The 230686-nt window shown below is 68.3% G+C and carries 216 protein-coding genes, 4 tRNA genes and 1 riboswitch (2 of these 221 only partly in view); of the genes, 95 read left to right on the top strand and 125 right to left on the bottom strand.

Translation table 11 applies throughout. The features are described 5' to 3' along the window. The 3 genes from R2707_07260 to R2707_07270 form a co-directional block, all read left to right on the top strand. Positions 1-516: the 3' portion of an ABC transporter ATP-binding protein gene (locus R2707_07260; protein ID MEZ5244876.1), read on the top strand. The gene continues 303 nt to the left of window position 1, outside the view; 516 of the gene's 819 nt are visible here — the last part of the coding sequence; its start codon lies beyond the left edge, outside the window; it ends in the stop codon at positions 514-516. After that, complete coding sequence (locus tag R2707_07265; GenBank protein ID MEZ5244877.1) at positions 513-1409, top strand: ABC transporter permease; 897 nt, start codon at positions 513-515, stop codon at positions 1407-1409. The genes R2707_07260 and R2707_07265 overlap by 4 nt, the downstream gene beginning before the upstream one ends. A gap of 77 nt (positions 1410-1486) precedes the next feature. Next, complete coding sequence (locus R2707_07270; GenBank protein ID MEZ5244878.1) at positions 1487-2761, top strand: hypothetical protein; 1275 nt, start codon at positions 1487-1489, stop codon at positions 2759-2761. 93 nt (positions 2762-2854) lie between these two features. Here R2707_07270 and R2707_07275 read toward each other — a convergent pair whose 3' ends face one another. Next, positions 2855-3793: an FAD-dependent oxidoreductase gene (locus tag R2707_07275; GenBank protein MEZ5244879.1), complete on the bottom strand. Its 939-nt coding sequence runs from the start codon at positions 3791-3793 to the stop codon at positions 2855-2857. A gap of 81 nt (positions 3794-3874) precedes the next feature. On the opposite strand from R2707_07275, the gene R2707_07280 reads away from it, so the two are divergent. Beyond that, a complete protein-coding gene (locus R2707_07280; GenBank protein ID MEZ5244880.1) occupies positions 3875-4942 on the top strand; it encodes a hypothetical protein in 1068 nt (355 codons plus the stop codon). 9 nt (positions 4943-4951) lie between these two features. Here the strand turns inward: R2707_07280 and R2707_07285 are convergent, their stop codons facing one another. Next, positions 4952-5392 (bottom strand): PPOX class F420-dependent oxidoreductase, encoded by a 441-nt coding sequence (locus R2707_07285; protein MEZ5244881.1) that lies wholly within the window; start codon positions 5390-5392, stop codon positions 4952-4954. Positions 5393-5471: 79 nt separating this feature from the next. Here R2707_07285 and R2707_07290 point away from each other — a divergent pair, with 79 nt between their 5' ends. The 4 genes from R2707_07290 to R2707_07305 all read left to right on the top strand — a co-directional run bounded on the left by R2707_07290 (position 5472) and on the right by R2707_07305 (position 10841). After that, entirely contained in the window at positions 5472-6401 is a 930-nt protein-coding gene (locus R2707_07290; protein MEZ5244882.1) for a TIGR03621 family F420-dependent LLM class oxidoreductase, read from the top strand. Positions 6402-6465: 64 nt separating this feature from the next. Next, a complete protein-coding gene (locus R2707_07295) occupies positions 6466-9606 on the top strand; it encodes a heparinase II/III family protein (GenBank protein ID MEZ5244883.1) in 3141 nt (1046 codons plus the stop codon). Positions 9607-9714: 108 nt separating this feature from the next. After that, the gene (locus R2707_07300) at positions 9715-10272 is read left to right on the top strand and encodes a YceI family protein (GenBank protein ID MEZ5244884.1); all 558 of its coding nucleotides are present in this window, start codon (positions 9715-9717) and stop codon (positions 10270-10272) included. Positions 10273-10337: 65 nt separating this feature from the next. Further along, the gene (locus R2707_07305; GenBank protein ID MEZ5244885.1) at positions 10338-10841 is read left to right on the top strand and encodes a MarR family transcriptional regulator; all 504 of its coding nucleotides are present in this window, start codon (positions 10338-10340) and stop codon (positions 10839-10841) included. 3 nt (positions 10842-10844) lie between these two features. On the opposite strand, the gene R2707_07310 is transcribed toward R2707_07305, so the two are convergent. Next, positions 10845-12437, bottom strand: coding sequence for an alpha/beta hydrolase domain-containing protein (locus R2707_07310; protein ID MEZ5244886.1), 1593 nt, complete (start codon positions 12435-12437; stop codon positions 10845-10847). Positions 12438-12505: 68 nt separating this feature from the next. Here R2707_07310 and R2707_07315 point away from each other — a divergent pair, with 68 nt between their 5' ends. The 4 genes from R2707_07315 to R2707_07330 all read left to right on the top strand — a co-directional run bounded on the left by R2707_07315 (position 12506) and on the right by R2707_07330 (position 17600). Then, positions 12506-14053, top strand: coding sequence for a PQQ-binding-like beta-propeller repeat protein (locus R2707_07315; GenBank protein ID MEZ5244887.1), 1548 nt, complete (start codon positions 12506-12508; stop codon positions 14051-14053). A gap of 123 nt (positions 14054-14176) precedes the next feature. After that, positions 14177-15412: a DegT/DnrJ/EryC1/StrS family aminotransferase gene (locus R2707_07320; protein MEZ5244888.1), complete on the top strand. Its 1236-nt coding sequence runs from the start codon at positions 14177-14179 to the stop codon at positions 15410-15412. Positions 15413-15414: 2 nt separating this feature from the next. Then, positions 15415-16803 (top strand): MFS transporter, encoded by a 1389-nt coding sequence (locus tag R2707_07325; GenBank protein MEZ5244889.1) that lies wholly within the window; start codon positions 15415-15417, stop codon positions 16801-16803. Positions 16804-16814: 11 nt separating this feature from the next. After that, positions 16815-17600, top strand: a complete 786-nt coding sequence (locus R2707_07330) for an SDR family oxidoreductase (GenBank protein ID MEZ5244890.1) — start codon at positions 16815-16817, stop codon at positions 17598-17600. Between the two features lie 13 nt (positions 17601-17613). Here R2707_07330 and R2707_07335 read toward each other — a convergent pair whose 3' ends face one another. Further along, positions 17614-18000: a hypothetical protein gene (locus R2707_07335; GenBank protein MEZ5244891.1), complete on the bottom strand. Its 387-nt coding sequence runs from the start codon at positions 17998-18000 to the stop codon at positions 17614-17616. An 87-nt stretch (positions 18001-18087) separates the two neighbouring features. Between R2707_07335 and R2707_07340 the strand changes: the two genes are divergently transcribed. Continuing rightward, complete coding sequence (locus R2707_07340) at positions 18088-20193, top strand: SpoIIE family protein phosphatase (GenBank protein ID MEZ5244892.1); 2106 nt, start codon at positions 18088-18090, stop codon at positions 20191-20193. On the opposite strand, the gene R2707_07345 is transcribed toward R2707_07340, so the two are convergent. Next, positions 20190-20918 carry an NAD(P)H-dependent oxidoreductase gene (locus R2707_07345; protein ID MEZ5244893.1) on the bottom strand — a complete coding sequence of 243 codons (729 nt, stop codon included), beginning with the start codon at positions 20916-20918 and terminating at the stop codon, positions 20190-20192. The two genes, R2707_07340 and R2707_07345, sit on opposite strands and share 4 nt — an antisense overlap. 78 nt (positions 20919-20996) lie before the next feature. Continuing rightward, the gene (locus tag R2707_07350; GenBank protein ID MEZ5244894.1) at positions 20997-22730 is read right to left on the bottom strand and encodes a cation:proton antiporter; all 1734 of its coding nucleotides are present in this window, start codon (positions 22728-22730) and stop codon (positions 20997-20999) included. Between the two features lie 116 nt (positions 22731-22846). Between R2707_07350 and R2707_07355 the strand changes: the two genes are divergently transcribed. Beyond that, positions 22847-23149 carry an STAS domain-containing protein gene (locus tag R2707_07355; protein MEZ5244895.1) on the top strand — a complete coding sequence of 101 codons (303 nt, stop codon included), beginning with the start codon at positions 22847-22849 and terminating at the stop codon, positions 23147-23149. A gap of 7 nt (positions 23150-23156) precedes the next feature. On the opposite strand, the gene R2707_07360 is transcribed toward R2707_07355, so the two are convergent. The 4 genes from R2707_07360 to R2707_07375 all read right to left on the bottom strand — a co-directional run bounded on the left by R2707_07360 (position 23157) and on the right by R2707_07375 (position 25069). Then, positions 23157-23939, bottom strand: coding sequence for a SigB/SigF/SigG family RNA polymerase sigma factor (locus R2707_07360; GenBank protein MEZ5244896.1), 783 nt, complete (start codon positions 23937-23939; stop codon positions 23157-23159). Beyond that, positions 23929-24321, bottom strand: a complete 393-nt coding sequence (locus R2707_07365) for a hypothetical protein (protein MEZ5244897.1) — start codon at positions 24319-24321, stop codon at positions 23929-23931. Before R2707_07365 ends, R2707_07360 begins: the two co-directional genes overlap by 11 nt. A gap of 84 nt (positions 24322-24405) precedes the next feature. Continuing rightward, positions 24406-24549, bottom strand: coding sequence for a GPGG-motif small membrane protein (locus R2707_07370; protein ID MEZ5244898.1), 144 nt, complete (start codon positions 24547-24549; stop codon positions 24406-24408). A gap of 79 nt (positions 24550-24628) precedes the next feature. After that, positions 24629-25069: a hemerythrin domain-containing protein gene (locus R2707_07375; GenBank protein ID MEZ5244899.1), complete on the bottom strand. Its 441-nt coding sequence runs from the start codon at positions 25067-25069 to the stop codon at positions 24629-24631. Between the two features lie 185 nt (positions 25070-25254). Between R2707_07375 and R2707_07380 the strand changes: the two genes are divergently transcribed. Continuing rightward, positions 25255-25662, top strand: coding sequence for a hypothetical protein (locus R2707_07380; GenBank protein ID MEZ5244900.1), 408 nt, complete (start codon positions 25255-25257; stop codon positions 25660-25662). 41 nt (positions 25663-25703) lie between these two features. Here the strand turns inward: R2707_07380 and R2707_07385 are convergent, their stop codons facing one another. Beyond that, complete coding sequence (locus R2707_07385; GenBank protein MEZ5244901.1) at positions 25704-27134, bottom strand: lyase family protein; 1431 nt, start codon at positions 27132-27134, stop codon at positions 25704-25706. Beyond that, positions 27131-28546, bottom strand: coding sequence for an NADH-ubiquinone oxidoreductase-F iron-sulfur binding region domain-containing protein (locus R2707_07390; GenBank protein ID MEZ5244902.1), 1416 nt, complete (start codon positions 28544-28546; stop codon positions 27131-27133). The genes R2707_07385 and R2707_07390 overlap by 4 nt, the downstream gene beginning before the upstream one ends. Before the next feature lie 103 nt (positions 28547-28649). Here R2707_07390 and R2707_07395 point away from each other — a divergent pair, with 103 nt between their 5' ends. From R2707_07395 to R2707_07405, 3 genes are read left to right on the top strand one after another with little or no spacing between them, the layout of a single operon-like run. Next, complete coding sequence (locus R2707_07395) at positions 28650-29102, top strand: hypothetical protein (GenBank protein MEZ5244903.1); 453 nt, start codon at positions 28650-28652, stop codon at positions 29100-29102. Then, on the top strand, positions 29099-29608 hold the full coding sequence (locus tag R2707_07400; GenBank protein MEZ5244904.1) for a universal stress protein: 510 nt from the start codon (positions 29099-29101) through the stop codon (positions 29606-29608). The genes R2707_07395 and R2707_07400 overlap by 4 nt, the downstream gene beginning before the upstream one ends. Positions 29609-29628: 20 nt before the next feature. Beyond that, on the top strand, positions 29629-30642 hold the full coding sequence (locus tag R2707_07405; GenBank protein ID MEZ5244905.1) for a hypothetical protein: 1014 nt from the start codon (positions 29629-29631) through the stop codon (positions 30640-30642). A gap of 27 nt (positions 30643-30669) precedes the next feature. Here the strand turns inward: R2707_07405 and R2707_07410 are convergent, their stop codons facing one another. Continuing rightward, positions 30670-32241: a Ppx/GppA phosphatase family protein gene (locus R2707_07410; protein MEZ5244906.1), complete on the bottom strand. Its 1572-nt coding sequence runs from the start codon at positions 32239-32241 to the stop codon at positions 30670-30672. Positions 32242-32315: 74 nt separating this feature from the next. Next, positions 32316-32822, bottom strand: coding sequence for a YbhN family protein (locus R2707_07415; GenBank protein MEZ5244907.1), 507 nt, complete (start codon positions 32820-32822; stop codon positions 32316-32318). A 93-nt stretch (positions 32823-32915) separates the two neighbouring features. On the opposite strand from R2707_07415, the gene R2707_07420 reads away from it, so the two are divergent. Beyond that, a complete protein-coding gene (locus R2707_07420; protein ID MEZ5244908.1) occupies positions 32916-33362 on the top strand; it encodes a nuclear transport factor 2 family protein in 447 nt (148 codons plus the stop codon). 27 nt (positions 33363-33389) lie between these two features. Here R2707_07420 and R2707_07425 read toward each other — a convergent pair whose 3' ends face one another. From R2707_07425 to R2707_07440, 4 genes are read right to left on the bottom strand one after another with little or no spacing between them, the layout of a single operon-like run. Beyond that, entirely contained in the window at positions 33390-35117 is a 1728-nt protein-coding gene (locus R2707_07425; protein MEZ5244909.1) for an amidohydrolase family protein, read from the bottom strand. 41 nt (positions 35118-35158) lie between these two features. Next, entirely contained in the window at positions 35159-35395 is a 237-nt protein-coding gene (locus R2707_07430) for a TauD/TfdA family dioxygenase (protein MEZ5244910.1), read from the bottom strand. Between the two features lie 47 nt (positions 35396-35442). After that, positions 35443-37341, bottom strand: coding sequence for an ABC transporter ATP-binding protein (locus R2707_07435; protein ID MEZ5244911.1), 1899 nt, complete (start codon positions 37339-37341; stop codon positions 35443-35445). Then, complete coding sequence (locus R2707_07440) at positions 37338-39074, bottom strand: ABC transporter ATP-binding protein (GenBank protein MEZ5244912.1); 1737 nt, start codon at positions 39072-39074, stop codon at positions 37338-37340. The genes R2707_07435 and R2707_07440 overlap by 4 nt, the downstream gene beginning before the upstream one ends. Positions 39075-39235: 161 nt before the next feature. Between R2707_07440 and R2707_07445 the strand changes: the two genes are divergently transcribed. After that, positions 39236-40294: an endo-1,4-beta-xylanase gene (locus R2707_07445; protein ID MEZ5244913.1), complete on the top strand. Its 1059-nt coding sequence runs from the start codon at positions 39236-39238 to the stop codon at positions 40292-40294. Between the two features lie 42 nt (positions 40295-40336). Here the strand turns inward: R2707_07445 and R2707_07450 are convergent, their stop codons facing one another. From R2707_07450 to R2707_07465, 4 genes are all read right to left on the bottom strand, one after another. Continuing rightward, complete coding sequence (locus tag R2707_07450; protein MEZ5244914.1) at positions 40337-41152, bottom strand: DM13 domain-containing protein; 816 nt, start codon at positions 41150-41152, stop codon at positions 40337-40339. A 50-nt stretch (positions 41153-41202) separates the two neighbouring features. Continuing rightward, positions 41203-42873: an amidohydrolase family protein gene (locus tag R2707_07455; GenBank protein ID MEZ5244915.1), complete on the bottom strand. Its 1671-nt coding sequence runs from the start codon at positions 42871-42873 to the stop codon at positions 41203-41205. Between the two features lie 154 nt (positions 42874-43027). Then, positions 43028-43831 carry an ABC transporter permease gene (locus R2707_07460; protein MEZ5244916.1) on the bottom strand — a complete coding sequence of 268 codons (804 nt, stop codon included), beginning with the start codon at positions 43829-43831 and terminating at the stop codon, positions 43028-43030. Then, positions 43828-44811 (bottom strand): ATP-binding cassette domain-containing protein, encoded by a 984-nt coding sequence (locus R2707_07465; GenBank protein ID MEZ5244917.1) that lies wholly within the window; start codon positions 44809-44811, stop codon positions 43828-43830. The genes R2707_07460 and R2707_07465 overlap by 4 nt, the downstream gene beginning before the upstream one ends. Before the next feature lie 145 nt (positions 44812-44956). On the opposite strand from R2707_07465, the gene R2707_07470 reads away from it, so the two are divergent. The 6 genes from R2707_07470 to R2707_07495 all read left to right on the top strand — a co-directional run bounded on the left by R2707_07470 (position 44957) and on the right by R2707_07495 (position 54742). Continuing rightward, the gene (locus R2707_07470) at positions 44957-46957 is read left to right on the top strand and encodes a hypothetical protein (GenBank protein MEZ5244918.1); all 2001 of its coding nucleotides are present in this window, start codon (positions 44957-44959) and stop codon (positions 46955-46957) included. A 63-nt stretch (positions 46958-47020) separates the two neighbouring features. Next, positions 47021-49075: an EAL domain-containing protein gene (locus R2707_07475; GenBank protein ID MEZ5244919.1), complete on the top strand. Its 2055-nt coding sequence runs from the start codon at positions 47021-47023 to the stop codon at positions 49073-49075. Then, positions 49072-50085, top strand: coding sequence for a hypothetical protein (locus R2707_07480; GenBank protein ID MEZ5244920.1), 1014 nt, complete (start codon positions 49072-49074; stop codon positions 50083-50085). The genes R2707_07475 and R2707_07480 overlap by 4 nt, the downstream gene beginning before the upstream one ends. Before the next feature lie 254 nt (positions 50086-50339). Then, positions 50340-51935, top strand: a complete 1596-nt coding sequence (locus R2707_07485; GenBank protein MEZ5244921.1) for a GGDEF domain-containing protein — start codon at positions 50340-50342, stop codon at positions 51933-51935. 337 nt (positions 51936-52272) lie between these two features. Then, a complete protein-coding gene (locus R2707_07490) occupies positions 52273-53925 on the top strand; it encodes a hypothetical protein (protein ID MEZ5244922.1) in 1653 nt (550 codons plus the stop codon). A gap of 79 nt (positions 53926-54004) precedes the next feature. Next, positions 54005-54742, top strand: coding sequence for a hypothetical protein (locus R2707_07495; GenBank protein MEZ5244923.1), 738 nt, complete (start codon positions 54005-54007; stop codon positions 54740-54742). Between the two features lie 30 nt (positions 54743-54772). On the opposite strand, the gene R2707_07500 is transcribed toward R2707_07495, so the two are convergent. Continuing rightward, complete coding sequence (locus R2707_07500) at positions 54773-55516, bottom strand: glucose 1-dehydrogenase (GenBank protein MEZ5244924.1); 744 nt, start codon at positions 55514-55516, stop codon at positions 54773-54775. Between the two features lie 94 nt (positions 55517-55610). Here R2707_07500 and R2707_07505 point away from each other — a divergent pair, with 94 nt between their 5' ends. Together R2707_07505 and R2707_07510 are read left to right on the top strand one after the other, a co-directional pair. Next, entirely contained in the window at positions 55611-56444 is an 834-nt protein-coding gene (locus tag R2707_07505; protein ID MEZ5244925.1) for a mycofactocin-coupled SDR family oxidoreductase, read from the top strand. An 82-nt stretch (positions 56445-56526) separates the two neighbouring features. Continuing rightward, a complete protein-coding gene (locus R2707_07510) occupies positions 56527-57933 on the top strand; it encodes a PQQ-binding-like beta-propeller repeat protein (GenBank protein ID MEZ5244926.1) in 1407 nt (468 codons plus the stop codon). A gap of 384 nt (positions 57934-58317) precedes the next feature. On the opposite strand, the gene R2707_07515 is transcribed toward R2707_07510, so the two are convergent. The 11 genes from R2707_07515 to R2707_07565 form a co-directional block, all read right to left on the bottom strand. After that, positions 58318-59526, bottom strand: a complete 1209-nt coding sequence (locus tag R2707_07515) for a cytochrome P450 (protein MEZ5244927.1) — start codon at positions 59524-59526, stop codon at positions 58318-58320. Next, complete coding sequence (locus R2707_07520; protein ID MEZ5244928.1) at positions 59516-60244, bottom strand: hotdog domain-containing protein; 729 nt, start codon at positions 60242-60244, stop codon at positions 59516-59518. Before R2707_07520 ends, R2707_07515 begins: the two co-directional genes overlap by 11 nt. Next, complete coding sequence (locus R2707_07525; GenBank protein ID MEZ5244929.1) at positions 60241-61134, bottom strand: alpha/beta hydrolase; 894 nt, start codon at positions 61132-61134, stop codon at positions 60241-60243. Before R2707_07525 ends, R2707_07520 begins: the two co-directional genes overlap by 4 nt. After that, positions 61131-63269 carry an MMPL family transporter gene (locus tag R2707_07530; protein MEZ5244930.1) on the bottom strand — a complete coding sequence of 713 codons (2139 nt, stop codon included), beginning with the start codon at positions 63267-63269 and terminating at the stop codon, positions 61131-61133. Before R2707_07530 ends, R2707_07525 begins: the two co-directional genes overlap by 4 nt. A gap of 38 nt (positions 63270-63307) precedes the next feature. Continuing rightward, the gene (locus R2707_07535; GenBank protein ID MEZ5244931.1) at positions 63308-63901 is read right to left on the bottom strand and encodes a TetR/AcrR family transcriptional regulator; all 594 of its coding nucleotides are present in this window, start codon (positions 63899-63901) and stop codon (positions 63308-63310) included. Next, positions 63901-65478, bottom strand: a complete 1578-nt coding sequence (locus tag R2707_07540) for an MDR family MFS transporter (protein ID MEZ5244932.1) — start codon at positions 65476-65478, stop codon at positions 63901-63903. The genes R2707_07535 and R2707_07540 overlap by 1 nt, the downstream gene beginning before the upstream one ends. Beyond that, positions 65475-65909: an OB-fold domain-containing protein gene (locus tag R2707_07545; GenBank protein ID MEZ5244933.1), complete on the bottom strand. Its 435-nt coding sequence runs from the start codon at positions 65907-65909 to the stop codon at positions 65475-65477. The genes R2707_07540 and R2707_07545 overlap by 4 nt, the downstream gene beginning before the upstream one ends. Then, positions 65906-66985, bottom strand: a complete 1080-nt coding sequence (locus R2707_07550; GenBank protein MEZ5244934.1) for a hypothetical protein — start codon at positions 66983-66985, stop codon at positions 65906-65908. Before R2707_07550 ends, R2707_07545 begins: the two co-directional genes overlap by 4 nt. A gap of 92 nt (positions 66986-67077) precedes the next feature. Then, entirely contained in the window at positions 67078-67929 is an 852-nt protein-coding gene (locus R2707_07555) for a cytochrome P450 (protein MEZ5244935.1), read from the bottom strand. A gap of 443 nt (positions 67930-68372) precedes the next feature. After that, positions 68373-68777, bottom strand: a complete 405-nt coding sequence (locus tag R2707_07560; GenBank protein MEZ5244936.1) for a hypothetical protein — start codon at positions 68775-68777, stop codon at positions 68373-68375. Positions 68778-69076: 299 nt separating this feature from the next. Continuing rightward, positions 69077-69679: a TetR/AcrR family transcriptional regulator gene (locus tag R2707_07565; GenBank protein MEZ5244937.1), complete on the bottom strand. Its 603-nt coding sequence runs from the start codon at positions 69677-69679 to the stop codon at positions 69077-69079. Positions 69680-69783: 104 nt separating this feature from the next. On the opposite strand from R2707_07565, the gene R2707_07570 reads away from it, so the two are divergent. Both R2707_07570 and R2707_07575 read left to right on the top strand, forming a co-directional pair. Then, positions 69784-70272, top strand: a complete 489-nt coding sequence (locus R2707_07570) for a universal stress protein (protein ID MEZ5244938.1) — start codon at positions 69784-69786, stop codon at positions 70270-70272. 42 nt (positions 70273-70314) lie between these two features. Continuing rightward, complete coding sequence (locus R2707_07575) at positions 70315-71865, top strand: MFS transporter (GenBank protein MEZ5244939.1); 1551 nt, start codon at positions 70315-70317, stop codon at positions 71863-71865. A 327-nt stretch (positions 71866-72192) separates the two neighbouring features. Here the strand turns inward: R2707_07575 and R2707_07580 are convergent, their stop codons facing one another. The 5 genes from R2707_07580 to R2707_07600 form a co-directional block, all read right to left on the bottom strand. Then, positions 72193-72828, bottom strand: coding sequence for a hypothetical protein (locus tag R2707_07580; protein MEZ5244940.1), 636 nt, complete (start codon positions 72826-72828; stop codon positions 72193-72195). Beyond that, the gene (locus R2707_07585) at positions 72825-73661 is read right to left on the bottom strand and encodes a class III extradiol ring-cleavage dioxygenase (protein ID MEZ5244941.1); all 837 of its coding nucleotides are present in this window, start codon (positions 73659-73661) and stop codon (positions 72825-72827) included. The genes R2707_07580 and R2707_07585 overlap by 4 nt, the downstream gene beginning before the upstream one ends. A 359-nt stretch (positions 73662-74020) precedes the next feature. After that, positions 74021-75598, bottom strand: coding sequence for an NAD(P)/FAD-dependent oxidoreductase (locus R2707_07590; protein MEZ5244942.1), 1578 nt, complete (start codon positions 75596-75598; stop codon positions 74021-74023). A 29-nt stretch (positions 75599-75627) separates the two neighbouring features. Continuing rightward, the gene (locus R2707_07595) at positions 75628-76650 is read right to left on the bottom strand and encodes a TIGR03617 family F420-dependent LLM class oxidoreductase (GenBank protein ID MEZ5244943.1); all 1023 of its coding nucleotides are present in this window, start codon (positions 76648-76650) and stop codon (positions 75628-75630) included. Positions 76651-76695: 45 nt separating this feature from the next. After that, a complete protein-coding gene (locus R2707_07600; protein ID MEZ5244944.1) occupies positions 76696-76845 on the bottom strand; it encodes a hypothetical protein in 150 nt (49 codons plus the stop codon). A gap of 760 nt (positions 76846-77605) precedes the next feature. Here R2707_07600 and R2707_07605 point away from each other — a divergent pair. Beyond that, positions 77606-77800, top strand: coding sequence for a ferredoxin (locus R2707_07605; GenBank protein ID MEZ5244945.1), 195 nt, complete (start codon positions 77606-77608; stop codon positions 77798-77800). Positions 77801-78118: 318 nt separating this feature from the next. Here the strand turns inward: R2707_07605 and R2707_07610 are convergent, their stop codons facing one another. After that, entirely contained in the window at positions 78119-78322 is a 204-nt protein-coding gene (locus R2707_07610; GenBank protein MEZ5244946.1) for a hypothetical protein, read from the bottom strand. 18 nt (positions 78323-78340) lie between these two features. Here R2707_07610 and R2707_07615 point away from each other — a divergent pair, with 18 nt between their 5' ends. From R2707_07615 to R2707_07640, 6 genes are all read left to right on the top strand, one after another. Continuing rightward, a complete protein-coding gene (locus tag R2707_07615; protein MEZ5244947.1) occupies positions 78341-78595 on the top strand; it encodes a hypothetical protein in 255 nt (84 codons plus the stop codon). A gap of 96 nt (positions 78596-78691) precedes the next feature. Continuing rightward, entirely contained in the window at positions 78692-79939 is a 1248-nt protein-coding gene (locus tag R2707_07620) for an acyl-CoA dehydrogenase family protein (protein ID MEZ5244948.1), read from the top strand. A 4-nt stretch (positions 79940-79943) separates the two neighbouring features. Beyond that, entirely contained in the window at positions 79944-81413 is a 1470-nt protein-coding gene (locus R2707_07625) for an NAD(P)/FAD-dependent oxidoreductase (protein ID MEZ5244949.1), read from the top strand. Positions 81414-81434: 21 nt separating this feature from the next. Next, complete coding sequence (locus R2707_07630; protein ID MEZ5244950.1) at positions 81435-81812, top strand: enoyl-CoA hydratase-related protein; 378 nt, start codon at positions 81435-81437, stop codon at positions 81810-81812. An 83-nt stretch (positions 81813-81895) separates the two neighbouring features. Beyond that, positions 81896-82918, top strand: coding sequence for an amidohydrolase family protein (locus tag R2707_07635; GenBank protein MEZ5244951.1), 1023 nt, complete (start codon positions 81896-81898; stop codon positions 82916-82918). Positions 82919-83012: 94 nt separating this feature from the next. Continuing rightward, positions 83013-84656 (top strand): amidohydrolase family protein, encoded by a 1644-nt coding sequence (locus R2707_07640; GenBank protein MEZ5244952.1) that lies wholly within the window; start codon positions 83013-83015, stop codon positions 84654-84656. Positions 84657-84669: 13 nt separating this feature from the next. Here R2707_07640 and R2707_07645 read toward each other — a convergent pair whose 3' ends face one another. From R2707_07645 to R2707_07695, 11 genes are all read right to left on the bottom strand, one after another. Further along, the gene (locus tag R2707_07645; protein ID MEZ5244953.1) at positions 84670-85932 is read right to left on the bottom strand and encodes an acyl-CoA dehydrogenase family protein; all 1263 of its coding nucleotides are present in this window, start codon (positions 85930-85932) and stop codon (positions 84670-84672) included. Further along, a complete protein-coding gene (locus R2707_07650; GenBank protein ID MEZ5244954.1) occupies positions 85929-86375 on the bottom strand; it encodes an OB-fold domain-containing protein in 447 nt (148 codons plus the stop codon). Before R2707_07650 ends, R2707_07645 begins: the two co-directional genes overlap by 4 nt. Further along, on the bottom strand, positions 86372-87550 hold the full coding sequence (locus R2707_07655; protein MEZ5244955.1) for a hypothetical protein: 1179 nt from the start codon (positions 87548-87550) through the stop codon (positions 86372-86374). The genes R2707_07650 and R2707_07655 overlap by 4 nt, the downstream gene beginning before the upstream one ends. Positions 87551-87562: 12 nt before the next feature. Further along, complete coding sequence (locus R2707_07660) at positions 87563-89164, bottom strand: AMP-binding protein (protein ID MEZ5244956.1); 1602 nt, start codon at positions 89162-89164, stop codon at positions 87563-87565. Between the two features lies 1 nt (position 89165). Next, complete coding sequence (locus R2707_07665) at positions 89166-89726, bottom strand: carboxymuconolactone decarboxylase family protein (GenBank protein ID MEZ5244957.1); 561 nt, start codon at positions 89724-89726, stop codon at positions 89166-89168. 67 nt (positions 89727-89793) lie between these two features. Further along, entirely contained in the window at positions 89794-90897 is a 1104-nt protein-coding gene (locus R2707_07670; protein MEZ5244958.1) for a medium chain dehydrogenase/reductase family protein, read from the bottom strand. Then, entirely contained in the window at positions 90894-92387 is a 1494-nt protein-coding gene (locus tag R2707_07675) for an acetyl-CoA acetyltransferase (GenBank protein ID MEZ5244959.1), read from the bottom strand. The genes R2707_07670 and R2707_07675 overlap by 4 nt, the downstream gene beginning before the upstream one ends. After that, positions 92384-93229, bottom strand: coding sequence for a MaoC/PaaZ C-terminal domain-containing protein (locus R2707_07680; GenBank protein ID MEZ5244960.1), 846 nt, complete (start codon positions 93227-93229; stop codon positions 92384-92386). The genes R2707_07675 and R2707_07680 overlap by 4 nt, the downstream gene beginning before the upstream one ends. Positions 93230-93233: 4 nt before the next feature. Beyond that, entirely contained in the window at positions 93234-94397 is a 1164-nt protein-coding gene (locus R2707_07685) for a thiolase family protein (protein MEZ5244961.1), read from the bottom strand. Then, the gene (locus R2707_07690; GenBank protein ID MEZ5244962.1) at positions 94397-94666 is read right to left on the bottom strand and encodes an OB-fold domain-containing protein; all 270 of its coding nucleotides are present in this window, start codon (positions 94664-94666) and stop codon (positions 94397-94399) included. The genes R2707_07685 and R2707_07690 overlap by 1 nt, the downstream gene beginning before the upstream one ends. A gap of 155 nt (positions 94667-94821) precedes the next feature. Beyond that, complete coding sequence (locus tag R2707_07695) at positions 94822-95778, bottom strand: SDR family oxidoreductase (GenBank protein ID MEZ5244963.1); 957 nt, start codon at positions 95776-95778, stop codon at positions 94822-94824. Positions 95779-96056: 278 nt separating this feature from the next. Between R2707_07695 and R2707_07700 the strand changes: the two genes are divergently transcribed. Next, a complete protein-coding gene (locus tag R2707_07700; GenBank protein MEZ5244964.1) occupies positions 96057-96620 on the top strand; it encodes a TetR/AcrR family transcriptional regulator in 564 nt (187 codons plus the stop codon). Between the two features lie 15 nt (positions 96621-96635). Here the strand turns inward: R2707_07700 and R2707_07705 are convergent, their stop codons facing one another. Beyond that, positions 96636-97883, bottom strand: coding sequence for a cytochrome P450 (locus R2707_07705; GenBank protein MEZ5244965.1), 1248 nt, complete (start codon positions 97881-97883; stop codon positions 96636-96638). A 121-nt stretch (positions 97884-98004) separates the two neighbouring features. Here R2707_07705 and R2707_07710 point away from each other — a divergent pair, with 121 nt between their 5' ends. The 5 genes from R2707_07710 (at position 98005) to R2707_07730 (ending at position 102968) form a co-directional block, all read left to right on the top strand. Next, positions 98005-98436: a PaaI family thioesterase gene (locus R2707_07710; GenBank protein ID MEZ5244966.1), complete on the top strand. Its 432-nt coding sequence runs from the start codon at positions 98005-98007 to the stop codon at positions 98434-98436. 5 nt (positions 98437-98441) lie between these two features. After that, a complete protein-coding gene (locus R2707_07715; GenBank protein ID MEZ5244967.1) occupies positions 98442-99566 on the top strand; it encodes a nitronate monooxygenase family protein in 1125 nt (374 codons plus the stop codon). Between the two features lie 854 nt (positions 99567-100420). Continuing rightward, positions 100421-100600 (top strand): hypothetical protein, encoded by a 180-nt coding sequence (locus R2707_07720; GenBank protein ID MEZ5244968.1) that lies wholly within the window; start codon positions 100421-100423, stop codon positions 100598-100600. A gap of 701 nt (positions 100601-101301) precedes the next feature. Further along, positions 101302-101916 carry a hypothetical protein gene (locus R2707_07725; protein ID MEZ5244969.1) on the top strand — a complete coding sequence of 205 codons (615 nt, stop codon included), beginning with the start codon at positions 101302-101304 and terminating at the stop codon, positions 101914-101916. Between the two features lie 593 nt (positions 101917-102509). After that, on the top strand, positions 102510-102968 hold the full coding sequence (locus R2707_07730) for a hypothetical protein (GenBank protein ID MEZ5244970.1): 459 nt from the start codon (positions 102510-102512) through the stop codon (positions 102966-102968). Positions 102969-103516: 548 nt separating this feature from the next. On the opposite strand, the gene R2707_07735 is transcribed toward R2707_07730, so the two are convergent. Both R2707_07735 and R2707_07740 read right to left on the bottom strand, forming a co-directional pair. Then, positions 103517-104530, bottom strand: a complete 1014-nt coding sequence (locus tag R2707_07735) for a site-specific integrase (GenBank protein MEZ5244971.1) — start codon at positions 104528-104530, stop codon at positions 103517-103519. Between the two features lie 243 nt (positions 104531-104773). After that, positions 104774-104847: transfer RNA gene (locus R2707_07740), tRNA-Val, on the bottom strand. 118 nt (positions 104848-104965) lie between these two features. Between R2707_07740 and R2707_07745 the strand changes: the two genes are divergently transcribed. The 3 genes from R2707_07745 to R2707_07755 all read left to right on the top strand — a co-directional run bounded on the left by R2707_07745 (position 104966) and on the right by R2707_07755 (position 107867). Then, positions 104966-106522: an alpha/beta fold hydrolase gene (locus R2707_07745; protein ID MEZ5244972.1), complete on the top strand. Its 1557-nt coding sequence runs from the start codon at positions 104966-104968 to the stop codon at positions 106520-106522. Between the two features lie 164 nt (positions 106523-106686). Next, positions 106687-107247 carry a sigma-70 family RNA polymerase sigma factor gene (locus tag R2707_07750; protein MEZ5244973.1) on the top strand — a complete coding sequence of 187 codons (561 nt, stop codon included), beginning with the start codon at positions 106687-106689 and terminating at the stop codon, positions 107245-107247. Continuing rightward, on the top strand, positions 107244-107867 hold the full coding sequence (locus R2707_07755; protein ID MEZ5244974.1) for a hypothetical protein: 624 nt from the start codon (positions 107244-107246) through the stop codon (positions 107865-107867). The genes R2707_07750 and R2707_07755 overlap by 4 nt, the downstream gene beginning before the upstream one ends. 87 nt (positions 107868-107954) lie before the next feature. Here the strand turns inward: R2707_07755 and R2707_07760 are convergent, their stop codons facing one another. Together R2707_07760 and R2707_07765 are read right to left on the bottom strand one after the other, a co-directional pair. Further along, positions 107955-109361 (bottom strand): amidase family protein, encoded by a 1407-nt coding sequence (locus tag R2707_07760; GenBank protein MEZ5244975.1) that lies wholly within the window; start codon positions 109359-109361, stop codon positions 107955-107957. Positions 109362-109415: 54 nt separating this feature from the next. After that, entirely contained in the window at positions 109416-109820 is a 405-nt protein-coding gene (locus R2707_07765; protein ID MEZ5244976.1) for a VOC family protein, read from the bottom strand. A 22-nt stretch (positions 109821-109842) separates the two neighbouring features. On the opposite strand from R2707_07765, the gene R2707_07770 reads away from it, so the two are divergent. The 3 genes from R2707_07770 to R2707_07780 are packed head-to-tail and all read left to right on the top strand — an operon-like array spanning position 109843 to position 112098. Then, positions 109843-110163 (top strand): hypothetical protein, encoded by a 321-nt coding sequence (locus tag R2707_07770; GenBank protein MEZ5244977.1) that lies wholly within the window; start codon positions 109843-109845, stop codon positions 110161-110163. Positions 110164-110168: 5 nt separating this feature from the next. Beyond that, positions 110169-110843: an HAD family hydrolase gene (locus R2707_07775; GenBank protein MEZ5244978.1), complete on the top strand. Its 675-nt coding sequence runs from the start codon at positions 110169-110171 to the stop codon at positions 110841-110843. Between the two features lie 58 nt (positions 110844-110901). Continuing rightward, positions 110902-112098, top strand: coding sequence for a DUF222 domain-containing protein (locus tag R2707_07780; GenBank protein ID MEZ5244979.1), 1197 nt, complete (start codon positions 110902-110904; stop codon positions 112096-112098). A 6-nt stretch (positions 112099-112104) separates the two neighbouring features. Here the strand turns inward: R2707_07780 and murF are convergent, their stop codons facing one another. Beyond that, a complete protein-coding gene (gene murF, locus R2707_07785) occupies positions 112105-113550 on the bottom strand; it encodes a UDP-N-acetylmuramoyl-tripeptide--D-alanyl-D-alanine ligase (protein MEZ5244980.1) in 1446 nt (481 codons plus the stop codon). A 33-nt stretch (positions 113551-113583) separates the two neighbouring features. On the opposite strand from murF, the gene R2707_07790 reads away from it, so the two are divergent. Continuing rightward, on the top strand, positions 113584-114726 hold the full coding sequence (locus R2707_07790) for a D-alanine--D-alanine ligase family protein (GenBank protein MEZ5244981.1): 1143 nt from the start codon (positions 113584-113586) through the stop codon (positions 114724-114726). Positions 114727-114728: 2 nt separating this feature from the next. On the opposite strand, the gene R2707_07795 is transcribed toward R2707_07790, so the two are convergent. Genes R2707_07795 through R2707_07805 form a run of 3 tightly spaced genes read right to left on the bottom strand, consistent with a single transcriptional unit; the run spans position 114729 to position 117124 of the window. Continuing rightward, complete coding sequence (locus tag R2707_07795; GenBank protein MEZ5244982.1) at positions 114729-115886, bottom strand: DegT/DnrJ/EryC1/StrS family aminotransferase; 1158 nt, start codon at positions 115884-115886, stop codon at positions 114729-114731. Further along, complete coding sequence (locus R2707_07800; protein ID MEZ5244983.1) at positions 115883-116494, bottom strand: DUF1579 family protein; 612 nt, start codon at positions 116492-116494, stop codon at positions 115883-115885. The genes R2707_07795 and R2707_07800 overlap by 4 nt, the downstream gene beginning before the upstream one ends. Before the next feature lie 9 nt (positions 116495-116503). After that, the gene (locus R2707_07805; GenBank protein ID MEZ5244984.1) at positions 116504-117124 is read right to left on the bottom strand and encodes a TetR/AcrR family transcriptional regulator; all 621 of its coding nucleotides are present in this window, start codon (positions 117122-117124) and stop codon (positions 116504-116506) included. A 58-nt stretch (positions 117125-117182) separates the two neighbouring features. Here R2707_07805 and R2707_07810 point away from each other — a divergent pair, with 58 nt between their 5' ends. Genes R2707_07810 through R2707_07825 form a run of 4 tightly spaced genes read left to right on the top strand, consistent with a single transcriptional unit; the run spans position 117183 to position 123062 of the window. Continuing rightward, entirely contained in the window at positions 117183-119597 is a 2415-nt protein-coding gene (locus tag R2707_07810) for an HAD-IB family hydrolase (protein MEZ5244985.1), read from the top strand. After that, complete coding sequence (locus R2707_07815; protein MEZ5244986.1) at positions 119590-121203, top strand: lactate racemase domain-containing protein; 1614 nt, start codon at positions 119590-119592, stop codon at positions 121201-121203. The genes R2707_07810 and R2707_07815 overlap by 8 nt, the downstream gene beginning before the upstream one ends. 10 nt (positions 121204-121213) lie before the next feature. After that, positions 121214-122137: a lysophospholipid acyltransferase family protein gene (locus R2707_07820; GenBank protein ID MEZ5244987.1), complete on the top strand. Its 924-nt coding sequence runs from the start codon at positions 121214-121216 to the stop codon at positions 122135-122137. Positions 122138-122186: 49 nt separating this feature from the next. Further along, on the top strand, positions 122187-123062 hold the full coding sequence (locus R2707_07825) for a TIGR03619 family F420-dependent LLM class oxidoreductase (GenBank protein MEZ5244988.1): 876 nt from the start codon (positions 122187-122189) through the stop codon (positions 123060-123062). On the opposite strand, the gene R2707_07830 is transcribed toward R2707_07825, so the two are convergent. Further along, positions 123059-123565 carry a hypothetical protein gene (locus tag R2707_07830; GenBank protein MEZ5244989.1) on the bottom strand — a complete coding sequence of 169 codons (507 nt, stop codon included), beginning with the start codon at positions 123563-123565 and terminating at the stop codon, positions 123059-123061. The two genes, R2707_07825 and R2707_07830, sit on opposite strands and share 4 nt — an antisense overlap. A 15-nt stretch (positions 123566-123580) precedes the next feature. After that, complete coding sequence (locus R2707_07835) at positions 123581-124312, bottom strand: GntR family transcriptional regulator (protein ID MEZ5244990.1); 732 nt, start codon at positions 124310-124312, stop codon at positions 123581-123583. A gap of 58 nt (positions 124313-124370) precedes the next feature. Between R2707_07835 and R2707_07840 the strand changes: the two genes are divergently transcribed. Next, positions 124371-126671, top strand: coding sequence for an aconitate hydratase (locus R2707_07840; GenBank protein MEZ5244991.1), 2301 nt, complete (start codon positions 124371-124373; stop codon positions 126669-126671). A 91-nt stretch (positions 126672-126762) separates the two neighbouring features. Here the strand turns inward: R2707_07840 and R2707_07845 are convergent, their stop codons facing one another. Further along, the gene (locus R2707_07845; protein ID MEZ5244992.1) at positions 126763-128322 is read right to left on the bottom strand and encodes a hypothetical protein; all 1560 of its coding nucleotides are present in this window, start codon (positions 128320-128322) and stop codon (positions 126763-126765) included. Positions 128323-128570: 248 nt separating this feature from the next. Here R2707_07845 and R2707_07850 point away from each other — a divergent pair, with 248 nt between their 5' ends. The 4 genes from R2707_07850 to R2707_07865 all read left to right on the top strand — a co-directional run bounded on the left by R2707_07850 (position 128571) and on the right by R2707_07865 (position 132907). Further along, positions 128571-129500, top strand: a complete 930-nt coding sequence (locus R2707_07850) for a LysR family transcriptional regulator (GenBank protein ID MEZ5244993.1) — start codon at positions 128571-128573, stop codon at positions 129498-129500. Positions 129501-129601: 101 nt separating this feature from the next. Beyond that, on the top strand, positions 129602-130954 hold the full coding sequence (locus R2707_07855) for a carboxyl transferase domain-containing protein (GenBank protein ID MEZ5244994.1): 1353 nt from the start codon (positions 129602-129604) through the stop codon (positions 130952-130954). A gap of 58 nt (positions 130955-131012) precedes the next feature. Then, positions 131013-132278, top strand: coding sequence for a citrate synthase (locus R2707_07860; protein MEZ5244995.1), 1266 nt, complete (start codon positions 131013-131015; stop codon positions 132276-132278). 104 nt (positions 132279-132382) lie between these two features. Beyond that, positions 132383-132907, top strand: coding sequence for a sulfotransferase domain-containing protein (locus R2707_07865; protein MEZ5244996.1), 525 nt, complete (start codon positions 132383-132385; stop codon positions 132905-132907). Here R2707_07865 and R2707_07870 read toward each other — a convergent pair. From R2707_07870 to R2707_07880, 3 genes are all read right to left on the bottom strand, one after another. After that, a complete protein-coding gene (locus tag R2707_07870) occupies positions 132821-134194 on the bottom strand; it encodes a pentapeptide repeat-containing protein (GenBank protein ID MEZ5244997.1) in 1374 nt (457 codons plus the stop codon). The two genes, R2707_07865 and R2707_07870, sit on opposite strands and share 87 nt — an antisense overlap. Next, positions 134191-134847 (bottom strand): hypothetical protein, encoded by a 657-nt coding sequence (locus R2707_07875; GenBank protein ID MEZ5244998.1) that lies wholly within the window; start codon positions 134845-134847, stop codon positions 134191-134193. The genes R2707_07870 and R2707_07875 overlap by 4 nt, the downstream gene beginning before the upstream one ends. 81 nt (positions 134848-134928) lie before the next feature. Then, positions 134929-136164: a cytochrome P450 gene (locus R2707_07880; GenBank protein ID MEZ5244999.1), complete on the bottom strand. Its 1236-nt coding sequence runs from the start codon at positions 136162-136164 to the stop codon at positions 134929-134931. 27 nt (positions 136165-136191) lie between these two features. Here R2707_07880 and R2707_07885 point away from each other — a divergent pair, with 27 nt between their 5' ends. Then, positions 136192-136983: a PhzF family phenazine biosynthesis protein gene (locus R2707_07885; protein MEZ5245000.1), complete on the top strand. Its 792-nt coding sequence runs from the start codon at positions 136192-136194 to the stop codon at positions 136981-136983. Between the two features lie 12 nt (positions 136984-136995). Here the strand turns inward: R2707_07885 and R2707_07890 are convergent, their stop codons facing one another. Genes R2707_07890 through R2707_07910 form a run of 5 tightly spaced genes read right to left on the bottom strand, consistent with a single transcriptional unit; the run spans position 136996 to position 143303 of the window. After that, positions 136996-137976, bottom strand: coding sequence for an NAD(P)H-quinone oxidoreductase (locus R2707_07890; protein ID MEZ5245001.1), 981 nt, complete (start codon positions 137974-137976; stop codon positions 136996-136998). Positions 137977-138015: 39 nt separating this feature from the next. Beyond that, positions 138016-139980: an acyltransferase family protein gene (locus R2707_07895; GenBank protein ID MEZ5245002.1), complete on the bottom strand. Its 1965-nt coding sequence runs from the start codon at positions 139978-139980 to the stop codon at positions 138016-138018. Next, positions 139977-140780 (bottom strand): SDR family NAD(P)-dependent oxidoreductase, encoded by an 804-nt coding sequence (locus tag R2707_07900; protein ID MEZ5245003.1) that lies wholly within the window; start codon positions 140778-140780, stop codon positions 139977-139979. Before R2707_07900 ends, R2707_07895 begins: the two co-directional genes overlap by 4 nt. 7 nt (positions 140781-140787) lie before the next feature. Next, complete coding sequence (gene aceK / locus R2707_07905; protein ID MEZ5245004.1) at positions 140788-142539, bottom strand: bifunctional isocitrate dehydrogenase kinase/phosphatase; 1752 nt, start codon at positions 142537-142539, stop codon at positions 140788-140790. Beyond that, complete coding sequence (locus R2707_07910; GenBank protein ID MEZ5245005.1) at positions 142536-143303, bottom strand: GntR family transcriptional regulator; 768 nt, start codon at positions 143301-143303, stop codon at positions 142536-142538. Before R2707_07910 ends, aceK begins: the two co-directional genes overlap by 4 nt. Before the next feature lie 84 nt (positions 143304-143387). Here R2707_07910 and R2707_07915 point away from each other — a divergent pair, with 84 nt between their 5' ends. Next, the gene (locus R2707_07915; protein MEZ5245006.1) at positions 143388-143810 is read left to right on the top strand and encodes a nuclear transport factor 2 family protein; all 423 of its coding nucleotides are present in this window, start codon (positions 143388-143390) and stop codon (positions 143808-143810) included. 9 nt (positions 143811-143819) lie between these two features. Here the strand turns inward: R2707_07915 and R2707_07920 are convergent, their stop codons facing one another. The 3 genes from R2707_07920 to R2707_07930 all read right to left on the bottom strand — a co-directional run bounded on the left by R2707_07920 (position 143820) and on the right by R2707_07930 (position 144433). Next, positions 143820-144104 (bottom strand): chorismate mutase, encoded by a 285-nt coding sequence (locus tag R2707_07920; GenBank protein MEZ5245007.1) that lies wholly within the window; start codon positions 144102-144104, stop codon positions 143820-143822. A 69-nt stretch (positions 144105-144173) separates the two neighbouring features. Further along, a tRNA-Val gene (locus R2707_07925) sits at positions 144174-144247 on the bottom strand. 111 nt (positions 144248-144358) lie between these two features. Continuing rightward, positions 144359-144433, bottom strand: a tRNA-Cys gene (locus tag R2707_07930). A 49-nt stretch (positions 144434-144482) separates the two neighbouring features. On the opposite strand from R2707_07930, the gene R2707_07935 reads away from it, so the two are divergent. Then, positions 144483-145166, top strand: coding sequence for an alpha/beta family hydrolase (locus tag R2707_07935; GenBank protein MEZ5245008.1), 684 nt, complete (start codon positions 144483-144485; stop codon positions 145164-145166). On the opposite strand, the gene R2707_07940 is transcribed toward R2707_07935, so the two are convergent. Further along, complete coding sequence (locus R2707_07940; GenBank protein ID MEZ5245009.1) at positions 145163-145354, bottom strand: hypothetical protein; 192 nt, start codon at positions 145352-145354, stop codon at positions 145163-145165. The genes R2707_07935 and R2707_07940 overlap by 4 nt on opposite strands. Positions 145355-145410: 56 nt before the next feature. Here R2707_07940 and R2707_07945 point away from each other — a divergent pair, with 56 nt between their 5' ends. Beyond that, on the top strand, positions 145411-146241 hold the full coding sequence (locus tag R2707_07945) for an SDR family NAD(P)-dependent oxidoreductase (GenBank protein ID MEZ5245010.1): 831 nt from the start codon (positions 145411-145413) through the stop codon (positions 146239-146241). 1 nt (position 146242) lies between these two features. On the opposite strand, the gene R2707_07950 is transcribed toward R2707_07945, so the two are convergent. Next, a complete protein-coding gene (locus R2707_07950) occupies positions 146243-147169 on the bottom strand; it encodes an MBL fold metallo-hydrolase (protein ID MEZ5245011.1) in 927 nt (308 codons plus the stop codon). An 85-nt stretch (positions 147170-147254) separates the two neighbouring features. Here R2707_07950 and R2707_07955 point away from each other — a divergent pair, with 85 nt between their 5' ends. Together R2707_07955 and R2707_07960 are read left to right on the top strand one after the other, a co-directional pair. Further along, entirely contained in the window at positions 147255-147464 is a 210-nt protein-coding gene (locus tag R2707_07955) for a hypothetical protein (GenBank protein MEZ5245012.1), read from the top strand. A gap of 31 nt (positions 147465-147495) precedes the next feature. Then, positions 147496-148431, top strand: coding sequence for a cyclase family protein (locus tag R2707_07960; GenBank protein ID MEZ5245013.1), 936 nt, complete (start codon positions 147496-147498; stop codon positions 148429-148431). On the opposite strand, the gene R2707_07965 is transcribed toward R2707_07960, so the two are convergent. Beyond that, a complete protein-coding gene (locus R2707_07965; GenBank protein MEZ5245014.1) occupies positions 148428-150893 on the bottom strand; it encodes a glycoside hydrolase family 3 C-terminal domain-containing protein in 2466 nt (821 codons plus the stop codon). The two genes, R2707_07960 and R2707_07965, sit on opposite strands and share 4 nt — an antisense overlap. Positions 150894-150974: 81 nt before the next feature. Between R2707_07965 and R2707_07970 the strand changes: the two genes are divergently transcribed. The 6 genes from R2707_07970 (at position 150975) to R2707_07995 (ending at position 158106) form a co-directional block, all read left to right on the top strand. Then, complete coding sequence (locus R2707_07970; protein MEZ5245015.1) at positions 150975-153356, top strand: glycoside hydrolase family 3 N-terminal domain-containing protein; 2382 nt, start codon at positions 150975-150977, stop codon at positions 153354-153356. Between the two features lie 2 nt (positions 153357-153358). Further along, entirely contained in the window at positions 153359-154849 is a 1491-nt protein-coding gene (locus tag R2707_07975; GenBank protein ID MEZ5245016.1) for a sulfatase, read from the top strand. A gap of 20 nt (positions 154850-154869) precedes the next feature. Next, on the top strand, positions 154870-155709 hold the full coding sequence (locus R2707_07980; protein MEZ5245017.1) for a thioesterase family protein: 840 nt from the start codon (positions 154870-154872) through the stop codon (positions 155707-155709). Positions 155710-155813: 104 nt separating this feature from the next. Continuing rightward, on the top strand, positions 155814-156392 hold the full coding sequence (locus R2707_07985) for a bifunctional nuclease family protein (protein ID MEZ5245018.1): 579 nt from the start codon (positions 155814-155816) through the stop codon (positions 156390-156392). Then, complete coding sequence (gene trxA / locus R2707_07990) at positions 156389-156811, top strand: thioredoxin (GenBank protein ID MEZ5245019.1); 423 nt, start codon at positions 156389-156391, stop codon at positions 156809-156811. The genes R2707_07985 and trxA overlap by 4 nt, the downstream gene beginning before the upstream one ends. A 35-nt stretch (positions 156812-156846) precedes the next feature. Next, complete coding sequence (locus tag R2707_07995; GenBank protein MEZ5245020.1) at positions 156847-158106, top strand: cytochrome P450; 1260 nt, start codon at positions 156847-156849, stop codon at positions 158104-158106. Here R2707_07995 and R2707_08000 read toward each other — a convergent pair. Continuing rightward, positions 158103-158783 carry a cysteine hydrolase gene (locus R2707_08000; protein ID MEZ5245021.1) on the bottom strand — a complete coding sequence of 227 codons (681 nt, stop codon included), beginning with the start codon at positions 158781-158783 and terminating at the stop codon, positions 158103-158105. The genes R2707_07995 and R2707_08000 overlap by 4 nt on opposite strands. A 48-nt stretch (positions 158784-158831) precedes the next feature. Here R2707_08000 and R2707_08005 point away from each other — a divergent pair, with 48 nt between their 5' ends. From R2707_08005 to deoC, 3 genes are read left to right on the top strand one after another with little or no spacing between them, the layout of a single operon-like run. Further along, positions 158832-160127, top strand: coding sequence for an acyl-CoA dehydrogenase family protein (locus R2707_08005; GenBank protein MEZ5245022.1), 1296 nt, complete (start codon positions 158832-158834; stop codon positions 160125-160127). Then, positions 160127-160960: a purine-nucleoside phosphorylase gene (locus R2707_08010; protein MEZ5245023.1), complete on the top strand. Its 834-nt coding sequence runs from the start codon at positions 160127-160129 to the stop codon at positions 160958-160960. Before R2707_08005 ends, R2707_08010 begins: the two co-directional genes overlap by 1 nt. Beyond that, the gene (deoC, locus tag R2707_08015) at positions 160957-163497 is read left to right on the top strand and encodes a deoxyribose-phosphate aldolase (GenBank protein ID MEZ5245024.1); all 2541 of its coding nucleotides are present in this window, start codon (positions 160957-160959) and stop codon (positions 163495-163497) included. Before R2707_08010 ends, deoC begins: the two co-directional genes overlap by 4 nt. On the opposite strand, the gene R2707_08020 is transcribed toward deoC, so the two are convergent. From R2707_08020 to R2707_08040, 5 genes are read right to left on the bottom strand one after another with little or no spacing between them, the layout of a single operon-like run. Beyond that, complete coding sequence (locus tag R2707_08020; GenBank protein MEZ5245025.1) at positions 163486-164763, bottom strand: thymidine phosphorylase; 1278 nt, start codon at positions 164761-164763, stop codon at positions 163486-163488. The genes deoC and R2707_08020 overlap by 12 nt on opposite strands. Next, entirely contained in the window at positions 164760-165188 is a 429-nt protein-coding gene (locus tag R2707_08025; protein MEZ5245026.1) for a cytidine deaminase, read from the bottom strand. The genes R2707_08020 and R2707_08025 overlap by 4 nt, the downstream gene beginning before the upstream one ends. A gap of 45 nt (positions 165189-165233) precedes the next feature. Beyond that, the gene (locus tag R2707_08030) at positions 165234-166376 is read right to left on the bottom strand and encodes an acyl-CoA dehydrogenase family protein (GenBank protein MEZ5245027.1); all 1143 of its coding nucleotides are present in this window, start codon (positions 166374-166376) and stop codon (positions 165234-165236) included. Position 166377: 1 nt separating this feature from the next. After that, positions 166378-167415 (bottom strand): acyl-CoA dehydrogenase family protein, encoded by a 1038-nt coding sequence (locus R2707_08035; GenBank protein ID MEZ5245028.1) that lies wholly within the window; start codon positions 167413-167415, stop codon positions 166378-166380. A gap of 9 nt (positions 167416-167424) precedes the next feature. Next, complete coding sequence (locus R2707_08040; GenBank protein MEZ5245029.1) at positions 167425-168339, bottom strand: alpha/beta hydrolase; 915 nt, start codon at positions 168337-168339, stop codon at positions 167425-167427. 141 nt (positions 168340-168480) lie between these two features. Here R2707_08040 and R2707_08045 point away from each other — a divergent pair, with 141 nt between their 5' ends. Then, positions 168481-169620: an acyl-CoA dehydrogenase family protein gene (locus tag R2707_08045; GenBank protein MEZ5245030.1), complete on the top strand. Its 1140-nt coding sequence runs from the start codon at positions 168481-168483 to the stop codon at positions 169618-169620. Next, on the top strand, positions 169620-170546 hold the full coding sequence (locus tag R2707_08050; protein ID MEZ5245031.1) for an acyl-CoA dehydrogenase family protein: 927 nt from the start codon (positions 169620-169622) through the stop codon (positions 170544-170546). The genes R2707_08045 and R2707_08050 overlap by 1 nt, the downstream gene beginning before the upstream one ends. Positions 170547-170566: 20 nt before the next feature. Here R2707_08050 and R2707_08055 read toward each other — a convergent pair whose 3' ends face one another. Continuing rightward, positions 170567-171322 (bottom strand): hypothetical protein, encoded by a 756-nt coding sequence (locus R2707_08055; protein MEZ5245032.1) that lies wholly within the window; start codon positions 171320-171322, stop codon positions 170567-170569. Positions 171323-171382: 60 nt separating this feature from the next. Between R2707_08055 and R2707_08060 the strand changes: the two genes are divergently transcribed. Further along, positions 171383-174478: a glycoside hydrolase family 2 TIM barrel-domain containing protein gene (locus tag R2707_08060; GenBank protein ID MEZ5245033.1), complete on the top strand. Its 3096-nt coding sequence runs from the start codon at positions 171383-171385 to the stop codon at positions 174476-174478. Here R2707_08060 and R2707_08065 read toward each other — a convergent pair. The 8 genes from R2707_08065 to R2707_08100 all read right to left on the bottom strand — a co-directional run bounded on the left by R2707_08065 (position 174475) and on the right by R2707_08100 (position 180423). Beyond that, the gene (locus tag R2707_08065; GenBank protein ID MEZ5245034.1) at positions 174475-175281 is read right to left on the bottom strand and encodes a thioesterase family protein; all 807 of its coding nucleotides are present in this window, start codon (positions 175279-175281) and stop codon (positions 174475-174477) included. The two genes, R2707_08060 and R2707_08065, sit on opposite strands and share 4 nt — an antisense overlap. A 95-nt stretch (positions 175282-175376) precedes the next feature. Further along, complete coding sequence (locus R2707_08070; GenBank protein ID MEZ5245035.1) at positions 175377-175763, bottom strand: hypothetical protein; 387 nt, start codon at positions 175761-175763, stop codon at positions 175377-175379. 8 nt (positions 175764-175771) lie between these two features. Further along, a complete protein-coding gene (locus R2707_08075; GenBank protein ID MEZ5245036.1) occupies positions 175772-176296 on the bottom strand; it encodes a hypothetical protein in 525 nt (174 codons plus the stop codon). Position 176297: 1 nt separating this feature from the next. Beyond that, positions 176298-176906, bottom strand: a complete 609-nt coding sequence (locus R2707_08080) for a hypothetical protein (protein MEZ5245037.1) — start codon at positions 176904-176906, stop codon at positions 176298-176300. After that, positions 176903-177475 carry a sigma-70 family RNA polymerase sigma factor gene (locus R2707_08085; GenBank protein MEZ5245038.1) on the bottom strand — a complete coding sequence of 191 codons (573 nt, stop codon included), beginning with the start codon at positions 177473-177475 and terminating at the stop codon, positions 176903-176905. The genes R2707_08080 and R2707_08085 overlap by 4 nt, the downstream gene beginning before the upstream one ends. Beyond that, positions 177465-177713: a hypothetical protein gene (locus R2707_08090; GenBank protein MEZ5245039.1), complete on the bottom strand. Its 249-nt coding sequence runs from the start codon at positions 177711-177713 to the stop codon at positions 177465-177467. The genes R2707_08085 and R2707_08090 overlap by 11 nt, the downstream gene beginning before the upstream one ends. Before the next feature lie 117 nt (positions 177714-177830). Continuing rightward, entirely contained in the window at positions 177831-178520 is a 690-nt protein-coding gene (locus R2707_08095; GenBank protein ID MEZ5245040.1) for an alpha/beta fold hydrolase, read from the bottom strand. 109 nt (positions 178521-178629) lie between these two features. Further along, the gene (locus R2707_08100) at positions 178630-180423 is read right to left on the bottom strand and encodes a class I SAM-dependent methyltransferase (GenBank protein ID MEZ5245041.1); all 1794 of its coding nucleotides are present in this window, start codon (positions 180421-180423) and stop codon (positions 178630-178632) included. Between the two features lie 30 nt (positions 180424-180453). Here R2707_08100 and R2707_08105 point away from each other — a divergent pair, with 30 nt between their 5' ends. Together R2707_08105 and R2707_08110 are read left to right on the top strand one after the other, a co-directional pair. Next, positions 180454-181860 carry a choice-of-anchor Q domain-containing protein gene (locus R2707_08105; GenBank protein MEZ5245042.1) on the top strand — a complete coding sequence of 469 codons (1407 nt, stop codon included), beginning with the start codon at positions 180454-180456 and terminating at the stop codon, positions 181858-181860. 146 nt (positions 181861-182006) lie between these two features. After that, complete coding sequence (locus R2707_08110; GenBank protein ID MEZ5245043.1) at positions 182007-183470, top strand: hypothetical protein; 1464 nt, start codon at positions 182007-182009, stop codon at positions 183468-183470. 320 nt (positions 183471-183790) lie between these two features. Here the strand turns inward: R2707_08110 and R2707_08115 are convergent. The 8 genes from R2707_08115 to R2707_08150 form a co-directional block, all read right to left on the bottom strand. After that, a tRNA-Gly gene (locus R2707_08115) sits at positions 183791-183866 on the bottom strand. Positions 183867-183926: 60 nt separating this feature from the next. Further along, the gene (locus tag R2707_08120) at positions 183927-184727 is read right to left on the bottom strand and encodes a hypothetical protein (GenBank protein MEZ5245044.1); all 801 of its coding nucleotides are present in this window, start codon (positions 184725-184727) and stop codon (positions 183927-183929) included. Between the two features lie 149 nt (positions 184728-184876). Beyond that, complete coding sequence (locus R2707_08125; protein MEZ5245045.1) at positions 184877-185206, bottom strand: hypothetical protein; 330 nt, start codon at positions 185204-185206, stop codon at positions 184877-184879. A gap of 20 nt (positions 185207-185226) precedes the next feature. After that, positions 185227-186006 carry a DNA-formamidopyrimidine glycosylase family protein gene (locus R2707_08130; protein MEZ5245046.1) on the bottom strand — a complete coding sequence of 260 codons (780 nt, stop codon included), beginning with the start codon at positions 186004-186006 and terminating at the stop codon, positions 185227-185229. Between the two features lie 12 nt (positions 186007-186018). Beyond that, positions 186019-187221 (bottom strand): aminotransferase class I/II-fold pyridoxal phosphate-dependent enzyme, encoded by a 1203-nt coding sequence (locus R2707_08135; GenBank protein ID MEZ5245047.1) that lies wholly within the window; start codon positions 187219-187221, stop codon positions 186019-186021. Then, positions 187218-188432 carry a homoserine O-acetyltransferase gene (locus R2707_08140; GenBank protein MEZ5245048.1) on the bottom strand — a complete coding sequence of 405 codons (1215 nt, stop codon included), beginning with the start codon at positions 188430-188432 and terminating at the stop codon, positions 187218-187220. Before R2707_08140 ends, R2707_08135 begins: the two co-directional genes overlap by 4 nt. Positions 188433-188481: 49 nt before the next feature. Continuing rightward, positions 188482-188609, bottom strand: a riboswitch (SAM-I-IV-variant riboswitch). Positions 188610-188616: 7 nt separating this feature from the next. Continuing rightward, entirely contained in the window at positions 188617-190377 is a 1761-nt protein-coding gene (locus R2707_08145; protein ID MEZ5245049.1) for an N-6 DNA methylase, read from the bottom strand. Further along, the gene (locus R2707_08150; GenBank protein ID MEZ5245050.1) at positions 190331-191512 is read right to left on the bottom strand and encodes a DEAD/DEAH box helicase; all 1182 of its coding nucleotides are present in this window, start codon (positions 191510-191512) and stop codon (positions 190331-190333) included. Before R2707_08150 ends, R2707_08145 begins: the two co-directional genes overlap by 47 nt. A 37-nt stretch (positions 191513-191549) precedes the next feature. Here R2707_08150 and R2707_08155 point away from each other — a divergent pair, with 37 nt between their 5' ends. Then, a complete protein-coding gene (locus tag R2707_08155) occupies positions 191550-191858 on the top strand; it encodes a hypothetical protein (GenBank protein MEZ5245051.1) in 309 nt (102 codons plus the stop codon). Here the strand turns inward: R2707_08155 and R2707_08160 are convergent, their stop codons facing one another. Then, positions 191859-192149 carry an MGMT family protein gene (locus R2707_08160; GenBank protein MEZ5245052.1) on the bottom strand — a complete coding sequence of 97 codons (291 nt, stop codon included), beginning with the start codon at positions 192147-192149 and terminating at the stop codon, positions 191859-191861. Positions 192150-192152: 3 nt separating this feature from the next. After that, complete coding sequence (locus R2707_08165; protein MEZ5245053.1) at positions 192153-192674, bottom strand: adenylate/guanylate cyclase domain-containing protein; 522 nt, start codon at positions 192672-192674, stop codon at positions 192153-192155. A 64-nt stretch (positions 192675-192738) separates the two neighbouring features. Between R2707_08165 and R2707_08170 the strand changes: the two genes are divergently transcribed. Together R2707_08170 and R2707_08175 are read left to right on the top strand one after the other, a co-directional pair. Next, positions 192739-193539, top strand: coding sequence for a serine hydrolase domain-containing protein (locus R2707_08170; GenBank protein ID MEZ5245054.1), 801 nt, complete (start codon positions 192739-192741; stop codon positions 193537-193539). 123 nt (positions 193540-193662) lie between these two features. After that, positions 193663-194658, top strand: coding sequence for a phosphotransferase (locus R2707_08175; protein ID MEZ5245055.1), 996 nt, complete (start codon positions 193663-193665; stop codon positions 194656-194658). On the opposite strand, the gene lgt is transcribed toward R2707_08175, so the two are convergent. The 4 genes from lgt to R2707_08195 are packed head-to-tail and all read right to left on the bottom strand — an operon-like array spanning position 194593 to position 199004. Beyond that, positions 194593-195441 (bottom strand): prolipoprotein diacylglyceryl transferase, encoded by an 849-nt coding sequence (lgt, locus tag R2707_08180; GenBank protein ID MEZ5245056.1) that lies wholly within the window; start codon positions 195439-195441, stop codon positions 194593-194595. The two genes, R2707_08175 and lgt, sit on opposite strands and share 66 nt — an antisense overlap. Before the next feature lie 52 nt (positions 195442-195493). After that, positions 195494-197284 (bottom strand): acyl-CoA dehydrogenase, encoded by a 1791-nt coding sequence (locus tag R2707_08185; GenBank protein MEZ5245057.1) that lies wholly within the window; start codon positions 197282-197284, stop codon positions 195494-195496. A gap of 10 nt (positions 197285-197294) precedes the next feature. After that, entirely contained in the window at positions 197295-198188 is an 894-nt protein-coding gene (locus tag R2707_08190; GenBank protein ID MEZ5245058.1) for a YihY/virulence factor BrkB family protein, read from the bottom strand. Positions 198189-198197: 9 nt separating this feature from the next. Beyond that, positions 198198-199004 (bottom strand): L,D-transpeptidase, encoded by an 807-nt coding sequence (locus R2707_08195; protein ID MEZ5245059.1) that lies wholly within the window; start codon positions 199002-199004, stop codon positions 198198-198200. Positions 199005-199090: 86 nt separating this feature from the next. Between R2707_08195 and R2707_08200 the strand changes: the two genes are divergently transcribed. After that, positions 199091-199900, top strand: coding sequence for an MBL fold metallo-hydrolase (locus tag R2707_08200; protein ID MEZ5245060.1), 810 nt, complete (start codon positions 199091-199093; stop codon positions 199898-199900). Positions 199901-199923: 23 nt separating this feature from the next. Further along, complete coding sequence (locus tag R2707_08205; GenBank protein MEZ5245061.1) at positions 199924-200814, top strand: glucosyl-3-phosphoglycerate synthase; 891 nt, start codon at positions 199924-199926, stop codon at positions 200812-200814. Here the strand turns inward: R2707_08205 and R2707_08210 are convergent. Further along, entirely contained in the window at positions 200811-201389 is a 579-nt protein-coding gene (locus R2707_08210) for a YdeI/OmpD-associated family protein (protein MEZ5245062.1), read from the bottom strand. The genes R2707_08205 and R2707_08210 overlap by 4 nt on opposite strands. A gap of 95 nt (positions 201390-201484) precedes the next feature. On the opposite strand from R2707_08210, the gene R2707_08215 reads away from it, so the two are divergent. Genes R2707_08215 through R2707_08225 form a run of 3 tightly spaced genes read left to right on the top strand, consistent with a single transcriptional unit; the run spans position 201485 to position 204750 of the window. Then, positions 201485-201943, top strand: coding sequence for a nuclear transport factor 2 family protein (locus tag R2707_08215; protein MEZ5245063.1), 459 nt, complete (start codon positions 201485-201487; stop codon positions 201941-201943). Between the two features lie 12 nt (positions 201944-201955). After that, a complete protein-coding gene (locus R2707_08220; GenBank protein MEZ5245064.1) occupies positions 201956-203695 on the top strand; it encodes a DUF2207 domain-containing protein in 1740 nt (579 codons plus the stop codon). Positions 203696-203721: 26 nt separating this feature from the next. Beyond that, positions 203722-204750, top strand: a complete 1029-nt coding sequence (locus R2707_08225) for a potassium channel protein (protein MEZ5245065.1) — start codon at positions 203722-203724, stop codon at positions 204748-204750. On the opposite strand, the gene R2707_08230 is transcribed toward R2707_08225, so the two are convergent. Continuing rightward, positions 204751-206649 (bottom strand): alkyl sulfatase dimerization domain-containing protein, encoded by a 1899-nt coding sequence (locus R2707_08230; GenBank protein MEZ5245066.1) that lies wholly within the window; start codon positions 206647-206649, stop codon positions 204751-204753. Between the two features lie 39 nt (positions 206650-206688). Here R2707_08230 and R2707_08235 point away from each other — a divergent pair, with 39 nt between their 5' ends. Then, the gene (locus R2707_08235) at positions 206689-207222 is read left to right on the top strand and encodes a DUF1697 domain-containing protein (protein MEZ5245067.1); all 534 of its coding nucleotides are present in this window, start codon (positions 206689-206691) and stop codon (positions 207220-207222) included. A 3-nt stretch (positions 207223-207225) separates the two neighbouring features. Here R2707_08235 and R2707_08240 read toward each other — a convergent pair whose 3' ends face one another. Continuing rightward, a complete protein-coding gene (locus tag R2707_08240) occupies positions 207226-209976 on the bottom strand; it encodes a vitamin B12-dependent ribonucleotide reductase (GenBank protein ID MEZ5245068.1) in 2751 nt (916 codons plus the stop codon). A 367-nt stretch (positions 209977-210343) separates the two neighbouring features. Here R2707_08240 and R2707_08245 point away from each other — a divergent pair, with 367 nt between their 5' ends. Further along, positions 210344-211084 carry a dihydrofolate reductase family protein gene (locus R2707_08245; GenBank protein ID MEZ5245069.1) on the top strand — a complete coding sequence of 247 codons (741 nt, stop codon included), beginning with the start codon at positions 210344-210346 and terminating at the stop codon, positions 211082-211084. A gap of 16 nt (positions 211085-211100) precedes the next feature. On the opposite strand, the gene R2707_08250 is transcribed toward R2707_08245, so the two are convergent. Next, complete coding sequence (locus tag R2707_08250) at positions 211101-211481, bottom strand: LysM peptidoglycan-binding domain-containing protein (GenBank protein MEZ5245070.1); 381 nt, start codon at positions 211479-211481, stop codon at positions 211101-211103. Between the two features lie 222 nt (positions 211482-211703). On the opposite strand from R2707_08250, the gene lexA reads away from it, so the two are divergent. Beyond that, a complete protein-coding gene (lexA, locus tag R2707_08255; GenBank protein ID MEZ5245071.1) occupies positions 211704-212330 on the top strand; it encodes a transcriptional repressor LexA in 627 nt (208 codons plus the stop codon). Between the two features lie 18 nt (positions 212331-212348). Here lexA and dapE read toward each other — a convergent pair whose 3' ends face one another. From dapE to R2707_08305, 10 genes are read right to left on the bottom strand one after another with little or no spacing between them, the layout of a single operon-like run. Next, complete coding sequence (gene dapE / locus R2707_08260) at positions 212349-213428, bottom strand: succinyl-diaminopimelate desuccinylase (GenBank protein MEZ5245072.1); 1080 nt, start codon at positions 213426-213428, stop codon at positions 212349-212351. Positions 213429-213446: 18 nt separating this feature from the next. Then, positions 213447-214271: a 2,3,4,5-tetrahydropyridine-2,6-dicarboxylate N-succinyltransferase gene (locus R2707_08265; protein ID MEZ5245073.1), complete on the bottom strand. Its 825-nt coding sequence runs from the start codon at positions 214269-214271 to the stop codon at positions 213447-213449. Between the two features lie 10 nt (positions 214272-214281). Further along, positions 214282-214896: a hypothetical protein gene (locus R2707_08270; GenBank protein MEZ5245074.1), complete on the bottom strand. Its 615-nt coding sequence runs from the start codon at positions 214894-214896 to the stop codon at positions 214282-214284. After that, a complete protein-coding gene (locus R2707_08275) occupies positions 214893-216011 on the bottom strand; it encodes an aminotransferase class I/II-fold pyridoxal phosphate-dependent enzyme (GenBank protein MEZ5245075.1) in 1119 nt (372 codons plus the stop codon). The genes R2707_08270 and R2707_08275 overlap by 4 nt, the downstream gene beginning before the upstream one ends. After that, positions 216008-217408 (bottom strand): GTPase HflX, encoded by a 1401-nt coding sequence (gene hflX, locus R2707_08280; GenBank protein MEZ5245076.1) that lies wholly within the window; start codon positions 217406-217408, stop codon positions 216008-216010. Before hflX ends, R2707_08275 begins: the two co-directional genes overlap by 4 nt. Beyond that, entirely contained in the window at positions 217401-218213 is an 813-nt protein-coding gene (gene dapF / locus R2707_08285; GenBank protein MEZ5245077.1) for a diaminopimelate epimerase, read from the bottom strand. Before dapF ends, hflX begins: the two co-directional genes overlap by 8 nt. Positions 218214-218241: 28 nt before the next feature. Further along, positions 218242-219174 carry a tRNA (adenosine(37)-N6)-dimethylallyltransferase MiaA gene (gene miaA, locus R2707_08290; GenBank protein MEZ5245078.1) on the bottom strand — a complete coding sequence of 311 codons (933 nt, stop codon included), beginning with the start codon at positions 219172-219174 and terminating at the stop codon, positions 218242-218244. Further along, positions 219171-219983, bottom strand: coding sequence for a phosphotransferase (locus R2707_08295; GenBank protein ID MEZ5245079.1), 813 nt, complete (start codon positions 219981-219983; stop codon positions 219171-219173). The genes miaA and R2707_08295 overlap by 4 nt, the downstream gene beginning before the upstream one ends. Positions 219984-219985: 2 nt before the next feature. After that, positions 219986-221440 (bottom strand): MiaB/RimO family radical SAM methylthiotransferase, encoded by a 1455-nt coding sequence (locus R2707_08300; GenBank protein MEZ5245080.1) that lies wholly within the window; start codon positions 221438-221440, stop codon positions 219986-219988. A 24-nt stretch (positions 221441-221464) separates the two neighbouring features. After that, complete coding sequence (locus R2707_08305; GenBank protein MEZ5245081.1) at positions 221465-222178, bottom strand: aquaporin; 714 nt, start codon at positions 222176-222178, stop codon at positions 221465-221467. Positions 222179-222281: 103 nt separating this feature from the next. Between R2707_08305 and R2707_08310 the strand changes: the two genes are divergently transcribed. Beyond that, positions 222282-222671: a PPOX class F420-dependent oxidoreductase gene (locus R2707_08310; protein ID MEZ5245082.1), complete on the top strand. Its 390-nt coding sequence runs from the start codon at positions 222282-222284 to the stop codon at positions 222669-222671. Positions 222672-222752: 81 nt separating this feature from the next. Here R2707_08310 and recA read toward each other — a convergent pair whose 3' ends face one another. After that, positions 222753-223823, bottom strand: coding sequence for a recombinase RecA (gene recA / locus R2707_08315; GenBank protein ID MEZ5245083.1), 1071 nt, complete (start codon positions 223821-223823; stop codon positions 222753-222755). Between the two features lie 204 nt (positions 223824-224027). Here recA and msrB point away from each other — a divergent pair, with 204 nt between their 5' ends. Next, complete coding sequence (msrB, locus tag R2707_08320; protein ID MEZ5245084.1) at positions 224028-224438, top strand: peptide-methionine (R)-S-oxide reductase MsrB; 411 nt, start codon at positions 224028-224030, stop codon at positions 224436-224438. An 84-nt stretch (positions 224439-224522) separates the two neighbouring features. Further along, positions 224523-225887, top strand: coding sequence for a DEAD/DEAH box helicase (locus tag R2707_08325; protein MEZ5245085.1), 1365 nt, complete (start codon positions 224523-224525; stop codon positions 225885-225887). A 9-nt stretch (positions 225888-225896) separates the two neighbouring features. Here R2707_08325 and R2707_08330 read toward each other — a convergent pair whose 3' ends face one another. Next, positions 225897-226682, bottom strand: coding sequence for an alpha/beta fold hydrolase (locus R2707_08330; GenBank protein MEZ5245086.1), 786 nt, complete (start codon positions 226680-226682; stop codon positions 225897-225899). A gap of 9 nt (positions 226683-226691) precedes the next feature. Then, a complete protein-coding gene (thpR, locus tag R2707_08335; GenBank protein ID MEZ5245087.1) occupies positions 226692-227189 on the bottom strand; it encodes an RNA 2',3'-cyclic phosphodiesterase in 498 nt (165 codons plus the stop codon). 25 nt (positions 227190-227214) lie between these two features. Between thpR and R2707_08340 the strand changes: the two genes are divergently transcribed. Both R2707_08340 and R2707_08345 read left to right on the top strand, forming a co-directional pair. Continuing rightward, positions 227215-227760, top strand: coding sequence for a hypothetical protein (locus tag R2707_08340; protein ID MEZ5245088.1), 546 nt, complete (start codon positions 227215-227217; stop codon positions 227758-227760). Between the two features lie 16 nt (positions 227761-227776). Beyond that, complete coding sequence (locus R2707_08345; protein MEZ5245089.1) at positions 227777-228784, top strand: GNAT family N-acetyltransferase; 1008 nt, start codon at positions 227777-227779, stop codon at positions 228782-228784. Here the strand turns inward: R2707_08345 and R2707_08350 are convergent. Both R2707_08350 and R2707_08355 read right to left on the bottom strand, forming a co-directional pair. Beyond that, positions 228777-229877, bottom strand: a complete 1101-nt coding sequence (locus R2707_08350; protein MEZ5245090.1) for a class I SAM-dependent methyltransferase — start codon at positions 229875-229877, stop codon at positions 228777-228779. The two genes, R2707_08345 and R2707_08350, sit on opposite strands and share 8 nt — an antisense overlap. Position 229878: 1 nt before the next feature. Then, on the bottom strand, positions 229879-230686 hold the 3' portion of the coding sequence (locus R2707_08355) for a competence/damage-inducible protein A (protein ID MEZ5245091.1). The gene runs 440 nt beyond the window's last position; 808 of the gene's 1248 nt are visible here — the last part of the coding sequence; its start codon lies beyond the right edge, outside the window — the gene reads right to left on this strand; the stop codon is at positions 229879-229881.

A 230686-nucleotide genomic window follows, 5' to 3' on the forward strand; every position in this document is an offset into this window, starting at 1 on the left:
CGGGTGATCGACAACGCCCGCTACGGCCTCGACATCCAGGGCGTGAAGAAGAAGGAAGGCAACGAACGGGCGCTCGCGTACCTCGAGAAGCTGGGGCTCGGCGAACGGGCCCGGTCGTGGCCGCACACGCTCTCGGGCGGCATGAAGCAGCGGGTGGCCATCGCCCGCGCACTCGCCGTCGAACCACAGATCCTGTTGATGGACGAGCCGTTCGCCGCCCTCGATGCCCAGATGCGCCAGATCCTCCAGGACGAGCTCCTCGCCCTCTGGCAGGCAGACCGCCGGACCGTGCTGTTCATCACCCACAGTCTCGAAGAGGCCGTGCTTCTCGGCGACCGCGTCCTCGTGATGTCGTCGCGCCCGGGCCGGATCATCGCCGACATCTCGGTGCCGTTCGAGCGGCCCCGCAGCAACGAGATCCGGGACAGTCCCGAATTCGCGGCGATGACCAGTCAGCTCTGGCGACTCCTGCGCGCCGAAGTCGAGCCCGACCGAGAGGAGACCGTCGAGCCATGAGCGACGATCCCGTGCAAGCCGCACGCGCCGAACTCACCACCCATTCCCTCGAGCGGGTCGTGCGGGTGCCCTCACCGGCCGACCGCGACCCCAACAAGTACCTGCGCCGGCGCCGCATCATCGAGACCACCCTCGCCGTCGCATTCCCGGTGCTGATCCTGACCCTGTGGCAGGTTGCCGCCTCGGCCGAGTGGATCGACCGCCGCTTCTATCCACCGCCGAGCGACATCGCCGGCGAGATCGGCCGCACCTTCAAGGAGAACCCGAAGGGCAACTGGTGGGTCGACATCGGGATCAGTGTCCGCCGCATGCTCTGGGGCTACGGCTGGGGTGTGTTCTTCGGCCTCCTGTTCGGCGTCACGATGGGCACGTTCCGCACCCTGCGGGTCACGCTCGAACCGACGCTCAACGCTCTCTACACCGTGCCGAAGCTCGCCCTCATCGGCATCTTCCTCATCGTGCTCGGATTCGACGACAAGCCGCTCATCGCCGTCATCGCCGTCACGGTGTTCTTCTTCGTCTGGATCCAGTCGATGGCCGCAGTGCTCGCGGTGTCGGACCAGCTCCAGGAGACGGCGAAGTCGTTCGGGAGTTCCCGCCTGCAGACGTTCCGCCACGTGATCCTGCCGGCCTCGCTCCCCCAGATCTTCCTCGGCCTGCGGGTGGCGGCCGGGGTGGCGGTGCTGACCCTCATCGGCGTGGAGTTCGTCTTCTCGCCGGGGCTCCAGGGCATCGGCTATCGGATCAACAACGCCCGCACCGTGCTCGATCCACTCCAGGCCTACGTCGGACTCTTCGTCGCCGCGGTCCTCGGGGTGCTGTTCGTCGCGGTGATCCAGTTCCTGTCCAGGTTGGCAACACCCTGGGCATCCAATGACCGATCCGTCCTGTGACGGTCCGGCGCCAGCAAGCAAGTCAGACAGAGAAAGACACGGACCATCCGGTCCGTTCCAACAGGGGGTTCCCATCCATGAAACGCACTTCCAAAGCGCTCCGCCTCTTGGCGGTCGCACTCACATTGACCTTGGTCGCGGTCGCATGCGGTGACGATGCCGACGACTCGACGGCGACCGACAGCGGCGACACCAGCGACAGCGGCGACACCGGTGACAGCGGTGACAGCGGCGACAGCGGCGACGACATGGACAGTGGCGACGACATGGACAGCGGCGACGACGACGGCGACGTCGACAGTGGCTTCGTCGAGGGGTGCAGCGAAGCATCGGTGACCGATCCGTCGATCATCGACCCGAGCCGCCAGGTCGCCCGTTGCGAGCCCGGGTTCCCGGCTCCCGTGCCGCTTCCCGAGCGGGAGACCGTCGTGGTCGCATCCGCGTTCCGCCTCGAGTTCAACTCACCGCTGCTCCTCGCGATCTCACAGGGTGAGTTCGACAAGGAGAACATCGACATCGAGTTCGTCAACATCGGCTACTCCGACGCGGTTCCCCAGATGGCGAGCGGCGACATCGACGTGGCCGTGGGCGGTATCGAGATCGCTCTGTTCAACGCCGGCAACCTCGGCCTCGACGTGCGAGCGACCCTCGGCAACTACTTCCCGCCGGATGCAGGCAACTACGACGTCGCCCAGACAGGTCTGTGGTGCCGCCGCGATGCCTTCTCGAACCCGGACGATCCTGACCTGCTGGAAGTCGCCGACCTGAAGTGGTCGTCGTCGGTCGGCAAGGGCTCCGTCTCGGTGTACTACAGCATCGCCGAGATCGAGCGTCAGACCGGTCAGGACCTCGACGTGACCGACACGGTGATCGAGGCCATCCCGAATGCCGACGCCCTGACGGCGCTGCAGAACAACGGCGTCCAGTGTGCCGTGCTGCTCGACCCGTTCTGGCTCGATGCCCAGCAGGACCCGAACTTCTTCCTTGCCGCGAGCCAGACCCCGGGTGAGCCCCTCGGTCAGTACTCCTTCGGCAAGCGGCTGCTCGAGAACCGTGAGCTCGGCGTGGCGTTCGCCCGTGCATTCATCCGTTCCGTGAACACCTACTACCAGGGCGACTACCACAGCGACGACGCCGTGATGGACCTGATCTCCGCCGAGATCGACCGGCCCGTCGACGACCTTCGTCTGGTTCCCTCACTCGTCATGGACTGGGAGATCCGTGAAGGCACGACGACTCGTGTCCAGGAGCTGTTCATCGACGGCGGAACGATCACCGAATTCGACACGCCCGTCGATGAGAGCCTGATCGTCGACCGCAGCTTCTACCTCGAGGCTGTCGGCGCGAGCTGACGACTCCGGTAGCGGACAACCGAAGCAACACCGAAGGAACTCCCCCGACCGATGCGTCGGGGGAGTTCCTCGCGTTGCGGGCGGGACGCGCCCTCAGCCGAGGCGCTCGTCGACCGCAGCGGCCGCTGCCATGCCGGAGAGGAAGGCACCCTCGACCTTGGGGCCGGCGAACGCCTCGCCGGCGAGGGCCACCACCGGTGCGCTGCCCCACACGACGGTGGGTTCCGGATGGACCTCGACGGGACCCGCGTAGCGCCATCGCTGGACCTGGGCGGCAACGATCGATGCATCACCGAGCAGCGATCCGACCCGACCCGTCGCGAACGCCACGACATCGTCGTCGGTACGCCCCCAGTACTCGTGGCTGCGATCGTTCGACAGGTGCACCGTGAGCGCCGGAACGGGCGAGATCCCCTTGGCCTGGTTGTCGGTCAGGAAGGCGAGGTCGTCGCCCTCGGCGAACTGGCAGCCGCCGTGAGGCGGCATCGCGGTCGGTGCCCGATCGAGCGTGGCGAGGATCGCGATGGTCGGCTTGTAGGCGATCCCCGCGAGTCGCGTCGCCGTCGCCGGTTCGGGCAGCAGGCCGGAGAACGACAGGATCGCGAGGCTCTGGGGTACCGGGGCCGTGACGACGTAGGCATCGGCCGGATACTCGCGGACGTCGGCGACCATGCAGCCGAGCTCCGGCTCGATCCCTGCGTCGGTCGCCATCCACTTGCACAGCGACGTCATCCCCTCGGCGCCTCGCCAACGGGGATGGCCGTCGGGTGTCGCCTGAAAGCCGTGGGTCCACTCGATGACGGCACCGGCGAGCTTCGCCCGCTCGACCACCGCGGCGAACGCCGAGGAGCGCACGGTGAAGAACTGTGCGCCGTGATCGAAACGAGCGTCGCCGATCCGGCGGCTGGCCATCCGGCCACCGACACCCCGGGCCTTGTCCAGCACCCGAACCGAGTGCCCCTGGGCGCGCAACACGCGCGCTGCCGACAGTCCGGCAATGCCCGCGCCGATGACCACGACGTCGCTGCTCATCCCGCCACGCTAGGCGTCGCGTCGCGGATTCGGGACCGAGGTCCCTGGCCGATCGGGCCGGTCTGTGGCCCCACTGGGGAGGTGAAGCGCCGTCTCCTGATCTCCCTCGCCTCGATCGCCCTCCTGCTCACCTCGTGCGCCGACGACGCCACCACGACCTCGCCGATCGGTACCAGCACGACCTCGACCCCGGCCACGACGTCGCCGCCCACGACCCCCACGTCGTCATCGCCAACGACCCCGCCGACGACACCGACAACGACCACCACGACGGTTCCCGCCCCGCTGTGCGACCCGAGCGGTCCCCTGGCCGTGATCGAGGGCGCCTTGGCGACGGCCCGGCTGGCGGTACCGACCGGATGGGACACCGACCCGACCGACACGTCGTTCGCCGAACGCACCGCAACCGGCGAGCTCTACGCCGAACGCCTCGGCCTCGACTGTGGGCTGCTCCTCGCGGCCGACGACACCACCGGGCAATGGCTCGTCGTTGCGGCGTGGACCGGCCGACGTGCGGCGTTCGCAGTGCAGACGACCGCTCGACCGTCGGAGCCGTTCCGGGCCCAGGCGGTGGTGCGCCTCCCGGTCGGCGACCTCACCGGCGAGTACCTGTCCGACGACATGTCGCTGTGGGGCGTCTCCGGCGCCGATGACGAATCGATCGTGATCGGCCATGCCGACTACTCCTTCGGCCCCGCTGCGAAGGACTGGGACTCCGGAACCCGCGACTTCTTCGAGCCCGAGATCAGCGTCCCGGCCGAGCAGCACGCCCTCGATGCCCTGGAGGCCGCCGGCATGCGCAACGTGGGTATCGCCCAGCCCACCGAGGTCGGCAGCGAGGAAGGCTATGCCCAGTTCATCTCGACCACCGGGCAGATCTCGGTGGCCGACGTCGCACCGACCGGCTGGTTCGACCCCATGACGCCGCGCTACTACACGGGCGAGACGAGCATCGAGACGATCGGAGGCGTCGACGTGCGCGTCACCCTGCCGAAGCCCGACGACAACCTCGGCTTCGTCCAGGCCGCCGAAGTCGCGTTCGCCTGCGACGACTACGTGTGGCTCCTCGAACCACCCTTCAACGGGACGGCCGACGAGATGGTCGCCTCCGCCGCTGCCGTCATCGGCACCGAGGAGTGTCGGGGCTGAGAGCCGGGTTCAGCCGCTGATGTCGGCGAACGCGGTCACCCGGTCGGGCCGGAGGCGCACGAGCCACTCGTCGTCGCCACCGTTGCGGGCACCGAAGTCCTCCGCTCTGTCCGCACCCATGTAGCGACCGCCGATACGGGTCGCGAACGCCAGGCGGGTCGTCGGTTCGTCGATGAGTTCGACCTGGCCGTCGATCTTCACGAAGCCGTACGGCGGGTGCTCCTCGTCGACCACGAGCGACACCCGAGGGTCTCGGGCGAACGCCTTCGCCTTGCCGGATGCCCTCGCGGTGTTGAACACGAGATCGAAGCCGGCGTCGTGCTCATCGAGCACGAACCAGACCGGGGTCACGGCAGGCCGACCCGATTTCGTCACCCATGCGAGCTTTCCCGTGCGGGTGCCCGTTGCCAGAAACGCCCGGGTCTCCTCGTCGTCGAGCGGTCGCGCCATGACCCGACTGTAGGCCCGGGTCGGTTCCGCGGGCCATCGGCTTCGCTAGTGTCGGCCGGACACGGCGAGAGGAGACCCCATGCGGCCGTTCCGTTTCGGTGTCCAGATCAACACGACCACGCCCGGCATGACCTGGGCCGACACCGCACGGCGGGTCGAGGACCTCGGGTTCTCGACCCTCGTCATGCCGGACCACTTCGAGGACCAGCTCGCGGTTGCCCCGGCCCTTGCCGTCGCCGCGCAGGCGACCACGACACTGCGCGTGGGCGCGCTCGTGTTCGGCAACGACTATCGCCATCCCGTCGTGCTCGCCAAGGACATGGCGACCCTCGACGTGCTGTCCGACGGCCGGATGGAGTTCGGCATCGGCGCCGGCTGGATGCGCTCCGACTACGACGCTGCGGGCATGTCCTATGACCGACCCGGGGAACGCATCGACCGGATGCTGGAGTCGATCGAGATCATCAGAGGCCTCTTCGGCGACGGTCCCGTCGACTTCGCCGGCGACCACTACACCATCTCGGGTCTCGACGGGCTCCCGAAGCCGGTGCAGACCCCTCCCCCGCTGCTGATCGGTGGCGGCGGGAAACGCATGTTGACCATCGCCGCGCAACACGCCGACATCGTGGGGGTCACCGCCAATCTGAAGGCCGGCGAGATCGGCCCCGATGCCGTGGCCGACATCACCCCCGCCCGGTTCGACGAGAAGCTCGAGTGGGTGCGCGACGCCGCCGGCGACCGCATGGCCGACATCGAACTCAACTCGCTCGTGATGTCGACGCAGGTGGTCGATGACCAGCAGGCGGCGATCGAGGGCACCGCCGCCCTGTTCGGACTCGACCCGGCCGAGGCCGCGGCGAGTCCGATCCTCCTGGTCGGCTCGCCGGATCAGATCGTCCGCCAGCTCGAGGAACGGCGTGAACGGTGGGGCTTCAGCTACTTCATCGTGCAGGGACTCGACACCGCCATCGCCCTCGAGCCGGTGGTGGCCCGCCTGGCCGGCGGCTGAAACCCGGCGACCGGTACCGGTCGCAGCTTTCCACCGGGCGGCGACCGTGACACGCTGAGTGGCCGTGATCCGACGTTTCCTCGTACTCATGGTCGCCGCCGGCCTCGGCGCGACCACCCTCGGCGCAGTCCCCCCTGCGGCCACGGCGGCGGCCGCGCAGGACGGGCGGGTCGTACCCGGCGCCGGACTGCCGCGCCCACGCGCAGTGTTCACCCCGGGCTCGGAGGCCGACCTCGCCGCCCGACTCGAGCGGGAGCCCTATCGGAGCATCTTCCTCGACGCACACGCGCTCCACGAGGCCCGCCGCCTGAGTCGCACGCCCGGCGATCCGGATCGCAACGCCCAGAAGGACATGGCACGGGCCGCACGCTTCCTCGCCTTCGCCTACGCGCTCGACCGCACGGTCATCAACGGCGAGATCGTCCCCTTTCCCGACGACGCGACCCGCCGCGCAGCCGGCGAGATCGTGGAGGAACTCCTCCTCGGGCTCTTCAACCGCAGCCGTTTCGCCGTACCGCCGCCGATCGGCGGATGGGATCGCGACATCGACACCGCCGGCGAGATCCTCCAGTGGTCGGGGGCCTTCGACACCATGCTCGGTGCCGGTTACGACTTCGGCGGCAACGACCGGACGATCGCCGACCTGCTGATCGATCTCACCAGTGAGCTGTATCGGAACTACACGGACCCGGCGACCGCGGGTGGCGTCGCCAACCTCCACCAGAACAACCATCGATCGAAGAGCGGTGCCGCGATGGCAACCGCCGCGGTCGTCCTCGCCGAGTACGCACCCGGCGCGGCCGACGACCCCGACGGCAGCCGCGACCCACTGAAATGGTGGGACTATGGCACCACCCAGGTCGACGAGGCGCTGCGCCACATCCTCGTCACCGGCGACGGCGCCTACTCCGAGGGGCCCCACTACCAGCGATTCACCACCGAGACGATGGCGCCGTTCTTCGGAATGTGGGACCGCATCCTCGGCGACGACGGCTGGACGACCGCCGACGGGCGTCGCATCCCGGCGATCCACACGACCGCCCAGTTCGGTCTCACGCAGGACTGGATGCTCGCGCTCACCCTCCCCGACGGCACCCTCGCACCGATCGACGACTCCAACACCGATGAAGCCCACTACTTCGGCGCGCTGCCCGTGCTCCCCAACCGGGCCGCGTATGCCTGGAGGTGGGCCACCGCCGAGCCGGCGTTCGTGTGGGAGGCATCGACCGACCTCGCCGTCGACAGCATCGTGGCGTTCGACGACACGATCGTGCCCGCGCCGCCTGCAGGGTCGCCGACCTCGTTCTGGTACGAGGGCGGCAATGCCGTCTTCCGGTCGGACTGGTCACCCGACGCAACGATGGTCATCGCCCAGGGCGAAGGCATCACCGCCTCCCTGTTCGGCCGCGACTCGACCGGCGCCGGTCGCTCCCCCCAGAGCCACGAACACATCGAGCCCGGCTCGTACCTGCTCTACGCCGAGGGGTCGATGCTCGTGCTCGACCCGGGCTACCTCAGCTTCGGCGCCCATGGTCAGGTGCTGGAGGCCCGCGACCACAACATGGTGCTCGTCGACGGCGTCGGACCCGAGGCGATGCTGGCCAACTCACTCGACTGGTTGTCCGATCCATACGGACCGCCACCCCAGGACGGGTTCGCGTCGATCCATTCGACCCTCGACACCGACCGCCTCGACAGTGCCGTCGTCACGACCCGCTACGGCGGCGAGACCGACATCGAGCTGCATCGCCGATTCCTGTTCGTCGACAACCGCTACCTCGTCATCGCCGACGAGATCACGCCCGACGGTACCGGGCCGGTCGAACTCGACTGGCTGGTGCACGGCAACGGCGGTGGCAGCAGCGGCGGCACCTACGTGGCCGGCGGTGATGGCGGTACCTGGACCCAGGGCGGCGCCCGTCTGACCACCGCGATCGCGACCTCGGTCGGGGCCCCGACGATCACCTCCCGGATCGAGGAGCACGAGTCGCCCACGGACCGCGGACTCGCCCTCACCCACGAGGTGCAGTACGCGTCCGTCGACGCGACCGGCCCGGTTCACGCCGTCCAGGTGCTCATCCCCTCGTCGCTGTCCGACACCGCGCCGACCATCGCCACCGGAACCGATGCCGACGGCGCCGTCGTGGTGACGATCGACGATCCCGCCGCCGGTCGAACGGCGACGGTGTCGTGGGTCGGGGAGGATCTCGCCCTCCTCGACGTGTCATCCGATGCCGGCGACCCGATCGCCTTCGCGACCACCGACCACGTGTCGGCGGGCTCGGTCGACCTGCGAGCGCCGGGCGCTTCCGCCGTGGGGCTCTCGGCGATCGACCGCGGCGGGTGGGAGGTCATCGCCGACGATCCGGCCCATTCGCTCTACCTCGACGGTGTCGGACCAGGACACCTCGACGGTGCGTGCGCTGCGTTCGGTACCGGGTCACAGGTGAGGATCGACCCGAGCGGATCGATCCGGTCCCGTTGGGTGGCCGATCCGCTCGACGCCCGCCCGGGCGCGGTCGTCGCGGCGGCGCCGTCCAGGGTCGGGGTCGGGACCCGGGTGCCACTCGATGGCCGCCGATCGTGCGACCCGGCCGGGGACGACCTCACGCCCTCGTGGGAGCTGGTGTCGGCACCGCGGGGTTCCTCGTGGGTACTCGACGGCACCGACGGATGGACACCCACCCTCTCGGTCGACGCGACCGGTACGTTCCGGGTGCGCCTCACGGTGACCGACGAGGCGGGCAACGTCTCCGACCCGGTCGAGGTCGTTATCGCCGGCGGCGATCGGTGCGGCGACGAACGCGACGACGATCTCGACGGACTCTTCGACGCGGCGGACCCCGACTGCGACGGACCGGAACCGGAACCGGCCGTCGATGCCATCGGCTTCATCACGGACACGTCCTATATCGGCGCGATCGAGACATCGCCCGACCGAGCGGACGTGCGACGCGATCCGAGCGGCGCGATCGACTCGATCGCGATGACCGCAGTCGAGGGTTCCCGCGTGATGGCTGCGTACCTCCACACCGGTCACGACCCGGAGCGGGCCACGGGATTGGTCGTGCTCATCGACCCCGACTCCGGCCTGTTCCGTATCCGGTTCTGGAACGGTCGCATCATCGAGATACGTCCGGGTGTGATCGGCGGAATCGACGATGCCGCGTCGATGATCTGGATCGTCGTCGACGAACGTTCGTAGCCGCCGAAGATCCGACAGCGCGGGAATACGTCAACTTTGACATGGTTGTACGTTCTGATACGTCAATCTTGACGCATCTCCGTCACACCGACCGAAAGCACGTTCACCATGAGCACCACCACCTCCTCCCTCCCCCTCACCTCCGGCACCTGGCCGGTCGACGCGGCGCACAGCAGTGTCGAATTCACCGTGCGCCACCTCGGCCTCAGCAAGGTCCGCGGCCGCTTCAACGACTTCGACGCCACGCTGACCGTGGGCAGCTCGCTCGACGACGTCGCCGTCACGGCCACGATCGGCCTCGCCAGCGTCGACACCAACAACGCCGACCGCGATGCCCATCTGCGCAGCACCGACTTCTTCGACACCGAGAGCCACCCTCGCATGACCTTCGTGTCGACCGCCATCACCGATCGCGGCGACGGCTCCTACGGTCTCACCGGCGACCTGTCCCTCAACGGCGTCACCCAGACCGTGGTCCTCGATGTCGAGTTCAACGGCACCGAGGACTACCCGATGGACGGGTCGGTCCACGCAGGCTTCTCGGCGACCGGCGTGTTGTCGCGCAAGTCATTCGGGATCGAGTTCGACGTGCCGCTCGGGGCCGACAAGGTGGCCATCGGCGACAAGGTCAACCTCGATCTCGAGATCCAGTTCGTCCGGCCGTGAACACCGGAGCCGGGGCGGAGCCCCCACCCGTCCCGGCTCCCATGGCCTCAACTAGATTGCCGCCCGTGGGGAACAACGGCCGCGAAGCCGACGTGCAATGGCTCGACGACGACGAGCAGGCGGCCTGGTGGGCGCTGCTGGAAGTCGGCTCGGGCCTCTTCGACGCGTTGTCGGCAGATCTGCGCAGGATCGCCGACCTCACCCTCGAGGACTACGAGGTCCTCCACCTGCTGTCGTCCCAGGAACACCACCGGCTGCGCATCGGCCGACTCGCCGACGAGATGCTCTCGAGCCGGACCCGGTTGTCGCAGCGGATCGACCGACTCACCGAGCGCGGGCTCGTCGGCCGGGAACGCTGCCCGTCCGACGGACGAGCGATCAACGTCGTGCTCACCGACCGGGGCCACGCGCTGCTCGTCGACATCGCTCCGCGCCACCTCGAGTCGGTGCGCCACCATGTCTTCGATCAACTCGACCCGGACGACGTGACGGCGATGGCAACCGGTCTGGGCAAGGTCGCCGAGCACCTCCACGCCCTGCGGGCCGGCGAAAAGCCCGCCGGCTGCTGATCCCTAGGCGGGGACTGCGGCCGCGTCCGCTTCGGCGACGAGCTGTTCGACGCCCTCCGGCAGCAGGAACCCGGCATCGGCCGCCGCCTGCGCCGACTCCCGCACCTGGGTCACATAGTCCTCATGGGTCGGATAGCGCGCCGCCAGCACCTCCGCGTCGAGCGGTGTGGTCGACCCGAACAACGAGCAGATCACGCTCGCGCCGGGCCGGCTCTCACCCGTGTGGACGGCCCGGGGGACGTCGACGTCGGGCGTCCGGATCCCCCCGAGCGCGATGCCGAGCTCGTCGCGGGCGATGCGACCATCGACGATCTCGAGCTCGGGTGCCGCGGCGGGCGGCGTGCCGTCGACCACCCATGCCACCAGGTCGCTCCAGGCTCGGCGCAACACCACCGGCTGTGGACCCTCGTTGATCGGGCCGCACAGCTCGGTGAAGTCGGGAAGCACGCGATCGGGTTCGATCTCCCGACCGGACGCGTTGCCCCACACGAGCTGCGAGATGTCGGCGTGGGCGGCACCCGCGACCTCCCACGTCACCAGGAGGTCGGTGTCGGGCTGGCGAGCCGCGAACGCTCGGGCGACATCAGTCTCCGTCTGGAACCACAGGATCGGGTCGGCGAGGTCGGTCCGGAAGTTGAGGACCGCCGGCCCCGAGGCCCCGGCCGCGAGCGCGGCGCCGCCGAGGCGGCTGTGCACGAGGAACCCGTCGTAGATGTCGGCGAGCGGGTGCACGCCGTTGATGTAGGTCGTCAACCGGCCGGCCGACTGTGATTCGCCGAGGGCGATGACGTGCTCGGGCTGCACGCCACCGAGCGGGTCGGCACCGTCGGGTCGGCGGATCGCCTGCGCCGCCTGGGAGAAGATGTCGTAGGAGAAATCGTCGCCCGGATGCTCGATCGGGGCATAGCGGGTGGGATCGGCGGTCTTGATGGGAGTGGCGGTGACGCCGGGGATCGGGATGCCGATGCCGGGCCCGTCGACCCCGGAGAACTGCGCCGACACGCCCACCCAGGTCGTGCCCCGGCCCATGAGCTCGGGATAGAGGAAACCGAAGTCGGGATCGGCGTCCTGCCCGCCCGAGACGTTGAGCCATTCGATGCCGACGACACCGTTCGCGTCGGTGGGATCGGCCGGACGACGCACGAGGATCCGCGTCGTGAACGGCGCCGTGGCGGCTGGCTCGACCTCCCACATGCCGTCCTGGCCGAGCTCGCCGACCGGGGCGTAGCTCGTCGCCTCGCCGCTGATGAAGAACTCCTCCTCGACGTAGCCATACTCGTCGAGCACCTCGCGGGGCGCAGGGTTCGCGGGCAGACCGCCACGATCGCCGCCGGTGACGGGTCCCTCGACCGTCGCCACGGCGACCGCATCGCCGCGCACGGGCATCGTCGTCGTCGTGGTGACGGTGGGCGTCGGGGCAACCGTCGTCGTCGCGTCCGCGATCGTCGTGGTGCTGTCGGCGATCGCCTCCGACCCGCTGCCGCCGCCCGAGCACGCACCCGCCAGGAGCACGAGGGCGATCGCCGGCGCCGACCATCGGTACACGACCGTCGGGCGAGCACACGACGGGAGGGTGTGAGGATGAGCACGGCGCATACCGAGACGATAATCCCGGAACTTCGGTCGATTTGTGGCCCCTGGCTGCCCGGGGCGACGCTTCCCCCATGCACCGCCTCCGGATCCTGCTCGCCGTCGTCCTCCTGGCCGCCGCATGCGGCACCGACGACCCGCTCGAGAACCTCGCCGCCACGCCCACATCGCCCGTCGCCACGTCGACCACGGTCGGCGCCGACACGCCGCCGGTCTCGATGCCCGATGCCACCGAACCCCGCGACTGGGCGCTCCCGGGCGCCGACTACCACAACTCGCGGCAGGCGATCGGCTCCTCGATCGATGCCGGCACCGTCGAACTGCTGGCCCGGGCGTGGTCCGCGGAGATGGCCGGCCCGCTCTCCACCGTGCCGATCGTGGTCGACGGCGTGGTCTATGCCCAGGCGGGCAACGGCGCAGTGAGCGCCATAGACGCGTCGACGGGCGAGGTGCGGTGGACGAGCGCACCGACGGGATTCAACATCGGACCGTTCGGCGCAGCGGTGGCCGATGGTCGGGTCTTCGCCGTCTACGGGTCGACCGGTGTGGTCGCCCTCGACGCCGCCACCGGCGACGAGGTCTGGGTCGCCGAGATCACCGCAACCCCGACGACGGGCATCGACATCCAGCCGGTCGTCTACGACGGGCTCGTGTTCGTCAGCACCGTGCCCGTGAGCATCAGCGGCATCTATGTCGGCGGGGATCGCGGTGTGCTCCATGCACTGGACGCGGCGACCGGTGAGGTGGTGTGGACGTTCGACACGGTCCTCGGCGACGACCTGTGGGGCAACCCCGACGTGAACTCCGGCGGCGGGTCCTGGTATCCGCCCGCGATCGATCCCGAACGGGGTCTCGTCTATTGGGGCGTGGCCAACCCGGCGCCGTTCCCCGGCACCGCCGAGTTCCCCAACGGCTCGAGCCGACCGGGTCCCAACCTCTACACGAACTCCGCGGTGGCGCTCGACATCGCGACGGGTGAGCTGCAGTGGTACCACCAGGTCATCCCGCACGACATCTTCGACCGCGACCTGGTCCACACGATGATCGTCGACCTCGCCGACGGGTCCGACCTCGTCGTCGCCACCGGCAAGGGGGCGACCGTCGTCGGCATCGACCCCGACACCGGAGCGCCGCTGTGGGAGACACCGGTCGGTCGCCACGAGAACGACGAACTCGACGAGATCGCTGCGGGGACGACCGTCTACCCGGGCACGTACGGCGGGGTGCTCACCCCACCGGCCTCGGCCGACGGAACCGTCTACGTCGCCACACTCAACGCGCCGTCGACGCTCTCCCCCGACGCGACCTTCTACTTCGGGGGCGACCTGGGCACGGAACCCGGTGAGGTCGTGGCGATCGACGCGGCCTCCGGCGGCGTCCTCTGGGCCACCTCGGTTCCCGGCGATCCGTTGGGCGGTGTGGCCGTCGTCAACGACCTGCTCCTCACCGCGCTGCTCGACGGCACCGTGCTCGCGCTCTCGCGAGCCACCGGTGAGATCGTCCACGAGCTGAGCGCTCCCGGCGGGATCAACGGCTGGATGTCGGTGGTCGACGACACGATCTACGTGCCGGTGGGCCAGGCGTCGCCGCCACAGATCGTCGCGTACCGGGTCCCGGGCTGACGACAGCGCCGCGAGTGGAATCATTCCTCCCCCGAGGCCCTCGGCGGGACTGCAGCCATCGGGACCACCCGCACTACCATCCCGTGCTGGTCGGACCGCGACGAACGGCCGAGGGGGCACAACATGCAACAGCGACGAATCGAGTACGCCGGGTCGGTCCATGACCAGCGCGAGATCGACGCGGTCATTGCCGTGTTGACGGGCGGCCCCACCGCGTTGCGTATCGGCCGCAACGTCCGGGCGATGGAACAGCGCGTGGCCGAACTGTTCGGCATGTCCCGAGGCGTCATGGTCAACTCGGGGTCCTCCGCGCTCTACCTCGCTGTCGAACTCCTCGACCTCGACCCCGGGGACGAGATCATCACCTCGTCGGTCACCTTCTCGACCGACATCGCCCCGATGTACCGGGCCGGCCTCGTCCCCGTCTTCGTCGATGTCACCCCCGACACATTCCAGATCGACGTCGAGCGCATCGAAGAGATGATCGGGCCGCGCACCAAGGCGATCCTCGCCCCCAACCTCATCGGCAATGCGCCCGACTGGGATCGCATCCGCGAGATCGCCGACCGCCACGACCTGATGGTCATCGAGGACTCGTGCGATGCGCTCGGGCTCACCCTTCGCGGCACGCCGACCGGCACCCGCGCCGACATCACGGTCACCAGCTTCGCCCTGTCCCACATCATCACGGCGGCCGGCACGGGAGGCATGGTCTGCGTCCACGACGACGATCTCGCCGACCGCGCACTCCTGCTGCGCCGTTGGGGACGCCGATCGGAGATCCAGCTGTTCGGGTCCCGCAAGGGTGAAGGCGATCGATTCTTCTCCGCCATCGACAGCGGCCCGGGCGACCGGGAACTCGAGTACGACAACCTGTTCATCTTCGACGAGGTGGGCTGGAACTTCGAACCGTCGGAGATCTCCGCGGCCTTCGGTCTGGTCCAACTCGACAAGCTGCCCGACAATCTCGCCCGTCGGCAGCGGAGCTTCGAGCTCACCGCCGCGGGCGTGGCACGCCACCCCGACCTGTTCACGCTGCCCAGCCTCACCGACGGCGTCGAGACCGGCTGGCACATGTTCCCGTTCCTCATCAACCCGGCGTCGGGCATCCGCCGCAGCGAACTCCAGCAGTGGATGGAGTCCCACGGCGTCGACACCCGCATGGTCTGGACCGGCAACGCCGCCCGGCAGCCGGCCTTCCACGGCAAGCCGATGCGGCTTCCCCCCGACGGGCTTCCCAATGCCGACCACGTGATGGAGTGGGGTCTGGTGCTGCCCAACAGCCACTCGCTCGACGACGACGACTGTGCCTACATCGGCGAGTGCCTCACCGCGTTCGTCGAACGCGACGAACGCTGAGCATGCGGCACGCCTGGGCGACGGTCGCCGTCGTGGCCATGGCGACCTTCCAGGTCGCCATGACCCTGTCGGCGGTCTTCGTGGTCTTCGTCGACCTGGGCGACTATTTCCCCGAGGCGAGCAATGCCGAGCTCTCGTGGGCGATCAACTCCTTCACGATCGTGAGCGCGTCGACGGTGGTCCTCGGCGCCGCCATCGGCGACCAGTGGGGTCGCAAGCGGATCGCATTGCTGGGCACCGCACTCTTCGCCGCCGGCTCGGTCGTCGCCGGCACGGCACCCGGGGTCGGCATCCTGATCTTCGGCCGCTGCATCCAGGCCCTCGGTGCCGCACTGTCGGGGCCGTCGTCACTCGCGCTCGTGTTGGAGGCATTTCCCTTCGAGCGCCGCGGGATCGCGATCGGCGTCTTCACGATGGGCGGCGGGCTCGCCGCTGCAGCCGGCCCCGCGGTCGGCGGCTTCATCGTCGAACACCTGGGGTGGCGGTGGGCCTTCCTCGTGGTCGTGCCCGTCGGTGTGCTGTCGGTCGTCGTGGGTGCGATCGTCTTCAAGGAGAGCTACGGGGTCCGCCGCGAACGACTCCCCGACCCCATCGGTTCGCTGATGCTGATGTTCGGCGTCGGTTCGCTGATCCTGGCTCTCGTCCAGACCGACGAGTGGGGGTGGCTCGACCGCCGCACCCTGACCGCGACGGTCGCCGGCCTGCTGCTCGTCACCGCACTGCTCGTCCGCTCCGCGCGCCATCCGGCCCCGATCATCGATCTGACCCTGTATCGCCATCGCAGCTTTCGGGCCGGCAACGTCAGCCTCGCGACGTTCGCGGCCAGCTTCTTCACGATGCAGTTCGCGGCGATCTTCTTCCTGACCGAGGTGTGGGGCTACGAGATCGGACGGGCGGGCCTGCTCGCCTCTCCCTTCTTCCTGGCCACCGGCCTGATGGGCCCCGTGGCCGGTCGCATGGTGGATCGCGTCGGCCCGCGCCCGGTCGTCGCCACCGGTGCCGCGCTCTGGACCGTTGCCATCCTGGTTCTGGCGTTGGTGATCGGCGAAGAACCTGCGATCGGGCTCTGGCTGGTGGTGGTCGTGACCGGGGGCATCGGGTCCGGCCTGTTCTGGGGGGCCGCGCCGACCCTGGCCGTCGAGGAGCTCGACGGGCCGGGCTTCGCTCGAGCCGGCGGCATCAACCAGACGATGCAGAACACCGGCAACGCGCTGGCCATCGCGATCGCCATCACCCTCCTCGGCAACGACCCGTCGATCACCGACTTCACGCCGGTGTTCGCGATGATCGTCGGCGTCGGGGCGTTGACCACTGCGATCGCTTGGAGTGCCGGTCCCCGGTTGGGCCGGACTCCGGTGCCGCCGCTGCCGGCGACCACGTTCATCGAATAGGGGGAGACGACATGGCGCTGCTGGACGACCGGGTGTGTGTGGTGGTGGGCGTCGGCCCGGGCATGGGTCGAGATGCCGCCCTTCGATGCGCCGCCGAAGGTGCCGATGTCGTCCTCGCGGCGCGCTCGGCCGAGCGACTCGAGATGGTGGCGGCCGAGGTCCGCGCCCAGGGCCGCCGCGCCCTGTGCGTCCCGACGGACGCGACCGACGATGCCTCCGTCGCCGCGCTGGTCGAGGCCACCGTCACCGAGTTCGGTCGGCTCGACGTGCTGGTCAACAATGCGTTCCGCCAGCCACCGTTCGAGACGCTCGAAGAGGTCTCGATGGAGACCTGGAACGACAGCCTCGACATCAACTGCACTGCCGCCTTGCGCACCAGCAAGGCGGTACTCCCCACGATGCGGGCCCAGGGGAAGGGATCGATCGTCAACGTCGCGACGATGTCGATCCGCAACAATCGACCGAACTTCGGGGCCTATGCCGCGGCGAAGTCCGCCCTCACGTCGCTCACCCGCACCCTCGCCAACGAGGTCGGCCCGGACGGCATCCGGGTCAATGCCGTCTGCCCCGGCTTCATCCTCGGCGACTCGGTGCGCACCTATCTCGCGTCGACGGCCGCACAGAACGGCATCACCTACCAAGAGCAGTACGACCGGATCACCGAGCAGATCCCCCTCCGGTTCATTCCCGACTCGGCTCAGATCTGCGGAACCATCGTCTTCTACGCGTCGGACCTCTCGATCGCCTGCACGGGGACCAGCCTCGACGTCAACGGCGGCCAGTGGATGACCTGGTGATCCGAGGTCGCCGCTAGGGGTGCGTCGGTCGGGCCTGTTCGAGGCGAAGCTCGACACCGCAGGTCGCACCGAGCTCGGTCAACGGCGCCCGCACCGAGGTTTCGGCATCCCACACCCACGCCTCGACCTCGTCGAGCCACTCCTCGAAGGCGAGCGCCTCGTTGATCCGCTTGCGCACGAAACGAGCGGCGTCGACGGTCGTCACCGCCGCGTCGATGACGCGTTCGCTCGCGTCACGGTCGGGAGCGGCGGCCACCTCCGGCGCGAGCGCAAGGGCCGACTCCACGCCGGCCGCGGCCAGCGCCTCGAGCTTTTGCGCCTCGGCCCGCTCGGAGTTCTTGCGCTCACGACGTCGAGCCTTCTTGCGCTCTTCCTTGGACTTGCCCATGGGCTCGGTCATCCGCGCACGCTACCGAAATCGGCGCCGCGATCGATGCGAACGCCAGCGGCGACCCTCGAGTGACGACGCCATTGCTACGTTGTGCGTGTGGCAGCACTCGACGACGCGGATCGGCTCGCGGCGCTCCAGGACAGCGGCCTCCTCGGTGGTGACCCGCTTCCCGGTCTCGACGGCGTGCTTCGCATCGCTCGCCATGTCATGGGCACATCGACGGTCATGTTCACCGCAGTCGACGTCGACCGCCAGGTGTTCGTCGACCACATCGGTCTGAACGAGGCCTGGGCGAGCGCCGGCCAGACCCCGCTGTCGCACTCGTACTGTCGCCTGGTCGTCACGGGAGACGCGCCGTTGGTCGTACGCGACGCTCCGAACGACGAACGGGTGCGGAACAACCCGGCGACCGCCGAGGCGAGCATCGGCGCCTACCTCGGCGTGCCCGTGCGATCCGTCGACGGCCACATCCTCGGTTCGCTGTGTGCGCTCGACGGCTCCCCCCGCGCCTGGACGAACGACCAGATCCGCGTCCTGACGGATCTCGCCGGTGCCATCGAGGTCGAACTCACTCTGCGCGACACCACCAGGGAGCTGGCCGACCGACTGACATCGGAGTCGCTCGAACGGGGGTTCGAGGAGTCGATGACCGCCCTCGCGGCGGCGACGTCGCGATCATGGACCGTCGACGCGGTGGTGCGCTCCATCGTCGAGAACGCGAAGGCGGCCACCGGCGCCGCGGTGGTCACCGTTGCCCTCCACGAGGACGACACCCTTCGCATCTTCGATGCCCGGGAGCCTGGCACGAGCGGCGAGGACGGATGGCACACGACCGACATCGACACCCCGTCGCCCATGACCGACGCGGCACGCAACGGGCGGACACTGATCCTCCCGGACCCACCGGCGATGGCCGAGTGGCCCGAGTTCGCCGACACGATGGCGGACCTCGACCTGCAGTCCTACATCGCGATGCCGGTGGGCACGACCGACAGCGGAGCGAGGGCGGTCATCGGCGTCGGCTGGACGAGCCCGATGAAGAGCCGCGACATGCCGCGCCCGGTCGCCCGTCTCGCCACACTGGCTCGACACGGGCTCGATCGGGCCCACAGCCACGAGACGGCGCGGGTCCATGCCGAACTCCTCGAGACCCTCGTCCTACCCGAGACACTCCCGTCGGTTCCTGATCTCGACATCGCGGGGGTCTATCTTCCGCCCTCGGCCGGCCAGCGGGTCGGCGGCGACCTCTACGACGCCGTGACCCGCGACGACGGGCGCATCGCGTTGATCGTCGCCGATGCGGCCGGCCACGACGTCGTCGGCTCGCTCGTCACCAGCCGGGTGCGCAACGCCTTCACGATGTTGTCCCTCGACCTTCGCAGCCCCGCCCACACGATGCGCGCCATCAATCGCTACCTGATGCGCTCGACCATCACGACACACATCACCGCCGTCGTGGCGCTCGTCGATCTCGAAACCGGCACCGTGACCATCGCGAACGCCGGCCACCTCCAACCCCGGCTGCGCCGCGCCGACGGGCGGGTCGATCGCGTCGGTCCGGCCGGAGAACCACTGCTCGGCCTCCAGACATTCGACTATCACGAAGCCGAGGTGCCCTTCGACGAGGGCGACAGACTACTCCTGTTCACCGACGGCCTGATCGAGTGGCGGGACCGACCGCTGACGGCGAGCGAGCAGGCGCTCGACGACATGCTCGGCGCCCTCGGCACGGAAGGATCAGCCGCCGCCGTGGATCGCCTCTCGTCGGCGCTGCCCTCACGGGACGACGATCTGGCGCTGATGCTGCTCACGCGGCGCGCTCCGGCACGCGACCACGGGCTCGAGTTGGAGTGGCCGGCCGCCGAGATCTCGCTCGGCAACGCCCGGTCTCGATTGTCGCGATGGCTGGACGGTCATCCGCGGCTCGACGACATCGTGTTGATCGCGACCGAGCTCCTCACCAACGCCCGCACGGCCAGCGACCGGCCCGACCGACCGGTGACGCTCCGCGCCTCCCGAGACGACCACTCGGTGTGCCTACGCGTCACGAACCACGGTCCGGCACTCCCGACGGGGACACCGCCGATGCCCGACGCAGCGAACATCCGCGGACGAGGCCTCGCAATCGTCGCCGCGGTCGCAGACCTGCGCATCGAGAACGTCGACGGCCAGGTGACGGTCGAGGCCCGTCTGTCCGACTAGGAGCGGTACTCGGGATTCTGGTCGGCCGCATTCGTGACGTGTGACCACTCCCCCACCGTGTTTCCCTCGGTCGGGAATCCTCCGCGGTCTCGCAGCATGCGGGCCGTGTGCATGAGGTTCCACGCCATGACCGTGCAGTTCTTGTTGGTGAACTCGCTGTCGTACCCGGCCGGTGTCGTCTGTCCGTCGATCTCGTCGCCGTAGCTGGGTCCGGGACCGATAGATCCGAGCCAGCCACAGTCCGCACCAGGAGGAATGACGTAGCCGATGTGTTGCAGGGCGTAGAGCACATCGCGGGCGACGGCCTTCACACCGTCCTCGTTGCCGGTCACGACACAGCCGGCCGTCTTGCCGTAGTACACGTACTGGCCCCGATCGTTGGTCTCGGCACTGTTCGCATACATCCGCTCGATCGCGAGCGTCGCCACACTCGACTTCGCTCCCAGCCAGATCGGCGAGCCGACCACCAGAATGTCGGCCGCCTCGATGCGGTCCTGGATCATCGGCCAGTCGTCGACCGGCGCGCTGTGTTCGGTCATGTCCTTGTCCATGCCGAAGGGGATCCGGTGGTCGAGTGCGTGCACCACCTCGACCGCGACCCCCTCGGCTTCCATGATCCCGGCCGCCCGCTGCACCAGTCGCATGGTGTGCGACTCGCTCGGGTCGCGTTTCAGCGAGCAGTTGAGGAAGAGGGCGGAGAGGTCGGAGAATCCCACGTCGGTCATGGCCGGGCGATACCCACCGACCGGCACCGGCAAACCTGCGGTTGCGTCAGGCCGCGATTGCGTCAGGCCACTATCGCGTCAGGAAGGCGCGCGGATGACGATCGCTCGTTCGTTCTCCCCGAGCGCCACCGATCGGCCTGCGAAGTGGACCCGGCCCGCGGCATCGATCACACACACGAGCTCGGAGTCGTCCTCACCCTCGTCGAGCGGGCCGTCGACGACGACGAGCGAAGCGCCCTGGGCGTAGAGCTCGCTGAGGCGTTCGGCATTGAGATGCTCGGGCAGGACGAGCCGCGGGTTCACAGTCTGCGTGGTCCCGGGTTCGGAGAGCGTTTCGAGCGCAGCGAGTCCGAAGACGTTGGCCGACCCGATCTCCTCGGCCAGGCGTTTCGCGCTGAACGCGTCGAGGTGGTCGGTTCCGGAGAGGACCACTCCCGTGCCGACCCCGATCGCAGCGATCGCTTCGTCGAATGCGTGACCGTCGAGCCTGCCCTGGAACGCGAGCAGACCGAGAGCAGCCGCCCGGTCGGCCTCCTCCTCGTCGAGTCCGAGCAACAGCGTCACCACACCGGCTTCGGTGAGTCGCTCGGCCAGCTCGATCGCGAACGGACTGCCGCCCACGATCGCCACACCGGAAGGTTCGGGCTTGGCGACCCTCAGTCGACGAGCGACCCCGCGGGCGAGCACGCTCGTCACGACGACGGTGGTCACGACCACCGTGAACACCGTGGGCACGAGGGGTCCGGGATCGATGCCCTCGTGGTCGAGTTCGATCGCGAAGAGCGACGCGACGGCCGCGGCGACCACACCGCGGGGCGCCATCACCATCAGGAAGCCCCGATCGGCTCGCCCCAATTGTGTGCCGATGGTAGAAGCCACGACGGCCAGGGGGCGGGCGAGAACCATCAGGACAGCGGCGAGCAGGACCGAGGGAATCAGCCCATCGACCACCACGTCGAGGTCGACTCGCGCGCCGAGCACGATGAACAGCACACCCAACACCGTGGTGCCGAGGTTCTCGTTGAATTCGGTGATGCGCGCCGCCGGAATGAACTGCTGGTTGGCGAAGGCCATTCCCAGCAACGTGACGGCCAACAAGCCTGCCTCCGGACGCAGCAGGTTCGCCGTAGCGAACGCGCCGAGCACCGCGGCCAGGGTGAGGGGCACGTGGAGACGGTCGGCGACGAGGCGACTCCGGAGCGCACCGACCAGCACCAGGGCGACGATCGCACCGACCACCGCACCGGCCCCGAAGGTGCTGAGGAGACGCAGGAGGATCCGGCCGACCGATCGCTCCTCGACGATCGCGTCGAGCACGCCGATCGCCAGCGAGGCACCGATGGGGTCGATCAGGATGCCTTCCCACTTCAGGACCGATCCGGCAGGCTCGCGGGGACGAACGACGCGCAGCAGCGGAGCGATCACGGTGGGGCCCGAGACCGTGAGGATGGCGGCCATGAGCACCGCGATGTCGGTGTCGACATCGAAGAGCAGCAGCGTGAAGACGGTTCCCACCGCCCACGAGACGGCAACCCCGATCGTGACCAGGCGGAGTACCGGTTGACGCGCCGTCCCGAGGGACTTCCAGTGCAACCCCGTCCCACCCTCGAAGAGGAGAATCGCGACTCCGAACGACACTCCGGTGAACAGCAGCTCACCGAAGATCTCGTCCGGGTCCATCACTGTTCCCAGGCCCATGCCGGCGACCAGGAGGAACAGCACCGACGGAACCCGGAGTCGGGCACCGAGCATCTGGCATCCGATCGCTGCGCCGGCGATGACGGCAACGGCGGTCTGTGGATCGGTGATCATCGAACGCCACCCCTCATCGCCTCGACGGCGAGCCGTCGACGCGCCTGCCGCGAGCGCGGCGCACCCGATGAACGGATAGATTTCGCCCGAGCGTCGCGGAGCCCGGAGGACACATCGTGGAGATTCAGCCGATCGTGCAGGACGACGGCACCCGTGTCGCGGTGCACGGCGAAGCCGACGCCGACAATTGCCACGAACTCGGGGCCGCGCTCCTCGACGAGTCGTTGATCGGCCCCGTCCGTCTCGACCTGGCCGGGCTGTCGTTCCTCGACTCCTCGGCGGTCAGCGAGCTGCTCGGCATCCAGCAGGAGTTGGCGACACGCGGCATCGAACTGTCGATCGTCGAGACCTCGCCGGCCGTGCACCGCGTCCTCGAGATCACGGGCCTTCTCGACGTTTTCGGCATCGACGCGAGCTGAACGCAACTCAGCCCCGCCCGAGGCCCGTTGTGCCCGGCCCGATCTGCTCACGGAGCGTCTCGAGCGAGCGTCGGATCAGGCGGCTCACGTGCATCTGGCTCACGCCGACCCGTTCGGCGATCTCCGATTGCGTGAGCGATCCTGCGAAGCGCAGCTCGAGAATCTCGCGTTCACGCGGCGGAAGGGTCTCGAGCAGACCACTGATCGCCATCTTGGTGTCGAACCGATCCACGTCGACATCGGTCGTCGTGAGAGCGGGTGGTGTCGCGCGGGGCGCCTCGTCGGCCGATGATGCCGCACTGTCGATGCTCGACGCCCGATAGGACCGCTGCACGTCGAGGGCCTCGAGTACCGCGTCGGTGTCGAGTCCGGTCTCGGCGGCGATCTGATCCACGGTCGGTGACGCGCCGAGCCTGAGCGCCAGTTCGTCGACGACGGCGCGCACATGGAGCGATCGCTCCTGCAGCGACCGCGGAACGTGCACGGACCACGTGGCGTCGCGAAAGTAGCGCTTGAGCTCCCCGTCGATGGTCCGACCGGCGAAGGTGGAGAACTGCACGCCGATCGACGGGTCGAACCGGTCGACTGCCTTGACGAGTGCGAGCATCGCCACCTGACGGAGATCAGCGCTTTCGGCGCCACGGTCTCGGTAGCGAGCGGCGAAGTACTCGGCCAGCGGCACGAACGACTCGACGATCGCGTTGCGATTCGTCTCGCTCGGATCGGCGGCGAACGCCTCGAAGAGCCGGTCGCGATCCGAGGCGTTCGCCCCGGGTCGCTCAGACGGCATCGACAGCGGCCTTGGCCTTCGACAGACGAATACGACGCCGTCCGCTCTCGGACTCGTCCAGCTGGAAGTCATCGACCGTCGCACCGAGGATCGCTTCGACGAGATCGTCGACACCGACCGGCGCGAGCGCCTCACCGGTGCGCACGCCGACGATCTCGACCACGCCGTCGGACGCGTCGAGCGTCAACGTGACCTCGCCGCCGACCTCGTCGTCGGCCAGAAGCCAGGTGAGCGCCTCGGTGACGGCGAGACGGAGATCATCGAGCTCCTCGACGTCGAACCCGGCCGCTGCGCCGACCGCGGCGGCATTCAACCGACCGACGACGAGATACCCCGGGCGAGCGGGAAACCCGATCCTGAGTTGATCGATCTCATTGGGCACAGCGTGTCCTCTTCCTGTGACGCGTCTTGCTGTGACGCGTCGCCGGCACGAGGCGAAGCCTACGCGCCGGCGCGGTCCATGGGCTCACGTGAAGACACTCACACCGCCGGGACCCACGAGCAGGCCGACGATGATCAGCACGGCACCGTAGGTGAACTGCTTGCGCACGACGGCGACGATTCCGGAAACGACGAGGATGACGGCGAGGAGCCAGAGGAGAAACGACATGGGATATTCCTGCTTTCTTGTGGTTGGTTCTTTGTGATGCTGGAAGGGGTACCCGGAGCGCGGAGGTCCGAAACCCGGTTCAATCGGCCCGTGCTTCGGCCATGCCGGCCCGGTAGGCGGTGGCGAGCGCCTGCTTCTCGATGTCGTCGAGCGCCTTTCCCGCCAGCTGGAACACCTCTTGTTCCTCCTCCCGGAGGTGATGCAGGAGGCGGTGCTCGAGCTCACGGGCGGTCACCAGGAACTGGGGTGCCGACATGTCGTAGCCGTCGAGCTGCTCGATGAAGTCCTCGAGTTCCTTGTGCTCGGCAACACTGTGACGCGCCATCTCCTGCGTCAGATCGTCACCCATCAGCGGCACGTAGAACTGACGTTCCTCGTGCACCGCGTGAGCGGACAACTCGTCCTTGAGTTCCTCGAACGAGGCCTCCCGGGCCTCGCTCGCGCCGGTTGTGTCGAGGAGCTCCCCGATCAGCCGACGCTGCCGTTCGTGGTCCTCGCGAAGCGCTTCGAAGATCGTCATCATCTCGTGTCCTTTCAGGATTCCGACGTCTCGCCGTGGGCCGACGTCGTGGGCGGTGAGGGAGCGGACGTACCCGACCGCGTCGGGTTCAAACCCCCGTGTGGCCGATTGCGGGAGCATGCGCATCGTTTAGCTGCACGCGACGGCGGGTATGCCCGACGCGAACCCACACACAGGAGAACCCCATGGGCGCCATCCGCAAGGCCTTGTCGATCACGACCCTCGGAGTCGTGAACTGGCGAAGCAAATCCGAACTGCTCGAGATCGAGCGTGCTGCGCTGGACGAGACGAGCGAGAAGCTCGCCGAGCAGCAGGCGAAGGCAGAACGCCTCGGCCGGCGGGCGAGGAAGGCCGAGAAGAGGGCCCGCAAGGCCGAGCTGAACGAGCTGAAGACCGCAAGGTCCGCCCGCCGCCGACGCCGCTTCCTGCGCCGCAAGCAGAAGGTGGCCCTCGCCGCGAAGGGCGCAACCGCGGATGCGAGCGCCGCCGCTTCCGCTCAGTCCCGACGCGCCCGTCGCAAGCTCCGCCGAGCGGAGAAGAAGGCTCGGTCGCAGGTCGACGCCGTCACCGACGCAGTCCACGACCTCGCCTGAGGTCTCTCACCAGGTCCTGTCACCGCCTGGCGAGCCGGCCGCTACGGTCCGATCATTCCGCGTTCGTCGGGGGCGAGCAGCCCCGTCGGCACGTCGGGATCCTCGAACGGCAGCGCGGGGCGGGAGTACTCGACCGTCCCGAGTGCCATGGTGAACAAGTCGACGGCGTCGCGCAGCACCGCTTCGTCGATGCCGTGCCGATCGGCGACGAGGTCGACCAGCTCCTCGCCCGATGCGCGGGCGTCACGTTGGGCGACGGCAGCGGCGTCGTAGCCGATCAGCGGCGCCAAGGCCGTCACGATCGCCTGTGATCCCTCTGCGAGCGCACGACACCGCTCGAGGTGGGGCACGACCTTCGCCACCACCTTCTCTGCGAGCATGTCGGCTGCTGCGGTCAGCAGATCCAGCGAGTCGAGCAGGTCGTGCACGATGAGCGGCAGGTAGGTGTTGAGTTCGAGCGCGCCGCGCGATCCGGCGTGGGTGATCCCAGCGTCGTTGCCGATGACTCGGGCGACGATCTGGTTCACCACCTCGGGAATCACCGGGTTGACCTTGCCCGGCATGATCGACGACCCGGGTTGCAACTCCGGCAGCTCGATCTCGCCGAGACCGGCGGTCGGACCGCTCGCCATCAGCCGGAGATCGTTGGCGATCTTGTCGAGGGAACACGCGACGGTCTTCGCCCGTCCGGAGAGATCGACCAGGTCGTCGTGCGCTCCCTGGAGGGCGAAGTGGTTCGGACAGGGGGTCAGGTCGAGGCCGGTGGACACGGCGAGTTCGTGGATCGCCCGTTCGGCGTAGCCGGGCGGCGCATTGAGGCCGTTGCCGACCGCGGTCCCACCGAGCGGGAGCCGCCCCAGGTTCGCCATGAGCGAGTCGATCCGGGAGCGACCGTCGACCACCTGTTGGCGGTAGCCACCGAACTCCTGGCCGAGCGTGATCGGCACCGCGTCCTGCATGTGGGTGCGACCGACCTTCACGACGTGCCGGCTGTTGACCTCGTGCAACCCGAGCTCCCGCTCGAGCCGGGCGAGCGCGGACACGAGACGGTTCGCCGCCTCGAGCACTGCTATCCGGCTGCCGCTCGGCATCACGTCGTTGCTCGACTGCCCCAGATTCACATGATCGATCGGGTGAACCGGGGTTCCGTCGAGGAGCTGTTCCGCCCGTGCCGCGACCACCTCGTTGACGTTCATGTGGGTCGATGTCGCCGAACCGGTCTGAAACACGTCGACGACGAACTGGTCGTCCCATGCGCCGGTGCGGATCTCCTCACAGGCCGTGGCGATCGCCTCGGCGATCGGGCTCGGCAACCGTTCGGGCACCAGGTCGCACAGCACGCCGGCCGCCGCCGCCTTGATCCTCGCGACGGCGTGGACGACGGGGAGCGGGAACACGACACCGGACGCGTCGAAGTTCTCCACCGCCAGGCGGGTGTGCTCGCCGTAGAGGGGGACGCTGGGAGTCGTCATCCTCCGTCCTCGCCGAACGTCCGGTCTCTGGATGTTGCGGGGAACCGACCTGACCAGGGCGTCTCTGTCGTCCAGTCGGGCTGCACATCGGCATGCGCTCCATCGATGATCGCCCGACCGTCGACGAGGTCGACCAGCGGCGCGACCACGGGATCCGGACCCGACCGCACACCGGCCGGGTCGGCCAACGCGTCCGGGAAGAAGGCGAGGAGTCCGTCGACGACACCCTGGATCTGGCCGGCGAGCCCGCACCGGGCACCTTCGACCACCCTGGCCGACGAGACCTGGAGGGATTCGGCGACCGCGGGCAGGCGTTCGGCGCCGCTCCTGGCCGCGTCCAGGTGACCGGCGATCGCCAGACCCTCGGTCTTGCAGGGCAGGCACTGTCCGCAGCTCTCGACCGACAGGAACGAGGCGGCTGCCCGCGCGATCGCAACCGGATGGGTCCCCTTCGCGAAGACCCGGATCGCCGCCGCGCCGATCGGCAGCGACGTCTCGGCGTCGGGTTGTGGGACCATCGGTCTGTCGAGGTGACCGGCCGGGATCAGCGGATACGACACGCCGTTGAGCACGGCCGCGGCATCATCGGCGCCGTCGCCGACCACGTCGCGCAACGAGGTGCCGACCGGGAACTCCTCGACTCCGGCGACAGGAACGTCGCCGCTGACGGTGGCGAGAAAGGTCGCCACCGGCCATTCGGGACGATCCGCACCGTGATACCGGATCACGTGAGCGACACGAGCAAGCGTTTCGACATTGTGGACGAGCGCGGGCGGCGGCAGGGTCCCCTCGTCGAACGGCGCAGCCATCGCAGTCGACGCGGGCGATCCCGTCCCGTCCATGTCGAGCGCGCCATGTCGCCATGGTGGTCCGATACGAGGGAAGGGCTGATGGCCGACGACCACCTCGAGCAGCGCAGACTCCTCGCCGAACAGGTACCGGTCGGGCCCGTAGACGAACACCACCTCGGCAATGCGCTCGGTCGCCAACGCCTGCACCTCCGCTACCGCCGACTTCAGTCGGGCGACCTCGGTCGCGAAGCTCTCCTTCGTCGCGATGACGATGGTGTCGGCCCCGACGGCGCGGGCGGCGATGACCGCTCCCTCGACGACCGAATAGGGGTCCCGGCGTATCAGCATTCGATCCTTGAACGAACCGGGCTCGCCCTCGGCCGCGTTCACGACCAGCGACGGCGCCGCCTCCACGGATCGGAAGCGGTTCGTCGTCCGCCACTTCGTCGCGACCGGGAACCACGCTCCCCCGCGGCCACGAAGACCGGCCTCGTCGATGACGTCGATCGTCGCTTCGGCGCCGAGGAGGGACGCTGCGAGGATCGCGTCGCCGGCTCGGGCTCGCAGGTGATGCGAGTACGACGCGACAGGGGCGGGCGGCAGCACGGAGTTCGGGTCCATGGCGCCGCCGTACCCCTGCGCCACGCCCATCAAACATGGCGGTGTTTGGCACGACCGGTCGGCGGGTAGGGCGACCATCGACCATCGACACTCGGAGCTGAAGATGACACCGCACCCGACCGACTCGAGCCCACTCGACCCCACCTTCGCGAGAGGATCGGACACTCTCGTCACGGTGCTCGCCAGCGCCGCGGCCGCGGGGTACGCGACCGCCATGACGGTGTCTCCCGGTGCCGTGATGGTTTGCGGCAACTGTGCCGAGCACGCTGCTGCGCGTGCCGTTTCCGTCGACCGCTACCGGCGTCTGGAAGGCGCCAGCGACGCAGCTGATCTCATGCTCGTCGCCTTGGTTCGCTGTCCTCACTGCGAGATCGGCGGCACGCTCACCTTCGGCTACGGGCCGAACTCGGGAGTCGACGACGACGATTTCCTGTCGGAACTGGATCTGGGCGACGCAACGCAACGGGCTGACGGGTTTGTCGCCGACCACGAGGCCGCCGACCACGAGAGGGCCGGTCTCCGGGACCCGGACCACGCCCAAGGAGGAACGACGTGAAGATTCTGCTGGCAGTCGACGACAGTGCGACGAGCTACGAAGCAGCGCTCGTCGTCTCACAATGGTTCGGCGACGACGCGTCGATCGTGGCACTGCACGTCGGCACCGTCACGCCGACACTCTCGTCGACGGAGCATCTGGCCGTCGGCGGGTCCGGCTACCCCGTGTTCGCGCTTCCCGCGCTGCGAGAACGCATGACGGAGATCACGCGCGCGGCCCGTGAGGTCGCAGCTCGCGCCGCCAACCTCACGGACGGTTCGGTCCGCACGGAGCAGGGGGATCCGGCCGACGTCATCGTCGCGGTCGCGGCCGAGATAGATGCCGACCTCATCGTGGTCGGCACCGGAGATCGATCGTGGCTCTCCCGCCTGCTCAACCCGTCGGTGAGCTCGACCGTGGCCGAGAAGGCGCCGTGCTCGGTCCTCGTCGTCCGGTCCGGCGCACTGGGTGAATCGACACTGGGTGAATCGACACTGGGGGAATCGACAGTGGGGGAACCGACATGACAGCGGTGCATCCGCCCCGCGTGACCACGGCTGAACTCCAACACCTCGCCCGCGGGCAGGCACCGTTCGTGTCGATCTATGTCGACACCCGCACCGCGCACCGAGACACGCTCGTGCAGCGCGTCGCCGCCGTCGCCGACGGCCTCTGCGTCCTCGGCGCGCCGGACGACATCGTGCGTCGGACGACCACGGCGTTCCTGGCGCCGCCCGCCGATCGCGCCGGCCTCGCCGTTGTCGCGTCCAGCGACGGTCGGACCGTCGTCGCGTCCTCGCCCGAACCGTTCGAGCGGGACGTCGGTTTGTACTCCCGGGTCCCGTACCTCGGGCCGATGATCGAGATCGCCCAACAATCGATCACACATGCCGTCGTGCGCGACACCGAGCACGGCGTGCCCGACCTCACGGTGTTCGGCGCGGACGGCAGCGTCCAGACGACCACCGCGGCGGCACCACAGCGCACCGACGACGTGCTCGCGGAAGTCGTTCGCCACGATCCGGCCGTCGTTTTCGTCGTCGGAGACGCCCCGACGTCGATGGTCACCCACCTCGAGCGAATGGTCGCCGAGAACCGCCTCCGCCCCGACTGCAGGATCGAGCCCCTCGACGAGGGAACCGACGACGACGTCGCCGACGCCGTCGTGCGCCACGCCGCCGGCGTGGTGGCCTCCCACAAGGTCGAGTTGCTGCGCGAGTTCCGCTTCGAACGCTCGCACGGGCGGGCCGTCGACGGCATCGACGCGGTTGTCGCGGCGGTCAACGCCGGACTGGTCGCCACCTTGATCCTCAACGCCGACCCCGACGACCATCGTCGGGCGATCGTCGGCTCCGAGGGAGACATCGTCCCCCTGGACGGTCCGGTCGCCTCTCCGTCACCCGCCGTCGACGAGGTCCCGCTCGTCGACGCGCTCATCTGGGCCACTCTGGCCCGCGGGGGCGCCGGCGCGGTCATCCCGACGACCGGCGACGGCGGACCGGCCGACGACATCGGAGCGCTGCTGATCCCGCGACCGGCGAACGGTCTCATCGACCGGTGACGCCGGCACCACGATCGAGGGCCTGACTCAGGGATGCGCCGTGCGGAACCGGACCTCTCGCTCGAGACTGGTCGACAGCAGACCGCTGCGCTCCTCCGCCGCGAAGACCTCCAGCTCGGCGCTCTCGCCGTCGGCGACGTGCAGCTCGATGTCGAGCCGCGTGTCGGAGATGGTCACTCCGGTGCGTTCCACGACCCGTCGATAGCTGCGATCGAGCCCGATGCCCACGCGCAGCAGCCCGGCCAGGACCCGCACCGTGTGCTGGTCCTGCTCTGGGAGGGCGGAGAACTCGAGATGACGGGGCCGCGGTTCGCTCTTGCGGTGATAGCGGGCGACGAGCGCGATCAGCTCGAGCTCCTGCTCGGTGAACCCCAACAATTGCTCGGAGTTGCGGATCAGGTAGTAGGAGTGCTTGTGGTGGGCGGCGTGTGCGATGAAACGCCCGACGTTGTGGAGGACGCCGGCCGCCTCGAGGATCTCCCGCTCGGGCTCACCCAAACCGTGGATCGGGGCGGTCTCGTCGAACAGCCCGAGTGCAAGGTCGGTCGCGTGCTTCGCATGGGCGACGTCTTCGTCGAAGCGGTCCGCAACGGCGAGCACGCTGCGGCGCCGGAGGTCGGGAAGGTGATGCAGCGCGCCCTTCGCCCCGGCCCGTCGGTCCAGCCGATCGAGAACGACCCCCTCGCGTAGCGCGTTGGGTGACACCACCATCTCGTCGATGCCGAAGGCTCGGAACAGCTGCTGCAGCAGGATCGCGCCGGCGACGATCACATCGGCGCGTGCCTCGTCGAGCCCGGCGAGATCGGCGCGATCCTCCGGCGTCGGTCGTTCGACGAGGGCGTTCACCACCGAACTGAGTCCCTCACGGGTGAGCACCAGATTGTCGATCGTCCGCACTGTCCGGCCCTCCATTCGGGCTGCCATCGTGGCGACGGTCTCGATGGTCCCCGAGCAGCCGATCGCCACCTCGTGGCCCAGTGCCCCGACCTCGTTCGCGACCGTCGAGAGGAACGACTTCAGGTACGACTTCAGCTGCCTGACCGACCCCTCGGCGACGACACCTCCGGGCATGAAGCCGTCGGTCAGCCGAATGTGACCGAGCTTCATCGAGCGGACCAGCAGGGGTTCGGTCTCGCAGCCGACCACGATCTCCGTCGACCCACCCCCGATGTCGATGACCAGATGGTTGCCCGATCCGACTGCGACTGCACTGAGCGCGCCCAGATGGATGAGTCGCGCCTCCTCCACACCGGCGATCACCTCGAGGCGCACACCGGTCCGGCGGCGCACCTCGCGCAGAAACGCACGCGGATCGGCCGACTCGCGGACCGCGCTCGTCGCTACCGCGACCAGTTCGGCGTCGTAGCCCGCCGCGATCTGGGCGAACCGATCGACGGCGGCGATGGCACGTTCCACCGCATCCGGATCGAGCGACTTCATGTCGCGCTCGCCCGACCCGAGGCGGACCTTCTCGCGATCGCGGGCGATCACGTCGAGCGGTCCGAGCGGCGTCGCCCGGGCGATGACGAGGTGGACGGAGTTCGTGCCGACGTCGATCGCCGCGAGCGGTCGTTCGGCATCGGGACTCGTGTCTGTCACACCGAGACCCTACGCATGCAATCGGCGTGTCCGGCGGCTTCCGCAGCGACGACGACACGGTACGCGTTGCGTCGTCATGGTCGGGGTCGGCGCCGTGGGCCGCGGCGCTCCTCCATCTGTCGATTGACCTCGTCGACGAACCCCGGCGTCTGACGTCCTGCGGTGACACGACTCACTGCGACATACGAGGCCGCGCCCACCGGAATGGGGAGCCAGAAGTTGATCAGCCGGTACGCCACGACCCCGATCGATGCCTCGGCCCGAGGCGTACCGAAGCCCACGAGCGTCGGGATGAGGATCGCCTCGATGACACCGAGTCCGCCGGGACTGACCGGAACCGCCGCCATCACGTTGGCGAGGCCGTAGGCGACCAGCAGACCCACGACACCGGGACGGTGGCCGAAGGCCGACAGCATGATCCACAACGCCGCCGCGTCGAGCAACCAGTTCGCCGCGGCGAGCACCACCACCATCCGGAGACGGGAGCGGTCCCGTTCGAGCATCCTGAGCAGATCGGCCAACTGCAGCATCGACTCGCGAACCCGACGGAACTCCGGGGATCCCGCGAGCCACTTCGACATCCCGGGTGACCGCACGGTCGAGATCGGAACCAGCGTCAACCTCTGATCCCGGTCGGCGCTTGCTATGGTCGCCGCCGACCGACGAGCTCTGAGGTGGGACACGAGATGGATGCCGAGACCAACAAGGCGATCGTCCGGCAGTACTGGGATGCGCTCGCCGCCCGCGACTGGGACGCCATGATGGCGCTGCTCACCGACGACGCCGAATACACCGATGTCGGCGCGGGCGGCCGGGCCGGGATCGGACCCGAAGGGGTGGTGGCCCGCTTGAAGATCGGAATCGAGTCGCTGTCCGACTATCGGCATCTGCCCGGCGAGAAGATGATCGCCGAGGGAGATCTCGTGATGACCGAACACACCGAGCAGTGGCACTTCCACACCGGCGAGGTCTTCGACCATTCGTTCGTCTCGGTCACCGAACTGCGTGACGGCAAGATCTTCCGCTGGCACGACTACAGCAACATCTCGAACATCTACGACAACGCACCGCAGTGGTGGCTCGAGGACGTCGCCCGCCGGGCGAGCGAGCTACCGCAGTAGCGACGCCGCCGGCTCTGCCGCGGCCGGTCAGGTACGGACGAGGCGACCGGGGCGGGCGCCGGTGTCGACGCCGTAGCGCCGGGTGACGGCGCCGTTGACGATGGTGGCGACATAGCCGGTGACGTCTTGGAGGATGCGGCGACCACCGGCCGGAAGGTCGTCGACGGGACGCGGCGCATGCAGCGTGAGCCCCTCGAAGTCGATCACGTTGAGGTCGGCCCGCTTGCCGACCTCGATCGTGCCCCGGTCGGTCAGTCCGACCGCGGCGGCGGTCTCCGCGGTCTGCTTGCGCACCACGGTCTCGAGCGGCAGCGTCGCCCCGCGGGAGCGGTCACGGGCCCAATGGGTGAGGAGGTAGGTCGTCACCGACGCGTCGCAGATCATCTTCACGTGGGCACCGCCGTCGGAGAGGCCGATGACGGTGTCGGGGTGCGTGATCATCTCGGCCAACGGATCCCCGCTGACCTGGGGGTAGTTGGTGAACGCGCCGAGCAGGTAGTCGCCGGCCGCCAGGTGGTCGTAGAGCACGTCCCACGGATCTCTTCCGGTCGCCGCGGCGATCCCGGCGACCGACATCTCCGGCGTGGGCTCGTAGTCGGGCTCCGGTCCGAGGGGGAACACCAGGTGCCACATGTGCGGCATCGACTCGCACAGGCCCTCGAACTGGCGACGGGGATCCGGGGCGAGGTCGTCCTCGCCGAGGATGGCGGCCTTCACCTCGGGCTTGCGAAGCTCCTCGAGGAGTTGGTCGAGCGGCAACGAATCCTCGAGGCGTCGGAAGGTGGGTCGCCGCATCAACCCGTGGTACGACGCGGCCCCGAGCAGCATGCCGCCGGGCCGCGCGCCGACCTGGGGGATGAGGTGCGCCCCCTTGGCGTTCTCCTCGGCCACCAACGCGAGCTGGTCTCGCCAGAGTTCCGGCGCACCCATGGTCTGGACCATCAGGAACGGCACCGCCAGCCCGGCCGAGCGGGAGACGTCGGCCATGAGGGCGATCTCGCCCAGCGTCAGCTCGTGGTCGCCGCCGGTCTCCCCCATGGGCACGACTTCGAACAACCCGCCGCCGGCCTCGACGACTGCGGCGGCAAGACCGGTCAGCTCGTCGGCCCCGGCGTAGGTACCGGGCACGAGCTCGCCGTCGAGCGACTTGTGGTTCATCGAGCGTGATGTCGAGAACCCGACCGCGCCGGCCTCGACGCCTTCACGAACGAGTCGGGCCATCTCGGCGACGTCGGCCTCGGTGGCGTCCTCGTTCTTCGCCCCGCGCTCCCCCATCACGTAGACCCGCAGCGGGGCGTGGGGCATGAACACCGCAATGTCGAGGGCGAACTCGCGGCGACCGAGCGCATCGAGGTACTCCGGGAAGGTCTCCCACTCCCACTGGATGCCTTCGTGCAGGGCCGTTCCCGGGATGTCCTCGACGCCCTCCATCAGTTCGACCAGCCAGTTCTCCTGTCCGGGCCGAACGGGGGCGAAGCCGACGCCGCAATTGCCGGCGACCACCGTCGTCACGCCATGACTGGCCGAGGGGTCGAGCACCGGATCCCATGTGGCCTGTCCGTCGTAGTGCGTGTGGATGTCGACGAACCCCGGCGTCACGAGGAGTCCGGTGGCGTCGATCGTCTCGGTCGCGTCGCCATCGACGTCGGCACCCACCGCGACGATCACTCCGTCGGCGATGGCAATGTCGCCCACGAACCGGTCGCGGCCCGTGCCGTCGACGATCGTTCCACCCTTGATGACGAGATCGAACATGCGCCGACGGTAGTGGCACCTCCGTCGGGCGACCCAACCCTTCAGGCCGTGATCGCGTCTCGTCCGACTCCCACACAGGTGTCGGTGGTGGCCGGCGCGGCGATGCGGTGGACGACCCGACGTTCGCTCGCGTCGTTGACCGCGTAGTGCTGCACGGCCTGCTGGTCCCAGATCAGCAGGTCGCCCTCCGTCCAGCGGTGACGGAACGCATACTCGGGCTTTTGCATGTGGCGCAGGAGCAGATCGAGCAGCATCTCCGCCTCGAGCCCGTCGAGCAACTCCTGACACCTTTCTACCGAACAAGGTAGGTGTCAGAAGGTCGCCGCTAGAGGATCTCGTCGCGGGCAGCGCCGGCGAACTGCGAGTTGTAGAGCCGGGCGTAGGCGCCGTTCCGCCTGAGCAGCTCGTCGTGGGATCCCTGTTCGACGATGTCGCCGTCCTCCATCACGAGGATGATGTCGGCACCACGGATCGTCGACAGACGATGGGCGATGACGAAGCTGGTGCGGTTCTCCCGCACCGAGTTCATGGCCTCCTGGATGAGGACCTCGGTGCGGGTGTCGACCGAGCTGGTGGCCTCGTCGAGGATCAGGATCGTCGGATCGTTCAGGAATGCCCGGGCGATGGTGAGGAGCTGCTTCTCCCCCTGGCTGATGCTGTCGCCGTTCTCGGAGATGACCGTGTCGTAGCCATCCGGCAGCCGTCGCACGAAACGATCGACATAGGTGACGCGGGCTGCTTCCATGATCTCGGCCTCGGTCGCCGCGGGATTGCCGTACGCGAGGTTCTCGCGGATCGTCCCTTCGAACAGCCAGGTGTCCTGCAGGACCATGCTGATCTGGGAGCGGAGCTCGTCTCGGGGCAGCTCCGTGATGTCGTGGCCATCGAGCGTGATGCGGCCGCCGTCGATCTCGTAGAACCGCATGAGGAGGTTGACGAGGGTGGTCTTGCCCGCGCCCGTCGGGCCGACGATCGCGACGGTCTGCCCGGGTTCGGCCACGACCGACAGGTCCTCGATCAGCGGACGGTCGGCAACATAGGAGAACGCGACATGGTCGAACACGACCCGTCCCTGGACGGGGATCGACAGGCTCGCTCCGTGCGCGTCGGGTGATTGCTCATCGGCGTCGAGGACCTCGAGCACCCGCTCGAGCGATGCGATGCCCGACTGGAACACGGTGGCCATCGAGGCGAGCTGGCTCATCGGTTGCGAGAACTGGCGGGCGTACTGGATGAGCGCCTGCATGTCGCCCACCGTGATCGCGCCGCTGGTGATCCGGAGCCCACCGATGACGGCGATCATGACGTACTGGATGTTGCCCACGAACATCATGACCGGCTGGATGAGGCTGGACAGGAACTGGGCGCCGAAGCTGGCGTCGTGGAGCTCGCGATTGTGTTCGTGGAACGCAGCCGCCACCTCGTCGCGACGGCCGAACGCGGCGACGACCTCGTGCCCGGTGAAGACCTCCTCGACGTGCCCGTTGAGCGTGCCGGTGTGCGCCCACTGGGCCATGAACCGCGGCCGGGCCCGGCCGGCGATCATCTTCATGCCCCAAAGCGACAGCGGCATCGTGACGAGGGCGACCAGCGTCATGAGCGGTGAGATCACCAGCATCATCACCACCACGCCGACCAGGGTCAGCACCGAGGTGAGGATCATGGCCATCGACTGCTGGAGGCTCTGCGACAGGTTGTCGATGTCGTTGGTGACCCGGCTGAGGAAGTCGCCTCGGGCCTGCGTGTCGAGATACGCGAGCGGCAAACGGTTCAGCTTCGCCTCGACCGATCGGCGAAGCGAGTACATGGCCCGCTGCACGATGCCCGCGAGCATGAACCCCTGGCCGTAGGAGAGCGCCCAGCTGAGGAGGTAGACGCCGCCGATGAAGAACAGGGTCGAATGGAGCTCGTCGAAGTCGATGCCGTCGGGGCTCCGCAGTCCGTCGACGATCACGTCGGTGGCGCGGCCCAAGAGGCGCGGCCCGATCACGACCAGGGAGACACTCGACACGGCGAGGAAGGCGACGATCCACACCCGGGCCCGTTCGGGGGTGAGGATCACCCAGAGCCGGCGCAACGAGGCAGTGAAGTTCTCGCTCCGCACGGTCGGCATCGCCATGCCGGAACCGAAGCTGCGGGTCCGTTCCGACGGGTTGCCGGCGTTCTCCATGATCCGGCGGTCTTCTTCGCTGGTGCGCTTGGAGTCGTCGTCGGTCGACGTCATGTCGGGGCCTCCTGACGAAGCTGCGAGTCCACGATCTCGGCATAGGTCGGGCAGGTCGTGAGCAGCGTCTCGTGCGTGCCGATCCCGACGACCTCGCCCGCTTCCAGGACGATCGTCTGGTCGGCGTCGATCACCGTCGAGATGCGCTGGGCGACGATGATGACCGTCGCATCGCGGGTCGTCTCCTTCAGCGCCTCGCGCAGCCTCGCCGCGGTGACCACGTCGAGCGCCGAGAACGAGTCGTCGAAGACGTAGACCTCCGGGCGAACGATCAGCGCCCGGGCGATCGCCAACCGCTGGCGCTGGCCGCCCGAGAGGTTCGCGGCCCCCTGCTGCACCGGCGCGTCGAGTCCGTCCGGAAGTGCCCGCACGAAGTCGGCCGCCTGCGCAGTCTCGAGGGCGGCCCACATCTCGGCGTCGGTGGCGTCGGGTCGAGCGAAACGGAGGTTGGAGGCGATGGTTCCGGAGAACAGGAACGGCCGCTGAGGAACGAAGCTGACGGTGGCGGCGAGCAGGTCGGCGTCGATGTCGCGCACATCGTGGCCGTTGATGCGCACGGTCCCCTCGGTCGTGTCGAACAGGCGAGGGACGAGACCGACCAGCGTCGACTTGCCGGCACCGGTGCTCCCGAGGATCGCCGTCGTCTGACCGGCCTCCGCCCGGAATCCGATCCCGTCGAGGACGGGCTTCTCGGCACCGAAGTACTGGAACCCCACACCGTCGAACTCGACGACCGCTCGCTGGGTGAACGCGGTGACCGGCGCGGTCGACGCAGGCAAGGAGCTCGAGACCCCGAGCGTCTCGACGATGCGATCGGCGGCCACCGCGGCGCGGGGAATCATCGACAGCATGAAGGTGGCCATGACGATCGCCATGAGGATCTGGACGAGGTAGCTGAGGTAGGCGACCAGCGAGCCCAACTGCATCGTGCCGGCGTCGATCCGGTCGGCCCCGACCCACAGCACGGCGATGCTGGCCATGTTGATCGTCAACATCACCGTGGGGAACATCCCGGCCATGATCCGCCCCGCCCGCAGCGACGCATCGGTCAGATCCTCGTTGGCCGCCGCGAAGCGGACCGACTCCTCGCGCTCGCGCACGAACGCTCTGACCACCCGGACGCCGGTGATCTGCTCCCGTACGACCAGGTTGATCCGGTCGATGTAGGTCTGCATCCGCTGGAACGCGGGCACCATGCGAGAGACGAGGAACCCGAGCACGACCACGGCGGCCGGCATGCTCACCATCAGCACCGGCGAGAGTCCCGGCTCTTCGCGCACGGCCATGATCACGCCGACGATCATCGTCATCGGCGCGGCGATCATCATCGTGCACACCAGCACCACCAGGGTCTGCACCTGCTGCACGTCGTTGGTGATACGGGTGATGAGTGTCGGTGCGCCGAAGTGACCGACCTCGCGAGCCGAGAACGACATGACCTTGTCGAAGAGGTCGCGGCGGACGTCACGCCCGAAGGCCATCGCGGCGCGGGCGCCGAACCAGACCGCCCCGATCGAGAAGACGATCTGCAGGAGCGAGAACCCGACCATGACCGCACCGGTTCGGCGGATGAAGTCGTTGTCGCCGGCCAGGACGCCCTGGTCGATGATCGACGCGTTGAGGGTGGGCAGCACGAGCGCGGCAGTGGTCTGCACCGCCTGCAGCACGACGACGATCGCCATGATGTTCCGGTACGGGCCGAGATGACTCCGCAACAGCCGCAGCAGACTCATCGTGTTTCGCCCCCCCTTCCGATCAGCCGACAACAGTTTCTAGCCAGCCGAGACCGCGACCGACGAACTCCGGCGGTCCGCCATCGCGAGGATCGACCAGGGGCCGCGCCGTCACCTACCGTCGAGTCGTGCGAAGATCCTGTTCGGCAATGGTGATGTGCGTGCTTCTGGCATCGGCGTGTTTGAGAACACCGGCCGAGGAAGCGGGGATCGACTTCGGCTACGCCATCGACCCGGGGCCTCTGGCGACCGACCCGATCTACCAGACGATCGTGCGCAACGATGCCACGATCGTCACCCCCGAGAATCACATGAAGTGGAGCCTGATCCATCCGGGTCCGAACACCTACGACTTCACCCTGGCCGACCAGATCGTCGCCACCGCCGCAGCGAACGGACAGTCGGTACGGGGCCACACGTTGGTGTGGCATTCGCAGCTGCCTGCGTGGGTCACCAGCGGCATCTGGACCCGCGAGACGTTGCTCTCCGTGCTCGAGGACCACATCACCACCGTCGTCTCGCACTATCGAGACAACTTCCCCGGTGTCGTCACCCAATGGGATGTCGTGAACGAGGCGTTCCACGCCGACGGCACCCGACGAGACACCATCTGGCAGCAGGTGATCGGCGACGACTACATCGAGCTGGCCCTGCAGTTCGCGCGAGCCGCCGACCCCGACGCCGAGCTCTACATCAACGACTTCTACGACAATGTGATCGTCGCCGCCGACAGCCAGTTGAACGGTCTGCCCGCGGGTCCGGGGGCCTCTCCCGACCGCACCGACTGCGCCCTGGTGCCGAAATGTGCGGCGACGCGGACGCTGGCGACCGACTTCTCGAACCGGGGTGTTCCGATCGACGGCATCGGCTTCCAGGCACATCTGTTCGGCCAGCAGGCCACCGACTATGCGGAGCTGGCGTCGTGGGTCGGCCCGTTGGGACTCGAGTGGGCGATCACCGAGCTCGATGTCGCGCTCCTGGCCGCCCAGGGCGACGACAACGCGGCTCTGACCGCGCAAGCCGACGCCTACGCCAAGGTGGTCGACGCATGCGTCGGTGATCCGGCGTGCGACACGATCGTGCTGTGGGGGGTGAGCGACGCCCACAGTTGGATCCCCGGGACGACGTTCGGCCTCCTCGATCACGGCCTGCTGTACGACCACGACAATGTGCCCAAACCGGCGTTGGTGGCCGTCTACGACAGCCTCACGGCCGAGTAGCGATCCACGCCAGGTGGCGCTGCGCCGTGTGGGGCATCGCGCTCAGATGCTGATCGTCGCGCCGACGAACTCGACGGTGAACGCCTCGCACCAGACGAGCGCCGTGTAGGGACCTGCGGCGAGTTCGGTGCCGGGCGCCAGTTCGTAGCTCTGGTCGCCGACATTGCCCTTGAGTGCACCGAGGTGGATCGCACCATCGGCCAGTGAGGTCTGGTCGGCGCCGGGCACGAGGTACACCTCGAGGTCGGGCCCGTTCTGGATGTCGAAGTTCTCGAATCGCAGCACCAGCGACCCGTCGGGGTTCTCGAAGATGCCGGCATCGCCCGTTCCCGAATGGCCGGCAAGGCCGACGAACGAGCCCGCACCGAGCAGCGCGGGTCCGTTGGGCGGAGGTGCCTCGGTCGTCGGCGGGGTCGTGTCGACCGTGGGCTCCTCCTCGATCGACGGGGTCGTGGGAGTCGGATTCGTCGGCGTGGCGGGGGCCGCCGGCTGGTCGGCCGAGGGCTCGTCGGCCGACGCGAGTTGCTCGGCGATCGATGTCGAGAACGCCTCGTCGACCACATCGTCGATGAAGTAGGGCGAGATCAGCCACCAGTTGACGATCGCGAACGGCACCAGCAACACGACCAGTCTCACGATCGCCGGGACGCGGTAGCGGAGCATCGCGACGAACGCGATCGCCGCGAGCACCGTGCCGCCGACGGTGAACAGGATGGTCCGGCCGTTCTCGAACGGGGCCTCGAGGATCTCCGGCTCGATGAGGACCAGCAGGAGCAGGACCGCCGCGACTGCGGCGGCAACGATCAGTTCCAGGCGGGTGATGCGGCCGACCGTACGGCGAGAGGGTGTCTCGTTCATGATGTGAGGTCAACGACCTCCGCACGAGAATCGTTCCCGACGTCGCCCCGTCAGGCGCCCCGCAGGACCACACCGGGCCGGCCCGAGACGTCATCGGGAACCTGCTCGCCGTCCACACGGATGGGCACGCCGTTGACGAGGACGTGTCGCATCCCGACTGGCGCGTCGGCCGTCAGCCGCTCGCCGGTGGCCGGGAAGTCCCGCACCCGCCGGAGGGGTCCTGGCGCCACGGTCGCCGGATCGAACACCACCAGGTCCGCGGCCCGGCCCACCTCGATGACCCCGCGGTCGGCGAGTCCGTAGACCTCGGCGGGCTCCGCAGTGAGCTTGTGGATCGCCCGCTCCAGCGACATGACCTGACGTTCCCGCACCCAGTTGCCCAGGAGGTCCGTCGCGAAGCAGGCATCGCAGAGCTGGCTGACGTGAGCTCCCGAGTCGGCCAGGCCGAGCAGCACACCGTCGCGCGGGAGCAGCCAGGCGATCGCGTCCTCGTCGTTGTTCGCCAGCACCGAGCTGAACCGGGTGCGCAGGTCCTCTTCGAGCGAGAGATCCAGCACGACATCGAGTGGCGTACACCCCCGCTCCTCGGCCAGCTCGACCACGCCCCGGCCGATCAGCTCGGGATGCGCCTCGGACTCGGCAACCGACAGCGCCGGCCAGTTCACCGGCAGCGCGCCGGACCGGCCCGACACCTCGTCCCACGCCTCCGCCCGCCACGACGGGTCGGCGTAGGCGGCGATCCGCTCCTCACGGGAGCCGTCCATGAGCTTCGCGAAGGCCGGCCGCATGTTCATCGTGAACGGCTCCTCCATGTTCATCTGGAAGATCAGCGGGCGACACGACACCTGCGGCCAGACCTCCACTCCCCCGGCGCGGGCCACGTCGTGCTCGCCGATCACCCCCTCGTGGTAGGGCCGGCCGGCGAACGTGAGCAGCGCGGTCCACGTGATCGGGCGGCCGATCTCGCGCTGCAGCGCGAACATGTCGTCGTTGGAGAACACCCCGCCCGGCAGGAGGGCGACGACACCCCGACCGGCGGCCCGAAGCGGCTCCACCAGAGCACGAACTTCGTCCAGGTCGGCGACGCGCGACGGGACCGGCCGGCCACGATCACCGTTGTGCGTCGGCGCAGCCGACGTGGCGAACCCGATGGCGCCGGCGTCGAGCGCGTCGGCGACGATCCCGCGCATCTCCTCGATCTCGTCGGCGGTCGCCGCCCGCTCGTAGGCGTCGTCGCCCATCACGTAGAGACGGACCGCGGTGTGACCGACGTAGCAGCCGTAGTTGAGGCCGACCCCGCGGGACTCGACCGCGTCGAGGTACTGGCCGAACGACTCGAACTCGGACCACGGCACCCCGACGGTGAGCGTGTCGAGGCTCATGTCCTCGACGTGCTGGAGGGTGCGGCTCAAGATGCCGACGCCCTCGCTCCTTGTCGGCGCGATCGAGAACCCGCAGTTGCCTGCGACGACGGTGGTGACGCCATGGAACGCCGACGGCGTGAGCCCCGGGTCCCAGAAAACCTGCGCGTCGTAGTGCGTGTGGATGTCGATGAACCCCGGGGCGACGACGTGCCCCGACGCATCGAGTTCGCGCTCGCCGTGCAAGTCCGGCCCGACTGCGGCGATGCGTCCCCCGTCGACGGCGACGTCGGCGACCCTGCCCGGCGCGCCGGTCCCGTCGACGACGGTTCCGCCTCGGATCACGAGCTCGTACGACATGTCGTCCCCCTTGTGCGACTCGCCGTAGTGAACCACGTCGCCGGCGCGCTGAACAGCGAGCTCCGCAGGCCCACGCCGGCGGAGACGGTCCGGTGCCGACCCGTCGCCGTACCGTCCGCGAGCTCGCAGGTCCCGAGGCTCCGACGCGGCCGGCTCAGCGGTGGCTGGCCTTGTTGTAGCGGCCGACCGACAGCGGCCCGAACACGGCGACGATGAGCGCAACCCAGCCGAGGGTGTAGAGCACCGGGTGCTGGAGCGGCCACGCGTCGGGTTCGGGGGTGCCCTCGGGGATGTTGCCGAAGAGCTCGCGGCAGGCCTGCGTGACGGTCGAGACCGGGTTCCATTCGGCGAACGCCTTCAACGGACCGGGCAGATCGTCGGACGGCACGAAGGTGTTGGCCACGAAGCTGAGCGGAAAGATCACCATGAACGAAGCGTTGTTGACGACCTCCACGCTCGGCACGAGCAGCGCCACGTAGGCCATGATCCACGACACCGCGTAGGCGAACAGGAGCAACAGGAAGATCCCGAGAACGGCATCGAGGATCGACCCCCGAATGCGCCAGCCGACGGCGAGGCCGGTGACGGCCATGATCAGCAGGGAGAGCAGGTTGTAGACGACGTCGCTGATGGTGCGCCCGGCCAGCACGGCGGCCCGGGACATCGGCAGCGAGCGGAACCGATCGATGATTCCCTTCTGCATGTCCTCGGCGATACCGGCGCCCGTGAACGTGGCACCGAACATGACGGTCTGGGCGAAGATGCCGGCGATCAGGAACTCGCGATAGCTGGTCCCTTCGACGGCGATCGAGTTGCCGAACACGTAGCCGAACAGCAGCACGAACATGACCGGCGACATCAGCACGAACACCATCACCTCGGGCACCCGGGTGATCTTGATCACGTTGCGCTTCGCGATGACCGCGGTGTCGGCCAACATCCAACGGAGCTGGTTCATCGTGCGTCCTCCGAGCCGTCGTCGGTGCGGGATCCGTTCTCGCCGGCGTGATGACCGGTGAGGGTGAGGAACACGTCGTCGAGGGTCGGTCGACGCAGCCCGACGTCGCTCACTTCGATGTGCGCCTCGCCGAGACCCTGCAGGGTGCGAGCGAGCGACTCGGCGCCTCCCGACACCGGCGCCAACAGCCGTCTCGCCGTCTCGGTGACCTCGACGTCGCCCACGGCCACGGTCGTCAACACCGACCGGGCGGTCTCCAGGTCGGCCGGATCCGCCACGATCACCTCGATGCGTTCGCCGCCGATCCGGGTCTTGAGCTCGTCGGCCGTGCCCTGGGCGATGGCCTGCCCGTGGTCGATCACCACGATGTCGTCGGCCAGCTGGTCGGCCTCCTCCATGTACTGCGTGGTGAGCAACAGGGTGGACCCCCGCTCGACCAGCTCGCGGATGATCACCCACAGGTCGATGCGGCTGCGGGGGTCGAGCCCGGTGGTGGGCTCGTCGAGGAACAGCACGGGCGGCGACGCCACCAGCGCGCCGGCCAGATCGAGGCGGCGCCGCATGCCTCCCGAGTAGGTCTTCACCGGCCGATCGGCCGCGTCGACCAGGTCGAAGCGTTCGAGGAGTTCGGTGGCCCGGGCCCGCGACGCCTTGGCGCCCATCCGGTAGAGACGGCCGACCATGTCGAGGTTCTCGTAGCCGGTGAGCACCTCGTCGACCGCGGCGAACTGTCCCGACAGCCCGATCCGTCGCCGCACCTCGTCCGGCTCCGAGATGAGGTCGGCACCGGCGATGGTGGCCTGCCCCTCGTCGGGCACGAGCAACGTCGACAGGATCGACACCGCGGTGGTCTTGCCCGCGCCGTTGGGCCCGAGGAGACCCAGCACGGTTCCTTCGGGCACCGTGAGATCCAGCCCGGCCAGTGCGGTCACCTCGCCGTAGCGCTTCACCAGGCCGGTGGCACGGATCGCATCAGTCATCGTTGGTCCTCCGCCGTTCGATCAGAAGAAGAAGGTATCCGGGAGGTGTGACACTCGGCGGAGGTTTCCGGTTCCGGGCCGGGATGCCCGACCCGCGTCCGTTTGCTACAAAGAGTCCGGGACGACGTCGGGACGAGGGGGACTCATGCGACGGATCGTGGTGCTGCTGTTGGCGTTCGGACTGGTGGCCACGGCCTGCCATCCGCATCGGGGCGGGCGACACCACCGCGATCCGAAGGACCGCTTCAACGGCACGATCGACCTGACCCTCGATCAGGACACGGCGTGCGAGTTCATCGGCCACGAGTGTGCGCTGCCGTTCCCGAGCAACCACTTCGCCGACCGGCGGGGCACCTCCGGCCGGATCCACCACGTCGCCATACCCGAGGTGGCCCTCCCGGTCAACGGTGCCGAAGCATCGGTCGACGCTTCGCGCCTCAACGCCAACGACGGGTTCAGCCCGGGTGCCGCCGCGCTGGCACTTGTCCCCGGCGTGGACCCCGAGGGATCGGGTCTCGCACCCGTCACCGACATCGCCCGTTCGCTCGATGCCGACTCCGGCAGCGTCGTGCTCGACGCGACCACCGGTGAGCGCTGGCCGCACTGGGCCGAGCTCGATGCCAATGCGGTCGATCCCGAGCGCCAGGTGCTCTACGTCAGGCCGGCGGAGAACTACCCGAACGGGCATCGGATCATCGTCGCCCTGCGCAACCTGGTCGACCACGACGGCGCCCCCATCGAGCCGACCGATGCGTTCCGGGCCTACCGCGATCGCCTCCGCAGCGACGTGCGCGAGGTGGAGGCCCGCCGACCCGACATGGAGCGCATCTTCGGCGAGCTGGAGCGGGCCGGCGTCGAGCGTGGCGACCTGGTGCTCGCGTGGGAGTTCACGGTCATCTCGACCGGCGACCTCACCGCTCCACTCCTGCGCATGCGCGACGATGCGTTCCGCCGTCTCGACGGTGGATCGCCCACGTTCACCGTCGATCGCGACGAGGTGCCCGCCGGCGCGTCGTACCGCCTGATCGAGGGCACCTACGACGTGCCGCTGTACCTCACCGGCGACGGCACGGCCGGCAACGGGCTCAACCTCGACCGCCGGGGACGACCGACCGTCAACGGCTCGTGGTCCGCCGTGTACCGCTGCATGATCCCCGCGGTGGCGACCGGGGAGACGCCGGGCCGGGGCCTGATCTACGGCCACGGTCTTCTCGGCACGAGGAACCAGGTGACCTCGACCGGCCCCCGCCTGCTGGCCGAGAACCACAACCACGTGGTCTGCGGCACGGACCTGATCGGCATGGCCGCGGAGGACGTCCCCCACGCGATCAGGGTGCTCGGCGACGCGAGCCTCTTCCCCACCCTGGCCGACCGTCTGCTCCAGGGCCACCTCAACACGCTGTTCCTCGGGCGTCTGATGCGCCACGCCGAGGGATTCGCCGCGCACCCTGCGTTCCAGGACGACGCCGGCGCACCCCGCCTCGACACCTCCGAGCTCGGCTACTACGGCATCAGCCAGGGCGGGATCATGGGTCCGGTCTCCACCGCCGTCTCGACCGACTGGGACGTCGGCGTGTTCGGCGTGCCGGGCATGAACTACAGCACGCTGCTCAACCGCAGCGTCGACTTCGACACGTTCCAGCTCGTGCTCAACCCGGCCTACCCCGACAAGGTCGACCAGGCGCTGCTGTTGGACCTGATGCAGATGCTGTGGGACCGCAGCGAGGGCAACGGCTACGCGGCCTACTTCGACGAGCCGCTCCGCGGTCAGCGGGAGAAGCGGGCCCTGCTGCACGGGGCGCTGGGCGACCACCAGGTGGCCAATGTCGCGATGGACGTGATGGCCCGCACCATGGGGGCGTCGGTGGTGTGGCCGGCCGTGGCGCAGGACCGCTCGACCGACGTCGAGCCGTTCTGGGCGATCCCTCGCATCACGTCGTACCCCTTCGCCGGATCCGCCGTCGTGCTGTGGGACACCGGCTCACCCGTGCCGCCGATCACCAACACTCCCCCTCGCGACGGTGAAGACCCTCACGAGGATCCCCGTCGCCATCTCCCCGCCATCGAACAGATCGACCACTTCCTGCGGACGGGCGAGGTCATCGACGTGTGCGGCGGGGCACCCTGCGTCGCACCGGCGACCTGACGCAACCGAGGGCGACGCGGAGGCGGTGCTCATGTAGGGACGGCCGGCGCCGACTGGGAACCGATGGCCTCCGCCCTTCGACTCGCGCGCCGGACCCCGCTCCTCTTCAGGTTCGGTGTCGTCTCGCTGGTCGTGGTCGTCGGCATCGGGCTCGGACTCGGTGTCGTCTTGTCGGGAACCGTCCGCGACCGGGCCATCGCCGACGCCGCCAGAACCGGCGAGGTCGCCGCGAACGTCGGGGTACGTCCCTTCCTGGAACCCGAGGACCTGACGCGTGACTTCCGACCGCTCCCCGACGAACGTCTCGCCGCGCTGGACGAGTCGCTGGGATCGAGCCTCTCACCCGGCGGGATCGTCCGCCTCAAGGTGTGGAACCGCCAGCACTGGGTCGTCTACTCCGACAACACCGCACTTCGGACCCGTTGGTTCGCCGGCGCCGAGACGTTGGAACAAGCGTTCGCCGGGGAGATCACCTCGGAGATCACCGACCTCAGCGCCCCGGAGGAACGCGAGGAACGCGAGTTCGGCGAACTCCTCGCCGTGTACATCCCACTGCGGGTCGGTGCCGACGGCGAGTTCTCCGCCGACGAGACGGGCGAGGTCGTGGGCGCGTTCGAGATCTACCTGCCGTTCGCGCCGATCGCCGCCGCGATCCGGGCCGACACCAACCGCCTGTGGGCGGTGCTCACCATCGGTCTCGCGTTGCTGTATCTCTCCGTGTTCCGGATGGTGGCGAGCGCGTCGCGGCGGCTGAAGGAGCAGGCCGAGGAGAACCTCCATCTGGCGTCACACGACTCGCTCACGGGGCTGATGAACCGCGACGCGTTCGTCGCCCACCTCGCGACCCGAGCCACCCGCCTGCCCCGCCCCACCGGGTCCCGCGGCCTGGCGACAGCGGATCGCGACCTCCTGCTGCTCTGTGACCTCGACGGGTTCCAGACGATCAACGACACCCTCGGCCACGATCGCGGCGATCGGCTGCTGCGCATCGTCGGGGAACGGATCGCGACCGACCTCCGGCCCGACGACGTCGTCGCCCGGATGGGGGGCGACGAGTACGCCGTGCTGCTGCACGATCTCGGCGACGATCAGGTCGATTCACTGGTCGCGAGGCTCCTCGAGCGCATCGAGGAGCCGGTCGAGCTCGACGGACTCACGCTGGAGGTGCGGGCGACGTTCGGCGCGGTGCGCCTCGACGACGCGGCGACCGACGGCGAGCGGCTGCTGCAACAGGCCGACATCGCGATGTACGCCGCGAAGTCGCGACACAGCCGGCTGGAGTTCTTCCGCAACGAGCTCGACAACTACTCGAGCGACGCGCTCGCGCTGGCCTCGGAGATCCGGGTCGGGATCGGCGACGAGCAGTTCATCCTGCACTATCAGCCGAAGCTCGACCTCGCCTCCCGGGCGATCATCGGCGCCGAGGCGCTCGTGCGGTGGAACCATCCGACTCGCGGGTTCGTCCCGCCGGGCGACTTCATCGGAACGGTCGAGCAGCTCCCGATCGGGCGACTGCTCACCGACCACGTGCTCACGATGGCGGTCGCCGAGGCCACCCGTTGGCACACCGATGGAAGGGACCTGTCCGTGTCGGTGAACCTCTCGACGCGTGACATCGCCGACCCGACGCTGGCCGACTCGATCGCCCGGTTGCTCGCCGACTCCGGGCTCCCGGCCGGTTCGCTCGTCCTCGAGCTCACCGAATCGACGCTCCTGGTCGACCTCGACCGGGCCCTCGAGACGCTCGGGCGGTTGCGCTCGCTCGGCTGCGGTGTCGCGATCGACGACTTCGGCACCGGGTACGCGTCGTTGAGCTATCTGTCGGAGCTTCCACTGACCGAATTGAAGATCGACCAGAGCTTCGTCACCGGGATCGAGCTCGAGCAACGATCCCGGGCGCTGGTGGAGCACTGCATCAGCATCGGCCACAGCCTGGGGCTGGCCGTGACCGCCGAGGGCATCGAGACCGAGCCGGTCCTCGAACTCCTCGCCGACATGGGCTGCGACACCGCACAGGGCTACTTCATCGCCCGGCCCATGCCCCGGGAGGAGTTCCTCGCCTTCACCGACGAGTTCTCGGCCACGACGTTCCTCCGGGAAGGAAACCCATCGACATGATCCGCACCAACATCCGCACCGGCCTCCTGTTCGTCGCCGTGCTGTTCGTCGGCGCCTGCGGCGACGCGCCGGCGAACGAGGACGCCGGCCCCGTCTTCGCGCTCGACCGGTCGGTCGCCGACGAGATCCAACCGGTCGATCCCGACCGAACCGCAGTGGCGTCGGCACCCGTCCTGCGCTCACTGCTCCAGGCCCAGCTCACCGAACACAGCGACTTGTCGATCCTCGCGATGCGCCAAGCGGTCGACGGGACCGTGGAACCGTCCACGGTCGACGCACTGACCGCCAACACCGACTCGCTCACGCTGTCGCTCGGGTTGGTGTACGGCCCCGAGGGCGCGGCGGCCTTCGATCAGCTGTGGACGAACCACATCGAGTTCTTCAACGACTACGCGCGGGCGATCGGGGCGGGTCGCACCGCCGAAGCCGAGCGGGCGGTCGCCGACCTCGACCACTACGAATCGGACTTCTCGAGCTACGCCGATGTCGTCACCAGCGGCAACGCCGACTTCCACGCCGTCGTGCACGTGCTCCACGGGCACATCACACAGCTGCTCGAGCAGGCCGATGCGTGGGCGACGGGCGACTTCGAACGCTCGTACTCGCTGTCGGCCGACGCACATCGGCACATGGACGTGATCGCCGGCGCGCTGGCGACCGGCATCGCGCTCCAGCAACCCGACGCGTTCCCGGGCGCGGTCGACGACCCGATCGCCGTGCGATGCGCCGCACGGCAACTCGACGGCAGTCGGCTGCTCGCCGCCCGACTCGATCTCCGCACCGCGGAGCTCACGCCATCGCCCGAAGCCACAACCGCCGCGAGAGCTGCCGACGCCGCCGAGGAGGCCAAGGTGGCCCCAGGCCTCGCAGTCCTGGTCGCCGAATCGGGCACCGGGCTCGCCGCCGCGACGGACATCGCCGAGTTGCCCGCGCAGTACCGGACCGCCCGCCAAGACCTCTTCGCCGCGCTTGCGGCCGAGTCGGAGTGCGCCGGCGTGCTCGCCGGCTGACCCACGGCTATCCGGGACGGCGCTCGAGCGGGATCTCGTGGTCGGCGATGTAGCCCGCGAACCGTTCGGTGAGCTCGTCGGCCCGGAGTCCGAACGTCGCAGTTCCGGAGGCCGCAACGTCGACGAGGCCGACCGTGGCGAGTCGGCCAGGTCAACCATCGATCCGACCGCACCGCCGTTCGGCCGCGCCGCTGACCCTCGCCGACTCGAGAGGGTCTCAACCCGCGTGGCGGGGCGCCGATACTGTCCACACCATGTTGCGAGCACGCCACCACTCCGGCTCCACATTCACGTGGGGGCTCGCACTGACCTCGGTCGTCGCGCTGGTCGTCGCCGGCATGCTGTTCGCCGGCGCGCAGGCGAGGGGCACCGAGGTCGAGGATCTGGCGAGGGCTGCTGCGACCGACGAGTTGCTCGAAGCCCGCCGAGACCTCGAGCTCGCCACGGTCGAAGTCGTCGCCGTGCGGATGCTCGACGCCGTCGGAGTCGCCGGGGACCGTTCTGGTCGACTCGATGCCGCGGCCGGGCGGACCAGCGAGGCGATGGCGACGATCACCCGCCTCGCCGAGCGGGACGATCTGATCGGGACCGAAGCGCGGGCCCTTCTCGCCGACGCGGATCTCGAGGCGCTCGACGATCCGCGGGTGGGTGACCTGGCGGAGGTCTTCGCCGTTGCCGAGGACTACGCCCGCTGGAGCGGAGCCCCCGATGTCGTGCTCACGCAACAGGACGCGATCCAGCAGCTGAGCTTCGTCAGCGCCCTCCCATTCCACGTGCTGATCGAAGGCACCGCAGCCGACGCGTCGGTCAACGGGCGGCCGGTGGATCCGGCCGCCGCCGACTTCCTCGACACGATGACCGACGTCGTCCGCACCACCGGCGGCTGGTTCGGCGTCGATCCGACCACCCCGCTCGACGGGTCCATCTGGATCGAGATCGACGAAGCACGTGACCTTTTGACCGCGCCGACGGCGGATCTCGACCGGCGCGTCGCGGCGAGCGATCTCGTTGCCTACGACCGCTGGTCGCGCGAGTTGCGCGACGGTGACGATCCTCCTCCCTTCTCGCTCTCCGAGATGCTGGCCGCCATCGACGCGCTACAGCCCGACGTCGAGTCGGTGATCGACGAGTTGGTCGCTGACGACAGCGCCCGCCGAGACGCCGCCCGGCAGGACGCGACCGGGCAACGACAAGCCATGCTCGCGCTGGCGGTCGCCTGCATCGTCGTGGCGCTCGCGCTCGGCGTCGTTCTCGTCCGCCGGCTCACACATGCGGCCCGACTCGCGCGCGAACGGGCGGAGCTGGCCACCACCGATGCCCTGACCGGTGTCGGGAATCGTCGCGATCTCGACGAGCGGGTGCGACCGCTTTCGACCGACCCGCGTCTACACCACCACCTCGTGGTCATCATCGACCTCGACGACTTCAAGCTCGTCAACGACCTCCACGGTCACGCCGCTGGTGACGCGATTCTCGTCGAGGTCGCGCAGCGGTTGTCGCGGCTCGCGGCCCACACCGAGCGGGACCATCCCGGCACGGTCGCCGCGGTGATCCGGCTGGGAGGCGACGAGTTCCTGGTGACCGTGCACGCTCCAGGGGATTGGGACGAAGGTGGATTCCGCGCCGGGATCGACGACATCCGGTCCGACTCGTTTGCGTTCGGCGACGAGCGGATCCCGCTCCGGTTCAGCGCCGGATTCGCTCGCGGCGAGGGTCCTCGCGCGCTCTCGGACCTCATGCAGGCCGCCGACCTGGCGGTGTACGACGACAAGGCTGCCCGAAACCGGGCTCGCGCTGCAGACGCAGCAACGCGGGACCGTGCGAACGTGACCCAGGATTCCGCCGGGTAGGCAACCGGCAGCACCCAGGCAACGAGGAACGGGCCCGTCGGCGCCGACAGCTGCCGACGCCATGGCGCCGGTCGGCCGTGGACCGGCGTTCCGAACACGCCGTTGTCGTTCGCCGAGATGCTCGGCCGCCATGCGCTCGAAGTAGTCGATGAACGCCTGCGTGCCGTCTCCGGCTCCAATGAACCGCGGAAGGCGCCGATCATCCACGACGCGGGCCCTACCCGCCGAGACCGCCATCGTGTCGCCATCGCCTGAGGTGCCCCAGTGCGAGACCACCGGACGCAGACGCGTGCTCCCGGATGACATCTCGCTGGCGGCGCGAGACGATCCTCCTGCCATGACATTGCGCCGCACCTTCGCCGTGTTGATCCTCGCCTCGGTACTCGGCGCGTCGCCGGCTGCGGGTCAGGACCCGCCGACCGAGAAGGTGCCGCCCGAGCTGCTCGGCGAGTTCACCTTCATCGGCGACGGCGTCATCACCTTCTACCTCGAAGGCGATCTCATCCTCGGTCAGGTGACGACCGTGCCGGCGAGCGACGGGATCAGGCTCGTGGGTGGGGCCGACGTCTCCCCCTGCGGGTTCGTCGATGGTAAGGAGTTCCCGTTCGTCCTCGACGAGTTCGGCGTCGGCGAGTGGTTCTTCTTCGACGTCGACAACGCCGGCACGTGCGTGCTCCTTCCCGGCGCCCCCGTGACCGTCGACTTCACCGGGATCGGCGCGACCGCGTTCGGCAAGGTCCCCGAGGGCCACCGTGACTTCACCGACATACCGACCGGCCACACCATGCTCCGCATCGACCCGGTCGCGGTCTCCCCCACCACCACGGTCGCCACGACGACGTCCACCACCACGACGACGACTCTCCGGGCGCTCACCGACGCCGAAGCCCGGGAGATCCTCGGCGAGAACACCCCGTCCGGCTGGGGCGACTACCAGTATCGGATCGCCCTCGGCATGACCGCGGGCATCGCCGGTCTCCTGATCCTGTGGTGGCGCCGGGGATGGCGCCTCCCGTGGCAACGCCCGTCCGACCCGGGCCCCGTTCGCCAGCCACGCGAACCCGAGGAGCGACGGGAGACCTGCAATTGCCACGCCGAGATCTCCATCGAGGGTGCCCACACGATCCTCACCTGCTGCAGACGTCCGATCGCGGTCCTCAACGACTGCTGCGACGCCAAGGGCGTCCGTGACCCACTCCGGACCCATCTCGATCTCGACGTTCGCGGCGAGGACGGCCGCGACTACTTCGACCTGATCTACCAGGCTCGGATCACCCCCGGGGAGTGCGACGGCGGCGGGCGGCTGCGCATGGAGGACCTGACCAGTCGCTGGTACCTCGACGACCACGGACCCGACGGCCTCGGCATCTCCATCGAGGTGACGATCCCCGTCGACTGCCCGCACGGACCACAGGAACCGCTGCACCTCTTCGCCCACGAACGCATCGCCTACCAGGACGGCAAGTGCCTCGTCGGCGTGATGATCAAGCAGGTCGACACGTTGGACGTTTCGCATGTCGAGACCCACGTCATCTGCGGGAACTACAGCGAGACGTTCGGCTACTTCCCGAAGGGCGACCGGACCTTCCTCAACACGGTGCCCGGCACCGAGGGCAAGGTGGGCAGATTGCGGGAGAACACACCGCGGATCCACCCGAACGGGATGACCATCAGCGCCATCTCGCGTCTGGCCGGCGACTATCGCGGGTCACCCGAACACCGAGCAGCGGACTGGGACATCTGGTGGTTCACGTTCGACGACTGCACCACGTGTGACACCCTGCGCGACTACTGGGAGGCGCTCGCGGCGAACCCCGGTGAGTACTACCTCACCGGTCGGAACTGCGCGAGCACCGCCGCCGAGGCGCTCAAAGAGGTCGGGATCCTCCCGGCCGGCTTCATCACATGGACGACAGTGACGCCGCGCGAGGTCGCGCTCAGCCTCGAGAACGAGCACGAGCGCTACTCGGTGCAGAAGATCCGGCGCTGACCGGACGCGCCAGCGCCAGAGGCTGAATGATTCGTGCGTCGACGCGCGAAGATGGCGACCCGATGCGAGGGAGCCGACCATGAGCGACACCACACCGCCGTCCACCGCCGCAGAGCAGGATTCGTTGCGCGCCCCCAATCGGCTCGCCTCGATGTACTTCGACATCCGCGAGCGCGTCATCGGCGCCGCCGTGATGATGGACGACGACCAGCTCGCGACCCGGGTGCCGGCGTGCCCGGACTGGACGGTCCAGGGTCTCGTCGCCCATCTCGTGTCGATGCCGATGGCGATCGTCGCCGGCGAGATTCCCGAGGCCGTCATGGGCGGCGGCGACCCGAACCCGTGGCTCGCCCAGCTCGTCGCCGACAACCAGCACCGCACCATTCCCGATCTGGCCCGCTGGTGGGCGAGCGCCGACGACGCCCTCGCCGCCACCCTCGCCGGTGCCGGGCTCCTGCTCGCCGATCTCTTCACCCACGAGGCCGACCTGCACGGTGCCATCGGCTCGACCGCGCACCGCAACACCCCCGAGCTCGGTTCCCAGATCGATGCGGCGATGGCCGGGCTCCAGAAGGGCATCACCGCCGCGGGCCTGCCCCCCATCGCAGTCGACAACGGCACCGAACGGCGCGTCTCCGCCGAGGGCACGCCCGGATGGACGCTGCGCACCGGATTCTGGGAAGCCCACCGGGTGTTCAACAGCCGCCGCACCCCGGAGGAACTCCTCGACATCCCCCACGACGGCGACCCGTCGATCTACTTCGACGTGATGCACGAGCACCTGCCGTTCCCCGCGGCGAGTCTTGGAGAACGCTGACCGGACCGTGCCGCTGCGGGGCCGCGTCCGTCAGAGGATCGTTCGTCCCGAATCGGCGATGAGGACCTGCCCGGTCACCAGCGACGCGTCGTCGGAGACGAGGAACAACGCCGCCGCCGCGGCCTCCTCGGGCTGGCCGACCGTGCCGAGCGCCGTCGCCGCGAGCCATTGCGCACGCGCCGCCGCATCGTCGTGGATGAACGCGGTGCGCCGCGTCTCGATGAGCCCCAGGCAGAGGGCATTCACCCGGATGCCGGCGCGGCCGTGCTCCACCGCCAGGTGACGGGTCAGGCCCACGAGGCCGGCCTTGGCTGCGTCGTACCACGGCGCGGAGGTTCCGATCCGGTTGCCGGCGATCGAGGACATGTTGAGGATCGCCCCACCGGACGCGCGCATGTGCGGAACGGCCGCCACCGATTGGCGGTAGGCCGACGACAAGGTGACGTCGACGCCACGATCCCAGCGTTCGAGTTCTGTCCCCTCCGCGTGCTGCTGGGCGAGCCCGGCGTTGTTGACCAGCACGTCGATCCGACCGAATGCAGCGAGCGCTTCCCGCACGGTCCGCTCGGCGTCGTCCGCAACCGCCGCATCGGCCTTCACGGCCAGGGCGCGACCTCCCGCGGCCACGATCTCGGCCACGACCGATTCGGCATGGTCGACGTCGAGGTCGGTGAGCACGACCGACGCACCTTCCGCCGCGAACCTCATCGCCATGGCGCGGCCGATCCCCCGGCCACCACCCGTCACGATCGCCGACTTCCCCTCCAAGCGCATGCCCGATCCTCTTCCCCGCCAGGCCGGATGGCAAACGGACGCGACTACGCCGACGAACATGAGCGCAACGACGCGCGTGTGCTATCCAGACGCGATGGGACGATTCGACGGCAGGGTGGCGTTCATCACGGGCGGGGCGAGGGGCCAGGGGCGGGCCCATGCACTGGCGCTGGCCCGTGAGGGTGCCGATGTCTGTGTGGTCGACCTCTGCGCGTCGATCGACACGGTGCCCTACCCACTCTCCGAACCGGACGACCTCGCCCAAACGGTTTCCCTGATCGAGCAGGAGGGGCGCCGGGCACTCGCCATCGAGGCCGACATCCGGGACAGCGCGGCGATCACCGCGGCGGTGGCGGCCACGGTCGACGACTTCGGGTCGCTCGACATCGCGGTCGCCAACGCGGGCGTGGTGGGCTTCGGTCGGTTCTGGGAGCTCACCGACGAGATGTGGGCCGACATGATCGCGGTGAACCTGACCGGCACGTTCAACACGATGCGGGCCGCGGTCGTGCCGATGCTCGAGCGCGGCAACGGACGCATCATCGCCACCTCGTCGATGGCGGGGCGGATGGGCAACCCGAACCTCGCCCACTACGTCGCCAGCAAGTGGGGCATCATCGGACTGGTGAAGACGCTCGCGCTGGAGGTGGCGAGCCGGGGCATCACCGTCAACGCGGTCTGTCCGGCTGCGGTCGACACCGACATGGTGCACAACCCTGCCCTCTACAGCCTGTTCTGCCCCGACCTCGTCGATCCCACCAAAGAAGAGGTCACTCCCCGCTACCAGGCCACCAATCCGATGCGCGTGCCGTGGATCGACGCGACGGAGGTCGCCGCGGCGGTGCTGTACCTGGCCTCCGACGAAGCCCGCCACGTGACCGGCTCCACCGTCGAGGTGAGTCTCGGCAGCGCTGCGGGGATGCCCTGAGCCGAGGCCGCCGAACGGCGCCACACGCGGGTCGGGGTGTCGAGGCGTTGCGCAACGAACCGCAGCCCTCCATTCTCGTTGCATGCACACGGCACTGACCCGGCTTCGGCTCCCGGCCCTGCTCGTCGTCCTCGCGCTCAGCACCAGCGCGTGTTGGCTCGGCTACGGATTCGACAGCGCCAACTCCCGCAACGCCGCGTGGGCGGGCGGGATCTCGACGACGACGGCCGCCGACCTGACCGAGGTGTGGCGCCACGACGGCGTCGACGGCGTCACCAGCACGCCCGTCGTCTTTCTCGACTCCGTCTACTTCGGCGGATGGGATGGCACGTTGCGGTCGGTCGACACGGCCACCGGCGCGCTCAAGTGGTCGACACAGCTCACCAGCGGCTCGGGCGCCGGCGTCATGGTGGATGCGAGCCCCACGGTGCACGGCGACCAGGTCTTCGTCGGCGACGGCGAGGGCGGGTTCCATGCGCTGGATCGAACCACCGGCGCGGTGAACTGGAGCATCCAGCTCGACAGCCACCCTCAGACGAGGATCTTCGGCTCACCCGTGGTGGTCGATGGCCGCATCATCGTCGGCGTTGCGTCGTACGAGCTGGCGATCCCGAAGCCCGACTACACCTTCCGTGGTGCCGTCGTCGCCCTCGACCCCACATCGGGAGCCGAGCTGTGGCGGACCTACATGACCGACGACGACGCCGAGAGCGGAGCGGGAGTGTCGGTCTGGTCCACCGCCGCGGTCGACACCGGCCGCCAGATGATCTTCATCGGCACGGGCAACACCTACGAGGAACCCGCGGCGCCGATGAGTGACGCGCTTGCCGCGCTCGACTACACGACCGGCGACATCGTCTGGCTGCGCCAGTTCACCGAAGGCGACGTCTACACGATCTTCGGGACGCCCCCGCAGGGCCCCGATGCCGACATCGGCGCCGCGCCGAACCTCTTCAGCATCGACGGACGGGCCGTGGTCGGGGTCGGCGACAAGGCCGGTGTGTATGCCGCGCTGGATCGCGACACCGGCGAGACGGTGTGGGCCCGCCAACTCACCGCCGGCAGCCACCTCGGCGGCGTGATGATGACCGCGGCCTTCGACGCCGAAGCCGGAACCGACGGCGTCATCTACGTGTCGTCCAACGTCATGGTGAACGCCTACGACTACGCCAACCCGGCCAACACGTCACGCACGTTCGCGCTCGATGCCAGCGACGGCTCGATCATCTGGGAGGTCACCATCCCGGCCTCTTCGTTCGGTGCGTTGACCCTGGCCAACGGCGTGCTGTTCCAGCCCACGACGCCGGGCACGCTCTACGCACTCGACACCGCAGACGGGTCCGAGCTCTGGAGCGAAGACCTCGGCGCCGAACTCGGCGGCGGTGTCAGCGTCGTCGACGGCACCGTGTTCGCGCCGTACGGCTTCTGGTTCTTCGGCAGCCCCGCCAACCCGCTCGGTGGCGTGATCGCCTTCCGGCCCGACACCTGAGCCTGCCGTCACCCGCGAGCGACCTTGGATCTTCCGAGTGGGCGATGGGGGACTTGAACCCTCGACCTCTGCCGTGTGAAGACCGAGAACATCGTCCGAGCCGCATGTTTCCGTGCGATCGAGTGCGGCCCCGTCGGCCAGAACGGTCCTGTTCCGTGCAGTAGATGGGATGCGGGATGGGATGACCGGCCGACGCGGCTGCGCAGCGCGACCGTCCCGTCGTTTTCGGATCTGAGCTGACCGCTTCTGATAACCGTTGGTGGAGGCGTGATGACTGTCGGTAGACGCGCTGCGCCGGTGTGGCTGTCCGTGGCACTCGAGCACGACTCGTCGGCGAAGCGCTGAGCTTCCCCCTCAGTGTGCGCAGCCGCGGGTGATCAGCCGTCAGGCGACCGTGACGTTGAGGTGGTCGAGGCCGCGGAGTGTGAGGCGGTCTCGCCAGGCGGGTTGATCGTCGAGCAGTTCGATCGTGCCGAATCGGTCGAGCAGCTTGGTGAGAACGGCTTGGCCTTCCATGCGGGCGAGGTTGGCGCCGAGGCAGTAGTGGATACCGGTGGCGAAGCTGAGTAGGGGGACCTCGCCACGGGCCACATCGAATCGGTCCGGGTCGTCGATCATTTCGGGGTCGCGGTTCGCCGCTCCGAGCATGGTGATGATGGCGTCGCCCGCTTCGATGTGATGTCCGTGTAGGTCGACTTCCTCGAACGCGACGCGTAGGTCGAGTTGCACGGGTGATTCGTATCGCAGTACCTCGTCCACTGTCCCGGGGATGAGTGAGCGGTCGTCGCGGACCCGTTGGAGTTGATGGGGGTGTTGAAGGAGGGTGACGACCATGTTGCCGATGAGGTTGGTCGTGGTCTCGAACCCGGCGGCGAACAACAAGATGCCGGTGGCGATGAGTTCGTCGGTGCTGAGTTTGTCGCTGCCGTCGCGGACGCCGATCAACGCCGAGAGGAGGTCGTCTTCGGGATGGGCCGTGCGCCGCTCGAGCAGGTCGGCGAAGTATTCGGCCTGGGCTTGGCCGGCGATGTCGGCCTCGCGCATCTCTTCTTCGCTCACCGAGGGTTCGATTGAGCGCGCAGCGGCGAGTACGAGCGGGCGAAAGTCGTCGCGTTCTTCGGCGGGGACCCCGAGGAGTTCGCCGATGACGCGTACCGGCAGCGGAAACGCCAACGCGTCCATCAGGTCCACGGATTCGCCGGGTTCGAGCCCGTCGAGGATCTCATCGGTCATGGTCTCGACGCTTTCGCGGAGTCGCTCGACACGCCGAGGGGTGAACTCGCGGCTGACAAGTCCGCGCAATCGGGTGTGATCCGGAGGATTCACCATCAGCATCGAGTGACGAGCGAATTTGAGTCGAGTCCGGGGCGCCCCGCCCGGCAACAACGACATCGGCTGATCGGGGTCGCTCTTGCCGAATCGAGGGTCACGGAGTACCTGGTGACAGTCCTGGTAGCCGGTGAGCGCCCACATCGGGGCCATCTCGCTGCGCGCAACCGGGGCGGTCTCGTGCAGTTGGCGATAGAGGGGGTAGGGGTTGTGACGTCCCTCGGGTGTGGACATCACGGCGAGGATGAGTTCGTCAGGTGTCATGGTCGAGTTCCTTGGTGGTGGTTGTGGCTGCGTCGGCGAGGCCGGCGAGTTCGCTCAGCTCCACCGCGATGAAGATGGAGGTGGCTTCGACGAAGAGGCCGGCTGGGCCGGTGCCGGTGCAGGTGATGTGGAGCTTTCGCCCGTCTCGTTGTTCGAGCCAGGCTCGAAACTCGAGCGGTTCGCCGAGCGGGCACGGCGCTCGATAGTTGAGCGTCAGGCGACCGGTGAAGGCCATCGTGCCGATGATCGGGAGCAAACCTCCGATGGCCTCATCGACGCAGGCGGCGACAACTCCTCCGTGGCCGCGGCCCGGGGCGCCCTCCCAGCCGGGCCCGAGCGTTACCGTGCCGACGGACTGTTCGCCATCGCGGCGGATGCGGAGGCCCATGCTCAACGGGCTGGCCGATCCTGAAACCGGAGAGTCGTGGAAAAGGTCGACGAACGCGCCGTCCTCGACGACTCGCGAGAGTGGCGCGCCTGCCATTGCGGCCGCGAATCGGGGTGACGCCGAGAGCTCGTCGAGCCGGGCGCGGTCGGGTTGGGCCTCGATCTCGTCGGCGAGGCGATCGGCCGCTTCGGCAATGCGATACAGCGTGGCGATGTCGACTCGGTGCGAGACGATGGCGTGGGACAGCCGGCGCATCGCGGTCGCGGCGTCGATTCGGGCCGGGAGGTCCGGGTGATCGTCGCTGTTGCCGCCCATGATCGTGCCGGTCATGTCGTGGTCCTGTCGGTCGGGTCCGTGCGAAGGTCGGTGAGGAAGTCGAGAACGGCGCCGACGAAGCGGTCGTTCTGATCACCGGCGACCATGTGGCCGGCGTCGGCGACATCGACGAACCGGGAGCCGGGAACGACGTCGACGAACTCGCGCACCGCTTCGGGCGACACCATGTCGCTTTGCGCGCCCCGAACAACGAGTGTGGGCACGCGAATCCGGGCCGCGGCGTCGAGCAACATCGTACGGATCCCGTCGCTGCGGGCGGTCCCCTGCTCCGCACTCAGGATCTCGTCGGCTCGGCCTTCGAGGAATCGGATGTCCCAGTGCCAGTGCCAGCGCCCGTCGCCACTCTGGCGCAGCACCTGGCGCAGCCCGTCCGGAGAGTCCGGCTTCGGGCGGCCCGTGTAGTCGGCGATCACCTGGGATGCGGCGTCGAGGCTGTCGAAGCCTTCGGGGTGGGCGGCCATGAACCCGACGATTCGCTTCACCCCATCGAGCTCCATGCGGGGCGTCACGTCAACCAACACCAACGCCCGATAGAGCTGCGCGTCAGCTCGGCCCTGCGCGATGAGCGCGGCCATGCCCCCGAGCGACGCACCCACCACCACCGGCGGAGTGGGAAAGCGCCCCACCAGGGCAACGACGTCGTCGCCGAAGTGGTCCCATTCGTAAGCGGACTCAACGGGCCATTCGCTGTCACCGTGGCCCCGGTGATCGACTGTGACGGCATGCCACCCGGCGGCGGCGACGGAGCGGGCCGCTTCGTCCCAGGCGCGTCGGTTCTGCCCGGCACCGTGAAGGAACACAATCGCTGGATGGTCGGGGTCGCCCCACAGATCGGCGGCCAACTCGATTCCGCCACCGGCGAGCCGTACTGGTCGTGGCGTCATCGGATGAGCTCGGGTTCCACTCGGCCGAGTTCAACAATGGTGAGGTCGGGTTCGGCGTGACCTTCGATACTGATGTGGGGGGTGAGACGGTCGAGCCAGGCCGGGTACCACCAGTTCGCCTTTCCCAACAGTTCCATGGTCGCCGGCAGCAGCAGCGACCGAACAAGGGTGGCGTCGAAGAATATCGCCGAGGCGAGCCCGATTCCGAACAGCTTCGTCGTGCGGTCCTCCGCGAGGGCGGCCGAACCGAAGACGGCCACCATGATCGCCGCCGCGGCCGTAATCACCCGCGCCGTGGCCGCGAGGCCGTCGGCCACTGCGGTCGCGTTGTCACCGGTTCGCACGTACTCCTCGCGGATCCGTGACAACAAGAAGACTTCGTAGTCCATCGACAAACCGAACAGCACCGCGAAGAGCAGCATCGGGATGAACGACTGGATCGGTCCGGTGGCGTCGAGACCGATCAGATCTTTCGCCCAACCCCATTGGAAGATCGCGACCATCACCCCGTACGCGGCGCCGATCGACAGCAGGTTCATGATCGCGGCTTTGATCGGAATCACGATCGAACGGAACACCACCATCAACAGCAGGAACGACATCCCGATCACCGCGCCGATGAAGACCGGCAGCCGGTCGGCCAGCGTGGTACCCAGGTCCTCGAACACTGCGGTGACCCCGCCGAGATGGATTTCAAGACCGGCAGTGTTCGCCTTCGGGATGACGTCGGATCGCAAGCGAGAGAGAAGGTCGCGGGTGGCTTCGTCCTGCGGGGATGTCGCCGGAAAGACCGAGGCGACGGCGGTGTCGCCGGCCGGGTTCATCGAGAACGGGGTGACCCCTGCGACACCGGGCTCGGTCGCGATCGCATCAAGTGTGCGCTGGAGCGAAGTCTGGTCGCCGCCTGGGGGGACCTGGGCGACGACCAGGAACGGCCCGTTGAAACCCGGGCCGAACCCTTCGGCGAGCAGGTCGTAGGCCCGCCGTGAAGTCTTTGTGGTGGGTTCGCTTCCGGCGTCGGCACTGCCGAGACGCAACGAGAACACCGGGATCGTCAATGTCACCAGCAGGACCGTGCCGACGATGGCGAAGGGCCAGGGATGGCGTTGCACCATGCGGCTCCAACGGAACCAGCCCGATGTTCGATGCGCCGACTCGTCGCGGTGCAACCCGGGAAGGCGCCAGGAGTCGATTCGGTGCCCTACCAGTCCGAGGGTCGCCGGCACCAAGGTGAGCGTTGCGGCGAGCACGACGACCACCGCGACACCGACCCCGATGGCCAATGCCTGCACGATGGGAACCCGCATCAACAACATGCCCGAGAGCGAGATCACGACGGTCAAACCAGCGAATACGACAGCTCGTCCGGAGGTGTCCATTGCTCGGGCTACTGCGTCGGACACGTCGAGCCCCTCGTGGAGCGACGCCCGGAAACGGGTGACGATGAAGAGGGCATAGTCGATGCCGACGCCGAGCCCGACGAGTGTGGCCAAGCGAGGTCCGAAGTCGGAAAGTTCGATCCAGTTGGCCAGCAGGTCGAGCAGCGAGAGGGCGACGCCGAGCGAGAACAACGCGGTGATCAGCGGGAGACCCATCGCAACAACGGATCCGAACGAGACCAACAAGACGATGATGGCAACCGCCAGGCCGATGCGCTCGGCCCGACCGCCCGGTCCCTCGATTTCGCTGAACTGAATCGCTCGACCGCCCGCCTCGACCTGAAGTCGGTCGGTGTTCGCGTTGGCGACCAGAGTCTTCAGCTCGTCCAGGACGTCGTCGGGAAGTTCGGAGCCGCGCTGATCGAATTGCACCGTCGCGAAGCCGACCGTGCCTCGTTGTGAGATCGTCCCGCCGTCGGCAGCGTAGGGGTCGTTGACCGAATCGACATGATCCAGAAGCGCGAGTTCAGCAATCAGCGAACCGATCTTCGCGACCACGTCGGGGGCTCGCACGTCGGTCGCGGCGAAGACCACGTCTGTTGTGTCGCCGGAGCGCTGGGGGAATCGGTCCTCGAGGAGATCGAAGGCCTGTTGTGACTCGGCACCCGGAACCTCGAAAACCAGGCTGGTCTCGCCGCCGAGGCTCCGCCCGACAAGGAGCGCGGAGATGAGTATCGCGACCCAGGCACCGATCACCCACCACCGGTGACCTGCGCACCATCGCCCCAGCCGGCTCACTTCGTGGGCTCGAGCCCGTGAAGAATCAGGTCCATCACCGTCGATGCGACCGTGGTCGCATCGAACGCCGGTGCCGTGCCCTGCGACGCGATGATGTGGTGGAGACCACTGATGATGACTGCGCCGTACACGGCCGATGTGGTCGTCTCGACGTCGATCTGCCTGATGGTTCCGTCGGCGACACCGATCGCGAGCAGCTTGGCGAGTGGCCGATGAAAGGCTGATTGCACTGCCTCCGCGATCCGCGGAAGCCGGTCGATCCGGCCGAATTCGGCCAGTAGTACCTGGCATGTCGCGGGGTCGTTCGCCATTGCCCTCAGCTGAGTCTCGACCAGGTCCGCCAGGCGCTCATTGGCGCTGCGACGCGTCGCGACCGCATCAGCTGCGGCGGCCGATGTGCGATCGAGCCAATCCTCCAAGAGGAAGGCGAGGATCTCCTCCTTTCCCTCGAAGTTGTAATACAGCGTCGAACTCGGGACACCGGTGACTTCACTCAGCGCCTCGACCGTGGTGCCGTCGAAGCCTCGCTCGGCGAAGATCGTCGCGGCCTTTCGCATCTTCTTACGCATCTCATCGGAGATCGTTCGCATCACATCACCTCTTGATCGGCGGCCAGTTTGCTGGGGCTATGCCCGCGATCGACGAATGCAGCGGTCCGCAGCGGTCGCTCCTCGAGCAGCAACGAGACGAGCAGAACCAGCAGCGCAACCGGGAGCGCGGCCAAGAACACCTCGCCGATCGTGTCCGCGAGGGCCACCCGCACATCGTCACGCAACGCGGGAGCGAGAGCTTCGATCTGATCGGGGCTGTTGGCGAGTCGTCGAGCGCTGAGACCGGAAGGCAGACCGCCCGCCGCGATGCTGTCGAGTCGAGGTCCGAGCCGGGACGCGAGGATCGAACCGAAAACGGCCACGCCGATGGAAGCGCCGAACGACCGGGAGAACGAGACCAACGACGTGGTCACTCCAAGATCGCGAAATTCGACTGCGTTTTGGCTGGCCATCGACGTGACAGGCATCACCGTGCCCATCCCGGCCCCGAGCATCGCCATGAGCGCGCCGACCTGCCACCCCGAGGTGGACGCGTCGAGCCGACTCAGCACCGCGACCACCGCGACCACCGCCAATGCGCCAACGATGAGGTACCGCTTGTAGAGCCCGGTTCGTGCCATCGCCCGGCCGGAGACGATGGACGCTGCGGTCACGCCTACCATCAGCGGCGCGAGTAGGAGGCCCGAGTTCGTCGCGGAGACTCCTGCGACGCCTTGCAGGAACAGCGGGAGGAACACAAGCCCGCCATACATCACCGCTCCGACGAGCAGGGCGACCACGGCGCTGACGGCGACGGGGCTCTGGGCAAGAAGACGCAACGGCAACAACGGGGCTGGGACTCGCCGACAGTGCGCGACGAAGAAACCGGCAAAGAGGACCCCACCAACGAGCATGCCGACGACGGTCGGCGACGTCCACGCGTACCGATCGCCACCCCACGCCGACACCAACACCAGAGAACTCACAGAGACGATCAGCAACGCCGCGCCCACGACGTCGAGGTGGGCGTCCTGATCCTCGACGTCGTAGCGAAGCACTCGGTCGGTGAGAACGAGCGCCGCTGCCCCAATCGGGACATTCACGTAGAAGATCCAACGCCACGAGGCGTGGTCGACGAAGAACCCGCCCAGCAAGGGCCCCATCACACCGGCGACCGCGAACACTGCGGTGAAATACCCCATGTAGCGGCCCCGCTCCCGCGGCGACACGAGATCACCGATGATCACGAACGGCATCGACATCAGACCACCGCCGCCGAGCCCCTGCACACCCCGAAACACGATCAGCTGCACCATCGACTGGGACAAGCCCGACAGGACCGACCCTATGAGGAACAGCACGATCGCGGCTTGGAACGTGCGCCGCCGACCGACATGATCGCTGATTCTTCCGTACAAGGTGGTCCCGACCGTGGTCGCCAACAGGTAGGACAACACAACCCACGAGAGCTGATCGACGTTGCCGAGATCGCCCACGATGGTCGGCAACGCCGTCGCCACAATCGTCGAATCCACCGACGCCAGAAACATGCCGGCCATCAGCCCACTGAACGCGACCAATACTGCGCGGTCCACGGCTCGCTTCGGTCCGTCGACCGTTCCGGGGGCGGCGGTCATGACGAGGAATCCCCTGCGGTCGCGGGAGCGAAGACGGGTACCCGATAGTCACCACCGGCCAGTGGGACAATCTTGACCTGCACCGACATTCCGATCGCGATGTCGGCAGGGTCGATGTCGACGAGGCGCGCGGGGAGACGGAGCCCGGGTTGGTCATCGAGATCGACCAATGCCACTGCGTAGGGAAGATCTTCGAGGTAGCCGGGCACGGTCGGGTGTCGCACAACGATGAAGCTGAACACTTCTCCGGTTCCGATAACCGGCTGGAATTCGAGCGCGCCGGCGCATTGGTTGCAGGCCTCGCCCGGAGGATGCTGAAAGCGGCCACACGCAGAACAGTGCTGCATCGCAAGGTGGCCACCGTCGAGGGCGCTCCAGAAGCCGGAACTGTCGACGTCCACCATCGGCTGCAGGGGAATCGAATCGTTCATCCGAGTTCGCCGGTATAGATGATCGCGCCGCCGTACGGTCCCGCGCCGGCGGTGACGAGGGCGTTCGTGGCGTCGGGAACCTGTCGACTACCGGCCGCTCGGCGGAGCTGGAGAACGGCCTCGTAGTGGTGATTCATTCCGTGGATGTAGCCCTCCGAAAGCAGACCCCCGTGCGGGTTGACGACGACGTCGCCTCCGTAGGTCGCTCGACCGCCGGCGAAGAAGTCGCCGACCTCACCCTTGTCGCAGAACCCGAAGTCCTCCATCACCGCCATCACGGTGTAGGTGAAGCAGTCGTAGATGCATGCCACATCGATGTCGGCGGGTCCCATTCCGGCTCGCTCCCAAAGAGTGGGCGCGGCAAAATGCGAGAACATGACGCTCGGGTCGGCCCATTGGTCCCAGGATCCGCCCTGCCCATGGCTTTCGGCCGCAGCATGCATTCGAACCGGAGGATGGGGAAGGTCCCGAGCACGATCGAGCGTCGTGATCACGATTGCGACAGCTCCATCGACCTCCATCGTGCAGTCGAGGAGACGCAGCGGCTCGTGTACCCAACGCGTCGCGAGATAGTCATCCATCGAAATCAGGTCGCGGTTGATCGCATGAGGGTTGTCGTGCGCGTGACGACGTTGAGTGATCGCGACCTGCCCGAGATCCTCACAGCTGCTGCCGTGGATGTGCTGGTGTCGTCGAGCCCACATCGCCATCCACTGCGGAGGCGTCATGTAGCCCTGCGGGGCGGAGAACTGACCCTCTCCGGGAACCGCCATCGGGGTGTTGTCGCCGGTCGCCACTCCGAAGCGCTTCCCCGATCTGCCGTTGAGCGATCGGTAGACGAGCACGGTCTTCGCCTGGCCGGTCTGCACCGCGGCGGCCGCGTTGGTGACGACCGCGCAGGCCTGATTTCCTCCGCCGAAGATATCCAGGCAGAAGCTCAGCTGGTCGACGCCGACCGCTTGCGCAACCGCGACACCGAGATGGGAATCGCCGGCTTGGAAATCGGCGATGCCATCGATGTCGCCCGGTTGGAGTCCGGCGTCGGCGATCGCGGCTCGGCATGCTTCAGCGGCCATGCCCAGCGTCGTACGGCCCGACTCGCGCGAGTACGCGGTCCGCCCAATACCGACAACAGCCGCCTGTGAAGCCAGGCTTCGCGTGGCCGTCATCAGGGCGAAAGAGCGACCGGAATCGACTCGAAGCCGCGGAGAATCGGGTTACGAGTCGGTACCGCAGGACCGGCCGGTTGAAGTTCGAGCCCCTGGGCCAGGAGCGCGTCGAGCGCGGCGCGAGTTTCCAGCCGGGCGAGCTGAGCGCCGAGGCAGTAATGAATCCCGTGTCCGAGGGCAAGATGGTCTGCGGTGTCGCGTTCGACTCGAAAAACGTCAGGATCCGCGAACACTGTTTCGTCGCGGTTCGCGGCGGCGAAAAGGACGAACACGTTCGCGGACGTCGGAAGCCGAACCCCACCGAGCTCGCACGCCGCTGTCGTTTGGCGAAAGAGGCCCTGGACTGGAGCGCCGTGGCGCAGACCCTCTTCGACCGCTGCCGCGGTGAGATCCGGCCGGCGCCGAAGCAGGTCGAGCTGCTCGGGGTGAGCCCAGAAGGAATGTTGCAGATTGCCCAGCAGGTTCGTCGTGGTCTCGTTGCCGGCAACAAGCAGAAGAATGCAGAACATCACCACCTCGATCGTGGACAGCTCCTCCCCGTCGGGAGTCGCCTGAGCGATCGCGCTGATCAGATCGTCGCTTGGGTCACGACGCCGTTGCTCGGTCACGTTCCAGAAGAACTCCGACATCTCCGCGAGGTCACCGCTTACCGCCTCGACATCGATCTGCGCGGCAAGCGAGCCGACCAGCGCATCGGACCAGCGCCGAAAGTCGGCCATACGGTCGACCGGGATGCCGAGTACCTCCGCGATCAGCCGCACCGGCAACGGCACTGCAAGGTCGCGCACAAGATCCGCGTCGCCAGCCGCCGCGTTGCCGGCGAGACCACGCACCAGCTCATCCGCGAGCACCTTGGCCCGTGGCTCCCAAGCTGCGATCGACTTCTTTGTGAACGGCCGTGACACGACTCGGCGCAGAAGGGTGTGGTCCGGAGGATCGCTGGCGATCAGAACCCGCGACCCGAAGACCCGATCGAGCCCGATCGCCTGGGCCCGACCCTCGCTGGCGGCAGGGCCGACCCGGCCCGACATGAACGCCTCGTAGCCGTGCGCCGACGAATACAGCGACGGATGATGAAGAGCCTCGAGGACGTCCCGATGGCGCGCAACGACCCACATGTCGTTGCGTTCGTCGTACACGACCCCTGCCCGACGGAACGCCGCATAGGACGGATACGGATCGGCGATCACCGAACCGGAAAACAGATCCGGCGGATCAAGTGCTGCCTGAATGCTCATCGACAGAGTCCTCGCACGCGTTCCAACTCCTTCAATCGAGGGTCCCCGGTCCGCATCTATGAACCCGGCCGGCCATCACCGGAGCCGAGACCCCCACCGACGGGCACCGCGATGCTCTCCACAATCGCCTTTGTTCGGCGCTGGAGCCGGTGAGGTACGTCACGATGCAGCCACTGCGCGACACGAGAGGGCGATGCCGACACAAGAACCCTGTGCGCAGCAAAACGAGACAGCGCAGCATCCACCGCCACCGTCAAGTCGACCGCTCCGATCTCCCCGGCCACGCTCGCGTCGAGCAACTCCACTCGCGTGATCGTCTCCTCAAGAAGATCATCCGCGTGGTCGCCCGCGGCGACGACATACACATCAACCGGCGGATCGCTGTGGACGTAACCATCGATACGCCGCCCCAGCGCTTCCTGATCAAGATCATCTGTTGCCACCACGAGAAGCTTCAGCATCACCGAGACCTCCAAGTCTCACGTCGCGTTCGGCACACGTGATTGGAACACGCTTCCAATATACTACTCCAGATACGGCGGGGCAACCGGATCCGGTCTCTCCCCGGACGTGGCCGGCGCTGAGACGTCGATTACGCGGCACGAACTCGTCGACCGTTCATGTTTCGGAGAAACACCGGTCACGCCGAATCTCGCAGCGACCCTTGCCGCGAGACTTGTCCGGGCTTCCTGAGATCGACTCCGAGGCGAGCAGGCCGGGCGGTCGGACGATCCGGCGAGAGCCGTCGAACACCGTGACGTCAAGGACTCGGGTCGCGGCCTCGCGCTTCGCTCGCAGGTTCGACCAGCAAAGAGTCAACCAGCGCGACCACAAAGCGAGTGTCCGGGGTCCCGCCCGAGAAAAGGAATCGGTGGACGATGGGACCAACCAACATGGCGACCGCATCGTCGACGCTCAGACGTGAGGCCACAGTCCGATCGTCACGGACCGCAGCCAATATGGCCCGCAACACCCTGGTGCCTTCTCCATGGACTGCTTCGTTCAGGTCTGCCCACTCCCGGTCGTCTCGAGCCATGTGCGCCATCGCGGCCACCATGTGGCCCAGACCGGTTGTCGTGATCGCCGTCACGAATGCCTGGAGTTCAGCGATGAGATCCTGCCGAGTGATCCCCGACGGGACGGTGTGGGTCAGGCGGGCCTGTTCCGATATCGCGTCCCGGAGAAGGTCGAGGCGATTCGGCCAGTGGCGGTAGAGCGTCGACCGGGCGTAGCCACTGCGGTCGGCGACGTTCGCCACGGTTACCTGATCCCAGCCTTTGGTGAGCAGCAACTCGCGGGCTGCCGACAGAACTGTCGTGTGCGTCCTTACAACCCGAGGATCAGTGCCAACCGCATCCACCATGTGTGCACCTCACGAAATCGGACAGATTGCCGAATAGAGGACCAGATGTCCTGTTTCGGACAAAGTGTAGCCTATCCTCGGCAACGACCGAACAGGGAGCCGAGATGGACGAACCGCACGACAGCGTCACCACGACTGAGGCTGAGTCGCCCCGCTTGGCTACCCTCGTCGTGGGAGTGGACCTCTCATCTGAATCGCTGTATGCGCTGGACCTCGCGGCCGAGATCGGCGCCGGACACAGAGCCGAAATACGAGTCGTCCATGTGCATCCGCAGCTCAGCGCCCTCGCCTTCAGCCCCATGGCCGCAGGAGAGTACGAGAAGGCGCAGGCGGAAATCATGGACGCCCTCGAGGCCGAGGCAGCGACGCGACTGAGGTCCTATGCGGGCACTTGGTCGACCACATCGCGTCGGGGCCATGTCGGTCACGAGATTCTGGCCGAGGCCGACGAGGTCGATGCCGACCTCGTCATCGTCGGCCACCGAAGTCATGGCACGTTGCATGACGCGCTCCTCGGCTCGGTCGCCACCGGCACCGTCCACCACAGCCGCCGGTCAATCCTCGTCGCGATACCGCCTCGCCGAGAAGCCTGACGCCGACGACCGCCCCTCCGACGACGAAAGACAGATCCTCCCATGACCCAAGCAACCGCCGGCGCCGCACCCACTGTGGTCGACGACCCGCGACAAAGAATTCTGATTCTCGCGGCAACCTGCTCGGCGCTCGTGGCCGTCGTCGCCTCGGTCTCCGGCCTGAATGTTGCCCTTCAGGCCCTCTCCGCTGACCTTACGGCCAGCCAGGGCGAATTGTTGTGGGTTGTCAACGGCTACACGCTCGTTCTCGCCGCTCTCCTCATGCCGGTCGGCGCGATCGGTGATCGCATCGGTCGAAAGATCGTGCTGATGGCCGGGCTGGTCGTTTTCGCCGTCGCGAACGGCGCTTCCGCTCTGGCGCCCAACGTCGAGTCCCTCATCGCGCTGCGCATTGTCGCCGGCATCGGCGCCGCGATGGTCATGCCGGTCACGCTCTCGATCATCACGACGAGCTTCCCACCGGCCGAACGGGCCCGGGCGATCGGGATCTGGGCGGGGTTCGCGGGAACCGGTGGCATGCTCGGGCTGTTCGCATCCGCCGCGATCATCGACAACGCCACGTGGCCGTGGGTATTCACGGTCCCGCTGGGCCTGGCGCTGGCATCCCTCGGCCTGACGCTCCCGAACGTCCCAAGGTCGCGCGAATCACAGCAAGCCCGTTTCGACTGGTCCGGTTCTATTCTCTCCGTCGTCGCGGTAGGTGGTGTGGTGCTCGGTATTCAGGAGGGACCCGAGCGGGGTTGGACCAACGTCCTCACCCTCACGGCTCTCGCAATGGGAGTCGCCGCGACAATCGCGTTCGTTGTGGTTGAACTTCGGCGCGAACACCCGCTTCTCGACGTACGACTCTTCAAGAACCGGGCCTTGGCCGCGGGCTCGATCAACCTGTTCGCAACCTTCGCCGTCATGTTCGCCTTGTTCCTTGTCCTCATCCAGCTCCTCCAGGCCGGGTTCGGCTACACCGCGCTCACGGCTGCAGTTGCACTCCTCCCGATGGCCCTCGTGATGATGCCGCTCTCGGTCGTAGCCCCGACAATCGCCGCACGACTCGGCTACGAACGAACCCTCGTGACCGGGATGCTCCTCCTCGCAACTGGACTGACGCTCATCGCCTTCCTCGCCAACACCGACGACGGCTACCTCTCGGTACTCCCGGGCCTCCTCGTCCTCGGCACCGGCGTCGGGCTCACAATGAGCCCGTCCACGACCGCGATCACCAGTTCGCTACCCGCGGACAAGCAGGGCGTTGCCTCCGCGCTCAACGACACCGTCAGAGAACTCGGCGGCGCGGTCGGCATCGCCCTCATCGGTGCGATACTCAACGCCCAATACCGAAGCAACATCAGCGACACCGCAGTCACGCTCCCACCAGAGTTGGCCACACGAGTCCAAGAGGGAATCGGTGGCGCACTCGCCGCCGCAGCCCAACTCGGGCCCGACGGCGACGAACTCGCTCAAGCCGCCCAACAGGCCTTCGTCGACGGGTTCAAACCCGCGCTCCTGGCCGCCGCCGCAATCGCCGTCACCGCAGCGATCTACACGGCCGCTCCGAGACGTCGCCGTGATGATGCACGGGCACCACGCCGGACCTGACAAGCGGCTCCCCCACGCCAGAGCGACTCCGCTCCGGCGATCAGATGAGCACCCCCGACCATCGATTCCAGCGGGGCCTGGTGTCCCCTACCGGGATTCTTCGCGCCCCACGCGCCCGAACGGGACACCTGCTCGCGGCCGTGGCCGGTCGCTCGAATCCGCTCCGTCCGGCCTGTTGAATACCCGGGGCCTGGCTCTACGGTTGCCGAGCGGCACCCCTCAGGGGATTCTGATTATCGGGGGCAGCTTTGTCTCGCATCATCTCGCGCCTCATCACAGCGCTCGCCCGTTCGCAAGGGGTCCGCCTTGGAGGCACAGATCCATGAGTTAGTTGAACGCGGCGAGCCAGTGCCTCATGTCGTCGAGCATGGCATTGCTCAGGCCGTGCCCGCCGTCGTGCTCGCCCATGTTGACCTCGGCGCCGGCGTGTTCGAGGTTTCGGGCCTGGGTTCGGCTTCGTTCGAGTGGCACGTTGTGGTCTTGGCGGCCGGCGAGAACGAGCGCCTTGGTGCCCTTGGCGGTCGAGAGATCGAGCGGGGTGCCGTCGACGTCGACGATGGTGCCGCAACACCAGAATCCCGCTGGTCTCGATGAGTCCGGTGTCGCGTATGCGAGCCATGCAGCGAGACCGGCACCCTGGGAGAAGCCCCCGACGACGACGTGACTTCGCTCGATATGGAGACGGGAGCAGACCGACTCGACGAGGCGGTCGAGGCCGCTCAGCGCGGTGGCGAATGACGCGGGATCAGGCCGCCATGTGTCGTCGAAGTCATACCAGCTGGCACCGCCGCCCGGGGTGTCGATCGGTCCACGAGGACACAACACGAAGAACCGGCCGTCAGGATCGACCCGTGACGAGATCGACGCGATGTCGTGCTGAGTCGCGCCGAATCCGTGAAGCAGGACCAACAGACGTTCGCAGTCGCCGCGCCCATCGAGCCGAAACGTGAACTCGCCGCTCATACGCTGAACTGGCCGAACGCGTATGCAGAGATGGTGGCGCCCATCGCCTGATCGACAAACACGTGTCGACCGACGTCATCGCCGGCTGCTCCTGCGATGACCATGAGCGGCAGAAGGTGTTCCTCACGCGGGTGAGCGAGACGAGCCGCTGGGGCCCTGTCCCAATCGGCCAAGAGTTGCCGGCGCTGCTGCGGGGGAGCCTCGCAAGCAGAGGTGAGCCACGAATCGAAGACAGATGAGCTGTCCGCCGCCTGCAGGGTCATGAATGACGCCATGTTGTGATAGCTGAGCCCGCTGCCGAGGATCAGCGTTCCCTCGCGCCGCAACGGTGCGAGTGCGTTGCCGAGGTCGAGGTGGAAGCCGGCGTCGAGGTCGGAGCGCAGCGAGACCTGCACGACGGGAATGTCTGCGTCGGGGTACATCAGCAACAGCGGCACGAAGACGCCGTGGTCGAAACCTCGCTCGTCGTCGAATCGATGGGCGATCCCGGCGTCGGCGAGCAGTTCGCCGATCCGTCGACCGAGCGCGGGTGAACCTGGGGCCGGGTAGCTGAGCTCGTAGGTGTGCGTCGGGAATCCGTAGTAGTCGAACAGCATCCGCGGCGCCTCGGCGGTGCTGACCTCGACGACCTCGCCCTCGTGGTGGCCCGAGACCACGACGATGTTGTCGGGTCGCACGCCCAGCCTGTCGGAAAACGATCTGAGGAACTGGGCCAGGCGATCCCAGGTGTCGGGGGGACCCATGGTCCAGTCCATGAAGAAGCATGGACCACCGCCGTGCGGGATGAACACCGAAGGAAGCTCGGGCGGTTCGATGATGGCCGGGCCGTTCATGACGTCTCCTTAGAAGCCGGGGAAGATCTGACGAAGGCGATCGAGTACTGCTGGTTCCGACGCGACCACCGAGTCGGGCGTGCGGCCCGGGCTCAAACGGCCGTACACCAGCCGCACGAACGCCGACGTCGACATGTCGAGGTGCGAATCGAGCTCCTCCCCCGGCCGAGGTTCACGGAGGCGGACCGTGGGCTCGACCTCGAGGACGTCACCGCCAACCCGACCGGTGCATGGACCACCCGGGCAGCCCGCAACCTGTTCCTCCGCCACGCCGACCGGCTCGCCGACCTGCTGGAACGATTCATCGCCGGTCTCGACAGGGTGGTGCCGGTTCTCCCTCCGACCTGCGTGCCGCATCATCAAGCCAGTTCGAACCCGCTGTACCCGTCTGCCGCGCATCCTCGGCACGAGTCCGCGTAGAACGGGACCCCGCCGGGGAAATTCAACAGCTCGCGAGGCTTGCCGGGGATATTGGCACCGACGTACCAGGAATCGGCTCTGTCGAACAAAGTCATGTCCCCGATCGTGCGCACCAGGTCGCGCCACGAGTCCTCCGCCTGAGGCGTTGCTTCGATCCGAGTGACACCCTGGCGCCTCAGGTCGTCGAGCAGCTGCACGACCCAGCTGCCCTGTACTTCTGCGCAGGTCGGCCCGTTGCAGAAACCTGATGGGCTCTGCGGCCCGTAGAGATAGATCAGATTCGGGAAGCCCGCGCTGGCGAGGCCGAGGTGGCTACGAACCCCGCGAGCCCAGTAGTCCTTCAAGGTGACGTCGGAACTCCCCCGGATGTCGATGCTGGTGAGACCACCCGTGACCGCGTCGAACCCGGTGGCCATGACGAGCAAGTCGACGTCGAAGTCGCCGGATCTCGTCCGAACGCCGGTCGTCGTGATGCGCTCGATGGGCGAGGCCTTGAGGTCCACCAGGGTCACGTTCGGCTGGTTGAACGCGTCGTAATAGGTCTGTTCGAGTGAAGGTCGCTTGACGCCGAACGGGTGGGGCGGCTCGGTCGGGGCGAGCAGCTCAGCGACCGCCGGGTCGTGCACGCGGGCGCGGACCTTGTCCCGCCAGAAGTCGTAGGCGGTGCGATTGGCGGCCTCCTCGGTCATCACGTCCGCGAAGTTGCCGGCCCAGAAGTTGAAGCCTCCGGCCTGCCACATCTGTTCGAAACCAGCGCGACGCTCGTCATCGGAGAGCTCGAGCGCTGACTCCTCGCGTCGGATGATGTCGAAACCCGCGAACGTCTCGGTACGTGTGCGGAAGACATTCGCGTATCCAACCTTCGCCTCGTCCTGTTCGGTGCGGGTGAGGCGGCGTTGTTGCATGGCGAGCGCAAGGATGGGTGTCCGCTGGAACACGGTGACCGTCGCGGCGATCTTCGCCGCTTCCTGGATCACTTGGACACCGCTGGCGCCCGTGCCGATGACACCGACGCGCAGTCCCGTCATGTCGAGACCTTCTTGGGGCCAGTGCGCCGTGTGGTGGCATTGGCCCTCGTAATCGTCCAGTCCGGGCAGGTCGGGGATGTAGGCCTTTGACGCGAAGCCGGTGCAGAGCACCAGGAACCGGGTTCGAAGGGACTGCCCGTTCCGTGTGGTGAGGTTCCAGCAGGATGCCGCCTCGTCCCACGTGGCCGTGTCGAGCCGGGTGTCGAAGCGGATGTCGCGGCTCAGATCCCACTTGTCGTCGACGTACTGGAAGTACCGACGAAGCGCTGTCCAGTCCGGGAATCGCTCGTCCCAGTACCAGTCCTTCCACAGCTCTTCGTCGGAGAACTCGTAGACGGGCACATGCGAGTCGACCCGGGCGCCGGGGTAGCAGTTCCAGTGCCAGATTCCACCGAGCCCGGAGCCGGCTTCGAGCAACACCGTCGAGAACCCCAATGTGCGCAGGCGATGCAACTGGTACAGGCCCGCAAAGCCGGCGCCGACGACCACCACGTCATGATCGAGTCCATGTGGTGCCGTCATGGGTTCGTGACACCTCGAGCCACATCGGCCCATGCGTGCAGGGCTGACGGATCGTTCGTCCAGTCCAGGCCCCCGAAGTAGCTGACGACTCTCGTCGCGAGCCCGTGGTAGCGCTCCAGGATCTTGTCGGCCAGCTCGCTTCGTTGGCCGGTGACCACGAAGTTGTCGAGCAGTTCGTCGGACACCTCGGCGGCCATGCCTTCAAGGTCGCGGGCACGTTGTCGCTCGCGAATGCGATCGGTCGTTCCGTCGAAACCCAACTGCTCGAAGATGAACGCATAGTTGGGAGTCGACCCGTAGAACGCGACCTGCATCCGTGCGAAGTTGCGCCAGCGCGCCTCGTCGCCGTCGATCGGGACGATGAACGCCGGCACGATGACCTCCAGATCCTCGATGGCGCGGCCTGCCTTGCCGGCACCCTCCCGGAGGTTGGGGATCACCGTGTCGCGGAGGTACGTGGGGTGGTTGAGCGGATGGACGTGCACGCCGTCGGCAACCTCGCCGGCCATCCGAAGCATCCACGGGTTCACGGCAGCGACGTCGATCGGCGGATTCGGCGCGCTGATCGGCCCGGGAGACCACTGCGCTGGCAGCAGGTCGAGGTGGTAGAACACGCCGTCCACCGCCAGCGGCTCATCGCCCCGAAACGCGCGAAAGATCGCCTGCATCGCCAGCACGTACTCCTTGAGCCGTGGTCCGGGATGCTCGAAGTCGGAGCCATAGCGGCGGGTGATGTGTGCGCGCACCTGTGTGCCGAGCCCCAGCCGAAAGCGACCGCCGGTCGCCTCGGCGAGTTCCCAGGCGATCTCCGCGGTCACCATGGGACTGCGGGGAAAGGCGACCGCGACGCCGGTGAGGATGTCGATGTCGGCAGCCAAGGCGGCAGCGCCGCAGCCGAGGTATGCAGTGCGGCCGCCCTCGGTGACCACGATTCCCGAGAAACCGGCCCGCTCAGCGTCCTGGGCGAATGCGACCATCGAGCGAAGTGGAAGGCCGCCAGTCATCACGTCGAACTTCATCGGTGGGGCTCCTCATCCGGCTTCGTCACGGTGTGTTCCCCGACATCAGATATCGCGCTCGCGGCCTTCCCAATCCGGTGACCTCAGCTTGTTCTTGTACAGCTTGCCGGTGGGGAGCCGGGGGAGCTCGTCGTGGAACTCGAAGCGCTGCGGGCACTTGAAGTGGGCGATGTGCTCGCGCACGTGCGACCTCAATTCGACGTTCGTCGTCGTCTCCGATCAGCAGCGGGAGAGAGACGTTGGGGGCGTGTTGCAGAGCGGATGCGGCGATCTCCGCTTTCTCCGAAGTGGTGATGAGCGATCGAGCCCCAGAGTCCTGGAGGATGTAGCCGACCTCCTCAGCCGAGAGGTAACTGTTGATCGTCGTCACATACAGACCGGATCGCAGCGCTGCCCACATGACCTCGAAGAAGCGCGGCTGGTTCTCGCTGAAGATGGCGACGTGATCACCGGGAACCAAGCCTCGCTCCCGCCACAGTCGGGCCAACTGGTTCGATCGGTCGTCGAGTTGCCGGTAGCTCACGACCTCGCCGGAACGACCCATGATCACTGCCGGGTGGTCCGGTCGGGTTACTGCGTGAGCCCCTGGGTACACGATCGCTCTCCTCCGCCCGCATCTCGTTGGGCTCGACTCTCGATGATCGGGCGTTGTGAAGCGCCTCGGCTGTCAGATGTGACGACGACTGTCGAGACGCCCCTGCTCAACCTCGTGAAGTCCACAGTCTGACCGTCCCTGTATCGGCTCGTCAAGACAGCAGCCGACAAGTGTCGCATGAAGAGGGCGAGATACACTGAGCCCGATCTGCCTTCATAACAAAAGTCGAGGCGTGTATCCACCGGAATCCACGAGACGATCGTGTACGTGTGTAGTGTCCCGAAGACGGGGCGCAGGTTGCGTGGGGATGAACGCGAGTCCCGCTGCGTTTGCAACGTCGGGCGAAGAGAGGAGAGCCGGATGCGGATACAGGTGGACCAAGCTCGCTGTCATGGGCACCAGATGTGCGCGATCGCCGCGCCCGAGGTGTTCGGTAGCGACGAGATCGGCAACGCGGCGGTCTTGATCGTGGGCGATGTCCCGCGCGATCTGGAGGCGGCAGCGAGACGCGCCGAAGACAACTGTCCTGAACGCGCGATCGAGATCATCGAATGACCACGTGACGCTCAACGCAGGCCTCGACTGACTCTGCAGACCACCACCCACATCTTCGAGATCGACCAGATGCCGGGCGGTCCCATCCGCCCTGATCTCGCTCGGGGTGAAACAAGTCGGCACGCTTGTAGTATCGATTCGCCTATGCCTTCGTTCTCCGATCAGGTTTCCGCGTCCCCGAGTCGAGTGGCGTGCGCCACCGCCGTGCGTGAACTCAGTCACTCGATCGTCGGCCATGCCGTCGCCGACGATGTTCTCGACCGAATCACCTCATTCGTCCGCGACATGCTCCCCGAAGTCGAATCCGCTGGGTTGCGGTCACGCCCGGTCGACGACATGAAGCGGCGGCTGTTCGAGGTCGCGCCGCTCGACGGTGACAGCATGGAGCACTACCCCGATTGTGTCGTGTCGGGCCCGGCGAATCCGATGGGGATGGCGATCACCTGCCATCGCCACCGCGATGATGCAGTAGCGCACGTGTCGTTCGGTGCTGCGTTCGAGGGTGCCCCTGGCCGCGCTCACGGAGGGATCGTCGCCGCGGTGTTCGACGACGTCATGGGTTTTGTGCTGTCGATGCTCCAGACGCCTGCATACACCGGGCGGCTGACCGTGAGCTACCTCGCGCCGACCCCACTGGCGGTCGATCTCGAGTTTCGTGCGCGGTTGCGAAATCGTGACGGCCGCAAGCTTTGGATCGACGGCGAAGCAAACGTCGGAGGGAAGCGCTTCGCCCAAGCCGAGGGCTTGTTCATTGCGATTCCGCACGAGGAGTTCGGAAGGATCGAGCCGAGCTGACGGGACCTCGCCAGTTGTCGCGAAGACGAGACATATGTCATGATGTGTTGCATGACTCCAGATGGTGCTACAGAGCTCGACGACGACGTATCCCAGATGGTTGATGGCGACGCTCGCGCCTGGTTCGAAGCGAACTGGAACCCCGACATGTCACTCGGTGACTGGTGGGCAGTCCTCGCCGAGTCCGGATGGGGTTTCCCGACATGGCCGACACACCGCTATGGCCGCGGTCTCGACCCTCACCTAGCCCCGTTGGTCAACGGCGCTCGCCGCGCGGCGGGAGCGTTGGGCCCACCGGCGGGTATCGGGCCGAACCTCGCGGGTCCAACCTTGCTCGCTCACGGCTCCGCCGGCCAGCAAGACCGCTTCCTCCCTGGGATCGTCAACGGCGAGATCTGGTGCCAGCTGTTCAGCGAACCGGGCTCGGGGTCCGATCTCGCGTCGCTGCAGACCCGCGCAGTTCGTGACGGTGACCAGTGGGTGATCAACGGTCAGAAGGTATGGACGTCGGGTGCCCACATCGCCCGCTACGGCATTCTGGTCGCCCGGACAAACCCCGAACTCCCGAAGCATCAGGGGCTCACCTACTTCGTGATCGACATGGACCAGCCCGGTATCGAGGTTCGACCGATTCGGGAGATGACCGGTCGCTCGATCTTCAACGAAGTCTTCCTCAATGACGCCGTCGTACCGGAGGAGAATCGGCTCGACGAGGTCGGTTCCGGTTGGGGGGTTGCCTTGACCACGTTGGCGAACGAGCGCACGATGCTCGGTGCCGGTTCGTTCGGGAGTTCCGGGGGGAGCATGGCGATCACCACGCCGGATCTCTCCTGCAGGGTCGGCGATCTGATGCGTGAGAGCGGGTCAGGCGACGGCGCTTCGTCGGGTGGGGTCGGCGCTCTGTTACTCGGCCTCGTCGAGCAGTACGGGCGCTCGGATGACCCGCTCATCCGGCAGGAGTACGCGACGATCTACTCGCTCCTCGAGATCGCTCGCTTCACCGATCTTCGGGTCAAGGGGGCCGTCGAGCGCGGCGGGCGACCGGGGCCGGAAGTATCCGTTGGCAAGCTGGCCGCCAGTCATCTGCTGCGTACCTTGCGCGAGACGATGTTCCGGATCTGTGGAGCCGACGCGACGCTCTGGGGAGACGACGCCCCGCTGGGCGGCAGGATGCATGACATTGGATTCTCGTCATACCTCATCTCGATCGGTGGTGGGACCGACCAGATCCAACGCAACATCATCGGCGAACGGGTGCTCGGATTGCCGAGGGAGCCGAGTATCGACAAGGGTGTCGCCTTCAGCGAATTGCTGGTCGGCACGCAGCGTAAGTCCGAGGGCTGACGGCGTGCCGGAGCCCGAGCGCGTGGGAAGGCGATCGCTGCGCGTCGGCGTGATCGGCGCCGGCATGGCCGGGATCCTCGCGGTGATCAAGCTGCGCGAGGCCGGCATCACCGACATCGTCTGTTTCGAGAAGGCCGATCGCGTTGGCGGCACTTGGCGCGAGAACACCTATCCCGGCATCGCATGTGACGTGCCGTCGCACGTCTATTCGTACTCGTTCGCGCCGAACCCTGACTTCTCCCGGATGTTCTCTCCCGGTGACGAGATCCATGCCTATCTCGAAAAGGTCGCCATCGAGCACGGCGTCGTCCCGCACCTTCGCCTCGGCGATGAAGTCGTCTCTGCGGTCTACGACGGCGGTACATGGCGTCTCGAGACGGCGCAAGGACATCGAGCCAACTTCGACGTCGTGATCGCCGCGACCGGTGTCCTGCACCATCCCCGATTGCCCGAGATCGACGGTCTCGACGACTTCGAGGGCGCGATGTTCCACAGCGCCCGATGGGACCACGACGTGCCCCTTGACGGGCGTCGCGTTGGCCTCATCGGCACCGGCTCCACGGCGGTCCAGATCACCAGCGCGCTCGTTGATCGGGTGCAGCAACTCAGTCTGTTCCAGCGGACTCCACAGTGGATCATGCCGATGGACAACAAGCCGTTCACGGACGACCAACGGGCAACATTTCAGAACGAGCCGCACCGACTCGAAGAGCTCCGCGGCTTCCTCGAGTCGGCGTTCGCGGAGAACTTCGCCGATGCCGTTGTCGACGCCAAGTCCGAGCGTCTCGAACAGATCGAGGAAACCTGTCGGGCGAACCTGTACCGGCACGTCACCGACACGGAACTGCGCCGCCGCTTGGAGCCCGACTACCGCGCCGCCTGCAAACGGCTCGTCGTGTCGGCCGACTTCTACGACGCGATCCAGAAGCCCAACGCCGAACTCGTCACCGCTGCCATCTCTCGCATCGAACGTCGCGGCATCCGAACCGACGGCGGACGCCTTCACGAGCTCGACGTCATCGTCCTCGCAACCGGGTTCGAGGTCGACCGATTCATGCGGCCCACCGTGATCACCGGCCTCGACGGACGAACCCTCGAAGAGGCCTGGGCCGACGGCCCCACTGCCTATCTGTCCGTCTCGATACCCGAGTTCCCCAACCTGTTCATGCTCAACGGCCCGAACGGCCCCGTCGGCAACTTCTCCCTGATCCAAGTCGCGGAGCTCCAGATGGACTACATCCTGCAACTCGTGCACCGACTCCAGGCAGGCCTCTCGACGGAGATCCATGCAACTGAGCCGGCCATGCGCGAGCACGAGGCCCGGCGCATCGAAGCGGCACAGGCGACCGTGTGGGTGACCGGATGCAACAGCTGGTACCTCGACGTTCGCGGCGTACCAGCAGCGTGGCCGTGGCCGTTCCGCCGATTCCGCGAGGTCATGGCAGTGCCCGACTTGGGTGCGTATCACCACTGACACGTCCAGACGAACGCAGGGTTGAGACAAGGCGTACGATGTGTATCGTGCGGCCGCCGGGCAGCGCCCGGGCGGATCCGCGCGCCGTCGGCCGCGGAGATGGGTCTCGTCAACCGGCTGGTGCCATCCGTGCACGTGCTGGACGAGGCGATGCAACTCGCCCGACGAATGGCCCGCAACGGGCCGTTGGCGATGCGCAAGGCGAAGGAGGTGGTGGCGCCGGCCGACACCATGGAGAGCCTGCGTGCGTTCATCGACAAACGCAGCCCGACTTCACCGGCACGTGACCCTTCGGCCCAAGAAGCTGGAATGAGACGAATTGTTGACGGTGTCGTATGGGGCTGGAGTAGTGTCGGTGCAGACGAGAGGGGATCTTCATGTCGTTCGACTTTCCTGTGATCAGCGCTGACTCGCACATCACGGAACCACCTGACTGCTACTCGGCTCACATCGACCTGGCGTACCGCGACACAGCGCCGAACATGGTCGAGGATCCGGTACGAGGCGACGTGTTCGTGGTGCCCGGCATGAACTCGACGGTGCCGATGGGGCTGGTCGCCGCGGCCGGCAAGCCGGCAGGGGAACTGACCCAGGAGGGTGTCAAGTTCGACGAGCTCCACAAGTCCGGTTACGACGCGACCGTGCGGCTCGCCGACCAGGACCGCGATGGGGTCGCTGCGGAGATCCTGTACCCGACGGTGGGGATGGTGCTGTGTGGCCATCCGGACGTCGACTACAAGCGAGCGTGCTTCAACGCCTACAACCGGTGGATAACTGAGTACTGCGCCGAAGCTCCGGATCGGCTCCTCGGGTGCGGTCAGACCGCGCTGCGCACTGTGGAGGAAGGGATCGGCGATCTCGAGGCGATCAAGTCGGCCGGTCTGCGTGGTGTGATGATGCCGGGGAATCCCGGCACGGAGGCGGACTACGACGACCCGATGTGGGACCCGTTCTGGGAGGCGGCGGTGTCGCTTGGGTTGCCGCTCAGTTTCCACATCCTCACCGCCCGTGGGGGTGGTTGGCGAGGGCCCCGGTTGAACAGCTTCCTGTCGATCATCCGTAGCATCCAGGACATCATGGGCACCCTGGTGTTCGGCGGTGTGTTCGAGCGTCATCCCGATCTTCGGGTCGTCTGCGTCGAGGCCGATGCTGGCTGGGTGCCTCACTACATGTATCGGATGGACCACGCCTACAAGCGGCACCGCAACTGGCTCCAGCCCGGGGTGGCCCTCAGCAGGTTGCCGTCGGAGTACTTCGCGGAGCACATCTTCGTCACCTTTCAGGACGACTGGACGGCCTTCTCGCACGCCAACGACATGAACTGGCGACGGTTGATGTGGGCCAACGACTTCCCGCACTCCGACTCGACCTGGCCGTGGTCGCAGGGCATGCTCGCCGAACAGACGGCGCAGCTGACCGCGGAGCAGACGCGGGCGATCCTCTCGGGCAATGTCGCCGAGCTGTACGGCATCGACGTCACCGCATTGCAGCCGACAGCTGGGTGACGCCGTGTCCGGAGCGAGGCCTGATCTAGTGATCCGCGGCGGCACCGTCGTGGACGGCACCGGTGCTGGCGAACGCCGAGCTGACGTCGCAATCGTGGGTGACCGGATCGTCGCGGTGGGAGATGTCGACAAGACGGGTCGACGGGAGATCTCCGCTGACGGGGCGCTCGTGACGCCGGGCTGGGTCGATGTGCACACTCACTACGACGGACAGGCGACATGGGATCAACGTCTCGCGCCATCATCGGTGCACGGAGTGACGACGGTGGTGATGGGGAACTGCGGCGTCGGGTTCGCCCCGGTGCACGACAGCGACCATCAGCGGTTGATCGAGCTGATGGAGGGAGTCGAGGACATCCCTGGGGCGGCGCTGCACGAGGGCCTGCCGTGGGGATGGAACAGCTTCGGCGAGTACCTCGACGCGCTGGATGCGATTCCGCACGACATCGATCTCGCCGCGCAGCTCCCTCACGGAGCGCTTCGGCTGTTCGTCATGGGCGACCGCGGCGCCGCCGGCGAAAGCGCAACCCCCGGTGAGATCGAACAGATGGGGCTGCTCGCCGGTGAGGCGATACGAGCCGGCGCGCTGGGCTTCACGACCTCACGCACACTGAATCACCGCACCAGTCGGGGCGACCCGACCCCCACGCTCAGGGCATCCCGAGACGAGCTCGTCGGGATCGCGATCGGTGTCGGCCGCGAGGGAACCGGAGTGCTGCAACTCGTATCCGACTTCATCGATGTCGAGGATGAGTTCGCGACGCTGCGAGCCATGGTCGCAGCCTCAGGTCGACCCGCGTCGTTCTCGCTGGTCCAGTCGCCCCGTGATCCTGGTGGCTATCGGCGGATGCTCGACCTGCTCGAGGAAGCCCATGCCGACGGCCTGGAGATCCGTGGCCAGGTCGCGACTCGGGCGGTCGGTCTGCTCCTCGGATTGCAGGCCACCTTGAACCCGTTGATGGCGAATCCGGTGTATCGCGAGATCGTCTCTCTGCCGCTGGGCGAGCGTGTCAGCGCGATGCGAGATGAAGAGTTCAGGGCACGCGTGTTCGCCGCTGATGCCGGTCAGCGCGACCGGTCCAAGCTCGGCGGTGGGGTGGTGCGTGCGTTCGAGAACATGTTCGTGCTCGGCGATCCACCCAACTATGAACCTGATCCTGCCACGAGCATCGCCGCCCAGGCTCGCCGCGCCGGCCGGGATCCCCTCGACTTCGTCTACGACGTGCTGCTCACCGACGACGGTCGCTCGTTCCTTTACCTCCCTGCGCTCAACTACGTCGATGGGCGGCTTGACAGCGTTCGGGAGATGCTGGTTCATCCGCTGACCGTTCCGGGGCTCAGCGATGGAGGCGCGCATGTCGGGACCATCTGTGACGGCTCGTTCCCCACGACACTGCTGACGCATTGGTGTCGTGATCGACTCGGTGAGCGCCTCACCGTGCCGTTCGTGGTCCAGGCCCAGTGCCGTGATACCGCCCGTGCCCTCGGCCTGCTCGATCGCGGTGTGCTCGCCCCTGGTTACAAGGCCGACGTCAACGTGATCGACTTCGACAACCTCCGGTTGTCCGCCCCGGAGATGCGTTTCGACCTTCCGGCAGGCGGACGGCGGTTGCTGCAGCGGGCCGATGGCTACCTCCACACCGTGGTGTCAGGCATACCGGTGTATGAATTTGGTCGGGCGACGGGTGAGCTACCAGGTCGCCTGGTCCGTGGTGCTCAGCGATCGCCGACGGGGTGACCGTGCGGGTTGATCAGCCGTTGTGAGGAAGGTCGCGGAACGGAGTGTTGCGATCGGGGCCGGGCTCTTTGGGGAGGCCGAGTGCTCGTTCGCCGATGATGTTCCGCTGCACCTGATCGCTGCCGCCGTATATCGACGGGGCCGGTGAGAACAGTGCGAGTTCCTGCACCTCGCCACCGCTCGCGCTGTCCGGTCCTATGACCGTGGCTCCTGCCCCGAGGATGCGACAGCCGACGTCCCGGGCGAGCCGGGTGATGTCACTGTTGCGGAGCTTGGCGAGGTTGCCTTCGGCCCCGGTGGCGGCGTTGCCGGACTTCATCCGTTGGATGTGCCATCCCGTGATCTCGATCATCGAATGAAGTCGGATCAGGTCCTGTCGGATGGTGGGGTCGCCGATGCTTCCGTTGTCGAGCGCGAGCGCCATCAACTGTCGTACCCGGCCTGGGCCGACCATGCCACCGCCGAGAACGGCGGCGTCGCTCCCGAACGATCCAGCAGGCCGGTCGAGGTGGCCGGCGATCGTGCCGGCGATGGCCGCGCTCGGAGCGGCCACGTTCTCGCCGCCGATGCCGCTGCGTTCGACCATGAGTGTTGTGTTGGCGACCCGCCATCCGTCGTTGAGGTCGCCGATGATGTGGTCGTGAGGCACGCGTGCTTCGTCGATGAACACTTCGTTGAACAACGCGTGGCCGGTCATCTCGCGTAAGGGCCGGACGTCGACGCCGTCCTGTTTCATCGGGAACGCGAAGTATGTGATGCCTCGGTGCTTGGGGGCATCGGGGTCGGTGCGGGCGATGAGGATTCCGTAGTCGGCCCATTGCCCCATCGACGTCCACACCTTCTGCCCGGAGATGACCCACTCATCGCCGTCGCGTTCGGCGCGTGTCTGCAACCCGGCCAGGTCGGAGCCGGCTCCCGGTTCGGAGAACAGCTGGCACCATCCGTGTTGCCCGTCGAGGATCCTGGGGACGAACATCTCGATCAACTTCGATGACCCATGTGCCAACAAGGTCGGCGCGGCAAGCATCATGCCAAGGCCGGAGGGCGGCCCGAGCACCCCGCGGGCGATCATCGCTCGGGCGAGTTCACCGGTCTTGGTTCGTTGCCATCCCCGCCCGTAGGGGGCGGGCAGCATCGGATGTGCGAGTCCGGCGTTGGCGAGGCGTGACCACCATTGACCGACCGGGAGATCCGGATGCCAGTGCTCGTCGAGCCACGATTCGACATCGAAGTCGTCGTAGCCGTCGGGACGAGTCGATGTTGTGCTGTCAGTCATGCGTTGCCTCTCGCTCGTGGTGCCATCGATGTCGGTTCGTCGTGGGAGGCCAGGTCGGCCCACACGAGCACGAAGTGCTCGCTGAGCGCCTCGGTGCGCACGGCGAGGCGTTGGCCGATCCGGATCTCGCCAGACGGTGTTGTCGTCGCGGCGAGCAGGCGCGGGCCTTCGTCGAGCTCCACGAGCAGGGTCGCGTACGGTGCGTGCGTCTGCCAGCCGGGGTCGAGGCTGCGATGGCTGACGGCGAAGGACAGCACCGAGCCGTTCCCCGTGACCGGCTCGAACGTCGTCTGGTCGGATTGGCAAGCCGGGCAGAATCGGCGTGGTGGGTGACGCCAGCGCCCGCACCCGCTGCACCGCTGGATGCAGAGCAGTTCGGCTGCGACGCAGGCGTCATGCCAGTCCAGGACGATCCATTCGGGTGTTGGCACGTAGGTGCTCATCGGTCTCTCCCCAGAATGGCGACGCTGCCGTCGCCGAGGTCGCCGTACCCGGTGACCAACGCGAGTTCGGCGTCGGTCACCTGGGCGTCGGCGGTGCCACGCAGTTGGCGGGTGGCCTCGACGACGTGGTTGAGTCCCCAACAGTGTCCCTGGGAGAGCAGCCCGCCGTGGGTGTTGAGCGGGAACCGGCCGCCGAGCTCGATGTTGCCGTCGGCGACGAACGCAGGGGCCCCGCCGGGCTCGGCGTAGCCGAGCGCTTCGAGTTGGAGCAGCACGACATAGGTGAAGCAGTCGTAGATTTCGAGCACGTCGATGTCGTGTGGCGACACCCCGGCTCGTGCGAAGGCGCGGGGTGCCGCTCGGTGGATACCGAGTTCGAGGAGGTTGGCGCGGTTGGCGATCTCGTCGGCGGGCTCGGGATGGCCTTCGGCTCCGCCGAGGTAGACGACTGCCGGATGAACGAGGTCACGGGCGCGCTCGAGGCTCGTCACCACGACGGCGGTGGCGCAATCGGTCTCGACGCAACAGTCGAACTTCCGTAACGGTTCGGCGATGAAGGGCGCGGCGTCGTAGTCGGCGCGGCTGAGCGGCGTGCCTCGCATCAAGGCCTTGCTGTTGAGCTGCGCGTGGTTGCGGCACGCGATCGCCACTGCGGCAGCGGCGTCCTCGGGGATCCCGAAGGTCTCCACATAGAGGCGCAGATACAGGCTGTAGTGTTGTGCGGCCGACATCAGCCCATACGGTGCATAGTGGTTTCTGACGGTCTCGCCCATCGGCCCGAGGTTCATCACACGTTTCGTCGGGCGTGCATCCGGCTTGGGACGCAGGGCCGAGTACCCGTTCCAGCCCATGCACACGAGCACGTTGTCAGCGAGACCGCCGGCGATCGCCATCGTTGCGGTTTGCAACGATGCGGTCGGTGAGGCGCCGCCCATCAGCACCGACACGTGGTAGGTCACGTCGGGTACGCCGAGGTGCGCGGCGATCTCCTCCGCGCTCATGTAGCCCGGCGGGGGGATGATGCCGTTGATGTCCGCAGGCTGCAGCCCGGCGTCGGTGATCGCCTCCATCGCCGCGTCGAGGATGAGATCGCAGACGTGGCGGTCGCTTCCTCGCACGTAGTCGGTCTCGCCGACCCCGACGATGGCCGTGGTGCCCCAGAGATCAGTGCCCATGAGTCGACCCAGTCACAATCCGTCGCTCGCCTGGTCTCGCAGCCGCTTGTAGTCGACCTTGCCATTCGCCGCACGGCCGATCGTGTCGACCTCGACGATTCGCCGCGGGGCCTTGTAGGCAGCCAGTCGTTCACGGACGTGCTCGATCAACTCGGTCTCGGTCGCCACCACGCCCGGCCGGCGTTCCACCACACCGACGACCATCTCGCCGAACCGATCGTGCGGTACTCCGACGACAACCGCGTCGACGACCGAGCCGTGGGTCTTGAGGGCTTCCTCGACCTCCTCCGGGAAGATCTTCTCGCCCCCACTGTTGATGCACACCGACCCGCGACCGAGGACCTTCACGGTCCCATCGGCGTCGATGGTCGCATAGTCACCTGGGCACGAGTAACGCTTGCCGTCAACGATGATGAACGTGCGCGCCGACTTCTCCGGGTCCTTGTAGTACCCGATCGGCTGGCGGCCGCCGACAGCCAACCGACCGATCGTGTCGGAGCCCGGCTCGACACGCTGTCCGTCGTCGTCGACGACGATCGTGTTGACGCTCGCCTGGAAGCGAGCCGTCTTCGCCGACGCGCCACCGCCCGACACCGACTGCCCCATCCCCAACGCCTCCGACGAGGAGAACGCGTCCATCAACAACATCTTCGGTTGATGGCCAAGCATGCCCTGCTTGGTTTCCTTGCTCCACATCACACCCGACGACACGAACGCCATCACCGAGTCGAGCGACCAACGATCCGGGTCGGCGTCGAGCGCGGCCAGGATCGGTTTCGCGAACGCATCACCGACGATGGCGATGACGTTGACCCGCTCACGGTCGATCGTGTCGAGGAGCTCGTCAGGATCGAAATGGCGGGACTCGAGACACACGATGCAGCCGCCGGATGTGAGTGCACCGAACGCAGTGAGCGCGCCGGTGCCGTGCATGATCGGACATGCCGGCAGCTGGACGGGGCCGGGTAGCGTGAGCGCGTCAGCGACGAAGTCGGGGTCGTAGCTGTCGGGGACGCTGAGCCCGAGACCGCTGCTCAACACGACGATCAGGTCGTCCTGTCGCCACATCACGCCTTTCGGCATCCCGGTGGTGCCGCCCGTGTACAGCATGTACAGGTCGTCACCACTGCGCTCGACCCGGTCGACCACCGGCTGACCCGAGGCGACAGCGGCATGCTCGTACGGGGTGGCCCACTCGGGACAATCGCCCGAGCCGTCGTCGACCCACAACCACGACGCCACGCGGGGCACTCGCTCGCGGATGGCTTCGATCGTGTCGACGAAGACGCCGTGGAAGATCACAGCGACAGCGTCGGCGTTGTCCCAGAGGTAGACCAGTTCGTCTGCTGCGTACCGGTAGTTGGTGTTCACCGGGACGAGCGCTGCCTTGTAACAGGCGAACACGGACTCGAGGTACTCGGGGCAGTTGTACAGGTACTGCGCCACCTTGTCCTGTCGCTGAGCGCCCCGGTCGAGGAGGAACGTTGCGAGGCCTTCGGCTCGCCGTTCGGCCTCCGACCACGTCACTGTGCGACTGCCCTGCTTGGCGAACGGCGCGTCGGGGAGCTGTGCCGCGGCCGTCTCCCAGATCTCCGCGAAGGTCCACCCCGACACGTCACTCACCTCGGTGGACAGCTGCAGGTGCCTGACCCGACGGAGGCCACGGCTCGACGCCGTCCTCGAGGGGGACCTCGAGGGACCGGAGCAGTGCGGAGAACATCCGCCAGTTACCGATGGCAGCAACCAGTTCGACGAGGACGGCGTCGTCATCGAGGGCTGCACGGCAGGCACTCCACGACTCGTCGGTGATCGTGCCGTGCTGCAGCGTGTCATCGGTGGCTGCGAGCACAGCCCTTTCTGCGTCGCCGAAGTGCTCGGCGGTACGCCAGTCGCGGACCGCGAGCAGATCTCGTTCGGGCACATCGAGCAGGCGTGCGACTCGCCAGTGTTGCGTCCACTCGTACACCGAGCCGGTCGACCATCCGATCCGCATGATGATCAGCTCGCGCAGCCTGGCGTCGAGCACGCCCTTCCACAGCAGTTCATGCAACATGTTGCTCAAGCCGGCGGCGACGCCAGGCTGATGCAAGGCAATCCGGAACACGGAAAGCTCCGCCATCGTGTCCGGAATCCCGCGTGTGGCAGCTCTGCGCTTGGCCTCGTCGATGTCGAGCATTGCGATCCGTGATCCGGTGGACATGAGCTGCACTCCTTCAATCAGGCTGTTTAGGGTCGAGGATTCTTCAAGCGGACGGCGAGAACACGCCGTGCAACGGTGGGATGGCGTCACGGTCGGCGCCCGACAGCGTGTCCAACAACGCCGAAAGGTCACCGAAGCCGGCCACACGGCGAGAGAGATCGGCAAACGGCCAACGGTCGGCGACGAGCAGATCGATGGCCGCCCGATAGGCAGGGAAGTCGACGCCGAGCGAGCCCATGATCCGCAGCTCCTTGTAGACGAGATGGTCGGGCTCGAATCCGGGCGCACCACCGCCACCACGTGTCCCCGCGACCACGATCGTCCCACCTGGCCGAGCCAGGGCCACAGCCTGGGCGAAGGCGGCGGGTGCCTTCGCGGTGACGTCGACGACGACGTCCGCGAGACCACCCGTCGCTCGTTTGAGCGCGGCCGTCGGATCGTCGACGGCCACATCGATGGCCAGGTCGACACCGAATCGATGAGCGATGTCGAGACGGTCACGATCGCGAGGGCCGAGACCGGTCAGGGCCACGAACGACGCACCCGCCTCCTTCGCAGCCACGGCGGCACAAAGACCGCGGATTCCCGGGCCGAGGACGACGACGACATCACCGGATTTCGTTTCAGGGATCGTCGCTCCCCAACGGATACCGGCACCAAGCGGGTTGAACACAGTTGCCAGCACCGGGTCGAGCGAGTCGGGGATCGGGAGCAGCATCGCATCGGACGGCAGGTGGAGATGCGTCGCATACCCGCCCCACAAGCCCGGCGCGATCTTGGTGTCGACGAAACCGAACATCGTCGCGAGCCCGTTACGGACGCAGCGCCGGTACTCGCCGTGTGCGCACGCCTCGCATTGTCGGCACGAACGAAACACCTCGACGGCAACCCGATCGCCTGCCGCGACGTTCCATCGCAGGGCGGCGGTGTCGCCGATCTCGTCGATGATGCCGACGATCTCGTGACCGGGGATGAACGAGAACGGGGCGGCGATGTGTCCGCTGTACTGCTCGTGATCGGTGCCACACAGACCGCAGGCCTCGATGCGGAGCCGCGCGGTGTCGGCGGTGACGTCGGGGAGGTCGAACCTTCGATGCTCGAGCGTGTTCGGTCCGGTGAGCACAAGCGCTTCGGCTGATGAGTTCATCGAAGTTCGAACCTCGCGTGATCATGGGACGGCTTCAGGTCGATCTCGTGGCCGACGTACATGCCGCCCGACATCGCGGCTGCGACATCGGCGTCGTCGCTCCGAGCAACGACACGCTGCCCGCCCGGTGTGCTGGCGAACACTGGCACCGACGCCGGCCCGGTGTCGCGATCGTGCACCACGGTGTACCCGTCGATACGTGCGGTCCCCACTGCGGCGCCCGCCTCGACGACCTCGAGCGCGGTCGAGTCGATGGACGCCTGCACACTCGACATGTCGGGCGCCTGCCAGCCGTTCGGTGGAGGAGCAGCGGACCACAACCCGACCGAGTGCTTGGTGATGTACCAACCGAGTCCGGACACCATCCCGACGCCTTTCGGATCCGCCCGGCACCGTCGCGCCATCTCGACGATCGAGTGGCTGACATAGTTGTTGCCCGGGCCGCCGTGGTAGGGCAGGCCACCCGTGACGGTGAATCCGCGCGGATCTGTTGCCTCGAGCCCGAGCGCGTCGATCGCGGCTTCGACGGCTGCCGGAAAGCACGAGTACAGATCGAACCAGCTCACGTCGTCGAGGTCGATCCCTGCGGCGTCGAGCACCGCGGATCCAGCGGCTCTGATACCGGCCGAGCGCGACAGGTCGGGTCGTTGTGCCGGGAAGTAGACGTCGTTGCACGTCGCGCTGGCCCAGCTGAAGACCCAACGATCGCGAGGAATCTGCAGATCCTGCGCGACTTCGGCGGCCATGATCACGAACGCGGCGGCCATGTCGACGGTGAGGATGCTGTTGAGCAACTTGGTGTACGGCTCGCACACCATCCGGTTGTCCGCGGTTACCGTCGAGAGCTCCTCGGGTGTGCGCTCGGTCGGGAACCATGCCTGGTCGGGGTGACGCGCCGCCTCGGTGGTGAACGGTGCCATCACCTGGCCCAACCAGACTCGCTGCTCGTCGAGCGTGCGTCCCGCTCGTGCGGCCATCGCCGACTCGAAGATCGGGTACACCTCGTGCGGCCAATGCAGCCCTGCGCCCATCTCGATCGCGCTCAGACCCGGACGGGCATCGCCGAGCACTTCGTCGCGACCTTCGAAGGGGCCAGCAGCGGGGAGGGTGCCTGCGGCGCGGCCGCGGCGTGCCGAGTTGCCGGCCTCGGCGCCGACGATCAAGGCGGCATCGACCTGCCCGCAGATGATGTCCTGGCCCAGCGTTCCGGCGAGGTACTGCGGGGTGTTCCCACCCACCGGGCAGCTGATCCGACGGTGTGCCCGAAGCCCGGCCGCCTCTGCGATCCGGCTCGCCGGATGATCGCGGCCGATCATCAGAATGCCGGGTGTGGCCACGGTGTCGATGCGGTGCCCGATCGGCACGCCCGCATCGGTGAGCGCTCGGCGGGTCGCTTCCGTCGCGAGATCGATGGGGTCGACGACGGTCGCGGAGCGACTGGTGACCTCGCCGACAGCGACGAGTACCGGGGTTCGTGGGTCGATGGTCATGGTCTGGTGGCGCGCCCGTTCGAGACGACGACGTTGTCACGCTGCGTGCGAGCTTCGACGATCGCGTGATCACCTTCGTCCCAGATGCGGGTGACGATGGTGTCGCCCGGCCACACCTGATCGGCGAAGCGCCCCTCGATCGATGCGAATCGGCCGACATCGCCATCGCACCACGCGGTCAGAGCGCTGTGGCCAACGGTGCCGAACGTACACAGTCCGTGGTTGAACGGGCCGGGGAAGCCGGCCTTGGTGGCGAAGTCGGGGTCGATGTGCATCGGGTTCATGTCGCCGGAGAGCCGGTAGATCGCAGCCTGTTCGGGTCTGGTCTCGCGTTCGACGACGATGTCGGGATCTCGTGCCGGTGCGGCGTTCGAGGCTGCCGAGCCGCTCGGGCCTCGCTCGCCGCCCCAGCCGCCGCCACCGAGTACGAACAGGCTGGCACGGACGGCGAAGAGGGGTCCCTCGGTGTCGTGGCCCACGCCTTCGAACTCGATGACGGCGGCCTTGCCCTTGTCCCAGACCGCAGCGATCGAACCTTCGACGGTCACCTCGGCAGCGGCGGGCAGTGGGCGATGTGTGGTGACGGACTGTTCTCCGTGCAGCAGGGCCGCGAGGTTGATGTCGATTCGTTGCATCGCCGATCCCATCGCCCGTAGCCCGGGAATCACGGCGAACGTCGGCACGACCTTCGGTCCGCGGCCTTCGTAGATGAAATCGAGGTCCTCGGGTGGCCGGCATCCGACACCGAGCGCGTACAGCATCGTGTCGCGGTTGGTCCACGAGTGACTGATCGGGTCGATCGAGAGTCCGACCAGGTCGCCGTTGATGGGGAGCTTGTTCATCGATTCAACCTTCTGTTCGTTGGAGGATGTGGACGACGCACACCGACCCCGCCCCAGCCATGTGGCACAGACCGGTTCGTGCCCGTTGGACTTGCCGGGCTCCGGCCTCGTGCCGGAGCTGCAGGGTCGTCTCGTGGATCTGGGCGAGACCGGTGGGTCCGCCCGGGTGGCCACGCGCGGTGAGACCGCCATCGGTGGAGAATGGGATCCGCCCGCCGAGTCGGGTGGCACCCTCAGCCACGAGTCGGTCTCCTTCGCCGTCGCCGCAGATCCCCAGCAACTCGTAGTAGACGAGTTCCTCGACGGGAAACGCGTCGTGCACCTGAACGAGATCGAGATCGTCAGGTCCCACTCCTGCCTGCTCGTAGGCATCGCCGGCCGTGTCGCGAGTCATCTGTGCCGGGCCGATGACGGCGCCGAGGAAGACGTGGCCATCGGTGTAGGTTTCGGAACGCTGTTGCGAGGCGGCGACGCGGACCAATGGGCGCCCCGAGCTGAGGCGTTCGGCGACCTCTCGTGTCGCGACGATCGCTGCTGCTGCGCCTCCGCCGGCGGCGCACGCCATCATCGACGTGTGCGGATAGGAGATCATCGTCGATCCGAGTACCTCGTCGATGGTGACCTCGTGATCGGCCCGGCGTTGCGCGAGGGAATTGGCGCGTGCATGGTTCCAGTTCTTCGCGGCGATGGCGGCGAATGTCTCTGCAGTTGTTCCGACGTCGTGCATTCGCCGTGTCGCCCACATCGCGAAGAACGCGGCCGGGAGCATCACGTCTTCGGCTCCCATCCGACGTCCACCGCTGCGTCCGAGACCGCCCATTCGGTTCATGTCGTCGAAGCCGAGCGCCATCGCGACGTCGACGCGGCCTCCCGCAACCGCGTGGACCGCTTCACCAAAGGCGCATGATCCGGTCGCTGATGCGTTCTCGACGTGGGTGACCGGGATGCCGGTGAGTCCGAACTCTTTCGCGATGCCGACCCCGCTCGTGAGTCCGCCACCGAGGTAGCCGTTGTAGAGAGCGCCGACTTCGGGAAAGCCGATCCCTGCGTCTTCGAGGGCTTGCATGCCGGCCACGTCGGCCATCGCTGCTGCGGCGAGGCGTTCGTTGTTGAAGCGGTGCATCCCGACACCGATCACGTACACCTCGCGGGCGAGCCTGGTGGCCATCAGCGCACCGCTTCGAAGCGGAACGTGACGAGGTCATTGCCGTCGTCGTCGCGGCCGACCGGGAACGTCGTCAGACCCATCGGCGAGCCGATCTGCCAGTCGTCGGTGGTGCCGAGCAGCGGCGCTTGGATTCGAACCCCTTCCGGGAGATCGATCTGCCCGACGCCGTAGCCGCCGCTGTCGCCGAAAGAGATGTTGCCCATGCGCGGGACATAGAGGAAGGTCCACGCATACAGCACGCCTTCAGAGCTCAGGTCGATGTCGGTCACTGCGCTTCGCGTGACCGGGCAGCGCAAGCGTCGTGGCCAGAAGTACAGATTCGACTCCGGCGCATGAGACCCGAGCAAACTCGGGCGGCACTCGTCGCCTTCGGCCAGGCGGAAGAGTCGAGGGTCGGTGGGTACTTGGATCGCTCCCACGTGAGTCAGCCCTCGCCCCGGCGGCCGAACTTGGCCATCGTGTCTGTGACCGAGGTGGCCATCGAGGCCGGGGCCGACCGATCATCCAACAGGGCTGGTGCCCGATTGACCAGATCGGCGACCGAGAAGCGGCCGGCTGCGGTCAGGACGCGCTCCTCAATCAGGCTCCATCCCGAATACAAGCCGACCTCGTTGCCGCCGACATGGAACACGCCTCCGGTAAAGGGGCAGTCGGCGGTCGCGAGGTACGCGACCAGAGGTGACACGTTGCCGGGATGGAACAGATCGAACGAAGCGTCAGCGGGTGGACCAACGAGATCCCCGACGCCGGGTGTCTGCAGGGTCAAACGGGTTCGCGCGAGCGGTGCGAGACAGTTCGCGCGGACCCCGTACCGGGCGAGTTCCACCGCTTCGACCAGCGTCATCGCCGCGATCCCGGCCTTCGCTGCGCTGTAGTTGGTCTGTCCGGGGTTCCCGAGCATCGCCCCGGAGGCGGTGTTGATCACGCTCGCTTTGACCGTCTCCCCGGACTTGGCTCGCTCGCGCCAGTGAGCAGCGGCCCACCGTGTCGGCGCGACGTGACCCTTCAGGTGGACGGCGATCACGGCGTCCCACTCTGCTTCCTCGAGATTGACCAGCGACCGGTCGCGAAGGATGCCGGCGTTGTTGACGAGCACATCGAGGCGGCCGTAGGCGTTGATCGCGTCGAGCACGAGTTGCTGGGCTCCGGCCCAACTCGTCACTGAGTCCGTGTTCGCAATCGCCTCACCGCCCGCAGCTCTGATCTCGTCGACGACCTCGTGCGCTGGGCCAGCATCTTCGCCGGAGCCGTCGATGGCTCCGCCGAGGTCGTTGACCACCACTCGGGCGCCTTCGGCTGCGAGGAGCAACGCATGTTCTCGTCCAAGTCCGCGACCGGCGCCGGTCACTACGCACACCCGCTCATCGAGCAGTCCCATCATCGACCCCCAAGTCCCGATTGATCACGTGTCCTCCGCTCGCCCGTCGTCTGACGGAGATCGAGAAGATGAGACAATATCGATATCATGTCACAAGCACTCGGCAGAAACCTACTCGTACCTGCCCTGCGCTCGCATGGTGGGTGCACCCCCGGATGCCAGATGGGGCTGGGTAGTGCGATCCAGACAGAATGTGTTTACCCGTCCGTTAATGAGACATACTGTGAGCCGTGACAAATGCATCGCTTCGATGGGGGGCCGTGGCCCCGAACGATCCCGACATGGCCCGGGATCGCCTGCTCGACGCTGCAGAGGCCTGCTTCGAACGATCCGGGATATCCAAGACGACCGTCGAGGACATCGCCAAGCAGGCCAGTGTCTCGCGGGCGACGGTGTATCGGTACTTCGAAGGGCGAGATGCCGTCGTGTCAGGAGTCATCCTGCGCGCAACCGAGCGATACCTCGAGCGGGTCCGTCGGCGAGTCGAGGCTCAACCCGATCTCGGCAGCGCGATCCTGGAGTTCGTCGAGGTGACGATCCGCGCCGCACACCGCGACGAAACGATCGCCTTGCTGTTCAAGAGCGACGACAGCCTCAACAGCGTCGGGATCATCCAAGGCACCTCGGTCGCGCTCTTCGAGATGGTGGCTGAGTTTCTCCGCCCACTGTTCGTCGCCCATTCGGACGAGCACCGGCCAGGGCTACCTATCGATGACGCGACAGAATGGATCCTGCGTGCCATCCTCAGCCTGCTGACGGTCGGCGGTCCCAAACATCGAAGCCGCGACGGACTCGACACCTACCTGCGTCGATTCCTGCTTCCGCCGATCATCGCCGAATCGTGACGTGCGAACGGAAAATCACGGTTGGGTCGCAGACCATCGGACGGGAATCGTACGAGGTCCCCGCACCTGACCGCCTGTCCACGTCACCGCGGCAGGATCTGTGAGTTCGAAGGTCGGAATGCGGGCGAGCCATTCCTGAATGGCCACCCTCACTTCCATCCTCGCCAGGTTGGACCCGAGGCAACGATGAATTCCCGAGCCGAACGCGACGTGACGATTGCGCTGGCGATCGATGATGAACTCGTCGGGGTTCTCGAACTGTGCCGGGTCGCGGTTTGCCGCCGGGAACGACATCAGTACCTTGTCGCCGGACTTCATCGGGCACCCCGCGACCTCGACGTCGGACAACACTTCTCGCGCCATCGTCACCGGACTGTAGACACGCAGGAGTTCCTCGACGGCGGAGTCGATGAGGTCGGGTTCGGCGCGGAGTCGTGCCTGATCCTCCGGATGGCTTGCGAGGTGCCACAACGACGAACCGATCGCACTCCAGGTGGTATCGATGCCCGCGATCAGCAGGAGGAAACAGGTTCCCAGCAGGTGGCGCCGGTCGAGCGGCTCTCCGTCGATCTCGGTCTCCACCAGCAGCGTGATGAGGTCGTCGGGCCGCTGATCGGCGGGCAGCGCTGCGCGTTCGTCCACGCGGACGCCGAAGTACTCCAACGTCTCGAGGATCGCATCAAGGCTCTTCTGAAGATCGTTGAAACCCTCCTGGAGGATGCGAACCGCCCAGTTCGTGAACATCTCCTCGTCGGCAGCGGGCACGCCGAGCATATGTGCGATGACCCGCACCGGGATGTGTTGCGCATAGTCCCGCGCCGCATCCGCGTCGCATCCCTCCGCGATCGAGTCGAGCAGCTCCCGGGCAAGGCTTTGGGTGATTGGCGTCATCGTCTCAATTCGCCCCGGCGAAAACGCCGGGAGCAGGATCCGTCGCGCCCAGGTGTGTTCCGGAGGATCCGAAGTGATCGGTGGGGCCGTCAGCAACGGTCGTCCCTCCCGCTCGCTCTCGGGCAGATCGACGACCCCGATCCGCCTCGACGAGAAGTGATCGGTGTCATGGGCAACCGTCGTGATGTCGTCGTAGTTGACCGGCATCCAGGCGCGCCCACGGCGCTCCGAGAAGGCGACCGGGCAGCCGTCGCGCAGTTCACGCCACACGCCAGCCGGGTCGGCGACGAACCGCGGATCGAGTATGTCGAGATCGCGGCCCCAGTCCTTGGTGGGCGAAATCGGCAAGTCGCCGGCGGTGCGTTCGGTCATGAGTGGCTCCGATGGTGGTGGGTGGTGAGTGGTGGTCGTGCAAGTCCGACTCGCTCGATGAAACACAACTCTACTAGTGTCTCATTCATAAAGTCGAGACGAGGATCGCGGAGGTTGTCTGATGGAGTTTGAACTGTTCGATGAGCGAACGGCCGAGCGGATGCTCGGTGCTGCCACGGCGACCGGAGGAATCTCGACATATCTCGACTTCCGTCACGCCGCGTTCACTGCCGGCCGACTCGAGGCCGAGATGGATGCCCGACAAGATCTCCTGACCCCCTTCGGCAATCTCCACGGTGGCTGCCTCTCGGCGTTCGTCGATCACTGCCTTGGTGTGGTCTTCTACCCGGTGATCCCGAAGGGCGCCTGGGTGGCAACCACAGAGTTCAAACTCAACCTGCTCCGACCGGTGTCGTCGGGTGTGTGCGTCGCTGTCGCCGAGATCATCTCGCTCACGAAGCGCAGCGGAGTCGCCCGCATCGACATCACCAACAACGACAAGGCGGTCTGCGCCGCCCAAGGCACCGTGACCATCGTTCTCCCGAAGGGCTGATCAGCATGAACACTCTCATCACCGAACAACTCGGGTGCGAATTTCCGATCCTCGCCTTCAGCCACTGCCGAGACGTTGTAGCCGCCGTGTCTCGTGCCGGCGGCTTCGGTGTGCTCGGGGCGGTTGCTCACAGTCCGGAGCAACTCGAGATCGATCTCGCGTGGATCGACGCAGAGGTTGGGAGCAGTCCCTACGGCGTCGATCTCCTGCTGCCACAAAAGTACGTTGGTGACACAGAAGGCGGTCTCGATCGAGACGCGCTCCGCCAATTGCTTCCGCCCGCACATCAGGCGTTCGTCGACGACATCCTGCAGCGTTTCGGAGTTCCCGATCTCCCTGAAGGTGAGCGCCCTCGGGGTATGAGTTTGAACGTGTCGCCGGCTGGCTACGAGCCGCTGCTCGATATCGCGTTCGCGCACCCGATCAGACTCATCGCATCCGCACTCGGCCCACCCCCCGCCGACGTGATCGACCGAGCCCGTGCCGCCAACGTCAAGGTCGCCGCGCTCGCCGGGACCACGGCGCACGCGGTAAAGCATGCCGAGGCCGGGGCCGACATCATCGTCGCCCAAGGCTCCGAGGCGGGAGGGCACACCGGCGAAGTAGGGACCATGGTGCTCGTGCCCGAGGTCGTCGACGCCGTCTCACCGGTGCCGGTGCTCGCCGCGGGCGGTATTGCGTCCGGGCGACACATGGCCGCCGCGATGGCGTTGGGGGCATCGGGGGTCTGGACCGGCTCAGTCTGGCTGACCACCGCCGAGGCAGAGACCGAACCAGTGGTCAAGCAGAAGTTTCTCGCGGCGACGTCGAGTGACACCGTTCGTTCGCGATCGATCACGGGCAAGCCTGCGCGAATGCTCCGCACCGCGTGGACCGACGAGTGGGAACGCGAAGACTCACCGAAGCCGCTACCAATGCCCGTTCAACCGCTCCTCGTCGGCGCTGCCCTGAATCGCATCAACCGGTCGGCCACGACACCCGGCTCCGGCGCGCACGAACTCGCCACCTACTTCGTCGGACAAGTCGTCGGCTCGATCAACACGGTCCGCCCCGCCGACCGCGTGGTACTCCAGATGGTCGAGGAGTTCATCGACACCATCACCGCTCTCTCGGGTCATCTCGACGCCTGACATCGAGGCCTCCACATCGCGTCGACGGAGCGCGAGCGTGTGTCGCTCGGAACCTCCGTCGTTGCGGTCAGCGGTCAAGCCGAGCAGGCCCGTTTTCGACGTCGCGTGGTGCGGAAAGCATGGCGCTCCGTGCAGCGCGGGCGTCGACGAGATCACGATGAGCGAGCCACCTCCCCCTTTGCTCGACCCTCCGCCGGGCTACTGCTCGTAGACAAAGGAACGTCCCGCCGAGATTCGTCGCGAGCACGTCCCTCCACTCCTCGAGGGAGGTGTCGGTGATGAGCGGCGCTCGACCGGAGATTCCGGCCCGCGCTTAAGTTTAAGCGGGCCTCGGACCGTCCGAGTGGCGCGGGCAGGTCCCGTTCGTGCTGGTCAGAGCGCTGTCGCGTCCGCCTGGTTCGCTGCGATCCGGCGAGATCCGGGGCCTTCGCGACTATTGCGCGACTATCCCACTAGGCGTTGCCCATCGCCGAAGCGTTGCTCCAGATGAGCCGTACCTGCGCAGACCGCCGTTTGACTGCCGAATACGGATATCCGTCGGCTTCCACCGCGCGTGACCTGGCATCCTGTACTCGTGGACCCGGACGAGGTAGCTGAAGGAGTTGACGTCGTCTACCTCCCCGACGATGAGTACTCAGGTGAATTGCGCGTTCGCGCCCGCTACGCCGGATTCGAGGGCGTCGGCCAGGCTTGGGTCGATCGGCGACGCTTGTCGAAGTTCGCCAAAGCACTCAAGCAGTACCCGTTGCACGAAGACTCGCCGGTCGCATTCTCGGCGGGACTCGGAGATGTCCAGGACTACATCGAGTTCATCGGTCTCACCGTGGCACCCGTTGGCGAAAAAGGGGCAGGTCGTGGTGACAGCCCGTCTCGCTGCGGAGGAATGGCGCGGCGGCAAACCGGTCTCGACCAACCAGGTCGTTGTCGAGTGCCCCACGTCGTACGAGTACCTGCGACGCTTCAGCGACCACCTTCACCTCATACTCAACGGAAAGATCGATCAAGCCCGATTGGACTTCGACCAACTTCTCTGACGCCCGGAAGGTGAGTCCCTCGCCTGGCCGCAGCAGAATGATGTCGAATGGGGTGGAGGATTGGTCTCGATGGACGTTGCGGCTGCTGCCATGGTCGCGTTCGCCGATGAGACGTTCGGCGAGTTCTGCGGATCTCGCCCGCCACGCACTAGCGGCGTGAGTCGCCTGTCTGCTGTCGATTTCCCGCACGGATGGGACCCGGCTCGTACTCTCGAAGGCCGGTCGGCGAGCGAGAGCTCGACGAACCGGGGCGAGTCCATCGGCCGGCTCGACTGCGAGCCGGACTCGGAGTAGATCGGACTAGCACCGAAGTGCCGGTCTGGGACACCCGGTAACGACAGCCGATACGCACCGCTGCGGGCGTCTCGCGCGCTCGACTCCGGCCCCGGAGCCGTGCGAGGTATCGCGAGGCGGGTTGTGGTCGACGGCCACGGCGGTGTGAGCGCTCTCCGTTCGGTCATTGGCTTGCGGACGACGCTCTGCTGCTGCGCCACTTTTCGCGAGCGAGTTCCATCGAGGCGGCGCGAACGGAGTTTGCATACCTGATCGGGCGGCCTGCGGCAGACCCGCCTGCTGCTCGCGGCACCAGGTCGGGCACCGTGCGCTCGTGCTGTGAGCGCGATGCTGAGATCATGTCCCACGGAACTGCGTTGCCCACGACGATCGACCTTGCGTTGAACGAGGCGACATGGTTCGACGTCGTGGTCGATGCGGATCGTCGTCGAATTGCCCTCGCGTTCGATGTCTTGACGCTTCCCGCCGGGTCAGGTGGTTCGGGTCACGAGAAGGTGTCGGTCGTCCTCGTCGACGTGGATCGAGTCGTGGCCTCTCATCGGCTCGGCAGGTGGGACGACGACGAGGCTGTCGTGCTGCCTTTCGGCCATTCGGAGCTTTCCGCGGTAGTGCGAGCGTTCGGGGGCTCGTCGGTCTACGGGTGGGAGTTCTTCGATACGCCCGATGAGCACTGGACACGCTGGTCGAACCGCCTCAGCCTCGACGAGCAATGGACTCCCGGGGTGAGCGCGCACACCATCGAGTTGTTCCAAGAAGGGCACATCGACGGCTCCGATCATCATCTGGACTTTCGTGCGTGGTTCGATCGCCTCGAGGTTCACGCCGAGGACGGTCGCCCGATCTCGCTCGACGAGTTCGCCGCAGGCGGTAAGCGTTGGTGGGATGCGATGAATGCCGGCGACGTACGCACCTCGAGCGCGGGAATCTATCCAGCAAAGCCGGACCTGGCCGAAGCGAGTCAACGGCCTGCGCTGCGGTTCAGCCAGTTGCGGTGGCCGCTCCGGACGCGTCGCAGGCCGTGACGTGCCCAAACCTGCCGATCCGTGCAGGTGGGTCACAACTGTCAGCAGGTAACACGCGACAATGCGGCGCCGCAACCCGCAAACCAAGCGAGTGGAGCGCACTGCACTTCGGCCCATATCGAGCACTGCATAGTCGCGGCGCCGCAATGGCTCGCACCAGTCCCGGAAGCAGCAATCCCGAGTGAACCCGGCGACTCGGTGACCACCGTGGACGAACCCGCCGAAAGGGCGAAGGACCGACAACAGCATCCAGCCACGGGCGCGAGCAACACGACCTGGCCGACGACCACGTTGACGGCCACGTTGACGACCAGGTTGACGGCCAGGTCACCGGTTCACCGTCAGGAGCTCTGTGACCGTCATGTCGGCGGCAAGGCCAGACGCACCGACCAGACCGTTGCCCGCTCGTGGCCGTCGCGCTGCACCCGCTGGTGCATTGGTGTGGATGTCCATAGGGGTGTCGTCGCGCCGGGGATTCCGAGAGTGGGTCGCCACCTCAGCTGGCGGGCAGATATGCCAGAGCTGTGCCCTGCCGAGGGCGCGCCATCGTCCGAGTACTCTTCGATTTGTCATCGTCGATGGATTGGAGAGTGGTGGACACGGCCCTGCTTCCGTTCGTCGTGGTCCCGGTCCTCTCGGCGCTGGTGGTCGCCGGCTCAGCGCTCCGGCAGGCCAGTCGCCTCAGCGTCCCAAAGGCTCTCAAGGCCGGGCTACTGACGGCCGCCGGGGCAGAAACCGAAGGCGAAGCACTGAGAATCGAGGGCCGCTACAACCACCGTGCGACGGACATCCTCATCCCCGGCGGCGCGCTACTCGTCGGCCACGACCGCCTCATCTTGGCGCCTTCAGGGTCGCCGAGGTACCAGATCCCGATCGAGAACATCGACCGCCTCGTCTTGCGCACCTTCGCACACTGGCGTCGCCTCGACATCTTCCTTCAAGGCGGTGTGCGCCTCCGGGCCAGCTTCATCCCACAGGAGACAGAGTCGGCCGAGCGAAAGCTCGCCAACAGCGGGTTCCCCTTCGAACGCAGGCGCGGGGGCTTCTGGTAGCCGGACAACTGGGCGAGATCGGCCCGCGGAACTCGCGGCCTCGTCGGATGAGACTTGCGGGTTCCGCTTGCGGAACCTGCAAGTGTGTCTCACGGTTTCGTCGCGGGCTCGTAGCGGTTTCGTCGCGCAGGTCGGTGGGCTCGAAGAGGAGCGAACTCTCGACGCGCGCGGAGGATCGACCTCGGCGTCGGCAGGCACTGCGAGGGACGGTGGGATCGCGTCCGCTCGGGCGCGTTCGTGCTCCCGAACGAGGGTCATGGGAGATGCGAAGCGAGACGAAGGACAGGACAAGCGACTGTGTCCGGCGACCTTGACGGTGTCCGAAGCGGCATCCGTACTCGGCGTCTCGAAGTCGACTGCGTACGAACTCGCTCGGACGGGCGCGCTGCCGGCCATTCGGCTCGGCCGGCGCATTGTGGTTCCGATTCGGGCCTTGGAGTCGCTCCTCGCAGCCGCGAGCAGCCCGTCGAGCGATCCGCTGGAGTTGTCGGCTGGATCCGTCGACAGCGCGTGAACGCCGCTCACGCGGCCAGGCTCGCGGCGCTGCGTCACTCCGACCGATGGATTGTCTCCAGTAGCTCGGCCGCTTCTCGATCTCGTGCAGGAAGGAAGGCCGCGTAGCGGTCGAGGGTTGTCGCCGGACGCGAGTGACCGAGCCTTCCCGCAACCGTTCGGACATCGACGCCTGCCGAGAGCAGTTGGGTGGCCGCGTAGTGGCGGAACTGTCTCAGCTGAACATGCTCGAGGCCGTGACGGCGAGAAAGGCGTCTGAACCGAACGGAGATCGTGTCCGGGTAGACCGGCCGGTTGCCGTCGATCCCCTGGCTCCACACGAAATGCCGGTCGTCGTGGCGTGCGCCAAGCTCCGTCATGAGCGCGACCCGCTGCGAACGATGTCGCGACAGGATCTCGAGCACACGTGTGCTGACCGCGACTCGAGATACCGCGCCCGTCTTCGTCTGGCGGACCACAGCGCCATCACCGCCCCCCTTGGCGACGGCGTTGGCCAGGGTGACGAAGCTCCCGGCGAAGTTGATGTCGCACCATCGCAGCGCGCACAGCTCGCCTCGTCTGGCCCCGGTGTTGGCCGCGACCGTCAGGAACACGAAGAGTTCAGGATCGTCGGCCTCCGCGGCAGCCAGGAGTCGTGCAACCTCGTCGGGCGTGGGCGGATTCGGTTCCACACGTTGTCCCTTCGGGGCTCTGGCCTGGTTGGCCGGCGACGCTGCGATCAGCTCCCGGCGCACGGCGTCGTTCAGCGCGACAGAAGCGACCGTGTGGATCTTCTGCACCCGCGCCGGCGACAGACCTCCGTCGACCAGCTGCCGGTAGACAGCCTCGAGATGCCGCACCCGGAGCTCCGAGAGCACCTGGTGGCCCAGGAGGGGCTGGAGGTACTTTCGGATCGCAGATCTCCATGGCGAGACGCTGGATGGCGAGAGCGTCTTCTCCTTCTGCACCCACCATTGATCGAGCCACTCCCCGAACGTGATGCTCCACTCCGGATCGTCGGCTTCTGAAGGGCGGTCTGCCTCGATCTCCTCGACCAGGGTCCGCGCCACGGCCTGAGCGTCACGCTTCGCGCCGCGAACGGTGCGAGACACATAGAGCTTCGTGCCCGTCGCGGGATGCCTGCCCTTGTAGACACGCACTTCCCATACTCCGCGAGCCCGTTGACGAACCGATCCCTGCATGAGGCGCAAAGTACCGGCCACCTGCGACAGATGGGATGAGCGGATGGGATGGGCGGTGAGCCACCCGACTCTTTCGGGCCGGAAGTGGTGTCTGACCTGGGGTTTTCCGAGTGGGCGATGGGGGACTTGAACCCTCGACCTCTGCCGTGTGAAGGCAGCGCTCTAGCCAGCTGAGCTAATCGCCCGGAAGCGAAGACGATATCCGATCAGGCTCCGGAAACGAACCGGCCGCCTCTCCGTCGTTCTCGCGCCGTTCACACTCCCGACGCGAAGCCGAGACACACGCTTCCTACGTTGCGCTCCATGATCTCGGCCAAGACGACGGTGCATGGGAAGGAGGCGCACTACGCGACCGGTGGCCGGGGCCTCCCCGTGGTGTTCCTGCACGGCTGGGGCCTCGACCATCGGGCCTATCAGCGCTCGCTCCGCCGCTTGACCGCTCGCAACTGTCGGGTGATCGCGCCGGCCCTTCCCGGCTTCGGCGGCACCGCCGGTCTTCCGCTGCACGACCAGTCGTTGCCGGCCTACGCCCGCTGGGTCGACGCCTTCCTCGACGCGATCGGCATCGACGAACCCGTCGTCGTGATGGGCCACAGCTTCGGCGGCGGCATCGCCACGATGTTCGCCCACAACCACCGCCACCGGACCCGCTATCTCGTCATCCTCAACTCGGTCGGCGACCCCGACGCGATCTGGTCGGGAGCGAAGCGCCAGGGCGTGGTCGACCTCGCCCGCTCGATGATCGATCCCGTCCTCGGGATGCTCTCGCCCTCTCCGCGCGGCGCCCGGGCCCGCCAGGCGCAGCGGGTCTTCCTGAAGAACGCCAGTCGCGACCCGCTCCGGGTCGCGGCCACTGCGTTCGTCGCCATCTCGGCCGACCTGCGTCGGGAGATGGCCAACCTCGCCGCGGGCGACCTACCCGTGACCGTGCTGTGGAGCGACCGTGACGGCGTGATCCCCATGTCAGCCTTCGACACGTTCTGTTCCACGTTCGGCGCAGAGGGCCAGGTCGTCCGCGGTGGCCACTCGTGGCTGTTGGCGAGCCCCGACGCGTTCGGCGACGTGCTCGACAACATGATCCACGTCCAGGCCGCGGAACACCGCGCCGAGACGACCACCGCCACCACCACGAAGCTCCGCGAGATCCTGGCCGGCACCTCCCTCACCGGGCCGGCCGTGTCGCGCCTGCTGAAAGGCGTCTCGCCGCTGTGGCTGTTGAGTGCGCCGCCGAGCGTGCTCGCCGCCGACCTCACCCTCTGCCATCCCCGTCCCAAGGGATCTGAACTGCGCGCGGTGGTCCAGCCCGTCGGTACCGACGGCACGCACCGCCTCACCGTCGTCGCCACCGATCGTGCCGGGCTGATCGCCGACACGGTCGCCGTGCTGACCGCAGCCGGACTGTCCGTCGAGTCGGCCTCGGCGATGACCTGGCCCGAGTTGAACGTCGCCCTGCACGCCGTGACCGTCCACGCCGACCGTCCGATCCCCCAACGTCGGTGGGATGTCATCGGCGAGCAGCTCCGCGCCGCGAACCTCGGCCGTCTCTCACCCGGCGGAGAACTCCCCGGCTTCACTCCATCGGACCGATCCGAAGCCGTCGTGCTCGGCGAGACGGGCGACAGTTCCTTCGTTCGGGTGACGTCGCCGGATCGCCCCGGGCTGCTCCACGCGATCTGCCGCTGGTTCGCCGACGCCGGCGTGTCGATCGCAGCCGCCGACGTGTCCACCGCCGATGGCATGGCCCGCGACGTGTTCCTCGTGACGGGCGACTACGACATCGACGAACTCAACCGCTACCTCGGCCGCACCCCCGGCAGCCCCCTCGCCCGCGCCGCCCGCCGCATGGCCATCAGCGCCTGAGAAAGTACGCCGGGGTCAGACACCCATACCTTCTCAGCCGCCACACCGGGAGTTCGGTGCAGCCGAAACTCCACGCACCGCGCAGCATTGCCGGTGTCAGACACCCGCTACAGCCGACCGCGCCTGCCGGGAACCAGACCGGCGCCACCGTCGTCGGATTCGGCATGGACACCTCGGCGCCCTCCGATCCGGCGCGACGCCGCGCGTTCGAGGAGGCCGTCGCCGAGGTCTACGAACCGGTGCAGCGCTACCTGCGTCGACGCTGCCCGGCCGACGATGCCGACGAGGTGCTCAACGACACCCTGCTGACGATCTGGCGCCGCCTCGACGACCTCCCCGTGGAGCGTCGACTCCCGTGGACGTACGGCGTGGCCCGCCGCTGCCTCGCCAACCATCGACGCGGCACGATCCGCCGGCTCCGGCTCGCCGACAAGACCGCTCGCACCGCCGCGACCGAATGCCCTGACCCCTGGACCAACGACGCGGACGCCGCCCTGCACGACGCCATGGCACGACTGGGCGATGACGACCGCGAGATCGTGCGCCTGTGGGCTTGGGAACGGCTCGAGGCTCGCGAGATCGCCGAGGTCCTCGGAACGAGCGCCAACGCGGTCAGCGTGAGGCTCTCGCGAATTCGTCGCCGGCTCGACGAGGAAGTTTCCCGACAGAATCATGCGCCTGCCGGACATGAACGGTTCGACGGCCACACGAAGGAGGACCGGTGAACGAAGACGAACTTCGCGACCGCCTCGGGCGACTCGACCCGGTCCCCGACGATGTGCCCGTCGAACCACTGACGACGCCGTCGTCTCGTGCCCGATTGGAGCAGATCATGAACACCCCCGTTTCCCCCGACACCACCGACCAACTCACGTTGCCGCGCGCACGAACCCCCTGGTTGATCGCGGCCGCGGCTGCGCTCGTCCTCCTGGTCGTGGCCGGCTTCGCGATTGCCAACCTCGGCGACGACGACACTGGCAACGAGGTCGCCGCCGCTCCCCCGCTGGTCCTCTCGCTCGGCGCCGACGACCCGTTCGCGTCGTGCATCCGACCCGAGCCCGCGATGCTGGCCGAGATGTCGCCTGCGTTCGCGGGCACGGCCACCGCGATCGACGGCGAGATCGTCACCCTCACCGTCGACCGCTGGTACGCCGGCGACGACGACACCACAACCGTCGAGCTCCACGCGCAGCCCGGCATGGAGGCCCTGATCGCCGGCTTCTCGTTCGAGATCGGCGAGCAGTACCTGATCACCGCCGCCGACGGCTCGGTCAACTTTTGCGGCTTCAGCGGCCCCGCCACCCCAGAGTTCCTCGCCTTCTTCGACGAGGCTTTCCCCTCCTGAGAAAGTACGGCGGGGTCAGACACCCATACCTTCTCGTAGCGGGTGTCTGACACCGCTGTGGCGGGTGTCTGACACCGGTGTGGCGGGTCAGAGGGGGGCGATGGGGTCGAAGCCGAGGAGGTCCTCGACCCAGGCCGTGGTGATCAGCGTGCCCAGGTCGTCGTTCTGGTGACCGACGATCTGCAACCCCACCGGCATGCCGTCGGCGGTGAACCCGGCGTTGGTCGTCCCGGCCGGGCGGCGGGTGACATTGAAGCCGTAGGTGTAGCTGACCCACGCCTCGCTCTCCTCGCCATCGATCGTGCCCTGCCGCTCCGACACGGGCGTCTGGCCGGCCACGGTCGGCGACAGCAAGGCATCGAACCCCGCCATCCTGGCGGCCAACGCGATCGACAGGCGCTGCGAGTCCTTGCGGGCCTCCTCCACGGAGTCGGGGGTGAGCAGTTCGTTGGCGTAGGCGATGATCCCCTGCAGCCCTGGCGTGACCCGGGCCATCACCTCGGGATCGTCGATGGCGGCCCGGAACCCCGGCACCATCCCGCCGAAGAACAACAGGGCGAACGGGCCGATCAGATCGTCGAACACCGGCCCCGTCTCCACGACCTCGACCCCGGCATCGGCGATGCGGTCGACCGCCGCCCGGCAGATCGCATGGACCTCGCCGTCGGGCTCCTGACCCTCGACCGACGGCGCCCACAGCACCCGCTTCGGGGCATGTGGCTCGGCCAGGGCCTCGCGATAGGACCGCGTCGGCGCATCGAGCGAACGCAGATCTCCGGGCGAGGGGCCGGCGACCACATCGAGGGCGAGGGCGACGTCGCGAATGCGCCGGGCCATGGGCCCGACCGTCGACAAGTCGCTCGCCCCCATCGGCGACGGACCGCCCGGCACCCGCCCCTGCGAGGGCTTGTGACCCGACATCCCCGTGAGCGCCGACGGGATGCGGATCGAGCCGCCACCGTCGGACCCGGTCGCCAGCGGCACCATCCCCGAGGCGATCGCCGCCGACGAGCCACCCGACGATCCGCCGGGCGAACGCTCGGTGTTCCACGGATTGAGGGTCGCGCCGAAGACCGGATTGTAGGTGTCGCCCGTCCAGCCGTCCTCGGGCGTGTTGGTCTTGCCGATCACGACACACCCTGCGGCGCGCAGCCGGGCGACCTCGGTGGAGTCGGCCGCCGCCGGCCCGGCGCCACCGGTCACGAACGACCCACGGGTGGTGACGAACCCCTCGGCGTCCTCCAGGTCCTTCACCCCGATCGGGATGCCGGCCAGGTGACCGACCTCCTGCCCGGCGGCGAGCCGAGCGTCGATGACGGCGGCCTGGGCGTGGGCGGCCTCGGCGTCGATCGCCACGAAGGCGTTGAGGACCGGGTTGAGCTCGTCGATCCGAGCCAGTGCGGCCTCGGTGACCTCGCTCGCGCTGAGCTCGTGGTCACGCACCCGCCGGGCGAGCTCCTGCACGGTCACGGTTCGGAAATCGGGGACGCTCATCTCTTGCTCACGATCGTGGGAGGGGTCGGGTGACAGAACCTACGCCGCGCCGGCTCAGCCGTCGTCACGGTCGGGTCCGTAGTGCTTGAGCTCGACGGTGTTGCCGTCCGGGTCCTTCACATAGAGGCCGATGCCGTGACCCTGCGCTCCCCAGATCCGCATCGGCCCGGCGGTCACCTCGAACTCCCCCGATTCGGCGACCGCGACCAGGTCGACGTCGTCGGCGACCCGCATCGAGAAGTGGTCGACGTTGGTGCCGGTCCGCTCGGCGGTGAACAGGTCGATGACGGTCGTCTCGTTCAACCGCAGCGACAAGAACAGCACCTCGCCCGCCCGCCACTCGGCCTCGCGCTCGGGGGCGAGACCGAGCTTGTCGCGATACCAGGCGAGCGACCGCTCCGGATCGGCGACGTTGAGGACGACATGGTCATGGCCGAGGATGCGGACGGACGAGCTCATGGGTCGACGGTACTCTCGCGCCATGCCCCTCGTCAGCTGCCCCCATTGCGACGAGGACGAGAACCTCGAGGGCGCCAAGGTCGACGGCACGATCACCATCACCTGCGGAGAGTGCGGGGCCGTCTGGGATCGCGACATGACCCCGAAGTGCGCCACGTGCGGGCGGACAGACGTCCGTCAGGCGCTCCAGGCGATCCTCGACAAGTCCCGGGGCACGCAGCTGTCGATCCAGTCGATGAAGGTGGTGTGGCTGTGCCCCGAGTGCGACGCCGACACGCTGCGTCGCTACCTCGACTCCAACACGCCCCTCCCGCCCGACCAGATGCCCGTCGATCCGAGGTAGCGATCGTGACGGCCTACCGCGCAGTGCTCTTCGACTGGATGCTGACGCTGGCCGACTATCCGCCGCCGGCGGCCATGGCACGACGGGCCGCTCGTCTGGTCGGCCGGTCGCTGACCGACGGCGAGGTGACCTCGGTGGTCGACGCGCTGACCCGTACCCACCGTGATCCCGACGTGGTCGAGGCGATGACCCGGTGTGACTGCTCGGTCGCCGAACACGAACACGCGGAGATGATGCTCCTGCGCCGGGCCGGCCTCGACGAGGAGCTGGCCGCCGCCTGGTACTCCCTGCTCGGCGATCCCGACGTTCACCGCCTCTACGCCGAGGTCCCGTCCGTGTTGTCCGCGCTGGCGGCGCGTCGGGTGCACGTGGTCGTCATCAGCGACATCCACGTCGACCTCCGCGAACACGCGCGCCGGGCGGGAATCGACGCACTGATCGACGGATGGGTGCTGTCGTTCGAGCACGGCGTCCAGAAACCCGACCCTCGCATCTACGAGCTGGCCCTCGCCGCAGCCGGGGTGGCGCCGACCGATGCCCTCATGGTCGGCGATCGCCACACGGCCGACGGCGCAGCCTCTCTCCTGGGCATCGATTCGCTGATCCTGCCGCCGCGACGGGCAAGGGATCCCGAGGTCGTCGATCCCCGTCTCAACGGCGTGGTGCGGCTCGTCGGCTGAGGACAAATCCCTGCTCACAGGGGTTGTGGGGCGAACACATGTTCGCTATCGTGGTGGCATGTTCGACGAGCTGAAGCAGCAACTGAGGGAGGATCCGGTCGATTCCCTCACGCGTGGTCAGCTCAACGATCGATTCGCCGAAGTCCGGCGGCTGAAGGGCGCCGTTGCCGTCTACGAGGCCCGGCTGGTGCGGGCGATCGACGGGCTGGACGACCGGGGTCTCGATGGCCAGGGCACGCTTCGGGCCCAGGGCAAGGTCTCCGACAGGGCCGCGGCCCGAACTGCGGCAACCGCGAAGCGGCTGCCCGAGCTGCCGAAGGTCGAGGCTGCGCTCGAGGAAGGGCGCATCACCGCCGAGCACGCCGATGCGATGGCCGATGCGGCCGAGAAGGTGTCGCCGGAGGAAGCCGAAGACGAACTGCTCGACGATGGCGAGGTCGCGCCGGCCGACGTCTTCGCGAAGCGGAGTCGGGAATGGTCCTCCAAGAAGACGAACGACGACGGGACCGCCACCCACGAGCGGCAGCGCCGCGACCGCGCGGGTCGGCGCTGGATCGACGAGAACAACGGGATGGTCATGTTCCTGTTCGGCCTCGATCGCGAAGCAGGCGATGCGGCGACGAAGGCACTCAACGAGCGCGAGCAGCAGCTGTGGCGAGACGACGGCGGCCGCGAGGGCCACCCGGCCGACATGCGCACCGCCGAACAGCGCATGGCCGATGCCTTCGTCGAGCTGCTCACGGGGCCCCGGGCGAGCGGCTCGAGCGCGCCGCCGCACCCGAAGCATCAGGTCAACGCGGTCTTCGATCTCAACGGCATGACCGACGACGACGGTCGGCCGCTCGCGTCGCTCGTGGTCGACGGCCGACCGCTGCCCGCTGCGGTGCTCGAGCGCATCGGCTGCACGGCCGGCATCACACCGATGGTCTTCAACGGTCCCGGCCGGCCGATCTGGGTAGGACGAGACCATCGCTCGGCCACCGTCGCCCAGTGGCGGGCACTGATCGCACGAGACCGGGGTTGCGTGGGCTGCGGGGCCGATGCGTCCCGGTGCGAGGCGCACCACATCCTCCCCTGGTGGGAGCGGGGCGACACCGACATCGACAATCTGGTCCTCGTGTGCAGCCGATGCCACCACGACCTACACGACCGAGGCATGGTCCTGCGAAGATCCGGGGGCCGCTGGCACATCGTCAACAGAGACGGCCCGGCTCCGGTCCCCGATCGGGGCGACGACCTCTGGCTCATCGCCTGAGGTGGATCAGGCGGTGAGCAGAGCAACCAGCCGTTCGAGGCCGGCGACGCGGGAACCCTTCACCAGGACCGCATCGTCCGGCCCGATCGGCGCGCCCATGGGCGGGTCGGTGAGGAGCCGCAGCGCCTCCGGGATCCCGGCGACCAGATCGGCGGCGGCTGCACCATCAACACCGGCAGCGGCACCGGCGAGACCGGCGAGATAGTCGGGGGCGTTGACGGCGACGACATGAATGCCCAGGTCAGCGGCAATGCGGCCCATTCGGGCGTGTTCGCCGGCTGCGATGTCGCCGAGCTCGGCCATCTCACCGAGCACGGCGAAGCGACGGCCGCCGGGGGCGAGCGCGAGCGATGCCAACGACCGCAGGGCCGCCTCGGTCGACATCGGGTTGGCGTTGTAGGAATCGTCGAGCACGCGGGTGCCGCGCTCGGTCCGCACCAGCGCCATGCGCATGGGTGAGAGCACCGGCTGTGCGAGGCCTGCGACCACGGCCGCGGCCGGCACGCCGATCGCCAGAGCTGCCGCCGCCGCGGCCAGGGCGTTGTCGACGAGGTGCACGCCCCGGGCCCCCAGCGTCACCTCGGTCCGAACTGCCGGCTCGATCGGCCCCGACGCCACCAGCGTGAAGGTCGGCACCAGCTCGTCGTCGAGCACGACCGACTCGGCCCGCACATCGCCGCCGGGCCCGAAGGTGACGATCCTCGCCGAGGTACGCGCGGCCATCCCCATCACCAAGGGGTTCGCGGCGTTCAGCACCGCCACTCCCCCGTCGGCGGCCGAGGGCAGCGCCTCGACGAGCTCACCCTTGCCCACGGCGATGGCCTCGACCGACCCGAACTCGCTGGTGTGCGCAGCGCCGACGACCGTCACGATCCCGACCGTCGGACGGCCGACCGCGCACAGTCCGGCGATGTGGCCGATCCCACGGGCCCCCATCTCGAGCACGAGCGCCTCGGTGTCGTCGGGGGCATTGAGGATGGTGAGCGGCACACCGAGTTCGTTGTTGAACGACCGATGGCTGGCGTGGGTGGGGCGATCCGCGCCGAGGATCGCCGCGAGAAAGTCCTTCGTCGTGGTCTTCCCGACCGAGCCCGTGATCCCGATCACCGGATGACCTCCGAGCCGGGCCCGGCCCGCCGAGCCGAGCTCGGACAGCGCCCGTGCAGTGTCGTCGACCTCGATCACGACCATCCGATCGGACAGCCCGGCAAGACCGGGCAGATCCGAGACCGGCCGCGACGACAGCGTCGCCGCTGCGCCCGACGACGCAACGAAATCGTGTCCGTCTCGTTCGGCAACGAGCGGCACGAACAGCGCCGGGATCGCCGACGTGTCACCCGAGGAATCGATCTCGCGGCTGTCCTGGGTGACCATCTCGACGACGGTCGCCGGATCGCCCTGGGTGATGACCCCGCCCACGATGTCGGCGATCTCTGCGGCAGTCCAACGCATGTGGGCAGTGTGACACGACTACCGTCGGAGCCAGTGCCTCTCGACGACCACCCACAATCGAAGATCCGCCTCGTCGTGCTGTTCGGCGGCCGCTCCGCCGAACACGACGTCTCGTGCGTGTCGGCCCGCCACGTCCTCGCCGCGGCCGACCCGACCCGCTACGACGTCGAGCCGATCGGCATCACCCGCGACGGCGACTGGGTCCTCGCCGAGGCGGCGATGAAGGCCCTCGCCGAGGGAGCCGAGCGGCTGCCGGCGAGCCTCACCGCCGACGGCCCCGCCGTCGACGCGCTCCCCCTGCTCGCCCAACCGTCCGCGACGACCCCGGGCCAGACCACCGTGGTCCTCCCGGTGCTCCACGGCCCCATGGGCGAAGACGGCACCGTACAGGGCCTCCTCGAACTCGCCGGCGTGCCCTATGTCGGTGCCGGCGTCCTCGCGTCGGCCCTGTGCATGGACAAGGTCAAGGCGAAGATCCACCTGTCGGCCCACGGCATCCCGCAGGGTCGGTTCCGGTGGCTCACCGTCGGCACCGACGACTTCGGCGGTGTCCGCCGACCCGACGGCAGCCCGTCGACCCTGGAGGACGAGGTCGATGCCGCCATCGCCGAACTCGGCCTTCCCGTCTTCGTGAAGCCGGCCAACATGGGCTCCAGCGTCGGGGTCTCTCGAGCGACCACCGCCGAGGACGCGGTCGCTGCGATCGAGCTGGCCGCCAGCTACGACCGCAGCGTCCTCATCGAGGAGGAGATCGTGGGCCGCGAGCTCGAGATCTCGGTCCTCGGCAACGAGTCACCCGAGGCGAGCACCGCGGGCGAGATCATCCCCGGCGCCGCCTTCTACGACTACGCCGACAAGTACGAAGACGGTGCCAGCCGCCTGATCCCCGCCCCGCTCGAGCCCGACGAGCTCGCCGAGATGCAACGGCTGGCGATTGCCACCTATCGCGCCCTCGGCGTGGAGGGCCTCGGCCGGGTCGACTTCTTCTACGAGCACCCCGGGCGCGGCTGGCTCGTCAACGAGCTCAACACCATGCCGGGCTTCACCCCCATCTCGATGTATCCCGAGATGTGGGCCGCCGTCGGCGTCGACTACCCCACCCTCATCAATCGCCTCGTCGATCTCGCCATCGCCCGCCACCGTCGCCAGCAGTCACACACCCGGACCGACCACTGAGCTCAGCCCGCCGGGTAGGTGCGGAGCACGTCGAGTACCCGGTCGACGTCGTCATCGCTGAGTCCGGGGTACATCGGCAGCGACAGGACGTGATCGGCGAACCAGTGCGCTTCGGGCACCGGCGCCAGGTCGTAGACCGAGAACCGGTCATTGGACCGGTAGTGGACACCGCCGCCGATCCCGTGCCGTCGGAGATGGTCGAGGCACCGATCACGTTCGTCGGTCAACACGGGGAACAAGTGATGTGACGACGTCCGGTCGTCGGGCGAGGCCAACGCCTCGACTCCATCGATGCCCTCGAGCCCGTCTCGGTAGCGAGCGGCGATCTCGGATCGCCGGGCGTTGACCGCGGGAAGTTCCTTCAGCCCCACCCGTGCCATGGCCGCATTGAGGTCGCTCATCGTCGCCCGGAACCCGATCTCGGTCACGTCGTAGTCCCACTGGTAACCGTCATCGGTGTGGCGTTCGTAGGTGCTGCGATCGATCCCCATCCATCGAAGGCGCCGCGCCCGGTCCGCCGCATCGGGGACCGGCGTGTCGAGGCCAGGCACGCCGCCGTCGGGCAGGCACAGTGCCCCACCGTCGACCGCCGTCATGTTCTTGGTCGCCTGGAACGAAAAGGCACACAGCCCGTTGTGGGTCGACCCGATCGGCGCTCCCCGGTAGGTCGCACCGGCAGCGTGGGCGCAATCCTCGATGACGGGCACACCGTGTCGGGAGGCGAGGTCGTGGATCTCGTCGAGATCGCAGGGACGACCGGCGTAGTGGACGACCACGATCGCTGCGGTGCGATGGCCGATCCGCGACGCAACCGACCCGGCATCGACGTTGCCGGTCCTCCGATCGATGTCGGCGAACACCGGCACCAACCCGGCACGAACCACTGCATGGTTGGTGGCGACGAAGGTGATCGGTGTCGTGACCACTTCGGCGCCGGCGGGCAACGCCAGCAAGGCCAGGGCCAGCTCCAACGCTGCGGTTCCGGAGCTGGTGGCGATCACCTCGGCCGCGCCGGTCGCGGCCGCGAACTCGTCCTCGAAGTCGAGCACCTCCCGGCCGGGGCCGGGCCATCCGGACCGGAGCGTGGCCATCGCGGCCGCGATGGCGTCTTCGGAGATCACCACCCGTGCGAGCGGAATGGGAGGATGGCCGTCGCTCACGGGCTGGTCCGCCGACGCCACGTGATCTCGATCCCACCCAGCTTCTCCTGGTCCGGTTCGTCCGGGAAGGAGATCGACACGTCGATCCGGTCAGGGTCGACGAAAGCGACGGTCCGGACGAATCGGAGAACCCGACGCCCCGGAAGCACGACCTCGTCACCCCGCAGGAGAAGGGCATCGGCCTCGACGTCGTGGGCCCCGTGTTCGATGTCGTAGTGGCGGTTGAGGGCATTGACGGCGAACGCGAAGTAGTCCTCGGCACGCGGGTCGTAGCCGAAGATCACCGTGCTGGACGGTTCGGTCGCGTCCGCGGTAGGGAACGTGTCGGATTGGACGAACCGCCCGAACAGGATCCAACGGTTCTCCGTCCGACCTCCGACCTTCACCGGCGGCCGGTCGACCCGGATGACCCACGAACCCTCGACGTCCCACGTTCCGATCAGACGCTCGAGCAGTACATCGGTCTCGGGGCGGGCCGTCGCCGCGTCCATCGCCTCGAGGACGGTGGTGAGGTCGGTGCCCCAGCCCTCACCGTCGGTGCCCGTCAACTCCGCCATCAGCCGGTCGGAACCACCGCGTTCGTCATCGTCGTCCTCGGCCCTTCCCATCGGCTAACACTAGCCGAGCGGTCGGTCGAGCTCCGAGGGCTCCGGCAGGAGGGCGGCCCGTAGAAACCTGATCAGCTCCTGCCGGCGGGCGACGGTGGCCCGAAGGGAGGGCGGCAGACCGAGTGCTCGTTGGACCTCGAGCTCGGTCGCGACTCCGACGACCGTCGAGTACAACGACAGGAGCAACATGGCGGGGTCGGATCGACGGAGGCCCCCGGCATCCATCTCGCGGCGGAGGAAGCCACGGGCCCGGTCGAAGGTCGGGGCGACGTGGGCGGCGAGGCGCTCGGCCGTGACCGATCCCGGGCGGGTGACCTCGCGGACCAGGCCGAGCAGTTCGGGGCGGCGCACGGCCAGGCGGAACACGTGGCGGACGATCGCCTCGACCTGTTGGATGCCGGTCAACCCGCGCGAGGCCTCCTCGTCGAACACGGCGAGCAGGTCGGCGGCCGCTTCGTCGACAACGGCGTCGAACAGGGCCTGTTTCGACGGGAAGTAGTAGAGGATCGTCTGCTTACGCACACCCAGCTGGTCGGCGAGTGCATCGAGCGACGTGGCGGCGTAGCCCTGCGTGCCATATGCCGCGAGCGCCACGTCGAGTATGCGCGCTCGGGTGGTGCGCTCGGTCATCGATCCTTTCTACACCGGCTCTCTACCATTTGGTAGAACCGTTTGCTAGAACAATGCGGTGATCAGGGAGGAGCTCAACCAGACGCGCATCGCCGTGACCGGGTCGACCGGCTTTCTCGGCACGGCACTGGTCGAGCGGCTCCTGCGCGCCGTTCCCGGCTGCGAGCTCGTCCTCATCGTCCGGCCCGGCCGACGCGGGGCCCAGCACCGCGTCGACCGCGACATCCTCCGCAACGACGCGTTCGACCGGTTGCGGGCCCAACTCGAGGAAGCCGGGGGCGAGACGTTCGACGACATGTGTGCCCGCCGGGTCTTCGCGGTCGCCGGCGACGTCGGCACCGACGGACTCGGCCTCGACGACGAGGGTCTCGCCCTGCTCGCGACATGCGACCTGGCGATCCACTCGGCCGCCACCGTCAGCTTCGACTCGGCCCTCGACGACGCCGTCGAGGTCAACCTCCTCGGCCCGACCCGTGTGGCTCAGGCCCTCCGGGCGGCCGCCGAGATCCGCACCGAACCGACCCGCACCGGCCGACCGCCCGGCGAGCCCGGTCACCTCGTCGCCGTGTCGACCTGCTACGTCGCCGGCAGCCGACGGGGGCGTGCCCCCGAGGAACTGGTCGACGAATCGCCGTTCTTCGTCGACGTCGACTGGAAGGCCGAGGTCGACAACGCCCGCCGCGCCCGCATCGACAACGAGCAGGCGAGCCGCACTCCGACCCGACTCGCCGAGCTCGGCAAGGAGGCCCGCCGTCAGCTCGGCGCCGCCGGCACCCCGGCCCTCGCCGACAAGGTCGAGCAACTCCGCCAACGCTGGGTCGGACAGCAGATGACCGACGCCGGGCGGGCACGCGCCGCCAGCCTCGGCTTCCCCGACGCCTACGCCTTCACGAAGGCGCTCGGCGAGCGGGCGTTGGGCGAGACCCGTGGCGACGTGCCGGTCAGCATCGTCCGCCCCTCCATCATCGAGTCGGCCCTGGCCGAACCGGTGCCGGGGTGGATCCGCGGCTTCCGCATGGCCGAGCCGGTCATCGCCGCCTACGCCCGCGGTTTGCTCGTGGAGTTCCCCGGCGTACCGGAGGGCACCGTCGACGTCATCCCCGTCGACCTCGTCGTCGCGACGATCCTCGCCGTCGCCGCCCGCGGCCCACAGTTCGACGACAACGGGAACCACCGACCCGACGTCGTGCAGATCGCCTCGGGTGGCGCCAACCCGCTGAAGTACGGCCAGCTGGTCGATCTCGTGCAGGCCTGGTTCACCGAACGCCCCGTCTACGACGAGTACAACCAGCCGATCTCGGTGCCCGACTGGGCGTTCCCGGGCCGGGGCCGTGTGCAGCGCCAACTGAAGCGAGCCCGCCGCGCCCTCGACGCCGGCGAACGCGTACTCGACGTCTTGCCGTTGCGGGGCAAGCAGGCCGAGATCGGTGCCGGCCTCGAGGAACGCAGGGAACAGCTCGAGCGGGCCGCCGGCTATGTGGAGCTCTACGGCGCCTACGCCGAGTGCGAAGCGATCTATCAGCTCGACCGGATGTATCGACTCTGGGGTTCGCTCGACGCCGACGACCAGCGCGACTTCGTGATGGACCCGGTCGCCGTCGACTGGCCGACCTACATCAACGAGATCCAGCTCCCGTCGACGGTCAAACAGGCCCGCCTGAAGATGGCGCCGGGCCGCAAGGTCAGCGTCGACCGCGCCGATCGCATCCGCAAGAACGTGCTCTCCCCCGACCGCCAGCTGGCCGTGTTCGACCTGGAGAACACGCTCATCGCCAGCAATGTCGTCGCCAGCTATGCGTGGCTCGCCACCCGTCGGCTCGACACCCCCGACCGCATTCGTTTCGCGGCCCAGACGATCCGCGAAGCGCCGACGCTGCTCAGCCTCGACCGGGCCGACCGTTCCGATTTCCTGCGCTACTTCTACAGGCGCTTCGACAACGCGTCGGTCGACCGTCTCGACCACGACGCCATGGAGATGATGAGCGATCTCCTGGTGACCAAGTCGTTCCCCGACGGCATCCGGCGCGTGCGCGAGCACCGCCGCCTCGGCCACCGGACACTGCTGATCACGGGTGCCCTGGAACTGGTGGTCGAGCCTCTGCGCCCGCTGTTCGACGACATCGTGGCCGCCGAGATGACCTCGGTCGACGGCATCTACACAGGCCGGCTCCGCGGGGTGCCGCCCACCGGCGAGGCCCGCTACCAGGTGATGGTCGACTATGCCGCCGAGCACGACATCGATCTGCGTGAGGCCGTCGCCTACGCCGATTCGTCGTCCGACCTGCCCATGCTCGAAGCCGTCGGCTTCCCTGTCGCCGTCAACGCCGAGACCAAGCTCGCCTCGATCGCCCGCAAACGCGGCTGGCTGATCGAGCACTGGTCCAAGTCCGCGGGCGCCCCCAACCGGGTCGTCCCCATCGGTCCCCGTACCCATCGCGGGCCGATTCGCAACCGAAGGGGTTCTCGTGCGTGATCCACGCAACCAGGCGCCACGTCCGGGCTTCGTGCTCGATGTCGACAAGTCGACGCCGCCGATCCTGTTCCACCACGGCGAACAGTTCCGCCTCGAGAAGCTGCCCGCCGATCGCAGCCGAGTGATCTATCCGGCCGAGCCGTTGCCCGGGCTCCCCGATCCCGACGAGTCGATCCGCCACGCCCTGCTCAACCCGATCGACGACGACCCACTGCCCACCCTGCTCACCCCGGGGATGAAGCTGACGATCGCATTCGACGACATCTCGTTGCCGCTGCCGTCGATGCGCAAGCCCGACATCCGCCAGCGCATCATCGAGCAGGTGCTCGACATGGCCGCGGCGGCCGGCGTCGACGACGTCCACCTCATCGCCGCACTGGCCCTGCACCGCCGCATGACCGAGGCCGAGCTCCGGCACGCCCTCGGCGATCGGATCTACGACGCCTTCGCGCCCCACGACGCCCTCTACAACCACGATGCCGAAGACCCCGACGGCATGGTCGAGCTCGGCCTGACCCGCCACGACGAGCAGGTGACGATGAACAAGCGGGCGGCCGAGTCCGACCTGTTGATCTACGTCAACCTCAACATCGTCTCGATGGACGGCGGCTGGAAGTCGACCGCCACCGGCCTGTCGGGCTACTCCGGCATCCGTCATCACCACAACGTGAAGACGATGCGCGAGTCGAAGAGCTTCATGGATCGCCACAAGTCCGAGCTGCACCACTCGAACTGGCGCCAGGGCGAGGTCATCAAGGCCCACGGCCCCCGCATCTTCCAGATCGAGACCACGATCAACAACAACACGTTCGGCTACGACGGCCCGCTCCACGTGCTCCAAAAGCGCGAGTGGGAGTGGACGGCGCGGGATCGCGCGACCTTCATCGGCATGCAGAAGGGCCTCGACGCGATGCCCGCTGCGGCCCGGCGCAAGATCTTCCAGGGGTGGAAGGCGCCCTACGAGCTCACCTCGGTGCAGGCCGGCGACGTCGAGAAGGTCCACGAGAAGACCCTCGAGCACTGCTTCGCCCAGCACCTCGTGCCGGTCGAGGGCCAGACCGACGTGCTCACGTTCGGCCTGCCCTACATCTGCCCCTACAACGTCAACTCGGTGATGAACCCGATCCTCGTGATGTGTCTCGGGCTCGGCTACTTCTTCAACATGTACCGGGGCAAGCCGCTCGTTCGCGAGGGCGGCGTGCTCATCATGAGCCACCCGACGCCGTGGGAGTTCCACCCGGTCCACCACCCGAGCTACATCGACTTCTTCGAGCAGGTGCTGTCGGACACGACCGATCCGATCGAGATCGAGAAGAAGTACGAAAAGCAGTGGGCCGAGGACGAGTGGTACATCCACCTGTACCGCAACAGCTACGCCTACCACGGCGTGCACCCGTTCTACATGTGGTACTGGGGCGCCCACGCCCTGCAGTACCTCGGCCGCGTGATCATCGTCGGCGGCGATCCCCGCTCGGTCCGTCGCCTCGGGTTCACCCCCGCGTCGACCATGCAGGACGCCCTCGAGATGGCGAGCGACGTGGTCGGCCCCGCGCCGACCATCACCCATCTGCACAACCCGCCGATCCTGATGGCGGACGTCACGTGAGCAGCCGGCAGTGAAGTTGCCGTCGGCACTGTCGCCGGTGCGGCGCTACCGGGCGCTCGGTTTCCCCTACCGCGCGCCCTCGACGCCGCGCGGCGTCGAGCCGGCACCGACCGAGAAGACCACCGGCGCCCACTACGACACCGCCTGGGCCCGCCGGCTGCCGGCGCGCATGGCCCGTGCCGCGATCGTCGACGGACCGATGCGCCTGCTGGTCTCCGGGCTCGCCGCCCCCGACCGACGGGGCCAGGACCGGCTCGACGCGCTCGAAGGACCCGCGATCTTCGCGGCCAACCACCACAGTCACCTCGACACGCCGCTCATGCTCACGTCGATCCCCGAGCCCTGGCGCCACAAGCTGATCGTCGGCGCCGCGGCCGACTATTTCTTCACCACACGGACGACCTCGGCCCTGTCGTCGCTGGTCATCGGGGCCGTGCCCATCGAACGCAGCAAGGTCAGCCGCCGATCCGCCGACCAGGCTGCCCGGCTCGTCGACGAGGGGTGGAGTCTCCTGCTGTTCCCGGAGGGCGGGCGTTCTCCCGACGGCTGGGGCCAGCCCTTCCGCGGCGGCGCCGCGTATCTCGCCCAGAAGACGGGACGACCGGTCGTGCCGATCCATCTCGAGGGCACCGGCCGCATCCTGCGCAAGGGGCGGTCGCTCCCCCGCCCGTCGACGACGTCGGTCACGTTCGGCCGCCCGCTGCACCCCCGCGACGACGAGAACGCCACCAGATTCGCGGCGCGGCTCGAAGCGGAGATCGCGGCCCTGGCCGACGAAGCGTCGTCGGACTGGTACCGGGCCCGCCTTCGGGCCCACGCCGGCGACAGCCCCGATCTCACCGGCCCGACCTCGGGGCAGTGGCGTCGGGCCTGGGCGCTCGGCGACCGTTCCCGTGGCGCACAGCGGCGGACACGGCGCTGGCCCGAGATCTGATCCGGCCGCTTCTCGCCGGTCCGCACCGACACCGATAGGGTCTCGCGCCATGCGCTTCTCTCTCGCCGAATCGATGATCGAACCGACCATGTACGCCCCGCTCGTGCAGGCGGCCGAGGAGGCCGGCTACGACTCCTTCGTCGTGCCCGACTCGATCTGTTATCCCGAGGACGGCGACAGCAAGTACCCGTACAACGCCGACGGAACCCGCGAGTTCCTCGAGGGCAAGCCGTTCATCGAGCCGTTCTCCCTGATCCCCGCCCTGGCCGCGGTGACGAAGACGATCCGCTTCACCACGTTCGTGGTCAAGCTGCCGATCCGTCACCCGGTGATCACCGCGAAGCAGGTCACGTCGGTCGGCGTGATCACCGGCGGCCGCTTCGGGTTCGGGGTCGGCACGAGCCCGTGGCGGGAGGACTACGCGATCACCGAGATCCCGTGGGAGAAGCGGGGCGCCCGGATGGACGAGTGCATCGAGATCATCAACGGCCTCCAGACCGGCGAGCAGTTCGGCTATTCCGGCGAGTTCTACGACTTCCCGCCGTGCCAGCTCTGCCCGGTGCCCGAGCAGAAGGTGCCGATCCTCGTCGGCGGCCATTCCAAGATGGCGCTCGATCGAGCCGGGCGGCTCGGCGACGGCTGGATGCACGCGGGCGGCGACGCCGACGAACTCGCTCGCATGATGGCCACCGTCGACGAGGTCCGGGCCGGGGCCGGCCGCGCCGACGAACCCTTCGAGGTCCACGCCATCAGCATCGACGCCTATTCACCCGAGGGTGTCGAACGGCTCGAGGCAGCCGGCGTCACCGATTGCATCGTCGGTTTCCGCGACGCCTACCAGCCCGGACCGGACCCGCAGACCCTCGACGAGAAGCTCACCGCCATGCAGTGGTACGCCGACGAGGTCATCGCGAAGTTCCGTTAGCGGAGCTGGTCCCGGCAGTCGACGACGATCTCGCTGAAGCGGACATCGTCGGCGAAGAGCACCGCCGGTTCGGGGTGGTCGCGCAACCGCACGAGGAGACAGCCGACGATCGTCGGGTCGAGTCCCTCCTCGACCATGCGATACAGCTCGGCCTCGACATCGATGGTCGGCGTCTGCAGTTCCGACTCGAGATCCGCTTCGGTGAGCGGCGACCCGCCGACGACCCCTGCAGTGGCGGCCAGCGCGGGGGCGCACTGCGACGAGATCCGGGCAAGGAGCGCGAGCTCGTCGTCGTCGAGGTTCACGTCCAGCCCGGTGACCTTGGTGAGATCGAGTTCACCGTCGAGGGCCGACACGATGCAGGAGGCGCGGGTGCGATCGACGCCGTCGAGCACCAGCACCTCGACCGCCTCTTCGGAGCCCAGCGTGACCGAACGCGCGCACGACGTGCCCACGGCGACCATGGCGAGAGACAGGCCGAACAGGGCGGCGCGAGGGCTCATGATGAGCCGTCGGCCTCACTCGACCAATCTCAAGCCTGTCGGGCCATCTCCTGCCCCCACCGCCGGAAGTTCGGCGCTGAACACGGTGAGGTGCCCGGGGTAGACGTGTTCGCTCATCAGTACCGCCGAGCCGTCCTCGGAACGGGTGATCCGCTCGCAGACGAGCACGGGTGAGCCGGCCGGCACGTTGAGCAGCGCGGCGTCGATCGCCGACGCGGCCGACGCACCGATGGTCTGCTCGGCGCCCATGACCCGCACGTCGAGCAGTTCGTAGAACGGTCGGGCTTCGACGTCGTGGCGGGAGAACCGGGAGGCGAGCCCCTCGGGGCACCACACGGTCACACGGGCGAACGGCTCGCCGTCGGCGAGGTTGAGCCGCCGCACCTCGAGGACGCGACGTTCGTGCAGTACCGCCTCGACCCGGGCGGGTGCATCGATGAACGCGAAGTCGAGCACCCGGCGGGTGGAGACGGCCCCCGAGGCGGCCAGTTGTTGCTCCAGCGTGTCGAGTTCGCCGAGCGGTTGGCGCACCGGGTCGCCGGCCACGAACCATCCGAGTCCCTGTTGCGAATCGATCAGCCCGCTCTCGCGCAGCTGTTCGAGGGCACGACGCACCGTCACCCGTGACACGGAGAACTCCTCCGACAGATTCGCTTCAGACGGCAGCAGCCGGCCCGCGGTGAACCCACCGGTGCGGATGCGTTCTCGGAGATCGTCGGCGATGGCCTGGTAGCGGGGGGTTCGCATGAAGAGGGTTGACTACTTGTCTGTTACTTGTCTTGTCTTTTGCGCTAGAGTACCCGGTATGGCAGTCGCAGCAAGCACACCCATCGAACTCATCAACGGCGTCTACGCCACGCTCGACGAGCGCATCAGCGCCGCCCGTGAGCGTTTCGGTCGTCCCCTCACCCTCGCCGAGAAGATCCTGATCAATCATCTCGACCGTCCGGATCAAGAGCTCGAGCGTGGCGAGTCCTACGTCGACCTGCGCCCTGACCGGGTCGCCATGCAGGACGCCACCGCCCAGATGGCGTGGCTCCAGTTCATGACCGCCGGCCTCGACGAGGTCCAGGTGCCCACGACGACCCACTGCGACCACCTGATCCAGGCCCGGGTCGACGGCAAGTTGGACCTCATGGCAGCCGTCGACAACAACGAGGAGGTCTACGACTTCCTCGAGTCCGTTTCGGCCCGCTACGGCGGCGGTTTCTGGAAGCCCGGATCCGGCATCATCCATCAGGTGGTGCTCGAGCAATACGCCTTCCCCGGCGGCATGATCATCGGCACCGACTCCCACACGCCCAACGGCGGCGGCATCGGCATGATCGCCGTGGGTGTCGGCGGGGCCGACGCGGTCGACGTGATGACCGGCTTCCCGTGGAACGTGAAGTGGCCCAAGCTCATCGGCGTCAAGCTGACCGGCTCGCTCAACGGCTGGACGGCCCCGAAGGACATCATCCTGAAGGTCGCCGAGATCCTGACGGTCAAGGGCGGCACCGGTGCGATCGTCGAATACTTCGGCGAGGGCGCCAACAGCCTCAGCTGCACCGGCAAGGCCACGATCTGCAACATGGGCGCCGAGATCGGCGCGACCACCTCGGTGTTCGCGTACGACGACGCGATCGCCCGCTACCTGAAGAGCACCGGCCGCGAGGAAGTCGCCGACGCGGCCGACGCCGTCGCCCACCACCTGCGGGCCGACGACGAGGTTCTGGCCAACCCGGCCGACTTCTACGACCAGGTCATCGAGATCGATCTCGACACCCTCACGCCGCACATCAACGGCCCCCACACTCCCGATCTCTCCCGTGAGGTCGGTGCCCTCGGCGCCGAAGCCCGCGAGAACGGCTGGCCGCTCGAAGTGAGCGCGGCGCTGATCGGCTCGTGCACGAACTCGTCGTACGAGGACATCACCCGGGCGGCGTCGATCGCCCGCGAGGCGGCGGCCAAGGGCCTGACGGCGAAGACCCGTCTGTTGATCACTCCCGGCTCCGAGCAGGTGCGGGCGACCATCGAGCGCGACGGCCTGCTGCAGGACTTCGAGGCGCTGGGCGCTGTCGTGCTCGCCAACGCGTGCGGGCCCTGCATCGGCCAGTGGGACCGCTCCGAGGAGTCGGACCACGAGCGGGGCGAGCCCAACGTGATCGTCACCTCCTACAACCGCAACTTCCCGAAGCGCAACGACGGCGATGCCGCGACGCTCGCCTTCGTGACATCGCCCGAGACGGTGATCGCGCTCGCGCTGGCCGGGACCCTCGACTTCGACCCGATCCACGACACGATCACCAACGACGCCGGCGAAGAGGTGTCGCTGTCGACCCCGATGGGCATCGAGCTGCCCCCGGCCGGCTTCGACCCCGGTGAGGACACGTTCGTCGCACCACCGGCCGACGGCTCCGGCATCGAGGTGCGGGTCTCCCCCACCAGCGATCGTCTCCAGCTGCTCGAAGCGTTCACCCCGTGGAACGGCAAGGACTACGAGGATCTGCCCGTGCTGGTCAAGGCGCAGGGGAAGTTCACGACCGACCACATCTCGATGGCCGGTCCGTGGCTCAAGTACCGCGGCCACCTCGAGAACATCTCGGGCAACCTCTACCTCGGTGCCGTCAACGCCTTCTCCCAGGCCGACGGGTCCGCGTACGAGGTCGGCTACGGCAAGAGCCAGCTCGATGGTTCGATCAAGCTGTTCCCCGAGCTCGCCAAGGACTATCACGAGGCCGGCGTCCAGTGGGTCGTCATCGGCGACGAGAACATGGGCGAGGGTTCGAGCCGCGAGCACGCGGCCATGGAGCCCCGGTTCCGCAACGGCGTCGTGGCGATCGCCCGCTCGTTCGCCCGTATCCACGAGACCAACCTGAAGAAGCAGGGCATGGTGCCGCTGACCTTCGCCGACCCGGCCGACTACGACCGGGTGGGTGAGGACGACCGCATCGCCGTGCGCGGTCTCGCCGATCTCGCGCCGGGCAAGCCGGTGACCGTCGAGGTGACCAAGCCGTCGGGCGAGACGATCTCGTTCCTGACGAACCACACGTTCTCCGACGATCAGATCGAGTGGTTCAAGGCCGGCAGCGCCCTCAACATCATCAAGGCCCGCTCGGCCTCGTGACCATCTGCGCATGAGCCGCACGCAGTGCGGCGAACTCGCAGCGATGATCTGCGCATGAGCCGCACGCAGTGCGGCGAACTCGCAGCGATGACTATGTGAAGATGCGGGTGCAGCTGTCGCCGGCCCAGAGGCTGGTGACGGTGCCCTCGGGCTCGCGCGTTGTGGTGGTGCCGTTGAGGATGCCGCCCGATCCCGGATTGGTCGCGGCGAACAGGCCGGCGGGGTCATCGGGGATCGCGGCGACGAGTTGCAGCGATCCTCCGAGGGTGGCCTCGAGGTAGGCGACGGTCGCGGTGACGCCGACGCCGCTCAGTGTCACGAGTCCGGCGGGGTCCTCGTAGCCCGTCGCGTACCACTGCGTGAAGCGGGCCTCGCCGGTGCCGAGGTCTTCTTCGGTGAACACCACTTCGAGGTCGCCCCAGGTCACGAACCGACTGCGGGCGCCGAAACAGAATGCCGATTCCTCGAGCCCGGTGTCGTTGTCGGGGTCGCCGAGCACGGCAGTGAGCGCGGCGAAGACGCTCTCCTCGTTCTGGTCGAAGAGCACGAGATCGCCGCCGGCCAGCCGGAGTCCGGTCTCGGACAGGGTGATGTCGCCGGGCTGCGCGACCGCCACCGGCGTGGTGGTGGTCGACGGCGCTTCGGTGGTGGTCGTGGATGTCGTGGAGGTGGTGGAGGTGGTCGCGTCGGGGTCGGCGGTGGTGGTCGAGGCGTCGGGGTCGAGTGTCGTCGTCGGGTCGACGGTGGTCGACGGCGCGTCGGTCGAGGAGACGCCGACCGTGGTCGTCTGGTCGGTGTCGCTGGCCGACGGGTCGTCGCCGAACACCATGAGGGCGATCCCGACGGCGGCGATCAGTCCGACCAGCACGGCGATCCCGATGACCGCGGCCGAGATCCGTCGCTGGGGCGGCTCGTAGCGCAGCGGCTCCGGTTCGGATGCGGGGACCACGGGCACGACCTGGGTGGGTGGCGCGCCGGACACCGGTGCCGACGACACGGGCGCGGCGGCCGAGCGGGCCGGAGCCGAGAAGTCTTCGAGGTCCTCGTCGGGGTCCTCGTCGAACACCGAGACGGGGCGCGTCGGTGGGTCCGTGGGCGCGATGACGACGGGTCCGCGCGGGGTCACGGTCTCGCCGAGGTCTTCGCGGGTGACCAGGGGCGCGGCCGCGAGTGATGCCACGCGCGCCGCGCCCGCCGCGACGGCGACGACCGGGTCACGGTCGTCGGCTTGGCTGCTCGCCACCGTGAGGGGAACGGTGACGGCATCGGCGATACCGGCCGCCGCGGCCGTCTCCACGATCCGGTCGCGTTGGGCGGCGGTCCAGTCGTCGGGCACGACGACGGCGACCCGCCGTGGTGCGGTGCCGGCCGCCATGGCGGCTCGGCCGACGACATGGTTGATCACCGCGGCGAGTGCGCCGACCCGGCCGTCGGCCGCCCGTTCCAACGGGTCGGTCACGGTGGGGCCGGAGGCCGCTGCGGCGGCGGCACCGACGACCACCGCGCCACCGTCGTCCTGGGCGACGGCACAGACCGCGGCCGGCCCGTCGGCACCGAGCTGGATCACCGTCGCCGGGGTTCCGGCCACGGCATCGACACGAACGGCGGTGATGCCGTCGGGGGAAACGTGGAGGCCGAGGGTGTCAGCCATGGCGAGCGGTCTCGATTCGGACGGGCACTGGCGAGAGCGTACTTGCTCGAAAACGAAGAGAAGCGACTGGTTTGATCTTGGGGGACAACCAGCCGCTTCTCGGTGCCTCGGATCATCAAGGGGGACGAGATCCGGGCTGACTGACGTTGCGTTAGGGGGTAACGCTTCCGTCGTCGATGTGGCCATTCAAGCAGACGTGGACCCATCTTTCCAACAGTTCTCGTGGATATGTGTCATCATTCACAGCGATGGACCTGCGCCAACTCCACGCCCTTCTGGCCGTTGCCGAACACCAGTCGTTCTCCGCCGCCGCCCGTGCGCTGCACACCGTGCAGAGCAATGTGTCCACCCACGTCGCCCGTCTCGAACAGGAGGTCGGGTCGATCCTGATCGACCGGGCCCAGGGCGAGTTGACCGTCGAGGGCGAGATCGTCGCCGACCGGGCGAGGCGCATCCTCGCCGAACTCCGCGCCATCGAGGACGACCTGGTCGCGATGCGCGACGACGTGTCGGGCCGGGTACGCACCGGCGTGATCGGCACCACGGCCCGCTGGCTGGTGCCGTCGCTGCTGACCGCGGTCTCCGAAGAGTTCCCCCGCATCGAGCTCCAGATCATCGAGGCGACCACCACCTCGCTGCTTCCCCAACTCCTCGGCGACCGCATCGACCTCGCCGTCGTCAACCTCCCGGTCGACGATCCCGCGGTCGACTCCGAGGTGCTCTTCACCGAGGAACGGATCATCATCGCCCCGGCCGGTCACCCACTGGCCGCCCACGATCGGATCGATCTCGCCGAACTCGGCCGGCACCTGATCCTGCTCCCGCCGCAGGGCACCTCGTTTCGCGACGAGATCGACACCGACGCCCGCCGTCAGGGCGTCGTCCTCTCGACCCAGGCCGAGGTCGACGGGCTCCGCCTCCTCACCTCACTCGCGTTCCAGGGGTTCGGCCCCGCCCTGGTCCCGGCCAGCGCGGCACCGGCGTGGCTCGAGGGCGAGTGGGTGCGCGTCGCGGTCGACGGCCTGTCGCCCCGGATCGTCGGCCTGGCCACCCGACGCCGCTCTCCCCCGTCGGCGCCGATGCGGACGCTCTGCGAGCTGATCCGCCGCATCGTCGGCACCGATGGAGTCGACCAGGGCCTCGTGTCGCCGGCCGGCACCGCGATCACACCCGGCTGATCACCACCCGCCGCGCTCGCCGTGGTAACCATCAGGCCACGGACGCGGTCGGATGAGACATGACGGACAGGACATGACGGACAGGACATGACGGACAGGACATGACGGACACCACGACGGTCGACATTCGAGCTCGCGCCGCCGGCTTCGTCAGAGCCTCCGCGTCCGACTTCCACGGTCGCCGCGTCATCGTGGTCGACGCCCAGGGCGAAGAACTCGCAGGCGCCCTCTCGCCGAGCGACGGCCACACCATCGCCGCCGCCGCTCGCTACGCGCTCGAGCAGCGACTCCCCCTGATCATCCGGCTGGCGTCGAGCGGCGCCAATCTCGAGATGGGCGTCGGCGCGCTCGACGGGTGGGGCGGTGCGGCACGCGAGATGACCCGCTGCTCGGGGATCGTGCCCATGATCATCATCGTCACCGGGCCCACGGTGTCGGGCCCGGCGCTCATGCTGGGTCTCGCCGATGTCGTGGTGATGGTCGAGGGCGCCTACGCCTTCGTCTCGGGCCCCACCATGGTCGAGCAGTTCACCGGGGTACCGATCGACACCGACGAACTCGGTGGCGCAAACATCCACGGTCGCACCTCGGGGGTCGCGACGATGATCGCAGCCGATGTCGACGAGGCCGAGGCGCTCGCTCGCGACATCCTCGCGTTCCTGCCCGACCACACCGACGAGGCCGCACCGCGGCATCTGTGCGTCGACCCGGTGGACCGACCCACCCCGGAGGCCTACGAGATCCTCCCCGAATCGACCAACGGCTCCTACGACTGCCGCGACATCCTGTCGTCGATCGTCGACGACGGCTATCTCCTCGAACTCCACGCCGGCTGGGCCGGCAATCTCGTGACGTGCTTCGCGTCGATCGGTGGCCGCTCGATCGGCATCGTCGCGAACCAACCCCAGACAATTGCCGGAACGCTCGACATCACCGCATCCCGCAAGGGTGCCCGGTTCGTGGCGATGTGCGACGCCTTCAATCTCCCCATCCTGACGCTGGTCGACACCTCGGGCTTCTACCCGGGAAAGGACCTCGAATGGCGGGGAATGATCCGCTACGGGGCCCAGATGGCCTTCGCCTACGCCCGCGCGTCGGTGCCCCGGGTCAACGTCACGACCCGCAAGTCCTACGGTGGCGCCTACATCGTCATGGACTCGAAGAAGATGGGCAACGACATGGCCCTGGCGTGGCCCTCGGCGGAGATCGCCGTGATGGGGGCGAAGGGAGCGGTGGAGATCCTGCACCGTCGCAGCACGCCCGAAGAGCGGGCCGACCTCGAGGCCGGCTACGAAGAACGCCTGCTCAACCCCTACATCGCCGCCGAACGGGGAACCATCGACGCCGTCATCGACCCGGCCGACACGCGCCGTCAGGTCGCGGCCGCGTTCGACATGCTCGCCGGGAAGCGGGAACGGCTTCCCCGCCGCCGCCACGACAACACACCCCTCTGACCGGGCCGGACGCCGTTGGAGGTGTGAGCGACGAGGATCGCGGTCTAGATTCAACGCCGTGTCCGAGAGCGTAACCATCACCGACAACCGCACTGGCGAATCGATCGAGATCCCGATTGTCGACGGAGGTGTGGATGCCGCGGAATGGCGCAAGCTGCTCCCCGGCATCTGGTTCTCCGACCCGGGTCTGGCCACGACCGCCGCCACGCCGAGCGCCATCACGGAGCTCGACGGCGACAACGGCATCCTGCGCTATCGCGGTTATCCGATCGAGCAGTTGGCCGAGAAGAGCACCTTCCTCGAGGTCGCCTACCTCCTCGTCAACGGTGAGCTCCCGACCGAGGCCGAGCACGATGCCTGGGTCTCGGAGATCACCCACCACACCTACATCCACGAGAACTTCCGCAAGCGGATCAACGAGGCGTTCCACTACGACGCCCACCCGATGGGTCTGCTCACCTCTGCGGTCGCCGGTCTGTCGACCTTCTACCCCGAGGCCAAGGAGATCGAGGACCCCGAGGTCCGCCGGGCCCAGATCGTGCGGCTCATCGCCAAGATGCCGACGCTCGCCGCCAACGCCTACCGCCACTCGGTCGGCCAGCCCTTCGTCTTCCCCGACAACAACACCGACTACCCGACCAACTTCCTGCGGATGATGTGGCAGATCGGCGGCCCCTACGAGCTCGATCCGGCGCTGCAGAAGGCAATGGAGATCCTCCTGATCCTGCACGCCGACCACGAGCAGAACTGCTCGACCACCGCCGCCCGCGTCGTCGGCTCGGCCCATGCCGACCCGTACTCGTCGGTCGCCGCCGCCTGCGCCGCCCTCTACGGCCCCCGTCACGGTGGCGCCAACGAGGCCGTGCTCAACATGCTCGACGACATCGGCAGCTACGACAACGTCGACGCGTTCATCGAGAGCGTGAAGGCCGGTGAGGGCCGCCTGATGGGCTTCGGCCATCGCGTCTACAAGAACTACGACCCCCGGGCCACGATCATCAAGAACGCCGCCTACGAGGTCTTCGAGGTGACCGGCAAGAACCCGCGTCTCGACATCGCGTTGAAGCTCGAAGAGGCGGCGCTCAACGACGACTACTTCGTCAGCCGCAAGCTCTACCCGAACGTCGACTTCTACTCGGGCCTCATCTACCAATCGATGGGCTTCCCGACCGAGATGTTCACCGTCCTGTTCGCCATCGGCCGCACCCCCGGCTGGCTGGCCCACTGGAACGAGATGCTCGAGCAGAACTCCCGCATCGCACGGCCCCGCCAGCTCTACACCGGCCCCGGCGTGCGCGACTACGTGCCGCTGGCGAACCGCTGAGCCACTCGCTGCGGGCTCGCCTCGGTCGGCTCCGGCCGACCCGACTCGAGCTGATCAGCGTCCACATCCCGAAGACCGCCGGCACCTCGTTTCGCGAGGCGCTGGTGCGCGAGTACGGCGACGACCTCGCGCCCGTCTACGACGGCGCCCGACCGAACGGTCGCCGGTTCCGAGCCGTGCACGGCCACTTCTCCCCCGACCAGTTCTGGAGCGCCGGCCGCAACGCGAAGCTGATCATGTGGCTGCGCGACCCGGTCGAGCGCATCGCCTCGTACTACGACTTCTGGCTCGCCACGGCGCCGCACGGCAACCCGAACCACGACGAGTTCCTCCGCCGCGAGATGACGCTCGCCGAGTTCGCTCGCTGGGATCCGATCCGCACGGAGTTCGCCGAGCAGTACGTGGCCGGCCTCGAGCCCGACGACTTTTTCTTCATCGGGATCACCGAACGCTACGAGGCGGATCTCGCCCGTCTCGCCGACCGGCTCGGCTGGTCGACATCGGGCGCCGTGACCGAGACCAACGTGACCCCGGGCCAACGCTCACTCGTCGACGAGGCCACCCGCCGCGAAGTCCTCGACGCCCATGCCCTGGAACTGCGCTGGTACCGGCGCGCCACCGCCGACTGACGGCGCACCCCTGGTGAACTGACCGTCGCAGTTCCCCCCGTTGTCGTCGGAGTTCACCCCGGACGGGCAGGTCGTGTTGTCCCAGGTGTTGAGCAGCAGGATCGCGTCTCGGAAGTCGGCGGACCACAGCGAGGCGTCGGTGAAATCGACACCGACGACCAGCGCGTCACGCCAACTCGTCGACGCGACTACGGCGCCGGTCATGTCCGCATCGACGATGGTCGTTTCCCGTAGCACGCTGTTGTCGGCATAGGTGTCGGTCCAGTCGGTGCCGTCGAGCGTCGAGCCTGTGTAGTTCGCGGCCCACGAACTGGAGATCCTGATGTTCGAGAGATCGCTGTTCGTGATCGTGACACGCCCGAATCCGATACCGGTGGTGTCCGCGTCCGAGAAATCCACGCCGTCGAGACTGACGAAGGTGTCGATCAGATAACCATCGATCACACCCACGCCCGGTGAGAACGTCGCCGTCCCCGTCAGCCCGCCGCTGGTGACTCCCCAGAAGGACCCGCCGGTGAAGTCGGCTCCTTCGATGTTCGCACCAGCGATCGACGCGGTGAAGGCCCACGTACCGAATCCGGGCGCATCGGCGTCGGTGAAGTCGGCGCCGACGGCGCTGCGCACCGCGACGTTCTCGAGCCGTGCCCTCGTGAAGTTCACGCCGTCGGCGAAGAAGCCGCCGATGGCGGACGAGAGGTCGGCGTCGGTCAGATCGGCGCCGTTGAGGACGGCATTGTCGACCTTCGCCCGACTGAACGTCGATCCGACGAGTGTGGCGTCGCTCAGGTCCGCACCCTCGAAGTTCGCGCCGGTCGCGCCGGCGCCCGAGAGATCGATGCCGGCAAAGAACGCAGCCTCGAAATCGCAGAACCGGAGGTCGGCGTTGCGGGCCCGGCGTCGCACAGTCGGCGCCGTACTGCAGTTCGACGGCACCGATGTCGCAGGCGGGCCCGAACGGCCGTGGAAGCCCCGTGCGTCGTCACCGGTGAGCGTGCAGCCGGTGGGGAGGCCACCATCGACGGCGTCGCCGTAGGGGTCGGGTAGGAGGGTCAACACCTCACCGCCGTTGTCGGCGAGCGGCCCCGAGACGGGGTACACGGGCCCGGAGATGTCACCGCTCTCGTTGTACGAGCAGCCAGAGCCGGACAGCAGGTTGTGGCCGAGGCTGACGATTCCCGCTCCGCACCTGCTCACGTCGAGGATCGACGACTGCACGAAGATCGTCCCCGTCCTGCCGCGGTTGACCTCGACGGAGCCCCCCGACAGCGTGCTCGACACGATGGTCACCACCGAGACCCGTCGACTCGGACCAGCCCTTGGCGCGAAGATCCGGCCATCGTCGCGTTCTCGAGTCGGACGGATCCCTGCCGCGCATGGACGCCGCTCCCTGTCGAGACGGCGAAGGAACTCGACCACACCGTCAAGGCGCCGTCCTCGACGACCACGGGTGCCGCCGAGACGTCTGCGAAACTGAGGTGGCGGAGCGACACGGTGGATCCGCCGAGGATCCAGAGGCCCCGCTCCCCGATGTGGAGGTTCGGTCCGTCGAACTCGGTGAGGCCCACCGGCGCGTCGACGCTCACCGAGATGCCGCCGCTGTCACCGACGATCGTTCCGTCACCGGTGACGACCACCGCCGAACGGATGTCGAGGTCTCCGGTGAACGAGTCGTCCTCGACACCGCCGGGAATGGTCAGTGCATAGGTGGCACCGTCGACGAGGCGGATCTCCTCGACGCCCGGGAGAGCGTTCGCCTCGATGACCGCGGCCCGCAGTGAACAGTTGCCGTTGGCGTCGGCGCAGAGGCCGTCGCCCGGCGTGATGTCGACGGTGTCGTCGGTCGTGTCGACCGCGAACACCGTGCCGTTCTGATGGCACGCCGAAACGAGGAGCGCGAACCCCAGCACCCCGATGACCCGCCAGATCCAATTCGCTTCCACCGCGTGCCCCCTCGCCTGTGCCGACCTTACCGGACCGGCGGGAGGGCTCGCCACGCTCCGTGACGGGACGCGCCCTCCGCCCTACGCGCGGGCGCCGACCCTCTCGGTCGGAGTGAACGTCACCGGCATCGCCTCGACGCCGGTGATGAAGTTCGAGTTGCGCCACGGCAGCTCCGATTGGGGCACGCTCAGCTCGATGTCGGGGAGACGGGTCAGCACCTTGGTGAACATCTCCCTGAGTTCGAGCCGGGCGAGCGACGCGCCCAGGCAGAAGTGCGTGCCGAAACCGAAGGCCATGTGGTGGTTCGGGTCGCGGGTGACATCGAAGCGGAACGGGTCGACGAAGTGCTCCTCGTCGCGGTTTCCCGACGGGTACAACATGATGATGTCGCTCCCGGCCGGGATCGACTGATCGCGGATCTGGACATCGGCCATGGTGGTCCGGGCCATGTTCTTGATCGGGGTGACCCAGCGGAGCATCTCCTCGACCGCGACCTCGACACCCTCCGCGAGATTCGCCTGGAGCTTCTCGCGTTCGTCGGGGAACTCCATGAGGGCCTGCATCCCGCCCGTGATGACATGGCGGGATGTCTCGTCGCCGCCGATGAGGATCAGCAACGACTCCTGCACGATGGACTCGTCGTCGAGCCGATCGCCGTCGACCTCGGCCTCGCAGAGGATGCTGACGAGGTCGTCGCCGCCGGGGTTGGCCCGGCGATCGGCGATGATGCCCATCTGGAACTCTCGGAACGCCATGCCGGCGAGCATCGCCTTCTCCGAGGCCTCGGGCGACGTGGTCGTCGTGGTTCCCCGGATCAGATCGTCGGACCACTCGAGCAGGTCGTCGAACGACTCGCGCGGGAAGCCGAGCATGTCACCGATGAGCAGGAGGGGCAGCGGCGCGGCGATGTCCCACACGAAGTCGCACTCACCCTTCTCGCAGACCCGGTCGATGATCATGTCGCACAAGGTGTCGATCTGGTCGAGCTTGTCGCGCACGCGCTTCGGGGTGAATCCCTTGTTGACCAGCTTGCGCCGGTTCACGTGGTCGGGATCGTCCATCGAGATCATCATCGGCAGCGGGTCACCCTTGGGCCTCGGCGCCTTGAACGACGAGTACGTTGCCGGATCTCGGGAGACCGTGAGGATGTCGTCGTACTTCGCGACGGCCCAGACGTCGGAATTCGGGTCGTAGTAGACGGGGGCGTTCGCACGCATCCACGTCCAGTCGTCGTGAGGTTGCGACGCGTACCAGTTGCCGTCCATCAGGTCGATGTGGTCGCGGACCGGGTGGTTCGGGGTGGGATGATTCGCCATCGCGAGAAAATAGGCGATCATGCGCTCATGGGCACTTTCGTCACCGTGGTCGACGCGTTCACCGACCGACCGTTCCGCGGCAATCCGGCGGCCGTGTGCATCCTCGACGGCCCGGCCGACCCCGAGTGGATGCAGCACATCGCCGCCGAGATGAACCTCTCGGAGACCGCGTTCTGCCACCCCGACGGTGACCTCTGGGACCTCCGCTGGTTCACTCCGACGGTCGAGGTCGACCTGTGCGGCCACGCGACGCTGGCGACCACCCACGTGCTGTCCACCGATGGCGGCGTCGACGGCACGATCCGCTACACGACCCGCAGCGGCCTCCTCGCAGCGCAGGCCTTCCCCGACGGCATCGTGCTCGACTTCCCGGCCGACTCCTCCCGTCGGGCCGAACCGCCACGGGGCCTACTCGCCGCACTCGGGGTTCCCGACGACACGCCGGTGCGTCGGGGGAGGACCGACTATCTCGTCGCTGTCGACTCCGAGGCGCAGGTACGGGCCGTCAAACCGAACTTCGGATTGTTGCGCAGGGTCGAGTGCCGCGGAGCCATCGTGACCGCCGTCGCCGACGACGAGGCCGACTACGACGTCGTCTCACGCTTCTTCGCCCCGGCCGCGGGGGTCGACGAAGACCCCGTCACCGGGTCGGCCCACACGACGCTCGCGCCCTACTGGTCGGCCCATCTCGGGCGTGACCGGCTCCGCTATCACCAGGCCTCGGCGCGGGGCGGCGAGCTCGAGGTTGCGCTGGTCGGCGACCGTGTCGAGATCTTCGGTCAGGCGGTCACGACGATGCGGGGCGAGTTCGCCGTCTGAGCGGGCCCGACGTCAACCGATCTCGAGGACGATCTTGCCGGCGTTGGCGTTGGCCCCCATGTGTGCGTGCGCCTCGGCCACCCGGTCGAGCGGGAACCGGCTGTCGATCACCGGAGCGAGCACGCCCTCCGCGACCCGTGGCAGCAGCTGGGCGGCGAACTCCTGGGTGATCGCGATCTTCTCCTCGATCGGGCGGGCCCGCAGCGTCGTGCCGGTCACCGTGGCCCGTTTCATCAGCAGACTGCCGACGTCGAACGGCACCGGTCCGCCCGCCATCACCCCGACCTGGATGATCCGACCTCCGACGCGGACGGCACGGACGTTGCTCGGCAGGTAGTCGCCGCCGATGACGTCGAGCACCACGTCGACACCGATGCCGCCGGTGGCCTCGAGCACCCGGTCGGCGAAGTCCTCCGTCGCGTAGTCGATCACGACGTCGGCCCCGAGCGCTTCGCAGACGCCGTGCTTGCCGGCCGAGGCCGTGACGGCGATGCGGGCACCGAGCGCCTTGGCGATCTGGATGGCGGCCGTACCGACGCCGGAGGCGCCGGCGTGGACCAGCGCCCAGCGACCCGACGTGAGGCCTCCCTGACGCACGAGCGCGTCCCATGCGGTGATGAAGACCTCGGGGAACGCGCCGGCATCGGCCAGGGGCAGAGCGGACGGCACGAGCATCGTCTGGCGCTCGTGCACCGCGATCTTCTCGGCGTAGCAGCCGCCATTGCTGATGCCCATGACCGCATCGCCGACGGACCGCCCGGCGACCCGGTCGCCGACGGCGATCACCCGGCCGGCGTATTCCAGACCGGGGATCTCGTGGACCATCGGCGGGCCCGGATAGAGACCCATGCGCTGCAGGAGATCGGCCCGGTTGAGCGCCGACGAGACGATCTCGACGAGAACCTCCTCGGGTCCGGCCGTCGGGTCGGGGATGTCGTCACGGACTCGGAGGACTTCCGGTCCGCCCTTCTCTTCGAGGACCACAGCGCGCATGGCGGCACGATAGGGCCGATCGCCCGAAGGCGGCCACCGTCAGCGGGATCCTCGCTGGTCGAGCAGCAGCGGCGCCAGGATCTCGGCCGCCCGTTCGGCACCGGGCGTGGTGAAGTGCACGCCGTCGTGACGGATCGGATCTCCGTCGGCATCGACGACGCACCCGTTGACGAATCCGTCGCCCTCGGACCCGGGGCACAGCGGTGATGCGAAGTCGACGAGCGTGAACCGTGGATCACTGTCGGCGATGTCGGCCAGGAGCCGGTTGAACGCCGTCGCCCGCTCCGACGAGTACCGGTCGAAGAACTCGGCCATGACGGGGACGGGCATGTCGTCACCGATGAGCGGCGGGGTGGTCAAGATGACGACCGGGGCGACGTCCGCCAGGTCACCCAGGAGTGCCGCAGCGGCGGTGCGGGTGGCGTCGGCGAACTCCGGCGAGCCGAACGGCACCGACACGCCGTCGATCACGCGACTCTGGAGATCGCTCATCCCGAAGAGCGCAACAACGAGGTCGGGCCGGACGGTTCGTACCGTCTCGCGCCACCATTCCTCCGAGACGAGGTCGTCGGGCGGCCGCACCCTCTCCTGGTCGAAATCGACCGTCGAGCCGGGGACGAGTCGGTACCCCTTCCGTGCCAGGTTGACGAGCACGATCTCGTCGGGGTCGAACGGCGACACATAGGGGCCGTGGCTCGTGTCGAGATCGAGCACGCCACCGCCGAGCGTCCACGCCGCACTGTCGCCCACCAGCACCACCGTCATCGGTCCGACCGGTTCGGGTGGGGTGGTCGTCTCGGTCTCCGGCAGCGCCGGCGGCGAGACGACCGGCCGATCGGTGACCGAGGCGATCACCTCATCGGCCGTGACCGCGTCGGCGGGGACCGCCGTGGGCGTCAGGACCACCACCACGAAGGCGACGGCGGCGATCGCCGCCGAGCCGACCCCGACCGGGCGCCACCCACGTAGCCAGGCGCCGGAGCGGACCGGCGACTCGACGAGGTGGAGCGAGAGGGTGGAGATGACCAGCGTGGCTGCGACCACCGCGACATCGAGCGTGACGCCCTCGAGCCCTTCACGTCGAAGGATCAGTAACAGCGGCCAATGCCACAGATAGACCGCATAGGAGATCGCGCCGAGGGCGACCAGGGGTCGCCACCCCAGCACGTTCGCCACGATGCCGGGACGAGTGGCCCCCACAACCGTGAGCACGGCCAGCCCGGCGAGGGCGGCGGCTCCACCCTCGTAGAAGCCCGTCCACCGGTCGTCGATGACGAACACGGCAACGAGCCACGCGAGACCCCCCGCGATCGCCGCCCGGGAAGCCAGCACCGGCTTCGGGGCGCGCAGCGGCATCCGCACGGCCACGAGCGCGCCGATCAGCGGTTCGAAGATGCGGGTGTCGGTGCCGAAGTAGACGCGGCTCGGGTCGCCACCATCGTGCAGGACGAGCATCCAACCGAGCGATGCCGCCGCGACCGCTGCGGCGACGACGGCCACGCCACGCCGACCCCCGGCGCGGATCGCCAACCAGACCAGCCCCGGCCACAGCAGGTAGAACTGCTCCTCGATCGCGAGCGACCACATGTGGCGGAAGTACGACGGGCCGGCGATGTCGGCGAAGTACGAGTCGCCATCGGCGATGAACACCCAGTTGGCGACATAGCCGAGGGTCGCGAGCGCGTGCCGACGGGCCCGTTCGACCTCGCCGAACTCACCGGTCGCCGCGACATACGCGGTCGCAACGACGACGACCACCAGGACCGCCGGGAGGAGGCGTCGCAGGCGACGTCCGGCGAACGCGAGCAGGTCGATGCGCCCGTTCCGGGCGTGCTCGTCGAGCAGCAGGCTGGTGATGAGGTAGCCCGAGAGGACGAAGAACAGGTCGACCCCGAGGAACCCACCGGGCACCCAGTCGGGTCGGAGGTGATAGGCGACGACCGTGGCGACCGCGACGCCGCGCAGGCCGTCGAGCGCAGCGACGTGGGACCGCTCGCCGATCAATCGACCGGCGGTGTCGGCGGAAGTCGCCGCTCCAGCAGTGCGTCGAATCGGGTCTGGATCTGCGTGCGGTACGACGGCTTCGTGGCGATCAGGAAATCGCCCGCCGCAATCCCTGCGAGCACGATCGGCGGCACTTCGGTCGGGTCGATGCCGGTCTCCGTGATCTGGAAGAGCGAGTCGCGGACCAGCGCGGCATCGGCGCCCTCGTCGCTCGGTCCGCCGGGGCGCACCTTGTCGGTGTGGGCGATCCCGGTGCGGATCGAGCTCGGGCACAGCACGGAGGCGCCGATCCGGGCGCCGACGGCGGCCAGGTCGTGGGCCAGGGTCTCACTCATCGAGAACGCCGCCACCTTCGACACGTTGTAGGGCCCGGAGTAGGGCGCAGCCACGAACCCGGCGACCGAGGACGTGTTGACCACATGGCCGTCGTCACCCCCGTCGAGCATCCGGGGAACGAACGCCTTCACGCCGTGGATGATGCCCCACAGGTTGACCCCGAACGCCCACTCCCAGTCCTCGATCGATCGCTGCCACGACAGGCCGGCCTGGAAAATGCCGGCGTTGTTGCACAACAGATGGACAGCACCCCATTCGCCGTAGGCGGCATCGGCCAGAGCCTCGACCGCAGCGGCATCGGAGACGTCGACCCCCATCGAGATGACGTCGCCGCCGGCGAGCGCTGCCGTCTCGGCGGCCGCTGCGGCATCGATGTCGGCCGCCGCGACCGACATGCCCCGTTCGACGAAGTGGGCGACCATCGCGCGCCCGATCCCGGATCCGGCGCCGGTGACGACCGCCACCTTTCCGTCAGTCTGTGGCAGTGGCATTGAAGCGGAGCTCCTCGGGATAGGGGAAGAAGTCGGGCATCTCGCCCCGCTTGTGCTGGGCCTGCATCGACTTCCAGAACTCGACCGTGCACAGCTCGGGATGGCGCGTGTCCATCACCTCGCCGACGACACGGGGCGAACGCAGATAGGTCGAGAACTCCTCGGGAAACACGTCGTGGGACTCGACGGGAAACCACGGCTGATCGGACATCTCGTCGTCGTAGCTGCGGCTGACCGGCATCTTGCGGAAGTTGACGTCTTCGAGGAGCGCCAACTCGTCGTAGTCGTAGAAGACCACGGCCCCGTGCCGGGTGACACCGAAGTTCTTCGGGAAGAGATCGCCGGGGAAGATCGCCGCCGCGGCGAGATCCTTGACGGCGTAGCCGTAGTCGATCGCCGCGGCGCGGGCCCGCTCGGGCGACATCTCGCGCAGGTAGAGATCGAGCGGGTAGAGGCGGCGCTCCGTGTAGACGTGGTGGAGCACGACCTCGTCGTCGGTGATCGTGACGGTGCGGGCGCAGTCGTTGCGCAGTTCGTCGATCAGGTCCTCGTCGAAACGGTCTCGCTGGAAGCTCAGGTTGGTGAACTCCTGCGCATCGACGAGGCGGCCGACCCGGTCGTGGTTGAACACGAGCTTGTAGCGCCGCTTCACCTCTTCGGGGGTGGTGCGCTTGCTCGGGGCGAACCGGTCCTTGATCAGCTTGAAGACGACATCGAACGACGGCAGCGTGAACACTGCCATCACCATCCCGCGTGCGCCGCGGGCCCGCTCGAATCGGGTGTTGGAGTGGTCCATGTGGCGATACAGCGCCCGAAACAGGTTGGTCTTGCCGTGCTGGCTGTAGCCGATCGAGGTGTAGAGCTCGGCCACCGGCTTCACCGGCAGCACCGACTTCAGGAAGCCGACGATCGCCGCCGGCCGGCGGCACAGGACGTGGAAATAGGAGCGGGTGTAGCCGAAGAGTCGGCTCGCATCGGTCTCGGAGAGCAGCACCGCATCGACGTGGACACCCCGCTCGGAGTTGAGCAACGGGATCACGACCGGCGAGACGCGGTTGAGCCAACGGAGCCGACCGACGAGATAGGCGCCCTTGTTGCGATAGAAGATCGGTCGCAACACATCGATCGCGTCGAGCTGGCCGTCCCAGATCTCGTCGAGCTGTGCACCGATGCGGTCGGCCACCCGCACGGCGTCTGCCTCGAGATCCTCGAAGTGCGTGGCGAGGGGTGAGTGCTCGAAGATCTCGCGGACGCAGGCGACCAGATCACCCTCGTGCGGGAACGCCCGGTACTCGCCCCGGCTGCCGTCGTCGGCGGGCAGCGCGGTCGGGCCGAGCCACAGGAACTCGAGCTCGGTGTCGAGCCCGACGATCTCGAAGAGACGACGGGTGACCGAGTTGTAGAACGTCTCGGCGAGTTCGAGATCCATCCGTTCGCCGACCAGGTCGACGTAGCGGCGCCGCGCTCGGATCCAGAGCGCCCGCGCCTCCGCGTCGTCGTCGGGCAGCACGAGCCGTGACGCGTCGACGACGCCGTAGACGAGCTGCTTGTGGAGCGCGAGCCGCTCGGTGGCATCGCTCTGATGCGCACCCCAGTCGCGCCCGAGGAAGCACCGCGAGGCGCGGTGGGTGATGCCGAGGAAGCGATCGTGGTAGTCGACGAACGCGTCGTGGAGGGTGAGGGCGAGTCGGTCGACGACCGGATCCGATGGCGGCGGTGTTGTGGCACTCATGTGGTTTCCTCGGGTGACATGCGCAGGCCGCGGCTTCCCGATGCCGACCAGTCCGCGAAGAAGCGGTAGCGGTCACCCCGGATCAGGGTGACCCGCCATTCGACGACCGTCTCGCCGTGCTGGCCGAGTCGTTCGACCCGAAACGCCGCCTCGTCGGTTCCGCAACCGAGCACGGTGCGCTCTTCGGGGCTCGGGATCACCGGTGCGATGCGTTCCCACCCACGGTCGGGACGGCGATGACACCGCTGCTCGAGCTCGTCGTAGAGCGCGGTGTGGGAGAAGTCGGCGTCGAGGAGGGCGCGCCCGAGTTCTTCGGGGAGCCACGCGGTGTCGAGCGCCAGCGGCTCGTCGTCGGCGAACCTGAGCCGTTCGAGCCGGAAGAGCTCGGCGTCGGCCGCGAGCCCGAGCCGGGCCGCGACCTCGGCGTCGGTGACCATGCCCGACGCGACGACCTCGCTGCGCTGCTCGACGCCGGAGGCCTCGATGGAGGAGAAGAGGCTGTAGAGAGCACCGAGCCGCTGCTCGAACTCGGGCCGCTCGACGACCGTGCCACGACCCCGGACCCGGGTGAGGAGGCCATCGGCCTGCAGTCGCCCGACCGCCTCGCGAACGGTGTGCCGGCTCACGTCGTAACGCCGGGTGAGCTCGAGATCGGTGGGGAAACGATCGTCGAACTCGCCGTCGTCGATCGCTCGGCGCAGCACGTTCTCGAGCTGCGCCCACAGTGGCAGCGTGCTCGATCGGTCGAGTCGGGATGAGTCCATCGTGAGGGTGCTCACCCTATCGGCGGCACCACCGTCCGTTTCGCCCTCGCGTGCGTGCACCGCGCAGGCATGCGATCGTGACGCATGGCTGAACCACTCCATGTCGACGACCGGCTGGCCCTCGCCGAGCTCGCGGCCCGCTATGCCGTCGCCGTCGACCTCCGCGACTTCGAACGGCTGCGCGAGGTGTTCGTCGCCGACTGCCGACTCGACACCGGACGAGCCGTTCGCGACGGCATCGACGCGGTCCTGGACGCGATGCAGGGCCTCCATCGCTACGAGGCGACGAACCACATGGTCGGACAGCAGCTGCTCGAGCGCCACGATGGCGACATCCGAGGCGTCACGTACTGCACTGCGCACCATCTCGGCGTCGACGGTGACAGCCGGACCGACACGGTCATGCACATCCGCTACCACGACCGCTTCGTCCGCACCGACGACGGGTGGCGCATCGCGACTCGTCGTCTCGAGGTCGTCTGGACCGACCACCAGCCGGTGCACTGACCGGGTGGGTCAGCCGCCGTTGGCGGCGCGCTCGTGATGGCGGATCACTTCGGCGATCACGAATCGGAGGAACGCCTCGCTGAACGCGGGATCGAGGTTGGCCGATGCCGCCAGTTCACGGAGGCGGGCGATCTGCTGTTCCTCGCGAGCCGGGTCGGCGGGAGGCAGCCCGGCGACGGCCTTGTACTCCCCGACCGCCTTGGTGACCTTGAACCGTTCGGCGAGCAGGAGGATCAGCGCCGCATCGATGTTGTCGATGCTGGAGCGATACTGCTCGAGCTGTGGATCGCTCATGAATCTCCGAAGGGTTTCCCCTTGGCGTTCCGGCGAAGCCGGAACTCCAAGGAACCCGAAGGGTTCCCGTGGGCCGTACAAGAGTCGAACTTGTGACCTCCTGCGTGTCGAGCAGGCGCTCTAACCAACTGAGCTAACGGCCCCGAAGTCGGAAACTGTAGCAGCGGTTCTCGCGAATCCCGAACGGGGATGTACGGAACGAACGAGCCGAGGCCGCCGCCTGTGGCGGCGACCCCGTTCTCGATGTACTGACGAGCGCCGGGCGGGATTTGAACCCGCGACTGTACGGCTTTGCAGGCCGTTCCCTTGGGCCGCTCGGGCACCGGCGCCAGCGGGTGAAATGGTAGCGGGACACGGCGTTCGTGCGAGCATGGAGCCGTGACCGACTCCGAATCCGCCCGCCGCTCACCGCTCGACATGCTCGGCGTCTTGGCCAAGACCGACGGCGAACTGAGCGACACCAGCCGTCTGGTCGAGATCTACACGATGGAGGGACTCCTCCAGATCATGTGGCACGGTGCCCCGGGCGCGACCGACGTCGTGCTGATGTGCGGTGGGGCGATGGGCGGGATGCTCGGGCCGGGCCGCTCGCTGTATCTCGAGCTGGGTCTCGAACTCGCGGCGGAAGGCCGGGCAGCGATGGCCGTCGGCTACCGCAAGCCCGGCGACCTCACGCGGTCACTGCTCGACACCTGCGCGGCGGCCGATCTGGCGCTGCGTAACGGCGCCGAACGCTTCGTCATCCTCGGTCATTCGTTCGGCGGTGCGGTCGCGATCCAGGCGGCGTCGACGTTCACGGCCCACACCGCCGGCGTCGTCACCTACGCGACCCAGTCGGCCGGGTGCGAGGAGGCCGCCCGCATCGGCGACACCCCCCTGCTGCTGCTCCACGGCGACCGCGACTCGATCCTCGGGCCGGAGAACTCGCTGATGGTGCGGACCCTCGCCGGCACCGGAGAGGTGCGCATCTTCCCCGACACCGACCACCTGATGGCGGAAGTGGCCGACGAGATCGCCGAGATCACCGGCACCTGGGTCCGCGAGAAGTTCGCCGCCCACTAGCTCCGGGGTTCGTCGGCGAGGAGGGCACGAAGACCGTCCTCCACGCGGCGGAGTCGGGCGGTGACATCGCGAAGACGACCCAGCAGGGCCATCGCCTCCTCGCGCTTCAGCGCATCGGATCCGGCGGGGAGCATGGCGATCGACCGGCGGAGGTGCTCGATCTCGTGATCTCGGTCGAACTGCAGCATCGCCGCATCGTAGCGAACACACGTTCGCCCGCAAGTCGCGACATAGAGTGTCGCCCATGTCGATCGAGATCAACTTCACCGGACGAGTCGCCCTGGTCGTGGGCGGCGGTGGCGGCGGCATCGGAACCGCGGTCTGTCAGCGCCTCGCCGCCGCCGGCGCCGATGTGATCGCCGTGAGCGCGGTAGCCGAACACGTCGACGCCACGAAGGCCGATGTCGAGGCCCTCGGCCGGCGGGCGTCGGCCCAGGTCGCCGACGTCACCGACTTCGATGCCCTGCGCGCCGCGATCGACGCGGGCGCCGACGAGATGGGTCCGCCGGACCTCGTCGTCAACGTGGTCGGCGGCGCGACCCCCGACCACTGGCATCGCCTGACCGACTTCCCGATCGAGTCGTTCGATCACCTGATGACCACCAACCTCCGCTATGCGTTCATCGCGTGTCAGCACGTCGCGAAGGGGTTGATCGAACGAGGTCGACCCGGCGCGATCGTCAACATCTCGTCGATCGCCAGCCGGGGCCAGCCCCTCCTGTCGGCCTACGGCGCGGCGAAGGCGGGGCTCGACTCACTGACCCGTTCGATGGCGATGGAGTGGGGTCGCCACGGGATCCGGGCCAACACGCTCGCCCCCGGCACGATCAACACGCCCCGTTCGGGCCGCGACCCCGACGAGGTCGACCCGCTGGCGGCGAGCATCACGCTGCGGCGGCGCGGCCGACCTGACGACATCGCCGACGTGGCGCTCTTCCTGCTCTCCGACCTCGCGAGCTACGTGAGCGGCCAGACCATCGACGTCGACGGCGGGCCGAGCCGGGGTGGCGTCGACGAGCACGACCTGCCCATCTTCGTCACCAACGAGGCGATCCGCAGCCGCTTCGAGCAGTAGGTCACGAACGAGCGCCGACGGCGACCCAGCGTCCGTCGTCGGTGGCCTCGGCTTCGCCGCGCGTGAGCATCCGGGCGAGATGCAGTTCGGCGCAGCGACGTTCGGCGCGGTCGGCGAAGCTCGCCGGGATGTGGGCCCGATACATGAAGCGGTGGGCGACGAGGTCCTCGAGGCCACGCGGTTCGGCCAGGAAGTCGAGCATGGCCCGGTGTCGGCGCTCGATCACGGCGAGATACGCGTCGATCATCTCGAGGAATCGGTCCCGCCCGTCGATCACGCCCTTCTGGTGGAACGTCACGTAGTGGGCGGCATCTTCCTGGCGGACTCGATGCAGGCTCGCCTCGAAGTCCTCCAAGTCGCTCCACACGTCGCCGTAGTAGGGCCCGAACCCGGTGAGGTCGATGTCGGAGAGGAAGAAGACGCCGCCCGAGATGCGGAACCCGCTGTGCCCCCGCGTGTGGCCCGGCAGGTGCACGGCCTCGACGGTCACACCGCCGAGGTCGAAGACGTGACCGTCGCCGAATCCGGTGGCGTCGGGGCGGTCGGTGTAGTGGAACTCGTCACGGAAGGTGGCCCGCGCGTCGTCCTCGTCGTCGGGCCCGAACCCGTAGACCTCCATCAGGCCGTCGAGACCGCGGGCCGCGAGCAGATCCGCTTCGTGGATGTGGAGTCGGGCATCGGCATACATCCCGTTGCCGGCCATGTGGTCCTCGTGCCCGTGGCTGTTGATCACGGCATCGACGGCGACACCCACGCCACCCTTCGCGACGACGGTCACCGACGGGTCGATGACGACGGTCTCGCCTGCCCCCGCGACCACGAGCGAGTTGCCGCTGGGGTACCCGCCGTTGCCGTCGCCGATCAACACGGTCACTCCGGCCGCGAGGGAACGGGCCTCGTCGCCCCAGTGCCGAGTCACGTCGTCCATGGCCGGACCCTAACGGTCGGGAGAAGATCCTCGGAACGTGATCTGCGTCATGGTCGGACGTCGTCTCGACGTCGACGATGGGCACATGAACCGATCACCGTCCTTCATCGCCAGCGTCTGCTTCGTCGCCGCGGCGCTCGCCATCGGCCCCTTCGGCCCGGCGAGCGAGAACGCGACGAAGGACACCCGACCCGTCGATTGTGTCGCGACACACGCGGCCGCACCGTCGACCACCATTGCGACGACCATCGCGACCACCATCGCGACCACCATCGCGGCCCCGTGCCGGCCGTGACCGACCGAGCCCCGTCCCCTACGGTTCGCTCATGGCAACCGACGAGTGGACTCCCGACCGGATGCGTTCGGTCTTCGAAAGCGTCAAGAACTGGGGACGGTGGGGTGACGACGACGAGGCCGGTGCGCTCAACCTGATCACCGCGGCGAAGCGGGTCGAGGCGGCGGCCGCCGTCCGCAGCGGCACGGTCGTGAGCTGCTCGCTGCCGCTGGCCGTCAAACCGGCCGCCGACAATCCGCACCCAGCGCTGCACATGATGGTGCGCGGTGGCGACGACTGCGTGATGCCCGGGTCGGACTTCGAGACGACGATGGACTTCGTCGGTGTGGCGTTCCACGGCATGGCCACGAGCCACATCGACGCCCTGTGTCACGTGTTCGTCGACGGACAGATGTACAACGGCTTCGCCGGCACCGAGGTGAAGAGCACGGGTGCCCGTCACGGCAGCATCATGTGTGCGAGCGACGGCATCGTGTCGCGCGGGGTGCTGCTCGACATTCCCCGGTTCCTCGGCGTGCCCTCGCTCGAGAAGACCCACATGATCTCCCTGGCCGAACTCGAGGCATGCGAGGCCGCCCAGGGCGTCTCGGTCGGCGAAGGCGACATCTTGCTGGTCGCCACCGGCCGTGATGCGCGGCGGACCGAAGAGGGCCCGTGGATCCCGTGGCACGGCCTTCCCGGTCTGCATCCCGAGTGCATCCCCTGGCTCCACGACCGCGGCATCGCCGTGCTCGGGGCCGACGGGGTGTCCGACGGCCTCCCCGGGCTCGGGATCGACGGCTGGTTCATGCCCGTGCATCAGTGCGCCCTCGTCGCCATGGGGGTGCACCTGCTCGACAACCTGCGTCTCGACCGGCTGGGTGAGGCGTGCGCGGCGCAGGGACAGTGGGACTTCCAGTTCACGGTCGCCCCACTCCACGTCGAGGGCGGCACCGGTTCCCCGGTGAGCCCGATCGCCGTCCTCTAGGACGGGTCGGGCACGACCACCTCGACGGTCGACCGGATGTCGGTGGCGGATGCCGCGACCACCACGATGTAGCGGCCGGGATCGACGACCCATGCGTGCACGCCGGCGTCCCAGCGGGCGAACGAACGCTCCGAGAGGCGTACGGTCGCCGTGCCGGTCGCGCCCGGCACGAGATGCACCTTCGCGAAACCGGCGAGCTCCTTCTCGGGCCGGGGAACGACGTGCTCGGTGGGTGAGACGTAGATCTGCACCACGTCGCTCCCGGTCCGCTCGCCGGTGTTGGTGACCGGCACGGTGACGACGAGATCGACGCCGTCCCCTGCCACCTTCGGCGCACCCCACTCGAAGGTGGTGTAGGAGCCGCCGTGACCGAACGGGATCAGGGGCTCGATCCCGCGGGTGTCGTACCAGCGGTAGCCGACGAAGATCCCTTCGCCGTAGCGGACAACCCCGGCCTCTCCCGGATAGTTGACGTAGGCGGGGGTGTCGCGTTCGTCGCGGGCCCAGGTGGTCGGCATCCGACCGCCGGGTTCGGCGTCGCCGACCAACACGTCGGCGATGGCATCACCGGCCTCCTGGCCCGGATACCACGCCAGGAGCACCGCGGGCACGTCATCGAGCCAGGGCAGGGTCATCGGCGCTCCGCAGTTGAGCACCACGACGGTGTTCGGGTTCGCAGCGACGACGGCCCGCACGAGGTCGTCCTGGCCGTTGGGCAGCTCGATGGACTCGCGATCCCCACCCTCCGACTCCCACTCGTTGTTGGATCCGACGACCACGACCGCGGTCTCGGCCCGGGCCGCGAGGGCCACGGCGTCGGCGATCCCCTGCTCCCGGTCGTCGTCGGCGAGCTCGACCCCGACGTCGACCACACAGATCCACTGACCCGGCCCGCGCGGCACGTGTTCCAGCCGCATCCGGTAGGTCCGCCCCGCCTCGAGGTCGATGGTGCCGGTGCCTCCGTGCTGACCGAGTCCGCCGCTGAAGGGTTCGACTGCGTTGTCGGCCACGAGCACGTCGTCGACGAAGAGCCGGGAGTGGGCGAAACCGAGGGCACAGGCGCGGTGCCGTCCCGACTGGTTCGGCGTCATCTCGAACGTCATCCGGACCGACATCGTGTCGTGGCCCTTCGGCCACGAGTCGCCGACCCACACGCCGAACGCCCTCGCACGGGTGACAGTCTCGAAGATCTCGCCGTCGAAGCCGATGCCGTCGTACAGCTCGAAGGTGACCCCGCCCTCCCCCATCCATTCCGGGGGTACGGGCGCGGCCTTGCGCCGCATGTCGAGGCCGGGCGCCCAACCCACGAGCCGATCGCCGAGGCGCTCGGTCATGGAGTCGAGCACATTGGTGGTCCGGTGTGCGGTGAGGTTCGCCGACCCGCCGCCCAGCATCGCGGTGGATGCGACGCCCGGGCCGATCAGCGCGATCGTGCCGGACCCGGCCAGCGGCAGGACGGCCTCGCCGTCGAGGCCGGGCGCGTTCTTGACGAGCACCATCCCGGCCGCCGCTGCGCCGCGTACGAGCTCACGGTGCTCCGGGCGGTCGACGCTGCGCTCCTCGTGATCGGTCTCCGCCCCGAGGCGCCCACGCCACTTCAGGAACGAGACGATGCGGCGGACCTTGTCGTCGATCGACGCCTCATCGACCTCACCGGCCTCGACCGCGGCCTGGAGCCTTCCCCCGCCCCACCAGCGACCCGGCCCCGGCATCTCGAGGTCGAGTCCGTGCCGCGCCGGCGCGACGGTTTCCTTGATCGCGCCCCAATCGGACACGACGAAACCGTCGAAGCCCCACTCGTCCTTCAGCACGTCGACGAGGAGGTCGGGGTGGGCGCAGGCATGGTCGCCGTTGACGTAGTTGTACGCACCCATCACCGAGGCGACGCCCGCCTCCTTCACTGCCGCCTCGAAGGGTGGCAGATAGATCTCGCGCAGGGAACGTTCGTCGACATCGACGTCGATGGTGAAGCGTTCGAACTCCTGGTCGTTGGCGACGAAGTGCTTCACGCACGCGCCGACGCCCTGGCTCTGCACGCCGCGGATGTAGGCGACGGCGATCCGGGAACTCAGCTCGGGGTCCTCGCTGTACGACTCGAAGTGCCGTCCGCCGCGTGGCGAGCGGTGGAGGTTGACGGTCGGTGCGAGGAGCACGTCGATCCGGCGGTCGTTGCCCTCGACACCCAGGGCGACCCCGACCTCCTCGACCAGCGCGGTGTCCCACGTGGCACTGATCGCCGACGGTCCGGGCACGACGAGTCCCGGACCGGTGCCCCGACCCCGGGCTCCGACCGGTCCGTCGCTCAGGGTCCAGTCCGGGATCCCGAGCCGTTCGCAACCCTGGACGACCCAGGCGCTGTCGCCGCGCACCATCGTGCACTTCTCTTCGAGCGTCATCTGCGACACGAGGTGGTTGACCTCGTCGCTCGTGTGCCGACGGGCGGCTGGGTCCTGCGGTGACATCGGCTCTCCTGATCGCGCGAACAACAAGGGTTGTACCATCCGGACGCCCCTGCGAGCCCACGATGCCTGGAGTCGTCTCACATGACCGATCCTCACCCCGACTCCACTCTCTACCGAGACCCTGCCGCCGGCATCGGCGAACGGGTCGCCGACCTGCTCGGACGCATGACGCTCGAGGAGAAGGTCGCCCAGCTCGGGGCGATCTGGCTCACCTCGCTGGTGCGCGACGAGCACTTCGATGCCGACGCAGTCGCCGAGAAGCTGGCCGACGGGATCGGTCAGGTGACGAGGATCGGGGCGAGCACGGGTCTACTGGCCGACGAGTCGGCCCGGCTCGGCAACGAGATCCAGCGGGTGCTCGTCGAACGGACCCGGCTCGGCATCCCGACGGTCGTCCACGAGGAAGGGGTGGGTGGCTTCCTCTCCCGGGGCGCCACCACGTTCCCGCAGGGACTCGGGCTCGCGGCGACCTGGAACACCGACCTCATGGGCGAGGTCGCCGATGTGATCCGCACCCAGATGCTCGCCGTGGGAGCCCGGCACAATCTCGCGCCCGTGCTCGATGTGGCCCGCGACCCCCGTTGGGGTCGTGTGGAGGAGACCTATGGCGAGTCCCCCGAGCTCTGCGGACGGATGGGGGTCGCCTACGTACGGGGGCTCCAGACCGACGATCTGCGCAACGGGGTCGTCTGTACCGGCAAGCACTTCCTCGGTTACGCCCTCTCGCAGGGCGGCCGCAATCAGGCGCCCGTGCAGCTCGGCCCGCGCGAGTTGCGCGAGGTCTACGCCGAACCGTTCGCGGCGGCGATCCGCGACGCAGGCCTCGCGTCGATCATGAACAGCTATTCGTCGATCGACGGAGAACCGGTCGCGGCGAGTCGGGCGCTGCTCACCGATCTCCTGCGGGGCGAGCTCGGCTTCGCCGGCACCGTCGTGGCCGACTACTTCGCCGTCATGCAGCTGCACCTGAACCACAGGACCGCAGAGGGACCGGAGGAGTCCGCCCGTCAGGCCCTCACCGCCGGTCTCGACATCGAGCTGCCCTCGCTCGACTGCTATCAGCACCTTCCCGCAGCGGTGCGCGAGGGCCGCATCGACGAGGCCCTCGTCGACGAGTCGTGCGCCCGTGTGCTGGAGCAGAAGATCCGCCTCGGCCTCTTCGAGCGCCCCTATGTCGACGACCGGGCCGCGCTGGCGGTGTTCGACACGCCGGACCAACGCGCCCTCGCCCGCCGAGCCGGCGCCGAGGGAACGATCGTGCTGAAGAACGACGGTGTGCTGCCCCTCGACCCGTCGACCGGTTCGATCGCCGTCATCGGACCCCACGCCGACGACCCGCGCCTGCTCCAGGGCGACTACCACTATCCGACCCATCTGGAGATCATCTACCAGCGAGCCGGGCTCGAGTCCGACGGGGATCCCGGGACCGGCGCCGAGCAGCTCCCCGAGTCGGGCGGCGCCTTCGCGGCCGGCCCGTACTACACCCCCCACGTCACTCCGCTCGCCGGGCTCCGCGCCGCGTTGGGCGACACCACCATCGTCCACGAACCGGGCTGCACCGACACCGGCACCGACCGCTCCGGCATCCCAGCCGCGGTCGCCGCGGCCGCGGCGGCCGACGTGGCCGTCGTCTTCGTCGGCGCCCGCTCCGGACTGGTGCCTTCGGCCACGGTTGGCGAGGCCCGCGATGCGACCGACCTCCGTCTTCCCGGCGTCCAGTCCGACCTGGTCGCGGCGGTCGCGGCGACCGGCACGCCGACCGTCGTGGTCATCATCAGTGGCCGGGTGCACACGCTCGTCGACGAGAACGCCGCCGCCGATGCGCTCGTGTGGTCGATTCTCCCCGGCGAGGAGGGCGGCAACGCCATCGCCGACGTCCTCACCGGTGCCGTCAACCCGGCCGGACGACTCCCGGTCACCATGCCCGAGCACGTCGGCCAGATCCCGCTGCATCACGACATGCGACAACGGGGCGACAAGGCCGAGTTCTACGGCGGCTATGTCGACTGCGACGTCACTGCCCTCCATCCGTTCGGCCACGGGCTCTCGTACACCTCGTTCGCCTACGGCGAGATGACGGTCGTCGCGGGCTCGACGACGACACCGACGACGATCTCGGTCGAGGTGACCAACACCGGCGAGCGTGACGGTGACGAGGTGGTCCAGCTCTATGCGACCGACGACGTCGCGTCGGTCGCCCGACCGATCCGCGAACTGGTCGGCTTCTGCCGGGTCGCGATTCCCGCCGGCGGCACGCGCCGGGTCGCGTTCACCGTCGACCCCAGCCGGCTGGCCTTCCACGGCCTCGACATGCGCCACACCACCGAGCCGGGCACGTTCACGTTCCGTATCGGCGGCTCATCGGACGACCCCGCGATGCTCGAGCAGCAGGTGACGCTCGACGGCGAGCGAACCGAGTACCGACGGGCCGATATCGTGGCGACGACCGCCGAGGTGGGCTGACCATGCGATTTCTCTACATCGACATCGACACGCTCCGGGCCGATCACCTCGGCTGCTACGGCTACCACCGCGACACCACACCCAACATCGACGCGCTAGCTGCGGAAGGCGTCCGCTACGACAACGTCTATGCGTCCGACGTGCCGTGCCTGCCGTCGCGCACCGCGCTGGCCACCGGCCTGTTCGGGATCCGCAACGGCGTCGTGAACCACGGCGGCCTCGCCGCCGACCTGCGCCCCGAGGGGGCGACCCGGAACTTCTTCGGCAAGGTGGCGAACCAGTCGTGGGCGTCGAAGTTCTACTGGGCGGGGTGGCACACGGCGTCGATCTCGAGCTTCCCGTTCCGCCACTCCGCCTCGTGGTGGAACCACGGGGTGATGGAGGCGATGAACCTCATGCGGGGCTTCGGTGGCGAGCGGGCCGACGAGGTGCTGCCCGGCGCGCTCGACTGGCTGGATCGCCGCGGCGCGGCCGACAACTGGTTCCTCCATCTGCATCTCTGGGACCCCCACACCCCCTACAACACGCCCGACGACTACGGGAACCCGTTCGCCGGCGACGCGGCGCCGGCCTGGCACACGGAGGCGATCCGGGAACGGAACTGGGATCTCGCCGGCCCGCACTCGGCCCAGGAGCCCTGGGGATTCTCACCCGACGAGTGGGGCTCGCCGCCCCCTCGCCAGCCGTGGAACGCCGCGACGATGGCCGACGTGAAGGGCATCTTCGACGGCTACGACGTCGGCATCCGCTACGCCGACGATGCCGTCGGGACGGTCATGAACAAGCTGGCCGACCTCGGCGTGCTCGACGACACCGCGGTGCTCGTCTCCTCCGATCACGGCGAGGCGTTCGGCGAACTCGGCGTCTACGCCGACCACCAGGCGTCCGACGAGGCGACGTGTCACATCCCGTCGGTCCTGCGCTGGCCCGGCCTGGAGCCTCGGGTCTTCTCCGGCCTGCAGTACCACCTCGACATCGCGGCGACCGTCGTCGACCTGGCCGGAATCCCGCTGCCCACCGGATGGTGGAGCGGCGAGAGCACGAAGGCCGACCTCGACGCGGGCACCGACGAGGGACGCGACGCCCTCTTCTTGTCGCAGGGCGCCTGGTCCTGCCAACGAGGTGTGCGGTGGGGCGACCACCTCTACCTGCGCACCTGGCACGACGGCTATCACCCGCACTGGAACGACGAGATGCTCTTCGACATCGCCCGGGACCCCCACGAGGTCGACGACCTCGCGGCGACCCAGCCGGCGACGGTCGCCGAGGCGGCGGCGCTGCTCGACGCGTGGACCGCCGCACAGATCGAGCAGTCGCTCGGCGACCTGGGCGATCCGATGGCGATCGTGCTCGAGGAGGGCGGTCCGCTGCACGTGCGAGGGCACCTCCCCGCTTACCTCGAACGTCTGCGCGAGACGGGGCGATCGCACTGGGCCGACGTGCTGGTGGAGCGCTTTGCCGAGGATGCGGCGGGCGGTTCGCCGTCACGCTGACCGTGCGCTAGGAGTAGCCCATGACCGAGACGCCATCGATCCTTCATCTCGAGCCGAGCGGCGAGAACCGCTACGCCGTGGCCAACGCCGGCGATGCCGCCGCCAATCCCGTCGTCTTCGGCGGACAGTTGCTCGCCCAGATGATCACCGCGGCGGTGGCCCACAGCCCGGGCAAGACCGTGAAGACGATCCACACGACCTTCGCCCGCGCCGCCCGCGTCGATGCCGACACCGAGCTGATCGTCGACACGTTCCATTCCGGCCGCGCGTTCGCGAGCCACACCATCACCGCGGTGCAGGGCGACCGGATCTGCGCCCGGGCCCAGGTGCTCACCGATGCCGACGAACCCGACCTGATCGAGCACCACGCGCCGGCCCCGGACCTCACGCAACCGAGCGGCGAGGGCGACACCGGTCACTCGGTGTTCCCCGGCGCCGAGTTCGTGATCGCCGACGGCGTCGACCTCGTCGACAGCGCAGCGCCGGTCGGGCCGGCCGAGCTGACGGTCTGGTACCGCAGCCGGAACACTCCCGACGATCCGGCGATCAACCAGGCGGTCCTCTCCTGGGGCACCGACGGGTTCCTGATCGGCACGGCCATGCGGCCCCACGCCGGCCTCGGCTACGACCGTGCCCATGTCGACGTGTCGACCGGCGTCATCGGCCACACCCTCACGTTCCATCGGCCGTTCTCGATGACCGACTGGCTGCTCATGCAACACGAGGCACCCTTCGCGGGAGGCGGCCGCAGCTACGGCCGCTGCCACATCTTCGACTCGTCCGGCGCCCTCGTCGCCAGCTACGTCCAGGACAACATGATCCGGGCGATGCCGGAGGGCCAGGCCGGCAGGGGCATGTAGCCACGCGGGAATACCGTCGACCCCACCACGTTGATCATCGACAGAGGCGATGACCGCACCCTGCGATATCGCCTCCGATGATCACGTCCGAAGGGAGGCGCCGAATGATCGCGATGGAACTCATGGGACTCCAGGTCGAGCCCGACACCGGCGCCCCCATCGTGCTGCTGCGTGAAGCCACCGGCCTCCACCGCATCCTGCCGGTGCACATCGGCACCCCCGAGGCCATCGCCATCGCCGTCGGGATGGAGGGCGCGATGACCTCACGGCCCCTCACCCACGACCTCCTCATCGACGTGCTCGAGAGCGCCGCCACCCGCCTGCAACGAGTCGACGTCACCGAGCTCGTCGACGGCACCTACCACGCCGAACTCGAGCTGCACGGACCGTCAGGCGTGCAGCGGGTGTCGAGCCGCCCCTCCGATGCGATCGCCCTGGCGGTGCGGATCGGCGCGCCGATCTTCGCCGACGAGGCGGTGCTCGACGAGGCCGGCCTCGAGGTGGTGGAGATCCAGGAGGTGGAGATCCAGGAGGTCGGCGGCACTCCGATGACCGCCGACGAGATCGACACGACGGTCGAGGAGTTCACGTCGTTCCTCGACGCGATCGACCCCGCCGACTTCGCCTCCCCCGACCCCGACTCCCCCGACCCCGACTCCCCCAGCGACGAGGAACCGTCATGAGCAACACCGTGGCCTGCACCACGTGCGGCACCCGCAACCGCACCCCGGTCGTGACCGGCGGCCGCCCGCGGTGTGCGAGCTGCAAGGCCGACCTTCCCTGGCTGGTCGACGCGACCGGCGACGAGCTCACCCCGGCCCTCGATCAGTCCGCCCTTCCGGTGCTCGTCGACCTCTGGGCACCCTGGTGCGGCCCCTGCAAGGCGGTCGCTCCTGCGCTCGAACAGCTGGCCGCCGATCTCGCCGGCAGCCTGCGGGTCGTGAAGGTCAATGTCGACAACGCCCCCGAGGTCTCGGCCCGGCTGGGGGTACAGGGCATCCCCACGATGGTGCTCTACCGCGGCGGCGTCGAGATCGCCCGCCAGGTCGGCGCACTTCCCGGCCACGCGATCCGTCAGTGGGTCGATCAGGCCCTCGCCTGACTACGATTCGCTCCGGAGACGACACCGGAGGGGCCATGAGCGGCATCGAGAAGCGATTGATCGACCCGGCATTCTGGCGCCAGCCGCTGGCCGCGAGGATGCTCGAGTTCGCCGAGATCCGCGAGATCGGCCCGTTCGTACCGGTCGACTTCCACAACGAACTCATCGGTGCCGACGAGCGGTTCCACGCCGTGACCCGCTACGACGACGTGGTCCAGATCAGCCGCCGACCCCTCGACTTCTGTTCCGGCAAGGGCGCGGTCTCGATCATCGACATGCCCGAGCAGATGCTCGAGTTCTTCGGCTCGTTCATCAACATGGACGACCCCCGTCACGCCCGCCAGCGCGGCATCGTCGCCCGCTCCTTCACCCCCCGACAGCTCCAGGGTGTCCTCGATTCGGTCGAGACCATCTGCAGCGAGGTCATCGACGGGTTCTGCGAGGAGGGCGAGGTCGACCTCGTCAAGGCGCTCTCGGAGCCCTACCCGCTGCTCATCATCTGCGACATGGTCGGCATCCCCCGCAGCGAGTTCCAGACGGTGCTCGACGCCACCAACGTGATCCTCGGCGGCGGCGACCCCGAATACATGGGCGACGGCGACCCCATGGAGCAGCTGATCGGCGCGGCGATGCAACTCCTCGGCATCATGGGCGAGCTCACCGCGGCGCGACAGGCCAACCCGACCGACGACCTCATCTCGAGCCTCGTCCACAATGATCTCGGCGAAGACATGATGACCCCGGCCGAGATCGGATCGTTCTTCATCCTCCTTGCCGTCGCCGGCAACGACACGACCCGCACGGCGATCAGCCACGGCATGAACCTGCTGGGACTGAATCCGGACCAGCGCGAGATCTGGCAGAACGACGTCGACGGGGTGACCGACACCGCGGTCGAGGAGATCGTGAGGGTCGCCTCCCCGGTCACCTTCATGCGCCGCACCGCGACCGGCGACCACGAGGTGTCGGGTCATCGCTTCTCCGAGGGCGACCGCCTCGTCCTCTTCTACGGGGCGGCCAACCGCGACCCGCGACAGTTCACCGACCCCGAGCGGTTCGACGTGCGACGCGACCCGAACCCGCAGCTCGGCTTCGGCGGTCCGGGCCCGCACTTCTGCCTCGGCGCGCATCTCGCCCGCCGCGAGCTCTCGGTGGCGTTCCGCCAACTCTTCGCCCGGCTCCCCGACATCGAGGTCTGCGGCGATCCCGTTCCCCTCGAGGCGGCCGGCATTCCCCTGGTCGGCGGGATCAAGCACCTGCCGGTGCGATTCACGCCCTCGGCCCGGATGAGCTAGGGCGCCTCGCCGGGCGACGCCCAGAGCGTGCAGAGCTCGTCGGCGGTGGTGACCGTCGCGATCATCGAGAGCGTGTGCTCGATCACCGAGTCGGCATAGGCGGCCGGGATGCCGGCGACTGCGTCGCGTACCAACACGACCTGATAGCCGAGGTCGATCGCGTTGATGCAGAGACCGAGGATGCCGAGGTTCACCGAGACGCCGGTGGCCACGACGGTGGTGATGCCCATGTTGCGCAGCATCTGGTCGAGCGAGGTCGACATGAACGGGGTCATGCCGTGCATCCGGGCAACCACGACATCGGCCGGCTCGGGTCCGAGCTCGGGCACGAGGGCCGCCCCGGGGGTGCCGATCTCGGTCGGGACCACGCCCTGTTCTCGGCGCAGCCTCTCACCGAGGGCGAAGATCCTGCAGTTCTCGGTGGCTCCGGCGCCGTCGGCCCGGTACTCGGCCGTGCAGTGCACCACCCGTGCGCCGACGGCCCGCGCCGCCCGACACACCTGCGCCGCGTGGGCGATGGTGCCGGTCTCGGCCACGCGCTCGACCAGGGCGGGAAGGAGGGCGCCGTCGCCCACCACACCCTGCTGGAGTTCCATGGTCAACACGGCCGTCGATGCCGGGTCGACCAGGGCCCGGAGCCGGTCACGATTCTTGCGAGCTTTGTCATCTGCGTCCACGGTGGGAACATGATGGCCCAAGCCGGCCACCAAGGGAGCGACCGACACATGTGGGATTTCGAGACCGAGCCCGACTATCAGGCGAAACTGGACTGGGCCGACGCCTTCGTCCGCGAGGAGGTCGAACCACTCGACCATGTGCTCGGCAGCCCGTTCGACAAGAGCAACCCGCGGGTCATCGAACTGATCCGGCCGCTCCAGCAACAGGTGAAGGACCAGGAGCTGTGGGCGTGTCATCTCGGCCCCGAACTCGGCGGACCGGGCTACGGCCAGGTGAAGCTGGCCCTGCTCAACGAGATCCTGGGACGCTCCTCGTGGGCGCCGACGATCTTCGGCTGCCAGGCCCCCGATTCGGGCAACGCCGAGATCCTCGCCCACTACGGCACCGAGGAACAGAAGGCCCGCTATCTCGCACCACTGCTCGAGAACCACATCTCGTCGTGCTACTCGATGACCGAACCCCACGCCGGCGCCGACCCGACCCTGTTCACCACCCGCGCCGAGCTCGACGGTGACGAATGGGTGATCAACGGCGAGAAGTGGTTCTCGTCGAACGCCAAGTACTCGACGTTCCTGATCGTCATGGCGGTCACCAATCCCGACATCAGCGCCTACCAGGGCATGTCGATGTTCATCGTCCCGACCGACACCCCGGGGATCGAGTTCGTCCGCAACGTCGGGCTGGGCACCGAGTCCGAGGAGCACGCCTCCCACGCCTATCTGCGCTACAACGACGTCCGCGTGCCGGCCGACCACGTGCTCGGCGGAGAGGGTCAGGCCTTCGCGATCGCCCAGACCCGCCTCGGTGGCGGACGCATCCACCACGCGATGCGGACGATCGCCACGCTCCGTCAGGCGTTCGACCTGATGTGCGAGCGGGCGCTGTCGCGTGATGTCAGGGGCGGCAACCTCGCCTCGCTCGGGATCACCCAGGAGAAGATCGCCGACAGCTGGATCGAGATCGAACAGTTCCGCCTGCTCGTCCTGCGCACGGCCTGGCTGATCGACAAGCACAACGACTACCGGCGAGTCCGCAAGGACATCTCGGCGATCAAGGCGGCGATGCCGAAGGTCCTCCACGACGTCGTGCAGCGCTCCATGCACCTTCACGGCTCTCTCGGCGTCTCGAACGAGATGCCATTCAGCAGCTGGATGCTCACCGCCGAGGTGATGGGCCTGGCGGACGGGCCGACCGAGAACCACAAGGTCGTCTTGGCCCGGCAGCTGCTCAAGGGCTACGAACCACACGAGGGACTGTTCCCCCGTGGCCACCTGCCGGCGGTGCGGGCGGCCGCGCGCGAGAAGCTCGCCGACTTCATCGAGCACGAAGCCGGCAACCTCTGATGACGAGCGCTGATCCCTACGACGCCGCGAGGCAGGCGGCCGACGCGGTCCGCTCGGCCACACAGGTCGACAACCACGACGTCGCGATCGTGCTCGGCTCCGGCTGGGCCGGAGCGGCCGACCGGATCGGCACCGTACGCACCGACCTGGAGCTGTCGGCGCTTCCGGGCTTTCCGCCGCCCGCGGTCGCCGGTCATCGCAACCTGCTTCGCTCGATCAGCGCACACGGACGTGACGTCCTCGTGTTCGGGGGTCGATCACATCTCTACGAAGGCCACCCCGCGTCGACGGTGGTGCACGGCATCCGCACCGCGGCGGCGGCCGGCTGTCGGACCGTGATCATCACCAACGCGGCCGGCGGGCTCGACCCCACGTGGCCGGTCGGCACGCTCGTCCTCATCGAGGACCAGATCAACCTCACCGGCCATTCGCCGATGGTCGGACCGCCGCCGCCCGACGGGCAGCCGGGGCGTTTCTGTGACCTGACCGATGCCTACAGTCCGCGATTGCGAGCGGTCGCCCACGGCCTCGACGACCAGCTCGCCGACGGCATCTACGCAGGTCTCATCGGAGGCAACTACGAGACCCCGGCAGAGATCCGGATGCTCGCGACCATGGGCGCCGACCTCGTCGGCATGTCGACCGTGCTCGAGACGATCGCCGCCCGCCATCTCGGCCTCGAGGTCCTCGGGATCTCGCTGGTCACCAACCTCGCCGCCGGCCTCTCACCGGCCGCTCTGGCCCACGAGGACGTCCTCGCGGCAGCACGCGAAGCCGAGACGAGGGTGGTCGACCTCATCGGCGGCGTGCTCGCCGAGGCGTCCCCGACGTGACGACGCTCGAGACTGCCGATCCCGCGCAGCTGGCCCACCGTTGGCTCGAGGTCGATCCCGACGCGGCGACACGGACCGAAACCGAGCGACTGATCGACGCCGGCGGGCCCGAGCTCGCCGCGCGATTCGGCCGTCACCTCGAGTTCGGCACGGCCGGTCTCCGCGCCCGCCTGGGTGCGGGCCCCAACCGCATGAATCGGGTGATCGTCCGGCTGGCCGCTGATGCGATCGCCCGTGAGATCGCGTCCGAACCCGATCCCCACGTCGTGATCGGGTTCGACGCCCGCCACGGCAGCTCGGTGTTCGCGACCGACACCGCCCGCGTGCTCCTGGCGCGCGGTGTGCGCTGCACGATCCTTCCCCGTCCACTGCCGACGCCGGTCCTCGCCCACACGGTGCGGCAGCTGGCGGCCTCGGCCGGTGTCATGGTGACGGCGAGCCACAACCCACGCGACGACAACGGCTACAAGGTCTACGGGCGGGGCGGCGCGCTGCTGAGTGGTCCGGCCGAGGCACGGATCGCCGCGAGCATGCGCACCACTCCCCTGCTCGACAATCTCGACCTCGTCTCCGAGGCCGACTCTCGGCTCGTCGCCGGATCCGACCAGCTCGTCGACGGCTATGTGGACACGATCCTGACCACGCTCGACCCGTCGGGGTCCCGTCACGCCCGTGCGGTCCACACCGCGCTGCACGGGGTGGGCACCGAGGTGCTCACCCGGGCGTTCGCCGCGGCGGGCTTCCCGGCCCCCGTGACGGTCCCGTCGCAGGCCGAGCCCGATCCCGACTTCCCGACCACACCGTTCCCCAATCCCGAGGAGCCCGGCACGCTCGACCTGGTGTTCGCACTGGGCGACGAGGTCGGGGCGGATCTCGCCCTCGCCAACGACCCCGACGCCGACCGTCTCGCGGTGGCGGTCCCGACGGCGACGGGTTGGCAGCTGTTGAGCGGCGACGATGTCGGTTGCCTGCTCACCGACCACCTCCTGCGACGACCATCCGATGACGCGCGGACACCGCTGGTCGTGACCACGGTGACGTCGTCTCGCCTTTCGGAGCAGATCGCCCGTGCGCACGGCGCCGATCACGTCGAGACGCTGACGGGCTTCAAGTGGATCATGAACGCGGCGGAGGCCAGGCCCGGTCACCGCCTCGTCTGCGGCTACGAAGAAGCACTGGGGTATGCCGTCAACGAGGGTGTTCCCGACAAGGACGGGGTGAGCGCGGCACTGGCCATCACCGAACTCGCAGGCGAGCTCAAGGACCGGGGTCTGACGTTGCTCGACCGCCTCGACGACCTGCACCGTGCCCATGGCGTGCACGTGACGGGCCAACGCTCGATCCGTTTCGAGACCCGACCGACGGGACCGAGCGCGCAGGAGGCGGCGATGCAGCACCTCCGTAGCGATCCACCGACCAGAATCGGCGGTCTCGACGTGGCTGCCATCCACGACCTGGCCGACGGGGCGACCGGACTCCCGCCGACGAACGGTCTGGTGATCGAGCTCGCAGCGACCCGCCTCGTCATCCGGCCGAGCGGCACCGAACCGAAGATGAAGGTCTACGGCGAGGTGGTGGCCGAAACCGACGACGACGCCGACGTCGCCACGACGCGTGCGTCGGCCCGAGCGCAGCTCCGGAGGGTCCTCGACGCCGCCGTTCGACTCGTCTGCGCGTTCGACGCCGACCCGGCGACCGCGCCGAGCGAGCCCCGACCGGAGATCGACCGCGTGTTCTCGGCCGCGTCCGCGGGGCGGTCGCGCCGCGACGACCTGGCGTTGGTCGTCCGCTGTATCGACCTCACCACGCTCGAGGGCGACGACACCGCCGCTCGCGTCCGGACACTGTGCGCGCAGGCCCGCCGACCCGATGCCGCCGACCCCGCCCTCGGGCCGGTCGCGGCCGTGTGCGTCTATCCGGAACTCGTGCCGCTCGCCGCCGAACTCCTGCGAGGCACACCCGTCGGCGTGGCCAGCGTCGCCGGGGCGTTTCCCGCCGGCCTGTCCTCGTTGGCGGTCCGCCTCGCCGACATCGCCGATGCCGTCGGCCGCGGGGCCGACGAAGTCGACATCGTGATCAACCGATCGGCGCTCCTCGAAGGCCGCAACGACGTCGTCGCCGCCGAGCTGGAGGCCTCACGCGGGGCCGCGGGCACGGCGCACCTGAAGGTGATTCTCGAGGTCGGCGAGCTCGACGAACGCCGCATCACGACGGCCGCCCATCTCGCGATGAACGCGGGCGCCGACTTCATCAAGACATCGACCGGCAAGACCGGCGTGAACGCGACGCCGCGCAGTGTGTGGACCATGGCCGAGGCCATCAGATCCCACGCCGAGGAGACGGGGCGACGCGTCGGCCTGAAGATCGCCGGCGGCGTTCGGACGGCCGACGACGCGCTCGGCTACGTCAACATCGCCCGATCGGTACTCGGCGAGGACTGGCTCACGCCCGAGCTCCTCCGTTTCGGTGCCTCCAGCCTGCTCGACGCGGTGGTCGCCGAGCTGGACGCGACCCGGGGCTCGGCCTCAACTCCCTGACACCGCTTCGATCACGATCGGCGGAAGCTCCACCGGCCCGGGACCGAGGGGCACCGCCCCGGCAAGCTCGAGCACGGCTCGATCGAGACGGGCCGGATCGTCGGTGTGGAGCTCGAACACCGGTTGCCCCGCTTCCACCTCGTCGCCCCGTTTCACCAGGCAGATGACGCCGGCGGTCGCGCTGACCCGGTCTTCCTTGCGGGCGCGACCGGCACCGAGGTGCCATGCCGCGACACCGACGTGGCGGGCGTCGACCGCCTCGACGACACCGGTCCGATCGGCCACGACGACCTGGCGATGCGCGGCGACCGGAAGACCGGCGGACAGGTCGCCGCCCTGGGCCTCGACCATCGCGACGAACGATGACATCGCGGCACCGGATGCGAGCACCGCCGCCGGGTCGACGTCGAGGCCGGCGAGTCTCGCCATGTCGCCGGCCAGGGCCAACGACAGCTCGACGACATCGGGCGGCCCGCCGCCGGCCAACACATCCATCGCCTCGACGACCTCGAGGGCGTTGCCCGCCGCCCGACCGAGGACGTCGTCCATGCGGGTCACGAGCGCCGACGTGGCGACGCCGTGGGCTCCGCCGATGCCGACCATGGCCCGCGCCAGTGCGTCGGCCGATGCCAGGTCGCGCATGAAGGCGCCGCTCCCGACCTTCACGTCGAGGGTCAGGCCCTTCGTCCCCTCGGCGATCTTCTTCGACATGATCGAGCTGGCGATCAGCGGGATCGACTCGACCGTCCCGGTGACGTCTCGCAGCGCATAGAGCTTCCGGTCGGCGGGGGCGAGCCGCTCGGAGGCTCCGGCGATCACCCCTCCGATCGTGTCGAGTTGCTCACGCATCTGCTCGAGCGTCATCTGGGCGCGCCAGCCGGGAATCGCCTCCATCTTGTCGAGCGTGCCGCCCGTGTGGCCGAGGCCGCGCCCGGAGAGCTGGGGCACCGCCGCGCCGCACGCGGCGAGCAGCGGAACGACGATGAGCGAGATCTTGTCGCCGACGCCGCCGGTCGAGTGCTTGTCGACGGTCGGTCGATCGAGCGCCGACAGGTCGAGTCGGTCGCCGGAATCGATCATCGCGCCCGTCCAATGGGCGAGTTCGTCGGGCTCCATGCCGTTGAGGAAGACGGCCATCACCAGCGCCGCCGCCTGCTCGTCGGCGATCTCGTCGCTCGATGCGTAGGTGTCGATGAACCAGTCGATCTGCTCGTCGGTCAGCCGTCCGCCGTCACGCTTCGTGACGATCACATCCTGGGCCCTCATGGGCCCTCGTCCCGGCGGGAGGCGAGCTCCGCCGCATCGAAGGCGCCCGGCAGCAGGTCGCCCAGCGAGACCGGCTGGGGCGCCGCGTCGATGAGCATCGACGGGCCGCCGTGGTCGAGCAGCAGCTGACGGCAGCGCCCGCACGGGGCCAGCGGTTCGCCGTCGCCGCCCACCACCGCGACGGCGACGAGCGCACTCGCACCCGAGCGCCGCAGGGCCGACACCAGTCCGCATTCCGCGCAGAGCGTGAGCCCGTAGGAGGCGTTCTCCACATTGCAGCCGCTGACGACGTCGCCGTCGGGCGTCAACCCGGCCGCACCGACGTGGAGGCCGCTGTACGGGGCGTAGGCCGTCTCGGCGGCGGCGCGGGCGGCCGCCCGGAGCGTGGGCCAGTCAGGGTTCGGGGGATTCGCCGTGTCTGTCATCGGAGCTCCGATCGTCGGTGGTCAACTCATCGCCGGGAACCGGTGTCAGCGCGACCGTGGCAGGCCGAGGTGACGCTCGGCGATGTTGTTGCGATTGATCTCGCTGGTGCCGCCCTGCAGCGTCATCGGGATCGAGTGGCGGACGTCGTAGTCGATCCATCCGTCGGCCGCCGCGCCCTCGGCCCCCAGGCCGAGGAGCCCTTCGGGCCCGGCGGCGGCCTGCGCCCAGCGGGCGTGGCGCTGGTAGGCCTCGGTGGCGAAGATCTTGGCCATCGATCCCTCGGTGCCGGGCGGACGTCCGGTGGCCGCCGTCCACACGGTGCGCTGGGTGAGGAGCTCGGCGACCTGCGCGTCGATCGCGATCTGCGCCATGCGCTCGCGGTGCAGCGGATCATCGATCCGGCCGTTGTCGAGCGCCCAGCGATGGAACCGCCGCAGGAGCGGGGTGAGGTAGCCGGTGCTCGCCATGCCCCGTTCGAAACCGAGCATCAACGACATCACGGTCCAGCCCTGGTTCACCTCGCCGACCACGGCCTCGGCGCCGACTCTCACCTCGTCGTAGAACGTGGCGTTCGATCGCTCGGTGCTGACCGTCCAGATCGGATCGATCGTGATGCCGGGCCGGTCCATCGGGATGATGAACACCGTGAAGCCGCCGTGCCGGCTGCCCTCGCCGTCGGTGCGAGCCAGGAGGAACACCCAGTCGGCGATGTGGGCCATCGTCGTCCACATCTTGGCGCCGGTGATCACCCACTCACCGGTGTCGTCGTCGTGCACGGCCTTCGTGGTGATCGCCGGCAGGTCACTGCCCCCCTGCGGTTCGGTGAGACCGAAGCACACGAGTTCCTCACCCGAGAGCAGGCCCGCCAGGGCCGTCTGCTTCTGGGTCTCGGTTCCGACGGCGTCGAGCACGCCGGCGATCACGAGCGACATGCCGACCGAATCGAAGGGTGCTCCCGCAGTCTCGGCCTCGCTGGACAGGAGCCACATCGCGAGCGGGTCCTTGCCGGCTCCGGGCATGGCCCGCGCCAGGATCCCGGCTCGGCCGAGTGCGACGGCGAGGGGCGCGCAATGGTTCGTGCCGGTGCGATGGCTCTCCTCGATGGCGTCGTCGTCGACGTATTCGTCGATCAACGCCCGGATCTCGGTTCGCAGCACCTCGTGTTCGTCCGGCAGCCGGAAGTCCATGTCAGCCTTCTCCCCCGGTGGTGCCCCACAGCAGGTCGGCGATCCGCAATCGTTCGCGGGCGGGGTCGCCGAGGATGTTGGCCCAGCCCCGCGCCCGACGGAAGTAGAGCTGGATGTCGTACTCGAGGGAGAAGCCGTAGCCCCCGTGATAGTGCAGGGACCGATCGGAGCTGACCGCAGCTGCCTCACCGGCCTGGACCAACGCCATCGCTGCGAGCGGGGCGAACTCGGTGACGTTGCCTTCGTCCATGTCGATCAGGCCACGGCCACCCGTCAGCCCCTCGTCGTGGGCCCACGCCGCCTTGTGGACGAGGAACCGGGCACCGTCGATGAGGGGTGGGAGGTCGGCGAGCCCGTGTTGGACCGACTGGAACGAGCCGACCAGGCGGCCGAACTGCTCGCGTTCCATGACGTAGTCGACCCCGATCGCCATCGCCCGGTCCGCCACGCCGATGAGGGCCGACGCGGTGAGGACCCGCCAGCGGTCGAGCAGCATGTCGTGATCCGATGCCGGACCGAGCACGACCCGTTCGCCGTCGCGGGCGGAACGATCGGCGATCGGCGCCGATGCGTGGTTGGCCGGTGCGTCCATCGGCGGCGGTGACGCCACGGCCACCAGCTCGTCGCCGTCGACGCCCACGACCCAGTCGGCCACCGCTCCCCCGGGTACGAGCCGCCACACACCGTCGACGGCGGGACGCACCGCGAGCCCGGCGAGGTGCGAACCGTCGACGACTTCGGCGACGGGATGGGCGATCGACGCGACCCAGTGCTCGATGAGCGGCACCGGGGCGAGGGCGGCACCCATGGTCTCGGCGACCACCGCGAGCGCACCGAGGTCGGCCCCGCCACCGCCGGCCGATTCCGGGGCCGCCATGGACGGCGCCTCCATGTCGCGGAGCTTCGACCAGAGTTGCGGGTCGAACCCGAGGGGCTCGGCCGCCCGCACGACCTCGACGGGAGACTCGTTGGCGAAGAAGCCACCGAACGCGTCGGCGATGGCGTCCTGGTCGGGCGAGAGGGCGAAGTCGAGCGCCATGGCGTGCCGCTACCCCGCGTCGGCGCCGAAGACGAAGTCCTCGATCAGCCCGGCCAGCTCGATCGGCGTATCGCCCTGCACGCTGTGACCGGCGTCGGCCACCCGTTCGATCCGAGCCGAAGGACAACGCCGGAGGAGTTCCGCCTCGTCCGCGTCGTCGACCACCGACTGCTCGCGCATCCCTCGCACCAGCATGAGCGGCGCGGTGAGCTCGGAGATGATGTCCCACAGCCGGGCGAACTGGGGGAAGCCGTTGGCCTCGGTGCCCCGGAACCGGGCGTAGCGCCAGACCCATCCGCCGTCGGGGCGCTGCTCGGCGTTGTGGAGGATCCCCCGCCGCAGCGACTCGACCGTGCGGGTCGGGTTGAACTCGATGGTGCGCTTCAGCAACTCCTCGAAGCTCGGGAACGACTCGGGCCCGTTGACGAACGCGGTGATCTGCTCCGCCTTCTTCTCGTCGACACCGGGGGTCACGTCGACCAGCACGAGCTTGCGCACGAGTTCCGGCGCGTGGTCGGCCAGCGCCAGCCCGGTGAGACCGCCGAGCGACATGCCGACGACCGCCGCGGCGTTCGGTGCGAGGGTCCGCACGACCTCGGCGAGGTCCTCGGCGTTGCGGTTCGTGTCGTGGGTGGCATCGGCGGGCGGGCCGCTGTGGCCGTGACCGGGAAGGTCGATGCAGACGAGCGGGCGGTCGAGCGCCAGCGCAACGGTGTCCCACGTGTGGGCGTTCTGTGCGCCTCCGTGGAGGAACACCAGCTCGGGTTCGGTATCGCCCCAAACGAGAGCGCTCAGGTGGCGGCCGTCACCGAAGTCGATGTTCTCCCGGCGCACCGTGGGCGGCCCGTCGTAGGGGATGCCGTACTCGGCGGCGTTCTCGTGGAACAACCCGAACTCGTCGTACTCGACCATCTCGACTGCCATCACGAGACCCTAGCCATCGGGCCCGACCCGTCTCACACCGAGACCCTCAGCGATCCACGATGATCGGATCGCCGACAACGGAGATCGAGTCCGGGGTGGCGGGTTCGCCGACGAGCCCGTTCGCGCCGAGAATGGCCGGGTATGGCCACGCCACCGTCGATCGCCGAACTCCGCACGGACCTCGTCGCATGGCTCGACGCCCATGCGGCCGAGATCGCACCGTCCTACGCAGGGGCCGGCACGCTCCCCGAGCAGATGGGCCAGCTCGCCCGGGTGAAGGCACTGTTGTGGGATGCCGGGTTCATGGGCTGGGGCTGGCCGGAGCGGGTCGGTGGCAGGGGTGGACCGGCATCGCTGCGGGCGGTCGTCGGCGAGGAGGTCGTCGAGCGAGATCTCGTCGTGTCGGGCTTCTTCTCGATGACCGAGACGCTGGCGCCCACCCTGATCGAGTTCGCGCCCGACGCGCTCGCCGCCGAGTTCGTGCCGCGGCTGCTGTCGGGCCGCGAGATGTGGTGCCAGGGCTTCTCCGAGCCGGCGACCGGATCCGATCTCGCCGCGTTGACCTGTCGGGCCCGTGCCGACGGCGACACCTGGGTCGTCAACGGTCAGAAGGTGTGGACCTCGCTGTCGCAGTTCTCCGAGCGGTGCCTGCTCCTCACCCGCACCGGCGAACCCGAGTCGCGGCACCGAGGCATCACCGCACTGTTCGTCGACATGGACACGCCGGGCATCACCGTCCGACCGCTGGCGATCATGAGCGGCTCCGACGAGTTCGCCGAGGTCTTCTTCGACGACGTCGTCGTGCCCGACACCCGCCGGGTCGGCGCGGTCGACGGGGGCTGGGCGGTCGCCATGGCGCTGCTTCCCTTCGAGCGCTCCACCGCGTTCTGGCACCGCACCGCGTTCTTGCAGTCGCGGCTCCAGGCGGTGGTCGCCGACGCCCCCGACGACGAGCACAGCGCCGCCATCCTCGGCGAGGCCTTCGCCCAACTGCACGCCCTTCGGTGCCGTTCTCGTGCGACGGTGCGGCGCTTCGATGCCGGGGAGCCGCTCGGACCGGAGACCTCCGTCGACAAGATCCTGGTCGCGACGGCCGAACAGAAGATCTTCGATGTCGGCCGGGAACTGGTTCCGGGCCGACTCGCGCTCCCCGACGGTCCCGACGATCTGCGGTGGCACGACGAGTTCCTCTACTCCCGCGCCGCCTCCATCTACGGCGGGACGGGCGAGATCCAACGCAACATCATCGCCCGCCGCCTCCTCGATCTCGGAGACGAGTGATGGACACCGACGACCGCGACCTGCTCGCCGAGAGCGTTGCCGCCGCCCTCCACGCCGAGGCGACCCCTGCCGCCAACGACGCTGCGCTGATGGCACTCGGCTGGCACGAGATGCTCGCCGCCGAACCGATCGATGCAGTCGCCGTGGTCTTCGACCGACTGGGCCGGGTGGCGGCCCGCTCGACCGTGCTCGACGACGTCGTCGGCGCCGCGCTCGGCCTGACCCCCGGCGAGGTGATCATTCATCCCGCCTGGGGTTCGAGCGAAGCCACGGATCGCGACGCGACCAGGATCGAGGGGGTCGCCGGGTCCCGCATCGGTGCCGCTCGTACCGCGCGAGTGCTCTGCCGCGGCGGAATCGGCACCGTGGCGACCGACCGTCTCGACGTCGCCCATCCGATCACGGACCGCGAACTCGCGCGGGTCTCGATCCAGGGTCCGCTCGACGATGTCGTGCCGCTCGATCCGGCCGCGATCGAGGCAGCGGTGCGTGCCGCCCGCCACGCCCTCGCCCACCAACTCCACGGCCTGTCGGCGGGCATGCTGACGCTCGCCCACCTCCATGCGCTCGATCGTGTGCAGTTCGGGAGGCCGATCGCCTCCTTTCAGGCCGTGCGCCACCGGCTGGCCGAGACCCACGTCGCGACCGAAGCCGCCGCCGGGGCGCTCGGGGCCGCCGACGAGGAACCCACGACCCTGATGGTCGACCTGGCCAGAGTCCTCGCCGGACGGGCGGCGATCGACGCCGGTCGCCACTGCCAGCAGGTTCTCGCCGGCATCGGCTTCACCCGCGACCACGCCTTCCATCGATTCCTCTTCGCGACGATCGAGCTGGACGGGCTCTACGGCACGACCGCAGGGTTGACCCGGCAGCTCGGGCGCGGACTGCTCGTCGACCGGAGGGTTCGCCGCGCCGTCGAACTCTGACCGGCGACGCGTGTCGCCGGTCAGGCCCGGGATCGGGGCCGGCTGCCGTGGACGGCGGCGACCGTGCCGACCGCGCACATCCCCAGGCCCAGCCAGGCGAGGGCCAGGAGCCCGGTACCGGCGCCGGTGATCGCCAACTGGCCCGGCGGGAGATCGACCGACGATGTCGATCCCGGCGGGAGCGATGTCGTCGGCCCCGCGACCTGGATGGTGGTCGTGGTGGGTTCGAGCGTCGTCGAAGACGGAGCCGTCGTCGTGGTGCTGGTCGTCGTCGAGGTCGACGTCGGGCCGACGGTCGTCGTGGTGGTGGTGGTCGTGCTCGTGCTCGTGGTGGTGGTCGTCGTGCTCGTCGTGGTGGGTGGCTCGATCTCACACTCGATCGAGATCAGGAACCCGCCGCTGGAGACCCCATCCGGACCGAGCCGAACGAACACGTCGATCCGCTCCGGCAGCTCGGCGATCTCGCTGAAGGTGTAGCGAATGTCGCGTTCGTCCTCGAAGTTGGCGAGGACCCGCGTCTGATCCCCGAGCCGTATCACGAGGTCGTTGCCCACGTGGACCGACTCCTGGTTGACCGTCTCTCCGGTCATCTCGCACGAGACGCCGACGAGTTCCGCCGGCACGTCGGCGCCGCCCACGAGGATCTCGTCGCCCTCCCTGCCGTAGATCACCTCGTCGATCGGGATCGAGATCAGCTCGTTCGCGCCCGCCGGGATCGCCAGGAGCAACACGAACAAGGCACCCAGCCCGAGCCATACACCCGCCACTCGCGTCATGGCGACAACGGTAGTGCAGCGCACCGGCCGACACGGGTGTCCCTGCACTAGGAAGTGGGGATGCAGGTCAACTGGTGGGAGCTTCCCGAGACGTTCGAGATCAATCGGCTCGCGGCCCGGGCGCCGCTCGCAGCCGACGAACGATGGACCCTCTCGCTCGACGGATCCTGGGACTTCCTGCTGGTGGCGCACCCGACAGCGGCGCCGACGAACTGGGCCCAGCCGGACCGCGGCGGACGCGGCTGGCGGGCGATCGACGTGCCCGGGTGCTGGACCCGGCAGGACACCGGCGATCTGCCGCACTACACGAACGTGCAGATGCCGTGGGCGCTCGAGCCGCCGGCGACACCCGAGGAGAACCCGACCGGGCTGTACCGGACCACCTTCCGTCTGCCCCGTGGCTGGGCGTCGCGCCGCACGGTGCTGCACCTCGGCGGAGCCGAGTCGATGGCCGTCATCCACTGCAACGGCAGCTTCGTGGGCATGGGAAAGGACTCCCGTCTCCCGAGCGAGTTCGACCTCTCCGACCATCTGGTCGCGGGCGACAACACGCTCGCCGTCATGGTGATCCGCTACAGCGATGCCACGTGGATCGAGGACCAGGACCATTGGTGGCACGCCGGCCTGCACCGAAGCGTGTCGCTGCGGTCCGTGCCACAGGTGCACCTCGCCGACGTCGCCACGACGGCCGACTACGACCCGGCGACCGGCGCCGGTTCGCTCACGGTGACCACCGAGGTCGGCGGGGAGCCCGGCGAGGGCTGGACCACCGCGGTGACGGTGCTCGACGACCGGGGCCGACGGGTGCACGCGGCGGCGCTCGTCGCCGAGCTCCGGGTCCGACGGCCGGGCTTCGGCGCCGACGCCTTCCTCGCGTCCTGGGGGTTCGAGGGTCAGCGCACCGTCACGTCGCTCGACCTCGATTCGGTCGAGCCCTGGTCGGCCGAATCGCCACAGCGCTACCGCGTCCTGATCGACCTGGTCGATCCCCGCGGCACGATCGCCGACTCGACGGAGCTTCGCGTCGGCTTCCGCCGGGTGGAGGTGCGCGACCGTCGGCTGCTCGTCAACGGCCAACCCGTCCTGATCAACGGCGTGAACCGCCACGACCACCATCCCGTGACGGGCAAGACACAGACCGCCGACGACATCCGCGCCGATCTCGTGACGATGCTCCGCCACAACATCAACGCGGTACGCACCGCCCACTATCCGAACGATCCGACGCTGCTCGATCTCTGCGACGAGCTCGGTCTCTACGTGATCGACGAGGCCAACGTGGAGTCGCACGGGCGGCAGGACTCGCTCTGCCACGACGTCCGCTATCACGCAGCGATCGTGAGTCGGGTGCAGCGCATGGTCCTGCGTGACCGCAACCATCCGTCGGTGATCGGTTGGTCGCTCGGCAACGAGGCCGGCCACGGTGCCGCCCACGATGCTGCGGCGGCCTGGGTCAGAGCCGTCGATCCCACCCGTTTCGTGCAGTACGAGGGCTCGCTCCTCACCCGGGTCAAGCAGGGCGAGGGAACGACCGCGCAGCGCCACACCGTCACACCGAATGCGTCGGAACGCCTGGTCAGCGACATCGTCTGCCCGATGTACCCCGAGATCTCACTCATCGAGGAATGGGCCGAGTGGGCCGAGACGACCCGCGGCGACGACCGCCCGATGATCCTGTGCGAGTACTCCCATGCGATGGGCAACTCCAACGGTTCGCTGGTCGACTACTGGCGGGCATTCGAGGCGCACCCGGCGCTGCAGGGCGGGTTCATCTGGGACTGGAAGGACCAGGGCCTGGCCGAGACCGACGAGCACGGCCGGTTCTTCTGGGCCTACGGCGGCCATTTCGGCGACGAACCCAACGACGTCAACTTCTGCATCAACGGGTTGGTGGGGCCCGATGGTGTGCCCCACCCGGCGTTGGCGGAAGTGGCCTGGTGCGGGCGTCCCGCGAGGGTCACCGCCATGCCCGGGCGCAAGGTCCGCATCCACAACCATCGCTGGTTCACCGACCTCGCCGACCTCGAGTGCACCTGGGCGGTGACGATCGACGGCGACGTGGTGGAGCAGGGCACGCTCGACCTGCCGCCGATCGCGGCGCGGTCCTCGGCGGTCGTGACCGTCCCCCGGTCAACCGGCCGCCGCCGCGGCAACGAGGCGTTCCTGACTCTTCGCTTCCGTCTCGCGTCGGCCACGCCATGGGCCGAACGCGGACACGTGGTCAGCACCGAGCAGCTGTCGCTCCCCCTCACCGCGGCATCGCCGGCGCCCTCGCGGCGGACGCACCCCGTGGAGGTGGACGATCACGGCAGCGTGATCCGGAACGGGCCACTGATCCTGCACGTCGACCGCGACGCGGCGTGCGTGTCGGCATTGACGCACCGCGGGCGACCGGTCGTCACCGGTCCGATCGCGGCCACCCTGTGGCGGGCCCCGACCGACAACGACGGCGTCGCCCAGGGCTGGATGTCGGAGATCTCCGGGGTCCGCAACCGCTGGCTGACGTGGGGGCTCGACCGTCTCCGGATCGAGCCGATGCGCACCTCCGTGCGGCGCGTCGAGGGCGGTGTCCGTCTGACCATGCGGCGCGAACTCCACGGGTCGACCGATCACGCGACCCACCGGAGCGTGGTCACCCTCCTCGGCGACGGACGGGTGCGGTTCGACGAGACGATCACCGTGCCTGCGGCGTGGACGGATCTCCCCCGCGTCGGCATCACGATGCCGCTACATGCCCGTTTCGAGGACCTGCGCTGGTTCGGTCTCGGCCCCGAGGAGACGTACCCCGATCGTCGGTCGGGAGCGACCGTCGGTCTCTGGCGGTCGACGGTCGCCGAGCAGTACCACCCCTATGTCTTCCCGCAGGAACACGGCCACCACACCGACACCCGCTGGTTCGAGCTCCGCAGCGGGCGCGACCGCATCCGGGTGTGCGCCGACCATCGGTTCGGCTTCTCGGCCCGGCGCCACACCGACGCGGCGCTGACCACGGCCACGACGCTGGCCGAGCTCGACCCCGCCGACCATGTCGAGGTCCACATCGATGCCGCTGTGCGGGGCCTCGGCACGGCGGCCTGCGGCCCGGACACGCTTCCCGGCCACCGCGTCGGCCCGGGCATCCACCGCCTCTCGTGGACGATCGACCCGACGTCCTAGGACGAACGGGGGACGTGGTCGAGGATCTGGGATGTGGAGGTGACCCCGAAGACGCCGGCCGAGTCGCTCATGGTCGCGGCGGAGACGCCATGGCCCACCGAGTGCGAGAAGATGGTCTCGCCCACCAGCCCGACCCATTCGCCGACGGGCGGACGGGCGACATGGGCGCTGACATCGGGGTTGATCGCCGTGAACGCCGCACCGTCGAACTTGGCACCGATCAGGTTGACGACGTCCATCGGCACCGTGGCACGAGAGGTGGCGCAGATCGGCTCGCCGGCGACGACCGGGACCCGCAGGCGCAGCCAGATCCCGTTGACCCCCTCGGCCCAGGGGTCGGTGCGTCGGAAGTCGAGCGCCACCCGCAGGAAGGGGGGCAGCCCGGGACGGTCGTCGGCCGGCTCGATCTCCTCGGGCCTGGGCAACGCCGCCGCCGGGTCGATGTCGGTCGACGAGTCGGGTGCCCCGGGCACGGAGCCGAGGTCGGCGTCGCGTACCCGCAGGGCTCGTGCCCGGGCGTGCTCGGCTCCGTCGGTGACGACGCGGAGGTCGACGACCTGGATCTTCTTTCCCTCGCGGACGATCTCGTGCTCGATCCGGAGTCGTTCACCGACCGGAACGGGCCGAACGAGATCGACGGTCAGCCTCGTGAGACTCATCGGGGTGAGCGTGGGCACGTCCTCGAGCACGTGACCGAGCAGGGCGAGCACCGCACCCCCGCTCTGCGCGCCGGGACTCCACGCCCCCGCGGTGATCTCAGTGCCGACGAACGCATCGCCGTCGCGTTCGTAGAGCGCCGTCATGGCGCGCTACCGGCGGGGTTGCTGTCGAGAGGGTCGCAGGCGAGATGACGCACGGCGTGAACCTACCCGGCGGCGCTCGCGGCGCGCCCGTCGTGCTACTTGAGCGGCGGTGGGACGACCGCGGGTCGCAGCGTCTCGATCGGCTCGGTGCCCGGCACGAACCCCTTGCCCGGGATCTCGTGGCCGATCAGGGTCACGCCGTCCTTCTCGTAGACGCCCAGCGCAACGACGTCCTGCGACGCATCGAAGAGTTCGACGAACGCCTCCTCGGCACGTACGTAGCCGATGACCTCGTCGCCGTCACCGTAGAGAGGGATGAGCTCGGGGAGGTCGTCGGCCTGCAAGGCCCGGCCGTCGACGACGGGGACCGGGCCGACGGTCGGCTCCACGGCCTTGGCGCTCACGGACTGGCCGAAGGAAACGCCGATCGCGACCATGATGATCACGAAGAGCCAGCGGGCGGGGTGTCGGGTCAGCTTCATCATCATCCTCAATCCGTGATCGTCGGCAGGCCGATCGACTCGCCACGCCAGGTCGAGTCGTCGTAGTCCCACCAGCCGTAGTAGCCGTGCACCGTCCACGTGGCGTCGGCGGAAGTGACCTTGTCGCAGCTGCTGCCCGTCGCGGCCGAGATCGAGCCCTGCCCACCGGCGTTGTACACCATGCTCGAGAGGCAGCCCGAGACGATCCCGCCGTTGCGAAGCACCTGGCTACGGGTCTTGATCGTGTCGGGGTTCAGCGAGCTCGGGATCGACGACGACGAGCACGAGGCGAAGCCGACGACGATCGAGGTGGTGGTCGAGCTGTAGATGTTGCCCGAAGACCCGGAGTTCGGCACCGTCAGCGATGCCTTCTCACAACCGCGATAGGGGATGCCGCCGTAGAAGCTCATCACGAACGAGTCGGTGGTCCACCCCCACGATGCAGACTGCGCGGCCGAGGCGGCCGGGGCGTTGGCGAGCAGGGCGATGGTCGTGATGAGCACCACCGCCGCCCGGTGGCGGATTCGCCTCATGTCAATCTCCTTGGCTGGCTGAGGGTGCAGTGGAGGGAACGAAGCCGGTGCGCTGATCGAATACGCCGAGCACGGTGACTCCGTCCGGGGCGTAGACCGTGAAACGCGTCGTCTCGTCGCCAAGATCGATGTCGCCGCGGCGCGCGTAGCCGACGAGCTGTTCGTCGTCGAAGACCGGCATCAGGTCGGGCTGATCGGCGAGCACGAACGAACCGTCGTCGCGAAAGACCCGCGGTCCGAGGGTCAGCCCGAAGCTGGCGGCGATCTCGGCGTCGGCCGCGATCTGCGATTCGGCGGCGCGCTGCGCGGCTCCGCCATCGTCGGCAACCCCCGGGATGGGGGTTGCCGACGATATGGGATTCGCCGCCCGCTCTGTGTCGACTGATGAGATGTCCGAGTCGTTCAGCGCCGAGGCGCCGACGATCGCCAGCGCGACCACCGCCGCGGCGGCCACCGCGTAGACGGCGAGCCGCCGCGGTGGCCGCGAGACGGCCCGGCGCGCCGCGATCGACGATGGCGGAGCCTGGAACGCCTCGCTGGCGAGAATCTCGTCGATGAGTTCGAGGAACCGCTCAGGGACCTCGCCGTCGCGATCTGGGGGATCGGTCATGTGGCGCTCCAGATGGCGACGCCGGTCATGGCGACCAGCAGCATGGTTCGCCGGATCTGCTCGTGGGCCGCGCGCAGGCGCGACGACACGGTGCCGCGGGTGATGCCCAACTCGGCCGCGATCTCGGGCTCGGTCATCTGCAGGACGTGGCGCATGACGACCAAGTGCCGTTGGCGTTCCGTCAGGCCGGCGAGGATCGACCGGAACTCGACGAAGGCGTCGTCGATCGGCTCCTCTTCGCGGCGGCGCAGTTGGGCGAACTTGTCGGCGAGCAGCGATCTCCTGATCTGGTTGCGGAGCCGGTTCTTCGCGGCGCCGTAGGCCCAGCCCGTCGGGTTGGCCATCGCGGACACTTCTGTCCATCGCTCGAAGGCCAGGGCCAGCGCCTCGTCGGCGACCTCCTGGGCCTCCTCCGGGGTGACACCGAGACCTCTGACCGCGAGGAGGAGCCGCGGCCGAGCCGTGGCGTACCAGATCTCGAAGTCATCAACCGCCACGCCGCCGCCCTTCCGGTTCTCCCGGTCTCGATCATCTCGCACCGCGACGAGGGTTGCCGCGTCAGAAGACATGACCCCGCGCTTCGAGCAGCTTCGCCGCCGTCTTGTAGGCCCACAACTGGGGCCGCTCCGACTTGCCGACGACATCCCAGTTCGCCTCGGCCAGCTCGATCGTCTCTGCCACCAACGAGCGAGCCTCATCCATCGGGAGGTCGTGAGCGCTCGCGAACGTCGCCTCGAGCAGGGGCCGGATCGTGTGCTCCCATTCGGCGAAATCGCTGGACCGCAACGCGGCAGAAACGTCGTTCACACCATGTAGTGGTTTGAGACGCCCGAAACGCGCAAAATAATCTCAGAAATTCCGACAGCCGAACGACCTGAACCGCCCGTGTTGCGTAGCGGCTGCGGGTTCGCCTTGCCTGCGCGGCTACGAACGTTCGACGATCGGGCGGATCGCTTCCGCGAGGAGTGCGTCGAACGCCGCCGGTTGTTCGAGATTGACGTAGTGGCCGCACTCGGCGACCAGATGAAACTCCCGATTCGGGCCGGTGGCGAGCTGACGCAGCTTCGATGGTGACGGCGCGACATCGCGATCACCGCTGATGCCGATCAACGGCCGGTCCCATCGCGCCGCGAACGACGAGAGATCGCGGCGATCGTGAAACGCCCGCACGCCCCTGACGACCGAGTCGACGTCGTGCGCCATCGCCCACGACCGAGCCGAGTCCTTGACCGACGACGACGTCGACTCAGCAAACAACGGGAGCCAGTACCGGTGCCACGCAGCCTCTATCCCGTGGGTCTCGAGCATCTGGATCGCCTCGTCCCGTAGCACCGGATCGTGGTTGACCTCGGCCTTCGCCCCGACCAACACAATCGCTGCCACCTGGTCGGGCGCGGCAGCAGCGACCTCCAATGCACACGAACCGCCGACGGAACAGCCCACGACGATCAGCTCCTCGGTACCGACGGCATCGAGCACCCCAAACGCCCACTCCTCGATCGAGTCCCCGAGATCGAACAGGCTCGGCGCGACAGCTTCGCGGCCCAGCGCGCCGATGGTGTCCTCCCACATCGCCCCGTCGAACGGCAATGCATGGAGGAACACCAGCTTCATCCGGCGAGAGTACCGAGACGCGCACGACGGCCCCGCCCGCCCGAGGAACTGTCCCTTGGTTCGTGACCGAGGTGGTCATGCTCAGGGGGTGCGACTGCGTTGCGTCCCGTCACCGGGTCGGCGAGCGTCGTCGTAGCTGACCGAGCGCAGGTCGAACGACACGGAGGACTCGTTGCACCGACCCAAGAACTCGGTGCCGATCCGCCACGTAGTCCAACGGCGGGACCGCGAAGCGATGCTCGCCTGACGATTCGGCGCGTGCGAGACGAAAGAGGTCGAGGTAGCGCGCGGCCACTGCCGGCCGGCGGAGCCTCCGGCGTGTCGCAGCGGCCCGCGCCCGCGCCTGAGGAGTGTCTCGACGATAGACAAAGAAGCAGCGGTTGGAGGGTGCAAGGTAGGGATCGAAGATCGCGTGGAGACGCCTTTCGATCGAGGGCTCGCGTACGAGCCCGGCGGCCTCGAACTGCGCTTCCCACCACAAGCCCGGGGCCCAGACGAGGTGTCCGGCGGCCGGGATCGGAGGATCTGAACGCTCGAGCGTGATGTGGTCAAACGGCAAACCGGCATCAAATCGCTCCCGGTTCTCCTCGAACTCGAGCGGAAAGATCTCGCCGAAGACGGGATCGGGCCCGAACGCGGGGATGATCGATACGCACATGCCGTCTTCGGTCATCACTGCAGTCGCTTGGTCGATGACGTCCGTGATGGTTTCGGGAAGAAGGTGTTCCCAGATGTCGAATCCGAGGACGGTGTCGAAACGCTCACCGCTGAGCGTGTCCTGCATCTCGGCAACGTCTCCGACAACATACGCCTCCCTCACGATCGGCGAGAGCTGGGCCCACATGTCTGGGCTCGAATCGAGTCCCCACGCGTCGATGCCACGCCGGCGGAGCATCTCGACGACGTCACCCTTTCCTGCGCCCAACTCGATCGAGCGCCTTGGCCGCAGAGCCGCGACCAGCGAGGCGACGAACCACAGGTTCATCGTCAAGAGACCTGTCTTGAGACCGGTCTGACGCGCGAAATACGCGGTGTCGTAGTAGCCAGTATCGAGGATGTTGGACAGCAGCTGACGAAGATCGTCACCTGAAGAGATCTTCGCGACTGTGGCGGGCTCCCCGACACGACACGGAACCGCGTCGACGATGTACTCAGTCGCCAGAATCTCCACTGCGTACGGCTCTCCTCGCGCGTGTCGGCACGATGCTAGGCCGGAACGAGAAAGCGGCAGGCTCGGCACCCAGAACCGGGCCTGACCTGCCGCATCATCGCTGAAGGATCTGGAGCGGCCGACCGGGTTCGAACCGGCGATCTCAACCTTGGCTCGGTCGAAGGAACGAGACTCTCTTCGGGACGCGCGAAGGCGCCGGTTTGACCACGCCGGGCGGGAAGCGGACACTGGTCGCCAGCAATCACCGAGGGGGCGGGTTTGATCGGCACACGCATCGGGGCAGTAGGGGCCGTTGGATTTGGGCTGTTCTTCCTGTCCGCCTGCACGCCTCCTCCGGCGGATGAGGTGTTTGTCGTTACCGGTACCGGCGACACAGTTGATGCGAACGTGGGCGACGGTGTGTGCGCCGATGCAACGACGACGTGTTCCCTTCGTGCCGCAGTGATGGAGGCGAATGCCGATCCCAACGTCACCGAGATCCAGCTGATCGCTGGCTCGACCTACAGCCTCACTCTCCCGGGCGCCGGAGAGGATGCCGCTGCCACAGGCGATCTCGACCTGCTCGAGCCGACGTACATCCGCGCCGTACCGGGCAACGGCATCACGGCTACGATCGACGGCCAGCAGATCGATCGGGTCTTCGATGTGGTCAGCGGGAGCTTTCACTTCCTCGAGGGACTCGTCATCACCGGCGGGAGTACCGCTGACGACGGCGGCGGACTCCTGGCTCATACGGGCCTCGTCGCTCTCGAGGACACGCGCGTGACCGACAACAGCGCGGTGTCGGGTGGCGGTATCGCTGCTACCGGAGCTCGCTTGTGGATCGAGGACTCCACGATCGACAACAACACTGCGACGAACGGCGGTGGCGCGATCATGACGGAGACCTTTGCCCGGCTGTTTCAGGTGACTGTGGACGGCAACAACGGTGGTTCCGGGGTCGGAGGTGTGGACTTGGCCGCGGGTCAACTCCAACTCGTCTCATCGGTGGTCGCCGATGATGCGGTTTCTCTCGGACTGGTCAACGGGTCAGCGCTGTTCATCAACTCGATTGTCGACGCTCCAACCGGGTGTGCTGCCGGGGGCGCCTCAGTGACCAGCCAGGGACGAAACATCACAAGAGACGCAACCTGTGGCTTGACCGGAACCGGCGATCAGGCGGACACCAATCCGCTCCTGCGTCCGCTCGGCGACAACGACGGTCCGGTCCCGACTCGCCTACCCGAGTTGAACTCCCCGGCAGTCGATGCGATCTCACCGGGAGCGCTCGGCTGCGCAATGCCCGCCCATCCAGACGGTCGGCAGAAGCCGCGCCCCGTGAGAGCGGGATGCGACATCGGGCCAGTCGAACTCGGTGGCTGCATCATCGACGGCGTGTTCGTCGAGAACACGAAGGCACATCAGTTCGAATGCGACGCGCTGATGGCTCTCTACGACAGCACCAACGGGCCCTCGTGGACATCCTCCGCCGGCTGGGGGACGCCCACCGACGTGTGCTCGTGGTACGGCATTGCGTGCAACGAGGACAGCCGACCCTTCTCGCTCGCACTGCAGAACAACGGTCTCGACGGCACAATCCCACCGGAGATCTCAGGGCTCGCGGCCTTCTCCGGCCTCACCCTCTCCGGCGACGAGTTGACCGGGTCGATTCCGGTTGAGGTCGGCGAACTGGTGAACCTCAGAACGCTCGCACTCTTCGATACTCAGCTCTCCGGTCCCATCCCTACAGAGATCGGCAACCTCTCCGACCTGCAATACCTACAACTGAGCGACAACGCCCTCACCGGGTCGCTCCCGCCGACCCTCGGCGGACTCTCGGAGTTGCTCAGGTTGCAGGTCGACGGAAACGAGCTGAGTGGCGAGTTTCCACCCGCTCTCGGCAACCTTTCCAAGCTCTGGTACCTGGATCTCCGAGGCAACAGCTTCAGCGGACCACTACCGCCCGAGTTCGGGAACCTCGACAGCCTGTTCCAGGCAGCACTGTGGGACAACCAGTTCAGCGGCGACATCACCGCGGCGATCGCCGGTGTTCAGGACACGCTGGTGGTCTTTCTGCGGCTCATCAGCGACGGCCCCGGCGGCAACAACTGCTTGACCGTCACCGATCCGGGAGTCGCGGCGTGGCTCGACAGTGTCGATCAAGACTGGGACGAATGCGACGCGCCATGAATGAACCGTCTCCCGCACCGCTGCAATCCACGGCAACCCTGGCGATCGCGACTCCTTCGCGACCGTTTCGGGCGAGGTGGACCCAACACGTTGTGGGCGCAACTTCGCCTGGGTGATCTACCGTCGGGTCGACAGGAGGCATGAGCGTGACTCGCGAGATCGATCATGTCGATGCTGAAGGGGCGATCGAGCGACTTCGGGTCGGACGGCGCATCGGGCGCGCCGCTGCGCTGAGCCTTCTCATCTTTGGGGCGTGCTGTGCCGTGGCAAGTTCGTGGATCGACAGCGATCTGCGATGGTTCGCCTTCGCATGGGCAACGACAGTTGCCATCATGGGCACACTTGGGCTGGCCGTGACCGCTTCACCTCGGCTGCTTGCACGGGTGCACTACTGGTCGGAACGGGCATCGCTCCCAAGAGATGCGCCATCGTCCTCGAGGACCTGCGCGAAATGCGGTCGTCCACTTCAGGCTGCGACGTGGCAGTCTGGCGACCTTCCTCCCGTCCGAGACCACGGCGCTGTCTGTGGCCGATGTGGCGGCATGCGCGAGCCCGCTCAGCGACGCGCCGACATCGAAGCGCGCCACCAAGCCGTCACTCGCTGGCTCGATGAACAGAGCGAAGAGCAAGCCAGCGCAGATCCGTCTGACCATCGCCCCGCCGTCGCGATGAGGCGGCTCATCATCGGATGGTTCGCCATCGGCCTGGTTGTCGCTGGGTGCGGTTCGACCGCCGATGACGGGACACCGCCGACGGAACCGACAACCACCACCGCGACAACCACGTCGACGACGACTTCAACGACGACCCCAACGACGACCTCAACCTCAACGACGGTCGCGCCGGTGCCATCGTGGCCAGAAGAGCTTGGTTCGACAGAACTCCTCGACGCTTATGGAATTGCTGCGGACTGGCCACTCGTGCAGGTGAGGTTGTCGCAGCAGACGTCGCGTCTACTGGAGGACGGCACGACCGGTGAGGGCGAGGGCATCGATCTCGCTGAGATCTGGGAGGGCGACCACGTCGAGGGTCACGCCGAGTTTCGAGGCCGTGACACCATCACCATCGCCCGTGCTTCCGGCAATACCGAGTTGGCCGAGATCATGCTCGGCGACGGAATCGACTACGTGGTTCATGAGCCGCTGCTGTATCTGCCCCGTCGCGTCGCGACCACGCTCCACGCCGACATCACCCGGTCGGGCACCGAATGGGTGTCGATCGAGCTCGACCGCCTCGAGCCAACCGAGCTGTTCGTGGCCAGCCTCCTCGCCCCGTTCCTGGCGGCGAGACTGCGCCCTGCAGATGATGAGGAAGATGCGGTACACGTGCTGAGGTTCACTACCGGCGACCGCGCGAGCTACAGCTTCGAGACCGACACGCTCAGCCAGACCGTCGAACTCGACACCGACGGAGCGCTTCGAGAGCTCGCTGTTCGGGCCACGACTGTTCTTGCCGGAGCACCGGTCGTCCAGCGCTACGAAGTCGGTTTCGACCCGTTCGACGGCGACTTCGCTGCGGCGACACCCAGCGAGGCGGACGACGTCACCCAGGAGTTCAGGGAATACGTCGCGGGGCGAGCGACAGTGGCCCAGCTCGGCCCCGGCACCTGAAGCCAACGAACGGGCCCAGATCCCCCGTTCAGAATGCTGCCGGGATACTGAGGTGAGCTCAGCAGATCACGACAGATCTGCTCCGCCTCACGGCGACGGCCGCGGACCGTGCGCGACCGGTACCGCTTGCGACCCGTCGACGGGTCGCGGCCGAGGTAGATGCGGATCTCCCACAGCCCTCGGGCCCGCTGGCGAACAGATCCTCGCATCGCTGCCGAAAGTACGGGAGCGATGCAGGGGATGGGATGGACGGATGGGATGACGGAACGAGAAAGCGGCAGGCTCGGCACCGGAAACCGGGCCTGACCTGCCGCTTCACATGGAGCGGACGACCGGGTTCGAACCGGCGACCTCAACCTTGGCAAGGTTGCGCTCTACCAACTGAGCTACGTCCGCAACGGGAGGCAACTGTATCGGCGTTTGCGCCGATCACGCACCTCGAAAATTCGTTCTCGCTCAGCCGCCGACCCGAGCCCGCACACCGACGGCGATCTCCTGGGCCATGGCCCGGTCGCCGATCTGGTCGACGACGAGTTCGTGACCGTCTCTGGTGAAGACGAGCGCGGCGTGGCGTTCGTCCTGCCACCCCTGCACGGTGAGGCCCGGCTCGAGGCCGACGGGCAACACATCGGGTTCCCATTCGCGGGCGTTGACGACGAGCAGGCGGCGATCACTGAGCGCGAGGGCCGCCGGGGCGCCCCGGAACCGGCACGAGGTGACGACCGAGATCTGCTCCCCGTCCTCGAGAACCCGGGCGAGCACCATGAACGCGGCATAGCCGTGCTTGCGACTGCTGCCCGACAGGCGGCTGACCGCAGCGCCGAGGCCGTGCGGGTCGGTGACGCCTGGGCCCGACTCGGCCGACGGCATCGCCCGGGCCGGTTCCGGCGGCGGGGATGCCGGCGCCGGCGGGGCCACCGACTCGGGCGCGGGAGGAGCAAACGGGGTCGCGGCGAAATCGGGCCCCGCAGTCGGCGGAGAGACCGCCGCCGGTGGTGGCGGAGGAGGCGCAGCCGCCGACGGAGGCGGAGGAGGCGGGCTCGCGGGTGCAGGCGGCGGAGGAACGCCGACACCGGCGATGGGCAGGGGCGGCGTCGGGTCGACGCCGGCGATCGGCGAAGCGGTCGGCAGGTCGCCGATGCCCGGGGCCGGCGGTGCCTCCGGCGGCGGCGGGGGCGGAGGAGGGGGTGGTGGCGGGGGGGGCGCGGTGGGCGGCGGAGGCGGCGGTGCGTCGTCGGCGTCGTATTCGTCGGACACCAGGAAACTCCTCGGTCGAGATGACTCGAATCTAGGCCACGGCGGCCGTCGGGTCGGCGACTCGCGGCACGCTCACCCTCTTCGTCGGACGGACACCGGTCGATCCTGAGGAAGAGATCCTCGACGCCGGCGCCGGTCGTGGTGGAGGTTCAGTCGTCGTCGGTTGCGTCGAGCACGATCTCGGCCCGTCGGGTCGCCACCCGCACACGTCGCGACGGGCTGGTGTGCCAGACGTAGACGACCAGACCGGCGGCCGTGGCGGCAGCCACGAGGATCAGGTTGCGACGAATGTCGCGGACCGTCGCGCTCGTGTCGTCGTCGCGCAGGATGCCCGACTCGGGTTGGGCGCCCTCACCGTCGTCGATGACCGTCACGCCGGTCGGCTCCGGGTCGACATCGTCCTGGGCGAAAGCCGGCGCCGCCCATGCCAGCGTCGTCGCTGCGACCAACGTCGCCAGAAACATTCGGTACCAACCCACGGAGCAGGACGGTATCGGGTTCACGACTGATGACGCGGGCACCAGTAGGTGGTGCGCCCACCGACATCGCCGCGACACAGCTCCTCGCCGCACTTCGGACAGGCGCCACCACGCACCCGGGCCGGCTGCATGTCGCCGGTGTGACTCCCACCGCGTTCCCCGAGGACCCGCAAGGTTCGCCGCATCGAACGATGGAGGCGCTGCACCTCGGCGTCGCTCAGCGAATCGGCCGGGCGGGTCGGATCGATCCCGGCCCGCCACAGGGCGTCGTCGGTGAGGAGATTGCCCATACCGGCCAACTTCGCCTGGTCCATGAGACGCGCCTTCACCGGAGCACCCGACGAACGCAGCAGTGCACGGAACGGCGCGAGCGTCACCGTCATCGCATCCGGTCCGAGCCGGGACTCGTCGGGGTCGAGTTCGACGCCACCGAGCCGGCGCGGGTCTCGGATGACGAGGTCGCCGCCGCCCCGGAAGACGATCCCGAACCGGTCCCACGCCGGGTCGTTGCGGTCGCTCGAGTACTCGAGCTGGTCGATCGACGCGCCACCGTCGACCAGCAGCCGTCCGGTCATCCCGAAGCGCAGACCGAGCGTCGGGCCGTCGGTGTCGAGCAGGAGCAGCTTGCCGATGCGCCGGGTGCCGAGGATCGTCCGCCCCGGGAGCACCGCCCGCAGCTCGTCAGTGGTCGTGTCACCCTTCGCGTACCACTCGTCGGGGGCCACGACGACGTCGATGCGACGGCCGACGACCGGCTCGGCGGCACGGCGATACGTCTCGATCTCGAGGAGTTCGGGCATCTCGGCGGGGTACTACGAGATCGAGTCGAGCGCCTGGCGCAGATCCGCGGCGAGATCGTCGGCCCCTTCGAGACCGCACGACATGCGGACCGTGCCCTCACCGATCCCGGCCGCGGCGAGCTCCTGGGGCAGCAGCCCCACATGGGTCGTCGATGCGGGATGGGTGAGCAGGGTCTCGGGACCACCGAGAGACGTCGCCAGCTGTGCGAGCTCGACCCGTTCGACGAGCTGGCGACCCTCACTGCGCCCGCCGACCAGATCAAAGGTGATCAGACCCCCGGGCTGGTCGAGCTGGCGCTGGGCGAGCTCGTACTGGGGATGCGACGGCAGGCCGGGGTAGTAGACCCGCTCGACGGCCGGATGCGATTCGAGCATCTCGGCCAGCACCAGGGCGGTCTCGGTCTGCTGGCGGATGCGGACGGCCAGGGTGCGGATGCCACGGATGCCGTTGAGGGCGTCGAACGGTGAGGCAACCGCGCCGTGCAGGATCGCGAAACCGCGGATCCACGCCAGCAACTCCTCGCTGCCGGAGACGACCCCGAGGATGGCGTCGTTGTGGCCGGCGATCGACTTGGTCGCCGAATGCACCACGAGGTCGACGCCGTACTCGAGCGGACGCTGCACGACAGGCGGAGCGAAGGTTCCGTCGACGACCGTCATCGGCCCCTTGATCGCCCCGAACCGTTCGAGATCCACCAACGCCAGCTTCGGGTTGGCCGGCGTCTCGGCGAAACAGAGCGTGGTTTTCCCCGGGATCACCGCCGCCTCCCACGCGTCGGGATCGGTGCCGTCGACGAAGGTGACGTCGATGCCGAACCGGGGACACACCGCCTGGAACAGCAGCTGCGTGTGGGAGTAGAGCTGCGACTGGGCGACGATGTGGTCGCCCGACGAACACAACCCGAGGACCACCGCGCTGATCGCGCCCATGCCCGACGCGAACGCCCGCGACGCCTCGGCCCCCTCGAGTTCGGCGATCGCGCTCTGGAAGTCGGCGACCGTCGGGTTGGAGTGGCGCCCGTAGAACTTCGGCATCGTGATGTCGGTCGCGAACCGGTGCGCCTCGTCCACCCCGGTGGCGGTGAACGTGCTGCTCGCCCAGAGCACCGGCGCCAGCGCCGTGTCGTTGTTGGCCCGCCCGGCGCGAATGGCCCGCGTCGCGGCACTGAGCGCAGGGGCAGGACCGGGTTCAGGGGCGGGACCGTGGTCGGTCATCGGGACTCCTCGGCGGTGGCGACGGTTCGTGCGATCAGCGGGCCGAGCGAAGCGGATTCCAGGAGGAACCCGTCGTGGCCCTGTGGGCTGTCGATGACGTGGTACTCGCTCACGCCACCGGCCGCCTGGACGCCGGCATGGATGCGGGCCTGCTGGTACGGCGGATAGAGGATGTCGGACGTGATCGACGCGGTGAGCACCGGCATCGACAGCCGTCCGAGCGCGGCGTCGACGCCGCCGCGGCCACGACCGATGTCGTGGAGGTCCATGGCCTTGCTGAGCACGAGGAAGGAGTTGGCGTCGAAGCGCCGCACCAGCTTCTGCCCGTGGTGATCGAGGTAGGACTCGACCTCGTAGCGCCCCCACTGATCGAACTCCCGCCGCTTTTCGTGATGGGCACGACCGAAACGCTGATCGAACACCTCGGTGGTGCGGTAGGTGATCTGCGAGATCTCTCGAGCGAGCGCGAGACCGGCCCACGGCCCCTTGCCGGGCGGTGCGTCGTAGTAGTCGCCGCCGGCCCAGTTGGGGTCGTTGACGATGGCGAGCCGCTGGACCGCGCTGAAGGCGATCTGCTGAGGGCTAGCCGCAGCACAGGATGCGACCGGGATCAGCGCGTCGAGCCGATCAGGGAACATGGCACCCCACTCGAGTACCTGCATGCCGCCCATCGAACCGCCGACAACGGCGAGCCAGCGGTCGATCCCCAACCGATCGGCGAGCCGTCGCTGGGCCCGGACGATGTCGCGGATCGTGATCTGCGGGAACGACGCGCCGTAGCGGGTCTCGGTGCCGGGAACGAAGCTCGACGGGCCGGTGCTCCCCTGACAGCCGCCGAGCACGTTGGCGCACAGCACGAACCACCGGTCGGTGTCGAGTGCCTTGCCCGGGCCGATCAGGTCGTTCCACCAACCGTCGGAGAGGTGTCCGGGGCCGATCGACCCGGCAGCATGGGAGTCACCGGTCAACGCGTGGCACACCAGCACGGCGTTGGAGGCCGTGGCGTTGAGTTCCCCCCAACTCTCATAGGCCAGCACGACTTCGTCGATACGACCGCCGCCCTCCAGTGCGAAGGGACGTCCGTCGGTGACGGTGACGAAACGACGATTGCCGGGCGGATCACCGGGCTTGCGCGCACCGGACGCGGGAAGGTCGTCGGCGAAGCGCTGGTGAGGATCGAAACTCAGGGGTTGAGGATCGGTGTGGTCCACGGGTTGCCTTGCGAGATGCTTCCTTCGGGCCCAGTGGTGATGGTGGAGCCATCAGACACTTTGTTGCGAGCCCCGGAGCGCTCGCCACATCCCCGCCGAAACGGGTGGGCACCTTGGGTGTCGATCCCAGGTTGCCGGGTTCGGGCTCTTACCCCCGAACCGCTCTGAATGTTGTTGGGGGACATTATCGGCCGCGAAGTCGCGATTGCCACCAATTCAGGACGTCGACTCGATCGGCCAGGCCGTAGGCGGCGAGCGCACGACGACCGATCTCGACGAGCTCGGCCCGGCTCGGCGGACCGTCGAGCTGGTCGACGGCGGCCGCAGCGGCATCCCACGCCGGCCCCTCGACCGGCAGCGGGAGGTCGGCGAGGGCCCGGGCGCTCACCCGCATGGCGTCGGCCGACAGCGCCGACCCCGCGACCGAGCGGAGCAACAGCAGCGAGACGACCGGCGACGTCAGCGCCGCCGCCAGGTGGGCGAGCGACGGTGCCCCGCGCCGCGGCTCGACGGTGATCACCGGCGTGCACGGCACCGCGTCGCCCGCCGCGTCGATCGCCACCTCCAGCACCCTCGTCTGACTCGCGACCACCAGCTTGGGGGTCAACCGGTCGGCCACCCACGTGCGGATCGCGGGGTCGACGGCCGCCGGATCCACCGTCGGCGCCTGCCAGGTCTGCTTGTCGAACCGGCACGAGGTACGACCCCACCGGCACTCGAGCGGATCGATGAGACCCGACGTGATGAGCCGCGGCCGTCCGTCGGCCCGGTCGGACACCGCGCCGCGCAGGCCGTAGAACTGGTCGCGGAAACCGGCCGTGACATGGGCGACGTCGGCCAGGGTCTGCGCAAATGAGATCTCGGCCGACGCCACGTGTGGCGTGTCGACCAGGAGCAGCGACGCCCACGACTCCTCCCCGACCGGTGGATGGTCGGGCAATCCGACACCGGGAACCCCGGCAATCCGCCGGATGGGGCCGCCGGCGCCACCCTTGCGAACCAGCACCGCGACGGTGTCGACCGATGCGGCGAATTTCTGGCCACCGTCGATCCACAGGCCCGCGGGCGGCGCATCGCGGCATAGTCGGGCACGGACCGGTTCGGCGTCTCGGGCCGAGAGAAACGACGACGGTTGAACGAGGGCGACCACGCCCCCGTCGCAAACCTGTTCGGTGCCGGCCAGAAGGAACGCGGCCGCATCGTCGACGTAGCCGCTGATCTCGGGCCACCGCCGGGCCAGCGACGCCCGCCGGTGTTCATCCCGGCCCGTGTCGCCGCGCAGCTGTGATCGGAACGGCGGGTTGCCGATGACGACCGCGGCCGGCCCGTCCACCTCGGGCCACGCACCGTCGAGCGCGTCCCGCACGCTGATCGCGCCGGGCGCCACGGGCGCACCATCGGCCCAGAGTCGCAGCGCCGCCTCCGTCGTCGCGACCGCCAGCGGATCGATGTCGAACCCCCGCAGACGGCCCACGCGCGCGGCGCGGTCGCCGTCCATCGCCACGGCCGCCGCCAGCAGGAAGACCCCGCCGCCGACCGCGGGATCGACGATCAGGTCGTCGTCGCCGAAGGGTCGCAGATCCGCCACGAACTCGACCAGCGTCGACGCCATCGCGGGAGTGGTGTGGTGCACGCCCTCACGGCGCCGGTCACCGGCCGAGATCAGGGCTTCGCGAGCGAATCCGGGGAGCCACGGACCGGCGGAGGTGAGTACCTCCTCGTCCACCTCGACGGCGAAGACCGCACCGGTCGGTTCGACGACGCGTCCGTCGACAGCGAGCGCCACATCGAGCCGAACCGCCTGGGCGACGCGGGCCACGATCGCAGCCAACGCTCCGGCGGCATTATCGGGTTCGGCGGCGTCCACCCACAGGGTGAGGGCCGTCGCGATCCGCGGATCAGTCGGCGAGGGGATCCCAGCCGACCAGGTCGTTGAGCCGCTCATCGTTGGAGAACATCTCGGTGATCGGCTGGATGACGTCGATGCGCTTCTGGAGCCGCTTGATGTCGAGCTCCTCGTCCCAGAGCGACAGGGTGACGACGAGCCCGGTCGAGCCGGCACGGGCGGTGCGGCCCGCCCGATGCAGATAGGTCTTGTGGTCGGACGGCGGGTCGTACTGGATCACGATGTCGACATCGTCGACATGGATCCCACGAGCAGCAACATCGGTCGCGACCAGCGCCTCGAGCCGACCCTCGCTGAAATCGCGCAGCGACTTCTCGCGGCTCGACTGACGGAGATCACCGTGGATCGCAGCGGCCTTCACGCCGAAGTCCTGGAGATCGCCGGCCAGTCGGTCGGCCATCGCCTTGGTGCGACAGAACATGATCGTGCGACCGGTCGAGCGGGAGATGGTCGCCGCCACCTTGGACTTGTCCATCTTGTGCACGGCGATGAACCGATGGGTCATCTCGTCGACGGTGATCTCGTCGCTGGCGACCTCGTGCATCGACGGGTCGATCTGATAGCGGCGGATCAGGGTGTTGACCGCGCCGTCGAGCGTCGCCGAGAACAGCAGGGTCTGGCGATCGGTCGAGACGTTGCGGAGGATCCACTCGACCTGGGGCAGGAACCCCATGTCGGCCATGCGATCGGCCTCGTCGACGATCACGTGGGCGACCGCCTCGACCGAGACGGCGTTGCGCTCGATCAGATCGATCATGCGGCCCGGTGTGGCGACCACCAGATCGACCCCGGCATCGAGCATCTCGATCTGCTTCTCGATCGGTGCCCCGCCGTAGACGGCGAGGGCCCGACGGCCGACCGCCTTGGCGACGGGATCGAGTTCCTCCGTCACCTGATTGGCGAGTTCGCGAGTGGGAACGAGCACGAGCCCGGTGGGCCGGTTGGGCTCGGCCTTGGGCATGAGCTGGAGCACGGGCAGACCGAATGCGAGGGTCTTGCCGGAGCCGGTCTTGGCCTTGCCGCAGACATCGCGGCCGGCGAGGGCGTCGGGAATCGTGAGGGCCTGGACCGGGAAGGGCGACGTGATGCCTCGCTCGTTGAGCACATCGACGATTTCGTCGCTCAGACCCAGATCCGCAAACGATTCCGGGAGAGGAGTGGCGGTTTCTGACATCGAGACGCCAAGGATACCGGGATGGCACGCTGGGGAGGTGGCCCGCCTTCGCAAGGACCAGACCGAAGAACTCCTCACCGCGCTCGACTCGGCGACCTCCGGACCGCTGGAGGAGATCACCATCGCCCGCGAGAGGCTCACGGTCGCCCTCCGCATCGTGCTCGAGTCGGAATCCGGGTGGGACGAGCTGATCGCCGACGCCGCCCGACGCAACGGCTGGAGCGCCGAGCGCCGAGACCTCCTCGGACGCGCCTCCCGACCCGACGACACGGCCGACCCCGAGGCGGTTCTCTGGGCGTTGTGGGACCTCGTGACCGAGCTCAACGAGCGGCGGACGCTCGACTGATCAGCCTCGGATCCGACCGTCACGGACCTCGATGCCCTCGGCCGTCAACCGCCTCGTCTGCTCGGCCTCGTGACCGGGCAACAGGCGCCCACTCGCGCTGACCACCCGCCACCAGGGGAAGATGCCGTCGGATCGGCGCAGCACCGAGCCGACGGCGCGGGCCGCGCCGGGACGACCCGCTTCCGCGGCGACCTCGCCGTAGGTCACCAGGTCACCCGGCTCGAGCCGGTCGAGCACCTCGCCGACCGCCCGCTCGAAGTCGGTCCATGCCGATCGGTCGGAGCCGAGCACCCGTCAGACCAGGGCGGTGAGCCGAACGATCTGCACGGGCTCGTCGAGACCACGGATGATCCGCTCGCCGACGGGTTCGGCCACCGTGTTGACCAGCAGCGACGAGACCGTGTTGGCCAGGGCGAGCACTTCGCGCGGCGCCGCCTCGTCGCACAATCTGGCCGCGATGTTGACCGCGTGCCCGATGTAGTCGTCGCCCTCGAACAAGATGACGGGGCCCACGGCGATGCCGGCCCGCAGCGGCAGCGGCGACCCGGACTCGCTGATACGGGTCTCGATGTCGACCACCGCTTCGACGAGCGGCTCGCTCTCGACGCCCACGAGCATGGCACCGTCGCCCAACCACTTGGCGATGCGCACACCCCGCGAGGAAGCCGCGTCTCGCACGGCGACGCGGAACAGGCGCAGCACCTCGACGGCCTTATCGTCGCCCTCCGCCTCGGTGTAGGCGGTGAAGCTCGAGAGATCGATGAACGCGAACGCCCTCATGACCCGGTTCGTCGTCGCAGCAGTGTCGTCGGTCACGGCGCCAACCGTACCCTCCGGACCCCCTCCGGCCGGGCACCGGACCGTCTAGGTTCTCCCCGTGATGAGCCCCTTCGCATCGCTCGCCGATTGGCCGGTCACGACGGTCGCCGCCGCGGTCGTCGACCGCGACGGCATCCACCGCCACGGGCCGACCGATCTCGCGATGCCGCTGGCATCGGTCACGAAGCTGATCACGGCGATGGCTGCGCTCGTCGCCCACGAGGAGGGCACGCTCCCACTCGACGAACCCCTGACCCCCGAGGGGGCGACGGCCGCCGACCTGCTGGCGCACAGCGCGGGCATCGCTCCCGACCGCCCCGAGCCGATGACCCTCCCTCACACCCGCCGGATCTACTCGACTGCGGCCTACGAGATCCTCGCCGACCACATCGCCGCCCGCTCGGGTATCGCATTCGTCGACTACCTCCACGAGGCCGTCGCGCTGCCCCTCGGTATGCAATCGACACGGCTCCTCGGCTCGGCCGGCGCCGACGCCCACGCGTCGGTCGACGATCTCCTGCTGCTCGCCGAGGCGTGGACCACGCCGCTCCTCGTCGACGCGTCGACGCTGTCGCGTGCGACGCGACCCCACCTCCCCGACCTGAGCGGGGTCCTGCCCGGCTACGGACGACAGGACCCGAACCCGTGGGGACTCGGTCCGGAGATCCGCGGCGACAAGACCCCCCACTGGACCTCGTCGGCGAACTCGCCCCGCACCTTCGGCCATTTCGGCCAGTCCGGCACGATGCTGTGGATCGATCCGGACGTGGGGGTCACCGCGATCGCGTTGACCGATCGCGACTTCGGCAACTGGGCGATCACCGCCTGGCCCCGATTCTCGGCCGACGCCCTCGATCGCTGACCCTCGCTGGGTCGAACGACCCATCGCCCTGGCCGGTCGAGACATCCGTCGCTCAGTTCCTCGCCGAGGCTGCCGATGGAACCGCATGCATGCAGCCCGCTCGTGGCGAGCCCGAGGAGCGACGTGAACGAACGCCGTAACCCCATGGCAATGGCCCGCGCCCGCCACGCCCTCCTCCAGGCCGGTCTCGACTCGACCGTTCCGCTGGAGCCGGCGAGCAGTGTGACGAACGAGGTCTGGCTGACGCCGACCCACGTGGTGCGGGTGAACCGACGCCCCAACCAGCGCCTGCGCCGCGAGGCGATCCTCGGCCCGAGCCTGCCCGCCGAGATCGGCTACCCCATGGTCGTCGCCTACGGCGGCCGGATGGGTGCGGACTATCTGGTGCTCAAGCGCGTGCCCGGCAAGCCCCTCGCCCAGTGGTGGCCGTCCATGACACCGACCCAGCGTCGCTCGGCCATCAGCCAGCTCGCCGTGAAGATGAAGCGCCTGCACTGCACGCCCGGCCCCGCCGATCTGCCGGTCATCGACGCGCCCCAGATGCTGCGGGGAGAGACCCTCTCCCCGGTCATGTCGCTGCTCGTGGCCCTGGACCAGGCCCGCTCGCTCCCCCATGTCGACCGTGGCCTCATCGACGATGTCGAACGCATGGTCTACGACCTCACTCCGTCGATCGAGCCGTTCGACAGCACGTACCTCGTCCACGGCGATCTCACGTTCGAGAACATTCTCTGGGACGGCACGAAGATCACGGCGATCCTCGACTTCGAGTGGTCACGCGCCTCACCGGCCGACGTCGACCTCGACGTGTTCCTCCGCATGTGCTGCCTTCCCCACCTGCACGTCGGCGACGACCTCGTCGACCGGACGCGGGCCGAGGACTATGCCGACATTCCGTGGTGGTTGCGCGAGGACTACCCCGAGCTCTTCGACGTTCCCCGGCAGTTCGATCGCCTGCGGCTCTACGCGATCGCCTACGACCTCCGTGACCTCACCATGTTTCCGCCGCCGGCACCCGCCCATCAGCTCAACGAACACCACTCGCTGAATCGGCTACGACGCACCGTCGTCGGGAACAGCCACCTCGATCGGCTCGACGCCGCCGCCGGCGTCGTCTGACGAACCCCGGCGGCCCCGCAGGAGCAACCAGCCACCGGCGATGGTGATGCCGATGATGCTCATCCAGATGTTGACCCGCACCCCGCCGATCTCCGTCGCCGGGTCGACGCGCACCGTCTCGAGCCACAGTCGGGCCACGAGGTAGCCGACGACGTAGACCGCGAGCAGCGAACCCGTGCGCAACCGACGGGTCGTGCCGAGCCAGATGAGAAACACGACCAGGCCCAGATTCCACAACGCCTCGTAGAGGAACGTCGGGTGGAAGGTCGCCGAGTCGAGATACTCGACCGGACGGTTCTCGGGCGAGATCTCGACCGCCCAGGGAAGGTCGGTCGGACCACCGAACAGCTCCTGGTTGAACCAGTTGCCGATGCGCCCGATCGCCTGCGCCAACGGCAACGACGGCACCGCCGCGTCGAGCAGGCTCGGACGATCCCATCCCTCGCGCCGGATGATCCAGACCGCGACGATGATTCCGGCGGCCATGCCGCCGGGGATGCCGAGGCCGCCCTCCCAGATCTTGAACGGCTTCGCCCAGCCCTCGTCGAAGCGCCAATCGGTGAGCACGTGGTAGAGCCGGGCCCCGATCAACCCCGCCGGTACGGCCCACATCGCGATCCTCGAGATGTCGTCGGGATCGCCGCCGACCGCAGTCCACCGCTTCTGCGCGAGCCACACGGCGGCGAGGACACCGAACGCGATCGCGAGACCGTAGGCCCGCAGGGTCAGCGGGCCGAGCTCGATCGCCTCACTCGGCGGACTGGGGAACGAGGCGAGGAACATGCGTCCGAAACCCTAGGCGCCGGCGAGGTCTTCCGGAACTCGCCGAACGACGTCAGATCGCCAACAGCCGGCTGCGGGCGCCGGAGAGCTCGGGACCGAGCTCGGTCACGCCTGCGAGCATGCCCGGCACCCGCGCCATGCGGTTCGCCGCGAAGAACCGGGCGAGGACCGCCCGGTCCTCGATCTCCTCGGGCGTGGATTCGACGCTCGGGTCGAGCACGGCCAGCGCGCCGGCGAGGAGGATCTCGCCACCGGTGGTCACCCCGAGCATCTCGAGATAGCTGGTGGCGCCGGGCAGGCGGCGGGCCGGATCGGCGCCGTCTTCGAGCAGCCACTCGGTGGCGGTGGTCACCGCATCGAGCGCGGCGTGGAGGTGGCCCGCCGCGGCGGCGAGCGACGGCATCGCCGCAGCCCGTTCGGCGGTCGCCCGCATCGCCGCGAGGTGACGGGTGATGACGCCTCCACCGTCCATCGGCAACTTGCGGCCCACGAGATCGATCGCCTGGATGCCGTTGGTGCCTTCGTAGATCGGGGTGATGCGGGCATCTCGGAAGTGCTGCGCCGCGCCGGTCTCCTCGATGTAGCCCATGCCGCCATGGACCTGGATGCCGATACTGGTGATCTCGCAGGCCATGTCGGTGCCCCACGCCTTCGACAGCGGAGTGAGCAACGCCGCCATCTCGTCGTGCTCGCGCCGCTCGGCCTCGGTGCCGGCCGCCACCGACCAATCGATCGCGGCGGCGTTGCGATAGCACAGCCCGCGAATGGCCGAGGTGGTCGCCCGCATGTCGAGCAGCATCCGCTGCACGTCGGGATGGTCGACGATCGGCGAGGGAGACCCGGGGTCGGCCCCTGCCGCGCGTCCCTGTCGGCGTTCGTTCGCGAACTGCAGCGCCTGCTGGTAGGCACGTTCGGACAGGCTCACACCCTCGAGCCCGACCGCCAGCCGGGCGTTGTTCATCATGGTGAACATCACGCGCATGCCCTGGTGCTCTTCGCCGAGCAGCCAGCCGGTGGCCCCGCCGTTCTCGCCGAAGGCCATCACGCACGTCGGGCTCGCCTTGAGCCCCATCTTGTGTTCGATCGACACGCACACGGCATCGTTTCGCGCACCGAGCGAGCCGTCGTCGTTCACCAGGAACTTGGGGACGATGAACAGACTGATGCCCTTGGTACCGGGCGGCGAACCCGGGGTGCGGGCCAACACCAGATGGATCGTGTTCTCGGCCATGTCGTGTTCGCCCCACGAGATGTAGATCTTCTGCCCGGTGATGCGCCAGGAGCCGTCGTCGGCCGGCACGGCACGGGTGGTGAGCGCACCCACATCGGAGCCCGCATCGGGCTCGGTCATGTTCATCGTGCCGGTCCACGCCCCGGCGACCATCTTGCGAAGGTAGGTCTCCTTCTGGTCTTCGGTGCCGTAGTGCAGCAGGGCGTCGATCGCCCCCTGGGTGAGCATCGGACAGAGGGAGAACGAGAAGTTGGCCGAGGTCATCATCTCCTGGATGGCCAGGTTGACCATCCAGGGAAACCCGCCACCGTCGTACTCGGGCGGGAAGCCGACCGTGCTCCAACCGGCATCGACATAGCGACGGTACGCGTCGACGAAGCCGGGCGGTGTCGTGATCGTCCCGTCGTCGTTGCGGACCGACCCGACGAGATCGCCGTCACGGTTCAGCGGCGCAAGCGTCTCCTCGAAGAAGCGGGCGGCCTCGTCGAGCAGACCGTCGACCGTGGCGGCATCGCTGTGCTCGAATCCGGCGAGCGCGGCAACGGCATCGAGGCCGGCAACGTGTCGCAGTGTGTGGCGGATCTCGTCGGTGGGGGCTCGATAGTCAGACACCCCGCGCAGGTTACCGACTCCGCCGCGCGTCCAGATCCAGGCCGAGACGGACCGCTCTGATCGAGTTGATCTCGGCGCCGAGCAGCAGTCCCATGGCCATCAGGTAGAGCCAGAAGAGCAGGCTGATGGCCCCGCCGAGGAGGCCGAAGATGGCATTCGCGCCGGAACTGGCGATCTCCAGATAGGTGCTGAAGCCGAGCGACACCGCGCCCCACCACACCGCGGCGACGAGCGCGCCGGGGAGTTCGGACCGCCACGGCGACGTGTGGTTCGGCGCAACGTGGTAGACTGTCGCCGCCCAGACGACGAGCACCGCGAAGACGACCGGCCAGCGCAACCAGTCCCACAGCGTCCCGACCACCGACGAGAACCCGAGGCCCGAGGCGATGTCGTCGCCCTCACCGAAGAGGGGTCCGACGACGATCATCGTGAGCACGATCGTCGCCGCCAGCACGGACAGCAGGGTGAGGCCGACCCCGATCAGCCGGGTCGACAGCCAGCCGCGGAGATCACCGTGGTCGTAGGCCACGTCGAGCGCCCGCACCACCGCCGTGAAGCCGCGCGACGCCGCGTAGACCGCGATCACCGCACCGACGGTCAGGGCGCCGCCGTTGCCGCCTTCGAAGAGTGCACGGGTCGTGCTCTCGAGGCTGTTGTCACCGCCGAACACGTTGGCCATCTGGTCGACCAGCCACGTCTCGACGTTGGCGGCCGTGTTCTCACCGATGATCGCGTCGGCCGAGCCGAGTGCGGCCGCCAGGGCGACCACGGCCGGGAAGAACCCGAGCAGGGCGAAGAAGGCGATCTCGGCGGCGAGGCCGCCGACACGATCCTTGGACCACTCCCCGACCAGTTCCTTCCCGGCCGCGAAGGTCCAGTCCCACGAGGCCCTGACCCGATCCATGCATCGAGGCTAGGTCGCGATGATGTCGACGGGCGTACCGACGGGAACCGTGTCGGCGAGCACCTCGATGACCTCGTTCGGGATCCGGATGCACCCGTTGGAGTGGGCACCACCCATCAACTCGGGCTGATTGGTGCCGTGGATCGCGATCACGGGGATACCGCCGCCGAACGTCTCCAACGCCTCGGAGAACCCCGAGAGGCTGAGGATGTGCGGCCCGTAGGCGCTGCCCTCCCACTTCTCGACGAAGTCGTTCACGAAGAAGCTGCCGAGCGGGGTCGGCGTCGTCGACTTGCCGATGACGGCGGTCGTCTCGACCACCACCTCGGCACCGTCCCACACGGTCACCGCCCGCTCGGTCAGATCCACCTGGGCCCGGAAACGATGCGACGTGATGTCGGCGTCGTCGGCGCGGATCCACGCCTCCGTTCCGTTGGGGCGCACGGGGATCTGCACCTTCAGCCAGCGGCCGTCGTCTGACCGGTCGGTGATCATCAGCGCCAGTGGGTTGCCGAAGAAGGTGGGATTGGTGATGGCGAACTCGAACCTGGCCGGTTCCCCGTCGGGTTCGACGAACGCCGCGAGCGTCTCCACCTCGGCGACGATGTTGGCCACGAATGTCTCGTAGGGGTCGACCGGCACGGTCGTCGTGGTCGTCGTGCTGGTGGTCGTCGGGGCGGCGACGGTGGTCGTTGCCGGCGCCGATGTGGTCGTCGTCGAAGCGGCCAGTGCGACCGGGTCGGCCCGATCGGCGCCACAACCCGACACGACCAGCGCGACGAGTACCACGAGCGTCGCGCAGCGTCGGGTCGACATCCTGGTCATCGTAGGGACCATCGGCAATCCTGCACCAGCCATGAACACCGATCGCGGCGGAACCGGCTGCCGCTACGGTCGAACGGGTGGAGCTGATCGAGATCGCCGACCGAATCCTCGTCGCCCAGCGGGCGGCGACCGGGTTCGGGTCGGCCAACAGCGCAGCCATCGTCGAAGACGACGGGATCACCGTGGTCGATGCCTGCACGGTGCCCGCTCATGCCCGCGAGTTCGCCGACGCCCTGGCCACGCTCGGCATCCCCATCCGCCATCTCGTCTACACGTCGCCCCATGTCGACCATGTCGGAGGCAGCTCGGCCTATCCCCTCGCGGCCGTCTACGGCACGCCCGAGACCAGCGCGCTGCTCGATCAGCCCCCGAACGTCGAGTCCTACTGCCATCTCGCGCCCGATCTCTCGGCCGACTTCGCCGGGCTCACCACGCGGCCGGTGACCCACACGGTGCGCGAGGCCGCCTGGATCTCCACCCGGGTCGTGGTCGCGCCGACCCGCGGGCAGACGGGCGAGAATCTGGTCGTCCAGGTGCCCGATGCCAACGTGGTCATCGCCGGCGCGATGGCGACGTTCGGGGTGATACCCCCGTGCTGGGCGGGGGATCCCTCGGAATGGGCCGAACAGCTCGACGTGGTCCTCGGCTGGGGCGCGGTCATCGTGCCCGGCCACGGCGGGGTCGGCGGAGAACGGGAGGTGCGGGCACTGCAGAGCTACCTGCGCGAGGTCGCTCGCACCGGCGAAGGCGGCGCCATGCCCGATGGCGAATGGACGAACTGGAGCAACCAGCGCTTCCACCCCGCCAACCTCGAACGGGCCGCCATGCTCGCGGCCGGTGATCCCGGCCCGCCGCCGACGATCCTGCGGCTCATGGGGATCGGTTGACCGCGTCCTACGCTGGTGCCCACATGACCGAGGTCCGTTGCCACTCCGCCCGCGACTTCCCCCTCTCGATGCTGCAGGAGGCGAAGGGCGATCACACCGTCTCGGTGTGCATCCCGGCGCGAAACGAGGAGGCGACGGTCGGCACCATCGTCGGTGCCATCCACGAGCATCTCGCGTCCGATGACCGACCGTTCGTCGACGAAGTCCTGGTCATCGACGACCGCAGCGACGATGCCACCGCAGCGATCGCGACGGCGGCCGGGGCGACGGTCGTCCAGGTGGCCGACATCCTCCCGGGCTGCGGACCCGGTCGGGGCAAGGGCAATGTGTTGTGGAAGAGCGTCGCCGCCAGCCGCGGCGACCTGATCGTGTGGATCGACGCCGACCTCACGTCGTTCACGCCGGCGTGTGTGACGGGCCTGGTCGGGCCCCTGCTGACCGACCCGTCGATCGCCATGGTCAAGGGCTACTACGAACGGCCCGAGATCGGCGGCACCGGCGGCGGGCGCACCACCGAGCTGATGGCCCGGCCGCTGCTCGCGACCCTCTTCCCACACCTCACCTCGGTTCGCCAGCCGCTCGGTGGCGAATACGCAGCCCGGCGCGACATTCTCGAACAGGTCCCCTTCAGCACCGGCTACGGCGTCGAGACCGGACTCCTCATCGACATCGCGGCCCTCGTCGGGCTCGACCGGCTGGCCCAGGTCGATCTCGGCGTCCGGGTCCACCGCAACCGGCCGCTCGACGAGCTGTCGGTCCAGGCGATGGAGATCCTCCACGTGGCCCTGCGCCGCGCCGGCGTCGAGTGGCGAGCCGAGTGGAGCCATGTGCTCCGCCGCCCCGACCTCGACCCGGTCGAGGCGTTGATCGACGAACGACCGCCGCTCGTCTCGGTCGCGGACTACCGGCGCTAGCGGTCGCGGAAGCCCTTGCCGTCGAGGATCTTCGGCACGCACTTCTCGACTCGCGCCGCCCTCGTCGCCGCCTGTTTCGCGCTCGAGAAGTGCAGGTGGTACTCCCGCTGACGACCGGGCGTGAGCGCTTCGAACGCCTCCTTCAGGATCGGGTCGTCGTCGAAGCGAACCTGGAGTTCCTCGACCGGGACGAGTTCGGGCGCCGGCATCGGCTCGAGGCCCGCCTCCTCGACGGCGATGGCCTCCTCGACATAGGCCGCAACGGTTCGAGCCGATCCGACGACCTCGTCGACCGACGTGAAACACATGCGGCGCGCCGATCGCGAGTTCGGACCCTGCGCCTCCAGCACCCCTTCGGCGTCGCGCAGCAGCGCCCCCTTGAAGAACATCAGAGCCAGGAACTGCTTCATCTCCTGGAGAATGACGATGTTCTTGCCGCCGAGGGAGTAGCAGGGCTTTCCCCACTTCAACTCCTCGGTCAGGCCGCACTCCCGCAGGATCGGCCGCAGCGCCCCGATCTCGTCGGGCCACATGTCGGAGCGAGCGACATACGCATCGATCTCTGGGTTCGCCACGACGAAAGCGTACTCATCGCCGCGACCCGCAGCCGGCGATCTGCAGTCGCGGCGCCACCTGAGCCAGACTCTGCGGACGGGACCAGGAGGATGACATGGGACGTTGGACACGAGAAGAACTCGAAGACGAGTTCGAGAAGTACCAGGCACGGGCATTGAAGGCGGCGACCAGCCACGACTGGCGGGAGTGGGCCGACCAGTTCACCGAGGACGCCACCTACATCGAGCATCACTACGGCACGATCGGCGGCCGAGAGGCCATCTACACGTGGATCCAGTCGACCATGGACACATGGCCCAACACCGAGATGATCTACTTCCCGATCGACTGGTACACCATCGACGAGGACAAGGGATGGGTGATCTGCCGAGTGTGGAACCGCTTCGCCGATCCGGGCGACGGGTCGATCCACCAGGAAGCCAACATCACGATCCTGCACTACGCCGGCAACGGCAAGTGGAAGTACGAAGAGGACGTCTACAACCCGGTCCACTTCGGCGACATGGTCAAGGGATACCTGAAGCGGAAGAAGGAGCTCGCCGAGGCGGAGTGACAGACTGCCCGCATGCGACCTGAACAACGGCGGCGGCTCGATCGGTTCTGGCTGGTCCTCGGCGCGTGCTGCCTCGGCGGGGTCGCCATCGCGGCCGCGTTCATCGGCGACACCGAACGCATCGGCGCGTACTGGGCACACGCTCGGATCGACGCGTCCGGCGACGCACAGGTCGTCGAAGTGATCGACTACGACTTCGGCTCCAACCAGCGACACGGCATCCTGCGGCAGCTTCCGGATGTCCCGACGACGGCCACGTACACGGTGGAGTCGCCGAGCGCGCCCGACCAGTTCCAGGTGTTGCCGTGGTGGTTCGGCACCGAGCTCCGGGTCGGCGACCCCGACTCGACCATCAGCAACCGCCACCGCTACACGATCACCTACCCCCACACCGGTCTGGTCCAGGGCGATCGCGTCGGCTGGAACGCAGTGGGCGACGGATGGACCGTGCCGATCGGCGACATCGAGATCCACCTGACCGCCGAGCGCGACCTCGGCGACGTCGCCTGCGACACCGGCGCCACCGGCGACACCGGCGGCTGCACCGCCGAGATCATCGCGCCCGGCCATGTCGTGGTCCGCCACGACAAGGTCGACCCGGGTGAGTTCCTGACCGTCTACGCAACGCTCGGCGAACCCGTCGCTCCCGTCACCGTCGTCGCCCCGACCGGCACGGCACCCGATCCCGGCTCGGGCTGGAAGGCGCCTCCCGTGATCGCCGCGCTCGCCGCGCTGCTCGGCGCCGCCGCGCTGTCACCACTGATCCGCCGCGCCGGCCGGGAATGGATGTGGGAGGGCGGCACGGTCGACGCCGCGTTCGGACCCGACGACGAGGCCGCGCCCCAGCGACGGGTCGACCACAGCGAACTCCGCGAGATGACGACCATCGAGTTCGAACCGCCGCGCGACATGAGCGCGGCCGTCGGGGGCGTCGTCCATCTCGAACGCGTCCACGACGACCACAAGATGGCGTGGCTCCTCGAAGCCGCCATCCGAGAAGAGATCGAGCTCGATCCGGAGAAGTCGCACCCGACCATCCGTCGCGGCTCGACCCCACCGAACCCGACGGTGGGCAAGGTGCTCGACAAGATGTTCGGCGGATCCACAGTGATCGATCTGGCGAAGTACAACCCGACGTTCACCTCCGGTTGGAACGAGCTGAGCAGCGAGCTCGAGAGCTGGCGTCGCTCCAGCGGCCTGTGGGACGACGAGGGCCGGCGGCGCCGAGGCCGGGCCATCGGGTTCGGCCTGCTCGCGACGATCGTCGGTACCGCACTGCTCGGCCTCGGCGCAGCGATGTCGAATCGCACCGGTGCGGGCTGGTATCCCCTCATCGCGGTCGGTGGCGTCGTCGCCGGGTTCGGCATCGCCGGCATCGTGCGGGCGTGGGAGCTCCGGGTCCGCACTGCGGCCGGCTCCGGCGCCTGGATCCGCATCGAGTCGTTCCGTCGTTTCCTCCACGACTCGGAGGCGCAGCATGTCGAACGGGCCGCCGAGATGGGGCTCCTGCGCCAGTACACGGCCTGGGCCGTCGCGCTCGGCGAGGTCGACCGCTGGGAGAAGGCGGTGGAGGCCGCAGCCGCACAACCCGGATCGACCCTCGCCGGATACCACCACACCAACTTCGCACTCGCCGCCCCGATGATCGCCTCTGCCATTTCCACCGCATCGACCGCACCATCATCCTCGGGCGGCGGTGGTGGCGGCGGCGCCGGCGGCGGTGGGGGTGGCGGAGGAGGAGGCTCATGGTGATGGGCTGCCGCTCCTAAGCTGCGGCCATGCCCACAATCGGAAGGCAGCGCATCCGCACCGCTCGCCGCGACCCGTGGCTCCGATTCCGCGTCGGTGTCGCCTTCCTCGGCCTGGTGCTCGTGGTGGGTACCGGCGGCTACTGGCTGCTGGGCCTCGATCCCATCGATGCCGTCTACCAGACCGTCATCACCGTCTCGACGGTCGGCTATCGCGAGATCGGAGAGGTCAATCATCAGTACGAGGTCTTCACGATCTTCCTCATCCTGTTCGGCACCGGCACGGTGCTCTACACACTCGGTGTACTGCTCGAGACGCTCTTCGAGGGACAGCTCGACGACCAATTCCGGAGGCAACGCATGCAACGCAGAATCGATGAACTCGAGGGCCACGTCATCGTCTGTGGCTACGGCCAGGTCGGCCGGGCGATCGTGTCCGAGATGCACCGTGCGGGAAAGCAGGTGGTGATCGTCGACCATGCCGAGCTCGACCTCGACGAGTTCCCCGAGGGCGTCAACGCAGTGATCGGTGAGGCCACCGACGACGAGGTGCTCGATCGGGCCGGACTCACCCGGGCCGGCACCCTGGTCGTGGCGCTCGACAGCGACGCCGACACGCTGTTCGTGTCGCTCACCGCCCGCTCGGAGAACGCCGACCTGTTCATCATCGCCCGGGCCAACAGTGCCGGCGTGGTCGAGAAGCTCGGTCGGGTCGGGGTGGACCGAGTGGTCAACCCCCACGAGATCGGCGGATCACGGATGGCCGCGATGGTCCTGCAGCCCGACGTCACCGACTTCCTCGACGTGGTGATGCACGACCTCGAACTCGAGGTCCGGATGGCCGAGATCGAGGCGACCGAGAAACGGGGCTACATCGGCAAGACCGTCGCCGAACTCTTCGCCCCCGAGAAGGCGGCCACCACACTGATCGCGGTCCGCCGCCACGGCCGGTTCATCACCAATCCACCCATGGACCTGCGGATCGAGATGGGCGACATCCTGATCGTGCTCGGCACCGACGAACACATCAAGGCGCTCGCCGCGCCCGCCGGGCGCTGACTACGGCTCGACGATCCCGAAGATCCCGCTGAACGAGTCGAGCGCGCCGAGGAAGCTGCGCACCGGGGCATCGTCGTCCACCGTCACACCTTCGGTCGCCAGGAAACCGTCGACGTCGAGTCCGCCGCGCAACACCTCGGCCAGCAGCGCCTTGGTCGTGCGGACGTTGGCGTCGGCCTGCTGGGCTCGCACGCCGGGCCGGTGGTGGATCGCACAATTGTCGATGCCCACCACGTGGTCCTCGTCGACATCGGTGAAGTGCCAGTTCATCTCGAAGCGTTCGCCCTCGAGCTCTTCGGCCTTCAACCGGACACCGGCCACGTCGAGCAGCATCGTCACATCGAGCTCGTCGGTGAGGGATCGGAGTGCGACACCGAGGCCCTTGCTCCCCGTCCGGAGTTCCATCGCCCCCATCAGGTACGAATCGCGCCACGGCCCCGACTCGGCCTGGTAGGCGAGCTGCTCGAAGCTGTCGGCCTGCAGCAGCCGGGCCGCCTCGTTGGTCGGGTCGGCGAACACCAGATGGTTGAGCAGCTCACACACCCAGCGGTAGTCGCCCTCGTCGAACGCCGCCCGGGCCAGCTCGAGGACCCGCTCGGCTCCGCCCATCGACTCGACGTAGCGGGCGCCGCTGTTCTCGGGGGTGTGCGGATGGAGGTTGGCCGGGTTCCCGTCGTACCAGCCGAGATAGCGCTGGTAGACGGCCTTCGAGTTGTGGCTGACCGTGCCGTAGTAGCCCCGCGTGTGCCCCTGGGACGCGAAGCACGCCGGCAGGGTGAGGTCCTCGGCGATCTCGCGGGGCGTCATGCCGTGATTCGCTCGCCGCATCGTCTGGTCGTGGAGCCAGCGATACATGTCGCGCTGTTGCTCGAGGTAGCGGCGGGCATCGTCGTTGCCGAAGCGGGGCCAGTTGTGGGTCGAGAACATCACGTCCATGCCGTCGCCGAACAGATCGATGGCCTCCTGGATGTACTTGCTCCATCCGAGCGTGTCGCGGGCCTGCGCGCCACGGAACGGGAGGGCGTTGTGCATCGTGTGGGTGCAGTTCTCGGCAATGCAGAGCGCGCCGTGATCGGGGAACATGAAGTTCATCTCTGCGGGCGCTTCGGTGCCGGGTGTGTTCTGGAAGACGACCCGCACACCGTCGATCACCAGCTCGGTGCCGGTCAGCGAGATCTCCTCGGTCGGCGCCAGCAGGTCCGACGCTGCACGCGGGATCCCCTTGCCGAGTCCGCAATCGATGTGGCCGGTCGGGCTCATCGGGAGCAGGATGCCGAACTGGTAGAAGGCCCGCCGTCCCATGGCGGCGCCGGCGATGATGTTCTCCGAGACCGCCTCGCGCATGAATCCTTCCGGCGCGAGGATGCGAACGTCGCCGTTGGCCACCGCCTCGTGGTCGGTCACCCCGAGGATGCCGCCGTAGTGGTCGGTATGGCTGTGGGTGTAGATGACCGCGGTCACGGGACGCTCACCGAGGGTGGCGTTGGCGAGATCGAGACACGCCCGGGCCGTGAACGACGTCGTGAGCGGATCGATGATCACCCAGCCGTCGTCGCCCTTGATGAAGGTGATGTTGGAGATGTCGTAGCCGCGCGCCTGCCAGACCCCGTCCGCCACTTCGAAGAGGCCGTGGATGGCGTTGAGCCGGCCATGTCGCCACAGGCTCGGGTGGACGGTGGCCGGCGCCTCCTCCTGGTCACGGAGGAAGTCCCAGTCGTTGGTGTTCCACGCTGGTCCGATCGGCCCGTCGATCACCCCGGTTTCGTGCTGGGCGATGAGACCGCGGGTGGCCCGCTCGAGATCACCCGCGTCGTCGAGGCGCAGGGCCGCGGCATGGGCCTCGTTGACGGCCGCCGTGTGGGCGGAAGCGGGCTTGGGCTGGCGCGGGTCGTCACTCATGGTCGAAGTATTGCCCACACCATCGCTACGGTCGCCACCATGACTCGTCTGGTCGCGCTCTTTCGGGGCATCAATGTCGGTGGACACAACAAGATCCCGATGGCGGAACTCCGCGCGACGTTCGAATCCCTCGGCCACGACCACGTGGCCTCGATCATCCAGAGCGGCAACGTCTGCTTCGATTCGCCGGGCGAGCAGCCGGCGATCGCGGCGGCGATCCGCTCGGCAGTCGCAGAGCGATTCGGCGTCGATGTGCCGGTGCTGTTGCGCAGCGCAGCCGACATCGGCGAGATCCTCGCCGCGCATCCGTTCCCGCTCGGCGAGATCGAGCCCAAGCTCCACCACGTGATGTTCCTGGCCGACCCGGCACCGGCCGATGCCGCCGAACTGCTCGGCGACCACTCCCCCGACGAGTTCGCGGTCATCGGCCGCGAAGTGCACGTCCGCTATCCGCAGGGATCGGCCCGCAGCAAGCTCACCAACGACCTGGTCGACCGACGGCTGGGCACGATCGCGACGGCACGGAATCTACCGACCTGCCAGAAGATCGCTGCGGCGCTCGGCGCCCGCTGATGGTCAGCTGCAGCCGCTGGTGGTGCCGCAGTCGCCGCAGACGTAGCAGGCACCGGCACGCTGCATCGGCACACCACATGTCATGCAGAACGGCGCGTCGGCGGCCGCCGCGGGCCGGGGGGCCGGATCGCGCGGGATGTCGAGACCCTGCTCGCTCCGGGTGACCTGCTCCTCGACGCCCGGCAAGGTCGGCTGAGTGCGCTCACCCGTCGTGAGGATGCCGAGCCCGACTCGCTCGTCGTGACCCAGGTACATGACCGCCAGTTTGCGGAACAGATAGTCCATCAAGCTGTTGGCGATCCGGATGTCGGGATCATCGGTCATGCCCGCGGGCTCGAAGCGCATGCCGACATACGCCTCGACGAAGGCGGACAACGGCACGCCGTACTGGAGGCCGTGGCTCAGCGAAATGGCGAAGGCATCCATGATCCCGGCCAGGGTCGAGCCCTGCTTCGAGACCCGCATGAAGATCTCGCCCGGACGACCGTCGGCGTATTCACCGACGGTCACGAACCCCTTGCAGTCGGCGACACGGAACTCGAAGGTGCGTGACGCCCGCGACCGCGGCAGCTTCTCGCGAATCGGCTCGTGCACGATCTTTTCGACCACGCGCTCGACCATCTGGGCGGCCGGGCCACGGCCGGGCGCGGCCTCACCATCGCCGTTACCGGCCGACATCGGCTGGGCGACCTTGCAATTGTCGCGATAGAGGGCCACGGCCTTGAGACCGAGTCGCCACGACTCGATGAGCAGGAGCTCGATCTCCTCGATGGTCGCCGCCTCGGGCAGGTTCACGGTCTTGGAGATGGCCCCGGAGATGAACGGCTGCACTGCCCCCATCATCTTGACGTGCCCGAGGTGATGGATCGGGTCGGCACCGAGCGAGCAGGCGAAGACCGGGAGATGGGCCGGATCCAGCCCCGGTGCACCGAGCGCACTGTGGTGCTGATCGATGTGGGCGACGATCGCCTCGACCCCGGCGTCGTCGTAGCCGAGGTTGCGCAGGGCCCGCGGCACCGACTGGTTGACGAAACTCATGGTGCCGCCGCCCACGAGGCGCTTGAACTTCACGAGCCCCAGATCGGGCTCGACCCCGGTGGTGTCGCAGTCCATCAGCAACCCGATGGTCCCCGTCGGCGCGAGCACGCTGGCCTGGGAGTTGCGCACGCCGACACGACGGGCCCCGTCACATGTCTCGTCCCAAGCGAGGCGGGCGGCTGCGAGGATGCGCGTGGGAGCAGTGTGCTCGTCGATGGCGGCCGCTGCCTCGCGGTGCTGGTCGAGGACTGTCAGCATGTGTTCGCGGTTCTCGTGATACCCCTCGAAGGGCCCCATCCGCGCCGCGAGCTTCACCGATGTGGCATACGCCCCACCGGTCATGAGCGCGGTGATCGAAGCGGCCACGACACGGCCCTCGTCGGAGTCGTAGGGCAGTCCGAGGGTCATCAGCAGCGCGCCGAGGTTGGCGTAGCCGATGCCGAGCTGGCGGAAGCGTCGACTCGTCTCACCGATCTGCGGGGTCGGGTAGTCGGCGTTGCCGACGAGGATCTCCTGAGCCGTGAACAGCACCTGCACGGCGTGGGCGAAACCGTCGACGTCGAAACCGTCGGCGTCCTCGCCTTCGGTCAGGAAGCGCATCAGGTTGAGCGAGGCGAGATTGCACGCGCTGTCGTCGAGGTGCATGTATTCGCTGCACGGATTGCTCGCGTTGATCGGGCCGGTCGCGGCGGCCGTGTGCCAGCGGTTGATGGTGGTGTCGAACTGGATGCCGGGGTCGGCGCACTGCCATGCCGCGTCGGCGATCTGGTGGAAGAGGTCGCGGGCCCGCACGGTCTCGACCACGGCGCCGTCGCCTCGGGCGGTCAGGGACCAATCGAGATCGTCGACCACGGCCTGCATGAAGTCGTCGGTGACCCGCACCGAGTTGTTGGCGTTCTGGTACTGGACGGAGTGGATGTCGGCCCCGTCGAGCGACATGTCGAAACCGGCGGCCTCGAGGGCGCGGGCCTTGCGCTCCTCCTTCGCCTTGCACCAGATGAACTCCTCGATGTCGGGGTGATCGGCGTCGAGGATGACCATCTTCGCCGCCCGCCGGGTCTTGCCGCCCGACTTGATGGTGCCGGCCGACGCATCGGCGCCACGCATGAAGCTCACCGGCCCGCTGGCGGTCCCGCCGCCCTGGAGGCCCTCTTTCGAGGAGCGGATCCTCGACAGGTTGACGCCCGCCCCGCTGCCGCCCTTGAAGATGCGGCCCTCCTCGGCATACCAATTGAGGATGGAGTCCATGGTGTCGTCGACCGAGAGGATGAAGCAGGCCGACGCTTGTTGCGGTACTCCGTCGACCCCGATGTTGAACCACACGGGCGAGTTGAACGCAGCTTTCTGGGTGATCAGGAGATGGGTGAGTTCGGCCCGGAAGTTCTCGGCCTCGGCATGGTCGGCGAAATAGCCGTCGCGCTCGCCCCAGTCGGTGATCGTTGCGACGATCCGACCCACGACGTCGCGCAGCGAGCGCTCGCGCTCCGGGGCTCCGAGGGTCCCCCGGAAGTACTTCTGGGCGAGAATGTTGGTCGCGTTCTGGCTCCAACTCGCCGGCACCTCGACACCGAGTTGTTCGAAGGCGACCGAACCGTCGCGGTAGTCGGTCAGCCGTGCGTCGCGGACCTCCCATTCGACGGCATCGAAGGGATCGATCCCGGCCGTGGTGAAGCGCCGGGCGATACCGAGAACGGCCTGGTCAGATGCGAGCGCCATGGGACGGGGTCCTTTCGGGGGCCGCCAGCGCCGAGCACCGCGTGGCCAGAAGTCGAGACTGCCGTGCGGACGGATCGACCCGGGTAAGAGGGCGACACCGTTGGCGCCGTTCTCCCCACACCCCCCGGCGCAGGGCCCCCAAGGAGCGATTCGACTCTGTGCGAGACGTTTGCCACCACCATCCTGGCGACCCGTACCGCACGGCAGCGAGCACCCTACGGGGATGCCCATGTGGACCAAAAGGGGAGCGCATGTGGATTCCTGGTGGAAATGGTCGCCACCGTCCACAGATCATCCCCATCGCGGTGGACAACCTGCGCATGACCGCACGCAGGGGTGGCCTGCACACGGGTAGTGTCCGAGAACCGTGCGCCAGCTGCTCCCCCATCCCATGGACGATGTCGACCCGCTCGACCTCTATCTCGCCGACGAACGACCGCCGCACGCCGACCGCCCGTGGCTGATGACCAACATGATCGCCAGCATCGACGGAGCGACCACCATCGACGGGGTGAGCGGCGGCCTGGGTGGCGCCGGAGATGCGGCGGTCTTCCGGGCCGTTCGCGCCAGCTGCGACTGGGTTCTGGTCGCCTCGGGCACCGCGGTCGCGGAGCGCTACCGCATGCCCCGGACATCGGACGAACTCATCACCCGCCGCAGTCGGTCGGGACGGACGCCGGCGCCCGGTCTCGCCATCGTGACGGCCAGCGGGCGCATCGACCCTTCGATCCCGGCGTTCGCCGATCGCACCGCCGACCAGCAACGACCCCTCGTGATCACGGGCCAGGACGCCGACGGCGACGCACTCTCGGCCCTCGACGCAGAACTCGTGCGGCTCCCCGGCGCGTCTCCCGAACCACACGCCGTGCTCGCCGAACTCATGACGAGAGGGGCCCGCGTCGTGCTGGCCGAGGGCGGCCCGAGCTTCAACGGGCTGCTGCATCGCGCCGAGGTGATCGACGAGATGTGCCTCAGCCTGGCGCCGACGATCGCGGGCGGCGAGTCCGAACGGATCGTGGCCAATGGCCCGGACCTCACGGTCTCGATGCATCTGGATCGTCTCCTCGAAGAGGACGGCACCCTCTTCGCCCGCTACGTGCGGGCGTGATCGGGCGCCGACGCCGTCAGTCGACGAGGTCGCCCGGGATCCGCAACAGCTGACCCGGTTGAATCGCAGCGCCACCGGCGATCTCCGTGAGCTCCGCGACGAGAGGCCGCAGATCGGCGCCGTCGACGAGTGAGTCGGCGATCGTCCACAGCGTGTCGCCCGGTTGCACGACGACCAGCACCGCCTCGGCGGCCTGCGCCCGGGCCGTCGGTGTGGCATCGGCCTGGCGACCGAACGATGCCAGGCCCAACACCAGGCCGAGAACGATCGCCACGGCGACGAGTCGGCGCCGTCGGTAGACCTCGGGGCTGACCACGGGGCGGGCCGGACGGGCGGCATGTGCATCGGCCGGGCCGGTGGCGATCATGGAGGGCTGGGAGATCAGTGCTGCGGTCATGTCTGGAGTGTGCTCCTGGGGTGTGACACTCGCCGGGGGAAGCGGCCCGTCGGTGTCGTGGGATGAGGTATTTCGAAGAGGTACTTGACGCCGAACGAATGTTTGGCGAACATGTGTCCGGCGAACAGCCGTTCGTCACAGTCAACCCGAACACCTGTTCGTTGTCAACAACTCATCCACAGGAAACCCCCAACCCGGGGGCAACCGGCACCGGAGGCGGACATGTCCGACACCCTCACCCCTCGTCAGCGTCAGATCCTCGACATGATCGTCGAGCACCAGAACGACCGCGGCTACCCGCCGTCAGTGCGCGAGATCGGTGAGGCCGTGGGCCTGCGCTCCCCCGCCACCGTCAAGTCACACCTCGACAATCTGCGAGACGCGGGCTATCTCGTGCGCGATCCGTCGAAGCCGCGCGCCATCCAGGTGCACTACAACGGCGGTGCCTCGACCGCCGATCGTCGGCCGGTCAAGCACGTTCCCCTCGTCGGTGATGTCGCCGCCGGCACCGATGTACTCGCCGAACAGAACATCGAAGAACTGGTGCCGATGCCGGCCGACCTCACCGGCGGCGGCGAGCTGTTCATGCTGCGGGTGCGCGGGGAGTCGATGATCGAACTGGGCATCTTCGACGGCGACTATGTCGTGTGCCGCAGCCAGGACGACGCTGCCGACGGCGACATCGTCGTCGCCGGGATCCCCGGCGAGGAGGCCACGGTGAAGACCCTGCGCCGCCGCGACGGTCAGGTCGTGCTGGTGCCGGCCAACGCCGCGCTCTCGGAGATGGTGTTCGCCCCTGACGACGTCCGGGTCTTCGGGCGCGTCGTCACGGTGATGCGCAAGCTGTAGTCCTTAGCCGTTCGCGGCTCAGACGCCGCGGGTCAACAGATCGAGCAGCGCGGCGTGGGTGTCGATCAACCACTGCCGCTCGACGTACTCGTCGGCGGTGTGCGCGAGCGTGGCGTCGCCCGGCCCGAAGTTGCTGGCCGGGACGCCGCGCTCGGCGAAGAACGCCACGTCCGTCCAGCCGAGCTTCGCCCGGACCTCGAGCCCGCTGCGGTCGACGAGAGCTGCCAGCAGCGGGTCGTCGAGCCCCGGACGGGCGGCGGGTGACGCGTCGACGATCTCGAAGATGTCGTCGTCGGCAAGGGCCGGATCGAGCAGGTCGCGCAGGAAGGCCTCGGCCTCGTCGACGGTCCGGTCGGGGGCGAACCGATGGTTCAGCCGGATCACGGCCCGATCCGGCACCACGTTGCCGGCCACCCCACCCTCGACATGGACGGCCTGAAGCGCCTCTCGATACGTGCAACCCTCGATCACGGGCTCACGTGGATGGTAGGTCTCCACGATCGTCAGCAGGAGCGCGAGCCGGTGGATGGCATTGCGACCCATCCACGGTCGGGCGGTGTGGGCTCGGGCGCCGACCAGGGTGATCTCCACGCGCATGGTCCCCTGGCAGCCGGCCTCGATCGCGCCGAGCGTGGGTTCGCCCAACAGGGCGACGTCGCCCTCGAGCAGGTCGGGACGAGTCGCCTCGATCTCGCGCAGGCCGTTGTGGATCACCGCCACTTCCTCGCGGGCGTAGAACACATAGGTGACATCGATCGCCGGCTCGGTCACGGTGCGGGCGAGCTCGAGCATCGTGGCGATCCCACCCTTCATGTCGGTGGCGCCCACCCCGTAGAGGCGGTCGCCGGCGATGTGCGCACCAGCGTTGCCATCCGGCGGGACGGTGTCGGTGTGACCGCCGAGGACGATGCGACGCTCACGCCCGAGGTCGGTACGAGCGATCAGATTGTCGCCGATACGGGTCACGTCGAGATGCGGGAGCGAGCGCAGCTCGGCTTCGAGCGCGTCGGCGATCGCCTGCTCGTGATGGCTGACCGACGAGATGTCGACCAGCGCGGCGGTGAGCGCGAACAGATCGGCGGTGGGCAGCACGCTCATCGACACGCCAACATGCAATCAGGTCGCGGCGCCGTGGTCACGGAGAATGTCGTTGAGGGCCGACTTGTCGTGGCGCTGTCCCTCGGTCAACCGCTTGATGACGAGCACGGCGGGCAGCCCGAACTCGCCACCGGGGAAGGTCCGCGGCCGAGTGCCCGCAACCGCCACCGACCATGGTGGAACCACGCCACGCGAGATCTCCTCGCCCGTCTCCACGTCGATCACCGGAATCGAACCGGTGAGCACCGCGCCGGCACCGAGGACGGTGCCCTCGCCGACACGAGCGCCTTCCGCGACGATGCAACGGCTGCCGATCATGCATTCGTCCTCGATGATCACCGGCGCCGCCTGGGCCGGCTCGAGAACACCGCCGATGCCGACGCCACCACTCAGGTGCACGTTCTTTCCGATCTGGGCGCAACTGCCGACGGTGGCCCAGGTGTCGACCATCGTGTTCTCGTCGACATAGGCACCGATGTTGACATAGCTGGGCATCATCACCACGCCGGGGGCTTGGAAGCTCCCCCAACGGGCCTGGGCGCCGGGCACGACGCGCACCCCACGAGCCATGTAGTTCGACTTCAGCGGGATCTTGTCGGCGTATTCGAACGGCGCGTTCTCGATGGTCGCCATCTTCGAGATCTTGAACAACAGGAGCACCGCGTACTTGCACCATTGGTGGACGATGACGTTGCCATCGGCGCCGACCTCGGCGACCCGGGCGGCGCCGGTGTCGAGCTGGTCGATCGCCTCGTGCACCGTGGCGATCACCTCCGGGTCGTCGACATCGATCGTGTCGCGGGCGTCCCAGATCGCTTCGATACGAGATTGCAGGTCAGACATGGGCCGCAGGCTAGCGGCCGGAGGCGGGCCACTCCCCCGCCGACCACGGCGAAGGGGGCGGGGGTTCCGCGTGGCGGTTGCGCCGCCGAGTGTCGCGCACCGCGCTCACCACCGCGATCACCACGCCGGGGACCCCGAGGAGGAGCCCGACCAGCACCGCCCCACCGATGGCACGGAAGATCTTGCCCCCGGGACTGGCGCCGACCGCAATGCTCGCCGTTCCGTCGACGACTCGGAGGCGATAGGTCCCCGGCTCGAGCTCGACCGAGGCGATGGACCGACCCGATCGCCCGAACCAGTTGTAGGTGAAGCCGTGGTCGCGACCGAGAGGAACCCGCCGGCCCCCGGCATCGACGATCTCGTACCGAACGCCCGACTGTGATGTCACCGACGGCTCGATGAACACGTCCCAGTCGACAGTCTCGACGATCGTGAACTCCGTCGACACCTGTGGCGACGCTCGATGGAAACGGTCGATGTCGTCGGACACCGACGGGAGCGAGGCGAACAGCCAGGCGCCGGCCGAGAGCACCCCGAGGACCACGATGCCGATGCCGACCCAGATCCCGCGATGGACAGGACGCCGAGGCGCCACGGGCCGCGGCGGAGGCGGCGGGAGGGTCACGACAGACGGTCGACCGCGAGCTGGAGCCGTTCGGTGGGTTGGACCACGGCCAGCCGGACGTGACCGGCTCCCCCGACTCCGTAGAACTCGCCGGGGCTCACGATGACCCCGGCTCGCTCGGCCAGGAGTTCGGTCAGCGCCCACGCGTCGCCCCCGGGCGCGGCGACCCACAGGTAGAACCCACCCTGGGGCATCCCGGCATCGATGCCGAGACGGGCGAAGAGCTCGATGCCGAGCTCGAGGCGCGCCCGATAGGTCGCGCGCAGCTCCTCGACGTGGGCCTGGTCGTTCCACGCAGCGACAGCCGCAGCCTGCACGGGGCCTGGCACGAGACAGCCGGCGTGCTTGCGGACCTCGCGGAGATAGTCGACGACATCGGCATCGCCGGCGTAGAACCCCGCCCGGGTGCCGGCCAGGTTCGACCGCTTCGACAGCGAGTGCACCGCCACCACGCCCTTGGTCCCCTCCGTCAGGATCGTGCGGGCGGGACCGTCCCAGGTGAACTCCACATAGCACTCGTCGCTCAGCACCAGCACGTCGTTGTCACGTCCCCATGCCGCCACGGCGGCGAGGTCGTCGAGACCCCCGGCCGGGTTGCCCGGCGTGTTGACCCACAGGCACAACGCGCGGTGGGCATCATCCGGGTCGATCGCCGACAGGTCGATGCGCCACTGTTCGTCGACGGGCACCGGGACGGCGCGACAGCCGGCGAGGATCGCCCCCATCTCGTAGGACGGGTAGGAGATCGCCGGATACAGCACCGTGTCGCGGCTCGGGTCGCGGAGCTTCAGGTAGTGCGGCGTGCTCGCCACGAACTCCTTCGTGCCGATGCACGCGGCGACCTCACGGTCGGCGTCGACGGTCACCCCGAGTTCGCGAGCCAGCCAGCCGGCCGCGGCGTTGCGATACTCCGGTGTGCCGATCGAAGGCGGATAGCCCCGCTCCGCTCCCGAGGTCGACAACGCCTGGATCACCGACGCCGGCGGCGGATCGAACGGCGTGCCGATGGAGCAATCGATCGCACCTCCGTCGAATCGGGCGGCGACCGCCCGGAACTCGTCGAGGCGGTCGTAGGGATAGGTCGGCGGCACGAAGCCACCCGCAGCCGGGCTCATGACGAGGGAAGTCCTTCCACGACGAATGCTCGCAGGGCGCCGAGCGAGGCCGGTTCGAGCCGGGCCTTGATCCGCATCCCGTCCTCCTCGGCGCATTCGCTCAGCACCTGACCTTCACGGTGCACCGATGCCAACACGTCGCCACGGTCCCATGGCACGACCAATTCGGCGAGTTCGGTCATCGAGCGCACCCGGTCGCCGATGGTCGCCATCAGCAGATCGATGTTGTAGCCGGTGTGGGCCGACACGGCGATCGATCCTTCGTAGCGCTCGGCCATGCGGGCGGACCCGTCGCCCTGGTCGGACTTGTTGAACACCATCAGCTGGGGCACGTCGCCGGCGCCGATCTCCTCGAGCACTTCGCGCACCGCCGAGATCGATCCCTCCGGATCCGGGCCGGACCCGTCGACCACGTGCACGAGCAGATCGGCATCGCGCACCACGTCGAGCGTCGTCTTGAACGCGGTGACGAGCTGGTGGGGCAGCTTGCGCACGAACCCGACCGTGTCGGTCGCGTACACCGTCTCGCCGCCGGGCAACGACAGCTTGCGGGTGGTGGCGTCGAGCGTGGCGAAGAGCCGGTCCTCGACGAGCACGTCGGCGTCGGTGAGCTTGTTCAGCAGCGAGGACTTACCGGCGTTGGTGTAGCCGACCAACGCAACCGCCCGGTTGCGGGTCCGCGAACGCGCCTTGGACTGGGTCTCGCGATGGGCCTGCACCTTGCGGAGATCGGCCTCGAGCTTGTGGACCCGTCGGACGAGACGTCGACGATCGACCTCGAGCTGGGTCTCGCCCGGGCCCCGGGTGCCGATGCCGCCACCCTGCTGCGAGAAGCCGCCGGCCCGACGAAGGCGCGGCAGGCGGTAACGCAGCTGCGCCAGCTCGACCTGGGCCTTGCCCTCGAGGGTGCTCGCGTTCTGGGCGAAGATGTCGAGGATCACCGCGGTGCGGTCCAGTGCCGAACGCCCGAGGATCTTCTCGAGGTTGAACTGCTGGGCGGGCGACAGCTCGTCGTCGAAGACGACCGTGTCGCAGTCGATCGCTTCGGCGATCTCCCTGATCTCCTTCGCCTTGCCCGATCCGACGAACGTCGCCGGGTCGGGCGACATGCGGTTCTGGTGAACGCGTTCGACTGCATCGGCACCGGCGGTGTCGACCAGCAGGGCGAGCTCGTCGAGCGAGGCATCGGTGTCGCGGGAATCGGCGCCGTCGAGGGTGACGCCCACGAGCACGATGCGCTCCCGGAACGTTCGCTCGATCAGCCCGGAGGTCGAGCCGCCGTAGTCGCCGAACGCGCCACGATGGCTCTCCTCCTCTACGGGTTCGTCGAAGTCGTCGAAATCGGGATCTGTGTCGAAGTCGTCGATGCCCTCCGGCCGATCGCCGGAATCAGGCATCGGGAACCTCGATGTCGGCGATGTGGGTCGCCGGCCCCGTGAGCGTCACCGGCCCCCGGAGATCGACCAGCGCATCGCCACCGGGCATGCGCACCACGACCTTCGGACCCACGAGGTCCCAGTCGTGGAAGATCTGGGCGGCCACGGTCGCGCCCGTGCCGCAGGCATTCGTGATCCCGGCACCGCGTTCCCAGACCCGGACCTGGAGCTCGTTGAGGCCCGACACCGCAACGAAATGCACGTTGACGCCATCTTCGAAGTGGGCCTCGATGGCGGGACCGGCGACCGCCAGATCGACGCTGGCCGGATCATCGACCTCGCAGACGATGTGGGGATTGCCGATGTCGCCGGTCTCCCAACGCTTCACCATCCGCACCGACGCTCCCGCTGCGTCCATCAGGTCGGCCACGTCGGGGTCCGGTCCGGGGCACACGACGCCCATGTCGACGGTGACGACGACGGTGTGCGGATCCTCCGTCGCGATCACCGAACAGTGCCGTGTGCCGGCCGGGGTGTCGACATCGAGCTCGAGATGGGGCACACCGCGGGCGATGGCCACCGCCTGGGCGAAACACCGGAGTCCGTTGCCGCTCAGCGCCGCGGGGCTACCGTCGGAGTTGAGGAGCCGCATCGCCACGTGCGCGCCGGGCCGCTCGATACCGAAGATCAATCCGTCGGCGCCGATCCCGGTCCGGCGATCGCACAGGGCAACGGCTCGCTCGACCGCGTCGAGGGGAAGACTGTCGGTGAGTGCGACGAGGAAGTCGTTGCCGAGACCGTGGTGTTTGGAATAGCGGGCGCTCATGTGCCTCCATTGTCGCAGGTCGAGGGCGTCATGCCCCCTCGTTTGCGAGAACCCGATCCCAGGTCTCGATCACCTCGGCCGCGGTGGCGGGCATGTCGATCCAGATGAGGCGGGGGTCGCGCCGGAACCAGCGTTCCTGACGACGGGCGAACCGGCGAGTGCGCACGACGGCGGTCTCGAGCGCATCGTCGAGCGAGCAGTGGCCGGCGACATGGGCCAGGAGCTCCCGGTAGCCGAGGGCCTGCGCCGCCGTTCGACTCGGACCGAGCGCAGCGAGAGCCCGCACCTCGTCGAGAAACCCCTCGTCCATCTGGCGTTGGTAGCGCACGGCGATCCGCTCGTCGAGCGTCGGCCGGGGCCAACGCAACGACACCTGCACGAACGGTGTGGGGCCGTAGTGCTCCATACCCGGCCCGAACGAGCTGAACGGTCGGCCACTGCCGATCGTCACCTCGAGCGCTCGCAACACCCGCCGACGATTGTTCGGTTCCATGCGTTCGGCTCCGACCGGATCGAGTTCGGCCAGCCGCGCGTGGAGGACCTCGGTCGTCGGCTCCGCCTCGAGCTCGGCCATGACCTCGGGGTATCGGCCGGGCAGTTCGAGATCGTCGACGACCGAGCGGAGGTAGAGGCCGGTGCCACCCACGAGGAGCGGTGTCTTGCCTCGGGCTCGGATATCGGCCAGCGCGGCCCGGGCGCGGCGCTGGAACTCGCCGACCGTGAACGCTTCGGTCGGTTCGACGAGGTCGATGAGGTGGTGGCGCACACGGCTGCGTTCGTCGGCTGTCGGGGTCGCCGTGCCGATGTCCATGCCCCGGTAGACCTGCATCGAGTCGATCGAGACGAGTTCGACGTCGCCGAGGGCCTCGGCCACGCCGAGGGCGAGGTCCGACTTGCCCGACGCCGTCGGGCCGAGCAGCACCAGCGGTCGATCGGCTCGTGTGGGCGGAGCCTCGCTCATGTGAGCAGGTGGGCCAGGAGTTGATGCGCATCGAGGCGACGGATGTCGACCCGGTCGAATCCGTAGGCGTCGAAGAAGGGGGCGACGAGCGCCGGACCGTGCAGTCGGGTCAGCAGCATCGCCGCTGCGGCGAGATCGAGGTGGCGATCACCGATCCCCGCCCACTGCCATCCGAGGAAGGTCACCTCGCCCGAGGGGTCGAGCCAGATCCTGGCCGGGTCGAGGGCGCCGTGGACGAACACCGGGTCGGCGACCTCGCCGAGGTCGGCCATGAGGTCGTCGAAGATCCCGGCGAGTTCGGCGGCACCGCGTCCGACATACGGGCCGTCGACTGCGTCGGGAACGAGGCCACGGGCGACACGATCGTCGACGATGCCGCGAAGCGTGGCGGTGTCGGCTGCGAACGGGCAGTGGTCGGTCGGGCGTCGGTGCAGTGCATCGAGCGCAACGGCGAGCGCGTCGACCAACGCCTCGGGCCCCATCGGGTGGCCCGCGGAGGCCGACGTCGCATCGGCGCCGAGGTGCACCACGACGGCCTCGTCGCCCTCGTCGGCCCGTCCGGATGCGAGCACGCGAGGAGCCGGTGCGACGCCGGCGAGCCACAGCAGCCGATCGGCTTCGTCGAGCAGGCCCGTCGGGTCAGGGGCCCGTTGCTGCAGGACACCCACATCGACACGCATGGTGGCGGGACGCAGCAGCGTCACTCCACGGTCGTCGCCCGCGTCGTGAAGGTCGGCGATGTCGAGACCGAGGTCGTCGATCGCCGCACGCACGCCCGGGCCGAACGACCGCGGCTGCTCCGGCGACACGATCAACCGGCGGTGACCGGGATGCGGGTGCGGTGGCGGGCCGGGTGCGTGACCTCGACCAGCGAGCCGAGCAGATGGTTGACCCGAGCATCGGTCACCTCGACCTGTGCATAGGTTCCGGCCCGCAGCGGGGTCGGCGACGCGAAGTGCACGAGCGTGTTGCGCCGCGTGCGGCCGGTCAGCACCGAGGGGTCCTTCTTCGACGGACCTTCGACGGTGACCTCTTCGACGTGGCCGACCCGACGCTCGTTGGCGGCACGGCTCGAGCGTTCGATCACGAGACGGAGCCGTTCGTAGCGCTCCACGGCGACGTCGTGCTCGACGAACTGCTCGGTCATCTCGGCTGCTTCGGTGCCGGGTCGGGGAGAGAACACGAAGGTGAACGCAGCGTCGAACTCGGCGGCAGCAGCCACCTCGAGCGTGCGCTCGAAGTCGTCGTCGGTCTCGCCGGGGAACCCGACGATGATGTCGGTCGTGACCGAGAGACCCGGGATCATCTCGCGGGCGCGGGCGAGCTTTTCGAGATAGCGCTCGCCGGTGTAGCCGCGATGCATGGCGGCGAGGATCGTGTCGCTGCCCGACTGCAGCGGGAAATGGAGGTGCTCGCAGGCTTCGGGGGTCTCCGCCATCGCGGCGAACACGTCGTCGCGCATGTCCTTCGGGTGCGGGCTGGTGAAGCGCACCCGATGGATGCCCTCGACCGCACCGGCCGCCCGGAGCAGGTCGGCGAACAGCGGACGGGCCCGCCGATCGTCGAGCCATCGCGTCCCACACCAGTGGGCGTCGTCGTCGGCGAGCGCCGAACGGCGCGCCACCGCCAGGTCACGGCCGTAGCTGTTGACGTTCTGGCCGAGCAGGGTGACCTCGCTCACGCCGTCGGCGGCGAGTTGTTCGACCTCGGTCACGAGGTCGCCGAACGGGCGGCTGACCTCCGAGCCGCGCACCGAGGGGACGATGCAGAACGCACACGTGTTGTCGCACCCCACCTGGATGGTGACCCAGCCGGCGTGGTCGACTTCGCGCCGGGTCGGCAGGGCCGACGGGAACCGGTCGGCGTCTTCACGAGCCGTCGCCTCGAGGATCTCGACGATCGGACCGTGCTGCGCCGCGTGTTGCAGCAGGTCGAGGGCCCGGTCGACATTGTGGGTGCCGAAGACCACGTCGACATGGCCCGCCCGCTCGGTGATGAGCTCACGGTCCTTCTGGGCGAGACAGCCGCCGACGGCGATCTGGAGGTCGGGGTTGGACTCCTTGAGCGCCTTGAGGTGCCCGAGGGCGCCGTAGAGCTTGTTGTCGGCATTCTCGCGGATGCAGCAGGTGTTGAGCACGACGACGTCGGCGTCGGCGACATCGTCGACGCGGGTCATCCCGTCGGCCTCGAGCAGGCCGGAGATGCGCTCCGAATCGTGCTCGTTCATCTGGCACCCGTAGGTGCGGATCACATACGACTTCCCCACCCCGCCAGGCTACCGGCGGGGCTGCTAGGCCAGGGCGTCGCCCTCGTCGGCCACCAGGAGGTAGGCACCGGCACCGACGATCGCTCCGATCAACGGGAAGACGAAGAAGGCCCAGAGCTGCTCGATCGCATCGGAACCGGCGAAGACCGCCATGCCGAACGACCGGGCCGGGTTGACCGACGTGTTGTCGACCGGGATCGAGATGAGGTGGATCAGGGTCAGCGTGATGCCCACCGTGAGCCCGATGGCGGCCGGCGGGAAGCCCTTGCGGGTCGTGCTGAGCACCACGAGCACCAGGAGGGCGGTGAGGATGATCTCCGCGACGACCATCGCTCCGAAGTTGAAGAACCCGAAGTCCTCGCCCCACTGGTTGGTGGCGAACGTCGCCGAGGTCGCCTCGAAATCGTCGGCCGCCCCGTTGCGCACGATCAGGATCACGGCACCACCGGCCAGCGCGCCCAGGCCTTGGCCGGCGATGTAGAAGGGCACCTTGGCCCGGTCGATCTTGTTCATCAGCGCCATACCGAGGGTGACGGCCGGGTTGATGTGGCATCCCGACACCGGACCGACGGCATAGGCCGCGATCATGAGCGCAAAGCCGAAGCCGAGGGCGACCGCAAGCACCGCGGCACCATCGAGCGCGCCGGTGCCCGCCGCCAGTACTGCCACGCCGGGTCCACCCATCATCAAGATGAATGTCCCGATCGCCTCGGCCGCCAGAATCTTCGTGTCACGCATGGTGACCTCCCCCGTGAGTGGATCGCGTCCCCAACCCGATCGCTGCCGCGAATCTAGTTTCTCTTTCGAAACTCTGAACGGATGCCCGCGCGAGACTGCAGACATGCCAGCAATCGCCCACGAGAAGTACGTCCGTCTCACGACCTTCACCAAGGACGGTCGCCGCAAGGAGTCACCGGTGTGGATCGCCGATCTCGGCGACGGCACCGTCGGCTTCACGACCGACAACGACACGTGGAAGGTCAAGCGCATCGCGCACACACCGACAGTGGAGCTGGTGGCGTGCAACATGAAGGGCGTGGCCAAGGAAGGCGCAGCCACGCGCACGGGCACGGCCACCGTCGTCTCGGGCCAGGCCTTTCGAACCGTCGAGGCCGCGGTGAAATCGAAGTACGGCATCCAGTACCGGGCGATCGACGCGTTCTCGAGGCTGTCTCGCCGGTTCAAGCGCCAGGCCGACGCCGGCGTCGGCATCGTCATCACGCTCGACTGAGCGCGCCGACCCCGTCCGGGCCGAAACGGCGAGTGGACCGCCCGAAGGCGGCCCACTCGTTGGCATCTCGACGCTCGGGGGTCAGTCGTCGAGAGCGATCGGCAAATCGTCGGCCTCGGAGAACTCCTCGTCGTCCTCGGTGAGGTCGATGCCCGCTGCAGCTTCCTCGATCTCGGGCATGACGGTCTTCCAGACCCGGTCGGAGATCTCGACCATGACCTCGGGGTTGTCCTGGAGGAACTTCTTGGCGTTCTCGCGGCCCTGGCCGAGCTGTTCGCCGTCGTAGGTGTACCAGGCGCCCGACTTCTTCACGATCGCTTCCTCGACCGCCAGGTCGAGCACCGAACCCTCCCGGGAGATGCCGGTGCCGTACATGATGTCGAACTCGGCCTGGCGGAACGGCGGAGCGCACTTGTTCTTCACGACCTTGACCCGGGTGCGGTTGCCCACGACCTCGACACCGTCCTTGATCGATTCGATACGACGGATGTCGAGTCGGCACGACGAGTAGAACTTCAGCGCTCGACCACCCGGCGTGGTCTCGGGCGAGCCGAACATCACGCCGATCTTCTCTCGCAGCTGGTTGATGAAGATGCAGACGGTCTGCGACTTGCTGAGGTTGCCGGTGAGCTTGCGCAACGCCTGCGACATCAGACGGGCCTGGAGACCGACATGGGTGTCGCCCATCTCGCCCTCGATCTCGGCCCGGGGTGTCAGTGCGGCGACGGAGTCGATGACGATCACGTCGAGCGCACCGGAACGCACGAGCATGTCGACGATCTCGAGCGCCTGCTCACCGGTGTCGGGCTGGGAGATCAGCAGCTCGTCGATGTCGACACCGATCGCCTTGGCGTAGACCGGATCCATCGCGTGCTCGGCATCGATGTAGGCGCAGATGCCGCCGTTGCGCTGGGCCTCGGCGACCACGTGGGTGGCCAGGGTGGTCTTGCCCGAGGACTCGGGGCCGTAGATCTCGGTGACCCGACCTCGCGGCAGGCCACCGATGCCGAGGGCCAGATCGAGCGCCAGGGCACCGGTCGGGATCGACTCGATGTTGAGGCTGCCCTTCTCGCCCATCTTCATGACCGAGCCCTTGCCGAACTGCTTCTCGATCTGCCCGAGGGCCATGTCGAGTGCCTTGTCTCGTTCCACTGTGTCTCCTTGATGCGTACGTGGTGATGCTTGCGTGGGCTCGAACCTACGGAGGGGGTGTGACACCCACCGGCGGGGACGAATGACAAGAACGTAATTGCGAACAGCTGTTCGGTCAAGGACCGAACAGCACGACCGGTGGATTTCGGGACCAAAACCGGCGGTGGACGTGTTCTAACGTGCACCACGACGAAGGAGTCCCCGATGACCGACATCACCGAGACCGACGAGCAGCTCCGGGCACGGCTCACCCCCGAGCAGTACGCCGTCACCCAACAGGCCGGCACCGAACGGGCGTTCACCGGCGAGTACTGGGACTGCCACGACGACGGCACCTACCGCTGCATCGTGTGCGACACCGCCCTGTTCACCAGCGACACGAAGTTCGAATCCGGTTCCGGCTGGCCCAGCTTCTTCGACACCGTCGGCGACGACGTGGTCGAGATCCACACCGACACGAGCCACGGGATGGTCCGCGAAGAGGCGGTGTGCGCCAACTGCGGCGCCCACCTCGGCCACCGTTTCCCGGACGGTCCGGCCCCCACCGGTCAGCGCTACTGCATGAACTCGGCGAGCCTGCGGCTGGACCGGGACGGCACCGTCGGCGAGGAGTAGCCGCCCGGCGCGGTACCCTTTCCGGAGAAGCGGCTGGTCGCGGGCAGAGGCCCAGCGAGAGATCCCCGCTCGAAGGCGTCTCCAATGGCCACCACGTTCGCCGCTCTCGGCGTACCCGACGAGATCGTCGCGGTTCTCGACCGACAACGCATCCGACAACCCTTCGAGGTCCAGTCGGCGACGATCCCCGACCTCCTGAAGCGGCGCGATGTCGTCGGCCGGGCCCCGACCGGCTCCGGCAAGACGCTCGCGTTCGGCATCCCGCTGGTCGCAGGCGTCGACAAGGCCGAACCCAAGCGGCCGGCCGCCCTGGTGCTCGCCCCCACCCGTGAGCTCGCCGACCAGATCGCGTCCGATCTCGCCCCGCTCGCCGATGCCGTGGGTCGCAAGGTCCTCGCCGTCTACGGCGGCGTGGGCCTCGAACCGCAGATCAGCAAGCTCAAGCGGGGTGTCGACATCCTCGTCGCCACCCCCGGCCGCCTCGAGGACCTGCTTGCCCGACGTGCGCTCACGCTCGAGGACGCCACGATCGTCGTCATCGACGAGGCCGACCGCATGGCCGACATGGGATTCATGCCCGTCGTCAAGCGCCTGCTCGACCAGACCGCACCGAAGCGCCAGACGGTGCTCTACTCGGCCACCCTCGACGGCGACGTCGGCAAGCTCATCTCGCGCTATCAACACAACCCGGTGCGCCACGAAGTCGGGCCCAGCTCACCCGATCTCAAGGCGATGGAGCACCACTTCTGGGAGCTGCCGCGCACCGAGCGGGTGCCCCTGGCTGCCTCGTGCATCGCCACGTTCGGCCCGACGATCATCTTCACGAGGACGCGTCACGGCGCCGATCGTCTCGCGAAGCAGCTCGGCAACCTCGGCGTGAAAGCCGCCGCCATCCACGGCAACCGCTCGCAGTCACAGCGCACCCGGGCGCTCGACGACTTCACCCGCGGCAAGGCGCACGCCATGGTCGCCACCGACGTCGCCGCCCGCGGCATCCATGTCGACGGTGTCGCCTGCGTCATCCACTTCGACCCGGTCGACGAGGACTCCGCCTACGTCCACCGCAGCGGCCGCACCGCACGTGCCGGCGCCCACGGCAAGGTCATCTCCTTCATCGACCCGGGCCAGACCAAGCTCGTCCGAGCGATGATGCGGCGCCTCGACCTCCCCGGCGAGATCACGAAGCCGCCCGCGGTCGAAGGCGGCGCCCTGCCCGAGCTGCCGCCCGACACCGACGTCCGCGACGACCGTCCCCCGCGGCGCGATGACGGACCCCGCCGCAACAACCAGCAGCGACGGCCCAAGGCCCGTACCCGCAAGACCGGCGGCAAGGGCCGCGGTTCGGGCCCGAAGGGCAAGGGCTCCGGGGCACGCAGCGGCGGCTCCAAGAGCGACGGCGCGAGCCGTGGCAAGGGCCACCCCAAGGGTGGTAGCCGAGGGCCGCGCTGACCGACGGCGTCAGCCCAGCAGGAAGTCTCGGATCCGTGGCATCGCCCGCGGGTCCTGCATCATGAAGACGTGGCCGCCGTCGAACACTTCGAGCACGGCACCGGGGATCCCGGCCACGATCGCCTCGGAGTTGCTCACCGGCGCGATGCCGTCGTAGCGGCCGGCGCACACGAGGGTGGGCGCCGTGATGCCCGCGAGGCCGGGGGTCGCGTCGTGGGTACGGCGTGCCTCGAGTTGGCGGGCGAATCCGGCCGCAGCGTCGGCCGACGCCTCGACCGTCTGCCCCTCACGGAAGTACTCGGTCAGCGAGCCGAGTCCGGGGATCTCCTCGCCGGGCACGTACCGCGTGTCGAGCAACGGCATCCACGCATCAGCCCGTTCCTCGGCGGTGAGCCGCTGGATCTCGTGCAACGGATACGACGGCTGCGCGCCACCGGGTGAGGTGCAGTTGAGGACCAATCGGTCGACCAGCCCGGGATGCCGGATGGCGACGTGCTGGGCGACCATCCCGCCGAAGGAGCTGCCGACCACATGGCAGCGCTCCCATCCGAGCGCGGCGCAGAGGGCCGCGGCGTCGTCGGCGAAATCGGCCATCGTCGGCTGCCCGTCGCCGTGCGACGTCTGGCCGAGACCTCGCTGGTCGTAGTGGAGGCCTTCGAAGTCGTCGTTGAGCGCCGACTGCGCGGGAGCCGTCCTGCGCAGGTCGCCCCCACTACCGGAGATGTGCAGGAGCGGAGGACCCGCCCCGTGGATCTCGTAGTACATCGTGAGATCGCGGACATCGACGAACGGCATGATCGGACCCTACGCCGAGAGCGACCTCCGGGTCACGGTGGTGTAGCGGGCTCCGTCGGCGTGGAGTTCACTTCGCACGAGGGCGATCTCGTCGACCACGAAGCGGGCGGCGATCGCCGCGCCGTCGGCCGAGGTGGCCCCACCACCTCGTTGGCGGGCGAGGGTGAGGTGCCCGCGGAATCCGTCGACATGCGGTGCGGCACCGACATCAGGACGGGCGGCCCACACCGCGCCAGCCAGCGCGTCGAGTCCGCGAACCGGTGCCACGACGAGTCCCGGTTCGAGCCGCTGCACCGTCGGACCGAGCTCGGCCTCGGCGCGCCGACCATCGATCTCGCCGACCAGCTCGACCGCGGTGGCTTCATCGACATCGCCCAGAAAGCGGAGTGTGATGTGCCATTGGTCGGGCGTGGTCCATCGCAGTCTCGGAGCCTCGGCACGCGGGAGCCCGGCGAGCAGGTCGGCGACCGGAGGCGGAGGCCAGACGGCGACGAAGAGGCGGGGCACCAGGGGGAAACTAGTGTTCGAATCGATGGTCGGCCTCCCTCCACCCCGGGGCAATCACCTGATTCGACTCGCGGCGCTCGCCGTCGTGGCCGTGATCGGCATCGCATCGTGCAGCGACGGGGCCGACCCGTCGCCGTTGCGCAGTGCACCGGAAACGACCCGTGCGCCGGAGACGACGGGATCCACCACCACGTGGCGTCCCCCTGCCGACGATCCGACCCAGCCCTCCCCTGCCGCCGTGGCCGCCGACCGCGACTTCCGCGCCGTGCCCGCCGGGCTCCTCGACTGTGGCGTCCACGTGCGAACGACGGGGTACCCCACGACAGTCCCCGGTGATCCCACGAAGGTCGAGTGCATCGTCGACGCGGCAATCGCCGGCACACCGGCCCAGTTCGTCTCGACCGCCCGTGACTTCGTCGGTGGCATGGAGGGCGTGATCTTCCGCGTCGTGGGACCGTCGAACGTCCTCGTCGTCACTTACGTCGTCGACCCCCGGGGCGAGGTCGCCGCGACCGAAACGACGTGTGCGGGCCTCACAGGACCGAATTTCGTGATCCCGGAGTGCACCTGAGCGCGAGACTGCGCAGATGCATGTCGTTCCCCTCACCGAACTCGACGACGACCTCTTCGCGTCCGCGCTCGCCATCCAGCAACGCGATGAGATGGCCACCGATCCGGCCATCCCACCGATCACCGGTCCCGAACTCCTTCGGTTCGCCCACCACGACCGCACGGAGGGCAACCGCCACGAACGCTTCGCGGTGATCGACGGCGACCGGGCGCGGGCGCTCGTCCACCTCGAACTCGAGCTCGACGAGGCCAACGCCCATCGCGCCAACATCGAGATGTTCGGCGCCGCCGTCGACCGCGACGCGGGCACCATCGGCCTGATCGCCGCACTCGACATCGCCGAGGCGGACAACCGGACCGTGATCACGGGTTGGGGTCCGAACACCGACGGCGGGCATCATTTCTGGACGAGCATGGGCGCATCGCTCGACTTCCGCGAACGTGTTTCGGCGCTCGACACGACCGCCGTCGACGCCGCTCTGATGGACCGTTGGATCACCGAGGGTTCCCGGCGGGCCCCGGATGTGGAGATCGTGCGGTGGGTCGATGCCTGCCCCGACGAGTACATGACGCCGTGGATCGAGAGCCAGATGGCGATGAACGACATGCCCCACGAAGGGCTCGACATCAACGACTGGAACGTCGACGTCGACGACGTGCGCCAGGAAGAGGAAACCATGCGCACGCTCGGGCTGCGGGTCATGAGCGTGCTGGCCCTCGACGACGGCGGCCGGGCCGCCGGCCACACCCGGGTCCACGTGAATCCGACGCGCCCCTCCGCGTCGTACCAGTGGGACACCGCGGTGGTCGACCGTCATCGCGGGCGCGGGATCGGCAAGCGGGTCAAGGCCGAGATGTGGCGATGGCTCCGAACCGAGGAACCGGATGCAACCCGGCTGACCACCGGCAACGCGCAGAGCAACGACGCGATGCTCGCGATCAATGTCGCGATGGGCTACGAACCGGTGATCGAGTACGGCGCCTGGCAGACCTCGCTCGCCGAGATGCGAGCGGCGCTCAGCTGACCCGGACCTCGTAGTAGCGATTGAGCGGGTCGACGTCGAACTCGCGGGTCGCGACCGTCTCGAACCCTGCCGCGGCGACGAGTTCGCCGAACACGCCCTCGGTGAGCCCGAGTGTGCCGAGGCCGGCCCCGCCCGGTTCCGACATGGCCGACGACATGCAGTACAGGATCGACATCCCGTACATCAGCGGCAGCACGGGGATCACCCGATTGTCCTCGAGCCCGCCCCGGGTCTTGATGTCGGCGACGAACCAGACACCGTCGTCGGCGAGGCAGGCGCGAGCCGCCCGCACCGCGTCGCCCGGCCGGGGGAGGTCGTGGATGACGTCGAGCGTGAGGAGAAGGTCGACGCCCGCAGCGTCGACCAGATCCGTGTCCGCCAGATCCAGTTCGGCCAGGTCGTCGAACGCCCCGGAACGAAAGCTCAGGTTGTCGAGTCCGGCCGCCGCAGCGCGCGCGGCGGCGGCCTCGATCGCATGCACCGATGGGTCGATGCCGATCACGGTGCTGTTCGGGTAGGCGGCGGCGATGACGGTCGCCGCCACGCCGGCCCCGCAGCCGATGTCGACGACGGTGGCACCGGCGGTCAACCGCTCGGTCATCCCTTCGATCGAATCGAGGATCACCGGCACGAGCCAGGTCTTCTGCCCACCGGCGCCCATGGCCGCCTGGAAGTGACAGGTGTGGGCGCCGTGCTCGTCCCAGGTCATGCCGACCCCGGTCTCGAAGGCCTCGGCCGTGCGATCGATCTCGCCATGGGTGATGGGCGGACCGAACACGCCGGCGACGCCCGCGGGGTGATCGGGAACGCACAGGGTCGCCTTGGCCTCCGGGGTGAGGTTGAAGCGGCCGTCGTCGTGTTCGGCCAGCTCGGCTGCGGCCACGGCGTGGAGCCATTCGCGGACCCAGCGTTCGTGGAGGCCCGTCACCGTCGCCAACTCGGCGCTGGTGACACCGTCGTTGGCCGCGAGCGCCTCGAAGAGGCCGAGGCGAACCCCCAGGTGGATGATCGCACTCATCACCTCGCCCTGCTTGAAGCGGTAGAGGTCCTGCACGGTCCGGCCGAGCAACTCGAAATCGAGCTCAGTGCGCATGTCAGGCCTCCAGGAGCCGGGTGCGGAGCAGGTTGAGCGCCATGATGCAGGTGAACTGACGGATGCGCTCACGATCGAACGGGAGGGTCAGATTGATCGCCTCGGTCGCGCCGTTCAGGTGGATCGCGATCCACAGCGCACCGGGGTCGAGCCCTTCGTGCGGCTCCGGCCCGGCCACCCCGCTCACCGCGATGCCGACATCGGCACCGAGCGTCGCACACACGCCCTCGGCCATGGCCTCGACCATCTCCTGGGACACGGCGGGAACATCGGGTGCGCCGAGCACGGACTGCTTCAGGTCGCGGTGATAGGGCACGACGGCGCCACGGAACACGTCGCTGAACCCGGCGTGGGCGGTCAACCGGCTGGCGATAAGCCCACCGGTCAGCGACTCCGCGAGCGCCAGGGTCTGGCCGCGTTCACGGAGCAGTTCGAGCACGACCGACTCCATGGTGTCGTCGTCGAGCCCGAAGACGACATCGCCGATGATCTCCCGAACCCGCTGCTCCTCCTCGTCGAGAATGGCGACGACCTCGGTCTCGGTCGGTGCCTTCGCGGTGATGCGGACCTTCAGGCCTTCCCACCCGCTCGCCAGGAACGCGATGGTGGCGGTCCCGGCATCGTCGAGACGCCGGATCTCGTCGTCGAGCTGCTCCGCGAGGCCCGACTCGGACTGGCCCCAGGTCCGCAGCGTCCGGCTGCGGATGACCGAGGTGATCCCGGCGCGTGCCTGGAGGTCGGGAAGGATCCCCGCCGTCACCATCTGCTGCATCTCCCAGGGCACGCCGGGGACCGCGTAGATGATCTTG

The organism is Acidimicrobiales bacterium, assembly GCA_041394245.1.
Taxonomy (GTDB): Bacteria; Actinomycetota; Acidimicrobiia; order Acidimicrobiales; family Aldehydirespiratoraceae; genus JAJRXC01.

Excerpts from the sequence above, each read along its gene's own strand:
- R2707_07455 (MEZ5244915.1), bottom strand. The coding sequence starts at position 42,873 with ATGTCGTACGAGCTCGTGATCCGAGGCGGAACCGTCGTCGACGGGACC.
- R2707_08135 (MEZ5245047.1), bottom strand. The coding sequence starts at position 187,221 with ATGACCGACCACGGTCCCGCCCCTGAACCCGGTCCTGCCCCTGCGCTC.
- R2707_07490 (MEZ5244922.1), top strand. The coding sequence starts at position 52,273 with ATGACATTGCGCCGCACCTTCGCCGTGTTGATCCTCGCCTCGGTACTC.
- R2707_08235 (MEZ5245067.1), top strand. The coding sequence starts at position 206,689 with ATGACTCGTCTGGTCGCGCTCTTTCGGGGCATCAATGTCGGTGGACAC.
- R2707_07960 (MEZ5245013.1), top strand. The coding sequence starts at position 147,496 with ATGGCAACCGACGAGTGGACTCCCGACCGGATGCGTTCGGTCTTCGAA.
- R2707_07910 (MEZ5245005.1), bottom strand. The coding sequence starts at position 143,303 with ATGGACTCATCCCGACTCGACCGATCGAGCACGCTGCCACTGTGGGCG.
- R2707_08345 (MEZ5245089.1), top strand. The coding sequence starts at position 227,777 with ATGCATGTCGTTCCCCTCACCGAACTCGACGACGACCTCTTCGCGTCC.
- R2707_07780 (MEZ5244979.1), top strand. The coding sequence starts at position 110,902 with ATGTTCGACGAGCTGAAGCAGCAACTGAGGGAGGATCCGGTCGATTCC.
- R2707_08045 (MEZ5245030.1), top strand. The coding sequence starts at position 168,481 with ATGGCCACGCCACCGTCGATCGCCGAACTCCGCACGGACCTCGTCGCA.
- R2707_07395 (MEZ5244903.1), top strand. The coding sequence starts at position 28,650 with ATGACACCGCACCCGACCGACTCGAGCCCACTCGACCCCACCTTCGCG.
- R2707_07285 (MEZ5244881.1), bottom strand. The coding sequence starts at position 5,392 with ATGGCGCGACCGCTCGACGACGAGGAGACCCGGGCGTTTCTGGCAACG.
- R2707_07520 (MEZ5244928.1), bottom strand. The coding sequence starts at position 60,244 with ATGACCGGCACGATCATGGGCGGCAACAGCGACGATCACCCGGACCTC.
- R2707_07675 (MEZ5244959.1), bottom strand. The coding sequence starts at position 92,387 with ATGACCATCGACCCACGAACCCCGGTACTCGTCGCTGTCGGCGAGGTC.
- R2707_08205 (MEZ5245061.1), top strand. The coding sequence starts at position 199,924 with ATGACCGAGGTCCGTTGCCACTCCGCCCGCGACTTCCCCCTCTCGATG.
- R2707_07335 (MEZ5244891.1), bottom strand. The coding sequence starts at position 18,000 with ATGACCGAGCCCATGGGCAAGTCCAAGGAAGAGCGCAAGAAGGCTCGA.
- R2707_07705 (MEZ5244965.1), bottom strand. The coding sequence starts at position 97,883 with ATGACCGAACGCACCGCCGGCGACTTGCCGATTTCGCCCACCAAGGAC.
- R2707_08190 (MEZ5245058.1), bottom strand. The coding sequence starts at position 198,188 with ATGGATCGGGTCAGGGCCTCGTGGGACTGGACCTTCGCGGCCGGGAAG.
- R2707_08100 (MEZ5245041.1), bottom strand. The coding sequence starts at position 180,423 with ATGAGCCAGGAGTCCGCCGCCGTCGTCAGCGGTACTCCCGCCGGTGAT.
- msrB (MEZ5245084.1), top strand. The coding sequence starts at position 224,028 with ATGACCGACATCACCGAGACCGACGAGCAGCTCCGGGCACGGCTCACC.
- R2707_07915 (MEZ5245006.1), top strand. The coding sequence starts at position 143,388 with ATGGCTGAACCACTCCATGTCGACGACCGGCTGGCCCTCGCCGAGCTC.
- R2707_08225 (MEZ5245065.1), top strand. The coding sequence starts at position 203,722 with ATGCCCACAATCGGAAGGCAGCGCATCCGCACCGCTCGCCGCGACCCG.
- R2707_07805 (MEZ5244984.1), bottom strand. The coding sequence starts at position 117,124 with ATGACCGAGCGCACCACCCGAGCGCGCATACTCGACGTGGCGCTCGCG.
- R2707_07765 (MEZ5244976.1), bottom strand. The coding sequence starts at position 109,820 with ATGAGCTCGTCCGTCCGCATCCTCGGCCATGACCATGTCGTCCTCAAC.
- murF (MEZ5244980.1), bottom strand. The coding sequence starts at position 113,550 with ATGCGTTGGACTGCCGCAGAGATCGCCGACATCGTGGGCGGGGTCATC.
- R2707_07510 (MEZ5244926.1), top strand. The coding sequence starts at position 56,527 with ATGCACACGGCACTGACCCGGCTTCGGCTCCCGGCCCTGCTCGTCGTC.
- R2707_08020 (MEZ5245025.1), bottom strand. The coding sequence starts at position 164,763 with ATGAGGGCCCAGGATGTGATCGTCACGAAGCGTGACGGCGGACGGCTG.
- R2707_08240 (MEZ5245068.1), bottom strand. The coding sequence starts at position 209,976 with ATGGCGCTCGCATCTGACCAGGCCGTTCTCGGTATCGCCCGGCGCTTC.
- R2707_08250 (MEZ5245070.1), bottom strand. The coding sequence starts at position 211,481 with ATGACCGCAGCACTGATCTCCCAGCCCTCCATGATCGCCACCGGCCCG.
- R2707_07880 (MEZ5244999.1), bottom strand. The coding sequence starts at position 136,164 with ATGGCGAATCATCCCACCCCGAACCACCCGGTCCGCGACCACATCGAC.
- R2707_07440 (MEZ5244912.1), bottom strand. The coding sequence starts at position 39,074 with ATGAGTCTGCTGCGGCTGTTGCGGAGTCATCTCGGCCCGTACCGGAAC.
- R2707_08055 (MEZ5245032.1), bottom strand. The coding sequence starts at position 171,322 with ATGACGCGAGTGGCGGGTGTATGGCTCGGGCTGGGTGCCTTGTTCGTG.
- R2707_07835 (MEZ5244990.1), bottom strand. The coding sequence starts at position 124,312 with ATGCGAACCCCCCGCTACCAGGCCATCGCCGACGATCTCCGAGAACGC.
- dapE (MEZ5245072.1), bottom strand. The coding sequence starts at position 213,428 with ATGAGCGTGCTGCCCACCGCCGATCTGTTCGCGCTCACCGCCGCGCTG.
- R2707_07385 (MEZ5244901.1), bottom strand. The coding sequence starts at position 27,134 with ATGACGACTCCCAGCGTCCCCCTCTACGGCGAGCACACCCGCCTGGCG.
- R2707_07665 (MEZ5244957.1), bottom strand. The coding sequence starts at position 89,726 with ATGCTCGACATCGACGAGGCCAAGCGCAGAGCTGCCACACGCGGGATT.
- dapF (MEZ5245077.1), bottom strand. The coding sequence starts at position 218,213 with ATGAGCGCCCGCTATTCCAAACACCACGGTCTCGGCAACGACTTCCTC.
- lexA (MEZ5245071.1), top strand. The coding sequence starts at position 211,704 with ATGTCCGACACCCTCACCCCTCGTCAGCGTCAGATCCTCGACATGATC.
- R2707_07310 (MEZ5244886.1), bottom strand. The coding sequence starts at position 12,437 with ATGCGCCGTGCTCATCCTCACACCCTCCCGTCGTGTGCTCGCCCGACG.
- R2707_07995 (MEZ5245020.1), top strand. The coding sequence starts at position 156,847 with ATGAGCGGCATCGAGAAGCGATTGATCGACCCGGCATTCTGGCGCCAG.
- R2707_07955 (MEZ5245012.1), top strand. The coding sequence starts at position 147,255 with ATGAACCGATCACCGTCCTTCATCGCCAGCGTCTGCTTCGTCGCCGCG.
- R2707_07475 (MEZ5244919.1), top strand. The coding sequence starts at position 47,021 with ATGGCCTCCGCCCTTCGACTCGCGCGCCGGACCCCGCTCCTCTTCAGG.
- R2707_08060 (MEZ5245033.1), top strand. The coding sequence starts at position 171,383 with ATGCAGGTCAACTGGTGGGAGCTTCCCGAGACGTTCGAGATCAATCGG.
- R2707_07975 (MEZ5245016.1), top strand. The coding sequence starts at position 153,359 with ATGCGATTTCTCTACATCGACATCGACACGCTCCGGGCCGATCACCTC.
- R2707_07595 (MEZ5244943.1), bottom strand. The coding sequence starts at position 76,650 with ATGAAGTTCGACGTGATGACTGGCGGCCTTCCACTTCGCTCGATGGTC.
- R2707_08195 (MEZ5245059.1), bottom strand. The coding sequence starts at position 199,004 with ATGTCGACCCGACGCTGCGCGACGCTCGTGGTACTCGTCGCGCTGGTC.
- R2707_07500 (MEZ5244924.1), bottom strand. The coding sequence starts at position 55,516 with ATGCGCTTGGAGGGGAAGTCGGCGATCGTGACGGGTGGTGGCCGGGGG.
- R2707_07265 (MEZ5244877.1), top strand. The coding sequence starts at position 513 with ATGAGCGACGATCCCGTGCAAGCCGCACGCGCCGAACTCACCACCCAT.
- R2707_07840 (MEZ5244991.1), top strand. The coding sequence starts at position 124,371 with ATGGCAGTCGCAGCAAGCACACCCATCGAACTCATCAACGGCGTCTAC.
- R2707_07945 (MEZ5245010.1), top strand. The coding sequence starts at position 145,411 with ATGTCGATCGAGATCAACTTCACCGGACGAGTCGCCCTGGTCGTGGGC.
- R2707_08095 (MEZ5245040.1), bottom strand. The coding sequence starts at position 178,520 with ATGAAGCTGGTGTTCCTCCATGCATTGCCGTTCGACGGGGCGATGTGG.
- R2707_07390 (MEZ5244902.1), bottom strand. The coding sequence starts at position 28,546 with ATGGACCCGAACTCCGTGCTGCCGCCCGCCCCTGTCGCGTCGTACTCG.
- R2707_07465 (MEZ5244917.1), bottom strand. The coding sequence starts at position 44,811 with ATGACTGATGCGATCCGTGCCACCGGCCTGGTGAAGCGCTACGGCGAG.
- R2707_08005 (MEZ5245022.1), top strand. The coding sequence starts at position 158,832 with ATGTGGGATTTCGAGACCGAGCCCGACTATCAGGCGAAACTGGACTGG.
- R2707_08220 (MEZ5245064.1), top strand. The coding sequence starts at position 201,956 with ATGCGACCTGAACAACGGCGGCGGCTCGATCGGTTCTGGCTGGTCCTC.
- R2707_07585 (MEZ5244941.1), bottom strand. The coding sequence starts at position 73,661 with ATGAACGGCCCGGCCATCATCGAACCGCCCGAGCTTCCTTCGGTGTTC.
- R2707_08070 (MEZ5245035.1), bottom strand. The coding sequence starts at position 175,763 with ATGAAGCTGACCCGACACCCCGCCCGCTGGCTCTTCGTGATCATCATG.
- R2707_07470 (MEZ5244918.1), top strand. The coding sequence starts at position 44,957 with ATGCGACGGATCGTGGTGCTGCTGTTGGCGTTCGGACTGGTGGCCACG.
- R2707_08145 (MEZ5245049.1), bottom strand. The coding sequence starts at position 190,377 with ATGAGCGGCTCAACGACCTGGTCGGCTGGGATCCCCTCGCCGACTGAT.
- R2707_08150 (MEZ5245050.1), bottom strand. The coding sequence starts at position 191,512 with ATGTCAGAAACCGCCACTCCTCTCCCGGAATCGTTTGCGGATCTGGGT.
- R2707_08275 (MEZ5245075.1), bottom strand. The coding sequence starts at position 216,011 with ATGAGCCCGGCTGCGGGTGGCTTCGTGCCGCCGACCTATCCCTACGAC.
- R2707_07605 (MEZ5244945.1), top strand. The coding sequence starts at position 77,606 with ATGCGGATACAGGTGGACCAAGCTCGCTGTCATGGGCACCAGATGTGC.
- R2707_08075 (MEZ5245036.1), bottom strand. The coding sequence starts at position 176,296 with ATGAGGCGAATCCGCCACCGGGCGGCGGTGGTGCTCATCACGACCATC.
- R2707_07825 (MEZ5244988.1), top strand. The coding sequence starts at position 122,187 with ATGCGCTTCTCTCTCGCCGAATCGATGATCGAACCGACCATGTACGCC.
- R2707_07460 (MEZ5244916.1), bottom strand. The coding sequence starts at position 43,831 with ATGAACCAGCTCCGTTGGATGTTGGCCGACACCGCGGTCATCGCGAAG.
- R2707_07965 (MEZ5245014.1), bottom strand. The coding sequence starts at position 150,893 with ATGTCACCGCAGGACCCAGCCGCCCGTCGGCACACGAGCGACGAGGTC.
- R2707_07320 (MEZ5244888.1), top strand. The coding sequence starts at position 14,177 with ATGCAACAGCGACGAATCGAGTACGCCGGGTCGGTCCATGACCAGCGC.
- R2707_07950 (MEZ5245011.1), bottom strand. The coding sequence starts at position 147,169 with ATGGACGACGTGACTCGGCACTGGGGCGACGAGGCCCGTTCCCTCGCG.
- R2707_07650 (MEZ5244954.1), bottom strand. The coding sequence starts at position 86,375 with ATGAGCACCTACGTGCCAACACCCGAATGGATCGTCCTGGACTGGCAT.
- R2707_07330 (MEZ5244890.1), top strand. The coding sequence starts at position 16,815 with ATGGCGCTGCTGGACGACCGGGTGTGTGTGGTGGTGGGCGTCGGCCCG.
- R2707_07275 (MEZ5244879.1), bottom strand. The coding sequence starts at position 3,793 with ATGAGCAGCGACGTCGTGGTCATCGGCGCGGGCATTGCCGGACTGTCG.
- R2707_08310 (MEZ5245082.1), top strand. The coding sequence starts at position 222,282 with ATGCCAGCAATCGCCCACGAGAAGTACGTCCGTCTCACGACCTTCACC.
- R2707_07635 (MEZ5244951.1), top strand. The coding sequence starts at position 81,896 with ATGGTCGAGGATCCGGTACGAGGCGACGTGTTCGTGGTGCCCGGCATG.
- R2707_07325 (MEZ5244889.1), top strand. The coding sequence starts at position 15,415 with ATGCGGCACGCCTGGGCGACGGTCGCCGTCGTGGCCATGGCGACCTTC.
- R2707_07920 (MEZ5245007.1), bottom strand. The coding sequence starts at position 144,104 with ATGAGCGATCCACAGCTCGAGCAGTATCGCTCCAGCATCGACAACATC.
- R2707_08040 (MEZ5245029.1), bottom strand. The coding sequence starts at position 168,339 with ATGGCAGTCGAGATGGTCGAGTACGACGAGTTCGGGTTGTTCCACGAG.
- R2707_07480 (MEZ5244920.1), top strand. The coding sequence starts at position 49,072 with ATGATCCGCACCAACATCCGCACCGGCCTCCTGTTCGTCGCCGTGCTG.
- R2707_08130 (MEZ5245046.1), bottom strand. The coding sequence starts at position 186,006 with ATGCCCGAACTCCTCGAGATCGAGACGTATCGCCGTGCCGCCGAGCCG.
- R2707_07830 (MEZ5244989.1), bottom strand. The coding sequence starts at position 123,565 with ATGAGCCCTCGCGCCGCCCTGTTCGGCCTGTCTCTCGCCATGGTCGCC.
- R2707_07345 (MEZ5244893.1), bottom strand. The coding sequence starts at position 20,918 with ATGACCGACGTGGGATTCTCCGACCTCTCCGCCCTCTTCCTCAACTGC.
- R2707_07985 (MEZ5245018.1), top strand. The coding sequence starts at position 155,814 with ATGATCGCGATGGAACTCATGGGACTCCAGGTCGAGCCCGACACCGGC.
- R2707_07715 (MEZ5244967.1), top strand. The coding sequence starts at position 98,442 with ATGAACACTCTCATCACCGAACAACTCGGGTGCGAATTTCCGATCCTC.
- R2707_07550 (MEZ5244934.1), bottom strand. The coding sequence starts at position 66,985 with ATGGCCGCTGAAGCATGCCGAGCCGCGATCGCCGACGCCGGACTCCAA.
- R2707_08080 (MEZ5245037.1), bottom strand. The coding sequence starts at position 176,906 with ATGACCGATCCCCCAGATCGCGACGGCGAGGTCCCTGAGCGGTTCCTC.
- R2707_07575 (MEZ5244939.1), top strand. The coding sequence starts at position 70,315 with ATGACCCAAGCAACCGCCGGCGCCGCACCCACTGTGGTCGACGACCCG.
- R2707_07700 (MEZ5244964.1), top strand. The coding sequence starts at position 96,057 with ATGGCCCGGGATCGCCTGCTCGACGCTGCAGAGGCCTGCTTCGAACGA.
- R2707_07360 (MEZ5244896.1), bottom strand. The coding sequence starts at position 23,939 with ATGCCGTCTGAGCGACCCGGGGCGAACGCCTCGGATCGCGACCGGCTC.
- R2707_07685 (MEZ5244961.1), bottom strand. The coding sequence starts at position 94,397 with ATGGCCACCAGGCTCGCCCGCGAGGTGTACGTGATCGGTGTCGGGATG.
- R2707_07940 (MEZ5245009.1), bottom strand. The coding sequence starts at position 145,354 with ATGCTGCAGTTCGACCGAGATCACGAGATCGAGCACCTCCGCCGGTCG.
- R2707_07580 (MEZ5244940.1), bottom strand. The coding sequence starts at position 72,828 with ATGAGCGGCGAGTTCACGTTTCGGCTCGATGGGCGCGGCGACTGCGAA.
- R2707_07425 (MEZ5244909.1), bottom strand. The coding sequence starts at position 35,117 with ATGTTCGATCTCGTCATCAAGGGTGGAACGATCGTCGACGGCACGGGC.
- R2707_07350 (MEZ5244894.1), bottom strand. The coding sequence starts at position 22,730 with ATGATCACCGATCCACAGACCGCCGTTGCCGTCATCGCCGGCGCAGCG.
- R2707_07535 (MEZ5244931.1), bottom strand. The coding sequence starts at position 63,901 with ATGCGAACGATCTCCGATGAGATGCGTAAGAAGATGCGAAAGGCCGCG.
- R2707_08325 (MEZ5245085.1), top strand. The coding sequence starts at position 224,523 with ATGGCCACCACGTTCGCCGCTCTCGGCGTACCCGACGAGATCGTCGCG.
- R2707_07300 (MEZ5244884.1), top strand. The coding sequence starts at position 9,715 with ATGAGCACCACCACCTCCTCCCTCCCCCTCACCTCCGGCACCTGGCCG.
- R2707_07570 (MEZ5244938.1), top strand. The coding sequence starts at position 69,784 with ATGGACGAACCGCACGACAGCGTCACCACGACTGAGGCTGAGTCGCCC.
- R2707_07710 (MEZ5244966.1), top strand. The coding sequence starts at position 98,005 with ATGGAGTTTGAACTGTTCGATGAGCGAACGGCCGAGCGGATGCTCGGT.
- R2707_08050 (MEZ5245031.1), top strand. The coding sequence starts at position 169,620 with ATGGACACCGACGACCGCGACCTGCTCGCCGAGAGCGTTGCCGCCGCC.
- R2707_08265 (MEZ5245073.1), bottom strand. The coding sequence starts at position 214,271 with ATGTCTGACCTGCAATCTCGTATCGAAGCGATCTGGGACGCCCGCGAC.
- R2707_07655 (MEZ5244955.1), bottom strand. The coding sequence starts at position 87,550 with ATGGGCACTGATCTCTGGGGCACCACGGCCATCGTCGGGGTCGGCGAG.
- R2707_08230 (MEZ5245066.1), bottom strand. The coding sequence starts at position 206,649 with ATGAGTGACGACCCGCGCCAGCCCAAGCCCGCTTCCGCCCACACGGCG.
- R2707_07565 (MEZ5244937.1), bottom strand. The coding sequence starts at position 69,679 with ATGGTGGATGCGGTTGGCACTGATCCTCGGGTTGTAAGGACGCACACG.
- aceK (MEZ5245004.1), bottom strand. The coding sequence starts at position 142,539 with ATGAGTGCCACAACACCGCCGCCATCGGATCCGGTCGTCGACCGACTC.
- R2707_07370 (MEZ5244898.1), bottom strand. The coding sequence starts at position 24,549 with ATGTCGTTTCTCCTCTGGCTCCTCGCCGTCATCCTCGTCGTTTCCGGA.
- R2707_07290 (MEZ5244882.1), top strand. The coding sequence starts at position 5,472 with ATGCGGCCGTTCCGTTTCGGTGTCCAGATCAACACGACCACGCCCGGC.
- R2707_07270 (MEZ5244878.1), top strand. The coding sequence starts at position 1,487 with ATGAAACGCACTTCCAAAGCGCTCCGCCTCTTGGCGGTCGCACTCACA.
- R2707_08030 (MEZ5245027.1), bottom strand. The coding sequence starts at position 166,376 with ATGGACTTCCGGCTGCCGGACGAACACGAGGTGCTGCGAACCGAGATC.
- R2707_07850 (MEZ5244993.1), top strand. The coding sequence starts at position 128,571 with ATGGACCTGCGCCAACTCCACGCCCTTCTGGCCGTTGCCGAACACCAG.
- R2707_07515 (MEZ5244927.1), bottom strand. The coding sequence starts at position 59,526 with ATGACACCTGACGAACTCATCCTCGCCGTGATGTCCACACCCGAGGGA.
- R2707_07450 (MEZ5244914.1), bottom strand. The coding sequence starts at position 41,152 with ATGAACGAGACACCCTCTCGCCGTACGGTCGGCCGCATCACCCGCCTG.
- trxA (MEZ5245019.1), top strand. The coding sequence starts at position 156,389 with ATGAGCAACACCGTGGCCTGCACCACGTGCGGCACCCGCAACCGCACC.
- R2707_07560 (MEZ5244936.1), bottom strand. The coding sequence starts at position 68,777 with ATGCTGAAGCTTCTCGTGGTGGCAACAGATGATCTTGATCAGGAAGCG.
- R2707_07760 (MEZ5244975.1), bottom strand. The coding sequence starts at position 109,361 with ATGAGCGTCCCCGATTTCCGAACCGTGACCGTGCAGGAGCTCGCCCGG.
- R2707_07645 (MEZ5244953.1), bottom strand. The coding sequence starts at position 85,932 with ATGACTGACAGCACAACATCGACTCGTCCCGACGGCTACGACGACTTC.
- R2707_07800 (MEZ5244983.1), bottom strand. The coding sequence starts at position 116,494 with ATGGGAAGGGCCGAGGACGACGATGACGAACGCGGTGGTTCCGACCGG.
- R2707_07855 (MEZ5244994.1), top strand. The coding sequence starts at position 129,602 with ATGACGGACACCACGACGGTCGACATTCGAGCTCGCGCCGCCGGCTTC.
- R2707_07495 (MEZ5244923.1), top strand. The coding sequence starts at position 54,005 with ATGAGCGACACCACACCGCCGTCCACCGCCGCAGAGCAGGATTCGTTG.
- R2707_07435 (MEZ5244911.1), bottom strand. The coding sequence starts at position 37,341 with ATGACGTCGACCGACGACGACTCCAAGCGCACCAGCGAAGAAGACCGC.
- R2707_07670 (MEZ5244958.1), bottom strand. The coding sequence starts at position 90,897 with ATGAACTCATCAGCCGAAGCGCTTGTGCTCACCGGACCGAACACGCTC.
- R2707_08330 (MEZ5245086.1), bottom strand. The coding sequence starts at position 226,682 with ATGCCGTTCGTCGATGTCCGCGATCTCACGATGTACTACGAGATCCAC.
- R2707_08065 (MEZ5245034.1), bottom strand. The coding sequence starts at position 175,281 with ATGACGGCGCTCTACGAACGCGACGGCGATGCGTTCGTCGGCACTGAG.
- R2707_07485 (MEZ5244921.1), top strand. The coding sequence starts at position 50,340 with ATGTTGCGAGCACGCCACCACTCCGGCTCCACATTCACGTGGGGGCTC.
- R2707_07770 (MEZ5244977.1), top strand. The coding sequence starts at position 109,843 with ATGCCCCTCGTCAGCTGCCCCCATTGCGACGAGGACGAGAACCTCGAG.
- R2707_08085 (MEZ5245038.1), bottom strand. The coding sequence starts at position 177,475 with ATGTCTTCTGACGCGGCAACCCTCGTCGCGGTGCGAGATGATCGAGAC.
- R2707_07885 (MEZ5245000.1), top strand. The coding sequence starts at position 136,192 with ATGGGCACTTTCGTCACCGTGGTCGACGCGTTCACCGACCGACCGTTC.
- hflX (MEZ5245076.1), bottom strand. The coding sequence starts at position 217,408 with ATGCCTGATTCCGGCGATCGGCCGGAGGGCATCGACGACTTCGACACA.
- R2707_07745 (MEZ5244972.1), top strand. The coding sequence starts at position 104,966 with ATGATCTCGGCCAAGACGACGGTGCATGGGAAGGAGGCGCACTACGCG.
- R2707_07505 (MEZ5244925.1), top strand. The coding sequence starts at position 55,611 with ATGGGACGATTCGACGGCAGGGTGGCGTTCATCACGGGCGGGGCGAGG.
- R2707_07415 (MEZ5244907.1), bottom strand. The coding sequence starts at position 32,822 with ATGTCGAAGTGGCTCGCGGGATCCCCGGAGTTCCGTCGGGTTCGCGAG.
- R2707_08170 (MEZ5245054.1), top strand. The coding sequence starts at position 192,739 with ATGAGCCCCTTCGCATCGCTCGCCGATTGGCCGGTCACGACGGTCGCC.
- R2707_08010 (MEZ5245023.1), top strand. The coding sequence starts at position 160,127 with ATGACGAGCGCTGATCCCTACGACGCCGCGAGGCAGGCGGCCGACGCG.
- R2707_08215 (MEZ5245063.1), top strand. The coding sequence starts at position 201,485 with ATGGGACGTTGGACACGAGAAGAACTCGAAGACGAGTTCGAGAAGTAC.
- R2707_07695 (MEZ5244963.1), bottom strand. The coding sequence starts at position 95,778 with ATGATGGGACTGCTCGATGAGCGGGTGTGCGTAGTGACCGGCGCCGGT.
- miaA (MEZ5245078.1), bottom strand. The coding sequence starts at position 219,174 with ATGAGCGAGGCTCCGCCCACACGAGCCGATCGACCGCTGGTGCTGCTC.
- R2707_07540 (MEZ5244932.1), bottom strand. The coding sequence starts at position 65,478 with ATGACCGCCGCCCCCGGAACGGTCGACGGACCGAAGCGAGCCGTGGAC.
- R2707_07525 (MEZ5244929.1), bottom strand. The coding sequence starts at position 61,134 with ATGACGCCACGACCAGTACGGCTCGCCGGTGGCGGAATCGAGTTGGCC.
- R2707_08340 (MEZ5245088.1), top strand. The coding sequence starts at position 227,215 with ATGGTCGGCCTCCCTCCACCCCGGGGCAATCACCTGATTCGACTCGCG.
- R2707_08305 (MEZ5245081.1), bottom strand. The coding sequence starts at position 222,178 with ATGCGTGACACGAAGATTCTGGCGGCCGAGGCGATCGGGACATTCATC.
- R2707_08350 (MEZ5245090.1), bottom strand. The coding sequence starts at position 229,877 with ATGCGCACTGAGCTCGATTTCGAGTTGCTCGGCCGGACCGTGCAGGAC.
- R2707_07375 (MEZ5244899.1), bottom strand. The coding sequence starts at position 25,069 with ATGACGATCTTCGAAGCGCTTCGCGAGGACCACGAACGGCAGCGTCGG.
- R2707_08035 (MEZ5245028.1), bottom strand. The coding sequence starts at position 167,415 with ATGGCGCTCGACTTCGCCCTCTCGCCCGACCAGGACGCCATCGCCGAC.
- R2707_07750 (MEZ5244973.1), top strand. The coding sequence starts at position 106,687 with ATGGACACCTCGGCGCCCTCCGATCCGGCGCGACGCCGCGCGTTCGAG.
- R2707_07545 (MEZ5244933.1), bottom strand. The coding sequence starts at position 65,909 with ATGAACGATTCGATTCCCCTGCAGCCGATGGTGGACGTCGACAGTTCC.
- R2707_07890 (MEZ5245001.1), bottom strand. The coding sequence starts at position 137,976 with ATGCGCGCTGTGGTCCTCGAAGAGAAGGGCGGACCGGAAGTCCTCCGA.
- R2707_07845 (MEZ5244992.1), bottom strand. The coding sequence starts at position 128,322 with ATGGCTGACACCCTCGGCCTCCACGTTTCCCCCGACGGCATCACCGCC.
- R2707_07680 (MEZ5244960.1), bottom strand. The coding sequence starts at position 93,229 with ATGAACAAGCTCCCCATCAACGGCGACCTGGTCGGACTCTCGATCGAC.
- R2707_08025 (MEZ5245026.1), bottom strand. The coding sequence starts at position 165,188 with ATGACAGACACGGCGAATCCCCCGAACCCTGACTGGCCCACGCTCCGG.
- R2707_07380 (MEZ5244900.1), top strand. The coding sequence starts at position 25,255 with ATGGGCGCCATCCGCAAGGCCTTGTCGATCACGACCCTCGGAGTCGTG.
- R2707_07980 (MEZ5245017.1), top strand. The coding sequence starts at position 154,870 with ATGACCGAGACGCCATCGATCCTTCATCTCGAGCCGAGCGGCGAGAAC.
- R2707_07315 (MEZ5244887.1), top strand. The coding sequence starts at position 12,506 with ATGCACCGCCTCCGGATCCTGCTCGCCGTCGTCCTCCTGGCCGCCGCA.
- lgt (MEZ5245056.1), bottom strand. The coding sequence starts at position 195,441 with ATGTTCCTCGCCTCGTTCCCCAGTCCGCCGAGTGAGGCGATCGAGCTC.
- R2707_07970 (MEZ5245015.1), top strand. The coding sequence starts at position 150,975 with ATGACCGATCCTCACCCCGACTCCACTCTCTACCGAGACCCTGCCGCC.
- R2707_07620 (MEZ5244948.1), top strand. The coding sequence starts at position 78,692 with ATGGTTGATGGCGACGCTCGCGCCTGGTTCGAAGCGAACTGGAACCCC.